The 229663-nt window shown below is 59.5% G+C and carries 208 protein-coding genes and 6 pseudogenes (1 of these 214 cut by a window edge); 121 read left to right on the top strand and 93 right to left on the bottom strand.

The annotated features are described in order from the left end of the window. Positions 1–505: 505 nt before the first annotated feature. Together NKJ21_RS02155 and NKJ21_RS02160 are read left to right on the top strand one after the other, a co-directional pair. The gene (locus tag NKJ21_RS02155) at positions 506–925 is read left to right on the top strand and encodes a translesion error-prone DNA polymerase V autoproteolytic subunit (protein ID WP_002901812.1); all 420 of its coding nucleotides are present in this window, start codon (positions 506–508) and stop codon (positions 923–925) included. A 1-nt stretch (position 926) separates the two neighbouring features. Further along, positions 927–2192, top strand: a complete 1266-nt coding sequence (locus NKJ21_RS02160) for a Y-family DNA polymerase (protein ID WP_048270625.1) — start codon at positions 927–929, stop codon at positions 2190–2192. Here NKJ21_RS02160 and NKJ21_RS02165 read toward each other — a convergent pair. The 4 genes and pseudogenes from NKJ21_RS02165 to NKJ21_RS02180 form a co-directional block, all read right to left on the bottom strand. Next, positions 2185–2856: pseudogene (locus NKJ21_RS02165) on the bottom strand (SOS response-associated peptidase). The gene NKJ21_RS02160 and the pseudogene NKJ21_RS02165 overlap by 8 nt on opposite strands. Before the next feature lie 204 nt (positions 2857–3060). Continuing rightward, on the bottom strand, positions 3061–4026 hold the full coding sequence (sapB, locus tag NKJ21_RS02170; RefSeq protein WP_008805241.1) for a putrescine export ABC transporter permease SapB: 966 nt from the start codon (positions 4024–4026) through the stop codon (positions 3061–3063). Continuing rightward, positions 4023–5666 carry an ABC transporter substrate-binding protein SapA gene (gene sapA, locus NKJ21_RS02175; RefSeq protein ID WP_008805240.1) on the bottom strand — a complete coding sequence of 548 codons (1644 nt, stop codon included), beginning with the start codon at positions 5664–5666 and terminating at the stop codon, positions 4023–4025. Before sapA ends, sapB begins: the two co-directional genes overlap by 4 nt. A gap of 333 nt (positions 5667–5999) precedes the next feature. Beyond that, the gene (locus tag NKJ21_RS02180) at positions 6000–6908 is read right to left on the bottom strand and encodes an SDR family oxidoreductase (protein ID WP_162499979.1); all 909 of its coding nucleotides are present in this window, start codon (positions 6906–6908) and stop codon (positions 6000–6002) included. Positions 6909–7015: 107 nt separating this feature from the next. On the opposite strand from NKJ21_RS02180, the gene NKJ21_RS02185 reads away from it, so the two are divergent. Beyond that, entirely contained in the window at positions 7016–7858 is an 843-nt protein-coding gene (locus NKJ21_RS02185; RefSeq protein WP_008805238.1) for a helix-turn-helix transcriptional regulator, read from the top strand. Here NKJ21_RS02185 and NKJ21_RS02190 read toward each other — a convergent pair. Continuing rightward, entirely contained in the window at positions 7813–10146 is a 2334-nt protein-coding gene (locus NKJ21_RS02190; protein ID WP_048964650.1) for a helix-turn-helix domain-containing protein, read from the bottom strand. The two genes, NKJ21_RS02185 and NKJ21_RS02190, sit on opposite strands and share 46 nt — an antisense overlap. A gap of 171 nt (positions 10147–10317) precedes the next feature. On the opposite strand from NKJ21_RS02190, the gene NKJ21_RS02195 reads away from it, so the two are divergent. Then, entirely contained in the window at positions 10318–11487 is a 1170-nt protein-coding gene (locus NKJ21_RS02195) for a M20 aminoacylase family protein (protein ID WP_166716005.1), read from the top strand. 25 nt (positions 11488–11512) lie between these two features. After that, positions 11513–12904 (top strand): MFS transporter, encoded by a 1392-nt coding sequence (locus tag NKJ21_RS02200; protein ID WP_008805235.1) that lies wholly within the window; start codon positions 11513–11515, stop codon positions 12902–12904. Here NKJ21_RS02200 and pspF read toward each other — a convergent pair. After that, positions 12895–13884: a phage shock protein operon transcriptional activator gene (gene pspF / locus NKJ21_RS02205; protein WP_008805234.1), complete on the bottom strand. Its 990-nt coding sequence runs from the start codon at positions 13882–13884 to the stop codon at positions 12895–12897. The genes NKJ21_RS02200 and pspF overlap by 10 nt on opposite strands. 152 nt (positions 13885–14036) lie before the next feature. On the opposite strand from pspF, the gene pspA reads away from it, so the two are divergent. The 8 genes from pspA (at position 14037) to NKJ21_RS02245 (ending at position 21071) form a co-directional block, all read left to right on the top strand. Then, on the top strand, positions 14037–14705 hold the full coding sequence (gene pspA / locus NKJ21_RS02210) for a phage shock protein PspA (RefSeq protein ID WP_004203910.1): 669 nt from the start codon (positions 14037–14039) through the stop codon (positions 14703–14705). 55 nt (positions 14706–14760) lie between these two features. Further along, positions 14761–14985: an envelope stress response membrane protein PspB gene (pspB, locus tag NKJ21_RS02215; protein WP_002901911.1), complete on the top strand. Its 225-nt coding sequence runs from the start codon at positions 14761–14763 to the stop codon at positions 14983–14985. After that, on the top strand, positions 14985–15344 hold the full coding sequence (gene pspC / locus NKJ21_RS02220; RefSeq protein ID WP_004203911.1) for an envelope stress response membrane protein PspC: 360 nt from the start codon (positions 14985–14987) through the stop codon (positions 15342–15344). The genes pspB and pspC overlap by 1 nt, the downstream gene beginning before the upstream one ends. Positions 15345–15372: 28 nt before the next feature. Continuing rightward, on the top strand, positions 15373–15591 hold the full coding sequence (pspD, locus tag NKJ21_RS02225; RefSeq protein WP_002901915.1) for a phage shock protein PspD: 219 nt from the start codon (positions 15373–15375) through the stop codon (positions 15589–15591). Between the two features lie 102 nt (positions 15592–15693). Continuing rightward, complete coding sequence (locus NKJ21_RS02230; protein ID WP_023297458.1) at positions 15694–17091, top strand: YcjX family protein; 1398 nt, start codon at positions 15694–15696, stop codon at positions 17089–17091. After that, positions 17088–18149: a YcjF family protein gene (locus tag NKJ21_RS02235; protein WP_008805232.1), complete on the top strand. Its 1062-nt coding sequence runs from the start codon at positions 17088–17090 to the stop codon at positions 18147–18149. The genes NKJ21_RS02230 and NKJ21_RS02235 overlap by 4 nt, the downstream gene beginning before the upstream one ends. Positions 18150–18376: 227 nt before the next feature. After that, positions 18377–19918 carry a transcriptional regulator TyrR gene (gene tyrR / locus NKJ21_RS02240; protein WP_012542019.1) on the top strand — a complete coding sequence of 514 codons (1542 nt, stop codon included), beginning with the start codon at positions 18377–18379 and terminating at the stop codon, positions 19916–19918. 100 nt (positions 19919–20018) lie between these two features. Then, on the top strand, positions 20019–21071 hold the full coding sequence (locus tag NKJ21_RS02245) for an AbrB family transcriptional regulator (protein WP_044650176.1): 1053 nt from the start codon (positions 20019–20021) through the stop codon (positions 21069–21071). Positions 21072–21142: 71 nt separating this feature from the next. On the opposite strand, the gene tpx is transcribed toward NKJ21_RS02245, so the two are convergent. Next, positions 21143–21649, bottom strand: coding sequence for a thiol peroxidase (gene tpx / locus NKJ21_RS02250; protein WP_008805229.1), 507 nt, complete (start codon positions 21647–21649; stop codon positions 21143–21145). 102 nt (positions 21650–21751) lie between these two features. Between tpx and ycjG the strand changes: the two genes are divergently transcribed. Beyond that, on the top strand, positions 21752–22717 hold the full coding sequence (gene ycjG / locus NKJ21_RS02255; RefSeq protein WP_239270344.1) for an L-Ala-D/L-Glu epimerase: 966 nt from the start codon (positions 21752–21754) through the stop codon (positions 22715–22717). Here the strand turns inward: ycjG and mpaA are convergent. Then, a complete protein-coding gene (gene mpaA / locus NKJ21_RS02260) occupies positions 22714–23421 on the bottom strand; it encodes a murein tripeptide amidase MpaA (protein WP_032739682.1) in 708 nt (235 codons plus the stop codon). The genes ycjG and mpaA overlap by 4 nt on opposite strands. Positions 23422–23493: 72 nt before the next feature. On the opposite strand from mpaA, the gene NKJ21_RS02265 reads away from it, so the two are divergent. Both NKJ21_RS02265 and NKJ21_RS02270 read left to right on the top strand, forming a co-directional pair. Further along, the gene (locus tag NKJ21_RS02265; protein ID WP_012542015.1) at positions 23494–23610 is read left to right on the top strand and encodes a hypothetical protein; all 117 of its coding nucleotides are present in this window, start codon (positions 23494–23496) and stop codon (positions 23608–23610) included. After that, positions 23607–25223, top strand: coding sequence for an ABC transporter substrate-binding protein (locus NKJ21_RS02270; protein WP_022066380.1), 1617 nt, complete (start codon positions 23607–23609; stop codon positions 25221–25223). Before NKJ21_RS02265 ends, NKJ21_RS02270 begins: the two co-directional genes overlap by 4 nt. A 37-nt stretch (positions 25224–25260) precedes the next feature. Here NKJ21_RS02270 and NKJ21_RS02275 read toward each other — a convergent pair whose 3' ends face one another. The 4 genes from NKJ21_RS02275 to NKJ21_RS02290 are packed head-to-tail and all read right to left on the bottom strand — an operon-like array spanning position 25261 to position 28933. Next, positions 25261–26667: an MmgE/PrpD family protein gene (locus NKJ21_RS02275; protein WP_086631182.1), complete on the bottom strand. Its 1407-nt coding sequence runs from the start codon at positions 26665–26667 to the stop codon at positions 25261–25263. Between the two features lie 6 nt (positions 26668–26673). Next, positions 26674–27348 carry an amino acid ABC transporter permease gene (locus tag NKJ21_RS02280; protein WP_012542012.1) on the bottom strand — a complete coding sequence of 225 codons (675 nt, stop codon included), beginning with the start codon at positions 27346–27348 and terminating at the stop codon, positions 26674–26676. Next, positions 27348–28139, bottom strand: coding sequence for an amino acid ABC transporter ATP-binding protein (locus NKJ21_RS02285; RefSeq protein ID WP_008805223.1), 792 nt, complete (start codon positions 28137–28139; stop codon positions 27348–27350). The genes NKJ21_RS02280 and NKJ21_RS02285 overlap by 1 nt, the downstream gene beginning before the upstream one ends. A 5-nt stretch (positions 28140–28144) precedes the next feature. Continuing rightward, positions 28145–28933 carry an ABC transporter substrate-binding protein gene (locus NKJ21_RS02290; RefSeq protein ID WP_016160850.1) on the bottom strand — a complete coding sequence of 263 codons (789 nt, stop codon included), beginning with the start codon at positions 28931–28933 and terminating at the stop codon, positions 28145–28147. A 95-nt stretch (positions 28934–29028) separates the two neighbouring features. On the opposite strand from NKJ21_RS02290, the gene NKJ21_RS02295 reads away from it, so the two are divergent. Beyond that, the gene (locus NKJ21_RS02295; protein WP_008805221.1) at positions 29029–29916 is read left to right on the top strand and encodes a LysR family transcriptional regulator; all 888 of its coding nucleotides are present in this window, start codon (positions 29029–29031) and stop codon (positions 29914–29916) included. Positions 29917–30087: 171 nt separating this feature from the next. Further along, the gene (locus tag NKJ21_RS02300) at positions 30088–31032 is read left to right on the top strand and encodes a LysR family transcriptional regulator (protein ID WP_008805220.1); all 945 of its coding nucleotides are present in this window, start codon (positions 30088–30090) and stop codon (positions 31030–31032) included. On the opposite strand, the gene NKJ21_RS02305 is transcribed toward NKJ21_RS02300, so the two are convergent. Beyond that, complete coding sequence (locus NKJ21_RS02305) at positions 31029–32096, bottom strand: ABC transporter substrate-binding protein (protein WP_023297462.1); 1068 nt, start codon at positions 32094–32096, stop codon at positions 31029–31031. The genes NKJ21_RS02300 and NKJ21_RS02305 overlap by 4 nt on opposite strands. Positions 32097–32319: 223 nt before the next feature. Between NKJ21_RS02305 and NKJ21_RS02310 the strand changes: the two genes are divergently transcribed. The 3 genes from NKJ21_RS02310 to NKJ21_RS02320 are packed head-to-tail and all read left to right on the top strand — an operon-like array spanning position 32320 to position 36439. Next, complete coding sequence (locus NKJ21_RS02310) at positions 32320–33888, top strand: ABC transporter permease (RefSeq protein WP_012542007.1); 1569 nt, start codon at positions 32320–32322, stop codon at positions 33886–33888. Next, positions 33885–34628 (top strand): ABC transporter ATP-binding protein, encoded by a 744-nt coding sequence (locus NKJ21_RS02315; protein WP_008805217.1) that lies wholly within the window; start codon positions 33885–33887, stop codon positions 34626–34628. Before NKJ21_RS02310 ends, NKJ21_RS02315 begins: the two co-directional genes overlap by 4 nt. A gap of 23 nt (positions 34629–34651) precedes the next feature. After that, entirely contained in the window at positions 34652–36439 is a 1788-nt protein-coding gene (locus tag NKJ21_RS02320; RefSeq protein WP_016160852.1) for an aryl-sulfate sulfotransferase, read from the top strand. A gap of 144 nt (positions 36440–36583) precedes the next feature. Here NKJ21_RS02320 and NKJ21_RS02325 read toward each other — a convergent pair whose 3' ends face one another. Together NKJ21_RS02325 and NKJ21_RS02330 are read right to left on the bottom strand one after the other, a co-directional pair. Then, complete coding sequence (locus NKJ21_RS02325) at positions 36584–36970, bottom strand: VOC family protein (RefSeq protein ID WP_012968423.1); 387 nt, start codon at positions 36968–36970, stop codon at positions 36584–36586. A 331-nt stretch (positions 36971–37301) separates the two neighbouring features. Then, complete coding sequence (locus NKJ21_RS02330) at positions 37302–38186, bottom strand: LysR family transcriptional regulator (RefSeq protein ID WP_008805214.1); 885 nt, start codon at positions 38184–38186, stop codon at positions 37302–37304. Between the two features lie 172 nt (positions 38187–38358). Between NKJ21_RS02330 and NKJ21_RS02335 the strand changes: the two genes are divergently transcribed. The 3 genes from NKJ21_RS02335 (at position 38359) to NKJ21_RS02345 (ending at position 41711) form a co-directional block, all read left to right on the top strand. Beyond that, positions 38359–39495 (top strand): alpha/beta hydrolase, encoded by a 1137-nt coding sequence (locus tag NKJ21_RS02335; protein WP_032737094.1) that lies wholly within the window; start codon positions 38359–38361, stop codon positions 39493–39495. Between the two features lie 65 nt (positions 39496–39560). Continuing rightward, positions 39561–40763: an MFS transporter gene (locus tag NKJ21_RS02340; RefSeq protein WP_239270346.1), complete on the top strand. Its 1203-nt coding sequence runs from the start codon at positions 39561–39563 to the stop codon at positions 40761–40763. A 78-nt stretch (positions 40764–40841) separates the two neighbouring features. Next, on the top strand, positions 40842–41711 hold the full coding sequence (locus NKJ21_RS02345) for an aldo/keto reductase (protein ID WP_012542000.1): 870 nt from the start codon (positions 40842–40844) through the stop codon (positions 41709–41711). Positions 41712–41735: 24 nt separating this feature from the next. On the opposite strand, the gene NKJ21_RS02350 is transcribed toward NKJ21_RS02345, so the two are convergent. Next, positions 41736–41873 carry a glycosyl hydrolase family 2 gene (locus NKJ21_RS02350; RefSeq protein ID WP_072025776.1) on the bottom strand — a complete coding sequence of 46 codons (138 nt, stop codon included), beginning with the start codon at positions 41871–41873 and terminating at the stop codon, positions 41736–41738. Between the two features lie 50 nt (positions 41874–41923). On the opposite strand from NKJ21_RS02350, the pseudogene NKJ21_RS02355 reads away from it, so the two are divergent. Continuing rightward, positions 41924–42187: pseudogene (locus NKJ21_RS02355) on the top strand (ATP-binding protein); the annotation flags it as partial. 70 nt (positions 42188–42257) lie between these two features. Here NKJ21_RS02355 and NKJ21_RS02360 read toward each other — a convergent pair. Both NKJ21_RS02360 and NKJ21_RS02365 read right to left on the bottom strand, forming a co-directional pair. Then, complete coding sequence (locus tag NKJ21_RS02360) at positions 42258–42446, bottom strand: cold-shock protein (protein ID WP_072025777.1); 189 nt, start codon at positions 42444–42446, stop codon at positions 42258–42260. Positions 42447–42748: 302 nt separating this feature from the next. Next, complete coding sequence (locus tag NKJ21_RS02365; RefSeq protein WP_032732863.1) at positions 42749–43663, bottom strand: LysR family transcriptional regulator; 915 nt, start codon at positions 43661–43663, stop codon at positions 42749–42751. Positions 43664–43771: 108 nt separating this feature from the next. On the opposite strand from NKJ21_RS02365, the gene NKJ21_RS02370 reads away from it, so the two are divergent. Next, positions 43772–44533 carry an SDR family NAD(P)-dependent oxidoreductase gene (locus NKJ21_RS02370; protein WP_239270347.1) on the top strand — a complete coding sequence of 254 codons (762 nt, stop codon included), beginning with the start codon at positions 43772–43774 and terminating at the stop codon, positions 44531–44533. Between the two features lie 216 nt (positions 44534–44749). Continuing rightward, on the top strand, positions 44750–46282 hold the full coding sequence (locus NKJ21_RS02375; protein WP_032732865.1) for an HD domain-containing protein: 1533 nt from the start codon (positions 44750–44752) through the stop codon (positions 46280–46282). Positions 46283–46480: 198 nt separating this feature from the next. Here the strand turns inward: NKJ21_RS02375 and NKJ21_RS02380 are convergent, their stop codons facing one another. After that, a complete protein-coding gene (locus NKJ21_RS02380; protein WP_008805196.1) occupies positions 46481–47047 on the bottom strand; it encodes a DJ-1/PfpI family protein in 567 nt (188 codons plus the stop codon). A 629-nt stretch (positions 47048–47676) separates the two neighbouring features. On the opposite strand from NKJ21_RS02380, the gene tssB reads away from it, so the two are divergent. From tssB to NKJ21_RS02445, 13 genes and pseudogenes are all read left to right on the top strand, one after another. Beyond that, positions 47677–48168, top strand: a complete 492-nt coding sequence (gene tssB / locus NKJ21_RS02385; protein ID WP_004176434.1) for a type VI secretion system contractile sheath small subunit — start codon at positions 47677–47679, stop codon at positions 48166–48168. Positions 48169–48210: 42 nt separating this feature from the next. After that, positions 48211–49755 (top strand): type VI secretion system contractile sheath large subunit, encoded by a 1545-nt coding sequence (gene tssC / locus NKJ21_RS02390; protein WP_008805195.1) that lies wholly within the window; start codon positions 48211–48213, stop codon positions 49753–49755. A gap of 9 nt (positions 49756–49764) precedes the next feature. After that, positions 49765–51108 (top strand): type VI secretion system baseplate subunit TssK, encoded by a 1344-nt coding sequence (gene tssK / locus NKJ21_RS02395; RefSeq protein WP_165473963.1) that lies wholly within the window; start codon positions 49765–49767, stop codon positions 51106–51108. Then, positions 51105–51794 (top strand): type VI secretion system protein TssL, short form, encoded by a 690-nt coding sequence (tssL, locus tag NKJ21_RS02400; protein ID WP_080928689.1) that lies wholly within the window; start codon positions 51105–51107, stop codon positions 51792–51794. The genes tssK and tssL overlap by 4 nt, the downstream gene beginning before the upstream one ends. Continuing rightward, complete coding sequence (locus tag NKJ21_RS02405; RefSeq protein WP_239270349.1) at positions 51791–53494, top strand: OmpA family protein; 1704 nt, start codon at positions 51791–51793, stop codon at positions 53492–53494. Before tssL ends, NKJ21_RS02405 begins: the two co-directional genes overlap by 4 nt. A 4-nt stretch (positions 53495–53498) precedes the next feature. Continuing rightward, positions 53499–53990, top strand: a complete 492-nt coding sequence (hcp, locus tag NKJ21_RS02410; RefSeq protein ID WP_002902160.1) for a type VI secretion system effector Hcp — start codon at positions 53499–53501, stop codon at positions 53988–53990. A gap of 264 nt (positions 53991–54254) precedes the next feature. Continuing rightward, positions 54255–56888, top strand: coding sequence for a type VI secretion system ATPase TssH (gene tssH / locus NKJ21_RS02415; protein WP_047666441.1), 2634 nt, complete (start codon positions 54255–54257; stop codon positions 56886–56888). Continuing rightward, positions 56881–58624: pseudogene (locus NKJ21_RS02420) on the top strand (type VI secretion system Vgr family protein); the annotation flags it as partial. The gene tssH and the pseudogene NKJ21_RS02420, both read left to right, overlap by 8 nt. Before the next feature lie 158 nt (positions 58625–58782). Then, positions 58783–59258: pseudogene (locus NKJ21_RS27810) on the top strand (DUF2345 domain-containing protein); the annotation flags it as partial. Next, positions 59259–60275, top strand: coding sequence for a type VI secretion system baseplate subunit TssF (locus tag NKJ21_RS27680; RefSeq protein ID WP_302931773.1), 1017 nt, complete (start codon positions 59259–59261; stop codon positions 60273–60275). Further along, a complete protein-coding gene (gene tssG / locus NKJ21_RS02435; protein WP_239270363.1) occupies positions 60239–61324 on the top strand; it encodes a type VI secretion system baseplate subunit TssG in 1086 nt (361 codons plus the stop codon). The genes NKJ21_RS27680 and tssG overlap by 37 nt, the downstream gene beginning before the upstream one ends. Then, positions 61302–61844, top strand: coding sequence for a type VI secretion system lipoprotein TssJ (gene tssJ, locus NKJ21_RS02440; RefSeq protein WP_043875442.1), 543 nt, complete (start codon positions 61302–61304; stop codon positions 61842–61844). The genes tssG and tssJ overlap by 23 nt, the downstream gene beginning before the upstream one ends. A gap of 107 nt (positions 61845–61951) precedes the next feature. Then, positions 61952–62446, top strand: coding sequence for a hypothetical protein (locus tag NKJ21_RS02445; protein WP_049139353.1), 495 nt, complete (start codon positions 61952–61954; stop codon positions 62444–62446). A 66-nt stretch (positions 62447–62512) separates the two neighbouring features. On the opposite strand, the gene bdcA is transcribed toward NKJ21_RS02445, so the two are convergent. Next, positions 62513–63226 carry an SDR family oxidoreductase gene (gene bdcA, locus NKJ21_RS02450; protein ID WP_254732681.1) on the bottom strand — a complete coding sequence of 238 codons (714 nt, stop codon included), beginning with the start codon at positions 63224–63226 and terminating at the stop codon, positions 62513–62515. Between the two features lie 73 nt (positions 63227–63299). Between bdcA and NKJ21_RS02455 the strand changes: the two genes are divergently transcribed. Next, positions 63300–63893, top strand: a complete 594-nt coding sequence (locus NKJ21_RS02455; protein WP_046882207.1) for a TetR/AcrR family transcriptional regulator — start codon at positions 63300–63302, stop codon at positions 63891–63893. A gap of 4 nt (positions 63894–63897) precedes the next feature. Here the strand turns inward: NKJ21_RS02455 and NKJ21_RS02460 are convergent, their stop codons facing one another. Then, positions 63898–64653 (bottom strand): SDR family NAD(P)-dependent oxidoreductase, encoded by a 756-nt coding sequence (locus tag NKJ21_RS02460; RefSeq protein ID WP_032735404.1) that lies wholly within the window; start codon positions 64651–64653, stop codon positions 63898–63900. A gap of 158 nt (positions 64654–64811) precedes the next feature. Between NKJ21_RS02460 and NKJ21_RS02465 the strand changes: the two genes are divergently transcribed. Continuing rightward, positions 64812–65690 carry an AraC family transcriptional regulator gene (locus NKJ21_RS02465; RefSeq protein WP_012968392.1) on the top strand — a complete coding sequence of 293 codons (879 nt, stop codon included), beginning with the start codon at positions 64812–64814 and terminating at the stop codon, positions 65688–65690. A gap of 50 nt (positions 65691–65740) precedes the next feature. Here the strand turns inward: NKJ21_RS02465 and NKJ21_RS02470 are convergent, their stop codons facing one another. Next, a complete protein-coding gene (locus tag NKJ21_RS02470) occupies positions 65741–65947 on the bottom strand; it encodes a DUF1471 domain-containing protein (protein ID WP_004179576.1) in 207 nt (68 codons plus the stop codon). A 25-nt stretch (positions 65948–65972) separates the two neighbouring features. Next, complete coding sequence (locus NKJ21_RS02475) at positions 65973–66902, bottom strand: aromatic alcohol reductase (protein ID WP_049152827.1); 930 nt, start codon at positions 66900–66902, stop codon at positions 65973–65975. A gap of 138 nt (positions 66903–67040) precedes the next feature. Between NKJ21_RS02475 and NKJ21_RS02480 the strand changes: the two genes are divergently transcribed. Beyond that, positions 67041–67946: a LysR family transcriptional regulator gene (locus NKJ21_RS02480; RefSeq protein WP_040968435.1), complete on the top strand. Its 906-nt coding sequence runs from the start codon at positions 67041–67043 to the stop codon at positions 67944–67946. Between the two features lie 19 nt (positions 67947–67965). Here NKJ21_RS02480 and NKJ21_RS02485 read toward each other — a convergent pair whose 3' ends face one another. Then, positions 67966–68889: a LysR family transcriptional regulator gene (locus NKJ21_RS02485; RefSeq protein ID WP_049152826.1), complete on the bottom strand. Its 924-nt coding sequence runs from the start codon at positions 68887–68889 to the stop codon at positions 67966–67968. An 87-nt stretch (positions 68890–68976) separates the two neighbouring features. Between NKJ21_RS02485 and NKJ21_RS02490 the strand changes: the two genes are divergently transcribed. Then, on the top strand, positions 68977–69846 hold the full coding sequence (locus tag NKJ21_RS02490; protein WP_163613296.1) for an MBL fold metallo-hydrolase: 870 nt from the start codon (positions 68977–68979) through the stop codon (positions 69844–69846). Then, a complete protein-coding gene (locus tag NKJ21_RS02495; protein ID WP_044643832.1) occupies positions 69839–70750 on the top strand; it encodes an NmrA/HSCARG family protein in 912 nt (303 codons plus the stop codon). The genes NKJ21_RS02490 and NKJ21_RS02495 overlap by 8 nt, the downstream gene beginning before the upstream one ends. A 56-nt stretch (positions 70751–70806) precedes the next feature. On the opposite strand, the gene NKJ21_RS02500 is transcribed toward NKJ21_RS02495, so the two are convergent. Continuing rightward, positions 70807–71355: a TetR/AcrR family transcriptional regulator gene (locus NKJ21_RS02500; RefSeq protein WP_038422425.1), complete on the bottom strand. Its 549-nt coding sequence runs from the start codon at positions 71353–71355 to the stop codon at positions 70807–70809. Positions 71356–71443: 88 nt separating this feature from the next. On the opposite strand from NKJ21_RS02500, the gene NKJ21_RS02505 reads away from it, so the two are divergent. Beyond that, complete coding sequence (locus tag NKJ21_RS02505) at positions 71444–72478, top strand: NADP-dependent oxidoreductase (protein ID WP_049152824.1); 1035 nt, start codon at positions 71444–71446, stop codon at positions 72476–72478. A gap of 46 nt (positions 72479–72524) precedes the next feature. On the opposite strand, the gene NKJ21_RS02510 is transcribed toward NKJ21_RS02505, so the two are convergent. Then, positions 72525–73700, bottom strand: a complete 1176-nt coding sequence (locus tag NKJ21_RS02510; protein WP_254732683.1) for an aminotransferase class I/II-fold pyridoxal phosphate-dependent enzyme — start codon at positions 73698–73700, stop codon at positions 72525–72527. Between the two features lie 220 nt (positions 73701–73920). On the opposite strand from NKJ21_RS02510, the gene NKJ21_RS02515 reads away from it, so the two are divergent. The 3 genes from NKJ21_RS02515 to NKJ21_RS02525 are packed head-to-tail and all read left to right on the top strand — an operon-like array spanning position 73921 to position 76410. Beyond that, positions 73921–74727 (top strand): MetQ/NlpA family ABC transporter substrate-binding protein, encoded by an 807-nt coding sequence (locus tag NKJ21_RS02515; RefSeq protein WP_012968382.1) that lies wholly within the window; start codon positions 73921–73923, stop codon positions 74725–74727. A gap of 8 nt (positions 74728–74735) precedes the next feature. Continuing rightward, complete coding sequence (locus NKJ21_RS02520; RefSeq protein ID WP_008805160.1) at positions 74736–75749, top strand: methionine ABC transporter ATP-binding protein; 1014 nt, start codon at positions 74736–74738, stop codon at positions 75747–75749. After that, entirely contained in the window at positions 75742–76410 is a 669-nt protein-coding gene (locus tag NKJ21_RS02525) for a methionine ABC transporter permease (RefSeq protein ID WP_004892563.1), read from the top strand. Before NKJ21_RS02520 ends, NKJ21_RS02525 begins: the two co-directional genes overlap by 8 nt. Positions 76411–76454: 44 nt before the next feature. On the opposite strand, the gene NKJ21_RS02530 is transcribed toward NKJ21_RS02525, so the two are convergent. The 3 genes from NKJ21_RS02530 to NKJ21_RS02540 form a co-directional block, all read right to left on the bottom strand. Continuing rightward, the gene (locus tag NKJ21_RS02530) at positions 76455–77654 is read right to left on the bottom strand and encodes an amino acid aminotransferase (RefSeq protein WP_012968380.1); all 1200 of its coding nucleotides are present in this window, start codon (positions 77652–77654) and stop codon (positions 76455–76457) included. Between the two features lie 38 nt (positions 77655–77692). Further along, on the bottom strand, positions 77693–78307 hold the full coding sequence (locus tag NKJ21_RS02535) for a YitT family protein (protein ID WP_002902402.1): 615 nt from the start codon (positions 78305–78307) through the stop codon (positions 77693–77695). 250 nt (positions 78308–78557) lie between these two features. Beyond that, positions 78558–79037: an Lrp/AsnC family transcriptional regulator gene (locus tag NKJ21_RS02540; RefSeq protein ID WP_008805158.1), complete on the bottom strand. Its 480-nt coding sequence runs from the start codon at positions 79035–79037 to the stop codon at positions 78558–78560. A 334-nt stretch (positions 79038–79371) separates the two neighbouring features. Between NKJ21_RS02540 and NKJ21_RS02545 the strand changes: the two genes are divergently transcribed. Together NKJ21_RS02545 and NKJ21_RS02550 are read left to right on the top strand one after the other, a co-directional pair. Beyond that, on the top strand, positions 79372–80748 hold the full coding sequence (locus tag NKJ21_RS02545; protein ID WP_016160889.1) for an amino acid permease: 1377 nt from the start codon (positions 79372–79374) through the stop codon (positions 80746–80748). 235 nt (positions 80749–80983) lie between these two features. Further along, positions 80984–81733, top strand: coding sequence for a hypothetical protein (locus tag NKJ21_RS02550; RefSeq protein WP_008805156.1), 750 nt, complete (start codon positions 80984–80986; stop codon positions 81731–81733). A 115-nt stretch (positions 81734–81848) separates the two neighbouring features. Here the strand turns inward: NKJ21_RS02550 and NKJ21_RS02555 are convergent, their stop codons facing one another. From NKJ21_RS02555 to NKJ21_RS02565, 3 genes are all read right to left on the bottom strand, one after another. Continuing rightward, positions 81849–82043 (bottom strand): hypothetical protein, encoded by a 195-nt coding sequence (locus NKJ21_RS02555; protein ID WP_008805155.1) that lies wholly within the window; start codon positions 82041–82043, stop codon positions 81849–81851. A 236-nt stretch (positions 82044–82279) separates the two neighbouring features. After that, positions 82280–83398, bottom strand: a complete 1119-nt coding sequence (locus tag NKJ21_RS02560; RefSeq protein ID WP_254732685.1) for an oxidoreductase — start codon at positions 83396–83398, stop codon at positions 82280–82282. Then, positions 83361–84104 carry a DeoR/GlpR family DNA-binding transcription regulator gene (locus NKJ21_RS02565; protein WP_012541956.1) on the bottom strand — a complete coding sequence of 248 codons (744 nt, stop codon included), beginning with the start codon at positions 84102–84104 and terminating at the stop codon, positions 83361–83363. The genes NKJ21_RS02560 and NKJ21_RS02565 overlap by 38 nt, the downstream gene beginning before the upstream one ends. A 278-nt stretch (positions 84105–84382) precedes the next feature. Between NKJ21_RS02565 and zntB the strand changes: the two genes are divergently transcribed. From zntB to dbpA, 3 genes are all read left to right on the top strand, one after another. Then, entirely contained in the window at positions 84383–85366 is a 984-nt protein-coding gene (zntB, locus tag NKJ21_RS02570) for a zinc transporter ZntB (protein ID WP_032735417.1), read from the top strand. Positions 85367–85700: 334 nt separating this feature from the next. Beyond that, positions 85701–85877 carry a hypothetical protein gene (locus NKJ21_RS27685; protein WP_369707647.1) on the top strand — a complete coding sequence of 59 codons (177 nt, stop codon included), beginning with the start codon at positions 85701–85703 and terminating at the stop codon, positions 85875–85877. A 14-nt stretch (positions 85878–85891) separates the two neighbouring features. Beyond that, a complete protein-coding gene (gene dbpA / locus NKJ21_RS02575) occupies positions 85892–87265 on the top strand; it encodes an ATP-dependent RNA helicase DbpA (RefSeq protein ID WP_008805151.1) in 1374 nt (457 codons plus the stop codon). 45 nt (positions 87266–87310) lie between these two features. On the opposite strand, the gene ttcA is transcribed toward dbpA, so the two are convergent. The 5 genes from ttcA to nifJ all read right to left on the bottom strand — a co-directional run bounded on the left by ttcA (position 87311) and on the right by nifJ (position 94360). Next, positions 87311–88246 carry a tRNA 2-thiocytidine(32) synthetase TtcA gene (ttcA, locus tag NKJ21_RS02580; RefSeq protein WP_008805150.1) on the bottom strand — a complete coding sequence of 312 codons (936 nt, stop codon included), beginning with the start codon at positions 88244–88246 and terminating at the stop codon, positions 87311–87313. 231 nt (positions 88247–88477) lie between these two features. Then, positions 88478–88912, bottom strand: coding sequence for a universal stress protein UspF (uspF, locus tag NKJ21_RS02585; protein WP_008805149.1), 435 nt, complete (start codon positions 88910–88912; stop codon positions 88478–88480). Positions 88913–88994: 82 nt separating this feature from the next. Continuing rightward, on the bottom strand, positions 88995–89207 hold the full coding sequence (locus NKJ21_RS02590; protein WP_008805148.1) for a KTSC domain-containing protein: 213 nt from the start codon (positions 89205–89207) through the stop codon (positions 88995–88997). Positions 89208–89349: 142 nt separating this feature from the next. Next, positions 89350–90474 carry a porin OmpK37 gene (gene ompK37 / locus NKJ21_RS02595; protein ID WP_080928676.1) on the bottom strand — a complete coding sequence of 375 codons (1125 nt, stop codon included), beginning with the start codon at positions 90472–90474 and terminating at the stop codon, positions 89350–89352. Between the two features lie 358 nt (positions 90475–90832). Beyond that, the gene (nifJ, locus tag NKJ21_RS02600; protein WP_101139489.1) at positions 90833–94360 is read right to left on the bottom strand and encodes a pyruvate:ferredoxin (flavodoxin) oxidoreductase; all 3528 of its coding nucleotides are present in this window, start codon (positions 94358–94360) and stop codon (positions 90833–90835) included. 362 nt (positions 94361–94722) lie between these two features. Between nifJ and NKJ21_RS02605 the strand changes: the two genes are divergently transcribed. After that, a complete protein-coding gene (locus NKJ21_RS02605; RefSeq protein WP_008805145.1) occupies positions 94723–94986 on the top strand; it encodes a DUF333 domain-containing protein in 264 nt (87 codons plus the stop codon). 45 nt (positions 94987–95031) lie between these two features. On the opposite strand, the gene hslJ is transcribed toward NKJ21_RS02605, so the two are convergent. The 3 genes from hslJ to NKJ21_RS02620 form a co-directional block, all read right to left on the bottom strand. After that, on the bottom strand, positions 95032–95472 hold the full coding sequence (hslJ, locus tag NKJ21_RS02610) for a heat shock protein HslJ (RefSeq protein ID WP_012541951.1): 441 nt from the start codon (positions 95470–95472) through the stop codon (positions 95032–95034). A gap of 122 nt (positions 95473–95594) precedes the next feature. Then, the gene (locus tag NKJ21_RS02615) at positions 95595–96584 is read right to left on the bottom strand and encodes a 2-hydroxyacid dehydrogenase (protein ID WP_008805143.1); all 990 of its coding nucleotides are present in this window, start codon (positions 96582–96584) and stop codon (positions 95595–95597) included. A 147-nt stretch (positions 96585–96731) separates the two neighbouring features. Beyond that, positions 96732–97232 (bottom strand): DedA family protein, encoded by a 501-nt coding sequence (locus NKJ21_RS02620; RefSeq protein ID WP_239270369.1) that lies wholly within the window; start codon positions 97230–97232, stop codon positions 96732–96734. A 206-nt stretch (positions 97233–97438) separates the two neighbouring features. On the opposite strand from NKJ21_RS02620, the gene NKJ21_RS02625 reads away from it, so the two are divergent. Genes NKJ21_RS02625 through NKJ21_RS02635 form a run of 3 tightly spaced genes read left to right on the top strand, consistent with a single transcriptional unit; the run spans position 97439 to position 100591 of the window. After that, positions 97439–100078, top strand: coding sequence for a YdbH family protein (locus tag NKJ21_RS02625; protein WP_008805141.1), 2640 nt, complete (start codon positions 97439–97441; stop codon positions 100076–100078). Next, positions 100075–100260 carry a YnbE family lipoprotein gene (locus NKJ21_RS02630; protein WP_012541949.1) on the top strand — a complete coding sequence of 62 codons (186 nt, stop codon included), beginning with the start codon at positions 100075–100077 and terminating at the stop codon, positions 100258–100260. Before NKJ21_RS02625 ends, NKJ21_RS02630 begins: the two co-directional genes overlap by 4 nt. 7 nt (positions 100261–100267) lie before the next feature. Further along, entirely contained in the window at positions 100268–100591 is a 324-nt protein-coding gene (locus NKJ21_RS02635; protein WP_012541948.1) for a YdbL family protein, read from the top strand. On the opposite strand, the gene feaR is transcribed toward NKJ21_RS02635, so the two are convergent. Further along, positions 100592–101494, bottom strand: a complete 903-nt coding sequence (gene feaR / locus NKJ21_RS02640; protein ID WP_221019344.1) for a transcriptional regulator FeaR — start codon at positions 101492–101494, stop codon at positions 100592–100594. A 235-nt stretch (positions 101495–101729) separates the two neighbouring features. On the opposite strand from feaR, the gene NKJ21_RS02645 reads away from it, so the two are divergent. Further along, a complete protein-coding gene (locus NKJ21_RS02645; RefSeq protein WP_012541945.1) occupies positions 101730–103229 on the top strand; it encodes an aldehyde dehydrogenase family protein in 1500 nt (499 codons plus the stop codon). Between the two features lie 124 nt (positions 103230–103353). Continuing rightward, positions 103354–104244 (top strand): oxidoreductase, encoded by an 891-nt coding sequence (locus tag NKJ21_RS02650; RefSeq protein ID WP_016160898.1) that lies wholly within the window; start codon positions 103354–103356, stop codon positions 104242–104244. Positions 104245–104262: 18 nt separating this feature from the next. Here the strand turns inward: NKJ21_RS02650 and NKJ21_RS02655 are convergent, their stop codons facing one another. The 4 genes from NKJ21_RS02655 to NKJ21_RS02670 are packed head-to-tail and all read right to left on the bottom strand — an operon-like array spanning position 104263 to position 108273. After that, a complete protein-coding gene (locus NKJ21_RS02655; protein WP_232757131.1) occupies positions 104263–104994 on the bottom strand; it encodes a class II aldolase and adducin N-terminal domain-containing protein in 732 nt (243 codons plus the stop codon). A 5-nt stretch (positions 104995–104999) separates the two neighbouring features. Next, complete coding sequence (locus NKJ21_RS02660; RefSeq protein WP_008805135.1) at positions 105000–105830, bottom strand: ABC transporter substrate-binding protein; 831 nt, start codon at positions 105828–105830, stop codon at positions 105000–105002. Between the two features lie 23 nt (positions 105831–105853). Then, on the bottom strand, positions 105854–106726 hold the full coding sequence (locus tag NKJ21_RS02665; protein WP_004224469.1) for a phytanoyl-CoA dioxygenase family protein: 873 nt from the start codon (positions 106724–106726) through the stop codon (positions 105854–105856). A gap of 26 nt (positions 106727–106752) precedes the next feature. Further along, positions 106753–108273 carry an amino acid ABC transporter permease/ATP-binding protein gene (locus tag NKJ21_RS02670; RefSeq protein WP_004190429.1) on the bottom strand — a complete coding sequence of 507 codons (1521 nt, stop codon included), beginning with the start codon at positions 108271–108273 and terminating at the stop codon, positions 106753–106755. Positions 108274–108761: 488 nt separating this feature from the next. Here NKJ21_RS02670 and NKJ21_RS02675 point away from each other — a divergent pair, with 488 nt between their 5' ends. The 7 genes from NKJ21_RS02675 (at position 108762) to NKJ21_RS02705 (ending at position 115233) form a co-directional block, all read left to right on the top strand. Then, complete coding sequence (locus NKJ21_RS02675) at positions 108762–109676, top strand: LysR substrate-binding domain-containing protein (RefSeq protein WP_004190428.1); 915 nt, start codon at positions 108762–108764, stop codon at positions 109674–109676. 168 nt (positions 109677–109844) lie between these two features. Next, positions 109845–111104: an NAD(P)/FAD-dependent oxidoreductase gene (locus NKJ21_RS02680; RefSeq protein ID WP_022065437.1), complete on the top strand. Its 1260-nt coding sequence runs from the start codon at positions 109845–109847 to the stop codon at positions 111102–111104. Positions 111105–111128: 24 nt separating this feature from the next. Beyond that, a complete protein-coding gene (locus NKJ21_RS02685; RefSeq protein WP_004190423.1) occupies positions 111129–111563 on the top strand; it encodes a RidA family protein in 435 nt (144 codons plus the stop codon). Then, a complete protein-coding gene (locus NKJ21_RS02690; RefSeq protein WP_008805132.1) occupies positions 111560–112234 on the top strand; it encodes a DUF1028 domain-containing protein in 675 nt (224 codons plus the stop codon). Before NKJ21_RS02685 ends, NKJ21_RS02690 begins: the two co-directional genes overlap by 4 nt. Continuing rightward, entirely contained in the window at positions 112212–113384 is a 1173-nt protein-coding gene (gene argE, locus NKJ21_RS02695) for an acetylornithine deacetylase (protein WP_023279025.1), read from the top strand. Before NKJ21_RS02690 ends, argE begins: the two co-directional genes overlap by 23 nt. Before the next feature lie 24 nt (positions 113385–113408). Beyond that, positions 113409–114227 carry a phytanoyl-CoA dioxygenase family protein gene (locus NKJ21_RS02700; RefSeq protein WP_012541938.1) on the top strand — a complete coding sequence of 273 codons (819 nt, stop codon included), beginning with the start codon at positions 113409–113411 and terminating at the stop codon, positions 114225–114227. Between the two features lie 22 nt (positions 114228–114249). Beyond that, positions 114250–115233, top strand: coding sequence for a zinc-dependent alcohol dehydrogenase family protein (locus tag NKJ21_RS02705; RefSeq protein WP_165454091.1), 984 nt, complete (start codon positions 114250–114252; stop codon positions 115231–115233). A 2-nt stretch (positions 115234–115235) separates the two neighbouring features. On the opposite strand, the gene tynA is transcribed toward NKJ21_RS02705, so the two are convergent. Then, a complete protein-coding gene (tynA, locus tag NKJ21_RS02710) occupies positions 115236–117503 on the bottom strand; it encodes a primary-amine oxidase (protein ID WP_254732687.1) in 2268 nt (755 codons plus the stop codon). A gap of 493 nt (positions 117504–117996) precedes the next feature. Next, positions 117997–120042: a phenylacetic acid degradation bifunctional protein PaaZ gene (gene paaZ / locus NKJ21_RS02715; RefSeq protein ID WP_039103247.1), complete on the bottom strand. Its 2046-nt coding sequence runs from the start codon at positions 120040–120042 to the stop codon at positions 117997–117999. 286 nt (positions 120043–120328) lie between these two features. On the opposite strand from paaZ, the gene paaA reads away from it, so the two are divergent. The 13 genes from paaA to paaY all read left to right on the top strand — a co-directional run bounded on the left by paaA (position 120329) and on the right by paaY (position 131479). Then, the gene (paaA, locus tag NKJ21_RS02720) at positions 120329–121258 is read left to right on the top strand and encodes a 1,2-phenylacetyl-CoA epoxidase subunit PaaA (RefSeq protein WP_064142373.1); all 930 of its coding nucleotides are present in this window, start codon (positions 120329–120331) and stop codon (positions 121256–121258) included. 11 nt (positions 121259–121269) lie between these two features. After that, a complete protein-coding gene (paaB, locus tag NKJ21_RS02725) occupies positions 121270–121557 on the top strand; it encodes a 1,2-phenylacetyl-CoA epoxidase subunit PaaB (RefSeq protein WP_004224492.1) in 288 nt (95 codons plus the stop codon). Between the two features lie 7 nt (positions 121558–121564). Next, the gene (gene paaC / locus NKJ21_RS02730) at positions 121565–122320 is read left to right on the top strand and encodes a 1,2-phenylacetyl-CoA epoxidase subunit PaaC (RefSeq protein WP_064170137.1); all 756 of its coding nucleotides are present in this window, start codon (positions 121565–121567) and stop codon (positions 122318–122320) included. An 11-nt stretch (positions 122321–122331) separates the two neighbouring features. Then, positions 122332–122829, top strand: a complete 498-nt coding sequence (gene paaD / locus NKJ21_RS02735) for a 1,2-phenylacetyl-CoA epoxidase subunit PaaD (protein ID WP_004224495.1) — start codon at positions 122332–122334, stop codon at positions 122827–122829. A 7-nt stretch (positions 122830–122836) separates the two neighbouring features. Beyond that, positions 122837–123907: a 1,2-phenylacetyl-CoA epoxidase subunit PaaE gene (gene paaE / locus NKJ21_RS02740; protein ID WP_015705611.1), complete on the top strand. Its 1071-nt coding sequence runs from the start codon at positions 122837–122839 to the stop codon at positions 123905–123907. Beyond that, a complete protein-coding gene (gene paaF / locus NKJ21_RS02745) occupies positions 123904–124671 on the top strand; it encodes a 2,3-dehydroadipyl-CoA hydratase PaaF (RefSeq protein ID WP_060619073.1) in 768 nt (255 codons plus the stop codon). Before paaE ends, paaF begins: the two co-directional genes overlap by 4 nt. A 2-nt stretch (positions 124672–124673) precedes the next feature. Continuing rightward, positions 124674–125462 (top strand): 2-(1,2-epoxy-1,2-dihydrophenyl)acetyl-CoA isomerase PaaG, encoded by a 789-nt coding sequence (paaG, locus tag NKJ21_RS02750; RefSeq protein WP_032711767.1) that lies wholly within the window; start codon positions 124674–124676, stop codon positions 125460–125462. A gap of 3 nt (positions 125463–125465) precedes the next feature. Continuing rightward, positions 125466–126887, top strand: coding sequence for a 3-hydroxyacyl-CoA dehydrogenase PaaH (gene paaH, locus NKJ21_RS02755; RefSeq protein WP_080928673.1), 1422 nt, complete (start codon positions 125466–125468; stop codon positions 126885–126887). Further along, a complete protein-coding gene (gene paaI / locus NKJ21_RS02760) occupies positions 126877–127299 on the top strand; it encodes a hydroxyphenylacetyl-CoA thioesterase PaaI (protein WP_040183207.1) in 423 nt (140 codons plus the stop codon). The genes paaH and paaI overlap by 11 nt, the downstream gene beginning before the upstream one ends. Next, positions 127299–128504 carry a 3-oxoadipyl-CoA thiolase gene (pcaF, locus tag NKJ21_RS02765; RefSeq protein ID WP_080928672.1) on the top strand — a complete coding sequence of 402 codons (1206 nt, stop codon included), beginning with the start codon at positions 127299–127301 and terminating at the stop codon, positions 128502–128504. The genes paaI and pcaF (NKJ21_RS02765) overlap by 1 nt, the downstream gene beginning before the upstream one ends. Before the next feature lie 26 nt (positions 128505–128530). Then, positions 128531–129847, top strand: coding sequence for a phenylacetate--CoA ligase PaaK (gene paaK, locus NKJ21_RS02770; RefSeq protein WP_022064756.1), 1317 nt, complete (start codon positions 128531–128533; stop codon positions 129845–129847). Positions 129848–129946: 99 nt separating this feature from the next. Then, a complete protein-coding gene (gene paaX / locus NKJ21_RS02775; RefSeq protein ID WP_162493262.1) occupies positions 129947–130873 on the top strand; it encodes a phenylacetic acid degradation operon negative regulatory protein PaaX in 927 nt (308 codons plus the stop codon). A 9-nt stretch (positions 130874–130882) separates the two neighbouring features. Next, complete coding sequence (paaY, locus tag NKJ21_RS02780; protein WP_008805114.1) at positions 130883–131479, top strand: phenylacetic acid degradation protein PaaY; 597 nt, start codon at positions 130883–130885, stop codon at positions 131477–131479. 32 nt (positions 131480–131511) lie between these two features. On the opposite strand, the gene nadS is transcribed toward paaY, so the two are convergent. From nadS to azoR, 3 genes are all read right to left on the bottom strand, one after another. After that, on the bottom strand, positions 131512–131796 hold the full coding sequence (gene nadS / locus NKJ21_RS02785; RefSeq protein ID WP_023297513.1) for a NadS family protein: 285 nt from the start codon (positions 131794–131796) through the stop codon (positions 131512–131514). A 19-nt stretch (positions 131797–131815) separates the two neighbouring features. Further along, positions 131816–132130: a type II toxin-antitoxin system RelE/ParE family toxin gene (locus NKJ21_RS02790; RefSeq protein ID WP_254732689.1), complete on the bottom strand. Its 315-nt coding sequence runs from the start codon at positions 132128–132130 to the stop codon at positions 131816–131818. Between the two features lie 241 nt (positions 132131–132371). After that, the gene (gene azoR / locus NKJ21_RS02795) at positions 132372–132977 is read right to left on the bottom strand and encodes an FMN-dependent NADH-azoreductase (protein WP_002902889.1); all 606 of its coding nucleotides are present in this window, start codon (positions 132975–132977) and stop codon (positions 132372–132374) included. Positions 132978–133180: 203 nt separating this feature from the next. Between azoR and hrpA the strand changes: the two genes are divergently transcribed. Further along, the gene (gene hrpA / locus NKJ21_RS02800) at positions 133181–137083 is read left to right on the top strand and encodes an ATP-dependent RNA helicase HrpA (RefSeq protein ID WP_032754215.1); all 3903 of its coding nucleotides are present in this window, start codon (positions 133181–133183) and stop codon (positions 137081–137083) included. Between the two features lie 241 nt (positions 137084–137324). After that, positions 137325–138125 carry a hypothetical protein gene (locus NKJ21_RS02805; protein ID WP_232756780.1) on the top strand — a complete coding sequence of 267 codons (801 nt, stop codon included), beginning with the start codon at positions 137325–137327 and terminating at the stop codon, positions 138123–138125. Between the two features lie 100 nt (positions 138126–138225). On the opposite strand, the gene NKJ21_RS02810 is transcribed toward NKJ21_RS02805, so the two are convergent. The 6 genes and pseudogenes from NKJ21_RS02810 to NKJ21_RS02835 all read right to left on the bottom strand — a co-directional run bounded on the left by NKJ21_RS02810 (position 138226) and on the right by NKJ21_RS02835 (position 144605). Then, positions 138226–138885, bottom strand: coding sequence for an O-methyltransferase (locus tag NKJ21_RS02810; protein ID WP_032754220.1), 660 nt, complete (start codon positions 138883–138885; stop codon positions 138226–138228). Between the two features lie 103 nt (positions 138886–138988). Then, entirely contained in the window at positions 138989–140359 is a 1371-nt protein-coding gene (locus NKJ21_RS02815) for an efflux transporter outer membrane subunit (protein WP_040968456.1), read from the bottom strand. After that, positions 140356–141441, bottom strand: coding sequence for an HlyD family secretion protein (locus NKJ21_RS02820; RefSeq protein ID WP_008805107.1), 1086 nt, complete (start codon positions 141439–141441; stop codon positions 140356–140358). The genes NKJ21_RS02815 and NKJ21_RS02820 overlap by 4 nt, the downstream gene beginning before the upstream one ends. A gap of 28 nt (positions 141442–141469) precedes the next feature. After that, positions 141470–143122, bottom strand: a pseudogene (locus NKJ21_RS02825) (MFS transporter). Then, positions 143122–143553: a MarR family winged helix-turn-helix transcriptional regulator gene (locus NKJ21_RS02830; protein ID WP_008805105.1), complete on the bottom strand. Its 432-nt coding sequence runs from the start codon at positions 143551–143553 to the stop codon at positions 143122–143124. The pseudogene NKJ21_RS02825 and the gene NKJ21_RS02830 overlap by 1 nt, the downstream one beginning before the upstream one ends. A 137-nt stretch (positions 143554–143690) precedes the next feature. After that, the gene (locus tag NKJ21_RS02835) at positions 143691–144605 is read right to left on the bottom strand and encodes a LysR family transcriptional regulator (protein WP_008805104.1); all 915 of its coding nucleotides are present in this window, start codon (positions 144603–144605) and stop codon (positions 143691–143693) included. 100 nt (positions 144606–144705) lie between these two features. Here NKJ21_RS02835 and NKJ21_RS02840 point away from each other — a divergent pair, with 100 nt between their 5' ends. From NKJ21_RS02840 to NKJ21_RS02870, 7 genes are all read left to right on the top strand, one after another. Further along, on the top strand, positions 144706–145704 hold the full coding sequence (locus tag NKJ21_RS02840) for an aldo/keto reductase (RefSeq protein ID WP_008805103.1): 999 nt from the start codon (positions 144706–144708) through the stop codon (positions 145702–145704). Positions 145705–145753: 49 nt separating this feature from the next. Next, positions 145754–146941 carry an MFS transporter gene (locus tag NKJ21_RS02845; protein WP_254732691.1) on the top strand — a complete coding sequence of 396 codons (1188 nt, stop codon included), beginning with the start codon at positions 145754–145756 and terminating at the stop codon, positions 146939–146941. Continuing rightward, positions 146938–148002 carry an aldo/keto reductase gene (locus NKJ21_RS02850; protein WP_008805101.1) on the top strand — a complete coding sequence of 355 codons (1065 nt, stop codon included), beginning with the start codon at positions 146938–146940 and terminating at the stop codon, positions 148000–148002. The genes NKJ21_RS02845 and NKJ21_RS02850 overlap by 4 nt, the downstream gene beginning before the upstream one ends. 61 nt (positions 148003–148063) lie before the next feature. After that, positions 148064–149548: an NAD(P)/FAD-dependent oxidoreductase gene (locus NKJ21_RS02855; RefSeq protein ID WP_049155458.1), complete on the top strand. Its 1485-nt coding sequence runs from the start codon at positions 148064–148066 to the stop codon at positions 149546–149548. 2 nt (positions 149549–149550) lie between these two features. After that, positions 149551–150756, top strand: coding sequence for an acetyl-CoA C-acyltransferase (locus tag NKJ21_RS02860; RefSeq protein ID WP_080928669.1), 1206 nt, complete (start codon positions 149551–149553; stop codon positions 150754–150756). A 13-nt stretch (positions 150757–150769) separates the two neighbouring features. Continuing rightward, the gene (locus NKJ21_RS02865) at positions 150770–151555 is read left to right on the top strand and encodes an AfsA-related hotdog domain-containing protein (RefSeq protein WP_012541915.1); all 786 of its coding nucleotides are present in this window, start codon (positions 150770–150772) and stop codon (positions 151553–151555) included. After that, positions 151536–152189: an HAD family phosphatase gene (locus NKJ21_RS02870; RefSeq protein ID WP_016160925.1), complete on the top strand. Its 654-nt coding sequence runs from the start codon at positions 151536–151538 to the stop codon at positions 152187–152189. Before NKJ21_RS02865 ends, NKJ21_RS02870 begins: the two co-directional genes overlap by 20 nt. Before the next feature lie 64 nt (positions 152190–152253). Here NKJ21_RS02870 and NKJ21_RS02875 read toward each other — a convergent pair whose 3' ends face one another. Next, on the bottom strand, positions 152254–153528 hold the full coding sequence (locus NKJ21_RS02875) for a Glu/Leu/Phe/Val dehydrogenase (protein WP_008805096.1): 1275 nt from the start codon (positions 153526–153528) through the stop codon (positions 152254–152256). 212 nt (positions 153529–153740) lie between these two features. After that, a pseudogene (locus NKJ21_RS02880) lies at positions 153741–153887 on the bottom strand (hypothetical protein). Between the two features lie 169 nt (positions 153888–154056). Here NKJ21_RS02880 and NKJ21_RS02885 point away from each other — a divergent pair. Genes NKJ21_RS02885 through NKJ21_RS02910 form a run of 6 tightly spaced genes read left to right on the top strand, consistent with a single transcriptional unit; the run spans position 154057 to position 161568 of the window. Next, positions 154057–155262 (top strand): bifunctional succinylornithine transaminase/acetylornithine transaminase, encoded by a 1206-nt coding sequence (locus tag NKJ21_RS02885; RefSeq protein WP_254732798.1) that lies wholly within the window; start codon positions 154057–154059, stop codon positions 155260–155262. An 18-nt stretch (positions 155263–155280) separates the two neighbouring features. Next, positions 155281–156303 carry an arginine N-succinyltransferase gene (astA, locus tag NKJ21_RS02890; protein WP_012968350.1) on the top strand — a complete coding sequence of 341 codons (1023 nt, stop codon included), beginning with the start codon at positions 155281–155283 and terminating at the stop codon, positions 156301–156303. Further along, positions 156294–157760 carry a succinylglutamate-semialdehyde dehydrogenase gene (gene astD, locus NKJ21_RS02895; RefSeq protein ID WP_012541912.1) on the top strand — a complete coding sequence of 489 codons (1467 nt, stop codon included), beginning with the start codon at positions 156294–156296 and terminating at the stop codon, positions 157758–157760. Before astA ends, astD begins: the two co-directional genes overlap by 10 nt. A gap of 21 nt (positions 157761–157781) precedes the next feature. Beyond that, on the top strand, positions 157782–159122 hold the full coding sequence (gene astB / locus NKJ21_RS02900) for an N-succinylarginine dihydrolase (RefSeq protein ID WP_032754230.1): 1341 nt from the start codon (positions 157782–157784) through the stop codon (positions 159120–159122). 10 nt (positions 159123–159132) lie between these two features. Continuing rightward, entirely contained in the window at positions 159133–160128 is a 996-nt protein-coding gene (gene astE, locus NKJ21_RS02905; protein WP_008805092.1) for a succinylglutamate desuccinylase, read from the top strand. A 9-nt stretch (positions 160129–160137) separates the two neighbouring features. Then, a complete protein-coding gene (locus tag NKJ21_RS02910) occupies positions 160138–161568 on the top strand; it encodes an amino acid permease (protein ID WP_008805091.1) in 1431 nt (476 codons plus the stop codon). 210 nt (positions 161569–161778) lie between these two features. On the opposite strand, the gene NKJ21_RS02915 is transcribed toward NKJ21_RS02910, so the two are convergent. Next, positions 161779–163104 carry an MFS transporter gene (locus NKJ21_RS02915; RefSeq protein WP_239270375.1) on the bottom strand — a complete coding sequence of 442 codons (1326 nt, stop codon included), beginning with the start codon at positions 163102–163104 and terminating at the stop codon, positions 161779–161781. Between the two features lie 380 nt (positions 163105–163484). Between NKJ21_RS02915 and NKJ21_RS02920 the strand changes: the two genes are divergently transcribed. Further along, positions 163485–164285 carry a YdcF family protein gene (locus NKJ21_RS02920; RefSeq protein WP_023340066.1) on the top strand — a complete coding sequence of 267 codons (801 nt, stop codon included), beginning with the start codon at positions 163485–163487 and terminating at the stop codon, positions 164283–164285. Between the two features lie 61 nt (positions 164286–164346). On the opposite strand, the gene NKJ21_RS02925 is transcribed toward NKJ21_RS02920, so the two are convergent. After that, entirely contained in the window at positions 164347–164484 is a 138-nt protein-coding gene (locus tag NKJ21_RS02925) for a hypothetical protein (protein WP_012541908.1), read from the bottom strand. On the opposite strand from NKJ21_RS02925, the gene aldA reads away from it, so the two are divergent. Beyond that, positions 164483–165922: an aldehyde dehydrogenase gene (gene aldA, locus NKJ21_RS02930; protein WP_116696102.1), complete on the top strand. Its 1440-nt coding sequence runs from the start codon at positions 164483–164485 to the stop codon at positions 165920–165922. The genes NKJ21_RS02925 and aldA overlap by 2 nt on opposite strands. Positions 165923–165970: 48 nt before the next feature. Here the strand turns inward: aldA and gap are convergent, their stop codons facing one another. Next, positions 165971–166969, bottom strand: a complete 999-nt coding sequence (gene gap / locus NKJ21_RS02935) for a type I glyceraldehyde-3-phosphate dehydrogenase (RefSeq protein ID WP_016160929.1) — start codon at positions 166967–166969, stop codon at positions 165971–165973. A gap of 282 nt (positions 166970–167251) precedes the next feature. On the opposite strand from gap, the gene NKJ21_RS02940 reads away from it, so the two are divergent. Continuing rightward, positions 167252–167410 (top strand): YqaE/Pmp3 family membrane protein, encoded by a 159-nt coding sequence (locus tag NKJ21_RS02940; protein ID WP_002903230.1) that lies wholly within the window; start codon positions 167252–167254, stop codon positions 167408–167410. Positions 167411–167448: 38 nt separating this feature from the next. Here NKJ21_RS02940 and NKJ21_RS02945 read toward each other — a convergent pair whose 3' ends face one another. The 4 genes from NKJ21_RS02945 to NKJ21_RS02960 form a co-directional block, all read right to left on the bottom strand. Further along, the gene (locus tag NKJ21_RS02945) at positions 167449–167841 is read right to left on the bottom strand and encodes a DUF1398 domain-containing protein (protein ID WP_008805086.1); all 393 of its coding nucleotides are present in this window, start codon (positions 167839–167841) and stop codon (positions 167449–167451) included. Between the two features lie 260 nt (positions 167842–168101). Further along, on the bottom strand, positions 168102–168335 hold the full coding sequence (gene yedF, locus NKJ21_RS02950; RefSeq protein WP_254732693.1) for a sulfurtransferase-like selenium metabolism protein YedF: 234 nt from the start codon (positions 168333–168335) through the stop codon (positions 168102–168104). Further along, positions 168332–169543, bottom strand: coding sequence for a selenium metabolism membrane protein YedE/FdhT (yedE, locus tag NKJ21_RS02955; protein WP_012541906.1), 1212 nt, complete (start codon positions 169541–169543; stop codon positions 168332–168334). Before yedE ends, yedF begins: the two co-directional genes overlap by 4 nt. Positions 169544–169646: 103 nt before the next feature. Next, complete coding sequence (locus tag NKJ21_RS02960; RefSeq protein WP_022066007.1) at positions 169647–170000, bottom strand: DUF1304 domain-containing protein; 354 nt, start codon at positions 169998–170000, stop codon at positions 169647–169649. 236 nt (positions 170001–170236) lie between these two features. Between NKJ21_RS02960 and NKJ21_RS02965 the strand changes: the two genes are divergently transcribed. After that, on the top strand, positions 170237–170716 hold the full coding sequence (locus tag NKJ21_RS02965) for a hypothetical protein (RefSeq protein ID WP_162493319.1): 480 nt from the start codon (positions 170237–170239) through the stop codon (positions 170714–170716). A 69-nt stretch (positions 170717–170785) separates the two neighbouring features. Here the strand turns inward: NKJ21_RS02965 and ydfZ are convergent, their stop codons facing one another. Continuing rightward, entirely contained in the window at positions 170786–170989 is a 204-nt protein-coding gene (gene ydfZ / locus NKJ21_RS02970) for a putative selenium delivery protein YdfZ (protein WP_004151566.1), read from the bottom strand. 299 nt (positions 170990–171288) lie between these two features. Between ydfZ and NKJ21_RS02975 the strand changes: the two genes are divergently transcribed. After that, entirely contained in the window at positions 171289–172317 is a 1029-nt protein-coding gene (locus NKJ21_RS02975) for a CorA family divalent cation transporter (protein ID WP_008805082.1), read from the top strand. 13 nt (positions 172318–172330) lie between these two features. Here the strand turns inward: NKJ21_RS02975 and NKJ21_RS02980 are convergent, their stop codons facing one another. Together NKJ21_RS02980 and malX are read right to left on the bottom strand one after the other, a co-directional pair. Beyond that, entirely contained in the window at positions 172331–173503 is a 1173-nt protein-coding gene (locus tag NKJ21_RS02980; protein WP_044613593.1) for a MalY/PatB family protein, read from the bottom strand. A 52-nt stretch (positions 173504–173555) separates the two neighbouring features. Further along, a complete protein-coding gene (gene malX, locus NKJ21_RS02985; RefSeq protein WP_012541901.1) occupies positions 173556–175148 on the bottom strand; it encodes a maltose/glucose-specific PTS transporter subunit IIBC in 1593 nt (530 codons plus the stop codon). Between the two features lie 173 nt (positions 175149–175321). Between malX and NKJ21_RS02990 the strand changes: the two genes are divergently transcribed. Continuing rightward, positions 175322–176350 (top strand): Mal regulon transcriptional regulator MalI, encoded by a 1029-nt coding sequence (locus tag NKJ21_RS02990; protein WP_008805079.1) that lies wholly within the window; start codon positions 175322–175324, stop codon positions 176348–176350. A 37-nt stretch (positions 176351–176387) separates the two neighbouring features. Here NKJ21_RS02990 and NKJ21_RS02995 read toward each other — a convergent pair whose 3' ends face one another. Then, positions 176388–177947, bottom strand: coding sequence for a YdgA family protein (locus NKJ21_RS02995; RefSeq protein ID WP_016160936.1), 1560 nt, complete (start codon positions 177945–177947; stop codon positions 176388–176390). 87 nt (positions 177948–178034) lie between these two features. After that, a complete protein-coding gene (gene manA, locus NKJ21_RS03000; protein WP_254732695.1) occupies positions 178035–179213 on the bottom strand; it encodes a mannose-6-phosphate isomerase in 1179 nt (392 codons plus the stop codon). Between the two features lie 201 nt (positions 179214–179414). On the opposite strand from manA, the gene fumA (NKJ21_RS03005) reads away from it, so the two are divergent. Then, entirely contained in the window at positions 179415–181061 is a 1647-nt protein-coding gene (gene fumA / locus NKJ21_RS03005) for a class I fumarate hydratase FumA (RefSeq protein WP_012968340.1), read from the top strand. 337 nt (positions 181062–181398) lie between these two features. Then, positions 181399–182799: a class II fumarate hydratase gene (gene fumC / locus NKJ21_RS03010; protein ID WP_239270377.1), complete on the top strand. Its 1401-nt coding sequence runs from the start codon at positions 181399–181401 to the stop codon at positions 182797–182799. Here the strand turns inward: fumC and tus are convergent. The 5 genes from tus to rstA all read right to left on the bottom strand — a co-directional run bounded on the left by tus (position 182789) and on the right by rstA (position 187661). Further along, positions 182789–183721 (bottom strand): DNA replication terminus site-binding protein, encoded by a 933-nt coding sequence (tus, locus tag NKJ21_RS03015; protein ID WP_012541896.1) that lies wholly within the window; start codon positions 183719–183721, stop codon positions 182789–182791. The genes fumC and tus overlap by 11 nt on opposite strands. A 74-nt stretch (positions 183722–183795) precedes the next feature. Beyond that, on the bottom strand, positions 183796–185097 hold the full coding sequence (rstB, locus tag NKJ21_RS03020; RefSeq protein WP_039103296.1) for a two-component system sensor histidine kinase RstB: 1302 nt from the start codon (positions 185095–185097) through the stop codon (positions 183796–183798). Positions 185098–185337: 240 nt separating this feature from the next. Beyond that, positions 185338–186078, bottom strand: a complete 741-nt coding sequence (locus NKJ21_RS03025; protein WP_032735481.1) for an SDR family oxidoreductase — start codon at positions 186076–186078, stop codon at positions 185338–185340. 245 nt (positions 186079–186323) lie between these two features. Next, positions 186324–186686: a hypothetical protein gene (locus tag NKJ21_RS03030; RefSeq protein ID WP_008805071.1), complete on the bottom strand. Its 363-nt coding sequence runs from the start codon at positions 186684–186686 to the stop codon at positions 186324–186326. 252 nt (positions 186687–186938) lie between these two features. Further along, positions 186939–187661 (bottom strand): two-component system response regulator RstA, encoded by a 723-nt coding sequence (gene rstA / locus NKJ21_RS03035; RefSeq protein ID WP_023322533.1) that lies wholly within the window; start codon positions 187659–187661, stop codon positions 186939–186941. Positions 187662–187789: 128 nt separating this feature from the next. Between rstA and NKJ21_RS03040 the strand changes: the two genes are divergently transcribed. Then, on the top strand, positions 187790–188125 hold the full coding sequence (locus NKJ21_RS03040) for a GlpM family protein (protein WP_008805069.1): 336 nt from the start codon (positions 187790–187792) through the stop codon (positions 188123–188125). On the opposite strand, the gene folM is transcribed toward NKJ21_RS03040, so the two are convergent. The 3 genes from folM to ydgH form a co-directional block, all read right to left on the bottom strand. Further along, positions 188122–188844 carry a dihydromonapterin reductase gene (gene folM, locus NKJ21_RS03045; RefSeq protein ID WP_012541894.1) on the bottom strand — a complete coding sequence of 241 codons (723 nt, stop codon included), beginning with the start codon at positions 188842–188844 and terminating at the stop codon, positions 188122–188124. The two genes, NKJ21_RS03040 and folM, sit on opposite strands and share 4 nt — an antisense overlap. Positions 188845–188880: 36 nt before the next feature. Next, on the bottom strand, positions 188881–190263 hold the full coding sequence (locus tag NKJ21_RS03050) for an amino acid permease (RefSeq protein WP_008805067.1): 1383 nt from the start codon (positions 190261–190263) through the stop codon (positions 188881–188883). A gap of 177 nt (positions 190264–190440) precedes the next feature. Next, complete coding sequence (gene ydgH / locus NKJ21_RS03055) at positions 190441–191391, bottom strand: DUF1471 family protein YdgH (protein WP_008805066.1); 951 nt, start codon at positions 191389–191391, stop codon at positions 190441–190443. A gap of 521 nt (positions 191392–191912) precedes the next feature. On the opposite strand from ydgH, the gene pntA reads away from it, so the two are divergent. The 3 genes from pntA to NKJ21_RS03075 all read left to right on the top strand — a co-directional run bounded on the left by pntA (position 191913) and on the right by NKJ21_RS03075 (position 195178). Further along, on the top strand, positions 191913–193442 hold the full coding sequence (gene pntA, locus NKJ21_RS03065) for a Re/Si-specific NAD(P)(+) transhydrogenase subunit alpha (RefSeq protein ID WP_038422468.1): 1530 nt from the start codon (positions 191913–191915) through the stop codon (positions 193440–193442). A gap of 10 nt (positions 193443–193452) precedes the next feature. Then, entirely contained in the window at positions 193453–194841 is a 1389-nt protein-coding gene (pntB, locus tag NKJ21_RS03070) for a Re/Si-specific NAD(P)(+) transhydrogenase subunit beta (protein ID WP_012541888.1), read from the top strand. Between the two features lie 148 nt (positions 194842–194989). Beyond that, entirely contained in the window at positions 194990–195178 is a 189-nt protein-coding gene (locus NKJ21_RS03075) for a YdiH family protein (RefSeq protein ID WP_004887037.1), read from the top strand. A gap of 117 nt (positions 195179–195295) precedes the next feature. Here NKJ21_RS03075 and uspE read toward each other — a convergent pair whose 3' ends face one another. The 3 genes from uspE to ogt all read right to left on the bottom strand — a co-directional run bounded on the left by uspE (position 195296) and on the right by ogt (position 197847). Further along, a complete protein-coding gene (gene uspE / locus NKJ21_RS03080) occupies positions 195296–196246 on the bottom strand; it encodes a universal stress protein UspE (RefSeq protein WP_008805063.1) in 951 nt (316 codons plus the stop codon). Between the two features lie 138 nt (positions 196247–196384). Continuing rightward, on the bottom strand, positions 196385–197137 hold the full coding sequence (gene fnr, locus NKJ21_RS03085) for a fumarate/nitrate reduction transcriptional regulator Fnr (RefSeq protein WP_002903394.1): 753 nt from the start codon (positions 197135–197137) through the stop codon (positions 196385–196387). A 194-nt stretch (positions 197138–197331) separates the two neighbouring features. Further along, the gene (ogt, locus tag NKJ21_RS03090) at positions 197332–197847 is read right to left on the bottom strand and encodes a methylated-DNA--[protein]-cysteine S-methyltransferase (RefSeq protein ID WP_012541887.1); all 516 of its coding nucleotides are present in this window, start codon (positions 197845–197847) and stop codon (positions 197332–197334) included. A gap of 257 nt (positions 197848–198104) precedes the next feature. Between ogt and NKJ21_RS03095 the strand changes: the two genes are divergently transcribed. Continuing rightward, the gene (locus tag NKJ21_RS03095) at positions 198105–198263 is read left to right on the top strand and encodes a hypothetical protein (protein ID WP_012541886.1); all 159 of its coding nucleotides are present in this window, start codon (positions 198105–198107) and stop codon (positions 198261–198263) included. Positions 198264–198295: 32 nt separating this feature from the next. On the opposite strand, the gene abgT is transcribed toward NKJ21_RS03095, so the two are convergent. The 3 genes from abgT to NKJ21_RS03110 form a co-directional block, all read right to left on the bottom strand. Next, on the bottom strand, positions 198296–199822 hold the full coding sequence (abgT, locus tag NKJ21_RS03100) for a p-aminobenzoyl-glutamate transporter (protein ID WP_239270379.1): 1527 nt from the start codon (positions 199820–199822) through the stop codon (positions 198296–198298). Between the two features lie 123 nt (positions 199823–199945). After that, the gene (locus tag NKJ21_RS03105) at positions 199946–201391 is read right to left on the bottom strand and encodes a M20 family metallopeptidase (protein WP_117138220.1); all 1446 of its coding nucleotides are present in this window, start codon (positions 201389–201391) and stop codon (positions 199946–199948) included. Next, the gene (locus NKJ21_RS03110) at positions 201391–202701 is read right to left on the bottom strand and encodes a M20 family metallo-hydrolase (RefSeq protein WP_032735491.1); all 1311 of its coding nucleotides are present in this window, start codon (positions 202699–202701) and stop codon (positions 201391–201393) included. The genes NKJ21_RS03105 and NKJ21_RS03110 overlap by 1 nt, the downstream gene beginning before the upstream one ends. A gap of 166 nt (positions 202702–202867) precedes the next feature. Here NKJ21_RS03110 and NKJ21_RS03115 point away from each other — a divergent pair, with 166 nt between their 5' ends. Both NKJ21_RS03115 and smrA read left to right on the top strand, forming a co-directional pair. Then, positions 202868–203776: a LysR family transcriptional regulator gene (locus NKJ21_RS03115; RefSeq protein WP_254732697.1), complete on the top strand. Its 909-nt coding sequence runs from the start codon at positions 202868–202870 to the stop codon at positions 203774–203776. 101 nt (positions 203777–203877) lie between these two features. Next, the gene (gene smrA / locus NKJ21_RS03120; RefSeq protein WP_064143855.1) at positions 203878–204441 is read left to right on the top strand and encodes a DNA endonuclease SmrA; all 564 of its coding nucleotides are present in this window, start codon (positions 203878–203880) and stop codon (positions 204439–204441) included. On the opposite strand, the gene NKJ21_RS03125 is transcribed toward smrA, so the two are convergent. Continuing rightward, positions 204438–205244 (bottom strand): IclR family transcriptional regulator C-terminal domain-containing protein, encoded by an 807-nt coding sequence (locus tag NKJ21_RS03125; RefSeq protein ID WP_008805055.1) that lies wholly within the window; start codon positions 205242–205244, stop codon positions 204438–204440. The two genes, smrA and NKJ21_RS03125, sit on opposite strands and share 4 nt — an antisense overlap. Positions 205245–205413: 169 nt before the next feature. On the opposite strand from NKJ21_RS03125, the gene NKJ21_RS03130 reads away from it, so the two are divergent. Genes NKJ21_RS03130 through pcaC form a run of 6 tightly spaced genes read left to right on the top strand, consistent with a single transcriptional unit; the run spans position 205414 to position 210478 of the window. After that, positions 205414–206100 (top strand): 3-oxoacid CoA-transferase subunit A, encoded by a 687-nt coding sequence (locus NKJ21_RS03130; protein WP_008805054.1) that lies wholly within the window; start codon positions 205414–205416, stop codon positions 206098–206100. A gap of 10 nt (positions 206101–206110) precedes the next feature. Continuing rightward, positions 206111–206767 (top strand): 3-oxoacid CoA-transferase subunit B, encoded by a 657-nt coding sequence (locus NKJ21_RS03135; RefSeq protein WP_012541879.1) that lies wholly within the window; start codon positions 206111–206113, stop codon positions 206765–206767. A gap of 10 nt (positions 206768–206777) precedes the next feature. Continuing rightward, positions 206778–207980 (top strand): 3-oxoadipyl-CoA thiolase, encoded by a 1203-nt coding sequence (pcaF, locus tag NKJ21_RS03140; protein WP_008805052.1) that lies wholly within the window; start codon positions 206778–206780, stop codon positions 207978–207980. Positions 207981–207989: 9 nt separating this feature from the next. After that, on the top strand, positions 207990–209342 hold the full coding sequence (locus NKJ21_RS03145; RefSeq protein WP_047666528.1) for a 3-carboxy-cis,cis-muconate cycloisomerase: 1353 nt from the start codon (positions 207990–207992) through the stop codon (positions 209340–209342). Then, a complete protein-coding gene (gene pcaD, locus NKJ21_RS03150) occupies positions 209332–210099 on the top strand; it encodes a 3-oxoadipate enol-lactonase (protein WP_047666529.1) in 768 nt (255 codons plus the stop codon). The genes NKJ21_RS03145 and pcaD overlap by 11 nt, the downstream gene beginning before the upstream one ends. Further along, positions 210089–210478, top strand: a complete 390-nt coding sequence (pcaC, locus tag NKJ21_RS03155; protein ID WP_239270380.1) for a 4-carboxymuconolactone decarboxylase — start codon at positions 210089–210091, stop codon at positions 210476–210478. Before pcaD ends, pcaC begins: the two co-directional genes overlap by 11 nt. A 938-nt stretch (positions 210479–211416) precedes the next feature. Here pcaC and NKJ21_RS03160 read toward each other — a convergent pair. The 3 genes from NKJ21_RS03160 to NKJ21_RS03170 all read right to left on the bottom strand — a co-directional run bounded on the left by NKJ21_RS03160 (position 211417) and on the right by NKJ21_RS03170 (position 216416). Continuing rightward, positions 211417–213033 carry a mechanosensitive ion channel family protein gene (locus NKJ21_RS03160; protein ID WP_254732699.1) on the bottom strand — a complete coding sequence of 539 codons (1617 nt, stop codon included), beginning with the start codon at positions 213031–213033 and terminating at the stop codon, positions 211417–211419. A 164-nt stretch (positions 213034–213197) separates the two neighbouring features. Further along, positions 213198–214850, bottom strand: coding sequence for a class I fumarate hydratase FumA (gene fumA, locus NKJ21_RS03165; protein WP_008805047.1), 1653 nt, complete (start codon positions 214848–214850; stop codon positions 213198–213200). A gap of 54 nt (positions 214851–214904) precedes the next feature. Continuing rightward, a complete protein-coding gene (locus NKJ21_RS03170) occupies positions 214905–216416 on the bottom strand; it encodes an anion permease (protein ID WP_012968326.1) in 1512 nt (503 codons plus the stop codon). Positions 216417–217057: 641 nt separating this feature from the next. Between NKJ21_RS03170 and NKJ21_RS03175 the strand changes: the two genes are divergently transcribed. Together NKJ21_RS03175 and NKJ21_RS03180 are read left to right on the top strand one after the other, a co-directional pair. Further along, positions 217058–219835 carry a flavocytochrome c gene (locus NKJ21_RS03175; protein ID WP_008805045.1) on the top strand — a complete coding sequence of 926 codons (2778 nt, stop codon included), beginning with the start codon at positions 217058–217060 and terminating at the stop codon, positions 219833–219835. Between the two features lie 214 nt (positions 219836–220049). Next, on the top strand, positions 220050–221000 hold the full coding sequence (locus NKJ21_RS03180; RefSeq protein WP_080928656.1) for an FAD:protein FMN transferase: 951 nt from the start codon (positions 220050–220052) through the stop codon (positions 220998–221000). Here the strand turns inward: NKJ21_RS03180 and dcuR are convergent. Then, complete coding sequence (dcuR, locus tag NKJ21_RS03185) at positions 220981–221700, bottom strand: two-component system response regulator DcuR (protein ID WP_008805043.1); 720 nt, start codon at positions 221698–221700, stop codon at positions 220981–220983. The two genes, NKJ21_RS03180 and dcuR, sit on opposite strands and share 20 nt — an antisense overlap. Next, on the bottom strand, positions 221697–223313 hold the full coding sequence (locus tag NKJ21_RS03190) for a sensor histidine kinase (RefSeq protein ID WP_032732932.1): 1617 nt from the start codon (positions 223311–223313) through the stop codon (positions 221697–221699). The genes dcuR and NKJ21_RS03190 overlap by 4 nt, the downstream gene beginning before the upstream one ends. A 372-nt stretch (positions 223314–223685) precedes the next feature. Here NKJ21_RS03190 and NKJ21_RS03195 point away from each other — a divergent pair, with 372 nt between their 5' ends. The 3 genes from NKJ21_RS03195 to NKJ21_RS03205 all read left to right on the top strand — a co-directional run bounded on the left by NKJ21_RS03195 (position 223686) and on the right by NKJ21_RS03205 (position 227612). Then, positions 223686–224609: an N-acetylmuramic acid 6-phosphate etherase gene (locus NKJ21_RS03195; RefSeq protein ID WP_012541872.1), complete on the top strand. Its 924-nt coding sequence runs from the start codon at positions 223686–223688 to the stop codon at positions 224607–224609. Positions 224610–224916: 307 nt separating this feature from the next. Further along, complete coding sequence (gene mqo / locus NKJ21_RS03200) at positions 224917–226527, top strand: malate dehydrogenase (quinone) (protein ID WP_229531661.1); 1611 nt, start codon at positions 224917–224919, stop codon at positions 226525–226527. Between the two features lie 158 nt (positions 226528–226685). After that, on the top strand, positions 226686–227612 hold the full coding sequence (locus tag NKJ21_RS03205; RefSeq protein ID WP_012968321.1) for a LysR substrate-binding domain-containing protein: 927 nt from the start codon (positions 226686–226688) through the stop codon (positions 227610–227612). Here the strand turns inward: NKJ21_RS03205 and mdcH are convergent. The 3 genes in view from mdcH to NKJ21_RS03220 are tightly spaced (at most 3 nt apart) and all read right to left on the bottom strand, a layout consistent with a single transcriptional unit that may run on beyond the window. After that, positions 227602–228504, bottom strand: a complete 903-nt coding sequence (gene mdcH, locus NKJ21_RS03210; RefSeq protein WP_022066049.1) for a malonate decarboxylase subunit epsilon — start codon at positions 228502–228504, stop codon at positions 227602–227604. The genes NKJ21_RS03205 and mdcH overlap by 11 nt on opposite strands. Beyond that, positions 228504–229121: a malonate decarboxylase holo-ACP synthase gene (locus tag NKJ21_RS03215; protein ID WP_070611686.1), complete on the bottom strand. Its 618-nt coding sequence runs from the start codon at positions 229119–229121 to the stop codon at positions 228504–228506. Before NKJ21_RS03215 ends, mdcH begins: the two co-directional genes overlap by 1 nt. 3 nt (positions 229122–229124) lie before the next feature. Further along, positions 229125–229663 carry the 3' portion of an AEC family transporter gene (locus NKJ21_RS03220; protein ID WP_008805036.1) on the bottom strand. 421 nt of this gene lie beyond the right edge of the window, so 539 of the gene's 960 nt are visible here — the last part of the coding sequence; its start codon lies beyond the right edge, outside the window; the stop codon is at positions 229125–229127.

The following is a 229663-nucleotide window of genomic DNA, read 5'->3' on the forward strand; positions in this document are numbered from 1 at the left end:
GAAGACGATTTACAAATATTTGCCAGTACAATACGGCGATAAAAAATCCCCTTGAGCAGGCACACTCAAGGGGAAAATACTACATAACATCATTGCTGTGTGCGTCTTCGCACACCCCTATCTTCTAAGAAGGCGCCCAAAGCTTCCAGATATTTCTGGTCTGAGCAGTTAAAACATTGGATCGGCGGCCTATGTGATAGGAGGGGGTGAAGACGATTTATAAATATTTTCCAGCCGGTTAAGTTTGCTCACCTGCGAACCGTATGCAAGAGATCGCAGGTGAACAATTTGCTATGAAGGCATTGCCATAGCTGAAAAATTTTAACCTCGCATTGTTTGCAAAACCATCAAACAGCTAAGGCCTGAAAACACTTTCAGACTAACCTTACTCGTTACATCAATGTGTTACGTCAATGGCGTAAATTGATAGCCAGAGCCTATATTGATATGTCGCCCTGTTAAAACTACTGTATATAAAAACAGTGTTAATCTGAGCGAGTCAATTATGCAGTTTTACACGCCCGTTGAGTTACGTGAGATCATGCTGATCCCGTTGTACAGTGACCTTGTGCAATGTGGTTTTCCAAGCCCTGCACAGGATTATGTTGAGCAACGTATCGATCTGAACGAGTTGCTCGTTAACCACCCCAGTGCGACGTATTTTGTCAAAGCCGCCGGCGACAGCATGAAAGACGCCGGCATAGGGGAAGGGGATCTTCTGGTTGTGGATAGCTCAAGGACAGCAGTTCATGGCGATATCGTTATTGCTGCTGTGGATGGGGAATTTACCGTTAAGAAGCTGCAGCTGCATCCGCGGGTTCAGCTTAACCCAATGAACCCTGCATATTCGCCGATAGTCGTTGGTAGCGAGGATACTCTCGATGTGTTCGGGGTCGTAACTTACATCATCAAATCGGCTGGCTGAGATGTTTGCACTTTGCGATGTGAACTCATTTTACGCATCCTGCGAAACTGTTTTCCGTCCTGACCTGAAGGGGCGTCCGGTGGTCGTTCTGTCAAACAACGACGGCTGTGTGATCGCCCGCTCGCAAGAGGCGAAGCCCTTCGTCAAAATGGGCGAGCCTTATTTCAAGCAAAAGGACATGTTTCGCTGGCACGGTATTATCGCGTTTAGCAGCAACTATGAGCTTTATGCCGATATGTCCAACCGAGTGATGACAACGCTGGAGGAACTCTCTCCACGCTGCGAAATTTACAGTATTGATGAGGCATTTTGCGACCTGACAGGAGTTCGGAATTGTCGCGACCTTACCGACTTTGGCAGGGAAATTCGCGAGACGGTTCTGCGCAGGACGCACCTCACGGTCGGTGTCGGCATAGCCCAGACTAAAACCCTGGCAAAGCTGGCCAATCACGCGGCGAAACAGTGGCAGCGACAGACCGGAGGAGTGGTGGATCTGTCTAATCTTGAAAGGCAGAGGAAGTTGATGGCTTTGCTGCCGGTGGATGAGGTCTGGGGCGTCGGGCGCCGTATTAGTAAAAAGCTGGAGGCCATGGGGATTAAAACGGTACTGCAACTGGCGGATACCGATATCCGTTTTATCCGGAAGCATTTTAATGTGGTTCTGGAGCGAACTGTGCGGGAGCTGCGCGGAGAGCCATGTCTCGGTCTTGAGGAGTTCGCGCCGGTAAAGCAGGAGATTGTCTGTAGTCGCAGCTTTGGGCAGCGGATTTCCACCTACGAAGAGATGCGCCAGGCGATATGTTTATACGCATCCCGTGCCGCGGAGAAACTCCGAGGTGAACATCAGTACTGCCGCTTTATCTCTGCGTTCGTCAAAACCAGTCCCTTTGCGCTGAATGAACCCTATTACGGAAACAGCACATCGGTAAAGCTGCTAACGCCTACCCAGGACAGCCGGGACATCATCACCGCGGCGACGAAATGCCTCGATGCAATCTGGAAAAATGGGCATCGTTATCAGAAGGCAGGCGTGATGCTTGGTGATTTCTACAGCCAGGGCGTAGCGCAGCTCAACCTCTTCGACGACAACGCTCCACGGCAGAACAGCGAGAAGTTGATGGAAGTTCTCGATCATCTCAATGCGAAAGACGGACGGGGAACTCTGTATTTTGCAGGGCAGGGGATCCAGACTGCCTGGCAGATGAAGCGGGAAATGCTATCGCCACGTTATACAACCCGGTTTTCAGATCTACCAGTTGTCAGGTGACAGGGTCGATTAGCTCTGCTCCCTGATTCTTCACATTACCCACAGCGCGCGTTACGGCGTGCCATATAAACTTGTCGGCGGGTATAGCCCCGTCGACTGCTATCTCTTCAGCTTCCTTCCCGCCTATATCCTGGCGCATCCATTCACGTGCTGCCTCCGTTGACAAAACCAGTGGCCGGCGGTCGTGAATGTCGACCAGCCCCTGATCGGCCGCAGCGGTCACTATCAAAAATCCTTAAGCTTCGTCGCCGCGTTCAAAAGGCACACTGCCGATCGCCGCCATGAAGATGGGCTTGCCATCTTTACGGTGGATGAAATAGGGTTGCTTCTTGTCGCCTTCTTTTTTCCATTCGAACCAACCATCAGCAAAGCAGATCGCCCGGCCATGTTGCCACAGAGGTTTGAACATCCTGCTTGTCGCCGCGGTTTCTACTCGAGCATTAATCAGAGGCGGTTTATCCCACCACCCGGGTGCGTAACCCCAGTGAACCGGATCGAGGTGCAGCTGTTCGTCTCGTTCGCTCAGGAGCAAAACTTTAGTCCCCGGCGCCACGTTGTACCGGCCGATTGGTTCTGGATCATAGGCGATATCCCGCTCAGCTTCTTCTGCAAGATAAGCTAGGTATTCTTCGCGTGTCTGTGATTGGGCAAATCGTCCGCACATGGTTACCTCCAGTCTTCAGACTGAAAGTATAGAAGGTGTGGAGGAAACGTAGGAGGGGAACTCCGACAGCCATCTAACTGATGACTGTCGGAGATGACGTCAAAAACAATGTGTACAAAATTGTGTATTAAAATCAGGAAAATTGCACAATTTAAAAGTTTAACTCATTGTTTTTAATTGACAAAAATAATTATTTTGTAGGTGCTATCGTAGGGCATACCATTCCTTATGTTTCAGCGGGTTAGCCATGGCACCGAGAATATCGGAAATCACGTTGACGATAATAACCAGTGCGCCAATCACCATGACGCCGGCGGAAATCGCCGCATAGTCCTGCTGGCGGATCGCGTTGATCAGCCAGCGTCCCAGTCCGGGCCAGCTGAACACCATCTCGGTGATCATCGCCAGGGTGAGCATGGTGGAAAACTGCAGGCCGAGGCGCGGGATCACCGGCGGCAGGGCGTTGTGCAGTACATGGCGCAGTAAAATTTTGCGTCGCGACACGCCGCGGGTGGCAGCCGCTTTGACATAGTTGGTGTCATACACCTCGCTGGTGCTGATGCGCATCAGGCGGATCACCTCGGTGGTGGGCGCCACCGCCAGGGTCAGCACCGGCAGCACCATATGCCGCGCGGCGCTGACGATCATCTCATGGCGCCATGGCGAGTCCGAGATCCAGGCGTCAATCAGCGCAAAACCGGTGACGGTTTTCACCTCATACAGCAGATCGAAGCGGCCAGAGACCGGAAACCAGCCAAGAGTCAGTGAGAAGAAGAGGGTCAGGAGCAGCGCCAGCCAGAACACCGGGATCGAGAAACCAACCAGCGCGACGGCGCTGATCAGGGTATCAGGCCATTTGTTGCGCATTACGCCGGCGATCATGCCCACCGGAATGCCAATCAGCAGGGCAAAGCCGAAGGCGAGGATGCACAGCTCCATGGTCGCCGGGAACACCTCGCGCAGCTGCTCAGAAATCAACTGGCCGTTAATGCTGGAGACGCCAAAATCCCAGTGCAGCACCCCTTGAAACCAGAACAGCCACGCATTCCACAGGGAGGCGCCCTGTAGCGGCGCATGAGGGGTGAAATAACTCAGGCTGAAGCCGATAAAGGTCAGAAAAAAGAGGGTGACCAGCAGCAACAGCAGACGACGCAGGGTAAAAATAATCATGGTTTTTTCACCTCTTCGGTTTTCTCCCGCGATACGCCAGCGAACGAAGCGTTACCGAAGGGGCTGAGCACGAGGCCTTTCATATCATAGCGATAGGCCTGCAAACGCAGCGAGGAGGCCAGCGGCAGGACCGGCAGTTCGCGGGCGAGGATCCGCTGTGCCTCTTTGTAAGCGTCCATCCGCGAGGAGAGCTGTTGCGAAAGCAGCGCTTTTTGCAGCACGTCATCAAATTCCCGGTTACACCAGTGGGCAAAGTTGGTTTGTGAGGCGATCGCCGCGCAGCTCAGCAGCGGCCGGAAAAAACTGTCCGGATCGTTACTGTCCGTCGCCCAGCCGGAGAGCGTCAGGTCATGGTTCATGTCCATCAGCCGCGCCTCCTGGAAGCGCCCCTCCACCGGCATGATGATCACCTTGACGCCAATCTGCGCCATATCCGCCTGGATCAGCTCCGCCGTTTTCAGCGGGCTGGGGTTCCATGCCTGAGAGCTGGTGGGCACCCACAGCTTGAGGGTCAGATTTTCCAGCCCCAGGGCCTTCAGGCGGGCGCGGGCTTCCTGGGGATTGTACTCAGTAATTTTAGCGTCGTTATCGTAGGCCCACGAGGCGCGCGGTAGCATGGATGCCGCCGTCTCTGCGGTGCCGTAGTAGATGGACTGCATCAGGCGCTGGTTGTTAATAGCCAGCGCCAGCGCATGCCGCACCTCAGGGTTGTCCAGCGGCGGCTTGGCGGTGTTGAAGGCCAGCCAGGCAATGTTCATTCCCGGGCGCAGCGTCAGGCGCAGGCGCGGATCGTCGCGCAGGATCGTCAGCTGGCTGGCGGCGGGCCAGGCCAGCACGTCGCATTCCCCGGTGAGCAGTTTCGACAGTCGGCCGGTACCACCGGAGCCGAGGTCCACCACCACCTGCGGCATCAACGGTTTGCCGCGCCAGTAGTCGGGGTGACGCTGCAGACGGATATATTGCCCGGAGCGGTACTCGGACAACTGGAACGGACCGGTACCGACCGGCTGGCGATCCAGCTGCTCCTGGCGGTCGTCTTGCGTTAAGCGGGCGGCATATTCGGCAGAGGTAATTGACGCATAGTGAGTGGCCAGATGCCAGAGGAACGAGGCGTCCGGCCGCTTGAGGCGAAACTCCACGGTCTGATTATCCAGCTTACGCACACTCTCCACGCTGTCAGCAAACTGCAGACTGTCGAAGTAAGGGAAGCTGCTGCCGTTGACGTTGTGCCACGGATGGTCGCGGTTAAAAATACGGCCAAAGGTAAAAATCACATCATCCGCGTTGAAGTCCCGCGTCGGGGTAAACCATGCCGTGCGTTGAAACGGGACATGGCGGCGCAGGTGGAAGCGGTAGGTGGCGCCGTTATCAAGGACTTCCCAGCTCTCCGCCAGCTCGGGGACCAGCCGGTAGGTATAGGGATCGACGTCAAGCAGACGATCGTAGATCTGAGCGGCCAGCGTATCGACAATCAGGCCGCTGCTGACTTTCTGCGGATTAAAGGTATTCACCTGGCCGCTGACGCAATAGACGAAACCGCTGTCGCGGATATCGGCGCGGTCAGGGAGCACAGGGGCGGCAAAGGCCTGCCCACACAGCAGGGAAACGGCTGCCAGGAGAGATGACAATTTCAGGCGCATATTTTCTGTTTGATTATAGAGTTGAACTCTATCTTATTAAGATTTATAGACATTCACCACCGCCTTCAACAAGCCTGAGGGATAATGCGGTTACCGGGAGCGTATAGTATTCAGTCAATTGATTAAAATAGTAGCGGAACCGAGTCTGTATATTGAAACATGGTAACTTTTTATCGCCGATATCGCCAGTCAGGTCTGTTTGGCCGCGGTTTGCCAGACGATGAAACAGACGCTGACGCCGGGGAGATATATTCAGTATAGCGGGGAGAAAGCAGAGGGACTGACGGGCAGAGGGCGAGCCCGTCAGAAAATTAAACAGAGGGTTTCGCTCGCTTATCGTGACAACGTCACTTTTTGGTAATCCATATTCCGCAGGTCCTCCAGCAGCCCGGGGCCAACCGGCTGCCACTGCAATCGCTCACGGGTCCATGCTGAGCTGGCGCGCAGGTCAAGGGCGGTAAACGGCGCAAACCAGCCGAACCAGGCGTCGACCTGCGACTCATCCAGGTGGGTCAGCGGCAGGTTTAATCCCTGAGCAATTACCGTAGCAATATCGCGTAACGCGATCCCCTCTTCGTCCACCGCATGGTAGCGCTCGCCGGCCGCGCCCTGCAGCAGGGCGCTAACGTACAGTCGCGCGACGTCATTGACATGGGCGGCGGACCAGCGGTTGCTTCCCTCGCCGCGCAGGGCCACCGCCCCGTTGGCGACCGCGCGTTCGATATAGCTGGTCAGTAGCCCCTGGCGCACGGTGTCATGCACCTGCGGCAGGCGAACCACCCGAACATCCACTCCCGCCTCCAGCAGTTGCTGACCGGCGAGCTCAGAGGCGGTGCGCGGGCTGGGGTGCCCTGAGTTGAAGAACGACTCCCGGGCCGGGACGCCGCTCCCGTCGTCGCCCATCAATGTGCCGGAGGTGATGACCAGCGGCCGCGCGCTGCCTTGCAACGCCCGACCCATGGTCAGGATCGCCTGGCGGTCTTTCTCGCAGTTGGCGGCAAAGCGGCTGAAGTCGTGGTCGAAGGCGGTATGGATCACCGCGTCAGCGCCCTCGACGCCAGCCAGTAGCGAGTCCGGGGCGTCCAGCGTGCCGCGGTGCACCTCGACGCCTGCCGCTTTCAGGGTCTGCGCTGCGGTGTCGCTGCGCGCGAGGCCGATAACCTGATGGCCCGACGCCTGCAGGGCCGGAAGAATACGTGAGCCGATAAATCCGCTCGCGCCGGTAAGAAATATACGCATCATGGATCTCCTGAACGGGTTTCAGGCGTATCCTACCTGCGATGTCATACTATAAAAGTAGAGACATTATCGGGGTATAAATTCTAACAGGCAGAACCCACAGGCAGATGATGAACACTTCTGACAACCATGCTTTAGGCGATTTTCTCCGCGCCCGGCGCCAGCGCCTCGATCCGGCGACGTTTGGCTTCCCGGCGGGACGCCGGCGCACGCCGGGTCTGCGCCGCGAAGAGGTCGCGCAGCTCGCCAGTATCAGCCCGACCTGGTATACCTGGCTTGAACAGGGGCGCGGCGGGGCGCCCTCCCGCGAGGTGCTGGAGCGGATCGCCTGCGGTCTGCGGCTGACCACCCCGGAGCGCGAGCATCTGTTTATTCTCGCCTTTGGCCATCCGCCGCAGACGCGTCTGACGGTGACAGATGATATGACGCCGCGGCTGCAGCGGGTGCTTGACGCTTTTACTATTCCGGCGATTATCCGCACCGCCAGCTGGGACGTCATCGCCTGGAACGCGGCGGCGGCCAGGGTGCTGACCGACTACAGCCAGCTACCGCTGGCGGAGCGCAACGTACTGCGTCGCCTGTTTACCCGACCTGAAGCCCGCTGCACGCTGGAGGACTGGCAGACGGTGGGGCAGCTTATCGTCAACGCTTTTCGCGCCGACGTCACCCGGATGGGGGCGACGACGGAAACTGACCAGTTGATCGCTGAACTCACGCAGCAGAGCGTTGAGTTCGCCCGTTTCTGGCAAAGCCATGACGTCGCCGGCCACGGAGAAGGCTATAAGCGCATTCACCATCCGCAGATGGGCCCGCTCGATCTGGAGTTCACCTCTTTTGCCGTGGAAGGCCGCCCCGATCTGTCGCTGCTGGTTTTCAACCCGGCGACGACGGAGAGCCAGCGCAAAATTCACGGATTGCTTGCGGGGGCGGGATCCTCGCCGGGAGCGCGCTGAGGCGTAAATTCGTACAGCGCCAAAGCGTTGCTTTCCAGCGAGTCGACCCGCAGCCAGTGTCCGTCAAGCCGGGCATCTTCCACACTGAGCGCCGGACGAGCCCGATGCATCAACCACTGGTAATCCTCAGCGTCGGGGCCGCTGCGGCTGCGAAAGGCGTCGACCAGCGGGAATAACGCGCCATGATGCTGATCGAACAGGTGCTGTTTGACGCGCCAGCCGCCCTCCAGGCCCTGCAGCCGCACGCTGTAGGGCTGGCTGAAACGCTGGATAAAGGCCGCTTCGCTGGAGAGCCAGGGATTGTAGACCACCGTATTGCGCAGCAGCAGCTGGTAGTGCCCCTGGTGGTGAAGCAACAGCAGGTTTTTATCCTGAAACAGGATCTCGCCGCGCAGCCGCCGCCAGAGCCACAGTACCCAGTAAACCGGGCGAGGCAGCCCGTGCAGATAGTGCAGCGCCAGGCTGGAGGTATCGAGCTTCCCGTTAGCGCGGGCTTCGCCCTGGAGGCCTGAATTTAACCAGAAGCCCGCCAGCCAGACCTGGTCCGCCACCCCCAGCAGATTATCCATCAACAGCGCGCCGCGAAAAAAGCGGCCGTTGGTATCCCGCGTATCGCCGGTCAGGGTATTCCAGGAGAGCAGCCACAGCGGCAGGTTAAGCTGTCGCTGGCGCAGGGCGCTGTGGATCTGCCGCAGCTTGTGCAGCGGATAATGTTCGCTGGAGGCCAGGCGGCTGCTGTCTGCCTGCGCCAGATCCAGCTGTTCGTTGGCATCTGCCTGGCAGGCGAGAAAATCCGCCTCCGCCAGCAGCGGTGAGTGAAACAACGGATCGTTACCGGGATCGCTGGGAGCAAAGCGGTGCCAGATCCCCAGCTGCGGCTGCGGCAGCAGGCGGCGAAGAACCTCGCGCTGCTGGCGCCAGGCCGCCTGGCGGGCCGCTTCGCTGGCCTGCGGCGACCAGTGCCAGACAAAGCGCCAGCTGTTGAGCGTGGCCGGCGGAAAATGGTTGGCGGCGAGCAGCAGAAACCGCTGCAGCAGGTCGCTGCGGGTGGTGACGCCGGTGTGGAGGATCACGTTCCAGCCCATCGCCGCCAGCCAGCTAAAAATCTGCTGCAGGTTATACCAGCAGGCGTAGCCGGCCATCTGCGGATCGTCCCAGCCGGTGCCGAACAGCCGGCTGCTGAGAAAGGGATCGTTGATATCGATGGCATACACCGGCAGGGCGCGGTGCAGCTGCTCCAGTTCCCGGCGCACATCCTCCCGTAGCAGGTCGTCCAGCTCGCGCACGGTCACCACCATCCGGGTATGGCGCAGCACAGCGGCGCGCGCCGGGCGATCGTGCAGGTTGATCTCCCGGGTCTGCGGCGGATTGATCGGCAGCGGGGGACTTTCCCGGTCGCGTGGTTCCGGTTCATTGAGGCGAGCATAGAGCCGGTCGACAGCGACCAGCTGCCAGCGGTCGGCCTGCGGCGGACGCGGTCGGGCAAGCTCCCGGGGATGCTGTTCACGATACTGGCGCGGCGTCACGCCGTGCTGGCGCTTAAACAGATCGCTCATCATACGGTTACTGGCGAACCCCTGTTCGCGGGCGATTTGCTGGGCGGGTTTGCGGGTGGTCAACAACTGATCGGCGGCGTGGCGCAGGCGCAGCGCGGTGAGGTACTGAACAAAACTCACCCCGACTTCTTTGTGAAATAAGCGTGACAGCCAGGCCTCGGAGACAAATTCCGCTGCCGCCACCTCCTGCAACGAGAGGCGGCGCTGATAGTTGGCGTCGATCCGCGCCACCACGCTGGCTATTCGCCGGCTCCAGTTCTCCGCTCCGCGGCGCGGCGTGGAGGCGATGGGCTGGCTGAAGCGCGTGGCCAGCAGGAGCGCTATCTCACTCAGCCAGCGGTTGGCCTCGAGTCGGTAATGGCCGGGATGCTTGACCAGGCCGCTCACCAGCAGCTGGCGCATCAGGCGGCGCAGGCCGTCCTCCGCATCCCGGGTGCGCGGCGTTATCTGATAGTCGACAGCAAAAAAAGCGCTGTCAAGGCGGGTCAGCCAGCTGGCGGAAAGGGTCAGGATCATCACTGCGTTGGTACCGGCGCTGCGCAGACTCCAGCGACGGTTGCGGTTAACGATCGCCAGCTCGTCGGCGGCGAGCGGCTGCGGCACACCTTCCGCCTCCGTCAGATTTACGCTCCCCTCCAGCACCCATAGCAGCGTCAGCAGATCGCCTTCTGTCTGGTTCAACTGACGTACATCGCGCACGGTGACGCTAAAGTCGCCTGAATGCTGCTCCACGTGACACTCCTCCGCAGACAAAAAACAACCCGTTATTTTTTGTCATAACTGATATGTATGAAAAACAGTCATTGATTTCTCGTCAATATAAAACAAAAAAGCGCACCTGAAAGCTGTTTCACCCGCATAAACTCGAAAGTGTCGTGCAAACACAACACAGGAATAACAAAAATGACACATCCGTTGCTTGAAGCCTTGCAGGTCAACGAGGCGCAATTTATTGCCCTGCGTCGCCAGTTCCACCAGCAGCCGGAGATCGGCTTTGAAGAACATCAAACCAGCAATGAGGTCGCTCGACTGCTTGGCGAGTGGGGATACGAGGTTCACCGCGGCCTGGCGGGCACCGGAGTGGTGGGCACGCTGCGCGTCGGCCACGGAAAAAAACGCCTCGGCCTGCGGGCGGATATGGATGCCCTGCCGATGCAGGAGCGGAGCGGGAAGCCGTGGGCAAGCCAGGTTGACGGGCGTTTCCACGGCTGCGGCCATGACGGGCACACCACCACGCTGCTCTACGCGGCTGAATATCTGGCGCGCACCCGCCAGTTTACCGGGACGCTGCAGCTGATTTTCCAGCCCGCGGAAGAGCTGTTGTACGGCGGGCGAGTGATGGTCGAGGACGGTCTGTTTGACCGGTTCCCCTGCGATGCCATCTTCGGCTTGCACAATATGCCGGGTCAGCCGCTGGGCAAGATCGGCCTGCGCGACGGGGCGATGATGGCCTCCTCCGATACGCTGCATATTGAGGTGAAAGGCGTTGGCGGCCACGGCGCGGTACCGGAGCATACCGTGGATGCCACGCTGGTCGCCTGCCATATCACCCTCGCGCTGCAGTCGATCGTCTCGCGGAATATCACCCCGTTCGAACCGGCGGTGGTCACCGTCGGCAGCATCCAGGCCGGACACGCGCCCAATATCATTAACGATCACGTGCTGATGAAGCTCACGGTGCGCACCCTCAATGAGCAGGTGCGCGAGACCGTGCTGCAGCGGATCCATGATATCGCCGTGGCTCAGGCGGAGAGCTTCAACGCCACGGCCACGCTGACGCACGTCAACGGCAGCCCGGTATTGCGTAACGATCCGGCGGCCAACGCGATGGTGCGGCAGGTGGCGACATCGCTGTTTGGCGCAGAGCAGGTGGGCGAGGTGAAGCCGTTTATGGGCAGTGAAGATTTTGCCTTCATGCTGGAACAGCACCCGCATGGCAGCTATTTCACCATCGGCGCTGGCGATGAGCCGGATCGCTGCATGGTCCATAACCCGGGCTACGACTTCAACGACGCGCTGTTGCTGACCGGGGCGGCGCTGTGGTGCGGTCTGGCGGAACACTATTTGCGTTAATCACCGGAAACAGGAGGGCCATGCGATGAGCACTGTCACCGTGAGCGACACCCCCTTTGTCGGCAGCGATCGCCTGCTGGTGGGGATTGTGCTAAGCGTTTTAACCTTCTGGCTGTTTGCCCAGTCGGTGATTAACGTGGTGCCGGCGATGAAAAGCAGTCTTGATATCTCCCTTGAAACCTTAACCCTGGCCGTCAGTCTCAGCGCGCTGTTCAGCGGCTGTTTCGTGGTCGCCAGCGGCGGCCTGGCGGACAAGTTTGGCCGGATGCGGATGACCACCCTCGGACTGGGGCTGAGTATCGTCGGCAGCGCCATGCTGGTGGTCGCTCAGGGGCCGGGGCTGTTCCTGGCCGGCCGGGTGCTGCAGGGGCTGTCGGCGGCGTGCATTATGCCGGCGACGCTGGCGCTGATTAAGACCTGGTATGAGGGGCGTGCGCGGCAGCGGGCGGTCAGCTTCTGGGTCATCGGCTCGTGGGGCGGCAGCGGTCTCTGTTCCTTCGTTGGCGGAGCCATTGCCACCGGGCTCGGCTGGCGCTGGATCTTCGTCTTCTCCATTGCCGTCGCTCTGCTGGCGCTGTTTTTGCTGCGCGGCACGCCGGAGAGCCGCAGCGCCAGCGCCAGCCAGCATAAGCTGGACGTCGGCGGTCTGCTGAGCCTGATTGCCGCGCTGGTGCTGGTGAATTTGTTTATCAGCAAGGGCCATGGCTGGGGATGGAGCAGTCCGCTGTCGTTGACCATGCTGGTCGGGGCGCTGGCGGCGGGGGCGGTATTTATCCGCAACGGCATGCGCAAAGGCGAGGCGGCGCTGATTGATTTTGCGCTGTTTCGTAACCGGGCCTACGGCGCGGCAGTGCTGTCGAACTTTCTGCTCAATGGGGCGATTGGCACCATGATGATCGCCAGCATCTGGCTGCAGCAGGGGCACCACCTGACGCCGCTGGAGAGCGGGATGATGACCCTCGGCTATCTGGTGACCGTCCTGGCGATGATCCGGGTGGGCGAGAAGCTGCTGCAGCGCTATGGCGCCCGGCTGCCGATGATGGCCGGGCCGGTGCTGACCGCGATTGCCATCGGCCTGATATCCTGCACTTTTCTCGATAAGGCGCTGTATATCGGGGTGGTGTTCGCCAGCAACGTGCTGTTTGGCCTCGGGCTGGGCTGCTACGCCACACCCTCAACGGATACGGCGGTGGCCAACGCGCCGGAGAACAAAATCGGCGTCGCCTCGGGGATCTACAAGATGGGCAGCTCGCTGGGCGGGGCGATGGGTATTGCCGTGACGGCGTCACTTTTCGCGCTGTTTTTGCCGCTGGGCATGGCCCATGCCGCCCAGTATGCCCTGTGGTTTAACGCCGTCTTATGCCTGGGGGCGATGGCGGTGAGCGCGCTGCTGCTGCCGCGCGCCTCTCACAGCTGATGTTTTTTCAGTAGCGCGCGGAGCTGGTGATAGGTTAACCCCAGCAGCTCCGCCGCCTGCTTCTGATGATACTTCGCCTGCTGCAGACTCCGCTGCAGCAGGCGTTTTTCCTGCTGGAGCTGAAAATCGCGCAGATCCAGCGGCAGAGCGGGCAGCTCGTCCCCGGACGCGGCCTCCGGCACGGAGGCCGCGGTCTGACGGAAAGGGTTGAGGATAATGGCGTCCAGCTCGTGCTCGCTGTCGCCGTGGCGATAGACCGAGCGCTCGACGACATTCTTCAGTTCACGAATATTCCCTGGCCAGCGGTAGCCGAGCAGCGTTGCGGTGGCACGTTCGCTGAAGCCGGGAAACAGCGGCAAACCGAGCTCGCGGCACATCTGAATGGCAAACTGGTTGGCGAGCAGCATGATGTCGCTCTGCCGTTCACGCAACGGGGGGAGCTGTACCACGTCGAAGGCCAGACGGTCGAGCAGGTCGGCGCGAAAATGGCCTTCCTCCACCATCCGCGGCAGGTCAGCGTTGGTGGCGCACACCAGCCGGACGTTGACCTGCAGCGGCTGGCTGCCGCCCACGCGCTCTAGCTCGCCATATTCAATCACTCTTAACAGCTTCTCCTGCACCAGCATCGGCGCCGTCGCCAGCTCATCAAGAAATAACGTCCCGCCGTCGGCGCGCTCGAAGCGCCCAGGATGGCGCTTGCTGGCCCCGGTGAAGGCCCCGGCTTCGTGGCCGAATAGTTCCGAATCGAGCAAATTGTCGTTCAGCGCCGCGCAGTTCAGCGAGATAAACGGCCCCTGCCAGCGGCTGGAGAGGTAGTGAAGACGGTTAGCGATAAGCTCTTTCCCGGTGCCTCGCTCGCCGATGACCAGCACCGGCTTATCCAGCGGGGCCAGCCGGGAAACCTGTTCCAGCACCTCGAGAAAGCTGTTGGCCTCGCCCAGCAGATTATCCTTGTACTGCGCCATGATGAATTTCGCCATTAAGTAGTGTGATTAACCAGGTGACTGTAGCAATGCCCTGCACAATTCGCAACCACTCTGTTTAAAATCAATAAGATAAAAAGTTGGCACGTCATTTGTATTAGCTAAGCCACAGGTGAATGCCTGAAACCAGAACTATGAGGATTGAAATTATGGGTATTTTTTCTCGTTTTGCCGACATCGTGAACGCCAACATCAACTCCCTGCTGGAGAAAGCGGAGGACCCGCAAAAGCTGGTGCGTCTGATGATCCAGGAGATGGAAGACACGCTGGTGGAAGTGCGTTCCACGTCGGCCCGCGCGCTGGCGGAAAAGAAACAGCTGACCCGTCGTATTGAGCAGGCGGTCGCCCAGCAGGCGGAATGGCAGGAAAAAGCCGAGCTGGCGCTGCGTAAAGAGAAAGAGGATCTGGCCCGGGCGGCGCTGATCGAAAAGCAGAAGCTGACCGACCTTATCGCTCAACTTGATCATGAAGTGCAGCTGGTGGATGAAACGCTGGCGCGCATGAAGAAAGAGATTGGCGAGCTGGAGAACAAACTCAGCGAAACCCGCGCTCGTCAGCAGGCGCTTGCGTTGCGCCATCAGGCGGCGAGTTCGTCCCGCGATGTGCGTCGCCAGCTGGACAGCGGTAAACTGGATGAGGCGATGGCCCGCTTTGAATCCTTTGAGCGTCGCATTGATCAGATGGAAGCGGAAGCGGAGAGCCACCGCTTTGGCAAGCAGCAGACGCTGGATCAGCAGTTTGCCGAACTGAAAGCGGACGATGAAATCAGCGAGCAGCTGGCGGCGTTGAAAGCCAAAATGAATCAGTCCAACCAGTAAGTATGATTGCGCGGCGCGGCGTTGCGCCGCGGCTCACCCCCTGTAAGGAGTACACATGAGCATGCTTTTTCTCGCCATTCCGCTGACGCTGTTTGTGCTGTTTGTTCTGCCGGTCTGGCTGTGGCTGCACTACAACAATCGCGGCGCCAACGGCAGTCTGACGCAAAATGAGCAGCAACGGCTGCTGCAGTTGACCGATGACGCGAAGCGGATGCGCGAACGTATTCAGGCGCTGGAAGCGATCCTGGATGCTGAACATCCGAACTGGAGAGACAAATAATGGCCGGACTGGATCTGAATAAAAAACTGTGGCGTATCCCGCAGCGCGGGATGGTGAAGGGCGTTTGCGCGGGCATTGCTCAGCATCTTGATGTCCCGGTGAAGCTGGTGCGTCTGATTACCGTGCTGGCGATGATTTTCGGCCTCTTTTTCTTTGTCCTGGTGGCCTACATCATTTTGACTTTTGCTCTGGATCCGATGCCGGACAGTGAACTGTACGGTCACAAGGCGCCGAGCAATGGCGATCTGCTGGCCGCCGTGGATGCCGAACTGGCCTCCGGTGAACAGCGCCTGCGTGAAATGGAGCGGTATGTGACCTCCGACACCTTTACGCTGCGCAGCCGCTTTCGCCAGCTGTAAATCCTGTTTTTAACGAGTGAGGCAACGCATGAATAGCAAATGGCAACGCGCCGGGCAGCAGGTGAAGCCCGGTCTGAAAATCGTCGGTAAGCTGGCGCTGCTGACCGCGCTGCGTTACGGCCCGGCGGGCGTTGCCGGCTGGGCGGTCAAATCGGTCGCGCGTCGGCCGCTGAAAATGCTGCTGGCGGTGGCGCTGGAGCCGCTGCTCAGCCGGCTGGCCAACCGCGTCACGCGCGGGATGAAATAATGCCGCCGTGGGGAAGGCGCAAAAGGATTAACGTTGTCCTGCTTATCCCCGGCAGATAGCTTATGATGACGAGACATACCTTCAGGGCATAACGGACTGGCGATGAAGCGACTGAAAACTGAATTGAATGCGCTGGTCAACCGCGGGGTTGACCGGCATTTACGTCTGGCGGTGACCGGCCTGAGCCGGAGCGGTAAAACGGCGTTTATCACCGCGCTGGTCAATCAACTATTGAATATCCACACGGGCGCCCGCCTGCCGCTGCTGAGCGCCGCACGCGAAGAGCGGCTGCTCGGCGTCAAGCGCGTGCCGCAGCGGGACTTTGGCATTCCCCGATTCACCTACGACGAAGGGCTGGCCCAGCTTTACGGCCAGCCCCCCATGTGGCCAACCCCGACGCGCGGGGTGAGCGAGATCCGTCTCGCGCTGCGCTACCGTTCGAATGACTCCCTGCTGCGCCATTTTAAAGATACCTCCACGCTGTATCTGGAGATCGTCGACTATCCGGGCGAGTGGCTGCTCGACCTGCCGATGCTGGCACAGGATTATCTGAGCTGGTCACGACAGATGACCGGGCTCCTGCAGGGACAGCGTGCGGAGTGGTCGGCCCGCTGGCGGCAGCTGTGCGCCGGGCTGGATCCGCTGGCCCCTGCCGACGAGGCCCGTCTGGCAGATATCGCCGCCGCCTGGACGGACTATCTGCACGCCTGTAAGCGCGAAGGGCTGCACTTTATCCAGCCCGGGCGCTTTGTCCTGCCCGGTGAAATGGCGGGCGCGCCGGCGCTGCAGTTTTTCCCGTGGCCCGACGTCGACGCCGTCGGCGAAGCCAAGCTGGCGCAGGCCGATAAACACAGCAACGCCGGCATGCTGCGCGAACGCTACAAATACTATTGCGAAAGGGTGGTTAAGGGGTTCTACAAAGAGCACTTCCTGCGCTTCGACCGGCAGATTGTGCTGGTGGACTGTCTGCAGCCGCTCAACAGCGGGCCGCAGGCCTTTAACGATATGCGTTTGGCATTGACCCAGCTGATGCAAAGTTTCCATTACGGGCAGCGCACCTTGTTTCGCCGGTTGTTTTCGCCGGTTATCGACAAGCTGCTGTTTGCCGCCACCAAAGCTGACCACGTCACGGTCGATCAGCACAGCAATATGGTGTCGCTCCTGCAGCAACTGATTCAGGACGCGTGGCAGAACGCCGCCTTTGAGGGGATCAGTATGGATTGCCTGGGGCTGGCGTCCATTCAGGCGACCCAGAGCGGGCTGATTGAGGTGAATGGCGAGAAAATTCCCGCCCTGCGCGGCGATCGGCTGAGCGACGGCCAGCCGTTGACCATCTATCCCGGCGAGGTGCCGGCGCGTCTGCCGGGCCAGGCCTTCTGGCAGCAGCAGGGATTTCAGTTTGAAAACTTTCGTCCGCAGGTCATGGATGTCGATCGGCCTTTACCGCACATTCGCCTCGACGCGGCGCTGGAATTTTTGATTGGAGATAAACTGCGATGAGCGAACCGTTAAAACCGCGGATTGATTTTGATGGTCCGCTGCAAGCGGAAAAAATTCCGCCGCTGAAAAGCGCGCGCGCCTTCGACACCCTGGAGGCCGACAACTTCGCGCCAGCGCGGCTGGTGACCGGCGAAGAGGAAGAGGGGGCGGCGGAAGCGGTGGTGGAGTCGGTCCTGCGACCCAAACGCAGCCTGTGGCGGCGGATGGTCAGCGCCGGACTGGCGATCTTCGGCGTCAGCGTCGTGGCGCAAGGCGTGCAGTGGACGGCTAACGCCTGGCAGACCCAGGACTGGATTGCGCTGGGCGGCTGCGTCGCCGGGGCGCTGATCGTCGGGGCCGGCGTCGGATCGGTGGCCACCGAGTGGCGCCGTCTGTGGCGACTGCGCCAGCGCGCCCACGAACGCGATGAAGCGCGCGATATGCTGCACAGTCACGCGGTCGGCAAAGCGAAAGCCTTTTGTGAGAAGCTGGCGCAGCAGGCCGGGCTGGATCAATCGCATCCGGCGCTGCAGCGCTGGTATGCCGCGATCCACGAAACGCAAAGCGACCGGGAAGTGGTGAGCCTTTATGCGCAGCTGGTGCAGCCGGTGCTGGATGCCCAGGCGCGGCGGGAAATCAGCCGTTCTGCGGCGGAGTCGACGCTGATGATTGCCGTCAGCCCGCTGGCGCTGGTGGATATGGCGTTTATCGCCTGGCGTAACCTGCGGCTGATCAACCGAATTGCCACGTTGTACGGCATTGAGCTCGGGTATTACAGCCGTCTGCGACTGTTTCGCCTGGTGTTGCTGAATATCGCTTTTGCTGGCGCCAGCGAACTGGTGCGCGAGGTGGGGATGGACTGGATGTCGCAGGATCTGGCGGCCCGGCTGTCGGCGCGCGCCGCACAGGGCATCGGCGCCGGACTGCTGACCGCCCGCCTCGGGATCAAGGCGATGGAGCTGTGCCGCCCGCTACCGTGGATCGCCGATGATAAACCGCGACTCGGCGATTTTCGTCGCGAGCTGATTGGGCAGTTGAAAGAGACCCTGCAGAAAAGCAAAACCAGTCCGGAGAAGTAACCTCCGCTCAGAGACATTGCCGGGCGGCGGCTTCGCCTTGCCCGGCCTACCGGGCAGGTTGGATCCCGGCTCGCCCAGGCGTTCATTTAACCACTGACCGCCTGACTTTACGGCACAACGCCCATTTTTCCGCCATGCTGTCAATAATTGTTGACAGTTAGCTTCCCGAAAACTCATTCCTGTCCTATTATTCTCCCGTCATTGGCACTTTTAGGGTGAACACTCCCATGCGTCTTGAAGTCTTTTGTGAAGACCGTCTCGGTCTGACTCGTGAATTGCTCGATTTGCTGGTGCTGCGCGGCATTGATCTACGTGGTATCGATATTGACCCTATAGGCCGAATTTACCTCAATTTTGCCGAACTGGAGTTCGCCACGTTCAGCAGCCTGATGGCAGAGATCCGCCGTATCGCCGGCGTGACAGACGTGCGCACCGTGCCGTGGATGCCGTCTGAGCGTGAACACCTGGCGCTCAGCGCGCTGCTGGTGGCGATGCCGGAGCCGGTGCTGTCGCTGGATACCAAAGGCAGGGTGGAACTGGCCAACCCCGCCAGCTGCCTGCTGTTTGGCCAAAGCCAGGCGAAGCTGCGCAACCATCCGGTGGCCCAGTTGATCGCCGATTTTAACGTTCAGCGCTGGCTGGAGAGCAGCCCGCAGGAGACGCATGCGGAGCATGTGGTGGTGAATGGACAGAACTATCTGCTGGAAGTGACCCCGGTCTATCTGGAAGGGGAGCATAACGAACGGGTGCTGACCGGCGCCGTAGCGATGCTGCGCTCAACCGTGCGCATGGGACGCCAGCTGCAGACCATGACCAGCCAGGACACCAGCGCCTTCAGCCAGATCCTCGCGGTGGGGCCGAAAATGCGCCACGTGGTGGAGCAAGCGCGCAAGCTGGCGATGCTCAGCGCGCCGCTGCTGATTGTCGGCGACACCGGCACCGGCAAAGATCTGCTGGCCCATGCCTGCCATCTGGCCAGCCCGCGGGCGGGCAAACCTTATCTGGCGCTCAACTGCGGCTCCATTCCCGAGGACGCGGTCGAGAGCGAGCTGTTTGGCGACGCGCTGCAGGGTAAGAAGGGCTTCTTCGAGCAGGCCAACGGCGGCTCGGTGCTGCTGGATGAAATTGGCGAGATGTCGCCGCGAATGCAGACTAAGCTGCTGCGCTTCCTCAACGACGGCACCTTCCGCCGAGTTGGCGAGGATCATGAAGTGCACGTCGATGTGCGGGTGATCTGCGCGACGCAGAAAAACCTGGTCGAACTGGTGCAGAAAGGGCTGTTCCGCGAAGATCTCTACTATCGCCTCAACGTCCTGACGCTGTATCTGCCGCCGCTGCGCGACTGCCCGCAGGACATTATGCCGCTGACGGAGCTGTTCGTGGCCCGCTTTGCTGATGAGCAGGGCGTCCCGCGGCCGAAGCTCTCCGCCGATCTCAGTACGGTGCTCACCCGCTACAGCTGGCCCGGCAACGTTCGCCAGTTGAAGAATGCTGTCTATCGCGCGCTGACCCAACTGGAGGGATTTGAGCTGCGTCCACAGGACATTCTGCTGCCGGACCATGACGTCGCGTCGCTGCCGGTGGGCGAGGAGGCCATGGAAGGGTCGCTGGACGACATCACCCGGCGCTTTGAGCGCTCGGTGCTGACCCAGCTCTATCGCAGCTACCCCAGCACCCGTAAGCTGGCGAAGCGGCTGGGGGTGTCGCATACCGCCATCGCCAATAAACTGCGTGAATATGGTCTGAGTCAGAAAAAGGGCGACGAATAATCCCGCCAGGCCGGCGACCCACGTCGCCGGCATTCGGCCTGCAAAGCGGGCCAAACCTGTATATACTGGTTTTTTAATCCTTTTTCCGGGGTGGTGCATCTTGGCGTCGCGTCGCGCGATCGGGCACTGGCTGACATTGCTGCTGCTCTCTGTTCTCTTTTCCTCGCTGCTGTTACGCCTTCATTTGCCGGCAGCGCTACTGCTGGGGCCGCTGATCGCCGGTCTCATTTTGAGCCTGCGCGGGGTGAAGCTGAGCATCCCTCGTCCCTGTTATCTGGCGGCGCAGGCCATCGTCGGCTGCATGATCGCCCGGGCGATTAATCCCTCTGTTTTTGGCGTGCTGTTCAACAACTGGGCGCTGGTGCTGGCGATCCTGTTGACCACCCTGGCGATTAGCGGCCTCACCGGCTGGTTGCTGGTTCGCTACAGCGCGCTGCCGGGCGCCACCGGTGCCTGGGGAAGCTCTCCCGGCGGCGCGTCGGCAATGGTGGTGATGGCCCAGGAGTACGGGGCCGATGTGCGGCTGGTGGCGCTGATGCAGTATCTGCGGGTGCTGTTTGTCGTCGGCGCGGCGGCGCTGGTGGTGCGCTATGCGTTGGGCAATGAAGCGCAGGAAATGACTCAGGATATTGTCTGGTTTCCATCGTTGACCCTGAATTTCCCTTTCACGCTGCTGCTGACGGCGCTAGCCTGTTGGCTGGGCATGCGGCTGCGCATCCCCTCCGGGGCCATGCTGTTGCCGATGCTGCTCGGCGCGCTGGTCCAGGGCAGCGGCTGGATGATGCTGGAGCTGCCGGAGTGGCTGCTGGCGATGGCCTATGCGGTGCTGGGCTGGACGGTGGGGCTGCAGTTTAATAAAGCCATTTTTCTGCTGGCGCTGAAGACGCTGCCGCAGATTATCGCCTCTATTCTTGGGCTGATCCTGATGTGCGCCCTGATGGCCCTCGGCCTGACCCACATTCTGCAGATGGACTTTATGACCGCCTATCTGGCCACCAGCCCTGGCGGCCTGGACACGGTGGCGATTATCGCCGCCGGCACCCGGGCGGATATGTCGTTCATTATGGCGCTACAGACGTTGCGGCTGTTTACCATTTTACTGACCGGCCCGGCGATGGCGCGGGCTATCTCCCGCTATGCGCCACGGCAATAAAAAAGCCCCCGCAGAGCGGGGGCTGAGTACATAGATTGTCCGCGGGCGTGATGCGCCCGGGCACTCTGTTATCAGGCTTTCAGGGCGGCCAGCGCGGCGTCGTAGTCCGGCTCTTCGGTGATTTCATTCACCAGCTGGCTGTAGACGACCTGATCATTTTCATCGATAACGACCACGGCGCGAGCGGCCAGGCCAGCCAGCGGACCGGCGGCGATGGCGACACCGTAGTCAGCGAGGAACGACGCGCCGCGCAGCGTGGAAAGGGTCACCACGTTGCTCAGGCCTTCCGCGCCGCAGAAGCGGGACTGGGCGAACGGCAGGTCAGCGGAAATGCACAGCACCACAGTGTTGTCCAGTTCAGCGGCCAGCTGGTTGAATTTACGCACTGATGCGGCACACACGCCGGTATCAATGCTCGGGAAAATATTCAGTACTTTACGTTTGCCGGCGTACTGGCTCAGCGCGACGTCAGAGAGATCTTTGGCGACCAGCGTAAACGGCTGCGCTTTAGCGCCTGCCTGCGGAATGGTGCCCTGAACAGAAACGGGGTTGCCCTGGAAATGCACGGTTTGTGACATGGTTATCTTCCTGTTTACATATAGTTAACGTCACGAGTAGTGTATGACATCCGCCAGCTACACGGCAAACCCTATTTAACATTGACCAGAGAGGACAAGGGAATGCGCAACGTGCGAGTGTATGAGGAAGCCTGGCCGCTACATACCCCTTTTGTGATCGCCCGCGGCAGCCGCAGCGAGGCAAAAGTGGTGGTGGTGGAACTGGAGGAGGACGGTGTGAAAGGGGTGGGCGAATGCACGCCTTATCCCCGCTATGGCGAGAGCATCGCTTCGGTCATGGCCCAGGTGATGGCGATCGGCGAGCAGCTGGAAGCGGGCCTCACCCGCGAACAGCTGCAGCGGCTGCTGCCGGCAGGCGCCGCGCGCAATGCCGTTGACTGCGCGCTGTGGGATCTGCAGGCGCGGCGCGAAGGCAAAACCTTGTCCCAGTTGCTGGGCGTGGCGTTGCCCAACCGGGTGATCACCGCCCAAACGGTGGTCATTGGTACGGCGGATCAGATGGCGGCCAGCGCCGCGGCGCTGTGGCAGAAAGGTGCCCAGCTGTTGAAAGTGAAGCTTGACGACCGGCTGATCAGCGAGCGGTTAATCGCTATCCGTCAGGCGGCGCCGGAGGCTACGCTGATTGTCGACGCCAATGAATCCTGGCACAGCGAGGGGCTGGCGGCGCGCTGTCAGCTGCTGGCGGACCTCGGCGTGGCGATGCTCGAGCAGCCGCTCCCGGCTGACGCCGATGTGGCGCTGGAAAACTTCGTTCATCCGCTGCCGATTTGCGCCGACGAGAGCTGCCATACCCGAGAGAGCCTGCCGAGGCTGCGCGGGCGCTATGAGATGGTCAATATCAAACTGGATAAAACGGGCGGTCTGACCGAAGCGCTGGCTCTGGCCGGGGAGGCGGAACGGCAGGGGTATGAGCGGATGCTGGGCTGTATGCTCTGCACCTCGCGCGGGATCGCCGCCGCGCTCCCCCTGGCGCCGCTGGCGCGCTTCGCCGACCTCGACGGCCCGACATGGCTGGCGGTGGACGTTGAGCCGGCGCTGCGGTTCAGCACCGGCGTGCTTCATCTTTAAGCCTGCCAGCGCAGCAGATCGGTCATCGCCGGCAGGTAACGCTCCGTTGCCTCGTCGGCGGAGACCGGCGGGAACTCGGCGGTGATGCAGGGGAGCCCGATATCCGCGCACCAGCTGCCAAAGGAGCCCGGCGTGTCGTAGCCCACGCTGCCCACCAGCGGCAGGGAGAAGGCGTTGGCCAGCCAGTGCCCCAGCGGGCTGTGGCCCGGGTCTTCGATACAGGCCAGCGGATCGTGAAAGGAGACCACCCACGCCGGATGGATCTGGTGGATCAACTGACACAGGGCCTGGGTCTCCCGCTCCGAACCCGGCTGCTCGCCGGTCAACAGCACCACGTCGCGTTCCTCTGCCGCGCTGTTCCAGCGATAAACCGTTTCCCCTTGTTTCCAGTTAGCGGCCGGAAAGTTACGGTTGAGGTCAACGCCGCGGGCATTGGCACGCAGCCCGAGCTGACAGCCGTCAGGGTTGACCGTTAGCACCACGTGGTGACGGCGCAGCTCGGGTTTCAGAGTGCGCAGGGCGCAGGAGAGGGTCACAATCGACGAATTTTCATCACCGTGGGTGCCGGCAATAATCAGGCCGCTACGGCTGTCGGCCTGCGGCGCAGGAAACCACAGCAGCGGCGCGCCCAGTTCCGAGCTGCCGTACTGCCGGGTTCCCGGCGGAAAGTCGCCGCGCTGGGGGCGAGGGCGTGAAATAGACATAGGGCTTCCTGTGTGTCGTTATTATTCAGTGTTGGCGAAAAGCGTGTCGGGATCAAACCCATTCCCTGAGGCGTGAAATCCGACGACACATCAATTTTCTATCATATGTCGTTTGCAATTTCAGGTGATGAAACAAATAATTATCGCTCTGTTGGCGGTATTTTTTTCATTTTAAAGGGGATCTTATGAAGTATCCTGTCGCTTTGACATGCGGCGCGCTGTGGTTAGCCAGCGTATCTTCTTTAGCCTGGGCGGCGGACGTACCGCCGGGCACGGTACTGGCGGAAAAACAGCTGTTAGTACGCCATATCAAAGATGAACCCGCCTCGTTAGATCCCGCCAAAGCGGTGGGCCTGCCGGAAATCCAGGTGATCCGCGATCTGTTTGAAGGTTTAGTCAATCAGGATGCGAAAGGCAACCTGGTTCCAGGCGTGGCGACCCGCTGGCAGAGCAACGATAACCGCGTCTGGACCTTTACCCTGCGCGATGACGCGCGCTGGTCCGACGGCACGCCGGTTACCGCCGAGGATTTCGTCTATAGCTGGCAGCGTCTGGTGGATCCGAAAACCACTTCGCCGTTCGCCTGGTTCGCGGCGCTGGCGGGGATCGCCAACGCGCAGAACATTATCGACGGCAAAGCCGCGCCGGAGACCCTGGGGGTTACCGCCGTCGACGCCCACACTCTGCGGGTGCAGCTGGATAAACCACTGCCGTGGTTCAGCAACCTGACCGCCAGCTTTGCCTTCTACCCGGTACAGAAGGCGAATGTCGACAGCGGCGCGAACTGGACGCGGCCCGGCAGCCTGGTGGGCAACGGCGCCTATGTTCTGAAAGATCGCGTGGTCAATGAAAAGCTGGTGGTGGTGCCGAACACGCACTACTGGGATAACGCCAAAACGGTGATCCAGCAGGTCACCTTTGTGCCGATCAACCAGGAGTCCGCCGCCACCAAGCGCTATCTCGCTGGCGATATCGATATCACCGAATCTTTCCCGAAAAATATGTATCAGAAACTGCTGAAGGATATTCCGGGGCAGGTATATACCCCGCCGCAGCTGGGTACCTACTATTACGCTTTCAATACCCAAAAGGGGCCGACGGCGGACGAGCGGGTGCGACTGGCGCTGAGCATGACCATCGATCGCCGGGTGATGGCGGAGAAAGTACTGGGAACCGGGGAAAAACCGGCCTGGCGTTTCACGCCGGACGTGACGGCGGGCTTCACCCCCCAGCCGTCGCAGTTTGAGAGTATGAGTCAGGCCGAACTTAATGCCCAGGCGAAAGCCCTGCTGGCTGCCGCCGGCTATGGCCCGAATCGTCCGCTGAAGCTGACGCTGCTGTATAACACCTCTGAGAATCACCAGAAGATTGCCATCGCGGTGGCGTCGATGTGGAAGAAAAACCTCGGCGTGGAAGTGAAGTTGCAAAACCAGGAGTGGAAAACCTATATCGACAGCCGTAACACCGGCAATTTCGACGTGATCCGCGCTTCGTGGGTAGGGGACTACAACGAGCCGTCCACCTTCCTGTCGCTGCTGACCTCCACCCACAGCGGAAATATCTCGCGCTTTAACGATCCGGCGTACGACAAAATCCTCGCCCAGGCGGCGGTGGAGAATTCGGCCAAAGCGCGTAACGACGATTACAACGCGGCGGAGAAGATCATTATGGTCAAAGCGCCGATTGCGCCGATCTACCAGTACACTAACGGCCGGCTGATTAAGCCGTGGCTGAAAGGCTACCCGATCACCAACCCGGAAGATGTGGCCTACAGTCGTACCATGTATATCGTGAAGCACTAACCGGTCGTGGTTGCCTGACAATGTCAGGCAACCCTTGCTACGCCGGTAGCGAAAAGCCCATCAGGTCTGCCGAAGAGGAGTAATACCGAGCCGTTTCCTCCTCCATCACGCTCGTAAGCAGTTCGTTAACCTTTATCTTATGTCCGGGCAAATTTCCCCGCGCTTTGGCAATAATTTCCCCATCGCTAAGGGGCCGCTCGGCGCTGCCCAGGGGTTTGTAGCGTTCCTGCACTGCACATTCGCCACGGCTGTTTGTGACCACAACGCGCGCGCCAGGCTGGCGTGCCGGACCGTTCATTCGTTGTGTAAATTCAGGTGTGACAGTGGCCGTGACTTTATCCGCCAGCGCCAGCAAGGCTGGGTTTTGCATATTGTCTTCAGTATACCAGTCGGCACCCGGCGCCAGGCCAGCGGCGATCGCTGCCAGCGTCCACGGCAGGCTGAACTGCGCGTCGGTCACCGTTTGCGGCCGATAGTCCATCATATCATTGACCAGGCGGGGGAAGCTTTGTACCTCAATGGTGCGGAGATCCGCAACAGACCAGCCGGTCTGCTGCATGATGCCCTCCATGCATTCCAGCGCGCAGGCCAGCCAGCGGCAGGCGGGATATCGCTTAAAGCTACCGTAGCCAGCGTACCAGTGACTGCCGAGCTCATCGGTCAACCTGTCTGGCGCGAACTGGTCGGAGCCAATCATCCGCCAGAAACCCTGTTCGCCATCGAGTACATCACGGCTGCCGCTGAGGCCTTGCTGCGCCATGATCACCGCCTGCACGGCGGCTTGCGCGGCGGGCGCCACGGCATCTTTGAGCGACAACAGCGGCCGTTGTCGCCAGTTATACTGGTGCAGACTGGGGAGCGGTGTTAACGCGGCGGCCAGGCCCACCGCGTGATGTAATTGCTCAGGGTTTAACCCCAACAACCGACCGGCTACCACGGCTGCGCCGATGGATTGATGCTGCGCCACGCCGTAGACCTGGCTGAAGCGTTCTGCCGAAGGCTGGATGGCGTGGATGAGCCGGTTATTCACCTCGAAACCGGCCGCCAGGGTGGTAATCAGCACGTCCTGAGCTACCGGCTCAGGATTGAGGTCAAGCGCAACCATCGCGGCGGCAACCAGTGTGGCCCCCGGATGGCCGAGCCCTTTGCCGTCGATCTCCACACCGTCATCGTGATCCAGGCCGTTTATCATGGCGGCGTTCGCGAACGCGGCCGCCAATGGGCTGAAACCGGACTCACCGAAGACGCTACAGTGACCGTTTCCGCCAAATAGCCGGGAGGCGCGTATCATCGGTTCGCTGACCCGGTGGCCACTGGCCGCCCAACCGCAGGCGAGGGCATCCAGTAAATGCAGTCGAATTTTGCGCCGAACGGGAGCCGGGATAGCTGGCGCAGATAAGGTACTGGCAAAATTGACCAGCTGGCGTGTTGCGGAAATAGTCATGGTTACTCAACGTTTGAAGTAGCGGCTGCGGATCCGGCGCTCGGCATAGCTTGCCAGCAGTGACAGCGGAAGAATGGTGGCGACGAAAAACAGCGCCACAAAAGTCAGTGTCTCCAGAGGGCGGAAGGTGGCGGTACTCAGCCGTTGCCCTTGATAGAGGATCTCACCCGTTGCGATATAACTCGCCAGCACGGAATTCTTAACCGACATCACGCACTGGCTGACAAACGCCGGTAAAATTCGCAAAAAGGCTACCGGCGCGGTAATGCGAACTAATACTTTCAGCGGTGACATCCCCACCGACAGGCCCGCTTCGACCAGACCATGATCGACCGATTGCATACCAGAACGAAATATTTCAGCGAAAAATACGCTGCCATATAACGAGATGGCGAGGACACAGGTCAGATACGAGGAGAGGGTCAGGCCGAACAAAATGGGCAGACAGTAGTAGGCCCAGACAATCAGCACCAGAGGGGGGATTGAACGCACAATCTCAATCAACCCCTGGGTGGGTAAGCGGATGACCGCCCTGGACGCGCCGCGCAACGGGGCCAGCAGCGCTCCGCCAAGAATGCTTAACGTGACTGAGGCCAGCACAATTTTAAAGGTGGTCAATATCCCTTCCAGCAAAACCGCGTGATATTGCCACAGTATTGAGAAATCCCAGTGATAAGACATTAGCGCAGCTCCTCTGCCGTTACGCCGGACAGCGTCATAAAGCGTCGGATAGGGGCATCGGGCGGCCGTGACCAGATCTCCTGAGGGGATGCTTCTTCCACCAGTTTGCCATTATCCATCAACAGCAGCCGACTACATACCTGCAGGGCAAAACGCATTTCATGGGTAACCACCAGCATGGTGGTGCCGCTGGCCGCCAGTTCGGAAATAACGGACAGCACCTCCCCGACAGATTCCGGATCGAGTGCGGAAGTCGGTTCGTCAAACAGGATCACTTGCGGCGCCATGGCCAGGGCGCGGGCGATAGATACCCGCTGCTGCTGACCGCCTGAAAGTTGAACCGGGAAGTCTCCGGCTTTTTCTTGCAGGCCCATACGCGTGAGCAGCGCCATGGCTTTTTCGATGGCTTTTTTACGCGGCAAGCCCAGGACCTGTACCGGACCTTCAATAATATTCTGCAATACACTGCGGTGTGGCCACAGATTAAAGTGCTGGAATACCATTGTCATTGAGGCACGCTGGCGCGCTAACGTGCGCTGTGTGACCTGTTTTCTCTGCGCGCCGTGAAAGCCTATTTCTTCCTCACCCAGCCAAATATGCCCACTATCAGGGACTTCAAGCATGTTCAGGCAACGCAGCAGGGTGGATTTACCCGCGCCGCTGCGGCCAATGATGCCAATCACCTCCGAGGGACGAACCGCGAAGGAAACATCATCTATAATTTTATTACCTGAAAATGATTTGCTAAGCGCTTCAATTTTCAGTAACGGTAATAATGATTGTGGGTTCATCAGAGTTATTTCGCTGGGTGAGTATATTTCTGCCATATTTTTTTCAGCGTGCCGTCTTTATCCAGCTGTTCGAGCCGTCCATTCAGCCACGCCTGTAATTCCGGTCGTTCTTTACGCAGGCCCATATTGGTTGCCTGTTCTTTGACCGGCTGTGGAATAATCATCGTGCCCTGATGACGCTTTTGAATATATTGCGCCATCTGGATATCGTTAGTGACGATGGCATCCGCGCGGCCGCTCTCCATCTGGAGCTGCATGTTGTCGCTATCGGGAACGATAATCCACTGGGCTTTGTCCAGTTGAGGCTGCAGCAGCGTGACGGCTGCCGAGCCATCAATCGCGCTGAGCCTGGTCTGCGAAGTGTTGATGGTGTCCCAGCGCTGATATTTCTGCGTCTCTTTTTCCAGAGTCAGGACGCCCATCTGGTGCGAGCCCATAGGGCGGGTAAAGTCGACGGCTTTGGCCCTTTCTGGCGTATTATTAAAACCACCTAAAATATCGAAGCGGTTGGACTGTAAACCCGCGACGGCGGTGCCCCATTGCGTATCAACGTATTCAATCTTGATATCGGTGTTTTTAAATATCGCCTGCACAACATCCGGAACCAGCCCGGTCCACTGGTTGGTCAGCAGATCTTTCTGATACCACGGCGGTGCGTTGACCGCACCGACGCGGATCACATGGTCTGGCAGAATCGTATTGATTTCTTCCCCGGCCTGAGCAGGAGACTGGGCTAAGAACATCCCCGGTATAAGCAACAATATCGACATGAAGCGTGACGTGAAAAATTTCATTTTATGCCCTCTGGTGAATATAATTATGGATTCTATAACCCTGAGTGCATATTTTTTAAATGCATAATCAGCATATCGTTATCAGGAAAATGGCAATGACACCCAAGCAACTCGAGGTCTTTATCAGTATCGTTCAGCTAGGTTCAGTGACAGCGGCAGCGGCGCAGCTGGCCATGTCGCAGCCTTCGGTGAGTAAAAGCCTGGCGCTTATCGAGCAGCAGATGGGGTTCAGCCTGTTTGAGCGCTATCAAGGGAAGATGCAGCCAACCGCGGAAGCCAGAGCACTGTATAAAGAGGCGCTGCGCGTGCATCAGGACCGGCTTCGTTTTGAGCGTTTTGTTGATCACATCCGCCAGTATCGCGTTGGTCAGTTGCGGGTCTGTGCCACGCCTGCGCTGGCGCTGAATATATTGCCGCTGGCGGTGGCGCGTTTTCGGCAGAGCTTTCCGGATTATGGTGTGGTGGCGGATATGTGTCTCAACAATGAAATTGAGACGGCGGTTGAAGAAGGGCGTTACGATCTCGGTTTTCTGGTGAAACCCGGCTACGAACCAGAGGAGAACCCGTTGGCCATCTGCCGGGGTGAAATGGTGTGTGTGCTGCCCGGGCAGCATCCGCTGGCGCAGCAGACGGAAATCCATTGGCAGGATATCCCGACACGCGACCTGGTGTATATCACGACCGACGCGCGGCTGGTTGCCATGATTGCCGAAGAGGTGCCGGCGTTCCGCCAGCGCCAGGTGGCGGCGGTAGAAACCAACCGTTACAGCATGGCGATTAATCTTGTCAGACACGGCAACAACAGTATGACTATTGTTGACAGTTTTTCTCTACAGGGCGTCGACACCAGCGGTCTGGCGGTGCGGCCGTTCCGTCATGCGTTGCCGGTGTCTGTCGTCGCGGTGACGGATGGACATAGCACCCTGTCGCAGCCGGGCGAAGTGTTTGCGAAAGTGATGACGGAATTAATGGCTGAAACGTGAGATCAGCGTGAGGCTCTGTGGCTGGCCGCTCATGCAGGTTCATCAATATTCTGCAACGCGAACTTTCACCCCAGTCACTGCGCGTTAACCCACCGGGAGTGGTGTCTGTGGTTTACCGCCAGGCCGCCTTCCAGTACTTTTGTTGAATAGTAGAGGGAAGGGAGCGGATCGATGCATCTGGATTTTCGCCAGTTACGCAATTTTGTGGCGCTAGTGGAGTACGGCAGTTTTAATCGTGCGGCGGAGGCGGTTTGCCTGTCGCAATCGGCGTTTAGCCGCAGCATTCAGGCGCTGGAGCAGAGTGTCGGTCATCCTTTATTCGACCGCCAGAGCAAGCTACCGACGCTCACGCTGCACGGGCAAAAGCTGCTGCCTTATGCGCGCCGTTTTCAGGAACTCAATATTGAGCTTAGTAGCCAGCTGCGTGAGGCGGACGATGCGCAAAATGGCGAGGTCGCTTTTGGCTGCGGCCCGGCTCCCGGCGCGAGGCTGATTCCGGCGGCCATCGGAGAGTTTCATCGTCTTTTGCCGCAGGCGAGGGTACGTTTTCACATTGATAACTGGCTTGCTCTGCATCAGGCGCTTACCTCCCAGCACTATCCTTTTGTGGTCGCCGATAGCTGGCAGGCCGAGCTTGACCCGCAGTTACGCGTGCAGCCGCTTAGTCCACAACGCTGTTTCTTTGTCTGCCATGCCGAACATCCGCTGGCAAAACAGGGGACGATCTCGATTCAGGAGATGTTGCGCTACCCTTTTGCCGCCCCCTATTTGCCGCCGGGGGTACGCAAGGTACTGGCGACCCTCAGCCAGCAACAGGACTTTACGCCCGCGATCCAGTGCGACCATATTTACGCGCTGCTTTCCACTCTGGCGCAAACCCACGCGATAAGCTTCGCCAGCGAGGACGGCTTCGCGTTGTGCCAGCACAGCCATCGGCTGGTGAAACTGGAACTTAGCGATCTGCCAGATGAGTGGCGGCTAATGCAGACCCGGTTTGCCATTATCTCCCCGGTTCACGCGATTCAGCCGCCGCTGGTTGAGAGGCTGATTGAGATTATCCTCCATACCGACCGTCAGCATCAGCTTCAGCTGCTGGCGCAGGAGGAGAGGGATTAACCGGCGTTTTTCGCCTCACCTTTGGCATCGTACGGTGGCCAGCGGTTTTCCAGTTGCTGCGTTTTCAGCGCCTGCTCGACAAACTGGCCGTCCACCCACTGCTTAACGTCAAAAGCGCTGCGGATCAGACGACCCGATTTAGCCTGCTCGACGCTACTGCTGAAGCTGCCGGTCAGGAACGGGTCAATACGCGGTGAGGTGGTAAAGTTCAGATCCTGTGGCTGCAGCGCTTCCAGAAATAACGCCTTGGGGATCTGGCTTTGCTGCGCCATCTCGGCAGACCAGGCGTCTCGATTAGCCGGATCGCTGATTTCAGCGGCATTCTTCACCAGCACATTAACGATCTGCTGAGTCGCCTGCGGCCAGGTCTCGATAAACGTCTGCGTGCCGAGGAACCCCGCCTGAGTGGTGTTCTGGCGGCCTGAATCGCCGCTTTTAACCACCACATCAATTTTGTCGCCGCGTAGCGCCAGCAGGGAGACGCCTCCCCATACCGCATCGACGCGACCGGCCGCCAGCGCCGCTTTACCCGCGTTCCAGTCAAGGTTGATGACCTGCAAACTGCGCTCATTGAGGCCGGCGGTTTGCAGCGCCCGGTCAAAGGCCAGCTGGTCCGCCGTACCGCGATAGACCGCCACCCGTTTGCCTTTCAGGTCGGCCAGCGTTTTAATACCCGAGGCTTTGGTTACCGCGAGCCAGGATTCCGAGCCGCGGCTGCCCAGAAGCAGGCGTGTCGGCAGACCATTGGCCTTACCGATAATCGCCGCCAGATCGCCGAGGTAAACAAAATCAAGCTGTCGGTTGGCTAACGCTTCATTCACCGCCGGACCTGCCCCCTTGAAAAACTGCCACTGTACTTCCACACCCTGCGGTTTAAACACCTCTTCCAGCTGATGGCGGATAAACGCCATGCCGACCGGCCCCTCAATAAAAGGTTGACTGCCGGCGCTCTGATCCGGCACGCCGATGCGAATGGTTCGTAGCGTCTCGGCCTGGGCGTTTGCCGCCAGACCGATGACCGCGACCAATGCCAGCAAGGTGCGGCTAAAAAATGCTTTCATCATAACGTATTGCTCCCTTGAGTTTTTTTCTCACCCTAAAGAGCCGGCGGGCCGTGTGTTAAATGCTTTTATTCGCCAAGCATGGGTGAAAAAAAGCTAAATCAGACGCAGCGTGCCCGCCAGGCTGAAATGCATTCGATGCATCGGGATTATTCACCTTACGCAATAGCGGGGCAGCGTGAGTCACGTTTTCATAGCGGCATCACTTTCCGATGAGTGGACCGATATGTCGCAGATGATCTTAAGAACCGATGCCCCTGGCAGGCCGGGTTTCCGGCTTAACGGCTGGCCGTGGCTGCTGCCAGCGCTACTGTTGTTGCTGTGGTACATCGCCGCCCGCGAGGGATGGATGCCCGCGCAAATTTTGCCTGCGCCGTCGGTGGTTGCCGATACCGCATTGTCGCTGCTGAGCGGCGATCTGCTGGCGCAGTGGGGATTTAGTCTCCAGCATCTGGCGCTTGGCCTGCTGCTGGGCGCCATCGCCGGCACGCTGCTCGGGGCGCTGTTTGGCCTGGTGCCAGCGGCCGCGCAGCGGGTGGAACCGCTGTTCTACGCGCTGGCGCAAATTCCGACGCTCGGTTGGATCCCGCTATTGATGGTGCTGTTCGGGATTGATAACGGCCTCAAGCTGGCGGTTATCGTGAAAACCACTGTGGTGCCGATGACCATCAACACTCAGCAGGCGGTAGCCAGCGTGCCGCAGACCCTGAGCGAAGCCGGCAGGGTGATGAACTTCTCCCGCTGGCAGCGGCTGCGCTGGCTGGTGATCCCGGCAAGCCTGCCGGGCTGGTTTACCGGTCTGCGTCTGGCGCTTTCGCAGGCCTGGGTATCGCTTATCGTTGTCGAGCTGTTGGCTTCTTCCGAAGGTATTGGCTACCTGATGGTCTGGGGCCGCCAGCTGTTTCAACTGGATATCGTCTTTGTCACCATCGCGGTGGTTGGCCTGAGCGGCATGCTGATGGAGTGGGCGGCGAATCGGGCCTGTTCCCGACTGGTGTTCTGGCCGCAGCCAGCCGCCGGACGCCTGGCGTGGAAACCGCAGGCCAGCTGGCGGGCGTTACCGCTGCCGATAGTCCTGCTGGCGCTGTGGCAGCTGGCCAGCCAGTGGGGCTGGATTGATAGCGGATTATTCTCTTCGCCGCTGGCGGTGGCGGCGCGTTTTGTTCAGGGGATCCTGAGCGGAGAGCTGAGCGCCGCGATGCTGGCCAGTCTGGGGAGAGCGGTTGTCGGTGGCGCGCTGGGGATTGCCGGCGGTTTGCTCTGCGGACTGCTGCTGGCGCTGCGCCCACGCGCCGGACAAATTTTTACCCCCACGCTTAACGTGCTGCGCCATATTGCTCTGTTTGCCTGGCTGCCGCTGCTGACGGCATGGGTGGGTAACGATAACGGCGGCAAAATCGTCTTTATCGCGCTGGCGTCGTTCTTTCCTATGTTCTTCAGCACTCTGCAGGCGGTGCTTCAGCGAAACCCGCAACTCGATGAAGTCGCCAGGGTGCTGCGGCTGGGCGAATTCGCGCGCCTGCGCCGGGTCATTCTTCCCGGTGCCGCGCCGGGGATCTTTGCCGGTCTGCGGCTGGCGCTGATTTACGCCTGGCTTGGCAATATCGGCGCGGAATATTTCATGTCCTCCGGCGTCGGGATCGGCAGCCTGATGATCAATGCCCAGCAGCTGCTGGATATGCCCACTATTCTCTGCGGCATGGTGCTGGTCGGTATCACCGGCGCGGCGCTGGATAAAGCCGGACGTTTACTGGAAATGCGCGCCACCCGCTGGCGTCAACAGGAGCAGTTATGACCTCTTCAACTCTGGTCTCTTTTCGCCACGTGCGTAAATCCTGGCAACAGGTGACGGCGCTACAGAATTTCAACCTGGATATCGCCGCCGGTGAACTGGTCGCGCTGGTGGGCAGCAGCGGCTGCGGTAAATCGACGCTGCTACGGATGCTGGTGGGCCTTGAGTCTGCCACCCAGGGGGATATTTGTATTAACGGCGAGCCGGTCACCGGCGTGGGCAAAGAGCGCGGCATTGTGTTTCAGGAGCCGCGCCTGTTCCCGTGGCTTAACGTGCTCGACAACGTGATGCTCGGCCTGGCAGATGAAAAGCTCACCCGGGCGACGAAGCGCCAGCGGGCACTGGAGATGCTGGCGCGCGTGCAGCTCAGCGAGTTCGCCAGCGCGCTGCCCGCGCAGCTTTCCGGCGGCATGGCCCAGCGGGTGGCTATTGCCCGCGGTCTGGTGGCCCGCCCGCAGATCCTGATGCTCGATGAGCCTTTCGGCGCGCTGGATGCCCTGACGCGTCACACCCTGCAGCAGGAACTTTTACAGATCCACCAAAGCGCGGGAACCACCACGTTACTGGTGACGCACGATGTTGAAGAGGCCGTCGCCCTGGCCGATCGCGTCGTCGTGCTCTCCCCGCGTCCGGGGCGGATACGAGAAATCGTGAACCTGGCGCTGCCTCATCCGCGCCAGCGTGATGATGACTCGTTTACCGCCGCCTGCCGCCACATTCGCAACCTGATTACTTCTGTCTGATTTTATTATTTAAGGAGCAACATATGGGACATCCTTCCGTTTACCCGACCGGCGCCACCCTTTATGATCCGCAGCGCGCCTGGAGCGGCTACACCCTTTTCCAGGCCACCGAACACGGCGCGGTACTGGTGGATATGAATGGTCACGTGGTGCGGGAATGGCCTGAACTGCATGGGTTTCCCAACAAAATTCTGCCCGGCGGCGCCATCCTTGGCCACAGCGGCGAGCGCGACCCGCGCTATGGCATGCAGGATATGCTCGATCTGATCCAGGTGGACTGGGAGGGCAACGTGACCTGGAAATTCGACCACTACGAACAGGTCAGCGACCCCGGCAATGAAACGCGTTGGATGGCGCGCGCTCATCACGACTATCAGCGAGCGGGTAACCCCGTCGGCTACTACGCGCCGGGGCTGGAGCCGCAGGTCGATGGCGGCAATACCCTGATCCTCGCCCACACCAATCTGGTTAATGAAGCGATCTCCGACAAGCTGCTGCTGGACGACACCATTATTGAAGTCGACTGGCAGGGCAATGTGGTCTGGGAGTGGCGCTGCAGCGACCATTTTCATGAGCTGGGCTTCGACGATGCGGCGCGCACCGCGCTGTACAATAACCCGAATATGCGTGCCAGCGGCGGCGGAATGGGCGACTGGATGCATATCAACTCGATGTCGGCGCTGGGGCCGAATAAATGGTATGACGCCGGCGATGTGCGCTTTCATCCCGACAATATTATCTGGGACGCCCGCGAATCCAACATTATCGCCATTATCGATAAGCAGAGCGGCAAAATTGTCTGGCAGCTCGGCCCGGATTACAGCAAACCGGAGCTGAAGCACATCGGCTGGATCATCGGCCAGCATCATGCGCATATGATCCCGCAGGGGCTGCCGGGCGCGGGCAATATCCTGATTTTCGACAACGGCGGTTGGGCCGGATACGGTGCGCCTAACCCGGCATCGGCGGATGGGGTGAAAAACGCCTGGCGCGATTATTCTCGGATCCTTGAGATCAACCCGCTGACCCTCGATATTGAGTGGCGCTACTCGCCTTATGAAGCGGACCTGCCGCAACCGACTGATTCATACCGTTTCTACAGTCCGTATATCAGCAATATGCAGCGCCTGGAAAATGGCAATACGTTGATTAACGAAGGTTCGAACGGCCGCATTTTTGAAGTGACCCGCGATCACGACATTGTCTGGGAATACATTTCGCCGTTCTGGGGCAAGACGCTGAATAATAATATGGTTTACCGCGCCTACCGCATTCCTTACGCGTGGATCCCGCAGCTTGCGCAACCGCAGGAGACGCCGATTGCGGCAGTTGATGTCCGCACTCTGCGTCAGCCGGGCGCGGCGGCGGCGGGCCCGGCGCAGAGCGTGGTGCGCGTGGCGGGCGTACAGCCGTACAGTAAAAGCGCCGATGCGCTGTGCGTCGCAACCGATAACGATACGCTGCGCCGCAGTCCGAAGCTGTTCCGCGTTGCGGAAAGCGCATTCCGGCCGATAAGCGCGGCGAGTGAACTGGAGGGTGAACGACCCGTGCTGCTGTTCGTTGGCGCGGAGCGCTGTGTGCACTGCCGTAAACTCTGGCAGCTACTGGCCCATGAAAAACTCAGCCAGCGGATTGCTCAGTTTGAAACGCGCTATCTGGATGCCGACCTGCATCAGGAACTGGCCAGCGACCTCGGCGTACGCGGCCTGCCGACGCTGCTGTTGATAACATCGGGGCAGCCGATATCGCGCGCACCGACGCAATACTCAGTGGCAAGTCTGCTCAACTGGTTGAACAGTGTCAGTTTGTGATGCTGCCCGGGTAAGAGGATAACTGTGGCGCTGCGGCTTGCAGCGCCAGTTTCTCCCTCTCTCCCTCTCTGGCTACAGCAGAAAGCGCACTTTTCTGGCAGTATGGCCGACTGATACCAGGTCCAACCCTCTGAAAGCGAAGCATCAGAAGATCTCATCTGCTGGGTTTTTGTCATGATGCTCAACGTATTCGGCAATCATGCCATCCGGATGCCGAACCAGCATGTTCCAGCCGGTGGGCACGGCCTTCACCGGATTGATAATCGTTGCTCCGGTGGAAGGCAGATGTTTCTCCCAGGCGGTAATGTCGTTGACCAGGAAAGTGGCCTCGGTGGCGCGAAAAGGCGCCAGGCTTTGCTCGGTTCCGCCGATTAAAAGCACAGACCCTACCTGCGCCAGTTTGAGATCGTATTCGGGATAGTCGAAACGCAACCTTGCCTTCTGCGCGATAAGGTTTTCATAAAACGAAACGGTCTCTTCAAAGCGGGTAATCAGCACGCATCGACGGACCAGGATATTGAGGACTTTCATTACGCCTCCTTCGCCATTGACTGAGAGTTAGCGTAGCAGCCCTGAGGTGGAAAGGAATGCTTAAGCGTTTTGGAGGTATTTCAACAACAGGCGTGGGTAGGCGAAGAAAAAGGGTTTGCGTAGCAGGGAAATATGCGTTTTTTTAACTCGTTACGAAGCGGTGCTGTATTATAACTTTATGATCACATAGGTAAGTCGCAAAATTGATACTGATATCAGATCATTTCCGCCTCGCCTAACAATTTGCATGGTTCGGAATTAAGCGAAAGCTCTGAGTTCAGACCCCTCCACCAACCGCTACCGGTGGTCTGCTGCCTGCAGGCAACCTCAGCTACATTCGCAATGTATCAATGACCGCTCTCAGCGCGGGCGACACATTGCGGTGCGGGTAATAGAGAAATGAACCTTCCAGACGCTGGCTATAACGCTGGAGCACCCGGATAAGTGTGCCCTGGGCTAGATCGTCGGTAATCAGCTCTTCCGGGACATAGGCCAGCCCCAGACCGAGCCTTGCCGCTTTGGCCTCCATATAGCTATCGGCGAAAGCCCACTGTCCCTGAGGCGGGTGGGTGATTTTTTTGCCATCCACATTAAGTTCCCAGGCGTAAAGGCTGCCGTCGCCGAACTGATAAGCGATGCAGGGGTGGGCGACTAAATCGGCGGGCGTTTGTGGAAAGCCGTAGCGGCGAAAATGTTCCGGGGTACCGACAACAGCCATCTCCATATCGGGCGAAATGCGTACCGCAATCATACCACTCCCGACTTCCGGGCCCAGACGCACGCCCGCATCGAATCGCTCCGCAATAATATCGACAAACCGGCTTTCGCTGATCAGTTCCAGTCTGATATCGGGATAGCGGTGTTTAAATACTGCCAGCTTCGGCAGCAGGACTTTATCAATGGCATGCTGGCTGGCATTGATGCGTACCGTACCGGAGGGCGTTTGACGATAGTGGGCCAGCGTGGCGAGTCCCATATCTAAGGCGTCGAAACCGGATTCGACATTGTGATAGAGCTGCTCACCCGCCTGAGTGAGCGACAACCGGCGGGTGGTGCGCACCAGAAGCTGAACGCCCAGCCGCTCTTCGAGTTCGCGAACCGCACGGCTTACCCCGGACTGCGCCAGGCCAAGTCGTTGCGCTGCGGCGGTAAAACTGCCTTCCCGCACCACCTGCATAAACAGATAAAGGTCATTATAGTTTTCCCGTTTCGCCATTCTCCTGCCTCGTCATCCACATGCCATTTAGAACAATATGGTATTAATCTTAGCATTTTTCACCCCCTAATAAGAACCATTACTGCTGGCTACACTAAGCGCACGACAACAAAGCACAGCAGCGTTGTCTACTGGAGACTTGCATTGATCACGTTTATTTAGGGGAATTTTGATGACGGTTTTCACCAAAAAACTGACAGCCGCGATACCCGCCATGCTGCTTTGCGCCTCATTAACTGGAGTGACAACGATGAGCTATGCTGAGACAATTAACCCGAATGCGCCTGTTTCACTGATTGAAAAATGGGATAAAACGTTTGCTGAGAGTTTGAAAGTGGATCACCGTAAGGTGACCTTCCAGAACCGCTACGGGATAACCTTAGTTGGCGATCTCTACCTGCCGAAGGATCGCGGTGAACGCAAACTGGCAGCTATTGCCGTGAGCGGTCCCTTCGGCGCGGTAAAAGAGCAGTCCAGCGGCCTGTATGCCCAGACGCTGGCCGAACAGGGGTTTGTCACCCTGGCGTTTGACCCATCCTATACGGGCGAAAGCGGTGGCTACCCACGCAATGTGGCCTCACCGGATATCAATACCGAGGATTTCAGTGCCGCGGTGGACTTTCTGGGCCTGCAAAAAGAGGTGGATCGCAACCGTATCGGTTTGCTCGGCATTTGCGGCTGGGGCGGTATGGCCCTAAACGACGCGGCGATGGACACCCGCGTCAAAGCGGTGGCGACCAGCGTCATGTATGACATGAGCCGCGCGATGGGGCATGGGGTAGGCGATGGCAAAGACCGCTACACGACAGCCGACCGCCGAGCGGTACTGCAGTACTTGAACGCGCAGCGCTGGAAGGATGCGGCAAACGGCACTTCCGCCCCCGGTGGGCATGACATATATGTTGATGATAAAGGCAACGTCAGCGCTGCCGATCGTATTTTGCCGGAAACCTTGCCCGCCAACCCCAATCCGGTCCTGAAAGAGTTCTTCGATTATTACCGTATGCCGCGAGGTTTCCATGCGCGTTCGGTTAATTCAACCGGGGCTTGGAATGCGACGATGCCGCTGTCGTTTATGAATATGCCGCTGCTGAGTTACGCCAGCGAAGTGACTATTCCGACGCTTATTGTGACCGGCGAACAAGCCCATTCACGCTATTTTGCCGAAGATGCCTTTAAGGCGATCGGCAGTAAAGAGAAAGCGCTGGTGATTGTCCCTGGCGCAAACCACGTCGATCTCTATGACAACGTCGCGGGCAAAATTCCCTTTGCTACATTCACTCAATTTTTCAAAACCAACCTGCAATAGCTCTCCTGTGCCGGAGACATCCCCAAAGCCGCCTGCAGGCGGCTTTGTTTTGTCGGAGATAAATAATGTCTGGATTACATAACACCCGCGCATACTGGAGCGGCGTCCTGGCGATGACGCTCTGCGTATTTGTGCTCATTGCCTCAGAGTTTATGCCGGTCAGTCTGTTGACACCCATCGCGGGTGATTTACACATTACCGAGGGATTAGCAGGCCAGGGGTTCGCGCTTTCTGGCGCGCTGGCGGTATTGACCAGCCTGACGATTTCCCGTCTTACCGGGTCGCTGGACCGTAAATGGCTGTTGCTGGGGCTCACGGCGTTGATGGCGGCCTCAGGATTGATGATTGCCCTGGCGTCCAGTTTCCCGGTTTATATGCTGGGCAGAGCGCTCATCGGGATCGTCATCGGCGGCTTCTGGTCGATGTCGGCGGCAACGGCCATTCGGCTGGTGCCGCAACGCCAGGTCCCCCGCGCACTGGCCATCTTTAACGGCGGTAACGCGCTGGCCACCGTTGTGGCAGCGCCGCTGGGCAGCTACCTGGGGGCCACCGTCGGCTGGCGCGGTGCCTTTTTATGTCTTGTTCCGCTGGCGATGGTAGCCTTCATCTGGCAATGCGTTAGCCTGCCGTCGATGAAAAGCCAGCGCGCACCACAGCGGCAGGGAACCGTGCTGCGTCTGTTCCGCCGCTCGACGGTATCCCTTGGATTGCTGGCCTGCGGGCTGTTCTTTATGGGGCAGTTTACCTTATTTACCTATGTGCGACCGTTTCTGGAGACGGTGACCCGGGTCAGTTCTTCTGGCCTGCCCCTGATATTACTGGCGATTGGCGTCGCTGGTTTTGTCGGCACGCTGCTCATTTCGACCGTTCTGCACGCCCGGTTTTATCCGACGCTGGTGGCTATCCCTTTGGTTATGGCTGCGATTGTCGGAGCGCTTTTGCTGGCCGGGCACCATACCGGTGCCGTCACCGTACTGTTAAGCCTGTGGGGCCTGCTGGCGACGGTGGCGCCCACGGGCTGGTGGACATGGATTGCGCGGACGCTGCCCGAAGATGCGGAGGCGGGCGGTGGTCTAATGGTTGCTGTGATCCAGCTATCGATTGCCCTCGGGTCAACGGCAGGCGGCCTGGTGTTTGATAGTCTGGGATGGCACAGCACGTTTGCACTGAGCGGTCTGTTATTGCTGGGCGCGGCAGGGGGGACTTTTCGGCTCTCTGTCAAAATCAGATCATCTCAGCGCACTGCGATTAATGAATTGAATGCATAAGTCAAATCAGGAATGACAGGCTAATCGTGACCGCGTTCTTGTCTTACCATGATGTTTTAACAAGAGGGGAGCTTCACCGTGGAATATTCTGTATTAAGTAACAACCTTAAAATGCCGATGCTGGGTTTTGGCGTTTTTAAGGTGACCGATAAAGCAGAGTGTAAACAGTCAGTGCTGAACGCCATTCGTACCGGCTACCGCCTTATCGATACCGCTGCCGTCTACGATAATGAAGATGCGGTGGGTGAAGCCGTTCGCGAAGCCATCGCCGAAGGTCTGTGTACCCGTGAGGCGCTGTTTATAACCTCCAAACTGTGGGTCCAGGACATGGCCAACACCGGGATGGCGAAAGCAGGGATTGCCGCGTCCTTAAAAAAATCCGGGCTGGAATATTTCGATCTCTATCTGTTGCATCAGGCGATGGGCGATTATTTCAGCTCCTGGCGCGCGCTGGAAGACGCGTATGAAGCCGGGAAGCTGAAAGCGATTGGCGTCTCCAATTTCTACCCCCATGTGTTAGCTAACTTCTGCGAAACTGTCAGAATCAGGCCGATGGTGAACCAGGTTGAACTGCATCCTTATTTCGCGCAGCCTGCGGCGCTGGAAACCATGAAGCATTATCACGTTCAGCCGGAAGCGTGGGCGCCGTTAGGCGGTGGCAGACATAATCCGTATCAAGAGGCGATGCTGCAGGGGATTGCCGATGCCCATCAAAAAACCATTGCACAGGTCATCCTGCGCTGGAACGTGCAGCGTGGCGTCACGGTGATCCCTAAATCCACCCGCCAGGAGCGTATTGAAGAGAACTTTGCCATCTGGGATTTCTCGCTCACCACGAGCGAAATGGCGCAGATCGGCGCCCTGGATTTAGGTTACGTTGGCGAAGCGGTGAAACACTTTAACCCTGAATTTGTTCGCGGCTGTCTGGGGGTGAAAATCCACGACTGACCGCGGCACCGATTGGCTCCATCTTCATCTCCCCGCCTGCGCCGCGGCGACGGGCTCGGTATGCTGATTAGCGCCCACGCGTTTGCCGCGACGGTTGTCAATGCGGTAGTCGATCGTCACGGGCAGCTGACTGGTGACAGTTGATCCTCTGGCCGGTGACATGTCGGTTGGATGCTTCCGTCGCAGTGGCCTTTAAAGCGGCAGTCACCCGGGAAATTTTCGCTGCCAATGATCGCGTGACGCTGCGCTTTATCGATGCGGGAGAGATCTTTCCTGCCGAACGCCTGGCGCTGGCGCGTAACGATGAGCATTTTGATGTCGATCCGTTAGCGGAAGGCGGCAGAGGCTTGCGGCTTATTCTGCGTGCGGTGGACTATTTTAATGTGGAAACTGGCGCCGGGGAGGACGTGACTACCCTGATAAAAGCGTTGCCTGATACCGGCCTTCGCCATGCCACCGACGATTGCTGCGGGTGAGGGAACAGACGTTGCCCCCGGGTGAAACACCGGGGGAATTTCCCCACCCGCGTTCACCGGCTTCATCATCTTATTGCTGTGCCTGGGCAGCGGAGTGCGCGCCCAGATGATGAGGGCGGATAGCATCAAATGTCATCATCGCCGATTTGCAGAAAATGCATTTCGCACCAAAGGGATTTTTTTCCGTCACATCAAACTGGGACGTTCTGTACTGGGAGCCATGGCAGCATGGGCATCTAAAATGGATATGTTCAATCATAATGTAAACCTTGTATGGGTAATGTTCTGTTGAAAAGACAAAGGTCGTTTTCAGGAAAATTAACGCGGCTGATTTTTGTTAGTGGTAAGCCGGGTATTGCATCAGTCGGAGGGCTTTATTAACGAGCCAACAGGGATCTGACAGAGCCTGTTTACAGAAAAAGCAAAATACTAACGGGACTGCTCAAAGGAAGGTGGTATCAGGGATAACGCCTGGAGATGAGAACGCGTACTTAGATAATAACTTTTCGTCTGGTAAATCGACTTAACGATTAACGCACGAGCCGCAAATAATAGCAAATATTATTTTAGCCTTCCGGATGCCTGCTGCGCCAGGGGAGGCTTTATCAGCGCCGTCACCCAGTCGATAAATACCTGTACCCGGGCAGAGAGCTGCCGATTACTGGGATAGAGCAGGGAGAGCGGGAGCGGCGCAGGGCGAAAATCGGCCAGCACTTCCGTTAACGCGCCCGACGCCAGATCGGCCTCAAGGCGGGGCAAGGGGGCCTGATACAGGCCAAAGCCAAGCCTTGCCGCTTCGGCGCCAACGTCGGCATCGGAGGTCAGCAGCCGACAGGGCAAACTGACCTCGCTCTGGCGGCCATCCTGGGTAAAGCTCAGCGGCAAGGTTCGTTGCGTGCGCGATGAAACAAACCCGATCATCACGTGGCCCGTCAGTCCTTCAATCGTATGCGGGGTACCGTACCGGGCGAGGTAGGCCGGACTGGCGCAGGTGATTTCCTGCAGCCTGGCGAGCGGCCGGCAAATCATCTCGCTGTCGGGGAGATGGCCGCCGCGAATGACGCAGTCGACCCCTTCGCGAACCAGATCGACGTCGCGCTCGCTTTCACCGATCTGCAGCGTAATGGCAGGATAGCGGGCGAGAAACTGTGGCAGCGCGGGCAGCAGCAGGGTTCGCGCCAGATTGCCCGCCACGTCCACGCGGATAATACCGGCAATGCTCCCCCCGGCGCTGCGGTTGGCCTCCTCAAGGGCCGCCAGAATAGCCACGCAGCGCTGATAATACAGCGAGCCCTCCGCCGTCGGTCGTACGTGCCGGGTGGTGCGCTGCAGCAGCCGCGCCCCGAGACTGGCCTCCAGCGCCTTAATGGCCGCGGTCGCCACCGGCCGGGAAAAACCCAGATCCGCGGCGGCGGCGCTGAACGAACCTCGTTCGACGATGCGCACGAACAGGGTCAGGGTATCCAGTTTATCCATGGCATTGTTCCAGCTGGCAAAACAATCCTGTCGCGCAACGCGGTCTTATCGTCGGCATGCAGAAGCCTATAATCGCTCATGTTTTCAGCAGAGAGAAAAGGGGGAAACATGAACAATAGCGCAAAAATTGCCCTGGTGACAGGCGGCAGCCGCGGCCTGGGGCGCGCGACCGTTGAAGCGCTGGCTCAGCGCGGCGTGAATGTGGTATTGACCTATAACGCGCATTTTGCCGAGGCGCACGAGGTGGTTAAACGTGTTGAAGCACTGGGCGCCCGGGCGATTGCGTTGCCCTTCAGCGCCGGCGAAACCGATACCTTTGACGGATTTGTCAGCGCCTTTCAGGAGGCGCTGGCGGAGCTGGGGGCCGATCGGTTTCATTACCTGGTCAATAACGCCGGCAATGCCAGCGGCATGGGTTTTCTTAACGCCACGGAAGCTGAATTCGATGCGCTGTATCGTATCCACGTGAAGGGCGTTTTTTTCCTCAGCCAAAAACTATTGCCGCTGCTGGCCGATGGCGGACGGATAGTCAATGTCTCGTCCGGGCTAACCCGTATCGTGATGGCGAACCGGGCGCCCTATGCGATCATGAAGTCCGCGGTGGAAACCCTGACCCGCTATATGGCGTTTGAGCTGGGCAGTCGCGGAATTACGGTGAACTGCGTGGCGCCCGGCGCCATCGCCACCGATTTCAGCGGCGGGGTGGTGCGGGATAACCCGCAGGTCGCTCAGGCGGTGGCGAACATGACGGCGCTGGGGCGACCGGGGGTGCCAGAGGATATCGGGCCGATGATCGCCTCGCTGTTATCCGATGATCATCGCTGGGTGAATGCCCAGCGCATTGAGGTTTCCGGGGGAATGCGGATCTGAGCGAAGAAAACCGGGGCTGTTTTCATCCGTAGTCAATCGATATGTCAGTGGATGCCGATATAGCGCGACGCTGTGCAGAGATAAGGAAATAAAAATCTGCCGCGTTGCTCGTTAAATATTAGTGATTGACCTTATTGCCTGAATGCGCAAGATTATTGTTGAATAAACAGTCAATATGCTAAATATATTTAATGTACTTATGAAAGGATTTAAGATATGGATTTTGAAAATGAATTGACCAGTAAGATCCTTGATCCCATTCACGGCACTATTCGTTTGACGACACTCGAGATTGCCTTTATCAATCACCCCCTGTTCCAGCGCTTACGCAACATTAAACAGAACTCTTTTTTATATAAGGTCTTTCCCTCTGCGGTGCACAGTCGCTTCGAACACTCTCTTGGTGTGCTTCATTTATCAAGTGAAATACTGAATAACTTACGCCTGAATGCGATACGGTATCAAAAGAAATATAATGATGGACATGTATTTTGTTATATCGATCAGATACCAAAACATAACATCCAGGAGTTGAGACTCGCTGCGCTGATGCATGACATCGGACACGGGCCTATATCGCACCAGTTTGATAGTTTTATGCCCAATAAGCAGGAATTATCCGATGTTCTGCCCAAAGCCTTCCATTCGGTCATCAATGTATTGAGCAAGCCAGATCAGAAAGTTGAACATGAACAGCTTTCGCTGTTGTTCAGCCTGATGATTTATCATGATCTGAGAACACAGGGTAAGGTCGATGACGAAATAAATATCGAAAATGTGTTAAAAATCATCGAAAAAAGATACGGTGACCAACAGATCATTGAGGAAATTAATGGAAAGGCAACAGATATCCTGCCGTTAATGACCTCGATCATCTCTTCCTGTCCTATCGATGCCGACCGGATGGATTACTTACTCAGAGATGGCTATTTCTCCGGCGTCAAGTGTGGTATCTACGATTACAATCGCTTGTTTATGTCAATTGTCCCAGTCGAGGAAAAGGGAAAATTGTACCTTGCTTACAAAGAGAGTGGGATTGATTCGATCGCTGAGTTTATTGGGGCGCGCTCCAGCCTTTTCTCGCAGGTATATTACCATAAAACAAACCGCGCTTTTGCGACGATGTTGAGCACATTATGTGAGATTATGCAAAGCAAGGATCCACAAAATGTCATTATCTCTGACGTTACCGACCGTATCGTTGACCATAGCGATGAAAGCTTCATCGACGCGCTGAAGGAATTTTATTTGGCGTGCAGTGATGATTATTTTTTGAATGAAAAGGTTGGTGAATGGATAGATACCAGCGATACCGAAGCGGTTAATAAAAAAATACTTGATGACATTATTAACCGACACCCATGGTCTAAGGTCTATGAGGCCAAACACTCTGTGTATAAAGCTAACATTGCTGACAAGGAAAATAAGGCGTGGAAGAGTCAACTAACCGGGTTATTGACTTCTGTATTACAGCCTCATTTCAAACCACATGAATTTGCCATTGATATTGTCTCCGACTGCGCCTTTAAAGACCTGGATAAAACCGAAGTTAAGCTTTTGGTGAAAGATCTTGAGAACCGCTACGAAATAAAACCGTTAATTCAATGTGGTGATAAGTTAAATCAGTATCAAATCATCAAATATTGCATCCGGGTATTTGTTGACCGCGATATCAAAGAACGCGTAACTTCTGAAATAATCCATAAAATCAACCAAATAGTGATAAAGCAGATCGCGTTGCTGAATTGATGATATCCGCCATGGCAGCGATAACCCTTTCAGGGTCTGGTTTTTTAACCGGACCCTGAAGATAAGCGGTAAATCGTGGCGCATCCCCGCTGTCGGGATAACATAAAACAGCGCGCTTATCCGATACTAAACGCCGCGCTGAGGCATAGATTCCCGCAGAGTGGCGGGTGGCTCAACAAAAACGCCGGCTCAGTATGGTTATTCCGCCAGCAGGGCGGCGAATTTCGCCAGCCACTGCGGGTGAGCCGGCCAGGCAGGGGCGGTAACAAGGTTACCGTCCACATGCGCCTGGTCGATACCAATATCCGCATAGTGCCCACCGCTCAGGCGCACTTCCGGGGCACAGGCGGGATAAGCGCTGCAAGTGCGGCCCTGGAGAATACCAGCGGCGGCCAGCAGCTGTGGGCCATGGCAGACGGCGGCGATAGGTTTACGCGCGGCGTCGAATGCCTGTACCAGTTTAATAACCTCCTCGTTCAGGCGCAGATACTCCGGCGCCCGGCCACCGGGGATCACTAGCGCGTCATAGTCCTCGGCCTTCACCGCGGCAAAATTGGCGTTCAGGGTGAAGCGGTGCCCCGGCTTTTCGCTATAAGTCTGGGCGCCGTCAAAGTCATGGATCGCGGTCATGACATAGTCGCCAGCGGCTTTATCCGGGCAGACGGCATCGACCTGGTGGCCAATCATCTGCAGTGCCTGAAAAGGGACCATCGTTTCGTAATCTTCGGCATAATCGCCGACCAGCATCAGGATCTTCTTGCTCATCATTTTTACTCGTTGTGGGAGAAAGGTGTCTTAGATATAGCCTGGCGATCCGCAGAATGCGACCCCCTCAGGATGCCGAAGACGGTAGCGTGTGCATCTTGCTATCGGGGTCATGTTTTTTCTGGTAACGACAACTTTTGCCGACATCGCCGTGTGGTCAGTCACCCGGGAAAATAGCCTTTTTCAGCTAATGACGGCTGTCTGTGGTGGAAAATATCGCGGGTTCCGCAGGCCTGTGTGCCAGGGCTGTTGACGGTTCAGCGTGGACGAAAACAGGAGAAGTGGCTTAAATGCGTGCCTGATCTGCTAACGATAATATCAATTATCTCATGACAATATTATTCACGGGAATTGCCGCTATCATATTCATTTAATCTATTTTTTTATCGCCTTGATGATATGTGATGTGAATATTCATGTGTTCAATGTTAATTGAAGGTGTTGGCTTTGGACTTTATATTTGGCTGTAAGTCATTCATTGTTGTTACTATTAAAATAAACTTGTTTGCCTTGTGAATGCATTAAAGAAATATTCTTGTTAAGTTGATCGATAATCTGTTTTTGCTCTATTATCATCCGGTTTTTATCGTCAACTCTTCAATAATTATTCCTTAAGGAAAGGAACTGCTATGGCTGATACGTTCCAGAATGAAGTCCCCAGGGCGCGCATTAATCTCAAATTATCTCTTCATACCGGCGGCGCGCAGAAGAAGGTCGAACTGCCGCTGAAGCTGCTTACCATTGGCGATTTTAGTCATGGTAAGGAAAACCGGCCTTTATCGGAAAGAGAAAAAATCAACGTCAATAAAAATAACTTTAACAGCGTACTTTCGGAATTTAGCCCGGAAGTTAACCTCTCGGTGCCGAATACGCTGGCCGGTAATGGTGAAGAGGAGAATGTCAGACTGCGTTTTACCGACATCAAAGATTTTGAACCGGAGCAGGTTGCCCGGCAAATTCCGCAACTCCGCGCCATGCTGGCGATGCGTAATTTATTACGCGATCTCAAATCCAATCTGCTTGATAACGCCACTTTCAGAAAAGAGCTTGAGGCAATCCTGAAAGATCCGGCGCTGTCCCAGGAATTACGCGACGAAATGAGTGCGCTTGCCCCGAAATAATGGCGGGGCAAGTCTGTTAATGGATTAACCGGGAAAATGCTAATGTCTGTTACCACAGAAAACGCCCCTGTTCAGGGGCAAACCACGTTGCAGGAAAATAGGGCGGGCGAGGGCGTTTACGCCTCGCTGTTTGAAAAAATTAATCTCGCCCCGGCGTCTCACCTCGGGGATATCAACGACTTTCTGGACGATGCCGCGCTCTCCGAGGCGCCGGCGGCGGAACGTCTCACCGCGGCGATGCAGGTGTTTATGGAGCGCATCCGTCAGTCCGGTCAGCGGGTGGAAAAGCTCGACAAAACGCTGATTGATCACCATATCGCCGAACTGGATTTCCAGATAAGCCGTCAGCTGGACGCGGTGATGCATCATCAGGAGTTTCAGCAGGTCGAATCCCTGTGGCGCGGCCTCAAACAGCTGGTGGACAACACCGACTATCGGCAGAACGTCAAAACGGAGATCCTGGACGTCGCCAAAGACGATCTGCGCCAGGACTTTGAGGACGCGCCGGAGCTTATCCAGAGCGGCCTCTACTGGCACACCTATACCGCGGAGTATGACACTCCCGGCGGCGAGCCGATCGGCTCGGTGATCTCGGCCTATGAGTTCGACGCCAGCCCGCAGGATGTGGCGCTGCTGCGCAATATCTCCCGCGTCTCTGCGGCCGCCCATATGCCGTTTATCGGCGCCGTCGGCCCGGCCTTCTTCCTGAAAGAGACCATGGAAGAGGTGGCTGCTATTAAGGATATCGGCAACTACTTCGATCGCGCGGAATATATTCGCTGGAAATCATTTCGTGAAACCGACGATGCCCGCTACATCGGCCTGGTGATGCCGCGTGTGCTGGGTCGTCTGCCGTACGGTCCGGACACCGTGCCGGTGCGCAGCTTCAACTATGTCGAGCAGGTGAAAGGTCCGGACCACGAAAAGTATCTGTGGACCAGCGCGGCGTTCTCCTTCGCTTCCAATATGGTGAAGAGCTTTGTCAATAACGGCTGGTGCGTGCAGATCCGCGGTCCGCAGGCCGGCGGCGCGGTGAAAGATCTGCCCATCCACCTGTACGATCTGGGCACCGGCAACCAGGTGAAAATTCCTTCCGAGGTGATGATCCCGGAAACGCGGGAGTTTGAGTTCGCCAGCCTGGGCTTTATCCCGCTGTCGTACTACAAAAATCGCGATTACGCCTGCTTCTTCTCGGCCAACTCCGCGCAGAAACCGGCGCTGTACGATACCGCCGACGCCACCGCCAACAGCCGCATCAACGCGCGTCTGCCTTACATCTTCCTGCTGTCGCGCATCGCGCACTACCTGAAGATGATCCAGCGCGAGAATATCGGCACCACCAAGGACCGGCGGCTGCTGGAGCTGGAGCTGAACACCTGGGTGCGGAGCCTGGTGACTGAAATGACCGACCCCGGCGACGAGCTGCAGGCCTCCCATCCGCTGCGCGATGCCAGCGTGGTGGTGGAAGATATTGAGGATAACCCAGGCTTCTTCCGCGTGAAGCTTTACGCGGTGCCGCACTTCCAGGTCGAGGGGATGGACGTCAATCTGTCGCTGGTTAGCCAGATGCCAAAGGCGAAGGCGTAGGTTCGGACGATGATGAAAACGGAACGTCCGTTGTGGGGCCGGGGCATTATGGTGTCGCCCCAGCATTTTCAACAGCAGGCTGCGTATGCAGCCTGGACTGCGGAAGTGATTGCCCGGATAGGTCTTAACCATCCATGGGGAGTGGTTGAGGCGACCTTCGAACCAGAGATGCTTAAACTGGGCCGCCTGCAGGCTCACAGGCTGCAGGTCCGGTTCCAGGATGGCACGATGATTGATACGGACAATGCCGATGCGCTGCCGTCCGCGCTGTCACTGGACGGCGCGGACGGCGAGGCGGTGATCGTGCTGGCGCTGCCCCTGATGCAGGCGAATGGCGGCAACTGCCTGAAGCCGGAGGAGGTGGCCGAAAGGCCGGTGCGCTTCCGGCAGCGCTGGCGCGATGTCCGCAACCAGTTCGGGGAAGATACCCGACAGATTGCCGTCATGCAGCCGGAGCTGACCCTCCGTTTCGCCCATCAGGACAACAGCGATTACCTGACCTGTCCGCTTGTTCGCCTGCAGCGGGACTCGCAGGGGGCCTGGCTTATCGACGAGACGTTTCTCCCGCCGCTGCTGCAGATCCAGGGCAGCCGCTGGCTGGCGGCGCAGCTTGAACAGCTGCTTACTCAGCTTCGGGCTCGTCTGACGCGCCTGATGGCCATGCGTCGCGAGAGCAATGAACGGATGGCTGATTTTGCCGTGGCCGATGTCTCTCTGTTCTGGTTGCTGAATGCGCTGAACAGCGCCGAGCCGGTGCTGGGGTACTTTCTGCGTGACCAACAGAGCCCGCCGGAACGCCTCTATCCGGAGCTGGCGCGCCTGGCTGGCAGCCTGCTGACCTTTTCGCTTACCCATCAGGCGAATGCCGTCCCGATCTATCAGCATGACCAGCTGAACGCGGTTTTTCCGCCGCTGTTTGATTTACTGAGCGACCTGCTGGAGGCGAGCCTGCCGTCGCGGGTGGTGGCGATTGCCCTGGAGCATGATGCCCGGCTGCACTTCTGGCAGGCGCGTCTGCACGATGCCCGGCTGCGGGAAGGGGCTGACTACTACCTGTCGGTTCGTTCTTCGGTACCGGTCGCCCGACTGCAGGAGCAGTTTCCGCGACAGTGCAAAGTGGGCAGTCCGGATCATGTCAAAGCCATCGTCAACTCCTCGCGGACAGGGGTGCCCCTCACGCCATTGCGTCATGTGCCGGCGGCGATCCCGCTGCGTCTGGAAAATCAGTATTTCAGCCTCGATGTGTCCCACCCTCTGGCGACGGAAATGCTGCAGAGCGGCACCTGTATGTTTTACGTCCCGGGGATGCTCGGTGAGCCTGAACTTGAACTTTTTGCGGTACTACGAACGTGAATGAGCCTAAACGCGGTAACGCCGCGTCCATTGATATTGATGCGCTGCTGCAGAACACCTGGCTACAGGTTATCAGCCTGCGCCACGGCCCGCAGTTCCGCGATGAGGAAGGGTACACGCTATGGCAGCGCTGTATTGCTGATGTCGAGCGCGTGCAACATGAGCTGAAGGCGAGCGGGCTTGATGACGCCAGCTGTCAGCATATTCTCACCGCCCAGTGCGCGCTGCTCGATGAAGCCGTGAAGGGGCGCGGCGTGGAGGATGAGGCCTGCCTGCAGTGGTATGACATTCCGCTGCAGGGACACTTCCTCGGCACCATGGACGCCGGCGACACCCTGTGCGAGCGGATGCGCGAGGTCCTGCGTGAACCGGCGCCCGACCTGGCCGTGGTCACCTGTTTTCAGCGGGTGATGCTGCTGGGTTTTGTTGGCAGCTTTCGCTCCCTCAACGATCCCGAGCGCCTGAAGCTGATCAACGCGCTCAGTGAGCGTGTTCCTCCTTTTCAGTGCCCGTCAACCGCTCCCGTACTGGTAGAGAGTCGGGCCGGACTGGGGATAAGCGGCTGGCTGGCCTCCTGGCCGGTACGTATTGGCCTGAGCGTGATGGTGGTACTTGTCCTGTGGTGGGGGCTGAACCACTGGCTCGATCACCTGCTGCTGACCCTGTTACCGGGGACGGTGAAATGAGCCCCGCGCAGCAGCGTGGGCTGGCGCTGTGGGCCAGCCTGCTGAGTGCGCTGGTGTGCCTGCTATTTTTGCCGGTTCCCCGCTGGGGGGCGTGGCTCATTCTGCTGGTCACGCTGGCCCTGATCATCGGGATCTGGCGCATCGCCAGTCGTCGTACCCGACGTAACGTCGCATCAACCCTGGCCCCTCTCCCGGAGGGCGCTTATCGCCAGCCGGTGGTCCTCGTTTGCGGCGATCTGCCGTTTGTCTGGTCGCAAAAGTCTCCGGTGCGGGTCGTCAAACAGGGCTGCTGGATCCGCGTGGAAAAGACGGAGGAGCTGCAGCAGGTCGCGCGTCAGATATTGAGCCAGCGGCCGGAATGGGGGCCTCAGCTGTCGGTGCTGCTCTGCGTCTGCCCGCAGCGGCATGCGCAAAGCGATGCGCTGACCAGCGCTCTGCTGGCCCTGCGCTGGCAACTCAGCCAGCTGCGTCAGCAGACGGGGTATGCCGTACCGCTGGCGCTGCAGGGGCAGGTGGGCAGCGCGATGAGTCCCATCCTGCTCTGGCAGGCGGCGATGCCGGGCGAAGCGGTGAAAGTCTGGCAGCCCTCCTGCGCCCCCTGTTCCGTACCGGCCTGGGTAAGCGCCGGCGGGGCGGCCGCGCTGGAGCAGCAGGTGCTGATGAACAGCCTGATGGGCTGGTTTGAACAGCACGTCCATGCCGTGTTGACGGAAGAAAATACCGACCTGCCGCCTCTGACCCCAGCGGCCGTGCTGTGGGGGCTCGGGCCCTCGCTGCCTGGAAGTCTGGCATCGTCGGCCTGGACGACGTGGTTATCCCGACATAGCGGCCTGTCGCGGGTAGCTGGCTGGCAGCCAGATGAGAGCGACACCGAAGATGCTTCAGCGTTGCCGGAATTCATCCTGCCGCAGTTACCGGCGGGACGGGGACTCACGCCACGAGGCAGGGCCTGGCGCGCGGCGCTCGCGATTTTCACCCTCGCGGCTGTCGCCGCGCTGCTCAGCAGTGGCTGGAACAATCGACAACTGCTGCAGCGCGTGGGCGTCGATATTGCCCGTTATGAGCGGATTGCGATGGATGATTATCGGCCAAAAGCCAGCGCTGTCAGGGTGCTGCGTGAAGATGCCGCGCTGCTCGATAGCTGGGCGCGTAACGGCGTCCCGCTGCGCCTGAGTCTGGGCTTGTATCGCGGGGAGCAGATTCGCCTGCCGTTGCTGGAGGCGATTCGCGGTTACGTGCCGCCTCCGCCACCCAGGCCGGTGCAGCGCGTCGCGCCGGACGTCATCCGCCTTGACAGCATGTCGCTATTCGATACCGGGAAATGGGTACTGAAGCCTGGTTCGACAAAGCGGCTGGTCAACTCGCTGATGGACATTAAGGCCAGGCCCGGGTGGCTGATCGTGGTGGCGGGCCACACCGACAGCGTCGGTGAGGAAAAAGCCAACCAGCTATTGTCGCTGAAACGTGCGGAATCGGTCCGCGACTGGATGCGCGATACCGGCGACGTGCCGGACAGCTGCTTTGCCGTTCAGGGCTATGGCGAAAGCCGACCAATTGCAACAAACGATACGCCGGAGGGCCGTGCGCTGAACCGTCGTGTCGAAATCAGTCTGGTGCCGCAGGTAGACGCCTGCCGGTTACCGGACCAACCCTCTGCGTCATCCCAGGATGATGGCGCTTCACTACACAATGGAGAGTAATTCCATGGCAATTCCTGTTTATCTTTGGCTGAAAGACGACGGCGGCGCGGACATTAAAGGGTCTGTCGACGTTCAGGATCGTGAAGGCAGTATCGAAGTGGTGGCTCAGGAGCACAACCTGTACATCCCGACCGATAACAACACCGGCAAACTGACCGGCACGCGTATCCATACGCCGTTCCTGTTCACCAAGGAGATCGACTCCTCCAGCCCGTACCTGTACAAGGCAGTGACCACCGGCCAGACCCTGAAATCCGCTGAGTTCAAGTGGTACAGAATCAACGATGCCGGCCAGGAAGTGGAGTATTTCAATACCAAACTTGAGAACGTCAAGGTGGTGAAAGTGAATCCCCTGATGCACGACATCAAAAACCCTGCCTACGAGAAGCACAACCATCTGGAACAGATTGAGCTGCGCTACGAGAAGATCACCTGGACCTATAAAGACGGCAACATCATTCACTCCGATAGCTGGAACGAACGCGCCACCGCGTAATTGCCCGTCATATTTCGCGCCGCTGGCGCGCAGGCGACGTTCGCTCATCCCGGCCGCATCGTTATCGCTGCGACCGGGGTTTATTGCGGGCGATCGCCTGATGCGGGCAGCGTTTCTCTGCCCGCCGTTTTTTGCTGAGCGCCTGAGATACGGGTTCTCAGCAAAGAAAAACACAATCTGTCTGCCTGACCTTGTGCGCTTGGGGTTCCTGTTCGGGAACAGCGACGGGCGGTAGCGTGTCCGGAACCAATAAGAGAGGATCTCATGGAAAATCCAGCCAGCCTGTTACGCCGTCTTAATCCCTGCTGTGCCCGCGCAATGGAGGGGGCGGCCTCCCTGTGCCAGACGCGGGCGCATGCCGAGATCCTGCCCGAGCACTGGCTGCTTAAACTGCTGGAACAGGGGGAAGGCGATCTGACGGTGCTGGCGCGGCGCTATGAATGGGATATGGATGCGCTGTGGCAGGATCTGCTGAGCTGGCTGGATAAACAGCCGCGCTCGGTACGTCATCGTCCCCAGCTCTCTGACCATACCCTGAGGCTGATGCAGGAGGCCTGGCTGATTGCCTCTCTCAGCGGCGAAGCGCAGATCCGCAGTGTTCACCTGCTGATGGCGCTGGTTGAAAAACAGAATCTGATCCAGTGCGATGGCCTGTGGCCGCTGTTAACGCTGGGCCAGCGTCAGCTGGAACGCCTGCGCCCCTTGCTGGATGCCCAGTCCGACGAACGTCCGCCAGCGCAGCCTCATGGCGGGGACGTGGAATTTGTGGGGCGTCCTGCGGGCAGCGAACTGAATGCGGATGGGCTCAACCCGGCGCTGCAGAACGCGCTGGACAAATTCACTCTCGACGTCACCGCCAAAGCCAGAGACGGCCAGATTGACCCGGTGTTTGGACGCGACACGGAAATCCGCCAGATGGTGGATATTCTCTCCCGTCGGCGAAAAAACAACCCGATCCTCGTTGGCGAGCCGGGCGTGGGCAAGACCGCTCTGGTGGAAGGCCTGGCGTTGCGCATTGCCGAAGGCAACGTCCCCGACGCGCTGAAGCCGGTGTCGGTGCGCACCCTCGACCTCGGTCTGCTGCAGGCCGGCGCCGGGGTCAAAGGCGAGTTCGAGCAGCGGCTGAAAAATATCATTGAGGCGGTACAGCAGTCGCCTTCGCCGGTGCTGCTGTTTATCGACGAGGCGCACACGATCATCGGCGCGGGTAATCAGGCGGGCGGCGCGGATGCCGCCAACCTGCTGAAGCCGGCGCTGGCCCGGGGCGAGCTGCGGACCATCGCCGCCACCACCTGGTCTGAATACAAGCAGTACTTCGAGCGCGACGCCGCGCTGGAGCGCCGCTTTCAGATGGTCAAGGTGGATGAGCCGGACGACGACACCGCCTGCCTGATGCTGCGTGGCCTGAAGTCCCGCTATGCCGACCACCACGGCGTGCATATCACGGATGATGCGGTGCGCGCCGCCGTGACGCTGTCACGACGCTACCTCACCGGTCGCCAGCTGCCGGACAAGGCAGTGGATTTACTCGACACCGCTTCCGCCCGCCTGCGCATGAGTCTCGATACCGTGCCTGAGCCGCTGACCCGCATGAAGGCGCAGCTCACCGCGCTGGCGATGGAGAAACAGGCGCTGCTGGAAGATATTGCGCTGGGCAACAGCGCCCGCGGCGAACGGCTGGCGGCCATTGAGCAGGAGGAGATCCGCCTTATTCTGGCGCTGGATACCCTTGAAACTCAGTATGGTCAGGAGCTGCAGCTGACGGAGGCGCTGCTGGCCTGTCGCCGCGATATCTCCCGCCAGGCGGAAATTAACGACCTGCAAAACGCGCTTATTGCCGTCCAACAGGGCAATCCGCTGCTCGGGCTGGACGTCGACGTCCGCACCGTGGCGACGGTGATTGCCGACTGGACCGGCGTGCCGCTCTCCTTGCTAATGAAAGATGAGCAGACGGAGCTGCTGAGTCTGGAAGAGAGTCTCGGCAAACGGGTGGTTGGCCAGGAGGCGGCCCTGAGCGCTATTGCCCGGCGCCTGCGCGCCGCGAAAACCGGCCTGACGCCGGAGAACGGTCCGCAGGGGGTGTTCCTGCTGGTCGGGCCGAGCGGCACCGGCAAAACGGAAACGGCGCTCGCCCTGGCCGATGCGCTGTTCGGCGGCGAGAAAGCGCTGATCACCATCAATCTCTCCGAGTACCAGGAGCCGCACACCGTCAGCCAGCTGAAGGGTTCTCCGCCGGGCTACGTCGGCTACGGCCAGGGCGGGATCCTGACCGAGGCGGTGCGCAAACGCCCCTACAGCGTGGTGCTGCTCGATGAGGTGGAGAAGGCTCATCGCGATGTGATGAACCTGTTCTACCAGGTCTTCGACCGGGGGGTAATGCGCGACGGCGAGGGGCGTGAAATCGACTTTCGCAACACCGTGATCCTGATGACCGCCAACCTCGGAAGCGACCTCCTGATGCAGTTGCTGGATGAACAGCCGGAGGCCAGCGAATCAGACCTGCACGAGCTGCTGCGCCCGGTACTGCGCGGCCACTTCCAGCCGGCGCTGCTGGCCCGCTTCCAGACGGTGATTTACCGTCCGCTGCCGGCGGGAGCGCTGCGCGCCATTGTCGGCATGAAGCTCGGGCAGGTAAGTCAGCGTCTGGCTTGCCATTACGGAATCACCACCACCCTCAGCGAGAGCCTGTTCGACGCGCTGACCGAGGCCTGCCTGCTGCCGGATACCGGCGCCCGCAACGTCGACAGTCTGCTGAATCAGCAGATCCTGCCGGCGCTGAGTCAGCAGCTATTGAGCCATATGGCGGCGGGGCAGAAACCGCGCCAGGTGACGCTGGGGTATCACGAAGAGGAAGGCGTCGTGATGGCGTTTGACGAGGGGACAATATCCGATGAGTAGCGTGAAATCGTTGTTGTTCAGCCATAACCACCACCTGCTTTCGGTGAAGGGATGTGAAGCCGGGCTTGATGTGCTGGCCTTCGAGGGCGATGAAGCCCTGAGCCAGCCGTTCCGCTACCGTATTGAATTCACCAGCGCAGACCATGCCATCAGCAAAGAGATGATGCTGATGAAGGCAGCCTCCCTGACGCTGCAGGCGCCGGTGGCTCAGGGCTTCGGCATCAATGTTCAGCAACCCGTGCGGGTTATCCAGGGCGTGGTGACGGGGTTTGAACGGCTCAGTACCTCCAGGGATGAAACGCACTACGCGCTGACGCTTCAGCCGCGCCTGGCGCTGCTTAACCGCTCGCACCAGAACGCCATTTACCAGGACCAGTCCGTTCCGCAGATTGTGGAAAAAATCCTCCGCGAGCGCCACGGCCTGCGCGGTCAGGATTTTCTGTTCTCGCTGACAAAAACGTATCCGCGCCGCGAGCAGGTGATGCAGTACGGCGAGGATGACCTGCGCTTTATCACCCGGCTGCTGGGTGAGGTGGGGATCTGGTTTCGCTTTTCCGCCGACACGCGGCTGCACATCGACGTCGCTGAGTTCTGCGACAGTCAGCAGGGCTATGAGAAGGGGCTGACGTTGCCTTCGGTCCCGCCGTCAGGGCAGCAGTCGGCCGGGGTGGACGCGGTGTGGGAGATGGCATGCCGCCACCGCGTCGTGGAGCAGCAGGTCAGTACCCGCGACTACAACTACCGCGAGGCGACGGCGGACATGAACGCGCAGGTGGATGTCACCCGCGGGGAGACGACCACCTTTGGTGAGGCTTACCACTGGGGAGATAACTACCTGACCGCGGGGAATGTCCATGACCGCCATCCGGCGCCGGAGTCCGGGGCGTTTTACGCCCGGCTTCGCCATGAGCGTTATCTTAACGGCCAGACCCGGATGCAGGCCACCACCAGCTGCCCGACGCTCTGCCCGGGGCAGGTGCTGAAGGTCACCGGCGGAGAGGAGGTGGCCGGGGAGTTTGCTCATGGCGTGCTCGTCACGGCGATGCACAGCCATGCCCGGCGCGATGCCGACTTTGCGGTGGAGTTTGCCGGCATACCGGACAGCCCGGACGTCGGCTACCGGCCTGAGCCAGGTGCGCGTCCGGTGATGGCCGGGACGCTGCCGGCCCGCGTGACCAGCACCCGGGAAAACGACACCTACGGGCATATCGATAAACACGGGCGCTACCGGGTGAATATGCTGTTTGACCGGGCGCGCTGGGAAACCGGGTTCGAGAGTCTGTGGGTCCGTCAGTCGCGACCGTATGCCGGAGACACTTACGGCCTGCACCTGCCGCTGCTGGCGGGGACGGAGGTGGCGATTGGCTTTGAGGATGGTAACCCTGACCGGCCGTATATCGCGGGCGTGCTGCACGACTCGGCGCACGGCGACCACGTCACCATCCGCAATGACAAACGCAACGTTCTGCGCACCCCGGCCAACAACAAAATCCGCCTCGACGATGAGCGCGGGAAAGAACATATCAAGGTGTCGACGGAGTATGGCGGCAAGAGCCAGCTGAACCTCGGCCATCTCGTGGATGCTGAAAAGCAGCAGCGCGGGGACGGTTTTGAGCTAAGAACCGACAGCTGGGGAGCTATCCGGGCACAGAAGGGTATTTTTATCAGCGCGGACGGACAGGCGAAGGCCCGGGGGCAGGTGCTGGCGATGGAGCCGGCGGTCAGTTTGCTGAAAGGTGCGGTGAATCAGGTCACGGAATGGGGAAGCATTACGCAAACCCATCATAATGTTATCCCAGACACCGGCCCATTAAGCGCACTGACCACAGGCACCAGCGATCTTAAACAGCCGACATTGCTGATGTCGGCCCCGCAGGGGATTGCCGCAGTCACGCCGGAAACAACCCTCCTGCACAGCGGTAACGGGCTGTATCTGCAGAGCCTGGGGGAGGTCAACATCACCACGGCACAGCGCTGTTCTCTGAATGCCAGCCAGCTATTTCACTGCTGGCGCAACAGGAGGGGATGAGGCTGGTCTCCGCCAAAGGTCCGCTGGAAGTAGAGTCGCACGGCGAGATTCTGTCGCTGACCGCGCTAAAAGATATCACCGTCCAGTCAACCCAGGGGCATCTGCAGTTGACGGCTAAAAATGGCATCACCCTGGGTTGCGGCGGCGCATATATCCGTCTTACCCCGCAGGGAGAGGTACAGATCCACGGACCGGGGGTGATTAGCCTTAAGGGACAGCATGATTTGCAGGGGCCGGTCAGCGAGGCGTTTCCCTTGCCTGAGCTACCGGCATCGGTGTGTAAAGAGTGCCTTAAAAAAGCCCAGGCGCTGGCGCAGGGCTTCGTGCCGCGGGAGGCATAGATGACCAGACAATGGATTGAAGAGGTCGCCGGAACCTGTCGGGCTTTCGAAACGGATTATCTGCATGTCATTATCGATCAGGCGGGGGTGGATTTTTCCGTTATTCCGGCGCTGAATTCGCTGTCAATTGAGTGGCAGTCGCTTTTTCATGGACTTCCGGAAGCATTTATTGTCGATGATGCTCCGCTGGTGGCGCGCTTTACGCTTGATGATCATGAGCAAATGCGCTGGTTACAGGATATCAGCCAGCAACTTGCCATCCAGGCGCCGCTGCTCCTGTTCTGCACATACTGGCCCTTTTCGGCGCTGGCGAACTGGCTCACGCAGTGTATAGATATTCTGCAGGAAGGGCGCAGCGGAATTTTACGCTTTTACGATACCCGGGTGCGCCGTGGCCCCTCCGGGCTGTACAACACCTGGCTTATCGTCGGCGGAGAAGCCTTCGACAATCATACCGTACCGGAAGACGAAAGCCTGTCGCTGACCCTCACCGGAACCAACGGCCAGCTGCCGCGTCGCGCGCTGCAGAGCACCGTGCTCGATACGGTGATGAAAACCACTTCCGCCAGCGTCGCGGTGCGTAACCTCTGCGCACCAACGCTGCCGTGCTATCCCCCGGCCCAGGACCGCTTTCACTGGCGGGTGCTGAGCCATCTGGGCAGCAGTTTTCTTTCCCTGATGGACAACGCTGAAGTCCTGCGCGGCACCCTGGCGCTGTATGAATGGACCGACAGCGAGATGAATCGTCGGCGTCTGGAAGCCATCCTCGACGTGAATCACCGCGCAACAGAGCGCTTTGCGCAGGGCCATCTGGTGCGCGGCGTGCAGATTGAAGTCACCCTCGACAGTCACGGCTTTGCCGGACGAGGCGACATATGCCTGTTTGGCGAGATGCTTAGCCGCTTCTTCGCGCTCTACACCGACATCTATTTGTTCAACCGCCTGATTATCATTCTGCAACCAACCGGAGAACGACTGGAATGGGAAGAGAAGCACAGCCGACGCATTCCCGGCTGAACCCGCGGCTGGAGGCCGACCTGCCGCGGATCAATTTTTACCGCTTCTGCCAGCTTCTGGAAAAACGGCGTCCTGGCCAACCGCTGATGGGGGCGACCAGCCATCCGGCTGACGATCCGGTGCGTTTTTACCCGCATCCGGGGATGGGATTCCCGGCCAGCGAACTCAGAGCCGTGGAATACGATGAGGCCGATGACTGCGGGCCGCCGGTCATTCGCACCACCTTTATGGGGTTGTACGGTGTCGATTCGCCGCTCCCGACGGCATATCTCGATGATATCGCCCAGCGCAGGGAAGGGCATGAAGCGCTGCAGGGCTTACTGGATATCTTCAGCCACCGGATCATGACGCAGTTTTACCGCATCTGGCGGAAATACTCCTGGCCCGCCACCTTTGAGCCTGGCGGCACCGATCGTCTCTCGCAGTCGCTGCTGGGCCTGGCGGGGCTGGGCATCCCCGGCACGACGCAACATATCGCCTCGCCAGCGTCGCGCTTTCTGGCGCTAACTGGCGTGCTGCGTCAGCCTGGCAAAACCCAGCAGGGGATCCAGGCGCTGGTCACCCTGCTGGCCCCGGAGACCACCGTCAGGGTGAGCCCGTATAGCCTGCGTCCGGTGGCGATCAGCCAGCCGCTGGGGTTTTACGGCGATGATGACTTCTTACTGGACGGCAATACGCCGCTGGGTGACGAAGCGATGGACGCCAGCAGCCAGCTCCTCGTCGCCCTTACCACCGACAATCCCGCGGAGGCGCAGGGCTGGAAGCCTGACGGCCCGCTGTTTCGGGACTTTCTCATCCTGCTGCGGGTATACCTCGGCTGGCGATTCCGGGCCAACATCACCCTGACCGCGCCGACCCGACTGCTGGCTGTCCCACCGCTGGGGGACGAGCCGTTCTGGCTCGGTATGAACGGCGTGCTGGGTGTGGGGGAGGGCGAGAGTCAGGACGATATTCCTCAGACTTTTACCACCGAGCTGGGTACCTATACGGGCCTGCAGCCTGCCACCTTTCTACAAGGAAACCGACGTGTTACGTACAAGTTTGACTAAAACCGCCTGCCTGCTGCCCCTGCTTGCGCTTTGTCTGAGCGGGTGCGGGCTCACCCAGCGCGTCTCGGAGGGGACCAAAAATGCCTTCAACGCCGTTTTTTATAAGAAAATTACTACGCTGCATCTGGACTTTACCGCGCGTGAAGCGCTCAACACCGATGCCAGAGAGAATCACTCGCTCTCTGAACCGGTGGTGGTGCGCATCTATCAGCTTAAAGATCGCCAGACCTTTGACCGGCTGGTTTACCAGCAGCTGCTGGAGGAGGGGGATATTCTGCTCGCCGCCGATCTCCTCGCCAGTCGCGATGTGGTGATCAGTCCCGGAGGGGATGCCAGTCTGAATATGCCGCTGGAAGCGGAGGCGACGTTCGTGGCGGTTGTCGGCCTGTTCCGCCATCCGGACACAGACAGGAATACCTGGAAGCAGGTGCTGGGGCGTGAGGAATTGGATCCGGACAAGCCGCGCATTTTCACCGCCGAACGCAACCAGCTACGGCTCAGGTCTGAAGCGGCGAAGTAACGTCGAAAACAAACATTTGTGGCGGGGCTATCGCGCCAGTTCGCCCTCAACCTTCGTTAACCAGCGAACGGGCGATAACCATCTTCACCACAGCACAGGGAGATAACGTGACAGCGAGGGAACGTTTTTTTAAGAAACTGCAGCAACAGCAAAATCCGCGGCGGACAGCGGCCCTCGACGGGTCGGTCGCCGCGGATATCGCCAGGTTTCGTCAGCAGATGGCGGCGCTGGCTCAGCAGATAAGTCAGTGGTTTGATGGAACCGGTATTGAGGTGGTGATGTCGACCCGCCATCTCCACGACCTGAGTACCCTTGGCTACAGCCTCAACAACGGCATCTGCCGCTACGATATCCCGGCCATTCGTCTGCAAAACGGCGAGCGCAGCGTCAATATCGTGCCGCAGCAGCTGTTGGATGGCGTGGAAAAGGGGATCGTGACGCTGAGTCTCGAGACACCCGGCGGTACGGGCTCCCGGGAGGTGTTTTATCTTAGCCTGGCCCCGGAGGATGGCTGGATGATCCGCAAGGCGCACCAGTCCCCGCAAGCGCGGCTTATGCTTACCGAAGATCGCTTTTTTATGGCGGTCGACAGCCTGGCCTGACAATCCCTGACAGGCGATGACGTTCCCGCGGCGGCGGTGCAAAGCGCGCATCGCCGCCCGGGGATATCAGGCGCCAAACGCGCCGTCGATGGTGTGCATGGCGCCCGTGACAAATGACGCCTCCGGACCGGCCAGCCACGCCACCATTCCCGCCACCTCTTCCGGGCGGCCATGGCGCTTAATGGCCATAAAGCTGTGCATCAGCTCTTTCATCGGACCGTTCTCCGGGTTGGCGTCGGTATCAACAGGGCCGGGCTGGACGACGTTGACCGTGATGCCGCGCGGGCCAAAATCACGCGCCAGGCCACGCGCCAGCCCCTGCAGGGCCGATTTGCTGACCGCATAGGCCGCCATTCCCGGCACCGGCATGCGATCGCCATTGACCGAACCGATGACAATAATGCGCCCGCCTTCCGGCATACGGCGCGCCGCTTCCACGGAGGCATGGTAGGGGGCATGAATATTGATGCGGAACAGGCGATCGATGGCATCGCTGTCCTGCTCGAGGGCATCGCCGAAAATGGCGATCCCGGCATTGACCACTAACACGTCCAGCGGGCCGCTGTCGCGGACCAGGCTTATCACCGCATCACGATCGGCGCTATCCGCCTGCACCGCCGTGCTGCCGGTCTCCGCCGCCAGCAGCTCGGCCGCTTCCGGCGAACCGGAATAGCTAAACACCACCGATGCGCCATCGGCGACAAAACGCCTGACGATCGCCGCGCCAATTCCCCGACTCCCGCCTAAAACCAGCACTGATTTGTTGTGAAATGCTGTCATATCCCGTACCTCATGATATTGTAGTGACGATTACAATATGCTGCGGCAAAACAGGCTGTCAAGGATTAATATAGTGACTACTACAAAACCAGGACGTACTCCGGGGCGTCCCCGCCAGTTTGATGCGGAACAGGCCATTGCAACGGCGCAACGCCTCTTCCACGCGCGAGGCTACGACGCGGTGAGCGTGGCCGATCTGACCCAGGCTTTCGGCATCAACCCCCCGAGCTTTTATGCCGCTTTCGGCAGCAAGCTCGGGCTGTATACCCGCGTCCTGCAGCGCTACAGCCAGACCGGGGCCATTCCCATCGACGCCCTGCTGCGAGACGACCAGCCGGTGGCGGCATCGCTCATCGCCGTGCTGCAGGAGGCGGCTCGCCGCTATGTGGCCGATCCGGCCGCCGCCGGCTGCCTGGTGCTGGAGGGGGTACATTGTCAGGATGCTGACGCCCGGGTGGCGGCAGGCGAATGGCATGCTGCGGCAAGAGCCAAAATCCAGCAGTATATCGCCCGCCATCGCCCGCAGGACGCGCTGCGGGTGACTGACTATATGGATACGCTGATGCTTGGCCTGTCGGCGAAAGCGCGGGAAGGGGATAGTCTGCCGCGTCTTCTGGAGACCGTGCGGCTGGCAGGCCTGGCGCTGGAGCGCATCCTGCCAGCCTGAGTCGTCAGATGGTTTGTCCGCCCGACACCTCGATCCGCTGGGCGGTCACCCAGCGGTTATCGTCGCGCAGCAGGCTGGCGATCATTGGCCCAATATCCTCAGGAACGCCCACCCGTCCCAGCGCCGTCATGGCGGCAAACTGCGCGTTAACCCCCGCGTCGTCCCGCACCAGCCCGCCGCCAAAATCGGTGGCGATAGCCCCGGGGGCGATGGTATTGACGGTGATGCCGCGCCCGCCCAGCTCGCGGGCCATGTACACGCTCAGCATCTCCACGGCCGCTTTGGCCGCAGCGTAGGCGGAGAAGCCAGGATAGGAGACGCGGGTCAGCCCGGAGGAGAAGTTAACGATCCTTCCGCCGTCTGCCAGCAGCGGCAGCAGGGTTTGTACGAGGAAAAATACCCCCTTAACGTGGACGTTAAACAGCCCGTCGAACTGCGCTTCGCGCGTTTCGGCCAGCGGGGCGAATTCGCCGTGCCCTGCGTTATTGATCAGGTGGTCGAAAGTGGCCCGCCCCCAGACGCTGGCCAGCGCGCTGCCGAGGCTGTCGGCGAAAGCCGGGAAGCTGGCGGTTTGCGCCATATCCAGCGGCAGGGCGATGGCCTTGCGCCCCAGGGCGCGGATGTCGGCGACCACCTCTTCCGCCTGTTCGAGATTGCCGCGGTAGGTGACGATGACATCCCCACCCTGGCGGGCGATATCCAGTGCAGTCTGACGGCCAAGGCCGCGGTTGGCGCCGGTAATAAGTGCAATCTTAGTCATGTTCGGTCCTCTCTGGTATGTTGAGGCTCTACAATAGGGGCCGTGCGTCAGGCCGGGTTGCCCAATCCTTGTTATTTTTTGCCCATTTCTCTCCGTTCACTCCCTTTTCCCGGGAAATAGCGCATACTCAGGCTTTAAAACTTGCCTGAAAGGATCTTATGCGCGACGCCCTGTTCGATCTCTGCCGCCGGTTTGCCGATGCTCATGTCGATAGCAGCGGGGTGGCGGTTACCCCGGTTCCCGGCATCACCCTGGTGCGGGCCCTGCATCCTGGCGACCTGCAGGCGGCCATCGCCAGGCCGCTGGTGGCCATGCTGCTCCAGGGGCGCAAGAGCGTGACCACCGGCCTGGCGAGCTTTGACTATGGCCCGGGCGAGGCGATGGTGATTGCCGCGGATGTCCCCACCACCAGCCAGATCACCGAGGCCAGTCAGCGTTTTCCCTATTACGCGCTGGTGCTGGAGCTGGACCTGGCTATCCTGCGCGAGCTGCAGGAGGCCGGGCCGTCAGGGCCGGATGAGGCGCCCCGCGTTGGTATCGAACCGATGAACGCCGATGTGACGGATGCCGCTTACCGGCTGGCAAGGCTGTTTGAACAACCGGGGGCGCTGGCGGTGCTGGGGGAAGGTCTGCGGCGGGAGCTGCATTACTGGCTGTTGCAGAGTGTCCATGGGCCGGCCATTCGGGCGCTGGGCGCCGTAGACAGCTATTCGGCGCGGATCCGCCGGGCGGTGGCGATGCTGCGCCGGGATTTTATGCAGCCAGTCAGCGTCGACGCGCTGGCCGACGCCGCCGGGATGAGCGTCTCTGTCTTTCACCGTCATTTCCGCGCCATGACCACGCTGTCGCCGCTGCAGTTTCAGAAGCAGTTACGCCTGATCCACGCCCGCCGCCTGATGTTGGCGGAAGGGATGAGCATTGCCCAGGCTGCCGGGGAGGTGGGCTATATCAGCGTGTCGCAGTTCACCCGGGAATACGCTCGCCTGTACGGCGCGCCGCCGGGCCGCGATCGTCGACGGGAAAAAATGAGCGCCTGACCTGGCGCGCGGGCTGGCGGCAGCTCATCCCTGAGCCTGACGCCGGTGGTTTAGTCCGCGATTTTCGCCGTGATATGCACTTTGTTGCCCATCCGCGCTTCAGTGATGCGATAGGTAGTCGCGCCCTCGCGGGCGGCCTGCTGGCGGATTTTGCTCTCCGCATGGTCCAGGGTATCGCCGGTGGCGGTGATGGTTCTGGCATTTGCCGCCAGGGGCAGCAGACAACTCAATACGATCAGTGGAATCAACTTGTTCATCGTCATTCTGTCCTGTGAGAGAAAATCAGCGCGCGGTCTGCAGCCAGCCGGCAATGTCCTGGGTCGGCTGCTGGTGGCGGGCATTCCAGGTGTCGCCCATCGGCCACCACACGCCATCCCCCCGGGCGAAGGCGGCGCGATAGCGCAGCATGGCGTCATCCGGGTTTGTCCGCAGCTGCTCCAGCAGGGCGGGCAGGGTGTGGACGGCTTTGCTGAACGTCTGCTGCGTTACACGCTCCACGGTATCTGCCAGCTGCCGGTAAGAGGTTGTTTCGCCGGCAACAAACACCACCTCGTTGACGATCCGCGGCTGATGCAGATAAATCGCCGTGGTCAGGTGGCCAATATCCGCCGGTGAGGTGACGGTCACCTGGGTATCCCAGCTGCCAAGGGCGTGAAGGGTTCGGTTGGATAAATTAACTACATCGAAGTCTGGTTCGAAGAGAAAGCTGGTAAACATCCCGGTGGAGACAATGACCCACTCCGTGGCCCGCTGCGCGCGCAGCAGGGTCCGGACATCGTACTGCTCGTCCCAGACCGGCTGACCGCTGCCTTTGCCAACCACATCGTAATTGACGCCAAACTGCCAGGGAAAATAGCGGGGTACCCCGGCCGCCAGCACCGCGCGGGTAATTTTCAGCTGTGTCCCCGGACCGGCGACAAACCCCATGCAGTTAATCACGGTGGTGAATCCGCGAAACTGATCGGCCAGCGTCTCCATGGCGCTACCGGCGATGTCGACGGCGAGGAGGGTGGCTTCGGCGTCGGCCAGCGCCTGATGGTTTGCCGACCGCAGCTGGCCGGCTTCATCCCTGGCCGCCGGCGAGACGATAACCGAGACCGTGCCCTGGCGCTGGATCACCGCAGGCACCAGCGCATCGAGAACGGCGGCGCCCAGTTGTCCCGCTCCCAGCACCAATACCTTTTCCTCATGATTAAGATTATCAGTTTTCATTTTGACTCCTTGCTCAGTTAAGCCTTGTATTGACGGGCTACAGGCTCAGTGTAGGGGGGCGGGCATCATTCGATAAGAACAGGATTTCGGGTTAGACTGTTCGTGATAATGGGATAATAATTGCCGGGGGAGTACGAAATGGACAGACTGGATGCCATGCAGTTGTATGTTGCGGTTGTGGATGCCCACAGCTTCGCCCGTGCGGCGGAGGTGCTCGGGCAGCCGCGCTCCACGGTATCGCGGGTGGTGAAGGAGCTGGAAGCCTGGCTCGGGGCGCAGCTTCTCCAGCGCACCACCCGCAAGCTCAGCGTGACGGCGGAGGGTCGCCGGTATTATGAGGAGTGTAAAAGGCTGCTGGCCGAGATGGCGGCGATGGAAGCCTCTTTTCCCGGGCGCTCGGCTCAGCCCGCCGGGCGATTCAAGGTGGGGATGCCGCAATCCCTTGCCCGCCACTGCATTCTGCCGAGGATCGGCGAGTTTTTGCAGCAGTATCCCGACCTGGAGCTGATCCTCTGCTCAAGCGACAACGTGGAAGATATTATTCAGGAGGGATTCGACTGCGTGATCCGTACCGGGCGGATCGAAGATTCCACCACCCTGGTGGCGCGTCCTCTGGCCCGCTACCGCTGGATGGTCCTCGCCTCGCCGGCCTGGCTCGCGGCCCACGGCCGGCCGCAGAGCATCGACGATCTGCACCACCACCGGGCGGTGGGCTACCTGAACCACCGTACCGGGCGGACCATCGACTGGCTTTTCTCCCTCGATGACGGCGACTGCGCGATCCGTATGCAGGAGACGCTGGTGGTCGACGATACCGATGCCTACATTCAGGCCGGCATTCAGGGGCTGGGCCTGATCCGCGTTGCCAGCTATCTGGCGCAACCTTATCTGCAGAGCGGGGCGCTGGTCGCCTGTCTGGAGCAGGCCGCTTCTGATCTTCCTTTGTCGCTGGTCTATCCGCAAAACCGCTATCTGCCGCCGGCGGTGCGCGCGTTTTATGACTGGAGCAGGCGCGTTCTGCAACCCCCGCTCAGCGAGGCCTGATGCCGGGGCATCGGCCCGGTTATTGACCGCGCATGGCCTGTTTTAACTTCGTCACCAGCCAGTTCAGCGCCGGATCCTGCGCCCGGCGTTTGTGCCGCAAAATGCACAGCGTAAATTCCGGATACGCTACCGGCGGAGCGTCCGCGCGCAGCGCATACTGCGCCTGCCAGCGCTGCGCCAGCCCCTGCGGGACGGTGGCGAACAGCGGCAGGGTGGTCAGCAGCAGGGGAAAGGTGGAGAAATTCTGCGTGGCAAAGCGCACGCGCCGCGCGAGTCCCTGGCTGGCGAGCTGGCGGTCAATTTCACCGTGGCCGGTTTCGCGATAGGCCACCATCACATGTTCCCAGGCGACAAAGTCGCTCACCGACAGCGGCCCGCGACAGGGGATCTGCTGCGGCGACCACAGGGTGGTGACTCCCATGGTCATCACTGGCTCGCTGACCACCTCCCCGCGGCTCTGTTTGTTGACAGACACCGCGACATCAATGCGCTCCTCCTCCAGCAACTGGCGAACCTGGAAGGGGTCGGCGGCTATCGACTGCAGTGAGACCCCAGGCGCCTCCTGCATCAGCCCGGGTAACAGCTGGGGCATCAGCCAGTGTTCGCTCCAGTCGCTGAGGCCGATGCGAAAAAGCTGCTGCGCGCGCGCCGGGACGAACTCCCCGACGCCAAACATCGCCGAATGCAGGTTTTCCATCAGCGGCTGCAGGTCGGTCATCAGCGCTTGCGCCCGCGGCGTCGGCAGCATGCCTCTGGCGCTGCGCACGAACAGCGGGTCGTCAAACATCTCGCGCAGCCGCTTCAGCGCCCCGCTGATGGCCGGCTGGCCAAGATGCAGCACCTCTGCGGTGCGGGTGACGCTCGCTTCGCGGTACAGCACCATCAAGACCGTCAACAGATTCAGATCGATACGACTAAAATCATTTTCAATGATTTTCTTCATTATGATAATCAATTTGAATGTGGGTTATCCCGGCAGCATAGTGAATCTCACCCCGATAAATCAACCAGCGCAATGCGCGCGGAGGGTGTGATGCAAACTTACCAGACAGGCGATAGCCTGATTTTCAAAGTGCCGGAGCGCGAGATTACCCTGCAGCCGGCGGCGCTCTATCCAGAGGCGTTCCCGGTAGCGGAGGCGGAGGCCGTTATTCAGCCGATTGCGCTGTCAATCCACAGCTGGGTGGTGCAGACTCCCCACGATCTGATTGTTATCGATACCGCCACCGGCAATGGTCGGGAGCGCGGCGGCAATCCACTCTATCATCAACTTAACACGCCGTATCTGGAGAATCTCCGCGCCGCGGGAGTGAACCCGGAGGACGTGACCCTGGTGCTACTGACTCACCTGCATACCGACCATGTCGGATGGAATACCGTCTGGCAGGACGATCGCTGGGTGCCGCTGTTTCCCAACGCCCGGTATCTGTGCTCGGCAAAAGAGCTGTCGCGGGTGAAAAACAGCGAACGCTACCGGGCGCTGTGGCTCGACAGCCTGCTGCCGGTGATCGAGGCCGGCCAGCTGGAAACCGTCGATGTGGCGGCCCGGCCGCGGGTCGGCGGGCGGATCGCCTTTGTTCCCACCCCCGGCCACAGTCCGGACCATGCCGCGCTGATCCTCGCCGCCGGAGATGATTACGCCTGTTTCTCCGGCGATCTCCTTCATTCCCCGCTCCAGTTTGCCCATCCGCAGTGGAACTCAGCGTTCTGCGGCGATCCCCGGCAGGCGGAAGCCTCGCGACGGGAGATGATGGCGTGGGGAGCCAGCCATCATGCTCAATGGTTCACCGGGCATTTTGCCGGGTCTTCCTGCGGCTGGCTGGAGGAGGATAAGCAAGGTGACTATCGCTGGCGAGAGGCCGGGCAACAGGCTGCAGATAAGGGGAACAGTGATGAATAATGCGCAAAGCGTGTTGGTTTTTGGCGCGACCGGTCAGCAGGGCGGCTCGGTGGCGCGGGCGCTGCTGCACCGCGGCTGGCGGGTTCGGGCGCTGGTCAGGGATCCTTTCTCCGCCGGGGCCGTCGCGCTGGCGGCACGGGGAGCCGAGCTGGTGGTGGGTACCTTTGAAGACCGGGCGGCAATGCGATCGGCAATGGCCGGGGTCGACGGCGTCTTCAGCGTCCAGCCCAGTTCGCCGGGAGGGACGGTGACCGATGAGCAGGAGGTACGCTACGGGATAACCATCGCCGATCTCGCCGTCGAGTGCGGGGTGAAGCATCTGGTGTACAGCTCCGGCAGCGCGGCGGGGGAGACGCCCACCGGCGTAGCGCATTATGACACCAAAGCGGAAATTGAACGGCATATCCGCCGCCTGCCGCTGGCGGCGACCATCGTGCGTCCCGCCACCTTTATGGAGCTGTTGGTGATGCCCGGTTTTGGCCTTGATGAAGGTCATTTTCATTTTTTTATGCTGCCGGAGGGGAGGATGCAGGTGCTGGCGGTGGAGGATATCGGCCATCTAGTCGCGGCAGTTTTTGCCGCGCCAGCGCGGTTTGCCGGCAAGACGTTTGAGATCGCCAGCGACAGCGTGACCGGCCGTCAACTGGAGGCGTTATTCTCCGCGGCGGCGGGACGGCCGATCCCCTATTCGCGATTTTCCGATGAGGTGCTGGCCGCCAGCCCTTTTCTGCACAAGCTGACCGGGCTGGTGGACGACGGGCGGCTGGCCGGGCACGCCGACCTCGACGCCATGCGCCAGCTGCACCCGCAGCTGCACACCTTCGCCGGCTGGCTGTCCGGCCCTGGCCGTCCCGCCTTCGAGCGGGCGCTGACCAGCGGGGCCAACTGGGCGTTTAATCGTTAAAGGCGGGCGTACCGGTCACTCTCGAGGCGTGCTGTCTCGTCGGTGGCTGGCCGCCGCTAGGCGGCAGTCAGGATCGCGTCGGCCAGCACCGCTAAAATCCGCTCTGCGCGCGGGGCATGGGAGGGCTGCTCCCGTAGCCAGGCAAGCGCGGCAATCAGATCGAACAGTTCGTCTCCGCTGAGATCTGGCCGTGCCTGCCCGGCCTGCTGCGCGCGGGTCAGCAGCGACGTACCGGCGGCGCGCAGGGCAACGCAGGCGCTGTGCAGGGCGGACTCAGGATCGTCGATGGCGCTCATCAGCGGGGCGATGATCCCGCGATGCTGATGGGTAAACGCCACGCTCTCGGCCAGCCACTCCAGCAGCGCCGCGGCAGGATCGGCGGCGAGCAGAAGCGACTCAGCCCGGGCGGTTAGCGCCGCAAAGCGGCTGCGGAGCAGGGCTTCCAGCAGGCTGTCGCGGTTGGGAAAGTGGCGGTAGAGGGTTCCCATTCCGACGCCCGCCCGGCGGGCGATATCGCGCAGCGAGGCCTCGGCGCCTTGCTCCACGAAGACGTCCCGGGCCACGTCGATTAACAGATCATAATTTTTTCTGGCATCAGCTCTCATTGGCGTTCCTTGACAATCGGAGCACTGCTCCATATATTCGGAACAGTGCTCCGTTAAATATAACGCATTTCCATATGAGGAGAAAGCGATGTCGACGCAGATGATGAAGGCTGTTCAACAGCACGCCTTTGGCGGGCCGGAAGTCCTGAGCTATGACGATGCGCCACTGCCGGTGTTGCAGGCTGGCGAGGTGCTGGTGCAGGTGCACGCGGTGGGCGTGAACCCACCGGACAGCTATCTGCGCGATGGCTATCAACAGCTGCCCCCGGAATGGCGGCCCGAGGTCCGCTTTCCCTTGATCCTCGGGACCGATCTCTCCGGGATGGTGGTGGCGCGGGCGGATGACGTCCGGGAGGTGGCGGTCGGCGACGAAGTCTACGCCATGGCGCGTTTTCCCGAAGGGGCGGCAGGGGGCAGCCGCGCTTACGCCGAGTACGTTAGCGTGCCGGTCAGCGACCTAGCCCGCAAACCCCTAACCCTGAGCCATCAGCAGGCCGCCGCAGTGCCGATGTCGCTCCTCACCGCCTGGCAGTTCATGATCGATCCCGGGCATGAGGTGGCGAATCCGCTGCAGCCGGGGCCGCATCGGCCGGTGCCGCTGGCGGGTAAACGCGTCCTGGTCAACGGCGCGGCGGGCGGCGTTGGTCATTTCGCCGTACAGCTGGCGAAGTGGCAGGGCGCCGAGGTGATTGCCGTCGCCGCGGGCCGCCATGAAGCCTTTTTGCGTCAGCTCGGCGCCGATGCTTTTATCGACTATACGACCACTGCGGTTGAGGAGGCGGTGCGTGACCTGGATCTGGTCATCGATGCCCCGGGCGGGCCGGCCAGCGGCCGTTTTCTGCGTACCCTGCGGCGCGGCGGCGCGCTGTACCCGGTCTTTCCGCTCGGTTTTGCCGTGGCGGAAGAGGCGCGACAGCGCGGAGTGACGGTCTCGACCACCCAGGTACGCTCCAGCGGCGCGCAGCTCGCCCGGCTTGCCGACCTGCTGGACGCCGGGGTCATCCGGGTGGCGATTGACAGCGTTTTCCCCCTTGCGCAGGCGCAGATGGCGCACGAGCGAGCGGTGCAAGGTCGTCTGCAGGGCAAAATTGTGCTGTCGGTGATGGACTCCTCAGCGGAGTAACCCCCGGCGGCCTGGGTTACGTGTTTTCACTTCCCCCGGCGGCGGACTAAAACAGCGCCAGCCGGGCGAGACGGTCCAGCGCGTTGCTCAGCGCGTCGTCGCCTGCCGTGAGGCTGATGCGAATAAACCCTTCACCCCCTTCGCCAAAACCAGTGCCTGGCGCCACCAGAATATGCGCTTCCTGCAGCAGCAGGCGGGCAAACTCCTGCGAACGGTAGCCGGGCGGCACGCCGAGCCAGAGGAAGAAAGTGCCTTGTGCGGCACGCGCCGGCCAGCGCAGCGCAGCCAGTCGACGCAGAACCCACTCCCGACGTTGATGATAGACCGCCGTCAGCTGCGCAATCCGTTCGGCCGGCAGGTTGAGCGCGGCGATCGCCGCATCCTGAATCGCGCCAAACACCGTGCTGTAGCTATGGGTGTGCAGCTTTTTAAACGCCTGGATAATCGAGGCGTTGCCGACCGCGAAGCCGAAGCGCCAGCCGGCCATATTAAAGGTCTTGGAAAAAGTATAGGTTTCCACTCCCCATGCTTTCGCGTTGGGCTGGGAGAAGAGGCTCAGCGGCGCATCGCTGGCCGCGCTGCCGATGGCCGCATAGGCAAAATCATGGAGGATCGGCACCTGGTGACGACGGGCAAATTGCAGAGCGCTGGCGAACAGCGCCGGCGTGGCGAGGGCGCCGGTTGGATTATGCGGGTAGTTAAGCACCACCAGCCCGGCCTTGTCAGCCACCTCCCGGGGGAGGTCGTTAAAATCCGGCAGGAAATGGTTCTCCGCCCTGAGCGGCAGGCCATAAAACGTTGCCTGGGACTGCAGCGCCGCTGAGCTGTAAATCGGATAGCAGGGATCGGTGGAGATCAGATATTGACCGGGGCTGAGCAGCGCCCGCGGGATGCCGCCAATGCCGATATGCGAACCCTGAAACACGGCGACTTCGCTGTGCGGATCGAGTTCCACATCATACTGCCGGCGATAGAACTGGGCGATCGCCTCGCGTACCTGTGGTTTGCCCCAGAACGACGGGTAGCCATGGTTTTCACGACGATGAATGGCGCTCTGCAGCGAGTCAATCACTTCCGGCGGAGTGGGTTGATCCGGACTGCCGCTGGAAAGATCGATCAGCGGTAGCGCTTCGGTGTTGACCTCCGCGGCCAGTTTTTCCAGCAGGCTGAACAGATTCTCTTCCAGCGCGTCCACCAGCGGCGAAGCAGTAAAATCAGGCATAACATTCCCGGTGTAAGTCACGAATAATTAGCCATCTTTAAGGGATTTATTGCGCCTGGCTAAATAACAAAAAACGCAAAGGATTCTTGTTTTTAGGATATGTCGATATAGCAAAAGTTAATGAGGAATTAGCAAAAGGAAATCCGGCGTTCTGGCTTACAACCCACAGTCGGCTGTGATTTAATCGCTCAATATCGCCAACCTTCCAGGAAAATACCTTATGAACAAGTCAGTTGCGCTCGGGATGACTCTCGCCCTGTTGTCGGCCACCTCTTTTTATGCCGCCGCCGACGAACATCTTATTCGCGTCGGCTTTAACCCCGGGCCGTATAAAGAGCAATTTGAGAAAGGCGTCGCGCCCTATTTATTGAGTAAAGGGTATAAAATCGAATATAAGGATTTCAGCGACGGTATTCAGGTGAATGACGCGGTAGCCCGCGGGGATATCGAAGCGAATATTATGCAGCATCCGGTATATCTGAAAGCAATTAATGAGCGGCTGGGGATCGATAACGTGGGCATTGTGCAGGTCCCCACGCCGCCGATGGGGCTGTACGGCGGTAAACTGACCACCCTGGGGACGCCGGCGGCAGGGACCGTCGTGTCGGTACCGAACCAGCCGTCGAACGAATATCGCGCGGTGCTGGTGTTACAGAGTCTGGGCTGGGTGAAGGTCAAACCGGACAGCGACCCCGCCACTTTTTCGCAGCGCAATATCGTTGACAATCCGTACAAAATTGTCCTTAAAGAGATGGATAATGCCCAGCAGGTTCGCGCTCTGCCGGATGTCGACTATGGCCTGATTCAGGGCAATTTCGCCGTCTCCAGCGGTATGTCCCTGACCTCGGCATTAAAGCTGGAGGCAGCCACCAGCCATTTTATTAATGTCGTGACCGTCGCCGGTAAAAATCAGAAGGCGCAGTTTGCCAAAGATATTATCGATGGCTACCACTCTGCCGATTTCAAAAAATATATTCTCAGCCATCCGCAGTATGATGGTTACCTGCTTCCTGATTATTTAAAATGAATAACGCGATGATAGAGTTTCGCCACGTCAGTAAAAGCTTTTCCAGGAAAGGACATCCGGTTCTGGCCCTGCAGGATATTAATCTCAGCATTGAACGAGGCGATATTTTCGGCATTATTGGCTACAGCGGGGCAGGAAAAAGCACCTTATTACGGCTGATTAATCGTCTGGAAACGCCTGGCGAGGGCGAGGTGCTGTTAAACGGCGAGCCGCTACAGGCCTGCAGCGGCCAGCGCCTGCAGGCCATCAAAAAAGATATCGGCATGATCTTTCAGAATTTTAATCTGCTGAATTCGAAAACCGTTTTCCATAACATCGCCATCCCGCTGATTTTACAAGGCCGCGACAAGGCCTTTATCCAGGCGCGGGTGGCGGAACTGCTGGCGTTCGTCGATCTGAGCGACAAAATCCACAGCTACCCTAATGAGCTGTCGGGTGGACAAAAGCAGCGGGTCGGTATTGCCCGGGCGCTGGCCACCAACCCGTCGGTACTGCTGTGCGATGAAGCCACCTCGGCGCTCGATCCCCACACCACGGTGCAGATCTTACTGCTCTTGCAGGAGATTAATCGCCGCTATGGCATCACCATCGTACTGATCACCCATGAGATGTCGGTGATCCAGAAAATCTGTCACAAGGTGGCGGTGATGCAGGCGGGCCGTATCGTTGAGCAGGGGACGGTTTTCGACCTCTTTGCCCAGCCGCAGCATCCGGTAACGGCCAGTTTCGTGCAGTCGGTGGTGCACGATCGTCTGCCGCAGCGGGTGGCGTCGCTCCTGCAGCGCGATAACGGCGCCCGGGCTATACGCCTCGAATTTATCGGCGCGACGGCGCAGCAGCCGATCATTAACCACCTGATCCGCGAGTATGCTGTCGAGGTGAATATCCTGTTTGCCAGCATGTCTGAAGTTCAGGGCCGGATTCTGGGATTTATGATTGTGCAACTCCTCGGCGAGCCTGACGAAACCGACCGCGCCATCACCCATCTGGCCGATGCAGGAGTGAAAATCACCCATGTTTGATCTTATTGATACCGCCATTACCGGCGATCAGTTTCTGCTGGCGCTGCATGACACGCTGATTATGGTCGCCGTCTCGCTGGGCTTTGGCGCGCTGATCGGCGTACCGTTAGGGATTGTGCTGGTAGTTTGCCGTCCCGGCGGCATCGTGGCCAACCCGGTGGTGCATCAGGCGCTGAATCCGCTGATTAACGTGCTGCGTTCGCTGCCGTTTATCATTTTGCTGATTGTGATCCTGCCCTTTACCCGACTGCTGGTGGGCACCACTATCGGCACCGCGGGGGCCATCGTGCCACTGATCGTTTTTGTCGCCCCCTACATTGCCCGGCTGGTGGAGAGCTCACTGCTGGAGGTGGATGAGGGGATCCTCGAAGCCGCGGATGCGATGGGCGCGACCCCCCTGCAGACGGTCTGGCATTTTATGCTGCCGGAGGCGGCAGCGTCGCTGATTCTGGCCCTTACCACGGCGACCATCGGCCTGCTTGGTGCGACCGCCATGGCAGGAACGGTGGGCGGCGGCGGTATTGGCGACCTGGCGATCACCTATGGCTATCAGCGCTTCGACGCCTTTGCCACCCTCACCACCGCCCTGGTGCTGATTGTGATTGTCCAGCTCATTCAGACGCTGGGCACCCGCCTGGCTCGCCGACTGCGTCGCGAATAACCGTCGTCCCGCCCCGGGGTAACCGCGGTTCGCGGGACAGCGGCTTAGCGCGTGGAGACCGCGGCAAAGGCATGGGCGACTCGCGCAATATTCCCGTGGTTGAGCCCGGCCACGCAGACCCGACCGCTGGCGATCAGGTAAATGCCGTACTCTTCACGCAGGATGTCCACCTGCCGGGTGCTAAAGCCGGTATAACTGAACATGCCGCGCTGGGTCAGCAGATAGGAAAAATCACCCTCCGGCTGGGCGGCCTGCAGGGCCGTCACCAGCGCGACGCGCATGGCGCTGATGCGGGTGCGCATGGCTTCCACTTCTTCCTGCCACAAGGCGTTCAGCGCGGGAGCGTTGAGCACCTGCGATACCACCTGGGCGCCAAACCCCGGCGGGCTGGAGTAGTTGCGCCGCACGGTGGCTTTCAGCTGGCCCAGCACGCGCCCGGCGATATCGGCATTGTCGCAGACCACTGACAGGCCGCCAACCCGCTCGCCATACAGCGAAAATATCTTGGAAAACGAGTTGCTGACCAGCGCCGTCAGCCCGGCGCTGGCGATGGCGCGAATGGCATAGGCATCCTCGTCCAGTCCGCGGCCGAAGCCCTGGTAGGCGATATCAAGGAATGGGATCAGCTCCCTGCCGATCAGCACCTCAATCACGCGATCCCACTGCTCGCGGGTGAGATCGGCCCCCGTCGGGTTATGGCAGCAAGGGTGAAGCAGCACAATGCTGCGCGGCGGCAGTTGCTGGAGGGCGGCGAGCATAGCGGGGAAATTCACCCCGCGGGTGGCGCTGTCGAACCAGGGATAGGTATGTACCTCAAAGCCGGCGCCGGCAAAGATGGCAACGTGGTTCTCCCAGGTTGGATCGCTGACCCAGACCGCGGAGTCGGGGAAGTAGCGCTTGAGGAAATCAGCGCCCACCTTCAGCGCGCCGGAGCCCCCCAGCGTCTGGATGGTGGCGATGCGTCCGGCACGCAACGCCGGATGATTGTCGCCAAACAGCAGGGTCTGGACCGCACGGCGATAGGGCGCCAGCCCCTCCATCGGCAGATAAAGGCTGGCCTTTTGCTGCTGACTCTGCAGCCGGTCAGCGGCCTGACGGACCGCCTCCAGCTGGGGAATAATGGCCTGCTCGTTATAGTACAGCCCGATGCTGAGGTTAACTTTGTCTGCCCGGGGATCCTGTTGAAAGGCTTCCATCAGCGACAGGATAGGATCGCCCGCATAGGCGTCAACGTTCTGAAACACAGTGGTTACTCCTGAAATGACCGTCAAAGGTGAAGCCATTACACCGCGTAGCGTCCGGGACGGTGGTTCATGGCGATAATCGAATTCAAAATCACGGCGCCGAGGATAGAGACCAGCAGCATCGGCAGGCTTACTACCCACAGCGAGGCGGTGACGATGCAGGCGTCAACCACCATCTGGAATTTACCGGCGCGAATGCCGCTTTTGTCCTGCAGATAGAGGGCCAGAATATTAACGCCGCCGAGGCTCGCTTTATGGCGAAACAGCACCACAAAGCCGATGCCGACCATGATGTTGCCGAAGAGGGTGGCGTAATAGGGGTTCAGGCGATCGACATGAATAAAGTAACCGTGCAGGTCAGAGAACAGGGACACCAGTCCGACCGCGCAGAATGTTTTCAGCGTGAAGGCGGCGCCCATCCGCCGGACGGAGAGCCAATAGAAAGGCAGGTTAATGACGAAGAAGACCACGCCAAACGGCAGGTGGGTGGCATAGTGGATCAGAAAGGCCATACCTGCCGTTCCGCCGGTCAGGGCACCGGCCTGGCGAAATAAAATAATGCCAAAGGAGATCATCAGCGTGCCGAACAGCAGCGCCAGGGTATCCTCCAGCCAGGTGTGGGTCAGTTTTTCGGGGGAAAGGATATTATCCATAAATAAGCACTATCTTTTCGTTAACAAGGATAAGTCCTTGTTTGCAAAAATCGCACCAGAGGAGGGGGCCGGGCGATCGTTTGCGGAAAAAACAGGCGCTATTCAGCCTAACGTATTGTTATGCCAAAAAGAGAAAATTGCACGACTCATGCGATTTTCTGCGTTACATTGCGCAAACCGTGCAAATTATCACGCTGTGATGCATTGACTAACCCTGCGTTTGCACCAGCGCAGGGCATCATGCCCTGATTCAGCGCAGCGGATCCGGGCCCGGCATCAGCTGGCCATTCTCTTTAAGGCGGTTGAGTATCACCGCGGTTTTCAGGTGGGCGACCCCTTTGTTTTGCGCCAGAATATGGCTGATCAAATGGCTCAGACCGGGCAGGTCCGGGACCGTCACCCGCAGCAGATAATCGGCGTCGCCGGTGGTTTTCCAGGCGTCCAGGATGGCGTCCACTTCACTGAGCATCTGGTGAAAGCTCTCCACGCATTGTGGGGTGTGATTCAGCAAGCGCACTTCTATCAGGCCCAGCATTTCCTGCCCGGCAGCATCCGGCGCCAGCCGCGCATGATAGCCGAGGATAAGCTGCGCCTGTTCAAGGGCGATGCGGCGCCGTGAACACTGGGAGGCGGACAGGCCGATGAGATCGCTCAGTTCCTGATTGGTCAAACGGCCATTGGCCTGCAGCAGGGTGAGAATTTTCAAATCATAGTCGTCGATGTTGTACATGGTGGCCACTAGTGGAACGTCAGAGTGGTTAACAGCCTAACAGCTTTTTGCCCGCCGTGAAGTCTGACGACAGGGCGGCGACGCCGGCGCACCAAAACGGGTCAGCTTTATGCATGAGGAGGCTATTTTTCTCATGATATGTGCGATTTCAGGCGGTTTATTGCGCGTTATGTTTGGCCTGGCGGCGCATGACTCACGCCCCAGAGCAGACGGATAAATAATATTTTAATAAAATTCAATATATTGCTCTTGCTCTTATGGCGGGATGCTGCGCCCTGGCCTGAAAGTTGCTATCGCCGAAGGTGACTTTTTTACAGACAGGGGCAGGTCAGAGATGACAACGCAGCAAGAGCATCAGTTAAAACGTGGGTTAAAAAACCGCCACATCCAGTTGATCGCCCTCGGGGGCGCGGTCGGCACCGGACTGTTTTTAGGTATCGCGCAGACGATCCGTATGGCAGGCCCCTCGGTCCTGCTGGGCTACGCCATCGCCGGAGCGATCGCCTTCTTCATCATGCGACAACTTGGCGAGATGGTGGTAGAGGAGCCGGTGGCGGGGTCGTTCAGCCATTTCGCCAACCGCTACTGGGGGCCTTTCGCCGGGTTTATGTCCGGCTGGAATTACTGGGTGTTGTATGTGCTGGTGAGCATGGCGGAGCTGACGGCGGTGGGGATCTATATTCAGTACTGGTGGCCGGAAGTACCCGCCTGGCTGTCGGCGGCGATCTTCTTCGTGGCGATCAACGCCATCAACCTGACGAATGTCAAAGTGTATGGCGAGCTGGAGTTTTGGTTCTCGATTGTCAAAGTGGCCGCCATCATCAGCATGATCGCCTTTGGCAGCTATCTGTTATTTAGCGGCCACGGCGGCCCGGCGGCGACGGTGGCCAACCTGTGGCAGGACGGGGGATTTTTCCCTAACGGTATCACGGGCTTAGTAATGGCGATGGCGGTAATCATGTTCTCCTTCGGCGGGCTTGAGCTGGTGGGGATCACCGCGGCGGAAGCCGACGAACCGCATAAAACCATTCCCAAAGCCACCAACCAGGTGATCTACCGTATTCTGCTGTTTTATGTGGGTTCGCTGGCGGTCCTGCTGTCACTCTATCCCTGGCGTAACGTCGTGGAGGGGGGTAGCCCCTTTGTGCTGATCTTTCATGCCATTGACAGCAATATTGTGGCCAACGCTCTCAATCTGGTGGTGCTCACCGCCGCGCTTTCGGTCTACAACAGCTGTGTGTACTGCAACAGCCGGATGCTGTTCGGCCTGGCTCAGCAGGGCAATGCTCCGCGGGCGCTGCTGCGGGTTAACCGCCGGGGGATCCCGTTGACCGCGCTGGCGGTATCTGCCGTCGCCACGGCGCTTTGCGTGGTGATTAACTATGTGATGCCTGGTAAAGCGTTTGGCCTGCTGATGGCGCTGGTGGTGGCGGCCCTGGTGATTAACTGGGCGATGATCTGCATCACCCATCTCAAGTTTCGTCGCGCTATGCAGCGGGCCGGGAAGGTAACGGCCTTCCAAAGCCTCGGCTATCCCCTGACTAACTGGCTGTGCCTGCTGTTTCTCGCCGGGATCCTCGTGGTGATGTATCTGACTCCCGACATCCGCATCTCCGTCTGCCTGATCCCGGTATGGCTGCTGATCCTCGCCGCAGGCTATCTGCTGCGGAAGAAAAGCGCCCCGGCGCTGGTGGTGATGAAAGAAGGTTAATCGCCAACACCCTGCCGGGCGGCAGGGTGATATTCTCATCGTGAAAATAACGTCAATACTTCTAGTGGATTTTATAATTCCTATAAATGATAACCGGACATGTTAATCTGGGAATAGATGACATGAACATGCTTTTTATTGATCTTGCGTGGCGCTTTGGTAATATCCCGACGGCATTCAGGTTTATTTTATAATGCCACCGAATGGAATAGTAAAATACATAATGGAGTATGGGATGAAGCATGTTCATAAACTGGTCTGGATAGGCCTGTTCGTCAATATTATTATCTGTTTTGTCGCGCGAAATTTATTACTCGATGAAGGACAGCTGAACTTTCATCATCGGGCGGACAGCATGTGGTCCTGGCTGGTGCTCGCTCTGTTTATCGCCGTGGTGGTTCAGGCCGTCAGTATTATGTTGTCGGGCCGCTATCCTTATCTGGCCATCGTGCTGGCATTTATTGGCGGTATCGTGATGGTGCCCGCCAGCATGATCTTTCTGGTTGGCTGTATGTTCAGCTTTCAAACGCGGATTAACGCCGGTTTTACCCCGTGGCGGTCAACAACCGGGGCGATGGGCCGCGACGATAATCACCAGCTATTAACCTTTAATGCATCCGGTTTTTATCCGCAGGGGGCGCTGGCGCTCATCGCCGGCATTATTATCTTAATGATTGGCATGGGTATTGGCGGGGTATTTATTGCCGCCGGCATTGTTGCGCTGTGCAATGGCTATCGTCTGCAGAATCGGGTGGTGATTGGCGTGAGCGGCGAGTCGATGATATTTACACCGGGGCTCTATGCCGATACCTACGTTATTCCGTTAGGTGACGTTGTGCTGGCTGAGCGCGGGAATAATGATGCGAAAGTTCGGCTACGGATCCGTTCCAGCGGCAGAAGCTTCACGTTGCGTAAAAAACTGCTCGCCGGCGATAACGTTAATGATGCCTTCGCCGCCATTCTGGCCAAACTGTCCACGGTTTAAGGCCGACGGGGAAGGGAAGCCGCCAGGAGAGAAACACCTGGCGGCGAAAGCGTGGGTTAGCATGCGCGTTCATCGCGCCAGCCTGCACCCACGCCCTACAGCACCAGGTTGCATGTTAATCCACGTTGGTAAAATAATCGCGCGCGGCGGTCTCGACGCGTTTCGCATCCAGCCCGGTCTTCTCAGTGATCTGTTCGATAAACGGTTTAAATTTCTCGTCCATCACGTTACCCCCGTCCCAGTGGGCGACGTAAAATTTGCACTGATAGCGATAAAAATGGAGAGTGGTATCTCCTAACGTGTAGTACATGAGCTTCTCCTGTCCATTAATGCGGTCGCCGCGTCCACAGCGTCAGCAACCCTTTTCTCATCACGATCGATCTGCTCTCTATCCTCCTCCCAATTGGCTGAAATTTCCAGCGGTGCTTTGCGCTATAAAGCAGGATAAAAGAGGGTTAGATTGCGGACGAGTAGTGATTTTTTCTGAAATGGAACGGAGGAACCGGTTACCTGCGGGATGCGCAGATAACCGGAGAGCAGGCAGGATTAGCGCAGCGCGTGGCGCTCGTCGTCGGTCAGGTCCAGGGTCTGCACCATGCCGCTTTCTGCAGCGCGCACCGCCGCTTCCAGAACGGCCATTACCGCCAGCGCTTCAACCGGCGGCACCGGATTGGCGATCTGACCGTTCAGCGCGTCGCGGATCTGCATATAGTACTGGCGCTGATCGCCCTGCGGAGTGGCCTGAGAGTGGGTCTGCAGCGAGGCGTCATAGATCACCAGCTTGTCATCATCCTGACCCCAGCCGGCACTTCCCGGCTCCACGCCCGCCAGCAACTGGCTCTCCTGCTGGTCGGCCCGCGCTTTGATCACGCTGCCTTTATCGCCGTGCACGGTGAAGCGCGAGGAGCCGCCCGCGACCAGCATGCTGCAGTGCAGGATCGCTTTATGCGCCGGGTAGTTTAATACCACATGCGCCCAGTCGTTGATCTCCGCGCCGTCGCGCAGGGTGGCGATATTGCCTTGTACCGACTGCGGCAAACCAAACAGCTGCAGCGCCTGGTCGATCAGGTGGGGCCCCAGATCGAACCATAAACCACTGCCCGGGACGTTATGCTCACGCCAGCGGACGCGAACTTCCGGACGGAAGCGGTCAAAATGCGACTCGAAGTGTTTCACCGTGCCGATGGCGCCCTGCTCAATGACCTGACGGATCCCCAGGTAGTCGCTGTCCCAGCGGCGGTTATGGAAGACCGAGAGCAGGCGCTGTTTCTCCTCAGCCAGGGCGATCAGCTCCCGGGCTTCCTGCATATCGAGGGTAAAAGGTTTATCCACCACCACATGCTTGCCGGCGTTCAGCGCCAGGCGGGCCAGCGGCGCGTGGGTGGCGTTGGGGGAGGCGATGACCACCAGATCGACATCCGGATGCTGAACCGCTGCCTCCGGGGAGTCGATGACCGTGACATCCGGCAGGTCGCGTTTGACTTTCTCTTCATCGCGCGAGGCGACGAACGCCAGATTCAGACCCGGCACTGAACGGATAAGCGGCGCGTGGAAGGTCTTACCGACGAAGCCATAGCCAATCAGGGCGATATTTATTGTGTTGTTACTCATCAGGTTCTCCACGCGGTTAAGCGTCAGCAATGTGTACAGAGAGGGCGGGGTCATCCCCCAGCTCAGCCCAGGGACGATCAAGAAAAAGATGGTGAATGTCGCTGAGCCCGGCCACCAGCCACGGCTCGCAATGGTTGACTTTGGTATGATCTGCCACCAGCCAGTGCTCTGCGCTGGCGGCCAGCATGGCGCGCTTCACGTCAGCATCGGCCTCCTGGCTGGCGCTCAGCCCCAGCCCGGCATGAAGCGCGCAGGCGCCGAGAATGGCGATGTCGGCCCGGTAGCGGGCGACCAGCGACAGCGTAGCGCTGCCGGCGAACAGCCGCTGTTCACTGTCCCACTGGCCGCCAAGCAGGATCAACTGGATATCGGTACGGTCGCTAAACAGCTGGGCGATATCCAGCGAAGGCGTGATCACGGTCATCGGCCCTTTAAGCTGGGCGGCGACCGCCAGCACCGTGCTTCCGGCGTCGAGAAACAGCGTCGAGCCGAGGGGGATGCGCGCGGCGACCTGCTGACCCAGGCGCTGCTTGGTCTGGGGGAGCAGGGCGTTTCGACCCTGGCGCGTCATCGCCGGGACGTTAAGAGCGATGGCGCCGCCGTGACTTTTCTGCAGGACACCCTGTTTTTCCAGTTCGCTCAGATCCCGGCGAATGGTATCGGCGGAGACCTGGAGCCCTTCGACCAGTTCGCTGATGCTTAGCTGGCCGTTTTCACTCAGCCTGTCGAGGATGTGTTTTTGTCTGGCGAGCTTATGCATGGCAAGCGACTCCGCAAATTAACGCAATAAACAGCATAATACAGCAATGAGTGACAAAATAAACCGCAAAAAAACGCAGTGAGATCGGCAAAACGGGAAGAACTTGATTTCACTACGCTTTAACGTTAAATGAGGAGTGCAGCGCGACCCGGGGCGAAAGCGCTTTTTAATGAAGCTATTAGCCCTACTTACCGGGCAATAAAAAGCGAAAAAGCGCGCTTTCGCGTACCTTATAGAGAGTGCGCGCAATGTGACAGGTATGGATTAACGGAGGTTGAGTGGACGCGATTAAAGGCTCGGAGTTGCAAATACCGGACGCGATCTTCGCGTGGGTGCTCGACGGGCAGGGGGGCGTGAAGCCGCTCACCGATAACGATATTATCGACAAAGACAAGCCCTGCTGGCTGCATCTGAATTATACCCACAGCGACAGCGCCGACTGGCTGGCGGCCACCCCGTTGCTGCCCAACAACGTGCGTGACGCCCTGGCGGGGGAGAGCACCCGGCCACGGGTGACGCGGATCGGCGACGGGGCGCTGATCACCCTGCGCTGCATTAACGGCAGTACCGATGAGCGTCCCGACCAGCTGGTGGCGATGCGTCTGTATATGGACGAGCGGCTGATCGTCTCCACCCGTCAGCGCAAGGTGCTGGCGCTGGACGATGTGCTGGGTGACCTGAAGGAGGGCAATGGCCCGACGGACGGCGGCAGCTGGCTGGTGGAAGTCTGCGATGCGCTGACCGATCATGCCAGCGAGTTTATCGAACAGCTGCACGACCGCATTATCGACCTGGAAGATGACCTGCTTGACCAACAGGTGCCACCGCGCGGTTTTCTCGCGCTGCTGCGTAAGCAACTGATTGTGATGCGCCGCTATATGGCGCCGCAGCGCGACGTTTACGCCCGACTGGCCAGCGAGCGGCTGCTGTGGATGAGTGACGATCAGCGGCGGCGGATGCAGGATATCGCTGAGCGGCTGGGGCGCGGTCTGGATGAGATCGACAGCTGTATCGCCCGGACGGCGATCATGAGCGACGAGATCGCCCAGATTATGCAGGAGTCGCTGGCGCGGCGGACCTACACGATGTCGTTGATGGCGATGGTGTTTCTGCCCAGCACCTTTTTAACCGGCCTGTTCGGCGTCAACCTTGGCGGGATCCCGGGAAACAGCTGGCATCTGGGGTTTAGCCTCTTCTGCCTGATGTTAGTTGTTGTCATCGGTGGTGTTGCGTGGTGGTTACATCGCAGTAAATGGTTGTAAAGAATCGCCTTTTAGCGGCCGCATTGCCGGGAAAACCCGGCAATGTTTGAGCGAAATCAATAAACCACCTACCCATTCAGGGCAATATCTCTCTCGCAGGTGAATGCAACGTCAAGCGATGGGCGTTGCGCTCCATATTGTCTTACTTCCTTTTTTGAATTACTGCATAGCACAATTGATTCGTACGACGCCGACTTTGTTGAGTCGGCTTTTTTTTTGCGCTCTCCGGACCAGCTTCTACGCTTACTAAGACACCCGACGGTCTTCAGGCCGTTAAGCCTGCGGGTACGCCCGTATTACTCTCCGGGAGGCCTCTATGCATTACGCTTCAGGGCTGACAGCCCAGTCTATCCCCATCTCACCCGAGCCGAACGATCCGGCTCCTTTACCCGACCCACGACCGCGTCCGCAGCCGCAGCCCGATCCGCCGCCTGACGAAGAGCCGATTAAATTGTCGCATCAGGCGCGGAGATCTGCGAGGATACGCGCCTGCAGATTGTCCGTCCTTTAATACGAGAATACATTGTGACCGCTTTTTCTACCCTGACTGTTTTACCTGCCGCCCAATTAGCCAACCTTAATGAGCTGGGTTATCTGTCGATGACCCCGGTTCAGGCCGCCGCCCTGCCGGCGATCCTTGCGGGGAAAGATGTGCGCGTGCAGGCAAAAACCGGCAGCGGAAAAACGGCCGCATTCGGGCTGGGTCTGCTGCAGCATATCGATCCGGCGCGCTTTGAAACCCAGTCGCTGGTCCTGTGTCCGACCCGCGAGCTGGCCGATCAGGTTGCCGGTGAGCTGCGTCGCCTGGCGCGCTGCCTGCCGAACATCAAGATTCTGATGCTCTGCGGCGGGCAGCCCTTTGGCGCCCAGCGAGATTCACTCCAGCACGCCCCGCATATCATCGTCGCCACCCCGGGCCGTCTGCTCGATCATCTGCAGAAGGGGACGGTCTCCCTTGACGCGTTGCAGACCCTGGTGATGGATGAAGCGGACCGCATGCTCGATATGGGCTTCAGCGACGCCATCGACGAGGTGATCCGCTTCGCGCCGGCTGACCGGCAGACCCTGCTGTTTTCCGCCACCTGGCCGGCGGCAATCGCGGCGATCAGTGGCCGGGTGCAGCGCAATCCGCAGACAATTGAGATCGACACTGTCGATGCGCTCCCGGCGATTGAGCAGCAGTTCTTTGAAGTTTCCCGCCACGGTAAGATTGCCCTGCTGCAACGCCTGCTCAGCCAGCATCAGCCCGCATCCTGTGTGGTGTTCTGCAACACCAAACGCGATTGCCAGGCGGTCTGCGATGCGCTCAACGCCGCCGGGCAGAGCGCCTTGTCGCTGCATGGTGATCTCGAGCAGCGCGACCGCGATCAGACGCTGGTGCGCTTCGCCAACGGCAGCGTCCGGGTTCTGGTGGCGACCGACGTCGCCGCCCGCGGCCTCGACATCAAATCCCTCGCGCTGGTGGTGAACTTCGAGCTGGCCTGGGATCCGGAGGTGCATGTTCACCGCATCGGCCGTACCGCCCGCGCCGGCGAACAAGGGCTGGCCATCAGCTTCTGTGCGCCGGAAGAGGCGCAGCGCGCCACGATCCTGGCCGACATGCTGCAGCTCTCCCTGAACTGGCTGCCGGCGCCGACGGGCAACACCATCGCACCGCTGACGGCGGAGATGGCCACGCTGTGTATTGACGGCGGTAAAAAGGCGAAAATGCGCCCGGGAGATGTGCTGGGAGCCCTGACCGGGGATATGGGTTTTGACGGTGCCGATATCGGCAAAATTACCGTCCATCCGGCTCATGTCTATGTGGCGATCCGCCAGAATATGGCGCAGAAGGCGTATAAGCAGTTACAAAATGGCAAGATTAAGGGCAAAGCCTGCCGCGTTCGACTGCTGAAGTAAGGGCAGGTTAGTGCGTCTCAGGCGGCTGCCTGAGACGCGTGAGGGTTACTTCACTTCCACCACGTTCAGACGCAGTTCATCGAGACGGGCGTCTTCTTCTTCCGGCTGCCAGCCGGCAGGCTGCAGGGGAATCTCTTCCCGGTCAAACGCCAGATCGCCACCGTCCACCACCTCGGAGCCGTGGGTGATACCTTTAAAGTCAAACAGATTGACATCGCTCAGATGTGAAGGCACCACGTTCTGCATCGCGCTGAACATGGTTTCAATGCGCCCAGGATAACGCTTATCCCAGTCGCGGAGCATATCGGCGATCACCTGACGCTGCAGATTTGGCTGCGAACCGCACAGGTTGCACGGAATAATCGGGAAGCCTTTGGCCTGGGAGAAGCGCTCGATGTCCTTTTCGCGGCAGTACGCCAGCGGGCGGATGACGATGTGTTTGCCGTCGTCGCTCATTAGCTTCGGCGGCATCCCTTTCATTTTGCCGCCGTAGAACATATTCAGGAACAGCGTCTGCAGGATGTCATCGCGATGATGGCCGAGGGCGATCTTGGTCGCCCCGAGCTCGGTGGCGGTACGGTAGAGGATACCGCGACGCAGGCGAGAGCACAGCGAGCAGGTGGTTTTCCCTTCCGGGATCTTCTCTTTGACGATGCCGTAGGTATTCTCTTCGACAATCTTGTATTCCACGCCCAGCTGCTCAAGATACGCCGGCAGAATATGCTCCGGGAACCCAGGCTGTTTCTGATCGAGGTTCACCGCCACCAGCGAGAAGGAGATGGGCGCGCTTTTCTGCAGATTACGCAGGATCTCCAACATGGTATAGCTGTCCTTGCCGCCAGAAAGACAAACCATAATGCGGTCGCCCTCTTCAATCATATTGAAGTCGGCAATCGCCTCACCGACGTTGCGGCGCAGACGTTTCTGCAGCTTATCGATGTTGTACTTTTCTTTTTTACTGATTTCTTGGTTTTGCAGCATGTAATAGTGGCTCAATTCATAGTGTGGCATCAGAAGAGCACGCGTTCTGCCAGCCTGGACAACGTGGCGCTGGCGCGTAGCAATTAATGAGGTCTGACAGACAACCGTGGCGTGTATGGTACGGATTCAGGGGCAGAATGTCAGCATCTTTCCGGCACTTTCCGCTGCGGGCAGGCAGGCGGAGGCGGTGTAAGCGGAAATAAAAAGCCCGCCGGGCGGCGGGCTGTGGCGCTAACGCACCACCAGGACTGAGCACTCGGCGTGGCGGACCACCGCGGCGGCGTTGGAGCCCAGCAGATAGGTGGTGATATCTGGCCGGTGCGACGCGATGATCACCAGGTCGGCGGGTAGCGACTTGGCCAGCGCGAGGATTTTATCTTTTGGCGACCCTTCGGCGACGTGAAAATGCATCCGATCTTCCGGGATGGAAAATTGTTTGGCGATCTCTTTAAGCTGCGTTTCCGTTCCTTCGCGCAGCTCATCCATACCCGGCAGTTCGGCGGTGTAAGCCATTCCTAGTGAGGCATAATAGGGCAGGGAAGGGATCACGGAGAGGAAATGGACCTCGGCGTCGTCAATCCGTGCTTCCGATTCAACGTGACTGATAATGCGTTCAGTAAATTCTTTATCAGAGATATCGATAGGGACAAGAATCATTCTGCTCATAAAAACCTCCTGTTTAAGTATCCCCTCACATTGTACGGCATTAGAGCACGTTTTGTATCATGACCGTGGTCACACTTTGACATTAACGTGGCTTGCGTTCGGGGAATTTCCCTTTGATCACGCCGTCATAAAATCGTCCTTTTGACACCACCTGTAAAAAATCGCGGAAAATACGCGGTGGCACGCCGGTATATTGCAACGGCGGCTGGTGATAAAAATAGATTTCCAGTGTGGCGGAGGCGTCATCGTAGGCGACAGAGATAATTCGGGATGATTTTACCGGGTGATGATGCATGGTGGACGTCCTCGGGCAAGCACTGACTGAGCACGACTATATCACTAAATGGACGGCTATTTTAACCAGCGGGATATATTGTTTTGTTTTATCTACTGTACGGCGGGAGGAAGAAGCCCGCCGGAACCGGCGGGCTGGCGCATCAGAACTGGTAAACCAGGCCCAGGGCGACGATGTTGTCGGTAGAGATACCGTTGTCTTTGTAGAAGCTGTCGTTGTCATCCAGCAGGTTGATTTTGTAATCAACGTAGGTAGACATATTACGGTTGAAGTAATAGGTAGCGCCAACGTCCATATATTTGACCAGATCTTTATCGGCGTAGCGGCCGTTATTATAGAGATCTTTGCCTTTGGACTGCAGGTAGGAGATGGCCGGACGCAGGCCGAAGTCGAACTGATACTGCGCGGTGACTTCGAAGTTTTGCGTTTTATTGGCCACGCCGTCATTGCCGTACGGGGTCATATTGCGGGTTTCTGAGTACATGGTCGCCAGGTAGATATTGTTGGCGTCGTACTTCAGGCCGGCGGTCCAGGCTTCGGCTTTATCGCCGCGGGCGTTGGTCTGGGTCATCTGATCGTTGGTACGGTCAGAAGAGGTGTAGGCCGCTGCCGCGCTGATGCCCATGCCGAAGTCATAAGAGGTGGAGAGACCGAAGCCATCGCCATTGTCGAAGCGAACATCGCTGTCGCTGCTGCGGTTATTGGTGCCGACGTTGATATCCTGCGCGTTCTGACCTTCGTTTTTACCCTGATACTGCAGGGCAAAGTTCAGACCCTCCACCAGGCCAAAGAAATCGCTGTTGCGGTAGGTCGCGACGCCGTTGGCGCGGCCTGCCATAAAGTTATCCGCATAGGTGTAGGAGTCGCCGCCGAACTCCGGCAGCATATCGGTCCAGCCTTCGACGTCGTACAGCACGCCGTAGTTACGACCGTAGTCGAAGGAGCCGTAATCGCCGACTTTGATACCCGCGAATGCCAGACGGGTCCACGCCTGATCGCTGGAGCTCTCGGTGTTGTTGGCCTGAACGTTATATTCCCACTGACCATAGCCGGTAAGCATATCGTTGATCTGGGTTTCGCCTTTAAAGCCGAAACGCAAATAAGTTTGATCGCCGTCTTTTTTCGAGTCGCTGGAGAAATAGTGCAGACCGTCTACCTTGCCATAGAGATCTAATTTATTTCCGTCTTTATTATAAATTTCCGCCGCATGGACGGCACCGGCGGCTAATAAAGCCGGAATAACGAGGGCCAGTACTTTTCTTTTCATGAAGAAATTCCTTTAACTGTTTTTATGTTTTAGCTTCCGGGAAGGAAGTGAACTCATGCTAAAGGAGCGGTCTGAGATATGGTAAGACTCAATTGTTACGATATAAGTAAAATCTAAAATAAATAATACCAAAGAAATGGTGATAATTATGCTGAATATATCCGTGGATAATATACAAAATAAAAATTATACATGCCCAGGGTAATCACGTATTATTCGCACGTTATATGCCTTTATTGTCATGCCAATTATTTATTGTTGCCGTCTCATTCTGCGGAATGATTTTGTTTATCGGTAAAACGACAAGCCCGAACAACATGTTCGGGCTTTTTTTATGGCTGCAGGATGGAAAATAACCTTAGCCTTCGCTCGGTGATTTCTCCGCTTTGCCGGCCAGCTGGGCGAGGAAGTCATACCGTTTCTGCAGATCGGCGGCGGCGTCTTTCCACAACTGCTCCGCCACCTCCGGCTGCTGGGCGTTCAGGCGACGGAAGCGTTGCTCGTTGAGCAGCGTCTCGGCCAGCGCGTCGGACGGCGGACGAGAATCCAGCGCCAGCGGCAGTTTGCCTTCGTCAGCGCGACGCGGGTCGAAGCGGTAGAGCGGCCAGAATCCAGTGGCGGTCAGCTGACGCATCTGATCGTGGCTGAGCGCCAGATCGTAGCCGTGCTCTTCGCAAGGACTGTAGGCGATGATCAGCGACGGTCCCGGATAGGCTTCCGCTTCCTGAATCGCTTTCACCGTCTGGTTCAGCTGCGCGCCCAGCGAAATCTGCGCCACATAGACATGACCGTACATCATCATGCTGACGCCCAGATCTTTGCGCGCCTTGCGTTTACCGTGTTCGCCAAACTTAGTGACCGCCCCCAGCGGGGTGGCTTTTGACGCCTGGCCGCCGGTGTTGGAGTAACACTGGGTATCCAGCACCAGAATGTTGACGTTTTCCGTCAGGCTCAGCACATGATCCAGACCGCCGAAGCCAATATCGTAGGCCCAGCCGTCGCCACCGATCAGCCAGACGGATTTCTCCACCAGCGCGTCAGCATCGGTCAGCAGCTCTTCAGCGCCGTCCACGCCGGCCAGCGCCTGGCGCAGGGCCGCCACCTGTTCGCGGCGTACTTCCGGCGTCGCCTCGGCATGCAGCGCCGCGTTCAACTCTGCCGGCAGTTTGTCGGCAAATTCGCTCAGCAGGCGCATCACGCGCTGACGGTGCTGGTCGACGGTTAAGCGGAAGCCGAGCCCGAATTCAGCGTTATCCTCAAACAGCGAGTTGGCCCATGCCGGGCCGCGGCCGTTGGCGTCGGTCGTATACGGCGTCGAGGGCAGGTTGCCGCCGTAAATGGAGGAGCAGCCGGTAGCATTGGCAATCAACATCCGATCGCCATACAGCTGGGTCAGCAGTTTGATATACGGCGTTTCGCCACAGCCGGAGCAGGCGCCGGAGTATTCAAACAGCGGGCTGATCAGCTGCGAGGTGCGAATATCTATCCGCTCCAGTTTTGTGCGGTCGATTTCCGGCAGGTTGAGGAAGTAATCGTAATTGACCTTCTCCTCTTCCACATGCTCCAGGCGCGACATCATATTGATGGCCTTGATCTCCGGGTTCTGGCGATCTTTCGCCGGGCACACTTCAACGCACAGGTTGCAGCCGGTGCAGTCTTCCGGGGCGACCTGCAGAACGTATTTTTGTCCGCGCATATCGCGGGATTTGACGTCCAGCGAGTGCAGACTGGCAGGGGCGTTCTCCATCTCTTCCGGCGCGACCACTTTGGCGCGGATCGCCGAGTGCGGGCAGGCGGCGACGCAGTGGTTGCACTGCGTACACAGCGCTTCCTTCCAGATGGGGATCTCTTCGGCGATATTGCGTTTCTCCCAGCGCGTGGTGCCCATGGGCCAGGTGCCGTCCGGCGGCAGGGCGGAGACCGGCAGCGCATCGCCGAGGCCGGCCAGCATCGCGGCGGTGACCGTTTTGACGAAATCCGGCGCGGCGTCGGAGACCACCGGCGGGCGGTTCGGACTGCTGGCGTTCACTGGCTGGAGCGGCACTTCCGCCAGCGATTCCCGGGCCAGGGCCAGCGCCTGCCAGTTGCGTTCCACCAGCTCCTGGCCTTTGCTGCTGTAGCTTTTGGCGATGGCTGCCTGCAGTTCCGCCAGCGCGCTGTCGCCCGGCAGGATGCGGGTGAGATGGAAGAACGCCATCTGCATCACGGTATTAATGCGCGCGCCGAGGCTGCACTCGCGGGCGATTTTCGCCGCGTTGACCACGTAAAAACGCGCTTTTTTCTGATTCAGGGTGGCCTGGACTTCCTGCGGCAGGCGAGACCAGACCTCATCGGCGCCGTAAGGCGTGTTGAGCAGGAAAATACCGCCGGGCTTCAGCCGCTCGGCCATCTGGTATTTATCGATAAACTGTAGCTGGTGGCAGCCGACGAAATCAGCCTGCGAAATCAGATACGAAGAACGAATCGGTTTTTCGCTGACGCGCAGATGCGACACGGTGAGGCCGCCCGCTTTCTTCGAGTCATAGACAAAATAGCCCTGTGAGAACCACGGGGTCGAGTTGCCGATGATTTTGATGTTGTTTTTGGTGGCTGACACGCTGCCATCGCTGCCGAGACCGTAGAACAGGGCCTCGAGCTTGGCCTCTGCCGGCAGGGTATTTTCGCCCAACGGCAGCGACAGGTTGGTCACGTCATCATAGATCCCGACGGTAAAGCGCGGCTTCGGCTGAGCGGACTGCAGTTCACTGAATATCGCCAGTACGCATTCCGGACCAAACTCCTTGGAGGAGAGACCGTAGCGGCCGCCGATAGTGCGCGGTAGCGTCTCGCGCTCGCCGCGGTTAAAGGCTTCCGCCAGGGCGGTCATCACATCGAGATACAGCGGTTCGGCAAGCGCGCCGGGTTCTTTGGTGCGATCCAGTACGGCAACCGCGCGGGCGCTCTCCGGCAGCGCTGCCAGCAGGTGGGCGGCGGAGAACGGGCGATAGAGGCGCACTTTCAGCACGCCGACTTTCTCGCCGCGGCTCAGCAGTTCATCAACCACCTCTTCGCAGGTACCGATGGCCGAACCCATAATGACGATCACGCGCTCTGCCTGCGGGTGGCCGTAAAACTCAAACGGTTTGTACTGACGGCCGGTGGCGGCGGCGAAGTCGTTCATCGCCGTCTCAACATGGTCATAGACCGCGTCGTACCACGGATTGGTGGCCTCCCGGGACTGGAAGTACGTGTCGGGGTTGGCCGAGGTTCCGCGGATCACCGGGTGTTCCGGATTGAGCGCGCGCTGGCGATGCTCGGCGATTTTATCCTGCGGTAGCAGGGAGCGAATGGTGTCATCCGCCAGCGGGGCGATTTTGTTGATTTCGTGCGAGGTGCGGAAGCCATCAAAGAAATGAATAAACGGCACCCGGCTTTGCAGGGTGGCGATATGCGAGATCAGCGCAAAATCCTGCGCCTCCTGGACGCTGCTGGCGCACAGCATGGCGCAACCGGTCTGCCGCACGGCCATCACATCGGAATGATCGCCGAAGATCGATAGCGCGTGGGTGGCGACGGTGCGGGCGGCGACGTGCAGCACAAACGGCATCAGCTGGCCGGCCAGTTTGTACAGCGTGGGGATCATCAGCAGCAGACCCTGCGATGAGGTAAAGGAGGTGGAGAGGGCGCCGGTCTGCAGCGCGCCATGTACGGCGCCAATGGCGCCTGCCTCCGACTGCATTTCGACCACCCGGGGAACATCGCCCCAGACGTTTTTCAGCCCATTGCCGGCCCAGGCGTCAGCCTGTTCCGCCATCGTTGAACTGGGCGTGATCGGGTAGATGGCGATAACTTCACTGGTGCGAAACGCGACGGAAGCGACCGCGCCATTACCATCAATCGTAATCATATGAAGACACCCTTACATTGCGCAAAAGAATGGACACGTGAAACCGCGACGCGCCCTGTAATTATATAAGGGGTAGTTTAGCAAACCGTTGGCGCGGCCATTTTTGCATTTGTGTCCTCAATGCGCCGGCCACCAGTGACCAGATCAATATTTTGCATGGTTCGCGGAGAAAATGGCTTCCTGCCGAGTGTCGAATCACGTGCGCCCGGCGACCAGGCCGGAGCAGATCAAGCTTTCGGCGAAAATTTGCTAGAAAATGTTAATGAGGCGCATAAATACGTACTTCCCCCCTCGACGCCGCCCGCCACGCTGCCTATTATTCTGGGGTTTGCTTTTTTAAGACGTTTCCGAGGGGAGAGAGAATGCGAGCTGCGATATTAGTAGGTTGTGCGGCGCTGTTGCTGTCGGCGTGCAGTAGTGAACCCGTTCAGCAGGCCACGGCGGCGCACGTCACGCCAGGCATGCGGGCGGCGATGAGCGACGCCGGTCAGGCCAACTGCGCCATGATAGGCGGCTCGTTATCGGTGGCTCGTCAGCTCGATGGTTCGGCGATTGGCATGTGCGCGCTGCCGAACGGCAAACGCTGCAGCGAGCAGGCGCTGGCGGGCGGCAGCTGCGGCTACTAACGGCGGCCCCGTCGCGGGGCAGCGTCAGCGGCACCTCAATGCCGGCTAGTGCATCAGGTCGGCGAGCTTATAGACCAGCGTCTGGTCGGCGGTCGCCAGCGTCAACTGGTTTTCCGTCAGATCGACCTGCGCGCCTTCGCGCAACATCTTGCCGATCGTCGCGTCAAGGGTATTAAGCTGGGCATCGTGGCACAGCATCCGGGTCATCGCCAGCGACTTCACCTTCAGCTCGCCGTCCGACACCTTGCCTTCCCCGCTAAAACCGTTGCACATATTGCCCGAAACATACATCTTGCCCGTAATAGCCATCTTCTCGCCGAAGCTCAGCTCCAGCGGCCGGTCGCCGGAGCTGACCGCCTGGCCGTTGACGCTGGTCAGCACGAAGCGATGATGCTGCAGCTGTTCCGCGCCGGTGGACACCTTACTGTTATAGACACAGCCGGACAACAGCATACCTGCCGCCAGTAGCGCCGCCAATTTGTTCATTTTCACTCCAAAACATTCACATTTCTAATAAAACCAAGCCAGTGTAACGGTATCGCAGCGGGGATCTGTGGGGATTATCTGAATGTGCTCCCCCCGGGAGAGGAGCACAAAAGGGAAAGGAATCAGACGATGGCGTTCGGGCAGGTTTCGCCGTTGGCGACCTGCTGCAGGTTGCCCAGGGTGGTCTCCGAAATGCTGATCAGCGCCTCAGCGGTGAGGAACGCCTGGTGGCCGGTGAACAGCACGTTGTGACAGGCGGAGAGGCGGCGGAAAACGTCGTCCTGGATCACATCGTTGGATTTGTCTTCAAAGAACAGATCGCGTTCGTTCTCATAAACATCCAGCCCCAGCGCGCCAATTTTCTGGTGCTTCAGGGCGTCGATGGCCGCTTGGGAGTCGATCAGCGCGCCGCGGCTGGTGTTAATCACCATCACCCCGTCCTTCATCTGGTCAAACGCCTCGCGATTGAGCAGATGGTAGTTTTCGTCGGTCAGCGGGCAGTGCAGGGAGATCACGTCCGACTCCTTGTACAGTGTAGCGAGGTCGACATATTCCACCCCCAGCTCCAGCGCGGCGGCGCTTGGGTACGGGTCGAACGCCAGCAGGCGCATGCCGAAACCTTTGAGGATCCGCAGCATCGCCACGCCAATTTTCCCGGTGCCGATCACCCCGGCGGTTTTACCGTACATGGTGAAACCGGTGAGGCCTTCGAGGGAGAAGTTGGCATCACGGGTACGCTGATAGGCGCGGTGGATGCGACGGTTGAGCGACATCATCATACCGATCGCATGCTCAGCGACGGCTTCCGGCGAGTACGCCGGGACGCGGACCACGCGCAGGCCAAGCTCCTTTGCCGCCTCGAGGTCGACGTTGTTAAATCCGGCGCAGCGCAGAGCGATATACTTCACTCCGTGGGCCTTTAGCTCTTCCAGCACCGGGCGGCTGCCGTCGTCATTGACGAAGATACACACCGCTTCGCAACCGTTGGCGGTTTTGGCGGTCTTCGCTGTCAGCAGGAAGTCGAAGAATTCCAGTTCAAAGCCGTAGGTATCATTCACGTGCTGCAGGTACTTTTTATCGTACTGCTTCGTACTGTAAACCGCGATTTTCATAAGACTTTTCTCCAGTGATTATAACGTCACGGTAGCATATTTAAAATAATCGTACAATTATTAAAAAATAGTTTAAGTGTCAGGTGCTTATGCTAATTCTAGAGCATATCGCGGATTTGCGGAATCTCTTTGAAAGACAAAGTTTTTTCACCACAAACTGAGGCTTAAAGCGCCGGGGGAGAGCAGCAGAAACGGCCACAGCAGACCGGAGCTGACGTTAGCTAGCTGAAACGACCACAGCGGCAGGCCGCTGGCGCCGCTGACCAGGGGCAGGGTGGCGCGCAGGGGAGAGAGGAAGCGACTGAAAAAGACCGCCCACAGCCCGCGGCGCTGAAAAAAGAGTCGGCTGCGGGCCAGCCGCGCGGCGGTCAGCCAGCGTAACTGCGTGAGGCGGTGGCGATAGCGAACGCCTAACCACCACGAGAGCCAGAATCCGCCGATGGCGCCGAGGCTGGCGCTGGACCACATTAACAGGAAATGACCGAGGCTGGCGGAAGCGAATGTCCCCAACAGCAGCAGACCGGAGGTGCCCGGGATCGCCAGCGACACCAGCGCGCAGGATTTAGTGAAGGTAAGCAGGAAAACCATTAGTAATACCAATGGATAGTGGCCCTGTGCGCTCTCAATGAGCGAGATAATTAACGACACGGTTTCTCCCGCAAGCCATTTCTGTCTGGCTGGAGTGTGGCAGGCGCTGCTTAAACAAAAGCTAAATGATGACGGCCGATCGCCGCGCCGCGAGTCCGGCTGGCAACTATGCTTTAACAGGTCGCAAACTTTCACTCACTGGTCGAACGTGTCACAATGGGCGCCATTCGGCTTTTACTTATGTTGAATCAGGATATTAACTGCCCATGAAGGGTAAATATAAAGCCGCCATCGCGCTGGTGTTAGTGCTGGTGTTATTGCCGCTAACGCTGCTGTTGACGCTGACCCACTGGGTGCCGACGCTGGCGGGCATCTGGCTGCCTGTTGGCACTCGTATCTCGTTGCAGGAGAGCCCGCGTCTGACGCGGTCGGCTCTGCTGATCCCCGACCTGCGCTATCTGGTGGGCGACTGTGAACTCGCCCGGGTGACCGATACCCGCCTTTCGCGTCCCAGCCGCTGGCGGCTGCATATTGGCCAGCTGGACATCAACAGCGCTTGTCTGAGCAAACTGCCGGCCAGCGAGCCCACACCGGGATCGCCGCGCACCCTCGCCGAATGGCAATCGATGTTGCCCTACAGTTGGTTAACGATTGATAACCTGCGGCTGTCGCCGTGGGAGAAATGGCAGGGGCGGCTGGTGATGTCGTTGACGCCAGCGCAGCAGGACATCGGCTTTGCCGGTAAGGAACTGAGTCTGCAGGCGCGCCTGCGCGGCCAGGCCCTCACCGTCAGCCAGTTCAGCGCCCGGCTGACTGACGATCAGCCGCCGGTGAAGCTGGTGGGAACCTTCCACCTGCCGCTGGTACCGGATGGTCTGCCGGTCGACGGCCAGATGCAGGGCACCTTTGAATTTCCACAAACCGCGGAATGGATCGATGCCGAGCTCGAGTGGCAGCACAATCGCGGCCAGCTGCTGGTGACGCCGCGCGGCGAGGTAGAGCCGATCCTGGACCTGCCGTGGGAGATCACCCCGGAGCGGATCACCATCAGCGACGGCCGCTGGCGCACCCGCTACCAGAACTATCCGCTCAGCGGGCGCGTCGCATTGTCGGTGGGTAACTGGCAGCAGGGGACCGAGCAGATGACCGTCAGCGGTCGCTTAAATGTCCTCACCGAGGGGCATGCCGGCAAAGGCAACGCGGTGCTGAATATCGGTCCGGGCAAGCTAAGCATGGATAACAGCGACATGCCGCTGCGGCTCACCGGCGAGGCCAAGCTGGGGGAGATGATCTTCTACGCGGCGCTGCCGGCGCAGCTCAGCGGGTCGCTGGTCAGCCCGCAGCTGGCGTTTCATCCCGGGGCGCTGCTGCGTTCGCGCGGACGAGTGATCGATGCGCTGAATATTGATGAAATTCGCTGGCCGCTGGCTGGGGTGAAAGTGACCCAGCAGGGCGTCGATGGCCGCCTGCAGGCGATCCTCCGCGCCCATGAGCAGCAGATGGGCGACTTTACGCTGCATCTGGACGGTCAGGCGAGCGATTTTCTGCCCGACAGCGGCCGCTGGCAATGGCGCTACTGGGGTGAGGGACACTTCACCCCGATGCAGGCGCGCTGGGATGTGAAGGGCAGCGGGGAGTGGCGCGACAATGCTATTACCCTGAGCAGCCTCTCCACCGGCTTCGATAAGCTCGAGTACGGCACGATGCGGGTCAGTACGCCGCGTCTGACGCTCGAGCAGCCGATCCGCTGGCTGCGTGATGCCCAGCACCCGCGGCTGACCGGCGCGCTGTCGCTGGACGCGGCAAAGACCACCTTCTCCGGCGGCAGCTATCTCCCGGCGTCAACGCTGAAATTTGCCCTCGACGGCCGGGACCCGACGTGGTTCCAGTTCACCGGCGCCCTGCACGCCGATACCATTGGCCCGGTGCGGCTGACCGGGCGCTGGGATGGCGAACGGCTGCGCGGCCAGGCGTGGTGGCCAAAACAGTCGCTGACGGTGTTCCAGCCGCTGGTGCCACCGGACTGGAAGATGAATCTGCGGGAAGGCAGTCTCTATGCGCAGGTGGCCTTTTCGGCAGCAGCCGGGCAGGGATTTGAGGCGGGCGGCCACGGCGTGCTGAAGGGCGGCAGCGCCTGGATGCCGGACAATCAGATTAACGGCGTCGACTTCGTGCTGCCATTCCGTTTCAGCGACGGCCACTGGCAGCTGGGCACCCGCCGTCCGGTCTCCCTGCGTATTGGCGAAATCGTCAACCAGGTTACCGCGCGCAATCTGACGGCGGACCTACAGGGCACCTGGCCGTGGAGTGAGGCCAATCCGCTGCAGCTCAGCGACGTCAGCGTCGATCTGTTAGGCGGAAAACTGACCCTGCTGCAGCTGCGCATGCCGCAGCGCGACCCGGCGCTGATCCGTCTGCAACATATCTCCAGCAGCGAACTCACCAGCGCCGTCAAGGTGAAGCAGTTCGCTATGTCCGGGGCGGTGAGCGGCGCGCTGCCGCTGTGGCTGGAAAACAACCAATGGATCATCCACGACGGCTGGCTGCGTAATGACGGGCCGATGACCCTGCGGCTGGATAAAGACACTGCCGATGCGCTGGTGGCGGACAATGTCTCCGCCGGGGCGGCGATTAACTGGCTGCGCTATATGGAGATCTCCCGCTCGTGGACGCGGATTAACCTCGACAATCTGGGCGTATTGACGCTTAAGGCCACCATCAACGGTACCAGCCGGGTGGACGGGAAAAGCAGTACCGTGCATTTAAACTACGCTCATGAAGAGAATATTTTCGACCTGTGGCGCAGTTTACGCTTCGGCGACAATTTACAGGCGTGGCTCGAACAGAATGCCATGCTGCCCGTGCGGCGCTGTACGGACGGTAAGACATGTAAGGAACCTAAATGAAGAAGTTGCTACTGGCCATGGTGGCGCCGATGCTGCTCGCCGGCTGTACGCCGCGTATCGAAATTGCGGCATCGAAAGAGCCCATCACCATTAATATGAATGTCAAAATTGAGCATGAGATCCACATCAAGGTCGATAAGGATGTGGAAAATCTGCTGAAATCCCGCAGCGATCTGTTCTGAGGCGACGATGAGAAAACGACTGTTAAGCGCAGCGCTGGCGCTGACCTTACTCAGCGCGCCCGCGCTGGCGTTGACCCTGAGCGAAGCGCGGCAGCAGGGGCGGGTGGGGGAAACGCTGAACGGCTATCTGGCGCCGCTGCGCCAGGATAAAGAGACCTTAGCGCTGGTGAAGCAGATCAACGCCGCGCGCAGCGAAAGCTACCAGCAGCTGGCGGATGACAACAATCTGCCGGTAGATGAAGTGGCGAAAATGGCCGGGCAGAAGCTGGTGGCCCGGGCTCAGCCCGGGGAGTACGTCCAGGGGCTGAACGGCCAGTGGCGGCGTAAATGATCAGCGGCAGCGCTTGCGGTATTCGCCCGGCGAGACGCCAAAGCGCTGCTTAAAGGCGGTGGAGAAATGGCTGTGGTCGCTGAAGCCCCAGCGGTAGCCGATCCCCGCCAGCTTTTCGTCGTCGTGGGCATTCTGTAGCGCCCGGGCGCACAGATCCAACCGCCGGTTCTTAATATACTGCGCCACCACCAGCCCTTTGTCGGCAAACAGCCGGTACAGGCTGCGTACCGACATCCCCGTCTCGCTGGCCAGCCACTCCGGGCGCAAATGCTCCGACTGAATGGACGCATCGATTAAGGCAATAATCTTTTGAAACTGCTTTTCCCGCCGGGAAGGGGCAGGCTCGCGCTGATGCAGCACCGGGCGCAACAGGCAGGCGATCGCCTCCAGCGCCGCTTCACTCTCGCTGGCGGAGAGCACCGTGCCGCCCATGCTTTCCAGCAGTAGTCGCTGGCTGAGCTGCACCATTGGCAGGGATTTGTCCAGCCGGCAGGCGGTGGCGATGTCGCCTGATGGCGCCACCCGCTGGCGCGGCAGCAGCAGGGAGGCCTGACGCGAGGTCTGCTGCCAGACAATCGAGCACGGGCGGGCGGCATCGATTAACGTGATATCGCCCGCCGCCAGCGTCACCTGGCGATCGTCCTGTTCGATGATGGCTTCGCCGGCAAGCTGAAATACGGTGTAGAACCAGGCGTCGTTATCGCGTTTTATCTCATTGTGTGTGCGGTAGAGATTAACGCCGGCGGCGGTGACCGTGCTGACCTTGAGGTTACCAGCGTAGCGGGCGTCAATCTCGCCGTGGAAGCGCCCCTCCAGCGGCCGGGCGGCGAAATGGCCGCAGACCTGATTGATCGTCGCCAGCCAGCGCTGGTACGCCAGCCCTCCCTCTGCCGTGGTCATCATTCGCCCTTCTCCTGTAATAACAATGTTTCCGCATTGTTGCATTTATGCCGCCTCAGGCAAGGCCGCGATGGCGGGTATATGAAAGAACTATTACCTGCGGCACATTTCTGCCAGGGTAAGCCGCGGATTTGCGGCGACTGTCACAGCGGCGCAAACGAATGTCACAGAGAAAAAAGCGCCAGCCGCCAACCGGACATAGACTGAAAGCACTATCCGCGAAGAATAAGGAAAGGGTATGTCCACCTCTCAGATAGCGCTGCTTGCCAGCGTCCAGCAGTTTTTAGACCGTCAGCATGGCCTGTATATCGACGGCGCTCCCTGCGCCGCGCAGAGCGAAAACCGGTTAACCGTCTGGGATCCGGCCACCGGGCAGGCGATTGCCACCACCGCCGACGCCAGCCCGGCGGATGTTGACCGGGCGGTAATGTCCGCCTGGCGCGCTTTTGTCGATCGCCGCTGGGCCGGGCGCACCCCGGCCGACCGTGAACGCATCCTGCTGCGTTTTGCCGACCTGGTGGAGCAGCACGGCGAAGAGCTGGCGCAACTGGAAACCCTTGAGCAGGGCAAATCCATTGCGATCTCTCGCGCCTTTGAGGTCGGCTGCACCCTGAACTGGATGCGCTACACCGCGGGGCTGACCACCAAGATCAGCGGCCGGACGCTGGACGTGTCGATCCCGTTCCCGCAAGGGGCGCGTTACCAGGCGTGGACCAAAAAAGAGCCGGTCGGGGTGGTGGCGGGCATCGTCCCGTGGAATTTCCCGCTGATGATCGGCATGTGGAAGGTCATGCCGGCCCTGGCGGCAGGCTGTTCGATCGTCATCAAACCTTCTGAAACCACCCCGCTGACCCTGCTGCGGGTGGCGGAGCTGGCGACCCTGGCGGGCATACCTGACGGGGTATTCAACGTGGTCACCGGCAGCGGCGCCGGCTGCGGCGCGGCGCTGACCGCCCATCCGCAGGTAGCGAAGGTCAGCTTTACCGGCTCGACGGCGACCGGGAAACAGATCGCCCGCGTGGCCGCCGACCGCCTGACTCGCGTGACGCTGGAGCTGGGCGGCAAGAACCCGGCGATTGTGCTCAAAGATGCCGATCCCCAGTGGGTTATTGAGGGGCTGATGACCGGTAGCTTCCTCAATCAGGGGCAGGTCTGCGCCGCCAGCTCGCGGATCTACATCGAAGCGCCGCTGTTTGACACCCTGGTCAGCGGTTTCGAGCAGGCGGTAAAATCGCTGCAGGTGGGGCCGGGGATGCAGGAGACGGCGCAGATCAACCCGGTGGTCTCCCGGGCCCACTGCGACAAGGTGGCGGCCTACCTCGAAGAGGCTCGCCAGCAGAAGGCAGAGCTCATCAGCGGCAGCGCCGGACCGGATGCGGGGGGGTATTATATTCCGCCGACGCTGGTGGTTAACCCCGACGCCGGGCTGCGCCTCACCCGTGAGGAGGTGTTTGGCCCGGTGGTGAACCTGGTGCGGGTGGCCGACGGCGAGGAGGCGCTGCGTCTGGCCAACGACAGCGATTTTGGCCTGACCGCCAGCGTCTGGACCCGCGATCTAACCCAGGCCCTGAACTACACCGACCGTCTGCAGGCGGGAACGGTATGGGTCAACAGCCATACCCTGATTGACGCCAACCTGCCTTTCGGCGGCATGAAGCAGTCTGGTACCGGCCGCGATTTCGGCCCTGACTGGCTCGACGGCTGGTGCGAAACCAAATCCGTCTGCGTGCGTTACTAGACCGCTGTCGGGGAAAGCGAATGGCTTTTCCCGACGCGCCGCTTGCCGACCTCCGGTCTTTCTCGCTACTGTGGAGGGCAATCTTTGCCCAACCAGGGCGGTGAATCATCAGGAGGTCTTCGGCATGTCAGCATTTCCTAAGGTTGCACTTATTGGTCCCGGCGCCATCGGCACGACTATCGCCGCCGCCCTGTTTGAGGTGGGGAGGGCGCCGATGGTCTGCGGGCGTACCGCCCATTCGGCGCTGGTGCTGCGCACTGACGAGGGCGAGATCGTGGTGCCCGGCCCGGTGCACACCGACCCAACGGCGATAGCCGCCCCCTTCGACCTGGTCTTTGTCGCGGTGAAAACTACCCAGACGGAGGCCATCGCCTCCTGGCTGACGGCCCTGTGTTCCACGGACACCGTGGTGTGCGTGCTGCAAAACGGCGTTGAGCAGCGCCAGCAGTTTGCCCCCCTGACCGGCGGCGCGACGGTGTTGCCCTCGGTGGTCTGGTTTCCGGCGCAGCGCGATGCCGATGCCTCTGTCTGGCTGCGCGCCACGCCGCGCCTGACCCTCCCGGATCTGCCGGGGGCAGAGCGAGTGCAGCAGGCGCTGGCGGGGACCCGCTGCGCGGTGGACCTGGCGGCGGATTTTACCACCGTGGCCTGGCGTAAACTGTTGCAGAACGCCGTAGCCGGACTGATGGTGCTGACCGGACGCCGCGCCGGGATGTTTGCCCGGGAAGACATTACTGCCCTCGGACTGGCTTATTTGCGCGAATGTCTGCAGGTGGCGCGGGCGGAAGGGGCCGCCCTGGGCGACAGCGTGCCGGAGGAGATTATCGCCGGCTTTCACCGGGCGCCTGCCGACTTAAGCACCTCTATTCTGATCGATCGTCTGAATGGCCGACCGCTGGAGTGGGATATTCGTAACGGCGTGGTGCAGCGTCGCGGACGTCAGCACGGCATTCCGACACCGCTCAGCGATATCATCGTGCCGCTGCTGGCGGCAGCCAGCGACGGCCCGGGCTGACCCGGGCAGGCGCGGGGGTTAGTCCACCAGGGAGGGATCGAGGTCGATCATTAACTGCTTCATTTCGGCAAAATGCTGCCGCGAGAAATCGGCAATCTTCTCCCAGTCCTGGGCCGTTTTTTCCGCTACCGCGTCTGACAGAACCTTCAGCGGCTGGCCGGTGGACCAGGCGGTGATCAGGATCTGACAGGCGCGCTCCAGGGTCCAGATATCATCGAACGCCTCGCCGATGGTCAGGGCGGTCACCAGCACCCCGTGATTCCCCATCAGCAGGCGGCGTTTGTCCGCCAGCAGGCCCGCCAGCCGGGCGCCTTCTGCCGCGGTGTCCGCCATCCCGCCGTACAGCGTATCGACGGCGACCCGGTTAAAATAGCGGGCCGTGTTCTGGTCGATGGGCAGGATCTGCGGCGTCGCCAGACAGGCGAGGCTGGTGGTGTACACCGGGTGCAGATGCAGCACCACCCGCACGTCCGGGAGCCGCTGATGGATCTGCCCGTGAATAGCCCACGCGGTGGCATCGACGTCAGGGCGCGCGGCGCAACGTTCATCATCGGCGTTCAGCACCAGCAGATCGCTGGCGCGGATGCGCGAAAAGTGTTTCCACTTCGGGTTGAGTAAAAACGTTTTCCCGTCAGCGGAGAGCGCGGCGCTGAAATGGTTGGCCACCGCCTCATGCATGCCGAGATGGGCAATGATGCGAAAGGTGGCCGCCAGGTCGATGCGGATCTGCTCTTCATCGGAATCGCGCATGGGCATTACTCCGCTTTCGGCATCAGGGTCTGCAGATCGTCCGCCGTCGGCGCCTGGAAGTGATATTTCTTCAGCAGGGCGGCATATTCCGGCGTCGCGCTGTATTTTTTCAGCGCCTCTTCGAGGGCGGTTTTCACCTCAGTATTGCCTTTTTTAACGCCAAAGCCGTTCAGCACCGGATAGATCAGCGTGTCAGAGGAGATAACCACCCGGTCACCCAGTTTTTCCACCACCCCGCGCGCCACGGCGGCGTCGGTGATCTGCGCATCCACCGCGCGCGACAACAGCGCCTGGGTGGTCTGCGGGTCGGTGGTATAAACGCTCAGCGCAATCGGCTTCAACCCCTTCTTCACGCAGTAGTCGGCGGAAAGCTTCTGCAATTGCGCCAGCCACGAGGTGGCGCCCATCGAGCCGATTTTATGCCCGCAGAAGTCCTCCGGGGTCTTAGGCTGGTAGTCGCCGCCTTTGCGGGCGAGGATCGCTTCCCCACTTTTCAGGTACGGCACCATATCGATCACCTTCAGGCGTTCGGCGGTAATGTACATCGACGAGTTGGTGATATCGAAGCGCCCACCCTGCAGCCCGGGGATCAGGTTGGGGAAGCGGGTATCGATATTCACTGCTTCACGGCCCATAGTCTTCGCCAGACCATCGAGCAGCTCGATGTCAAAACCGGCTGGCTTATTGTTTTCCATGTACTCGTAAGGAAAAAAGGTCATGTCCGAACCGGCGGTGATCTTACCGCTTTGCTGAAAGGCCAGTGCGCTAAAGGATGTCAGAGCAGCCGCTGCGCAGAGCAGCAGGGTCAGCGGGCGTGGTGCGAAAATGCGTGTCATAAAACCTCCGGAGTGTGGGCAAATTACATGCTGGCGCGATCGGCGCCGGCCTGCTGAACAAAAAACGAAGCGCCGCGCGGCTTCTGCGGCAGACGAAGCTGGTTATTGGTGCTGCGCACCAGACCGCTCTCTTCTCCCGCGACCAGTTGGCCGGCATGGCGGCTCGGCAGCGGGTTTTCGCCGTAGGGTAGCGCATCCTCCGCGGCGTAGACGCTGATGAACAGGGTGCGCGGCAGGGCGGTCTCGTTGGGGCTGGAGGCGTGCAGCAGGCGGGTATGCATAAAGCAGACTGAGCCCGCCGGGCCAAAACAGGCCTGCGGCTGCTGGCAGTGCGTCGCCACCACCTCATCATCCACCGCCCCCGTGAAGCGCCCCTCCTGCCAGTGGGACCACAGCGGCCCCTGATGACTGCCAGGCACCACGTTGAGCGGGCCATTCTCTGGCGTCACCTCGCTGACCATCAGCAGGGCGGTGATGATGTCGTCATTGCTGTGCGGGGTGAAAAGGAAATCCTGATGCCATTTCACCTCGGTGGCGGTGTGCGGCAGCTTGGAGTTAATTTTGCTGTGATGAAAGCGGGTGCCGCTGCCGCCGATCAGCTGCGCGGCGATGGTCGCCATCCGCGAGTTCAGCGCAGTATGGCGATAGGCCTCGGAGATCTCCGTCGGGGAGGCGACCCGGCGCAGCGACGGATGGTCAGGAGCATGATCGCGCTCGATATCGAAGCGCGGCCGCCCGTCGAGGGTTTCTCCCCACACCGTCGCGTGACCGCGGCTCTCCTCGACCCAGCCGTCGAAATCGCTCTGCAGGGCGGCGATGTCGGCGCTGGAAAGCACCTCTTCGACCACCAGAAAACCCTGCTGATGAAACTGATCAATTTGCCACTGCGCAATCATAGTTTTTCCTCTTCACGTTCCGATAGTTAAGCCAGAGAAACATCTTTGAGAAAGGCCTCGACCCGCGGGTGTTGCCCGCTACGCATCGCCTGCGGCGTGTCATCGCACACCACCCGGCCTTTCTCCATAAACACGATCCGGTCGGACACTTTGAAGGCGAAGTTCATCTCGTGGGTGACGATGACCATGGTGATGCCTTCGTGGGCCAGGGATTCGATAACCTGCAGCACTTCATTCACTTTTTCCGGATCCAGCGCCGAGGTGGGCTCATCGAACAGCATGATCTGCGGACGCATCATCAGGGCGCGGGCGATCGCCACCCGCTGCTGCTGTCCGCCGGAGAGCTGGTGCGGATACTTCCAGGCGTGCTCCAGCATGCCCACTTTGTGCAGTAGTTCGCAGGCGTGCTGGCGCAGTTCCGCGTCACTTGCCAGATGGTGATAGCGCGGGGCCAGCAGCAGATTGCCGAACACGGTCAGATGCGGGAACAGGTTAAAGCTCTGGAACACCATGCCGATGTTCAGGCGATGTTCGGCATTCTCCATAAAGCGCGGCTTCTGCTGCCCCTGGCGGTCGAGGTGAATAAAGGGTTGGCCGTTAATCTGAATTTCGCCGTTATCGATCTGCTCAAGACCGTTCAGCAGGCGAATGAGGGTGGTTTTCCCCGAGCCTGACGGACCGATGACCGAGACCACCTCGCCGGGCTGGATCTGCAGGCTCACCGCCCCCAGCACTTCGACGTTGTTGTAGGCCTTATGCAGCTTAGAGGCCTGCAGCGCCGGCTCATGACTCTGGGTGACGCTGCGCGCCATCGCCGGGCGGCGGGCGCTGGCCAGCCGCTGCATCTCGGCATCTACCGGACGAGCGGTATTGCGCTGGGTCACGTCAAGGTAGTTCTCCAGCCGTTTCAGCAGAAAATCGAACACCGTGACGATAAAGATGTAATAAAACGCCACGGCCGTCATCGTCTCCATGACCAGAAAGTTCTGCGAGTAGAGCTGCTGGCCGACCATCAATATTTCGGTCAGGGAGATCACCGACACCAGCGAACTGAGCTTCACGATGGCGATATATTCATTGGCCAGCGCCGGCAGGGCGACGCGCAGCGCCTGGGGGATGATCACCCGCCACTGGATCCCGGCGTAGCGCAACCCCAGGGCCCGCGCGGCTTCGCTCTGCCCGCGAGGGATGGAGAGCAATCCGCCGCGGTGGATCTCGGCGATATAAGCCGCTTCGCTGAGGACCATTGCCAGCAGGCCGGCCCAGAAGGGATCGTTCAGCACCGGGGCGAAGGAGGGCAGCGCCTGCGGCATGTTGTAGACAAAAATCAGCAGGACCAGCAGCGGCATACTGCGAAATAACCAGATATACAGCCGGGCTGGGGTGGATAACCAGCCGCGCGGCGACTGTTTGGCCAGCGCCAGAATAAATCCGAGCACAATACTGCAGCCCCAGGTCAGCAGACTTAATTTAATGACGGTCCAGGTGGCCCACCAAAAATCGGCATCGCTGAGCAGGCTTAACATGTAGTTCCAGTTAAACGTCATGGGCTATTTCACTCGTCATAATTATCAAAAATGAAAGTGGCTCGGCTGTGCCGTAATGGGGAGCCACCGGTATTCATCGTGCGAATACACTATGCTGGTAGGATGCTTTCAGAGGCAATTAGTAAATTTTTGGCCTTTAAGTTTAAAAAAACTATACAGCGATATTAACGATATGGAATTTAAAGTGATTGTTAAGATACTTTGCGTAAACAATTTAAAAACAATGACTGTAATTCAATAACGCTATTTTGAGCAGACAGGTTATTTTGCGCGAAACTGGGGCAGACGCTGCCAGTCTGGCGTGCAGCGTGGCGCATGATGGTGCAATGGTGGAAATAAACCACGCGGGCGTAGAGCAATAATAAATATTGTCGCCCCTTGTCGGGCAATGCGCCGCTCTTTTCCGGGGGTGGCACGCGGATTGCTTGGGACTTAGAGGAAAACTATTCCCCGTGTGCGCCGGACCATATTTTATCAATGGTGATGCTATGAACCGATTTACCCTGAAGCAGCTCAAATATTTCGTCACCGTGGTGGAGACGGAGAGTATCGCTGAGGCCTCCCGCCAGCTGCACATTGCGCAGCCGTCGATTTCGATTGCCATCAAGAATCTGGAGAGCACCTTCGACCAGCAGCTGTTTATTCGCCACCATGCGCAGGGCGTTTCGCTCACCTCCAGCGGTCGGCGGATCTACGATAAAGCGAAAGAGCTGCTGCGCCTGTCCTGGGAGTTCGAACAGAATTCGCGAGCGGATAAAGAGCTGGTTTCTGGCATGATCTCCATCGGTTGCTTCGAATCGGTGGCTCCGCTGTATATGCCGAAGCTGGTGGCCGGGTTTAAGAAATGCTATCCGGAAATCACCCTGCATCTGTACGACGGCGAACAGCATGAGCTGATGCATGGCCTGCACCGCGGCCGCTTCGACCTGGCGCTGGTTTACGATCTGGAGCTCGGCCATTCGATCAATAAAGAGCGGCTCAATGCCCCGCATAAACCCTACGCGCTGCTGCCCGCCGCGCATCCGCTGGCGCAGAAGGCGCAGGTGACGCTGCAGGAGCTGAGCCGCGAGCCGATGATCCTCCTCGATGCGGTCCCCAGTAAAAATTATTTTATCTCCATCTTTAAGGAAAAGGGTTATCACCCGGAAGTGGCTTACAGTTCCCCCTCCATTGAAATGGTGCGCTGTATGGTGGGTCAGGGGTTGGGTTTTTCGGTGCTGGTCACCCGGCCCTGCTGCGATATGACCTACGATGGTGAAAGAGTGGTGCAGCGGGATATTGCCGACGAGATGCCCGCCTCGACCTTAATTATGGCGCATCTCGCGAATAATGAGCCCACGCGGCCGACGCAACTGTTTATGGATTATTGTCGCAGCATCGAATTAACCCCAACTCACGCCTGAAATAACGCCTGTCGATCCGGCAGGCATTATTTTTTGTCGTCACTCAGCCTCGCAAAATTCTATTCAGTCGATCGTTTTATAATATTTTACCAATTCGTCACAGTTAAATAACCTGAAAGCCGTCAATTCCGGCGACGTCGTCGGCAACTGTGCTTGAAGGATAGCGAAATGACTGAACAGATTACCGAGATCGATACCCTGGTGGTGGGCGCGGGGCAGGCGGGCGTCGCCATGAGCGAGCATCTGACCCGGCTGGATATCCCCCACCTGGTGCTGGAAAAGCAGGGTATTGCCCAGGCCTGGCGCAGCGGACGCTGGGATTCGCTGGTCGCCAACGGCCCGGCCTGGCACGATCGGTTCCCGGGCATGGTGTTCCCGGACTGCCCGGCAGACAGCTTTGTCGGCAAAGAGCAGGTGGCAGACTATTTTGCCGCCTATGCCCGCAGCTTCAATGCGCCGATCCGTACCGGGGTGGAGGTTTTCAGCGCCGAACGCCTCGTCGGACGGCCGGGCTTTCGTATCGACACCTCGCAGGGGGTGATTGAAGCGCAGCGGATCGTAGCGGCCACCGGGCCGTTTCAGCGGCCAGTGATCCCGGCCATCGCCCCACAGAGTCAGGCTATTCAGCAGCTCCACTCCGCGCACTATTTTAACCCGCAGCAGCTACCGGAGGGCGGTGTGCTGGTGATTGGCGCAGGCTCCTCCGGCGTGCAGATTGCCGATGAGCTACAGCGAGCCGGACGCGCGGTGTGGCTGTCGGTGGGAGCGCACGACCGCCCGCCGCGTCGCTATCGTCAGCGCGATTTTTGCTGGTGGCTCGGGGTGCTGGGAATGTGGGATGCCGCGGCCAATGCGCCGGGTAAAGAGCATGTCACTATCGCGGTGAGCGGCGCGCGCGGCGGCCATACCGTCGATTTTCGCCAGCTGGCGCATCAGGGGGTCACGTTAGTGGGGCAGACCCGTGGCTTTGACGGTGACAAAGCACTGTTTCACCACGACCTGGCGGAGAATATCCGCCGCGGCGATGCCTCCTACCTTGCGCTGCTCGACGCCGCGGACGCGTGGGTGGCCCGCAACGGTATGGACCTGCCCGAAGAGCCCTCCGCCCGCGAATTTCTGCCCGATCCGGCCTGCGTTACCGACCCGCTGCTCAGTCTCAATCTGGCTGAGGCCGGGATCGGCACCATCATCTGGGCGACGGGCTACACCACCGACTATCGCTGGCTGAAGGTCAACGCCTTCGATGACGCACAGCGGCCACAGCATCACCGCGGCGTATCGACGGAGCCGGGCGTCTATTTCCTCGGCCTGCCTTGGCTCTCGCGGCGCGGGTCCACCTTTATCTGGGGCGTCTGGCACGATGCCAAATATATTGCCGACCAGATCGCCATTCAGCGCCAGTACCAGCGTTACCAGCCGTCCTGTTAACCGTTTTCCTTAAGGAGTGCTTTGATGCCAACTCATACCCGTATTCGCATGTTTAACACCAAAGAGACCTACCCGAACCAGGCGCTGAACAACGATCTGTGCCAGGCGGTGCGGGCCGGCAATACCGTCTACGTTCGCGGCCAGGTTGGCACCGATTTCGCAGGCAATCTGATTGGCCTCGGCGACCCGCGGGCGCAGGCGGAGCAGGCAATGAAGAATGTTGAACAGTTGCTGAAAGAGGCGGGAAGCGACCTCTCGCATATCGTCAAGACCACCACTTATCTGATCGATCCCCGCTATCGCGAGCCGGTCTATCAGGAGGTGGGCAAATGGTTAAAAGGCGTCTTTCCCATCTCCACCGGGGTGGTGGTGTCGGCCCTCGCGCAGCCGCAGTGGCTGATGGAGATTGACGTTACGGCGGTGATCCCTGACGACTGGCAGGGGGAGGCAGCAGAATGACTCTCTCTATTAGCGCCCGCTGCCCGGAATCAGGTCAGTTGGGCATTGCCATTAGTTCGTCGAGCATGGCCGTGGGATCGCGCTGTCCGTGGCTATTGCCCGGCGTCGGCGCAGTCGCCAGTCAGAACATAACCTTACCGTCGCTGGGGCCGCATATTCTTGGTGCGCTTGAGGCGGGGGCCTCCGTTGAGCAGGCTCTGAACCTGGCCCTGGCGGAGGACCGCTTCCGCGAATATCGCCAGGTCGCGGCGATTGATGCCAACGGTGAAGTGGCGGCGTTCAGCGGAGAACATACTCTCGGGATCGGTGGCACCCTGGCGGGAGATAACTGCGTGGCGGCGGGCAACATGCTGGCCAGTCACGAGGTGATCGCCGCGATGGTGGCCGCCTTCGAGACGGCGAGCGGTGAACTGGCCAGCCGGCTGCTGGCCGGGCTGCGCGCGGGGATTGCCGCCGGGGGCGAGGCCGGCCCGGTCCACTCGGCGGCGGTGAAGGTGGTGGACGATTACCCGTGGCCGGTGGTCGATCTGCGTATTGACTGGGCGGAGACGGATCCGCTGGCGGCCCTTGAGCAACTGTGGCTGGCCTGGGAGCCGCAAATGGACGCCTATATTACCCGGGCGCTCGACCCTCGCGATGCGCCCGCCTATGGCGTCCCCGGCGATGAATAACATCCTCGCCGCGCTGCTGGCTTTTGACACCACCAGCCGCCATTCGAACCTGGCGATGATCGACTGGATCGCCGATTTTCTCGCTGCCCGCGGCGTGGCGTCGCGCCGCTTTTATGACCCGTCGGGCGGTAAGGCCAATCTCTACGCCCGGCTGGGGCCGTCCGGCGGCGGTGGGGTGATGCTCTCGGGCCACACCGACGTGGTCCCGGTGGACGGCCAGGCCTGGAGCGTTCCGCCTTTCAGCCTCACCGAGCGCGATGGCCGCTACTATGGCCGCGGCAGCGCCGATATGAAGGGGTTTCTCGCCTGCGTGCTGGCGGCAGTGGATGACTTTCTGGCGGCGCCGCTGCGCATGCCACTGCATCTGGCCTTCTCCTATGACGAAGAGGTCGGCTGTCTCGGTGTGCGCAGCCTGGTGGATTTTCTGCAGGCCTCGCCGGAGAAACCGGCGCTGTGCCTCATCGGCGAGCCGACAGAGATGCAGCCGGTGTTCGGTCATAAAGGCAAACTGGCCATGCGCTGCTGCATCGAGGGGCAGGCCTGCCATTCGGCCTATGCCCCGCAGGGGGTGAACGCCATCCGCTACGCGGCCAGGCTGATCAACCACCTGGATCGGCTGGGCGTGCGTCTGGCCCGGCAGCAGGACAGCCGCTTTTCGCCGCCCTTCAGCACGCTGCAGGTGGGCACCATTCAGGGTGGGGCCGCGCTGAATATTGTTCCGCAGTCCTGCCGCTTTGATTTTGAGATCCGCTACCTGCCGGGGATGCGTCCCGAAGCGGTCACCGAGGCGCTGGCGGCCTACGCCCATCGCCAGCTGCTGCCGGAGATGCGCCGGGTAGGCAGCGGGAGCGACATCCAGTTCCAGCTGTTAAGCCACTATCCGCCGCTGCTCAGCGATCCGCAGTCCGACTTCGCCCGCTGGCTGGCGCAGTGGTGCGGCAGCGACCGCTTCTCCACCGTGGCGTTCGGCACCGAAGGAGGGCTGTTCGATGAGATGGGCGTCGCGACCCTGGTCTGCGGACCGGGCAGCATGGCCCAGGGCCATAAGGCCGATGAGTACATCAGCATCGCGCAGACCGAGCGCTGTATGACGATGCTGCGACAGCTTTGCGCGTGGATGCGTGCCGAACCGGCGGAACCGCTCACCTGATCCCTCAACACAGGAACCCAAGCGATGCACAACCAACACTCTCCCCACATCGATCAAGCGACCATCGACCGCTGGCAGGCGGATGGCGCGGTGTTATTAAAAGGCGTCTTTACCCCCTGGGTCGATCGCCTCGCCGAGGGGGTCACGGCGCTGATGGCCAGCCCCAGCGAGTATGGTCATGCGCGCACGGTGATCCCCAAAGATGGCTCGCCGCCTTTTTTTCAGGACTACTGCAACTGGTCGCGGATCCCGGCGTTTAGCGAGTTTGTCTTCCAGTCGGCCGCCGCCGAGATCGCCGCGGCGCTGATGCAGTCGCAGACGGCGAAATTTTTCCATGAACATACGCTGGTCAAACCGGCCGGAGGCAGCACGGTGACTCCCTGGCATCATGACCAGCCTTACTATTGCGTCTCCGGCAGGCAGAACGTCAGCTTCTGGATCCCGCTGGACCCGGTGGCGGAGGCCACCTCGCTGCGCTGCATTCGCGGGTCGCATCGCTGGGAGGAGGAGTTCAGTCCTACCCGTTTCAATGGCACTAAGCTTTACGAGCACACCCGGTTCAGCACCCTGCCGGATATCGACGCCCATGAGGACGAATACGATATCGTCAGCTGGGCGCTGGAGCCGGGGGATGCGGTGGCCTTCCATTTCCGCACCGTCCATGGCGCCCGCGGCAACCCCGGCGCGCGGGCGCGACGGGTCTTCTCCGCCCGTTGGGTGGGGGATGACGCCGCGTTTGCCGATCGCGGCGGCGTGACGTCGCCACCGTTCCCCGAGCTGACCCTGCGGGACGGCGACCCGCTGGATTCCCCGCTGTTCCCCCAGGTTTGGCCGCGGGCGTGAGCCACTGGCGGCGGGATCTGCTATGATCCCGCCTTTCGCTGTCTGGAGCCTGTCGATGTTCAACGACGCCATTGTTTATGACCGCTACGGGCCGCCGGCCGCCGTGCTGACCCTGAAACGCCTGCCGCTGGCGCCGCTGGCAGGCGGACGGGTGCGGGTCAGGATGCGCTATGCCCCGGTGAATCCCTCGGATCTGATCCCCGTGACCGGCGCCTATCGCCACCGCACCCGACTGCCGGCCGTCGCTGGTTATGAAGGCCTTGGCGAGGTGGTCGCCGCGCCATACGGCAGCCGGCTGTCCGCGGGACAGCGGGTGCTACCTCTGCGCGGGGGCGGCACCTGGCAGCGGTTTATCGATCTGGATGAGACCTGGCTGGTGCCGGTGCCGCCAGCGGTTGACGATCTGCTGGCCGCCCGCGGGTATATCAATCCGCTGACGGCTATGCTGATGCTCAAGCGCTGGCCGGTTGCCGGAAAACACCTTGTGCTGACCGCGGCATCGTCCTCCTGCGCCAGCCTGCTGGGACAGTGGGCGCTGGCGATGGGCGCCCGCTCGGTGAGCGGGATTATTCGCTCGCCGCAGCACCGGGCGCGCCTGGAACAGGCCGGGATCTATCCGATCCTCGATACCGACCGGGCGCTGATGGAGAAGGTCAGCCAGCACAGCGATCTGGTGTTTGACGCGGTGGGCGGCGAACTGGCGAATACGCTGCTGTCGGTGCTGCCCGCATCGTCGACCCTGATCTCCTATGGTTTATTATCCGGGCGGCCGCTGACCCAGACGCGCGGTAGCGCGACGGTGCGCAAGTTTCATCTGCGGGAGGCGTTGCCGACACTCAGCGTGGCGGCGTGGCGGGCGGCGTTTGACGAGATTTGGCTGCGCTTGCCAGTGACCACCCAGCCGCCGGCCCAGCGTATAGCGTTGAACGACTGGCGGGAGGCGATTGCCGCCGCCGACCAACCGGGAAGAGGCGGTAAAATCCTGCTCGATTTCACCGCCGGTTAAGATTACTTTTTCTTCTCGCCAAGGGTTGGGGTTTCGTCAAAGAAGTTCCACGGCTTCAGCAGGGCGTGCGCCCATTCGGTCGGCATGATCGGCCACTCTTCGGCGCGCGCGACGTGGGTGGTGCCGGTGGTGATCCACACGACGTCGTCGTGGTTTGTCAGCGACTCATCATCCTGCGCATACTGCCCTAAGCCGGTATCCTGGGCGGAACGGTTAGGGTATTTCCCTTCCGGATAACGCTCTGTCGGGTGGTAGCGCGTCACCCACAGCTGTTTATCCATAAAGCTCAGGCGATGGTAGATCCACTCGTCCGGGGCGAACTTCGCGCCGGTCGCCGCCGGATGCGTGCCGCCGGCGTAAGGGATAATCTGATAAGAGACCGGGTTGCCCATGCGGTTCTCTTTGCTGGTATTGCTCAGCAGGCGAATGGTGCCAGGGTCGAATTTCTGCGCCGCTTTCTGCTCGCTGTCAATGGTGTACTGATTCACCTGCATGGTACTGGTGCGCGGGCCACCGGCGGTGTTGGGCTTCACTTCAGGATCCATCGCCACCAGGGTGTTGTTTTCGCCGTCCACGTCGAGGTCGAGGCGGAAGTTATAGATGTGCTGGTGGGTGGTGCCGACAATATTATGGTCGATCAGCGTCCCGTAGCGGGTATCCTCTTTGGCGCTGGGGTCGTGCATGGTCTTCGCCATCACGCCTTTGACGGCTTCAATCCCGGTGGCGCCGGCATCGATACCGATGGTGCCGTTGTCGTGGAACACCCAGTCAAAGATATAATCATAGTTCCCGACGGTACTGATCCAGCGTACCACCAGTTCCCGGCGTTCGGTGCTGACGTTGGGCTTGCCCATCTCCAGGTGCTTATATTCCGGCCCGGCATAGCGTTCGAATATGGCGACCGCGCCTGGAATCGTGGTCGGTTTGCCGGTGTAATCGGCGATGGTTTCATCCAGCAGCACCGCATTCGATGGCGCATCTTTACCTCGCACAATCGGCGATGTCAGGGTGCCCATGCCGTAATCGCCGGAGTCCAGATAGGCTTTGAAATACCAGCCGACGTCCGGGTCGCCGTAGGGAACGATCATCCCACCGAGGGAACCTTCATACATCACCTGGCGTTTTTTGCCGTTATCGTTGTAGGTCACCGTCGAGAGAATTGGCCCGACGCGTGAGTTCAGGCGCAGGTGGAAATCCCAGTTCTGCCAGTGAATGGTATCCCCGGTGATTGTGTAGTTTTTGCCTTCCGGTTCGGTTATCTCCAGCGGTTTCACCGCCGGGGCGTTGCGGTCGCGGCCATCATACGGACGGGGCTCCATCGGTACCGGGATAACCGGGCCTTCCTCAATTTTGATAATTTTCTTCGCTTCAAGGTCGACCACCGCCACCAGGTTTTCAATCGGGTGCGCCCAGTAGTTGCCGTCGCCGGTATCGAGATAACTGACCACCTTCAGCAGACGCGCATCCTGCTGCAGGCCATCTTTGCCATCAAAATAGCCGACGGTGAGCGGGGTGGTGACCACTTTACTGGGATCGGTAATACCGTGCTTTTTCAGCACCTCAGCGAACTCGCTGCTGGCATTGATGATGTTCTGCACGCTGACGAAGTCATCGAGCAGTACCATCCCGTGGGCGCCTTTAACTGGCGTCCAGGAGAGAATTTTTTTGTTTTGCAGATCGACGACGGCTTCAATCACGTGTTTACCATCCAGCATCACCACATCGGCGGTGCGCGGGGCGTCAACGGGTGTTCCCTGCAGGGCAAAGGCCCACACCGCCGCTTTATCCGGCTCGTGCAGGGAAATTTCGGTAAAGCGGGTATTGGGCTGGAATTCCGGCGCGGCTTTAACAATGGTCACCGCTTCACTGATTTCCGCCGCCGAGAGCGAGTTTAACGGGTGAGGGCGCTTTTCCACCTGGAAGGTCTGATCGAGACCGGACTGGAAGACATCGTTGATAAAGGTATCGGAGACCCAGGCTTTACCTTCCTTCATCACCACCGGCACCGGTAGATCCAGGGGTTTACCGTTGACGATCGCGGTTTTGGCGCCGGGCTTCACTTTGACGTAAGCGCCGTCTTTTATCAGGGTAAACATTTGCGCGTAGTCATCCCACTGGACATCGGCGCCGAACGCCTGCAGCGTTTTATCCAGCGGTACCATGTGGGCTTCGCTGCCGTGGGCGAAGACCGGTGATTGCCAGGCGCAAACCACCGCGACGGCCAGCGCCAGCGCGGTTTTACGAGGAGAAAATTTCAAGCCGTTTGCCATAGTGACCTCATCTTATTGTTGTGTTGTCTCTTGCCGCTGCGAATGTCGGCTTTGTCACCCTTAAGCTACCAGCCAGCGGCGCCGGGGCGTTTGTTTGCTTTTGCCAGCTTGTTTGTCAGTTTTGCCAGACGGACGTAAAAAATGCCTCCGCAGAGGCATTGAGAACGTGCGCTGATTTTTTTGCCGGGTGGCGGCTGACGCCTTACCCGGCCTACCCAACCGGGTCTGACTGTCTGTAGGCCCGCGCAAGCGCAGCGCCGCCGGGCAAGATACCAGGCACGGTACCCGTGATGTCGCCGGGTGGCGACTGGCCGCCCCCTGTGCGCTCCCTGCGCCATGAGTGACATAACGCAGACGATTAATCGGGAGCGCAATGTGCGCTGAAGCCACAGATAACATAAAGGACTTCCCGGGGCGAAACCGTTGCAAACCGATTGCAGGATCAATGGCTCAAGGATCGGCCAACAGAGCGCCAGCGGTCTATTTTCCGCTATTACGCCGGAAAATCCCCTTGCTGGCGCGCCACCAGGGTCAGAATGGAATACAGCGCCACCGCCTGCTGGTGCTGGTTGAAAATCTCCACCGCCCATTCCACCACGCCGGTGGCTTTCTCATCGGCGCTACGCTGACGCTTAACGGTTTTACGCTTACAGGTCAGGCGAACCTGAATGGTGTCTCCCGGTTTGACCGGCTCAATAAAGCGCAGGTTTTCCATCCCGTAGTTGGCGATAACCGGCCCGACGCCGGCATCGACGAACAGCCCGGCCGCAGCGGAGATCAGGAAATAACCGTGGACCACCCGCTCGCCGAAAATCGACTCGGCGGCGGCGATTTTGTCCATGTGCGCATAGAAATGGTCGCCGCTCAGGCAGGCGAAGTTAACGATATCCGCTTCGGTGAGGGTTCTCCGCGGGGTTAATAAGCTATCGCCAGGCTGGATCTCTTCGAAGTATTTACGGAACGGGTGAATGCGGTCTTCGCTAACCTGCGCGCCACGCACCCACTGCTGGCCGATGGTCGCCAGCATCGTTGGGCTGCCCTGGACCGCGGTACGCTGCATATAGTGTTTCACCGAGCGCAGCCCGCCAAGCTCTTCTCCGCCGCCCGCGCGGCCAGGGCCGCCGTGTACCAGCTGCGGCAGCGGCGAGCCGTGGCCGGTCGACTCTGCCGAGGACTCCTCGTTAAGGATCTGAATACGACCATGGGCGCGCGCGGCGCCAAGGATAAACTCGCGCGCCAGCTCGCCGCTGGCGGTGACCAGCGTACCAGCCAGACTGCCACCGCCGGCGCGTGCCAGCGTGAGCGCATGCTGGCGGTCGCGATACGGCATCAGCGTCGCTACCGGGCCAAAGGCTTCAATGGCGTGAACCTCTGGCGTTTCATCCGGCTGCGGGCAGTACAGCAGGGTCGGCGGGAAGAACGCGCCATCAGCATTAAGATCTGCCTGTCCGCCGAGCAGCGCTTCACAGCCGGCGGCGATCAGTTTATTGACGTTATCCTGCACATCCTGACGCTGTTCGCGATTAACCAGGGCCCCCATCTTAATGCCCTCCTGCGCAGGGTCACCGACGGTTACTTTATGCAGGCGGGAGATCAGTGCATCGCTAACCGCATTAATCTGAGCCAGTGGCACGATGATTCTGCGGATAGCGGTACATTTTTGCCCGGCTTTCGCCGTCATCTCGCGGACCACTTCCCGAATAAACAGCGCGAATTCCGGTTGCTCCGGGGTGACATCTTCGCCTAAAACGCAGCAGTTGAGCGAATCTGCTTCCATGGTAAAGGGAATCGATTTGGCCACCAGGTTAGGATGCGACCGTAGCTGCTGGCCGGTGGCGGCAGAGCCGGTAAAGGTCACCACGTCCTGGCTATCGAGATGGTCGAGAAGATCGCCCGCGCCGCCGCAAATCAGGCTGATGGCGCCTTCCGGCACCAGGCCGCTGTCGACAATCGCTTTCACCATCGCCTGGGTAAGCTGGGCGGTAGCGGTGGCCGGTTTAATGATCGCCGGCATGCCGGCAAGCCAGGTCGGCGCCAGTTTTTCCAGCATTCCCCAGCAGGGGAAGTTGAAGGCGTTGATATGTACGGCGACGCCTGATTTCGAGGTCAGCACGTGACGCGCGGCAAAACCCCCTTGTTTGGAGAGCGGGATGAGCTCGTCCTCCGGCCACAGGCGATCGTCCGGCAATTCGCGACTACCGAGCCCGGCATAGGTGAAAAGGGTGCCGATGCCGCCTTCAATATCCACCCAGCTGTCGGCGCGGGTCGCGCCGGTTTGCGCGGAGATGGCGTAGAACTCGTCTTTCTGCTCCAGCAGCCGTTTTGCTACCGCTTTTAACATCGCGCTGCGTTCAATAAAGGTCATGGCTTGCAGACCTTTACCGCCGCGCTCAATCGCGAAGCGGCGCGCCTGCGCCATATCCAGGCCTTCACTGGTCACCTCCCACAGCGCCGCGCCGGTGATGGCGTGATGGATAGTACGGGCGCGCCCCCGGCCGGTCTGCCAGGCGCCGGATAAGTAGCTGGCTAACTGCTGCATCGCAAATCTCCAAATATGTTACGTGTGATATCTATAAATAGTTCTTTTATGAATCATAAAAATCAAGCCTGTATTTAATAATTTATTAACATTGTGATCGGCGGCTGGTGGGGCGTTGCGTTTATACTACTGATTTATCAGCTGTTTACAAAAGGTTTTGCGGTTATCATCACAAAAGGAGCAAACAAAATTTGTGGTTTTATTTAACCAATATGTAACCTTCAATAAACAAAGTGATTCACATAAATGTTTTTGTTGTTAATATCGGAATCATAAAGGTGATGACGTGACAGAAGAACAACGCTTTGACCAGCGCATCGCGCAGGAAACGGCCATCGAACCGCAGGACTGGATGCCGGATGCCTACCGTAAGACCTTGATTCGGCAGATAGGCCAGCACGCGCACTCGGAAATCGTCGGCATGCTGCCGGAAGGCAACTGGATCACCCGCGCGCCGACGCTGCGCCGCAAAGCGATCCTGCTGGCTAAGGTACAGGATGAGGCCGGGCATGGGCTTTATCTCTATAGCGCCGCGGAAACGCTGGGCTGCGCGCGGGAAGACCTGTATCAGAAAATGCTCGACGGGCAGATGAAATATTCCTCCATTTTTAACTACCCGACCCTGAGCTGGGCGGATATCGGCGTGATCGGCTGGCTGGTCGATGGCGCGGCCATCGTCAACCAGGTGGCGCTGTGCCGGACCTCCTATGGCCCCTATGCCCGGGCGATGGTCAAAATCTGCAAAGAAGAGAGCTTTCACCAGCGTCAGGGTTTTGAAGCCTGCATGGCGCTGGCGCAGGGCAATGACGTGCAGCGGCAGATGCTGCAGGACGCCATTAACCGTTTCTGGTGGCCGGCGCTGATGATGTTTGGCCCCAACGATGACAACTCGCCGAACAGCGCCCGCAGCATGGCGTGGAAAATCAAACTGCACTCCAACGACGAGCTACGTCAGCGCTTCGTCGATAACACCGTGCCGCAGGTAGAGATCCTCGGTATGACCGTCCCGGACCCGGATTTGCAGTTTGATGAAGCCAGCGGCCACTACCGCTTCGGCGAAATCGACTGGCAGGAATTTAACGAGGTGATTAGCGGCCGTGGGATTTGCAATCACGAGCGGCTGGCCGCCAAGCGTAAGGCCTGGGAAGAGGGCGAGTGGGTGCGCGAGGCCGCGCTGGCCCATGCGCAAAAACAGCAGGCCCGCAGCGCGGCATGAGGAGAGACAACATGAGCAAAGTTTACTGGCCGTTATATGAAGTGTTCGTTCGCAGCAAACAGGGGTTATCCCATCGTCACGTCGGCAGTCTGCACGCCGCTGATGATCAAATGGCGCTGGAGAATGCCCGCGATGCTTATACCCGCCGCAGCGAAGGCTGCTCAATTTGGGTGGTGAAGGCCAGCGAAATCGTTGCTTCGCAGCCGGAAGAGCGCGGCGAATTCTTCGACCCGGCGGAAAGCAAAGTCTACCGTCATCCGACTTTCTATACCGTGCCGGATGGCATGGAACATATGTGAGGCGGCGATGAATACCCCTAACCCCGTAGCCACCTACGCCCTGCGGCTTGGCGACAATGGTCTGGTTCTGGCCCAGCGTTTAGGCGCCTGGTGCGGCCATGCTCCCGAGCTCGAGATCGATCTTGCGCTGGCCAACATCGGCCTCGACCTGCTCGGCCAGGCGCGCAATTTTTTAAGCTATGCCGCCGAGCTTAACGGCTGCGGCGACGAAGATACGCTGGCTTTTGGTCGCGATGAACGCCAGTACAGCAACCTGCTGCTGGTGGAGCAGCCAAACGGCAATTTTGCCGACACCATCGCCCGCCAGTTCTTTATCGATGTCTGGCACGTCGCCCTGTACAGCCAGCTGGTGAACAGCCGCGACGCGCAGCTGGCGGCCATTGCCGCCAAAGGGCTGAAAGAGGTGCGTTACCACCAGCGCTTCAGCCGCGGCTGGCTGGAGCGTCTGGGTAACGGCACCGAGTTATCAAATCGCAAAATGCAGCAGGCGGTCGACAATCTGTGGCGCTTCACCGGCGAACTGTTCCTTGCCGATGAAGTGGATCTCAGCCTGGTTGAGCAGGGCATTGCGGTTGATCCGCGCGAGCTTCAGGCCGAATGGCAAAGCGCGGTACACACGGCGCTGCTCGACTCCGGCTTACAGATCCCGCAGGAAGCGGCCTTCCGCAGCGGCGGCAAACAGGGGCTGCACAGTGAACATCTCGGCCCGCTGCTGGCGGAGATGCAATATCTGCAGCGTTCGCATCCCGGACTGCAGTGGTAAGTGAGGTGACTATGCAACGTCTTGCCGACATCGCTCCTGCAGAGGTTCGCACCATCTGGGGATTATTAAGCGCGATCCCGGATCCGGAAGTGCCGGTACTCACCATCACCGACCTCGGTATGGTACGCAGCGTCGCGCGTCACGGCGACGGGTGGGTGATTGGCTTTACCCCGACCTATTCGGGCTGTCCGGCGACGGAGCATCTGCTGGGCGAGATCCGTACGGTCATGAGCGAGCATGGCTTTCTGCCGGTGCATATCGTCCTGCAGCTGGATCCGCCGTGGACCACCGACTGGATGAGTCAGGATGCTCGCGAGCGCCTGCGCCAGTACGGCATCAGCCCGCCCCAGGGGCACGCCTGCCATGCGGACATGCCCGCTGAGGTGAGCTGTCCGCGCTGCGGCAGCACCCATACTTCGCTGATTAGCGAATTCGGTTCCACGGCCTGCAAAGCGCTCTATCGCTGCGACAGCTGCCGGGAACCTTTTGATTACTTTAAATGTATTTGAGGTTGCCATGACGACGTTCCATTCGCTTAAGGTGGCGAGAGTCGAGCCGGAAACCCGCGATGCGGTGACCATCACTTTTGCGATTCCGCAAGCCCTGCAGGCGGAATACTGTTTTCGCCCGGGCCAGCATCTGACGCTAAAAGCCCGTCTGGGCGGCGAAGAACTGCGCCGCTGTTACTCCATTTGTCGCAGCCGCACGCCAGGCGAAATTAGCGTCGCGGTCAAAGCCATCGACGGCGGGCGCTTCTCGCGCTACGCCCAGCACGATATCCAGCAGGGTATGGAGCTGGAAGTGATGGTGCCGCAGGGGCATTTCGGTTATCAACCGCAGGCCGAACGGCAGGGTGAGTATCTGGCGATTGCCGCCGGTTCCGGGATCACGCCGATGATGGCGATCATTAGCGCGACGCTGGCGACCGAGCCGCAAAGCCGCTTTACGCTGATCTACGGCAACCGCAGCAGCCATAGCATGATGTTCCGCCAGGCGCTGGCCGATTTAAAAGACCGCTATCCGCAGCGCCTGCAGGTGATACACCTGTTTAGCCAGGAGTCGATGGACAGCGATCTGCTACAGGGGCGCATTGACGGCGACAAACTGCGCCAGCTCGCTGACCATCTGCTGGATTTCAGCCGTTTCGACGAGGCCTTTATCTGCGGGCCGGCGGTGATGATGGACGAGGCGGAAGCGACGTTACGTGAACTTGGCGTAGCGGAGAAATCGATTCATCTCGAACGCTTTAATACCCCAGGCGGCAATGTGAAGCGGGCCGCTGGAGTGCAGGCGGAAGGGCGCACGGTGACCATCCGCCAGGACGGGCGCGATCGGCTTATCGCCCTCAGCGCCGAAGACGACAGCATCCTGGATGCCGCATTGCGTCAGGGCGCCGATCTGCCGTTCGCCTGTAAGGGCGGGGTATGCGCCACCTGTAAATGCAAAGTGCTACGCGGTGAAGTGGCGATGGCCGCCAATTACAGCCTGGAAGCGGATGAGCTGGCGGCGGGCTACGTGCTGAGCTGCCAGTCGTTGCCGACCAGCGGCGATGTAGTGGTCGACTTTGACGCGCGGGGGATGGCATGAGTGACCTGCTGATCCACCGTCATGGCCGGGCGCTTCAGTTGACGCTGAACCGCCCGCAGGCCCGCAACGCGCTGAACAATGCCTTATTAACCCAGATTGCCGAGGTGCTGGAGTCCGCGGCAGTTGATGACAGCGTCGGCGTCTGCGTTATCAGCGGTAACGCGCGTTTTTTCGCCGCCGGGGCTGACCTCAATGAAATGGCGGAAAAAGATCTGCCTGCCACCCTTGATGATATTCGCCCACGGTTATGGGCGCGAATCGATGCCTTTACTAAACCGCTCATCGCTTCGGTCAACGGCTACGCGCTCGGTGCCGGCTGCGAGCTGGCTCTGCTGTGCGACCTGATTGTCGCCGGCGACAACGCCCGCTTTGGCCTGCCGGAAATTACCCTCGGCATTATGCCGGGCGCTGGCGGCACCCAGCGGCTGATCCGCAGCGTTGGCAAGGCGCTGGCCAGCCGGATGGTGCTGAGCGGCGAGAGTATTGACGCCCGCCAGGCGCAACAGGCCGGGCTGGTCAGCGATATCCATCCGGCGGCTTTAACCGATGAGTATGCCCTGAAACTGGCAACCACCATTGCCCGCCATTCGCCGCTGGCGCTACGGGCGGCAAAACAGTCGCTGCGCCTGTCGCAGGAAGTCAGCCTGCAGGCTGGTCTGCAACAGGAGCGCCAGCTGTTTAGCCTGCTGAGCGCCACCGAGGACCGCCGCGAAGGCATCGACGCCTTCTTACAAAAACGTACACCGGAATTTAAAGGACGCTAATCGTGGAAGCTTTCATTCTCAGCGCAGTGGAACAGGGCGTCATGACCATTACCCTCAATCGCCCGGACCGCCTCAACAGTTTTAACGACCTGATGCATCAACAGCTGGCGGAATGTCTGAAGCAGGCCGAGCGTGATGACGGCGTACGTTGCTTGCTGATCACCGGCGCCGGTCGCGGCTTTTGCGCCGGCCAGGATTTGAACGATCGCAATGTCGACCCCAGCGGCCCGCCGCCGGATCTCGGCCTGTCGGTAGAACGCTTTTACAACCCGTTAGTGCGCCGTCTGGCGGCGCTGCCGAAGCCGGTTATCTGCGCGGTCAACGGTGTGGCCGCCGGCGCTGGCGCCACCCTGGCGCTGGGCTGCGATATCGTGCTGGCCGCGCGTTCGGCCAAATTTGTGATGGCGTTCAGCAAGCTCGGCCTGGTGCCGGACTGCGGCGGTAGCTGGTTCCTGCCGCGGGTGGCCGGCCGCGCTCGCGCGATGGGGCTGGCACTGCTGGGCGATAGCCTCAGCGCGGAACAGGCCGCGCAGTGGGGGATTATCTGGCAACTGGTGGACGATTCAGAACTGGCGGATACCAGTCTGCAACTGGCGCGCCATCTGGCGGCGCAACCGACGTTTGGTCTTGGGCTGATTAAAAAGGCGCTGCTGGCTTCTGAAACCAACAGTCTTGATGCGCAGCTGGATCTTGAGCGCGATTATCAGCGCCTGGCCGGGCGCAGCGATGATTACCGCGAAGGGGTCAGCGCGTTTCTGGCCAAGCGGCCACCACAGTTCAGCGGGAAATAGGCCATGACAACATCCTTAGCCACCGTGGCGGTGATTGGCAGCGGCACCATGGGAGCCGGTATTGCCGAAGTAGCCGCTGCCGCCGGACATCCGGTGCGTATTTTCGATATTAATCAAACCGCGATTGCCCAGGCGATCGACGGCATTGCTATGCGTCTGGCATCGCGGGTCGAGCGCGGCAAACTGGCGTCAGAGCAGGCCGACGCGCTGCTGGCGCGCCTGCATCCGGCCCACGATTTAGCCGCGCTTGCCGACGCGGATTTAGTAATTGAAGCGGCCTCTGAACGGTTGGAGGTCAAAACGGCGCTGTTCGCACAGCTGGCGGAGATCTGCGCGCCGTCAACGTTGTTGACCAGTAACACTTCGTCTATTTCGATTACCGCCATCGCCGCCGGGGTCAAAAACCCGGAGCGGGTGGCCGGGCTGCACTTTTTTAATCCGGCGCCGGTGATGAAGCTGGTCGAGGTGGTCAGCGGCCTGGAGACGTCTGCTGAGGTGGTAGAGCAGCTGTGCCAGTGCGTAAGCGGCTGGGGGAAACAGCCGGTACGCTGCCGCTCAACGCCGGGATTTATCGTTAACCGCGTAGCGCGTCCGTTCTACGCTGAGGCCTGGCGCGCGCTGGAAGAACAGGTTGCCGCTCCTGAGGTTATCGATGCCGCTTTGCGTGACGGCGGCGGTTTTCCGATGGGACCGTTGGCGTTGACTGACCTGATTGGCCAGGACGTCAACTTCGCTGTGACCTGTTCGGTGTTTAACGCCTTCTGGCAGGACCGCCGCTACCTACCATCGCTACTCCAGCAAGAGCTGGCGCTGGCCGGGCGGCTGGGTAAAAAGAGCGGCCACGGCGTCTATCGCTGGCCCGCGGAGACGCAGCCGGACGCGGCGCTGCCGCCGGTATCTACTGGCGCTCAATCCATTACAGCTATAAGTGACAGTGTCACAGAACTCGATGAGCTCTTGTTGCTGGAGACCGAAGGCGAGACCGCGCTGGCGTTAAGCGTTAAGCATCACCGCCCGGTGGTGGTGTATGACCTGTGCGCCAGCGATACGGTGGTGCTGGCCGCAGCGGCGACCAACGCGCCTGCGGCCACTGATAAGGCCGTGCATTACTTCCAACAGCAGGGCAAGAAAGTCCTGCATATTGCCGATTATCCCGGCCTGCTGGTGTGGCGCACGGTGGCGATGCTGATTAACGAAGCGCTGGATGCGCTGCAAAAAGGCGTCGCCAGCCCGCAGGATATCGATACCGCGATGCGCCTTGGCGTCAATTATCCGCACGGCCCGCTGGCATGGGGAGAACGCCTTGGCTGGCGACGGGTGCTGCAACTGCTGGAGAACCTGCAACACCATTATGGCGAGGAGCGCTATCGTCCCTGTTCCCTGTTGCGCCAGAAGGCGCTGATGGAGAAGCACCATGAGCAATGATCCGTGGCGCAACGCGCGCGTGATGTACGAAAAAGATACCTGCGCCAGAAAGATGGGGATTGAACTTATCGAAATGGACGACGGTTTTGCGCAGATGAGCATGACCGTCTTGGCGGACATGCTTAACGGCCATCAGACCTGTCACGGCGGCCAGCTATTTACGCTCGCCGATACCGCTTTCGCTTACGCCTGTAACAGCCAGGGGCTGGCGGCGGTGGCTTCGGCGGCAAACATTGATTTTCTTCGTCCGGCGTTTGCCGGCGACCGGCTGGTCGCCACCGCCCGAGTCAAACAGCAGGGCAAGCTGACCGGCGTCTACGACATCGAAATTGTTAATCAACAGCAAAAGATTGTGGCCCTGTTCCGCGGCAAATCGCACCGCATCGGCGGCACAATCACGGGAGAAGTGTAATGCGCGACGCCTTTATTTGTGACGGGATCCGCACGCCGATTGGCCGCTACGGCGGAGCGCTGGCCGGCGTCCGCGCCGACGATCTGGCGGCGATCCCGCTACGTGAGTTGCTGAGCCGTAACCCCGGGCTCGACCCGGCAGCGATTGATGATGTGATTTTCGGTTGTGCTAACCAGGCCGGTGAAGATAACCGCAACGTAGCGCATATGGCGACGTTGTTGGCAGGTTATCCGCATAGCGTGCCGGGCACCACGATTAACCGCTTGTGCGGATCGGGTCTGGATGCAATCGGTTTTGCCGCCAGGGCGATCAAAGCCGGCGATTCCGATCTGTTGATTGCCGGCGGCGTGGAATCGATGTCTCGCGCGCCGTTCGTGATGGGAAAAGCCAGCGCGCCTTATCAGCGTCAGGCGGAACTCTTCGATACCACGATTGGCTGGCGTTTTGTGAACCCGCTCATGGCGCAACACTTCGGAACTGACAGCATGCCGGAAACGGCCGAGAATGTAGCTGAATTGTTAAATATCAGCCGGATCGATCAGGACGCTTTCGCCTGGCGCAGCCAGCAGCGTACGGCGCAGGCCCAGCGCGACGGCATTCTGGCGCAGGAGATCGTGCCGGTGCAGATCATCGGCAAGAAAGGGGCGGTCAGCGCGGTACGCGATGATGAGCATCCCCGCCCGGAAACCACGCTTGAGCAGCTGGCGAAACTGAAAGCGCCGTTCCGCCAGGGCGGCGTCATTACCGCGGGCAATGCTTCCGGCGTCAACGATGGCGCCGCGGCGCTGATCATCGCCAGCGAACAGCAGGCCGCTATCCAGGGGCTCACGCCGCGGGCGCGTATCGTGGCGATGGCGACGGCGGGTGTTGAACCGCGCCTGATGGGGCTGGGGCCGGTACCGGCGGTGCGTAAAGTGCTGGAGCGAGCCGGGCTCAATATTAACGATATGGATCTGATTGAGCTGAATGAGGCCTTCGCCGCGCAGGCGCTGGGGGTGCTCAGACAGCTCGGCGTGCCGGATGATGCGGCGCATGTGAATCCCAACGGCGGCGCCATCGCGTTAGGCCATCCGCTGGGCATGAGCGGCGCGCGACTGGCGCTGAGCGCCAGCCTTGAGCTGCAACGCCGGGGCGGGCGCTATGCGCTGTGTACGATGTGTATTGGCGTGGGTCAGGGCATTGCCATGATCCTCGAGCGAGTGTGAGCTAATTTACCTGCGAGTACCCTACAATGATAACTACTACAAAATTAGATCCGATTGAAACCGCATCGCGTGACGAACTGCAGGCCCTGCAAACTCAGCGCCTGAAATGGACGCTGAAGCATGCGTATGACAATGTGCCGATGTATCGCCGCAAATTCGACGCCGCCGGCGTGCACCCTGACGACTTTCGGGAATTAAACGATCTGCAAAAATTCCCCTGTACCACCAAACAAGATCTGCGCGACAACTATCCCTTCGATACCTTCGCGGTGCCGATGGAGCAGGTGGTGCGCATTCACGCCTCTTCCGGCACCACCGGCAAACCGACGGTGGTGGGCTACACGCAGAACGATATTGATAACTGGGCCAATATCGTCGCCCGTTCGCTGCGCGCCGCCGGCGGCACGGCGAAAGATAAAATTCACGTCGCCTACGGCTACGGCCTGTTTACCGGCGGCCTTGGCGCGCACTACGGCGCGGAGCGTTTAGGCGCGACGGTGATCCCAATGTCCGGCGGACAGACCGAAAAACAGGCGCAGCTGATCCGCGATTTTCAGCCGGATATGATCATGGTGACGCCGTCCTACTGCCTGAATCTGATTGAAGAGCTTGAGCGCCAGATGGGCGGTGACGCCCGCGGCTGCTCGTTACGCGTCGGCGTGTTTGGCGCCGAGCCGTGGACGCTGGCGATGCGCGCGGAGATCGAGCGCCGCCTGGGGATCACAGCCCTGGATATTTACGGTTTGTCGGAAGTCATGGGGCCGGGCGTAGCGATGGAATGTCTGGAAACCGTTGACGGCCCGACCATCTGGGAAGACCACTTCTTCCCGGAAATCGTCAACCCGGACGACGGTACGCCGCTGGAAGATGGCGAGCATGGCGAACTGCTGTTTACCACGTTGACCAAAGAAGCACTGCCGGTGATCCGCTATCGTACCCGCGATCTGACTCGCCTGCTGCCGGGCACCGCGCGGACCATGCGCCGCATGGATCGCATCAGCGGGCGCAGCGACGATATGCTGATTATCCGCGGAGTTAACGTCTTCCCCTCGCAGCTGGAAGAGGAGATCCTCAAGTTTGAACACCTGGCGCCGCACTATCAGTTAGAGGTCAATCGCCGCGGTCATCTTGATTCGCTGGCGGTGCGCGTTGAACTGAAAGAGAGCGGGCTGGCGTTAAGTCATGAACAACGCTGCCAGATTTGCCATCAGTTGCGTCACCGCATTAAGTCGATGGTCGGGATCTCTACCGATATTACTATCGTCAACTGCGGCACCATTCCTCGCTCGGAAGGGAAAGCCTGTCGGGTATTCGACCTGCGTAAAGCGGTGGTCAGCGGTTAATTCTCTCCCCGGTAGCCCGGCTGAGGCCTTTACGCCGTAAGCCGGGAATTTCCTGTGCTATGATTCATAAAGGAAAATAATAACAACAGAATGAATCAGATGAGTAAACTCGACGCCTTTATTCAACAAGCGGTGACGGCGATGCCGATCAGCGGCACGTCATTAATTGCCTCGCTGTATGGCGACGCCTTATTACAACGCGGTGGGGAAGTGTGGCTGGGCAGCGTTGCGGCGCTGCTGGAAGGATTAGGCTTCGGCGAGCGCTTTGTCCGCACCGCGCTATTTCGCCTCAATAAAGAAGAGTGGCTCGATGTCGTCCGTATCGGCCGGCGCAGCTTCTATCGCCTGAGCGATAAAGGGCTGCGCCTGACCCGGCGCGCGGAACATAAAATTTATCGCGCCAGTGCCCCGGAATGGGACGGTACCTGGCTGCTGCTGCTTTCGGAAGGCCTGGAGAAAAATGTGCTCGCCGACGTCAAAAAGCAGCTGCTGTGGCAGGGCTTTGGCGCGCTGGCGCCCAGCCTGCTGGCCTCGCCGTCGCAAAAACTGGCCGATGTCCAGTCGCTGCTCCACGAAGCGGGCGTCGCCGAAAACGTCATCTGTTTTGAAGCCCATTCGCCGCTGGCGCTCTCCCGTGCGGCGCTGCGCAGCCGCGTGGAGGAGTGCTGGCATCTCACTGAACAAAACGAGATGTATGAATCTTTCATCTCGCTATTCCGACCGTTACTGCCGCTGCTGCGCGACTGCGACCCGGCCGAGCTGACGCCTGAGCGCTGTTTCCAGATCCAGCTGCTGCTGATCCATTTTTATCGCCGGGTGGTGCTCAAAGATCCGCTGCTGCCGGAGGAGCTGCTGCCGGCGCACTGGGCGGGGCAAACCGCCCGCCAGCTGTGTATCAATATTTATCAACGCGTGAATCCCGGCGCGCTGGCGTTCGTCAGCGAGAAAGGGGAAAGCTCGGTGGGCGAGCTTCCGGCGCCGGGCCCGCTCTATTATCAGCGCTTTGGCGGTTTGCCGGGCGCATAAGGAGGTTGCATGCCGATTTATCAGATTGATGGACTGACGCCAGTGGTGCCGGAGGAGAGCTACGTCCACCCAACCGCCGTGCTGATTGGCGACGTGATCCTCGGCAAAGGGGTCTATGTTGGGCCCAACGCCAGTCTGCGCGGCGATTTTGGCCGCATCGTGGTCAAAGACGGCGCCAATATTCAGGACAACTGCGTCATGCATGGATTCCCCGGCCAGGATACGGTGGTGGAAGAGGATGGCCACATCGGTCACGGCGCTATTCTGCACGGCTGCGTGATTGGCCGCAACGCGCTGGTGGGCATGAGCGCGGTGATTATCGACGGGGCGGTCATTGGCGAAAACAGCATTGTCGGCGCTTCGGCCTTTGTCAAAGCCAACGCCGAGATGCCCGCCAACCATCTGATTATCGGCAGCCCGGCAAAAGCGATTCGCACCCTGAGCGAACAGGAGCTGGCGTGGAAAAAACAGGGTACCCGTGAATACCAGGTGCTGGTGGAGCGCTGTAAGCAGACGCTGCATCAGGTGGAGCCATTACGGGAAGTGGAAGCAGGGCGTAAGCGACTGGAGTTTGATGAAAACCTGCGGCCAAAAACGCAGCGCTAACTTTTCAGGGCAACCCGGAGGGGCTCAGTGGATTAGTGCTCAGCCAGTTCACGAAAGAACGCCGGGTTGGCCTGGATAACCGCCAGTACTTTTGCTGCCAGGCCTGTCGGGTTGCGCCGCCTGGACTCCCAACTTTTGATAGTATCCACGCTGGTACCCAGCGCTTTTGCCATTTCCGCCTGCGAAACATTAAGCTGCGTGCGGATGGCTTTCACATCAGCAACTTCATAGCGCGTCGCTCGGGCTGGGGCCTTGTTGCCGTCTTTGATCTCAACAGCCTCTTCCAGGGACGCCTTAAGCTCGTCGAAGTAACCCATTTCAAACCTCATTTTTTAGTCACCGGGTCAGTTTCCTGAGTTCGTTTTTTTCCGCTGCGCTCAGGCTCACTTTGGTGTGCTTCGGGTAGGCTAAGACGAGATAGATAATCTCGCGGGTTGCCAGAAAATAAATCACCCGCACGCCGCCGCTTTTTCCCTGTGAGCCTGTCGCCATTCTTATTTTCCGTAACCCGCCGGTATCCTGGATAAGATCGCCGAAATCCGGATTGCCTATGAGTTGCCTCTGCAGTGCCCTCAGATCTTCATCGCTGGCCAGCTGTTTTATCTGGCGGGTAAATAGCGACGTTTCGATAAATTCAATGGCATGACACACGAAAACGCTCCTTGCTAAGGTACCATGTACACCATCGAGTGTACATAGTACGCACTCCTGTTTTTGACCATGACAACGGTTGCCGTCAGCGACCGGGAGTGAGCCAGATTCGCGCGGCGACAGCCATGGTACAGGCTGGTGGCTTAAGCGTTGGAATGATGTGTGAATTTACGAGGCGGCTCGTAAAAGGGGGATGGGCGAGGGGAAAAAACACTCCCGCCGAGCGGCGGGAGTGGAAATCTTAGGCTGCAACCACGCTGTCGATGGCCGCTTTGGCATCGGACTGCGCTTTGGCCGCCACTTCCGGGCCGTAAGCGATACCTTCGGCGAACACGAAGTTCACGTCGGTGATGCCGATGAAGCCGAGGAAGGTGGACAGGTACGGGGTGACCAGGTCGGTCGGGGTATCTTTATGGATACCGCCGCGGCTGGTCACGACGACCGCACGTTTACCGGTCACCAGACCTTCCGGCCCTTTCTCGGTGTAGCGGAAGGTAACGCCGGCGCGAGCCACCAGGTCAAAATAGTTTTTCAGCTGCGTCGGGATGTTGAAGTTGTACATCGGCGCAGCGATAACAATCACATCATTGCCTTTCAGTTCGGCGATCAGCTCGTCGGAAAGGGCCAGCGCTTCCTGCTGACGCGGAGTCAGCGGCGCGTCGCTCGGACGCAGGGCACCAACCAGTTCACCATCCAGAACCGGGATCGGATTAGCGGCCAGGTCACGCACGGTGATCTCGTCGCCCGGGTGTTTTTCCTGCCATTGTTCAACAAAATAGTCGGAAAGCTGACCAGATTGTGAGTACCCTGCCAGAATACTGGATTTCAGAACTAATACTTTGCTCATGGGTGTTTCCTTTTTTAATGTGATTGACGGGTCAATGCCCTGGTGCTTGTTGACACTGTATTCACAATCGCGCCACAGAGATAGCGCAATATATCGAATCCTATATTCAGATTTTTTGAACAAGGCACGGATGACACAGATGTGGTACTCTAAGGCAATACTTCAAAAGAGATTTTCCCGGCAGAGCTCTGCCCGATAACGCTATGACAGAACAACAAAAAATCACCTTCCCCCAGCTTTATCAACAGCTCGACGGCCTGATGCTGCGCGATAAAACGCGCTTCGCCCGCCGTCTGCACGGTGTGAAGAAGGTTAAAAATCCTGAATCGCAACAGGCCATCCTCCAGGAGATGGCGCAGGAGATAAGCCAGGCAGCCGGTAAAGTCCTGCTGCGCGAAGCGGCGCGTCCGGCCATCACCTATCCTGAAAACCTGCCGGTTAGCCAGAAAAAACAAGAGATTCTCGAGGCGGTGCGCGATCACCAGGTGGTGATCGTCGCCGGGGAGACCGGTTCGGGTAAAACCACCCAGTTGCCAAAAATCTGCATGGAGCTGGGCCGCGGGCTGAAAGGGCTGATCGGCCATACCCAGCCGCGTCGTCTGGCCGCGCGAACCGTCGCCAACCGTATCGCCGAGGAGCTGCAAACGGAGCCGGGCAGTTGCATCGGCTATAAAGTTCGCTTTAGCGATCACGTCAGCGACAACACCATGGTCAAGCTGATGACCGACGGTATTCTGCTGGCGGAGATCCAGCAGGATCGCCTGCTGATGCAGTACGACACCATCATTATCGATGAAGCGCACGAGCGCAGTCTGAACATTGATTTTCTGCTCGGCTATCTGAAAGAGCTCCTGCCGCGCCGCCCGGACCTGAAAATCATCATTACCTCGGCGACCATCGACCCGGAACGTTTCTCAAAGCATTTCAATCATGCGCCCATTATCGAAGTCTCCGGGCGGACTTACCCGGTGGAAGTCCGCTACCGGCCGATAGTGGAAGAGGCGGACGACACCGAGCGCGATCAATTACAGGCGATTTTTGATGCGGTTGACGAACTGGGGCGCGAAGGGCCCGGCGATATTCTGATCTTTATGAGCGGTGAGCGGGAAATTCGCGATACCGCTGATGCGCTGAATAAGCTGGATCTGCGCCATACTGAAGTGCTGCCGCTGTATGCCCGCCTGTCCAACAGCGAGCAGAACCGCGTCTTCCAGCCGCACAGCGGACGACGCATCGTGCTGGCGACCAACGTGGCGGAAACTTCGCTGACCGTGCCGGGCATTAAATACGTTATCGATCCCGGTACTGCGCGTATCAGCCGTTACAGCTACCGCACCAAGGTGCAGCGCCTGCCGATCGAGCCGGTTTCCCAGGCGTCCGCCAACCAGCGTAAGGGCCGCTGCGGCCGCGTTTCGGAAGGGATCTGTATTCGTCTTTATTCGGAAGACGATTTCCTGTCGCGCCCGGAGTTTACTGACCCGGAAATTCTGCGTACCAACCTGGCGTCGGTCATCCTGCAGATGACCGCCCTGGGCTTAGGCGATATCGCCGCCTTCCCGTTTGTCGAAGCGCCGGATAAGCGCAACATCCAGGATGGCGTTCGTCTGCTGGAAGAGCTCGGCGCCATCACCACCGATGAGCAGGCCACCGCCTATAAGCTGACGCCAATGGGCCGCCAGCTCAGCCAGCTGCCGGTGGATCCCCGTCTGGCGCGCATGGTGCTGGAGGCGCAGAAGCACGGCTGCGTGCGGGAAGCGATGATCATCACCTCCGCGCTGTCGATTCAGGACCCGCGCGAGCGGCCGATGGATAAGCAGCAGGCCTCCGATGAAAAGCACCGCCGTTTCCACGATAAAGAGTCCGATTTCCTCGCCTTCGTCAATCTGTGGAACTACCTTGGCGAGCAGCAGAAGGCGCTGTCGTCGAATCAGTTCCGCCGCCAGTGCCGGGTCGATTTTCTTAACTATCTGCGCGTGCGCGAGTGGCAGGACATCTACACCCAGTTGCGCCAGGTGGTGAAAGAGCTCGGCCTGCCGATCAACAGCGAGCCGGCGGAATATCGCGAGATCCATACCGCGTTGCTGACCGGTTTGCTGTCGCACATCGGCATGAAGGATGCCGATAAGCAGGAGTTTACCGGTGCGCGTAACGCCCGCTTTTCCATCTTCCCGGGGTCCGGTCTGTTTAAAAAGCCGCCGAAGTGGACGATGGTGGCGGAACTGGTGGAAACCAGCCGGCTGTGGGGGCGCATCGCCGCCCGCATTGAGCCGGAGTGGGTCGAGCCGGTCGCGCAGCACCTGATCAAGCGCTCATACAGCGAACCGCACTGGGAGCGGGCGCAGGGCGCGGTGATGGCGACGGAGAAGGTCACCGTCTACGGCCTGCCGATCGTTGGCGCACGCAAGGTCAACTACAGCCAGATCGACCCGGCGCTGTGCCGCGAACTGTTTATCCGCCACGCGCTGGTGGAGGGCGACTGGCAGACGCGGCATGCCTTCTTCCGGGAAAACCTGAAGCTGCGGGCGGAAATCGAAGAGCTGGAGCATAAATCGCGCCGCCGCGACATCCTGGTGGATGACGAAACCCTGTTCGAGTTCTACGACCAGCGCATTAGCCACGACGTCATCTCCGCCCGTCATTTTGATGCCTGGTGGAAGCAGGCCAGCCGCGAAACGCCAGACTTGCTCAATTTTGAAAAGAGCATGCTGATTAAAGAAGGGGCGGAGCAGGTCAGCAAGCTGGACTACCCGAACTTCTGGCATCAGGGGAATCTCAAGCTGCGGCTTAGCTACCAGTTTGAACCGGGCGCCGATGCCGATGGCGTGACGGTGCATATTCCGCTGCCGCTGCTGAACCAGGTGGAGGAGGCCGGATTTGAGTGGCAGATCCCAGGCCTGCGTCGCGAGCTGATTATCGCGCTGATAAAATCGCTGCCGAAGCCGGTGCGGCGCAATTTCGTCCCGGCCCCTAACTATGCGGAAGCGTTTCTCGGCCGGGCGACGCCGCTTGAGCTGCCGCTGCTTGATTCGCTGGAGCGTGAGCTGCGTAAGATGACCGGCGTGACCATCGACCGCGAGGCTTGGCAGTGGGATCAGGTGCCCGATCACCTGAAAATCACCTTCCGGGTGGTAGATGACAAAAACAAGAAGCTGCAGGAAGGGCGCTCGCTGCAGGCGTTGAAAGACGCGCTGAAGGGCAAAGTTCAGGAGACGCTGTCGGCGGTGGCCGATGACGGCATCGAGCAGAGCGGGCTGCATATCTGGAGCTTTGGTACGCTGGCGGAAAGTTACGAACAGAAACGCGGCAACTATAAGGTGAAAGCCTGGCCGGCGCTGGTGGACGAGCGCGACAGCGTGGCTATCAAGCTGTTTGATAATCCACAGGAACAGCAGCAGGCCATGTGGCGTGGTCTGCGCCGCCTGCTGCTGCTCAACATCCCGTCGCCAATTAAGTATCTGCACGAAAAACTGCCGAACAAAGCCAAGCTTGGGCTCTATTTTAACCCGTACGGTAAAGTGCTGGATCTGATTGACGATTGCATCTCCTGCGGCGTTGATAAGCTTATCGACGAGGCGGGTGGTCCGGTGTGGACGGAAGAGGGCTTCAGTCAATTGCACGATAAAGTGCGAGCCGAGCTCAACGACACGGTGGTGGAGATCGCTAAACAGGTCGAGCAGATCCTCACCGCGGTGTTCAATATCAACAAACGGCTGAAAGGCCGCGTGGATATGACCATGGCGCTGGGGCTGTCGGATATCAAAGCGCAGATGGCGGGTCTGGTGTATCGCGGTTTTGTCACCGGCAACGGTTTCCGCCGTCTTGGCGATACGCTGCGTTATCTGCAGGCGATTGAAAAGCGTCTCGAGAAGATGGCTATCGATCCGCACCGCGATCGCGCACAGATGCTGAAAATTGAGAGCGTGCAGCAGGCGTGGCAGCAGTGGCTGAATAAGCTGCCGCCGAACCGCCGTGAGGACGACGATGTCCGGGAGATCCGCTGGATGATCGAGGAATTGCGGGTGAGCTTCTTCGCCCAGCAATTGGGCACCCCGTATCCCATCTCGGACAAACGCGTCCTGCAGGCGATGGAACAGATCACGCCGTAATCCCCTCATTCCCCAGCCCGGTGGCGCTGTGCTTGCCGGGCGGGGGCATATCCTGAGGCTGATACTCATCAGTACGCCGCACCCGATAATCTTCCCGCCCCGGATGTGGCCCATACTGGTTCTCCCGGACGTAAAATTAACGGATTCTGAAAATCAACCCGGTGGCTTGGGGAACCTGCTTTATTGGCGTATGTTTAGCCTCGCTTTGCCGGATAAACAGGACACGGAGTCTATTTTTACGATGATGGCTATGTACAGACTATTTATGCTAGTGTCGGCCATTCTTGTTATTACGGCGTGTAAGCCTTTCGTTGACGCTTTTTCCTGTGATGAAACACAGCGGGCGATCAACGATGCCAATTTTTTTATTTTGACCTATCTTCCGCCGCTCAATGGTGAGGTGCAGAGCGTAAAAATTGACGGTAGGCAAAATAACGACGCAGGCACGCTGCGTTTTGCCCGGTGCCGCCGGCTGGAAAGTTACGAGCGAGCAAAAACTTTTAATACTGCGAATGACTCCACGATAGTCAGAGATAATGTTCACTGGCGAAATGATAAAGGATGGATGCGGGAATATATCCGACAGACCCGGAGCGCGGCGGGAAATATCAGAAAAATGGTCATGCGTGAGCAGTTCTACACCGATAATCTCGGGCGCATTGTACGTTCAGAGAATCTACTCGTGTCGCAGCAACCGCCCAAAGCCATGAGCACGACCACCTATCACTATGACGACCGCCACCGGCTGGTGCGTAAAACGGTCAATGGCGGCATGATGGCCATGCTTGCTGTCAATTATCGCTACGCGGAAGGGCATTTAAGCCGCATTGCCGACTCGGATGCGACCACGACGCTGCGTTGGGATGAAAAAGGGCGGTGGTTATCCGAGGAAAGAACCACCACGTATAGTACAAAACACCAGTCGCGCTGTTTAGGCTGGGACCCCGAGGGGAACTGTACCGGGGAATATGGCGAGCATGAAGGATACGGCGGAAAAAGCGACGCGTCTCTGCACTATCAGTATACGTATTATCCCCAATGATCGTCAGCGGACGAATGCCGCTGGTGACGCGTCCCGGCGCGGGTTTTCTCCCTCTCCCTGGGGGAGAGGGCCGGGATGAGGGCATCAGGCCGCCCGGATCTTACCCATTCACCAGCGCCAGCGTAAACCCATCCCATCCCTTGATGCCCACCGTCTGCAGCGCGGTGGCAGTGAGCCGCGGGTTATCCCCGATCATTTCGATAAACCGACGCACGCCCTGCACGCGCGCATCATCGCTTTGTCCGTTAATCACTTCGCCATCGCGCACCACGTTATCGCCCACGATCAGCGTCCCGGGGCGCGAATAGTGCAGCGCCCACTCCAGATAGCGAGGATTATTAGGTTTATCGGCATCAATAAAGATCAGGTCGAACGGCTGCACATTCGCGAAATTTTCCAGCGTGTTCAGCGCCGGTCCTTCAATGAGTTCAATGCGCTCGTTTAGCCCCGCAAGGCGGATATTCTGGCGCGCCACCCCGGCATGGCCAGGATCGGCCTCGAGGGTAATCAGCTTTCCGTCGGCGGGCAGCGCGCGCGCCATCCAGATAGCGCTATAGGCGCCGAGCGTGCCAATTTCCAGGATCCGCCGCGCCTGCGTTATGCGCACCAGCAGCGCCAGAAGTTGCCCCTGATTGGCCGCAACATCATGTTCAGGTAGCCCGGCGCGTTTGTTGTTTTCCAGTACCTGACTCAGTATGTCATCTTCAGGAATAAGCGAAGAAATCATGAAATTATCGACGGCAGACCACTGTTGTTGCATAGATTGACTCCCTGGTGGTTGTTGCCGGGTAGCGCTGCGCTACACCGGCCTGAATATGGGTTTCTGCGCTCTCCACGGTTGTGGACCGGCGCGCACAGGGGATTCACGCGTTCATCCAGCCGCCTCCCAGCGCCCGGTAAAGATCGATCTGCGCCAGCAGCAGGTTGTTCTTCACCTGCACTACGCTAAGCTGGGTGGAGAACAGCGTTCGCTGGGCATCGAGCACATCCAGATACGAAGAGTAGCCGTTACGGTAGCGATTCTGCGCAATGCGCAATGTTTCCTCCGCCACCGCCACCTGCCCCTGCAGTTCGGCCAGCTGTTCGCCGTAGCGGCTAATGGCGTCAAGGCTGTCATTCACCTCTTTGAACGCGCCGCGCACCGTTTTCTCGTAGCTATAGAGCGCCTGGTTGCGCTGGGCCATGGAGACATCCACCTGGGCATTTAACGCCTGGCGGTTAAGCAGCGGCGCCAGAATACTGCCGCCGACGCTCCACAGCCGCAGCGGGTTGTCCAGCAGGTCCGGCAGTGTACGATCCTGCATGCTGCCGGTAGCGGTGAGGTTGATAGACGGCAGCAGCTGCGCCTGCGACGAGGCCAGGGTGGCATCGGCGGCCACCAGCTGACGCTGAGCCTGTACGATATCCGGGCGGCGGTTGAGTAAGGTGGACGGCAGTTGCGACGGCAGACGCAGCGGAGTGAGCTGGGCGAACTCGCCGCGTTTTACCGCGCCGGGGTTATCACCCAGCAGCACGCTGAGCGCATTTTCCTGCTGCGCAATCTGGTGCTGTAGCGGCGGGATCTGCGCCCGCGTTGAGCGCAGCTCCGAATCTGCCTGCATCAGCTCAAGGCGTGAAGTATACCCGGTTTCAAACTGACGTTTGGCCAGGCGCCACGCGTCTTCCCGTGATTTCAGCGTCTGCTGGGTAACCCGCAGCTGCTCATCCAGCGACAGCAGGGTCACGTAGCCGACGGCCACCGAGCTGGCGACGCTTAGATTGGCCGCGGCTGCAGCGGCTTTTTGCGCCTCGAGGCTGGCTCCGGCGGCGCTGGCCGCGCTGCGGTTGGCGCCCCAGATATCAACATCATAGCTGGCGGTCAGGCCGCCTTTGTACAGCGTGCTATGGATTGGCAGGCCGGTGGCGGCGGACTGCGCGCGGGCGCGGGTACCGCTCAGGCTGGCGTCCAGCGAGGGGAAAAGGCTGCTGTCGGCGGCATAGGCCCGCGCCTGATACTCATTCACCCGCTCCCGGGCGATCAGCACATCGCTGTTATAGCGCAGCGCCCGGTCGACATACTGGTTGAGCGTGCTGTCATGAAAATTGCGCCACCAGACGCCTTCCACCGGGCTGGCCGGGCCAACGTCGGCCCGCCAGGCGGCAGGGATGGTCAGGGTCGGCTGCGCGCGCTGCACGTCGGCGGATTGACAGCCGACCAGCGCGAGGATGACGGCAAGGGTGACCGGGCGGATCATGGCTGTTTCTCCGCGCGGGTATCAATGGTCACCTGCACCGACATACCGGGACGCAGGTGTTCGCTGTACTTCTGCCCGTCGTTGACCGTAATGCGCACCGGGATCCGCTGGGCGATCTTGACGAAGTTGCCGGTGGCGTTGTCCGGTGAGATGGCGCTGAATTCCACCCCGGTCGCCGGGGAGATGCTCTGCACCTTGCCATGGAAACGCTCACCGTTGAGCGCGTCGACGGTGAAGGTGACCGGCTGGCCGATACGCACCTCGGCAAGCTGGGTCTCTTTCAGGTTGGCGATCACCCAGTGCTGGGGCGGGACCAGCGAGGTCAGATGGGTTCCGGCGCTGACGTAGGCGCCAAGACGTACCGAGATCTGCCCCAGCTGGCCGCCGGTGGGGGCGATGATCTGCGTATTCTGCAGGTCGATCTGCGCCAGCTCGAGGGCGGCTTTGGCGCTGGCCACGTCGGCTTCCAGCGAATCGCGATTGACGATGGTCGATTCACGGTCCTGGCGCGACATCTCCAGCGCCGCTTTCGCCTGTTCAATATCCGCAGCCCCTTGCGCCGCGCTGGCGCGCGCCGAATCACGCTCGCGGATCGACAGCGAACCATCGGCAGTCAGCTCCTGTACCCGTTTTAAATCGGCCTGGATTTTCAGATTCTGCGCGCGGGCGTTTTGCAGCGCGGCTTCATTTTTGGCGATCGTCGCCTCGGCGCTTTTGCGCTGCTGCAGATTGTTGCGCAGCGCGGCCTCCTTCATCGCCAGGGTAGCCTGGGCCTGATGCACCCGCTGTTTATAGATGCGATCGTCTATCTGGAACAGCACCTCGCCCGGCTGGACAATTGCGAAATCTTTGACGTTGACGGCGGTGATGTAGCCGTTGACCTGCGGGCTGATAAAGGTGGTCTGCCCGCGCACATAGGCGTTATCGGTAAACTGGCTATGCCGGGTGAACGGCGGCAGTTGCCAGGCGTAGAGGATCACTAATACGCCGACGAGGCCTATTGCTGCGGCGGTAAAAATGGAGACCACGCGAATGTTGTTCCGGGTGTTGGCCTGTTGTTTGGCCGCATCCTGCTGACTCATAACGACTCCAGAGATGAAATGATGATAATTATTTGCTGCCGGTGGCGCGTTTTAAGGCGATACGGGCGGTCAGTCGTAAGCGAATTAAGCGCCAGAAAACCCACACTAATGTGCCGGCGGAGATGGCCGCCGTCAGCAGATAGGTGTCATTCCAGGCGAGAATATTGGCCTGCAGCGTCGCGGCGTTTTGCAGCAGGGTGGTGGCCTGAACGTTAAGCAGGGTGCTGTCGCCGATCTGGCTCTGATACATCTGGCTATACTGCTGCAGCCGCTCGACGATCAGCGGGTTCAGGGTGGTGATCTGGTCCGCCAGCTGGCTGGAGTGAAATTTTTCCCGCCAGGTCTGGAAGGTGCCGAGGATCGCCGACCCCAGCAGACCGCCGATGTTCTGGCTCATGCCGAATAGCACCGAGAAGCTGACCAGGTTGCGCGGATCGGCAAACACGCCGCCAATGCCGGCGAGCATCGCCGGGGCCAGAAAGAAGGCGCTGCCGAAGCCGAGTAAAAACTGGCTGAACATTAATTGTTCCGGACGGGTGAGGGCGTTGGACTGGCTGTCGAGCAGCGAGGCTACCATGATCAGCGCCAGGGCGGTGGCGGTCGGCCAGTAGAGCTTCTGCGGGTTGAGCGTCAGACAACTGGCGATGATCCCGCACAGAATGCCGGCGAAAATTGACCATGCGAGGTTAGTCATCTGTTCGTTTTGCAGACCAACGTACTGCAACCAGCCGATGACCCCGGTGTTTTGCTCCGCCAGCACGATGCGGATCAGCAGCATAATCAGGCCGAGGCGTACGATGCTGCCGCTGGAGAGCCACTTGGTATTGAGCAGGGGATTGCTGCGGTTATGCTCAAAGGCGATAGCGGCGACGATCAGCACCACCGCTGCCGCCAGCGACCAGCCGATCCACGGCGCTTCAAACCACCACTCGAGCCGCCCCAGCGACAGCACGGCGCACACCAGCGCCATGCCGGGCGCCAGCAGAAAGAAGGTGATAAAATCCTTCTTCTCGAACACCTTTTTACGATCGCTCGGCGGCAGTTTCAGCGCGATGACGCAGGCCAGCGACACCAGCGCCAGCCCGAGTTCAAAGAAGTAAAGGCCGCGCCATTCATCGATCTGCAGCAGTTCGGTGGAAAAGAGACGCGCCAGCGGAATGGCCAGCGACGAGCCGGTGATGCCGATGGTTAGCCCTTTCAGGCGGTGGCGTGCGGGCCAGGCCTGCACCTGGTAGTAGATCCCCAGCGAGCTGAGCGCTGCGGCCACCATGCCGTGGGCGGCGCGGACCATCATCGCCGAGCTGAGATCGTTGACGAACAGGTGGAAAAAGGTGACCAGCACATAGAGCACCAGAAAGCCTTCGGTAAAGGCGCGCAGCCCAAACTGCTGGCGAAATTTCACCAGCAGCAGGTTGATGGAGACGTTGGTCATGACGTACACCGCCGGCAGCCAGGCGATCTCGGTCGACCAGGCGGCGAAGGTGCCCTGCAGCAGCTGCAGGTTGGCGGTGACCACCGCGTTGCCCAGCGCGCCGGTGAGGCACACCAGCAGGCCGACCACGCCATAGGCGAGACGTTTCTGCGGACTGTGCAGCGGCGTCGAGGGCGAGCCAAGCAGGGCTGGTTTTTCATGCGGCGCCCAGTCATGCGGGGCATAGGGGTTATCCTGGCGACGGGGCATTATTTCTTCTCCACTTCGCGCAGCAGTTTTTCCAGCACCCGCTGAGTTTGCTCCCGCTCCTGCGGGGTAATCGCCGTCAGGATCTCTTCGCGCAGATCGTCCGCCACCGTTTTGACCTGCTCATACAGCGCCATTCCCTGCTCGGTGGCGACCAGCAGCCGCTTACGTTTATCGCTGGCGGTGGTGACACGCTCCACCAGGCCGAGGGCGACCAGCCGGTTGATCAGCGGCACAATGGTCGGACTCTCTACCCCCAGCTCCTGCGCCAGTTCGCTTTGCGACAGCGGCTGTGGCTGGCGGGCAATGGCCGCGACCGCCACCCAACTGGCCTGGCTCAGGCCAAGGTCCTTTAGCCGACGGTTGACCGCCAGCCGCCAGTGATGGGCGGTGAGGTATAAAAGATGGGAGAAGTTAAGCTGTCGATTGTCCATAGGTCGTCTGTCAATATCGTTAGAGCTCTAACGAGTTTATGTCGGGCGACCGCCATAATTCAAGGCGAAGGAAAAAAATTGGTTAACGGTATGTGCGTTTATTGTGGCTAATAGCGATGGGTTAACCCGCGAACCCTCTACTCACTGAGGATGCTCTTATTCTGCGCCATGACCCAGGTGATAAAGGCCCGTAGCGGCACCGGTATATGTTTCCGGCTCGGGTAGTAGACGCAGAAATGGTCGGCAGGATAGTGGTAGTCGGGTAACAAACGGACCAGGCTGCCCGCGCTCAACTGCTGCGTCACCAGCGACTGATAGACAAAGGCGATGCCTAATCCGCTCTCCGCCGCCTGGATCATCGCCGTATCGGAATCAACGACCAGATCGCCTCTGACCGAAACTTCGCTGGGCTCACCGCTGGGGCTAATAAACTCCCAACGGTACTTTTCACCGCTGGGAAAACAGCGGTTGATGCAGCGGAAATTGACCAGCGACTGCGGGGTGTCGGGCTCGCCGGCCTCGCGGATATAGGCCGGGCTGGCCACCGGGATCAGCGACAGCTTCTCGCCAAAGGGGATGGCAATCATATCTTTGGGCACATCCTGCGAATAGCGAATACCGGCGTCAAAACCGGACTCAATAATATTGACTTTCCGATCGGTGGTATACAGTTCGAGCGTTACATCGGGATAGGCGGTTTTAAAGGCAATAAAATAGTGTTGAAAAAAAAGGTCAAGAACAATACGCGGTAAATTGACTTTCACCACGCCTTCCGGCGTCAGGCGATGATAATTCAGGCTGTCAACCACCCGGCGATAATCATTGACCACCGGCGTCATATTATTAAGAAATTCCTCACCCACGGCAGTTAATGACAAACTGCGCGTCGAGCGATTCAGCAGGCGCACGCCTAACTTTTCTTCCAGATGATTAATAGCGCTGGTGAGGGCCGGTGGTGAAAGATTTAATGCCCTGGCGGCCTGGCGAAAACTGCCATGTTTCACTATGAGTATTAATATTTCAATTTGTTGCAAATCCGGCAAGGTTTTCATTGTTAATTTCCAGCTAACACCGCGTTCGGAATAGATTAATTGTTATCAATGTAAAAGGGAAGTATATATTTAATAACATTCAGCACGTAAGGAAAATAAGGTGAAAACACGTTATCTCGGAAAAGAGAAGTTCCAGGTTTCCGCATTGGGTCTCGGGTGTATGGGAATGAGTTTCGCCTACGGCGGCGCCGAGGAGTCGCAGGCGATTAATACGATTCATGCCGCGGTGGACATGGGCGTGACCTTCCTGGATTCTGCCGAAGTGTATGGTCCTTTCGATAATGAAGTTCTTGTCGGGAAAGCGATAAAAGGTATCCGCGATAAGGTGCAGATTGCCACCAAGTTTGGTTTTCGTATTTTGCCGACCGGCCAGGGACTGGAACGGATGGCCGGCGTCGACAGTCGTCCGGAACATATTCGCGAGTCAGTGGAAGGGTCGCTGAAGCGGCTGAATATCGAGACCATCGATCTGCTCTATCAGCACCGCGTCGATCCGGCGGTGCCGGTGGAAGACGTGGTGGGCACCATGGCCGACCTGGTTAAAGAGGGGAAAATTCGCCATATCGGACTGTCGGAAGTCTCAGCCCAGACGCTGCGCCGGGCCTGTAAGGTGCATCCGATTACCGCCGTGCAGACGGAATACTCGCTGTGGACCCGCGAGCCGGAGGCCGGTATTCTCAACGCCTGCCGCGAGCTGGGGGTGGGCTTTGTCCCATACAGCCCGCTGGGACGCGGCTTCCTGACGGGAAAAATCACCGATCCTGGCGTCTTCGCTGAGGATGATTTCCGCCGCAATCTGCCGCGCTTCCAGGCCGAGACCATGCGCAAAAACCAGCTGCTGCTTGAGCGCCTGCAGCAGGTGGCCACGCGCTATGACGCGACCCTTGCGCAGATTGCCCTTGCCTGGGTCATGAGCAAAGGCGAGGATATCGTGCCTATCCCGGGGGCGAGAAAAATTGCCCATCTGCGTGATAATGCCGGAGCCGCCAATATTACCCTCTCTCCTGAGGATATTCTCACCATCGAAGATATTTTCACTCCCGATAACGTCACTGGCTTACGCTATAACCAGGGCGACTTTAACTTAATCGAAAAATAACCCCCTGAATACTATTCTCCCGCCGCCCTGGCGGGAGATGAGGTTACTTATGACTATTGCTGTTTCCCGTACGGCGGGATTGCCTGCGGCAGTTTATGCGCTTTCCGTGGGCTCATTTGGTATTGGTACCACCGAATTTGTGATTATGGGATTATTACTTGATGTGGCCCATGATTTTCATATATCCATTACGCTTGCCGCCTGGTCTATTACCGCTTATGCCTGTGGGGTGGTGATTGGCGCGCCGCTCCTCACACCGCTATTAAGCCGCTACCCCAAAAAACCGGCGTTGTTATTTCTGATGATCTTATTTTCCATCGGTAATTTAGGTTGCGGTATTGCCGGTAATATGACCATGCTCATTATTTTCCGGGTAATAACCGCCTTAGCTCACGCCTCATTCTTCGGCATCAGTTCGGTCTATGCCGCGGAGCTGGCGCCGGTGGATAAACGGGCTTCGGCGGTCTCCGCCGTCTTTCTCGGCGCCACCCTGGCCAATATTCTGGGCGTGCCCCTCGGCGCCTGGGTAGGGCAATACCTTGGCTGGCGCTACACCTTATTTATGGTCACGCTGATTGGCATTCTTTCCGCCCTGGCAGTCATTGCCCTGGTGCCCGGCCGTCAGGCCCAACCGGCGGTGCAGAGTCGGATCCGCGACGAGCTGAAGGTGCTGCGCCATCCGACGGTGCTGCGCAGCCTGCTGATCACCGCGCTCGGGTTTTCCGGCGTCTTCGCCGCCTTTACCTACATTGCGCCCATGCTGAAAACCGTCACCGGGATGAGCGAACATCTCATTCCACCGGTGCTGGTGCTGTTTGGCGTCGGGATGGTCGCCGGGAATCACCTCGGCGGCCGCCTGACCGACGGTGGGGTCCGCCGGGCGCTGCTGCTGACCCTGGCCTTGCTTATCGTCGTCCTGTGCCTCTTTCCGTTCGCCATTCAGACGCTACCCGGCGCCTGCGCGGCGGTGTTTCTGCTGGGGGCGGCGATGTTCTCCACCATTCCGCCGCTGCAGATGCAGGCGCTGGACAGCAGTGAGACCGGCAAAAGCATGGTCTCCTCGTGCAATATCGCCGCCTTTAACCTCGGCAATGCCGCTGGCGCCTGGTTTGGTGGGCTGTTGCTCACCGCCGGCGTCTCCCTCTCGCATATTCCCCTGGCCGGTGCATGCCTGACCGCCAGCGGATTTATTATCGCTAGTGTGACGTTGTCACCTTTAAAAGGAAGTCAAGCATGAAGTATCGGTATTTAGGTTCCACCGGGCTGTCGGTGTCGGAGCTCTGTTTTGGCGCCATGACGTTTGGTGAAAAAGGGGCCTTTCTCGGCGCGCCGGGACGCAACTGGTCGGAATTCGGCGTGGTGCCTGAGCATACGGCATACGATCTGGTGTACAAAGCGCTGGACGCCGGGATTAACTTTTTTGATACCGCGGACTGTTATAAAAACGGCCAGGGCGAAGAGCTGCTCGGTAACGCGCTGAAGGGGAAACGCCAGCAGGTGATTATCGGCACCAAAGGACGCTGGCAGACCGACCCCAATCCGAACGCGCTGGGGGCGTCGCGCTACCATATTATTAATGCCGTCGACGCCAGCCTGCAGCGGCTGAAAACGGATTATATCGATATCTATCATCTCCACGGGTTCGATCCGCGCACCGCGCTGGAGGATACCCTGCGGACGCTGGATGCGTTGATTCGCGCCGGGAAAATTCGCTACATCGGGGTCTCCAACTACGCGGCCTGGCAGCTGGCGAAGGCGCTGGGGATCTCAGAGCGCCTCGGACTGGAAAAATTCTGCGTCTATCAGGGCTATTACAATATCGCCGCGCGAGAACTGGAGCATGAGATTATCCCGCTCAGCGTCGATCAGAACGTCGGCATCACCGTCTGGAGCCCGCTGGCCGGGGGCTTCCTCACCGGTAAATACCCTCGCAATCAGGCGTTTCCTGAGGGCAGTCGGCTGGCGAACGCCACCCCGTTTGAGTCGGCGCCGATCGCCAATCGCGAACAAGCCTGGCAGACTCTGGAAGTGATGCAGGAGATTGCCCGTCAGCGCAACGCCAGCGTGGCGCAGGTGGCGCTCAACTGGTTGCGTACCCGCCCGGGGATCACATCGCTGGTGATCGGCGCGACCAAACTCGCCCAGCTGGAGGATAACCTGGCGGCACTGAACTGGACGCTGAGCGACGAGGAGGCGGCGATCCTCAACAGCGTGAGCGAAAAAGAGAAGCCTTATCCCTACTGGCATATCTGCAATGTCGCCGGCGATCGCCGTCTGGCCGACGATATCTACCCCTAACTCACCCTGCACCCAGGCAACACGCGTATGCCCCCCTGGGGGCATACAGAGAGGCTCGATCGTGAAAAAAGTACTCATTGTTGGCGCCGGCCCGGTAGGGTTAATCATTGGCTGCTATCTGAATAAGTATGGAATTGATTTTGATATTATTGATAAAAATACACACAGCACCACCTGGTCCAAAGCGCTGAGCGTCAGTCCGGCGACGATTAAAGCCTTCCACGGCTTAGCCCTTGCCGGGGAGCTGACCGCCCAGGGCAAGCAGGTTCAGTCAATTTACGCCTGGTATAAAAACCGCAAGTTTCTGCATATTGATAACCGCCATCTCCCCACCTGCTATCCCTTCCATGTCAGTATCCCGCAGCCGCGGACGGAGAAGATCCTTGAAACGGCGCTGGCCGAGGCCGGTCAACTGGTGAAACGCGGACATCAGCTGGTCTCCTGGCGGCGGGAGGAAGGGCGCTATCACGTCTCTCTGCTCGACGATGCCCGCCGGGCCTGTTCCGCTACCTATGACTATATTATCGGCGCCGACGGCGCGGCCAGCACCGTCCGGGAGCTGGCCGGGATTGGCTTTAGCGGCCATGATTACCCGCTGCATTTTGTAATGGCGGACGTGCAGTTCGCCAGCGCGGCGACGCTCCCGGGAACCTCTTACTATATTGACGAGCTGGGCTTTCTGATCTTTCTGCCCATGCCGGACAATCAGGTCAGGATCGTGATTAAAAGAGCCGGTCGATTACCGTCGCCGCGTCCGGTACCGGATCTGCAGGAGATCAACGTGGCGCTGGCGCGCTTCTGCCCCGAGGTTCCTCCGGCGCAGGCGCTGACCTGGTCCTCCAGCGCCAACTTCTATAACCGGATCGCCGATGACAATCTGCAGCACAATATCATGCTGGCAGGCGATGCTTTCCATCTGTTCAGTCCGATTGGCGGGCAGGGGATGAATACCGGTATTCAGGATGCGATTAACCTGGCCTGGAAGCTGGCCTTTTACCTGCATGGCGTCGCCAGCGACCGGCTGCTGGCATCCTATCGCACCGAGCGCTTCGCCGCGGTGAGCGGCGTGCTGCATGCCACCGATCACGATACCGGCCTGATTGCCGGTCTGGTGCCGAAAAATCATATCGACGCGGTCTACTTTCCGGAGTTTTGCAATCGTCACTATTATCGCCACCAGCTGCCGCTGCAGTACGCCGGCTTTGCCGCGCCGCAGTGCGCTCACCCGAACGGCCTGATGGGCCACCATGTTCCGTGGTACGTCTTTACCTCGCCGCAGGCGACGTTTCGCAACAGTTATGACGCCTTCGCCAGCGGTAAGGTCGTGGTCTTTTCCGCGCGCGTCGACTGCCCTCCCTTATCCCGCCTGAAACCTGGCGGCTGGTTTATATTCTGCGTCCTTGACCCGGCGGACGAGGCGTTTCTCGAGGCGCTACAGATTGGCCGCGATGACTATGCGGTGATCAATCCCGATGGCTATGTGGGCTTTACCGGCAGCGAAGCCGGGACATCGCAGTATCTTTCCTCGCTCTACGTAATGGAATAATCATGAATAAAGTGTATATCGTCGCGGCCTGCCGTACGCCGGTGGGGCGTTTTCTTGGCGCCCTGAAAACGGTCTCTGCGGTGGAACTGGCCGCGCTCACCGTCCGCCACAACCTGCAGCAGGCCGGGATTGACCCGGCGTGGATTGACGAAGTGATCTGCGGCAGCGTCCTCTCTGCCGGGCAGGGGATGGGGCCGGCGCGTCAGGTCGCGCTGCGGGCGGGGATCCCGGTGCAAAAGCCGGCTTACACCCTGAATATGATCTGCGGTAGCGGCATGAAAAGTATTACCGAAGGGGCGATCCATATCCAGAGCGGTTATGCCGACCTGGTCGTCGCTGGCGGTATGGAAAACATGAGCCAGGCACCGTTTTTGCTGCGGGGAGAGATAAGGGGCGGCGTGAAATTTGGCGCGTTCAGCAGCGAGGATCTGATCCAGATCGATGGCTTAACCGATCCGCTGTTGCATATTCCGATGGGGGAAACGGCGGAGGCCATCGCCGCGCATGAGCAGATCTCGCGCGCAGAACAGGACCAGTACGCCCTCGACAGCCATCAAAAAGCCTCCGCCGCCAGCCGCGCCGGCCATTTTGCCGAGGAGATAGTGCCGGTGACGGTCAGCGCGAAGCGGGGCGTCAGCGTGGTCCGCGAGGATGAGCAGATCCGCCATGACCTTAGCGCCGACCAGCTGGCGGCGCTGAAACCGGCTTTTCGTCGTGACGGGAGCGTCACCGCGGGCAACGCCTCGGGGCTGAACGACGGCGCGGCGTCAGTGATCCTCGCCTCGGCGCGCGCCGTTGCGCAGTACGGCCTGCGGCCGCTGGCTGAGATAGTCGCCTTCGGCGAGGGCGGCGTCGACCCGGCGATGATGGGGCTTGGGCCGCTGCCGGCCATGACGTGCGCCCTGCGCCGCGGGCGGTTTCAGCTCAGCGATATGGCGCGACTGGAAATTAACGAAGCCTTTGCCGCGCAGGTGCTGGGGGTGGTCAAGGGGCTGGCCCGCGAGCATCAGATGACGGCGGAGGAGATAGCCGCCCGCCTGAACGTCAACGGCGGCGCGATTGCCCTCGGGCACCCGCTCGGCAGTTCCGGAACCCGGATTGTCGTGAGCCTCCTGCACGCGCTGCGCCGGGAGAATAAACCGACCGGCCTGGCCTCGCTGTGTATCGGCGGTGGGATGGGTATTGCGTTAATTGTGAAAACGATCTGAGGAGACAAGCGCCATGGAAAAATTAATTGTGGTGGGTGAGAAATTTACCGATTTTGCCCGGCGGCATCAGAACGTGCTGACCGTCAACGAGTTTGAGCGTTTTGTCTGGAGCGGCGAGCTCGCCGGCGTCGATAAAATCGTCATTGGTCAGGGCGTACAGCTCGACGACATCTCCCGCACGGTCTGCATTATTCGTCAGCACTATCCGGATAAAATCCGCCAGATCGTCAATCTGCAGGATCTCTATTATCAAAACAACCGCGATCATCAGCGGCTGGTGCATAAACGTAAAAAAGAGAACATCCTCATCACCTCGCCGGAAAAACGCGATGAAGATAGCTATTGCGCGCGTCTGATCCTGCAGGACGCCTCGGAGCTGCTCTGCGACCACCAGACCGGGCAACACATCCAGGGGATGGTGCTGATCGAGGCGGCGCGGCAAACCATCATCGCCACCTCGGAGAAATTTCTGCTGGCGGAGGCGGGCGTGGCGATGGACGAGAAGTACTTCACGCTGAGCTCGCTGCAGGTAGCTTTTTCCAGCTTTGTTTTCCCGCTGCCGGTGACCATTGTGCTGAATGTGGTGTCGCGCAAAAGCTCAGCCCACGGCCGCTTTACCTGCGAGTGTTCGGTCGGTTTTGACCAGACCGGCACCCGCAAAGCGGAAGTCGGCTTTAGCTTCAGCGTCTATGACCTGAACTACATTACTCGTAAGGAGTGTGAGCAGGCGGCGCTCTGCCATCAACATTATCTGGTCAGTATTGAGCAGGGGGACGGGGATGAGCATCGCCTTTTTTGACGTGGATGAAACGCTGATTACCGGCAAAAGTATGTTCCTGTTTCTGCACCGCTATGCCGAGGAATATCCGCTGCAGTGCGGTTTGACGGCCGCGGCGATTGTCCGCCAGCTCCAGGCGCTAAGCAAAGCGGGTCAACCGCGGGAGGCGATCAATCGCTACTACTATTCGCTGTTTCGCCATGAGCCGCGCGCCCAGGTACGGGCGGTTGCTGAGGCACTGTATCGCGAAGGTGGGTACGGTTTTCACCGTGAGGTGGTGGCGATCCTCCGGCAACATCAGGCGCGCGGGGATGACGTGGTGTTTGTCTCCGGATCGATGACCGACATTCTCTGGCCAGCGATGGCGGCGCTGGGGGTGGAGCATGCCCTGTGTTCAGAGCCGGTGGTGGTTGACGAACACTATACCGGGGAACTCTGGCGGACCGCCATTGGCGAACATAAGGCGTTGCATGCTCAACGCTACGCGCAGGAACGGGGCCAGCCGCTGGCGGCGTGCTATGCCTTTGGGGACCATATCTCGGATCTGCCGCTGCTCGCGCTGGTTGGCAACCCCTGCGCGGTCAATCCGTGCGCGGCGCTGCTGGCGGAGTCGCAGCGTCGGGGATGGCCGGTGCTGTGGTCTAACGGCGGTTGACGGCACGATAGCGAAAAAAAGGGGGCGGCGCTACGCCACCCCCTGATTCACACCCTGACGGGGATCAGCCCGGGTAGATGCCGCGGTCTTTACGCGCCATCAGGATGCGTTCGCAGGCCACGATATAGGCGGCGGTACGCAGCGTACACGCTTTCTCGGCGGCTTTATCGCAGACGTGAATAATGGCGTCGGTCATGATGCGGTCCATCTTGGCGTTGATCTCTTCTTCGCTCCAGAAGAAGCTGGCCATATCCTGCACCCACTCAAAATAGCTGACGGTCACCCCACCGGCGTTACAGATAACGTCCGGCACTACGATCACGCCGCGCTCGGCCAGCACGTCGTCCGCTTCCGGATAGGTTGGGCCGTTGGCCCCTTCCAGCACCAGTTTGCAGGTCAGCTTCTCCGCGCGCTCGCGGGTGATTTGCCCTTCCAGTGCCGCCGGGATCAGAATGTCCATCGGGGTGGTCCAGAAGGCGTCTTTATCGATCTCCTGGGCGCCAGGGAAACCGGCAATCTGCTTTTTCTCCGCCTGCCAGGCGGTGAGGGCGGCCATATCAATCCCGCCTTCGTTATACAGGGTCGCGGTATGATCCTGAATGACCACCACGCGGGCGCCGACGCCGGCGAACAGGCGGGCTGCTTCGCTACCGACGTTACCAAAGCCCTGCAGCGCGACTTTGGCGCCTTCAATTTCGATACCGGCGCGACGAGCCACTTCCCGGCCGGTGACAAATACGCCACGCCCGGTGGCCTTTTCACGGCCGAGGGAGCCGCCGAGGTGGATCGGTTTGCCGGTGACCACGCCGGTAATGGTGGTGCCATGGTTCATGGAGTAGGTGTCCATCATCCATGCCATCACTTTACCGTTGGTGCCGACGTCCGGCGCCGGAATATCTTTCTGCGGCCCGATAATAATGCCGATTTCGCTGGTGTAGCGGCGGGTCAGACGCTCCAGTTCACCTTCTGACAGTGAGAAGGGGTCGACGCGAATGCCGCCTTTGGCCCCGCCGTAAGGAATATTGACCGCGGCGCACTTAATGGTCATCCAGGCAGAAAGTGCCATGACTTCGTTAAGATCGACATCCGGATGGTAGCGAACACCACCTTTACCCGGTCCACGCGACAGATTGTGCTGAACGCGATAGCCCTCGAAGTGGCGGATGGTGCCGTCGTCCATTTGCACAGGAATGTCGACGATCAGCGCACGCTTCGGATGGCGCAGGGTTTCCACCCAGTAGGCAAGATCGCCGAGATAAGGCGCGACACGGTCGATCTGGCGCAGGTAGGTGGTCCATGGAGATGTACTACTTTCAGATGCGTAAGATAACTTTTCCATAAGAGTCCTGTTTCTCAGTGTTATTTATGTCGTGTAAAACCGTGGAATAGCTACAGCAGTAAACTCTGTGCAATGAATGGTATCACCAATTTTATAAAGCGGTATTTGACGGCAATTCCGATTTTTAAATTTTTGTTAGATTTTTTATTTTTTAAGTGAATAACTACGCACGGCAACCACCTGCAAGCTGTGCATTTTAATTCACTTTTTATTCACTTACGTGCATAGAAAAATATTTTTTCTATGTTTTTCATTATCTTGATGATCTTCAAAAAGTGAATAAATTGCTTCCGCCCGTATTGACAATCTTATTGTTCACAGGCCAGCATTAGCCCACACAACAACATGACGTTAACCATGAATTAACAAATACCCGCAAAATAAATAGGGCTTATTTTTCCTGTGATGAATATTTTTGCCATCACAGCGGGCGCGCTCGTGGCCAAAATAAGCCGAGGGTCAGGGTTAATGTCGATTGTCCAACGCGGCGGGAGCGTTTTCCGTCGTCTTACGTTCCGGAGATGAATGATGTCAGGCACTATGACTCGCGAAGATTTTGACGCTTACCTGGTTCCCTGTTTTGCCCCCGCGCCGTTTATTCCGGTCAGGGCGGCGGGTTCCCGCGTCTGGGACCAGCAGGGGAAAGAGTATATCGATATGGCGGGCGGCATTGCGGTGAATGCCTTAGGCCATGCCCATCCGGCGCTGGCTCAGGCCCTGCAGGATCAACTGGCGAAATTGTGGCATATCGGCAATGGCTATACCAACGAGCCGGTGCTGCAGCTGGCGAAAACCCTCGTGCAGTCGACCTTTGCCGATAAGGTGTTTTTCTGCAACTCCGGCGCCGAAGCCAACGAGGCCGCTCTCAAACTGGCGCGGAAATACGCTCACGATAAGTTTGGTGGTGAAAAAAGCGAAATCATCGCCTTCAACCATGCCTTCCATGGCCGGACGCTGTTCACCGTCTCCGTCGGCGGCCAGCCGAAATATTCCAGCGATTATGCTCCGCTGCCGCAGGGCATTACCCATCTGCCCTATAACGACATCGAGGCGGTCACCGCGGCCATCTCTTCGCGCACCTGTGCGGTGATCGTCGAGCCGATCATCGGCGAAGGCGGCGTGATACCCGCTGACCCGGCGTTCCTCCAGGCGCTGCGCACCCTCTGCGATCGCCATCACGCGACCCTGATATTCGATGAGGTGCAGACCGGGGCGGGCCGTACCGGCCATCTCTACGCCTACCAGCACTACAACGTCGTCCCGGACATCCTCACCAGCGCCAAAGGGCTGGGGGGCGGCTTCCCAATCGGCGCGATGCTGGCGAAAGAGGCCTGGGCGCAGGTCTTCCAGCCCGGCACCCATGGCACCACCTTCGGCGGCAACCCGCTGGCGGCGACCGTCGCTAACGCCGTGCTGGCCCATCTCGATGCGCCGCTGCTGGCGGGCGTTGGCGAGCGCCATGCGCTGATTGTTGACCTGTTGAATGCGATCTCTGCCCGTTACGATGCGTTCAGCGCCGTGCGGGGCAACGGTCTGCTGATCGGCGCTGAGCTGGCGGGGCCGCTGCGCGGCAAGGCCAAAACGTTGACCAACCTGGCGGCGGAAGAGGGGCTGATCGCCCTGATTGCCGGCCCGGACGTGCTGCGCTTCGCGCCGGCGCTCAATATCCCGCTGGCGGATATTGCGGAAGCCTTCGTGCGCCTTGATCGCGCCGTTGCTCGCTTAACCCGCTAACCGGGAGGACGGCCTGTGATGCTATTTCGTCCCGTACGGGAAAACGATCTCGACGACATCGTCCGCCTTGCCGCGCGGGCGGGGGTCGGCATGACCTCCTTACCGCATGATGCCGGGCGCCTGGCCGCCCGTATCCAGCGCAGTATCGAGACCTTCGCCGGCGAACTGCCGCGCGGCCAGCAGGGTTTCCTGTTTGTGCTGGAAGACACCGCGCTGGCGCGGGTGGTGGGGGTGAGCGCCATTGAGGTCGCGGTGGGCCTGGACGAGCCGTTTTACAATTTTCGCATTCAGAAAACGGTTCGCGCCTCGAAAGCGCTGGGAGTCTATAAGCCTCAGGAGCTGCTTAATCTCAGCTATGACCACACCGGGCACAGCGAACTGTGTACGCTGTTTCTCGACCCGGCCTATCAGCGCAACCGCAATGGTCTGCTGCTCTCCAAGGCGCGCTTTTTATTTATCGCCGCCTTCCGCGAGTGGTTTTCCCCGTACCTGTTTGCCGAACTGCGCGGCTGCAGCGATGAGCAGGGGCAGTCGCCGTTCTGGGATGCGCTGGGCCATCACTTCTTCGACATCCCGTTTGCCGATGCTGACCGGCTGACCGGCACCGGCATGAAAACCTTTATTGCCGAACTGATGCCGGCTTACCCGATCTATATATCACTGCTGCCGGAAGCGGCCCGCGAGGTCATCGGTCAGGTGCATCCCAATACCGCCCCGGCGCGGGCGATCCTCGAGAAAGAGGGATTCAGCTGGCGCGGCTCGGTGGATATTTTCGATGCCGGACCGGTGCTGGAGGCGAACACCGATCAGATCCGCGCCGTGCGCGACAGCCAGTGCCTGCCGGCCCAGCAGCTGATGGGCGCCCTGCCGGCGCCGACGCTCGTCGCCAACGGTCAGTTCGACAATTTCCGGGCGCTGCTGGTGGCCCACGAAGAGCAGGTCTCACTGGACGCCGCCGCGCTGGACGCGCTGCAGGTCAGTGAAACCGACCGCGTTTATACGGTAACCCTGAATCCAGAGGAAAACAGATCATGGCGGTAAAAGCACAGTTTATAGCCGGGCAGTGGCAGGCGGGCAGTGGGGCAACGATGAGCAAACTGGCCCCGGAGGATCAGTCGCTGCTGTGGCAGGCGGCCAGCGCGGGTGCCGACGACGTCCAGGCGGCCTGCGCCGCGGCGCGCGCGGCATTTTACCCCTGGTCGCACCGGCCGCTGGCCGAGCGTATTGCCGTGGTGGAGCGTTTTGCCGCGCTGCTGGAGACACATAAAGAGGCGCTGGCGACCCTGATTTCCCGCGAGACCAGCAAGCCGCTGTGGGAGACCCGCACCGAAGTACAGGCGATGATCGGCAAGGCCGCGATCTCCATCGAGGCCTATCACCAGCGGACGGGCTTTCATGAGTCGACGCTGCCGGACGGAAAAGCACAGCTGCGCCACAAACCGCATGGCGTGATGGCGGTCTTTGGTCCCTACAACTTCCCGGGCCACCTGCCCAACGGGCACATCATTCCGGCACTGATTGCCGGGAATACCATCGTGTTTAAACCCAGCGAGCTGACGCCGGCCACCGCCGAAATGACCGTCCAGCTGTGGCAGCAGGCGGGCGTCCCTGACGGGGTGATCAATCTGCTGCAGGGCGGAAAAACCACTGGCCAGGCGCTGCTGGAAAATCGTGATATCGACGGCGTACTGTTCACCGGCAGCGCGGCGGCGGGTTTCCACTTCCATCGCTATTTCGGCGGCCAGCCGGAGAAGATGCTGGCGCTGGAGATGGGCGGCAACAACGCGCTGATCGTCGCCGACGTGGCCGATGTCGATGCGGCGCTGCATGTGATTATCCAGTCGGCGTTTATCTCCGCCGGGCAGCGCTGCACCTGCGCGCGCCGGCTGATCGTGCCGCGCGGCGAGCAGGGGGATGCGCTGCTGCAGCGGCTGGTCGCGGCCAGCGCGCAGATCCGCGCCGGCAAGTGGGATGACCAGCCCGCGCCGTTTATGGGCGGAGTGATTTCTCTCGACGCCGCGCAGAACATGCTGGCGGCGCAGCAAAAACTGGAGGGGCTCGGCGGCAAGGTGCTGCTGCGCATGCGCCAGCCCGACCCGCACTCCACGGTGCTGACGCCGGGGATCGTCGACGTCACCGGTATCGAGGTGCCGGATGAAGAATACTTTGGCCCGCTGCTGACGGTTATCCGTTATGACGATTTCCCGGAGGCCATTCGCCTCGCCAACCAGACCCGCTATGGCCTGGCCGTCGGGCTGATCTCCAGCGATGCGGCGCAGTTTGAACAGCTGGCGGACGAGGCGCGGGCCGGGATCGTCAACTGGAACAAGCCGCTGACCGGCGCCTCGAGTAAAGCGCCGTTTGGCGGGGTGGGCGCCTCCGGCAACCATCGCGCGGCAGCGTGGTACGCCGCTGATTACTGTGCCTGGCCGATGGCCTCTCTGGTCAGCGATACGCTGACGCTCCCGGCGACGGTATCGCCGGGCCTGCCATTCTGATAACGGATCCTGTGAGGACATATGTCTGGTTTTGAAGCAAACTTTGATGGCCTGGTCGGCCCGACGCACCACTACGCCGGACTCTCCGTCGGCAATGAAGCCTCGCAAAATAACCGCGATGGTCTCTCTAACCCTAAAAAGGCGGCGCTGCAGGGGCTGTATAAAATGAAAGCCCTTGCCGATCGCGGATTCGTGCAGGGCATTCTGCCGCCCCAGCCGCGGCCGAATCTACGTCTGCTGCGCGAAGTCGGTTTCCAGGGCAGCGATGAGCAGGTCATCCGGCAGGCGGCCCACGCGGCGCCGCAGCTGCTCTCCGCCTTCAGCTCCGCCTCGTCGATGTGGACCGCCAATGCGGCGACCGTCTCACCGTCGGCGGACAGCGCCGATGGCAAAGTCCATTTCACCGTCGCCAACCTGAACAATAAGCTGCACCGTATGCAGGAGGCGCCCACCACCTCGGCGATCCTGGGCGCCACGTTCGCCGATCCGCGCTACTTCGCCCACCATGCGGCGCTGCCGCAGCATGGCGACCTCGGCGATGAAGGGGCAGCCAACCATAACCGCTTCTGCCGGAAGTATGACCGACAGGGGGTGCAGTTTTTTGTCTACGGTCGACGCGCCAGCGGCGGGATCGCCCCGGTGAAGTATCCGGCGCGGCAGACCCTCGAGGCCAGCGAGGCGGTGGCCCGCCTGCATCAGCTGGATCCGCGCTACACGGTGTTTGCCCAGCAGGCGCCGCAGGCTATCGATCGCGGCGTGTTTCACAACGACGTCATCGCGGTCAGCAATCGCCATGTGCTGTTCCACCATCAGCAGGCGTTTGTCGATCAGGCGACGGTGCTGGCGACGCTACGGGCTAAAAGCGACAGTCTGGATATCCCGTTCACCAGCGTGGAAGTGCCGGACGAGCGGGTGTCGCTCGATGACGCGGTGGCCTCTTACCTGTTCAACAGCCAGCTGCTGAGTAAACCTGACGGCAAGATGCTGATCGTGGTGCCGGAGGAGTGCCGCCAGCGGGAAAACGTCTGGCGCTATCTGAGCGACCTCGCCGCCGACAGCGCATCGCCGATCGATGAAGTGGCGGTCTTTGACCTGCGGGAAAGCATGCGCAACGGCGGCGGCCCGGCCTGTCTGCGGCTGCGGGTAGTGCTCAACGAGGCTGAACGCCAGGCGGTCAACGCCCACAGTCTGATGAACGACGAGCGTTATCAGCAGCTGACGGCATGGGTGGAAAAACACTATCGCGACCGGCTGCACGCCCGCGATCTGGCGGACCCGCAGCTGCTGCGCGAGGTTTATCAGGCGCTGGATGAGCTGACGCAGATCCTGCGCCTGGGCGCGGTCTATGATTTTCAGCGTTAAGGAGCGGCAGATGGAGCACCTGGTTAACGATTTACTGCACTGCCGCCTGCAGGAGTGGAGCTTCCCGGCGGGCATCGAGGCCCGCTGGCTGGGCGAGGGGATCCTGCAGTTGCTGCCGACGGCGCCGTGGCGCCAGGCGACGATCCTCTCCGCGGGCGTGCATGGCAATGAGACCGCGCCGACGGAGCTGCTGCTGCAGTTGACCCACGATCTGAGCCAGGGGCGGCAGCCGCTCACTCAGGCGCTGCTGATCGTCTTTGGTAACCTGCCGGCGATCCGCGCCGCACGCCGCTATCTGCACAACGACCTGAATCGCCTGTTCGGCGGCCGCCATCTGGCGGTCACCCCGGGGAATGAGTCGCGGCGGGCTTTTGCGCTGGAGCAAGCGGTGCAGGCCTTCTATCGCGCCGCCGATGCGGCGGGTCCGGTCAACCGTAGCCATCTCGATATGCATACCGCCATTCGCGGGTCGCTGTATCGCCAGTTTGCGCTGCTCCCGGCCCACGCCGGGGATTTTTCGCCTGGCTTCTACCAGCTGTTGCAGGCCAGCGGGATGGATGCCATCGTGCGGCATACCGAAGCGGGCGGCACCTTCACCCATTTCACCTGCGAAAAGTTCGCCGCGCAAAGCGCCACCCTGGAGCTGGGGAAAGTGATGCCGTTCGGCGCCAACGATCTCAGCCTGTTCGCCGCTACCGACGCGGCGATCCGGGCCTGGATTTCTGACGCGCCGCTACCGCCGCGCGACAAAGCGCCAGTGGACTACTTCCTGGTCGAGGAGAGCATCATCAAGCGCGAGGGGGAATTTACGCTTAATCTCGCGGCCAACGTTGAGAACTTCACCGCGCTCCCGGCGGGATACGAAATCGCTCGCCAGGCGGAGAAACGGTGGGTGGTGCAGGCCCGGGCCCCCTATATCCTCTTTCCCAATGCCGGGGTCGCCACCGGTCAGCGCGCCGGGCTGCTGCTGCGCGCCGCGGCTCTTCGCCTCCCACAACCAGCCTGAGGAAACACCATGACTGAACATCAACATCAGGCGTCTCCTGCCGCCGGAGGTGAGGGCGCGTCACAGCTTAAACGCGGGCTCGGCGCCCGCCACATTCAAATGATTGCCCTCGGGGGCGCCATCGGCACCGGGCTGTTTATGGGGGCGGGGCGCAACATCGCCGTTGCCGGCACCTCGATTCTGGTGATCTATGTGCTGGTCGGGTTCTTTACCTATATGGTGATGCGGGCGATGGGGGAGCTGCTGCTCACCCGCCATGACTACCGCTCGTTTGCCGACTTTGTCGGCGAGTATCTCGGGCCGCAGGCGAGCTTTTACCTCGGCTGGACCTACTGGCTAAGCTGGGTAGTGACCTGCATTGCCGACGTGGTGGTCTGCGGGAGCTATATGCAGTACTGGTTCCCGGAACTGTCGGCATGGATGCCGGCCCTCAGCATGCTGGCGATCCTGTTCCTGCTTAACCTGCTGTCGGTGAAAATGTTTGGCGAGGCGGAGTTCTGGTTCGCCCTGATCAAGGTGATCACCATTATCGCCCTGATCGGCACCGGCGGCTGGATGATTGCCACCGGCTGGACTTCTCCGGACGGCGTGACGGCTTCTCTCAGCCATCTTACCGACCCGACGGCTTTTATGCCTCACGGTATCACCGGTTTTTTCGCCGGCTTCCAGATAGCGATCTTCTCCTTTACCGGCATTGAGCTGCTGGGCACCATGACGGCGGAGACCCGCGATCCGCAGCGCATTTTGCCCAAGGCGATCAATGCTCTGCCGCTGCGGATTATCATCTTCTATCTGCTGTCGATGGTGGTGATTATCGCCGTCGCCTCCTGGCCGGGGGTATCGGCGGAGACCAGTCCGTTCGTGACGCTGTTTGCCAAGGCCGGGCTGCCTGCCGCCGCGGCGGTGATTAACTTCGTGGCGCTGACCTCGGCGATGTCCTCGGCCAACAGCGGCGTCTTCTCCAGCACCCGCATGCTGTACGGCCTGTCGGTGGAGAAGCATGCGCACTGGCAGTTTCGCATCCTGTCGCGCAATACCCGCATCCCGGTGCGTAGCCTGCTGTTCTCCTGCTTCTGCATGCTGATCGGTACGCTGCTGCTGTTCCTGGTGCCGAACGTGATGACCTTGTTCACCATCGTCTCGACCCTGGCGGCGATTATGGTGGTGTTCAGCTGGGGGATGATCCTCGTGGCCTATCTGGTCTATCGCCGTCAGCGTCCGGACCTGCACGCCGGGTCGATCTTTAAGATGCCTGCCGGGGTGGTGATGAGCTGGGTGAGCCTGCTGTTCTTCGCCTTCGCCATCTTCATCATGATCTTTGACCCGGACACGCTGCTGGCGCTGTTGGCTTCTCCGCTGTGGTTTATTGCCCTGTGGGGCTTCTGGAAGCTGAAGCAGCGGCGTGAGGGGCAACTGACACTGGACAACCAGAGCGCCTGACACTCGCCGGCCAACCTGGCCGGCTAAGCAGGAGGTGAAGACGTTACGTCTGTTTCTGCCCGGTGGCGGCTGGCGCCTTACCGGGCCTACTGTCTTACCTGACCTGGGATGAGCGCTATCCCCCGCGGCGTGATCTCCCTCTGTAGGCCCGCGCAAGCGCCGCGCCGCCGGGCGGGATAGTCGGCACGCTACCTGCCCAGACGGCGGCGGTTAGGCGCTTTCCGCCCGGGAAGGGGCCGCACCCGGCGCGGACTTCATCCGGCTGGCGCAGAAAATTGCCAGCAGCGAAATCACCACCGTTACGCCCAGATAAACGGCCACCGGCCGCCAGTCCCCGTCATATTTTGCCAGCAGACCGGTGGCGATAAGCGGCGCGGTGCCCCCGGCCAGCGCGGCACCCAGCTGGTAGCCGAGGGTGATCCCGGTATAGCGCACATTGGCGCTGAAAATCTCAGAGCACAAGGTGCCGAGCACCGCAGTTACCGGCGCCCACAGGATGCCGAAGGCAACGACCGTCGCCAGCATGATGCCCCAGCTGGTGCCGGTGTCGAGCAGCAGGAACCACGGAACGATAAACAGCCCCAGCAGCACCACGCTCAGGGTATACATCTTTTGCCGCCCCACCTTGTCTGACAGCAGCCCCATCAGCGGGATCATCACGGTGGCCACCAGCGCGCCCAGGGTCACGGATTCCAGCGCCTGCGACTTCTGGTAGCTCAGGGTGGTGGTGGCATAGCTGACCACAAAGGTGGAGAAGATATAGAATGGGGCGGTCTCCACCACTTTCAGACCGGCGGCAATCAGCACTTCCCGCCAGTGGTGCTTGAGCGTTTCGCGCAGCGGGGCCTTCGCCACCTGGCCGGATTTTTTCACCTGCTTAAAGGCGGGCGTTTCGTCGATATCTTTGCGGATCCACAGGCCGAGAAAAACGAGGACGGAGCTGAGCAGGAACGGTATACGCCAGCCCCAGGCGAGAAACTGTGTCTCGTCAAACAGGGTCATCAGCGAGACGATAAACGTCGCCATCAGCATGCCGATGGTCACGCCGGCCTGGGGAATGCTGCCGAAAAAGCCTTTCCGCTTCTCCGGCGCGTATTCGTAGGCCAGCAGCAGCGCACCGCCCCATTCACCGCCGATACCCATGCCCTGAATAATGCGCAGGGTTATCAGCAGGGCGGGCGCCCAGAGGCCCACCATCTCATAGGTGGGAAGCAGGCCGATCGCCACCGTGGCGCTGCCCATCAGCGACAGGGTCAGCACCAGCGTCTTCTTGCGGCCGATGCGATCGCCGATATGAGCGAAAATGACGCCGCCGATGGGGCGGATAAAAAACGTCAGCGAGAAGGAGAGCCAGGAGAGGATCAGGCCGATGACCGGGTCGACCATCGGAAAGAAGATTTTGTTGAACACCAGCGCGGCGGCGGTGCCATAGAGCAAATAATCGAACCATTCGATGGCGCTGCCTGTCAGGCTGGCGATCAGGACCTTCTTGTTTTTCTGCAGAATGGATGCAGTGTTGTCTTGTGGATTGCTCATTACGAAACGTTCTCCCGCCACGGTAAATAGGTCAGGTGTCACTCTGTGTAAACAGGGTGCAACCTGGTGTGAAAAGGTTGTGTAATTGTTAAGCAACTTAGGGTTGAAGGTTACAATTGGCAAGTTCATCGCTGGCAAACTGGGCGTTATGACGCGGTTTGGACTGGTGTAACCGCGACGCTATTTTTTATTTTCCACCTGATTTTGCTGTTTTTTGTTATTTTCATAGTGAGTTGTTCAGGTGCAACCCGCCTGTTTTTAGATGTTTCTTGTTATTTCAAAATGGTTACAAATTAACGCCGCTTTGCCTCCCGCGAGGCGGCGTTTATGATGGCGAAAGCATCCTCTCCGATCGGCTGAGAGGGAATTAAGGAGACAGAATGGCAGAACAATTTCCCCGGCTGTCGGCGGCGACGCTGGCGGCGGCTAACCAGGTCGGCGCCTGGCTGGCGCAGGACGATCTGGCGACGCTGCCCGCGCTGCCGCAGGTGGACGTGGTGGTGCTGGCCGGCAACGCCGTGATCCCGACCATCGACGCCGCCTGCCGGCTGGCGGCGGCGCAGGACGTCACGCTGCTGATCAGCGGCGGCGTGGGACATTCTACGAACTATCTCTACGAGGCGGTGCGCCAGGATACCCGTTACCGTATGTTGCCGGTGGCGGGGCGTCCGGAAGCGCATATTCTGGCCGATATTGCTCATGACTACTGGCACATTCCGCGCTCGCGGCTGGTGGTGGAGGACCAGTCGACCAACTGCGGCGAGAACGCCCGTTTTACCCGGACCACGCTGGAGAACGGGGGGATCCCTCATCGTCGCGGGATCGTCATTCAGGACCCCACCATGCAGCGGCGAACCATGGCCACCTTCGCCCGCGTCTGGCAGGGGGTGGCGACACCGCCACAGTGGCTGAGCTTTCCCGGCTGCTCGCCGGTGCTGGAGCAGACCGATGGTCAACTGGGGTTCGCGGGCGGCGGGGCGGGGCTGTGGCCGGTCGCCCGCTACCTGGCGCTGCTGCTGGGCGAGCTGCCGCGCCTGCAGGATACGCCTGAAGGATACGGTCCGCGGGGGAAAGACTTCATCAGCCACGTCACCTTCCCGCCGGAGATCCTCGATGCCTGGCGACAGCTGCGGGAGGACGCCCAGCTTGCCGGGGCGCTGCAGGCCCGCACCCTCAGCTGAAAACTGCCCGTTTGCGGCAGATTTATCGCAAACGGGCAATTTGTGTTATTGGAATGTAACCTCAACCGGGCATTTTTGGCCCGGTTTTATGAATCAGCTCACAGAACGGCGCCAACGTGCTGCGAAGCCACGGCTTATCCGCCCGATATTTAACAAAAAAATCACTTGTTAAATACAAACGCACTACAGGAGCAGCCATGACAGCACCCGTTCAACACCAAATGTATATTGATGGCCAGTTCGTTTCCGGTCGCGGCGACGGCTGGATCGACGTGCTTAACCCGGCGACCGAAGCGCTGCTGTCGCGGATCCCGGACGGGACTGCTGAAGAGGCGCGGCTGGCGATTGACGCGGCTGAGCGCGCCCAGCCCGCCTGGGAAGCGCTGCCGGCCATTGAGCGTGCGGGTTGGTTACGCAAAATTGCCGCTGGTATCCGCCAGCGTGCTGAAGAGATTGCCGGGCTGATCGTGGCTGAAGGCGGCAAGATCCAGCAGCTGGCTGCGGTGGAAGTCGCATTCACCGCGGACTATCTCGACTATATGGCCGAATGGGCGCGCCGTTACGAAGGCGAGATCGTGCAGAGCGATCGCCCTGGGGAGAATATCCTCGTCTTTAAACGCGCGCTGGGGGTGACCACCGGGATCCTGCCGTGGAACTTCCCGTTCTTTCTTATCGCCCGCAAGCTGGCGCCGGCCCTGATCACCGGGAATACCATCGTCATTAAGCCCAGCGAATTTACGCCCAATAATGCCATCGCCTTTGCCGAGATCGTCCATCAGGTTGGGTTGCCGAAAGGGGTCTTTAACCTGGTGCTCGGCCGCGGAGAAACCGTTGGTCAGGAGCTGGCCGGCAATCCAAAGGTGGCGATGGTCAGCATGACCGGTAGCGTGGCGGCAGGAGAGAAAATCATGGCCGCTGCGGCGAAAAATATCACCAAAGTGTGCCTCGAACTCGGCGGCAAAGCGCCAGCCATTGTGATGGATGATGCGGATCTGGAGCTGGCGGTGAAAGCGGTGGTGGACTCGCGGGTGATTAACACCGGGCAGGTGTGTAACTGCGTCGAGCGGGTCTATGTTCAGCAGGGCATTTACGACCGCTTCGTCAACCGCCTCGGCGAGGCGATGAAGGCCGTGCAGTTTGGCGACCCGGCGACGCGGGATGACATCGCGATGGGGCCGCTGATCAACGCGGCGGCGCGGGACCAGGTGGCGGGTAAAGTGGCGAAGGCGGTGGCGCAGGGGGCGCGGGTGGCGCTGGGCGGCCAGCCGCTGGAGGGCAAAGGCTATTTTTATCCGCCGACCCTGCTGCTGGATGTGCGTCAGGAGATGGACATTATCCACGAGGAAACCTTCGGGCCGGTGCTGCCGGTGGTGGCGTTTTCGACCCTTGATGAGGCGCTGACGATGGCCAATGACAGCGACTATGGCCTGACCTCCTCGATCTATACCCGCGATCTGAACGTGGCGATGAAGGCGATTAAGGGACTGAAGTTCGGCGAAACCTATATCAACCGGGAAAACTTTGAGGCGATGCAGGGTTTCCACGCCGGCTGGCGCAAATCGGGGATCGGCGGCGCTGATGGTCGCCACGGGCTGAATGAGTACCTGCAGACCCAGGTGGTCTATCTGCAGGCCTGAGGTACTTAACTCCGAGCCGGCGGGCAGCTCAGGCGGCCCGCCGTTCGCTTAGCGGGCGAATTTCTCCAGCACGCGGATCAGCTGGGTGACGAAGCCGTATTCGTTATCATACCAGGCGACGGTTTTCACCAGCTGTACGCCGCCGGCCTCCACAATCTCCAGCTGGGTGGCATCGTAGATCGAGCCGAAATGGCTGCCGATGATGTCGGAAGAGACAATCTCTTCTTCGGTGTAGCCGAAGGATTCATTGCCCTCAGCCGCCTGCTTCATCGCCTGATTGACCTCATCCGCAGTCACTTTTTTCTCCAGCACCGACACCAGCTCTGTCACCGAACCCGTTTTTGTCGGCACACGCTGGGCATGGCCCTTCAGTTTACCGCTCAGGGCGGGGATCACCAGGCCGATGGCCTTTGCCGCACCTGTGGTGTGCGGGATGACGTTTTCTGCCGCCGCTCTGGAGGCGCGCAGATCTTTGCCGCGCGGCCCGTCCACCAGCGACTGGGTGCCGGTATAAGCATGGATGGTGGTCATGGTGCCCACGGTGATGCCGAAGGCATCCTGGAGGACTTTGGCCATCGGCGCCAGGCAGTTGGTGGTGCAGGAGGCCACGGAGATGATGGTGTCATCCGGGGTCAGGGTGTCATCGTTGACGTTGTAGACGATGGTTTTCATCTCGCCAGCGGGGGCGGAAATCAGCACTTTGCGCGCGCCGGCCTGGAGATGGGCTTGCGATTTCTCGGCCGAGGTGTAAAACCCGGTACACTCCACAATCACCTCTGCGCCTGCCGCCTGCCACGGAATATGCTGCGCCTCTTTTTCGGCATACACCGTAATGGTTTTGCCGTTGACGATCAGCGCATCTTCCGTAAAGTCGACGCTCCACGGAAAGGGGCCGTAGTTTGAATCATGCTTCAACAGATAGGCCAGCACCTTTGGCGAGGTGAGGTCGTTGATAGCCACCACTTCCAGGCTGCTGTCGACTTCTAATAAACGGCGTAACACCAAACGTCCGATACGACCAAATCCATTAATCCCAAGTTTACTCATGGACATTCTCCGGTTGGTAAAACGACTCGATGTGATAAAACTCCTCCAGGCTTAGTCCTGTCCCCCTGATTGGTCAACTGACAATCTGTGCGGTATGCCAGCGTTTCCGGGCCGGGGAGGAAAAAAGTGGATGTTTTCCCGGCCTTTTTTAGCGCTGACGGCAGGGAATAATTTTTGTTACCGGAGATGAGGGGGCCGCCTGCTGGCGAAGCGGTGAAAAGCGTCTATGCTTAACTATTGAATAGCTTAGTAAAATATTGACGTTAGACGAAGGGAGAGGTTATGGGATTCTGGAGAATCGTTTTCACTATTATTCTGCCGCCGCTGGGCGTACTGCTGGGGAAAGGCTTCGGCTGGGCGTTTATTCTCAACATTATTCTGACCCTGCTGGGCTATATTCCTGGCCTGATCCACGCTTTCTGGGTGCAGACCCGCGACTGAGGGGCGAGCAGATAACCACGCCTCCCCCTGGGACCCGCTCAGGGGGGCATCAGGCTCTCTTTATACAGCAGCGTATTATCCTTCGACCAGTAGTGCCGGGTCTCCTCTTCCAGATCAACAATCCACTTAAACACGCCGGCGCTGGCGAGATCCTTGCAGTACTGTTCAAAGTTGATGGCGCCGGCAAAATGGCGGATGACCGCGGCCGAGGTCAGTCGATGGCTGGGGGCGCTGCGCACGCGTAGCAGGCCGCGGGCGCTTTTTATCGAGATCACCTCGTCGTTTGCCATCACGAAATTCATATTGCCGGTGGAGACAAAATAGATGTAGTAGGAGACCTGATGCCGGCGGAGTTCACTGGCGAAGGTGGTAAAATCGGCATCCGCGCGAACCTGTTCGAAAAAGTGACCCAGCCTTGCCAGCAGTTCCATTTCAATCCTTGTTGTGTTGTTGCTGCGCATGGTTTAGGCGTCTGTCGGCATAAACCATTCACACGTTTACTTATTCGTATTTTAATAATATAGGCGCGTTATATTAATGGTTATTATGTAACTGGAACATCGTTTCAAGTGTTACAAGCTATTGCAAAGGTTCGCAGGGGATCCTCGAGGCAGGCAGAAGGTGTGGTAAGACGGGAAGAGGCGAAATTAGCGCCGGCGATGATCGTCGCCGGCGGGGCCATGAGCCGCGGCTATTTCTGGATCAGATAGCGAATGGTTGGGCCATCCTGCTGAATATCCAGCACCGTATAGCCATGGTTCCTGGCATCGAGTGGAATGTTATTGATCGACTGCGGACAGTCGCTGACTACTTCCAGGATCTCGCCTTTTTGCAGGGAGGGCATCGCCTCCAGAGTGGCCACGGCCTGATAGGGACAGGGTTCGCCGACCATATCCAGGCGATAATCAGGGATGATGTTTTTCATGCGCTCTCCTTCACGGTCCGGACCGCCGTCGACTGGCGGCGGAAAAAATGTCTTTCCCAGGCGATCACCAGCAGCAGGGCGATCAGCAGCAGCAGATAGGTCGCCAGCAGCCCGCCGAAGGGACCGAAGGCGTTCAGCAGGTTGATTTTTTGCCAGTGGGTGGCGAGCGGAGCGGCGATATCGTCCCAGCACCAGGCGAGCAGCGTTGAGCCAATGACATTGCCCAGCCCAACCCACCAGTAGTGAACCTGGCCCTCCACCGCACGATACATCCAGCCGGTTTCACAGCCGCCGGCCAGCACGATGCCAAAGCCAAACAGCAGCCCGCCAATCGCCGCATTGGGACCGGCCCACATAATTTTCGGCGCCATCCCCAATTGCACATAGCTAAAGATACCGATGGCGCTCGCCGCCATGCCGAAGATAATCGCCTTCGCCATCACCGTCCGGCCGGTGATCCACATATCGCGAAAGGCGGAGGTAAAGCAGATCTGCGCGCGCTCAATAAGCAGACCGAAGCCGATGCCGAACAGCATCGCCAGGCCGAGCGCCGGGTGGTCTGCGGCGGTGAGCAGGCCCCAGCCGATCATGGCGAAAAAGATCACCATCCCCAGCCGGAAACGGCGGCGCGCCTGCTGCGGTTTTTGGGTTAACGGCGAGGCGGCGGACACCTTTTGCATTTTTACCGGAATGCGAAAAAGGGGCAGCAGCGTGAAGCGGGCGCCAAACCAGGAGCCGATGGCGGTGGCGATGGCAAACAGCCAGGCGTGCAGGGAGAACTGCGGAATACCGGTGAAAAAAGCCGCCAGATTGCAGCCCATCGCCAGACGTGCGCCGAACCCGGCGATGATGCCGCCTGCCACGGCCTGCACAATGCGGATCCGGCTGCGTGGAAAGCGCAGTTTGACGTTATTGGCCCATAGCGCGGCGGCCAGGCAGCCGCCGAACATGCCGATGATCATCCTGCCATCGATGCGGGTCAGCGGCGTCCCTTCGAGATGAATCAGCTGGTAATAGCCCCACTGTTCGCTGTGGACGCCCAGCAGTTGCAGCAGTTGACCACCCCAGCGGGTGAATTCGCCGGTCACCGCCCAGAAGGTGCCGGTGATGCCAAAATAGTAGGTGGAGAGGATGCCCGCCGCGATGACCGCCGGGACAGGGGACCAGAACCGGATAAGCCAGGCCTGTTTGAAGGATTGCCATGTCATAAAAATGCCTCTGAACTCAGAAGGTATTAAAGGTCGATGACCGACCGAAGGGGGCAAATAGTACCCGCCTTAACGCCTGCTTTCTCTGTTTTGGATCAAGGCCCTACGCTTGCGCCACCACGGCAAGCAGCGCCAGCAGTGCGGGCAGCGCCTGAATATAGAGAATTTTGCGGCTGGCGGTTAGCGCGCCGAAAATCCCGGCGACCAGCACGCAGGCCAGGAAAAAGATAACCACCTGCACCCCCGGCGCCCCCAGCCACAGCCCCCACGCCAGGCCGGCGGCCAGAAAACCGTTATACAACCCCTGGTTGGCCGCCAGCACCCGGGTCTCCCGGGCGAAATCGGCGCTGAGGTTAAAGGCCCGGCGCCCGGCGGGGGCTTCCCAGAGAAACATCTCCAGCACCAGGATGGCGAGATGAATAATAGCGACCAGCGCAACGAGGAGAGTGGCTAACACAGCAGTCCTTAATCAATAAGATGAATGTGTCTGCAGTATAGCTGCAAGCGCTAACGAAGCGGGAGCGCCGCTGCTATAGTGCAGATAGGGTCATGTTTTCTGCCGCGACCAGCGTCGGTTATCTGATTGCCCTTCGGTTTAGTTTAGCGGTGCTAGTATGCCGGGTTCTTTTTTACGGGTGTGGTGTAGGTTGCTGAATGTTAAATAAATTATGGATTTTGTTATCAGGGCTACTGGTGGTTGCCATGCCGTCGGCGCAGGCCGGGGAATTAAACCTCTATTCGATGAATACCGGCTCCTATGTTTATCATATGACCGGTAACCACGGACAATATAACGAGCATTTCAATAACAATTTTTTCTCGGTGGAGCGCAAGTTTTCTCAGGATTCAAAATACAGCGTGCTGGTCGGAACGATGAAAAACAGCTTTGACGATCGCTGTTTGACCCTCGGCGTGCGCCGCGACTGGCTGAAAAACGATACCGGCTGGGTGCTGAAAGGGGTGTATGCCTATACCGGGGAATTTTTCTTTGACGCCTTCAGCCACTGTGGGGATTCCGGCACCTACCGCACCGCCAAAAAAATCACCGGCGTCGGTTTTTCGCCCTACCTCTATCATGGTCTGCAATATAACTTCACCGATTATTTCGGTGTGGAAGGCGGCATTATTGTGCCGGCGATCTTTGTGATGAGTATTCAGTGGAGCTTTCGCTAGCCGCTTTATTATCCGGGAAAAGAGCAGGCCGCCTCAGGTGGCCTGCTACTGATGACCTGGCGGCAGGAATTAATGGAAGCCGAGACGGATCAGATCTAACGGGCAAAAGCGGCCCTCGCAGCCGTCGATTTCAACGCAGTCCGCCCGGCGAAGCTGCTCGGCGGTTTTCCCTTCACCATGGATAGCTTTAATCACGCCTGTTGTGCCGTTACCGGCGATCATTACCATGCTGCCGGTAGCAATAGCGTTACGATTACGGTCATAGGTTTTCATGGTCTCCTCCTCAATAAACCAGGGTAAGCAATGATTAAGCGGCTAAAGTAATACGCTTTTTTGCCTAAAAAAGTTTTGAGGATAATCAAATTTATTTTAATAACCCCGGAGCGAAAAGGGCCACAAGTCCCCTCTATTCACGCCGATCGCATCGCCTGCGTGGCGCGCGACACTGACGGCAATATGTCATTCAGGTTACTGTTTTATGACCAGATTATTAACCTTGCCAGCCCGCGGAAAATAGCGAAAGATGGCGCTATTCGGGCATCAACAGTGCCAGTGCGTGTCCTGAGGGAGCCATGAGTCAAGACGTCACCGCGAAGATGTTAAAGCCCGATTTTGATAGTGAAGTTTCCGGTCTGGTGCATGGTTATCTGTTTCATGAACAGCGCCCCCCGCAGCCCATCGCCTCTGGCGAGGTGTGCGCCCGTTATCAGGCGCTCGCCGATGACAAGGCGTTTATCTGGTTACACCTGAATCTCAATCATGCCACCGCCGAAAAATGGTTAACCAGCCACTTTCCGGTGGCGGACTTTTTCTTCGAGGAGATCCGCAGCGGCTCGCACACCACCCGCATTGAGCGACAGGGGGAGAATCTGTTCGCTGTGCTCAACGATGTGCTGTTTCGTCCGCAGGATACCAGTGCGGAAACCGCCACGCTGTGGCTCTACTGTAGCCCTAAGCTGGTGGTGACGGCGCGCTTCAAACCGTTGCGGTTTATCGAATGGATGCTGCCGCGTCTGCAGACGCTCAGGGTGAATACCTCTACCGAGCTGCTGGCTTTTCTGCTGGAGGAGCAGGAGGAGGTGCTGGAGCAGGTCGTCCGCCAGGCCAGCCGCCATGTCGACCTTATTGAAGAGCGTCTCCTGAGCAATCACGTGCAGCGCAACCGGGCCGATCTGGCACGGCTGCGGCGGATGCTTTTGCGTTTTCAGCGGCTGCTGGCGCCGGAGCCGGCGGCGATGTTCCGTCTGCTTAACCGGCCGCCGGCGTGGATGGATCGTGCAGTGGTGCAGGCGTTTCGTCAGTTCACCGAAGAGTTTAGCGTGGTGCTCAACGACCTGTCCGGCCTGATCGAGCGTATCAGTCTGCTGCAGGAGGAGATTGGCGCCCGCCAGCTGGAGCAGAGCAACCGCACCCTCTACACCCTGACGGTGATCACCGTTCTCGCGCTGCCGATTAACATCGTCGCCGGTTTCTTCGGCATGAACGTCGGCGGGATCCCGCTGGCGAGCAACCACCACGGGTTTATTCTGCTGGTGGTGATAGTCGCCATCTTTACCCTCGGCGCCGGCTACCTGGCATTCCGCCGGCGCGATGACCTGTAGATTGCGCGTCGAATCAGCTGAGGCTGCGCAGGGCGGCAATCAGTCCTTCGACACCGCGTTCCAGCTTCTCGCGCGGGCAGCCGACGTTGAGGCGCAGAAAGCCGTTGCCCTCAGGACCATAGGTATAACCCGGCATAATCGCCACCTTCTGTTCGGCGATCAGCGCCTGCTGTAGCGCGTGGTCGTCGATGTTCAGGGGGCGCAGGTCGATCCACGCCAGGTAGGTGGCCTCCGGCGGCTGCCAGCAGAGTGCGGGGAAGGCATTGTTAAGCGTAGCGGCGACATAGCGCATATTCGCCTGCAGATAGTCACGCAAGGCGTCGAGCCAGGGAGCCCCGTCGCGGTAGGCGGCGATATGGGCGACCAGCGCCGGCACGGAGGGAGAAGAGAGCCCGTCGCGGGCCTTCAGCGCCTGCAGGTAGCTGTCGCGCGCGTTCGCCTCAGGGATAAAGCCATAGGCCCCGGTAAAGGCCGGAATATTAAAGCTCTTCGAACCGGAGGTGAACAGCGCCCATGGCCCCTGAGCAACCTCGCTCCACGGGATATGGCGGTGTTCGTCCCAGGTCATGTCCATATGAATTTCGTCGCTAATCACCCTGACGCCATGTTTTTGACACAGGGCCGCCATGGTTTGGAGCTCCTCGCGACGCCAGACTTTCCCCGTTGGGTTGTGCGGGCTGCACAGCAGCAGCAGGGTATTCTTCGGTTCCGCCAGCGCGGATTCCAGGCGGGCCATATCGCAGTGCCATTGATTATTCGTCAGGGTCAATGGCACCGGGGCAATCTCCCGGCGGTTAGCGGTGATGGTCTTATAGAATGCATCGTAGGCAGGGGTATGGACGACGACGCCGTCGCCTTCGCTCGACCACTGGCGGATGGTTTCCGCCACCATGTAGATAACCGACGGCCCGTAGACCACCGTTTGCGGATCGATGACGCTGTTAAACCGGCTGGCGTACCAGTGGGCAATCGCCCCGAGAAACGCCTCGTTCTGCCAGCGACTGTAGCCGAACACCCCGTGGGCCAGCCGCTGGCTGACGGCGTCGAGAATGCAGGGCGCGGTGGCGAAATCCATATCGGAGATGGTGAACGGCAGCAGGTCGGCGGCGCCAAACCGGTCGGCGACATAGTCCCACTGTGTGCACCAAGTACCGTGGCGGTCGATGGGGGTGGCAAAATCAAACATCGGAACTTCCTTAGCGAATGTCCCCCTCCGCGCGGAAGGGGGACCAGTGGGGTCAGGCCTGAACAGTATTCATCAATACGGCCATTTCATCTTTTACCGACTGCACCTGCGGGCCAATAACCACCTGCAGGTTATGCTGATTGAGCTGAACCACCCCGATGGCGCGATGGGCTTTCAGCGCGGCGGCGTCCACTTTGCTCATATCGTGTACCGACAGACGCAGACGAGTAATGCAGTTATCCAGCGAAACAATGTTCTCGGCGCCGCCGAGCGCTGCCAGAATCGCCGGCACGTTATAGCCGGATTTGCCGATGGTACCGGCGACGGCTTTCTCCACGCTGGCGGCGGTGTCGATATCGCGGCCCGGCGTTTTCAGGTTGAAGCGGGTAATGGCGAAGCGGAAGATGGCATAGTAGACCGCGAACCAGATAGCCGCTACCACCGGCACCAGATACCACTTGGTCGCCAGGCCATGCAGGATGCCAAACACCACGAAGTCGATGATATTGCCGTCGGTGTTGCCGATGGTCACCCCGAGCACCGCCATGATGGTAAAGCCGAGACCGGTCAGCAGCGCGTGGATGACATACAGGACCGGCGCGACGAACAGGAACAGGAACTCCAGCGGCTCGGTGGTGCCGCCGACCACGCAGGCGATAACCCCGGAGATCAGCAGGCCTTTAATTTTATGCCGGTTTTCCGGACGGGCGCAGTGGTACATCGCCAGCGCGGCTCCCGGCAGGCCACCGAGGAAGGCCGGCATTTTACCCTGCGACAGGAAGCGGGTGGCGCTTTCGGAGAAGCCGTGGGTGGTTGGGCAGCTTAGCTGCGCCTGGAAGATGGTCAGCGCGCCGCTGACGCTGTGGCCGCAGACGTCGAGGGTACCGCCGGCTTCAGTGAAGCGGATCAGCGCCACCAGAATGTGGTGCAGGCCAAACGGCAGCAGCAGTCGCTCGCCGGTGCCGAAGATCATCGGGCCAAAATCCCCGGCGCTGTTGATCATCTTCCCGAGGGCGTTGATCCCCATGGCGAAGACTGGCCACACCAGCGGGATAGCCAGCCCGACCAGACCCAGCACCACGGTGGTGATGATCGGCACAAAGCGGGTGCCGCCAAAGAAAGCCAGGGCGTCCGGCAGGCGAATGTTATGGAAGCGTTCATGCAGCAGCCAGACGATAATCCCGGCGATAACCGCGCCGAGGATCCCGGTATCGATCGACGGAATACCGATGATGTTCTGGATATTGTTGGCCTTCAGGATCGCGGCGTCGGTGGTGGGCAGAATGCCTTTCGCCGTCAGCCAGAAGTTGACCGCCAGGTTCATGACCGCGTAGCCGACAAAGCCGGCGAAGGCGGCGACGCCTTTGTTCTCCCGCGCCAGCCCCAGTGGGATGGCGATACAGAACATGACCGGCAGGAAGCTGAAGGCAAAGGAGCCGACTTTGCTCATCCAGATAAAGATGGCCTGCAGCAGCGGCATATCCAGCCACGGCAGCAGCGTCAAAACATCGTGACTGCTTAACGAACTGCCGATCCCCAGCATGATCCCACAAAACGAGAGCAACGCTACGGGCAGCATAAAGGTTTTTCCGAGCTGCTGGAAAAACTCCCATAAAGTGATTTTTGGTGCTGTTTTCGCCGTCATAACACGGTTCCTGATTCTCAAGTGGTCGGGAAGAACTAACGCCACGGCAAGATAAAACGTTTTACCATTTTTTAGTGCGATAAAAATCACATAATCAAGCGATAATAAGGTTTATAAAGATTGCACAATGATAAAACGTTTTATCGACAGGCAAGGGAGTCAGCCAGCACGTTATGGCTATCGCAAAAAAGATCACCATCAATGATGTGGCGCAGGCCGCCGGGGTCTCCGTGAGCACCGTCTCGCTGGTGCTGAGCGGTAAAGGGCGCATCTCCAGCGCCACTGGCGAGCGGGTTAATCAGGCCATCGAACAGCTGGGATTTGTGCGCAACCGCCAGGCCGCCTCGCTGCGTGGCGGGCAGAGCGGGGTGATTGGCCTTATCGTTAGCGATCTGTCAAAGCCGTTTTACGCCGAATTAACCGCCGGCCTCACCGACGCCCTGGAAAGGCAGGGGAAAATGGTGTTCCTCACCCAGGGCGGGCGCAGCGGCGAGAAGATAGACCAGCGGTTTGATACCCTCGCGGCGCAGGGGGTCGACGGGGTGATCATCGCCGGGTCGATCGATCGCGGGAGCGAACTGCGCGAGCGGGCCGCGCAGGCCGGCGTGCCGCTGGTGTTTGCTTCCCGCGCCAGCTACCTTGACGATGTCGATCTGATCCGCCCGGACAACATGCAGGCGGCGCAGCTGGTGACCGAGCATCTTATCCGCCGCGGCCATCAGCGGATCGCCTGGCTTGGCGGGCAGAGCTCCTCGCTGACGCGCGCCGAGCGGGTCGGCGGCTATTGCGCCACCTTGCTGAAATACGGTCTGCCGTTTCACAGCGAATGGGTGCTGGAGTGCGAGTCGAGCCAGAAGCAGGCGGCGGAGGCGATGGCGGGGCTGTTGCGCCAGAATCCGACCATCACCGCGGTGCTGTGCTACAACAACGTGGTGGCCACCGGCGCGTGGTTTGGTTTACTGCGGGCCGGAAGGCAGAGCGGAGAGGATGGCGTCGAGAGCTATTTCGAACAGCGGGTGGCGCTGGCGGCCTTCGCCGACGTGCCGGAGGCGGCGCTGGATGACCTGCCGCTCACCTGGGTAACGACCCCGGCGCGCGAGATGGGGAAAACCCTGGCAGAGTCGATGCTGCGACGGCTGGAGGAAGGCACCGGCGAGGCGCGAAACCAGATTATGCCGCCGCGGCTGGTGACACGGAAGTGAGGGAGACGGCGCGATGGCCGTCTCCTGAGACGATAAGTTACGGCTGCGGGGCGGCGTCGTCCTGCTGAGGAGCGGCGTCATCCTGTTGCGGCTGGCCTTCCTGCGGCGCCGCGTCCGGTTGAGCAGGCGCTTCCAGACCAAACATCGCGGCAAAATCCTCCAGCGGCATTTTCTGTCCGTTCAGCGTCACCTGGCCGTTAGCGTACTGCAGGCTGCTGCTGATGGCGTTATCTTCCATGGTGGTGATGCGGAACATCTGGCCCATCGCCGCCAGGCCTTTGACCTGCTGATCGGCGAGTTTGGCCGCATCGGCTGGCTGGTAACCTTCCAGACCGGCGATTTTGGTCATCAACTCCGTCGCCATATCCACCGGGATCACCACCTTGCCGTCAAGGGACTGCACCACGCGATCCAGACTGTCCGCCAGGGTCTGCGGTGGGGTGGTCACCTGGGCCGGATCCTTCAGCAGAACCGACAGATTCAGGGTACTTTCCCCTTTGGCATTGCGCCAGCTCAGCGGAGAGATGGTCACCGATGGGTTGCCTTTAAGCAGGATCGGCAGCGCATTGAACAGGGTTTCGGTTAACGCCTGCTGGTACAGTTCCGGGTTTTGCGCCAGTTCCGGTTTTGCCAGCAGCGCCTGAGACTGTGCACTGTACTGCTGACTAAACTGGTGCCACGCCTGACCGTCGACATTATCCACTTTCAGCGTCAGTTTGCCGCTGCCCATATCCTGCCCCTGCAGCTTGAGGCTGTTCACGGTGTAGTTCACCTGGCTGTTCACGCCTTTGCCGTCCTGGGTCAGCGTCGAGCCGCCGTCCAGCGCCATCCCGTCAACCAGCGCCAGCTCTTTGCCTTCGACGCTGATGGCCAGTTTATCGAGGGTCATTTTTTGCTGGCCGATACGTTCGTTGAAGCTGGCCAGTTCGGTGGCGCCGTCGGTGGTCAGGTTGACGAAGCGCAACTGTACCTTCTGATTATATTCGTTGAGCGCATCGATCTGCCCGCTGCCGGCCTGGCCCTTCAGGCTGATGTTTTTGCCGTCGCGGTCGGCGTCGAGCTGGAACTGACCGCCGCTGAAGGTGACTTTCTCATCACCTTTGGCATAGTCGAGGGCATTGAGCACGATCGCCGACTGGCTGTCGCCGCTGTAGGCGATGCGTGTATCGACGGTAAAGGGAGTGTTGCCTTTGGCGATCTCGAACAGCGCCTGGCTGGCATCATTTTTCACCAGCGTGGTGTGGACCGAGGCCATCGCCGGGGCCAGATTAAAGGTTTTTAATGAGGCCAGCGGGAAGGGTCCATGATCGACCACCTCGTCAAGTACCACGCTCTGTCCGGCGGCCAGCCAGCTGTTGGCCTGACCGGCGATCGGCTTAACCACCAGCTGCAGATGGCTGCTGAACAGCCCGCGCTGGTAATCCTGATAACTCAGCTCCAGACCTGATTCCGGCGCGCTGCTGCGTAGCTGCGCGTTAGCCTGCTGCACCATATCGGCGATCCGGCCTTCCAGCTGTTTGCCGGTGTACCAGGCGCCGCCTGTCCATACCACGCCCAGCGCCACGATGATGCCTGCTGCGACCAGCGATTTTTTCATAGCATTTGTCCATAAATGAAGCCAGGCGGAGAGACCGCCTGGCTGAGTTGTCATCATTCAGTAAGCGCGACCTGAAAGATCAGTCACTTACTGGAGCTTATTGAACACGCGCGCCACGCGGCCGCGTCCGCTGACCTGCACCGGTGATTCGTTGGCGGCCACGAAAGCCGACTCGCCCGGCTTGAGCGTCAGGCTCTGGTCACCTTTGTGCAGTACGGCTTCGCCGTCGACGCAGAAAATAATCGCCGCGCTCGCCTGAGCCAGATCGCTGGCCTCGGCGGAGAGGTCGTGCAGCGAGAAGGCAAAATCTTCCACCGGGATCGGGAAGTCCAGCTCTGCGCCGTGCTGCTGCGGCTGGGTCAACAGCTCACCCGCCGGTTTGGCTTCGAACTTGACGTTAGCGACCAGCTCAGGAATATCAATGTATTTCGGCGTCAGACCGGCACGCAGTACGTTATCCGAGTTGGCCATCACCTCCAGCGCCACCCCCTGCAGATAGGCATGCGGCGTTTCGGCGAACAGGAACATGGCTTCGCCAGGGTTCAGCTTCACCACGTTCAGCAGCAGCGGCGAGAAGAGGCCGCTGTCGTCCGGATAGAATTCCGCGATCAGACGGATAGTCTGCCACGGTTCGCCCTGTTCACGGGCCAGTACGTCGCGCAGCACCTGCAGCGCCTTGGCTTTTTCCTCACCCTGCATATTGAGCAGGCTGGCAAACAGCTGGCTCAGGTGAGTCGCGTCCGGCTGCTGCAGGAAGGCGCCAATCGCCGGATGCGCGCTAGCCACCGGCTGCAGCAGGGTGACAATCTCGCTGAACTCGCGAAACGCATTCATCGCCAGGAACGGCGTCAGGGCAAAAACCAGCTCCGGCTTGTGGTTTGGATCTTTATAGTTACGCTCGGCGGCGGAGAGCGGGATGCCGGCGGCGTTCTCGCGGGCGAAACCTTCTTCCGAGGCCTGCTTGTTGGGATGGACCTGAATAGAGAGCGGCTGAACGGCGCACAGCACTTTAAACAGGAACGGCAGCTCACCAAAGCGGGCGGCAACCTTGTCGCCGAGCAGGGCGGTTTTATCCGCGTCAATCACCTCGCGCAGCGAACGCGGCTGGCCGTCGGCCGCCAGGATCTGCGAGCTGCTCTTCGGATGCGCCCCCATCCACAGCTCCGCCATCGGCAGGTTGTCCGGGTTGGCAATGCCATACAGTTCAGTTAAAGCGGTGTGGCTTCCCCATGCGTAGTTCTGTACGGCGTTGATCAGCTTTTGCATTCTCATTCCCTGTATCAATCAAAGTAAAAATTATTGCTCTATTAAACCAGTAAACCGTGGAGAAGCAACTGCTGAAAGAAAAAGTCGTCCCTGTCTCAGTTTTTGTTAAAAAATTGTGTAAGATTGATCGACTCGCTTTTCTACAGGCACATGGAGTCCCTGCCTGAAACATAATCAGCCAAAGCAGTAAGTGAGAGTACAATGTCGAATAAACCGTTTGTTTACCAGGATCCTTTTCCCCTCAAAAAGGATGACACCGAGTATTATCTCCTCAGCAGTGATTACGTCTCCGTCGCCGAATTTGCCGGCCAGGAAGTGCTAAAAGTCGACCCTCAGGCGCTAACCCTTCTGGCGCAGCATGCTTTCCACGACGCCTCCTTTATGCTTCGCCCGGCGCATCAGCAGCAGGTGGCGGATATCCTTAACGACCCGGAAGCCAGCGAAAACGACAAATACGTCGCCCTGCAGTTCCTGCGCAACTCGGATATCGCCGCCAAAGGCATTCTGCCCACCTGCCAGGACACCGGCACCGCGATCATCATGGGTAAAAAAGGCCAGCGCGTGTGGACCGGCGGCGGTGATGAAGCCGCTCTGGCGCAGGGTGTGTACAACACCTATATCCAGGACAACCTGCGCTACTCGCAGAACGCGCCGCTGGATATGTATAAAGAGGTTAACACCGGTACCAACCTGCCGGCGCAGATCGATCTTTATGCTACCGATGGCGATGAGTACAAATTCCTCTGCATCGCCAAGGGCGGCGGTTCGGCGAACAAAACCTATCTGTACCAGGAAACCAAAGCGCTGATCACCCCGGCGAAGCTGAAAAACTATCTGGTTGAGAAGATGCGCACCCTCGGGACCGCCGCTTGTCCGCCGTACCATATCGCCTTTGTGATCGGCGGGACTTCGGCGGAAGCGACGCTGAAAACCGTGAAGCTGGCCTCCACCAAATACTACGATGGCCTGCCGACCGAAGGTAACGAGCATGGCCAGGCGTTCCGCGACATTCAGCTGGAGCAGGAGCTGCTGCTGGAAGCGCAGAACCTTGGCCTCGGCGCGCAGTTCGGCGGGAAATACTTCGCCCACGATATCCGGGTGATCCGTCTGCCGCGTCACGGCGCTTCCTGCCCGGTAGGGATGGGCGTCTCCTGTTCCGCCGACCGCAACATCAAAGCCAAAATCAACCGCGACGGCATCTGGATCGAGAAGCTGGAGAGCAATCCGGGGAAATATATCCCTGAGCATCTGCGCCAGGCCGGGGAAGGCGAAGCGGTGAAGGTGAATCTTAACCAGCCGATGAGCGAGATCCTGGCGCTGCTGTCGCAGTACCCGGTGTCCACCCGTTTGTCGCTGAGCGGCACTATTATCGTGGCCCGCGATATTGCCCACGCCAAGCTGAAGGAGCTTATCGACAGCGGTGAAGCACTGCCGCAGTACGTCAAAGATCACCCGATCTACTATGCCGGTCCGGCCAAGACACCGGACGGTTACGCCTCCGGCTCTCTGGGACCGACCACCGCAGGGCGCATGGATTCTTATGTTGATCTGCTGCAGTCGCACGGCGCGAGCAAGATCATGCTGGCGAAAGGCAACCGCAGCCAGCAGGTCACCGACGCGTGCCACAAACACGGCGGCTTCTACCTCGGCAGTATCGGCGGCCCGGCGGCGGTACTGGCCCAGCAGAGCATCCGTAGCCTCGAGTGCGTGGCGTATCCGGAGCTGGGTATGGAGGCTATCTGGAAAATTGAAGTGGAAGATTTCCCGGCCTTTATCCTCGTCGATGATAAAGGCAATGACTTCTTCCAGCAGATCCAGACGTCGCAGTGCGCCCGCTGCGTGAAGTAACCCAGACCGCCCTTCGGGGCGGCTCTGGCCGATGACAAACCGGTTTTCGTTATTGTGATCGCCTTTCTGCCGGGTGGCGGCTTTCGCCTTACCCGGCCTGCGAAAAACAGCAATATTAAACAGTTAGGCAATTCTCTGTAGGCCCGCGCAAGCGCAGCGCCGCCGGGCAATCCCGACGATTGCATTTTGTCAGCGGTCTGGGCCGCCCTTCGGGCGGCTTTTTTATGTCGCTTCGCGGCACGAACCACCAAAACAACTTATAAATCTGGCCAATACTTAGTCTTTTAAGCAGGTGAGCTTTGTCGCTATGACGCACTTTGAATCCAAGGAGAAAGTAATGACAACGCATCGCAGTGAAAAAGACTCGATGGGCGCCATCGACGTCCCGGCCGATAAACTCTGGGGCGCCCAGACCCAGCGCTCGCTGGAGCATTTCCGCATATCAAGCGAAAAAATGCCCGGGGAGCTGATTTACGCCCTGGCGCTGACCAAGCGGGCGGCGGCGAAGGTTAATCAGGATCTCGGGTTGCTGACGGCGGAGAAAGCCGGGGCGATCGTCGCTGCCGCTGACGAAGTCCTCGCCGGAAAGCACGCGCAGGAGTTCCCGCTGGCTATCTGGCAGACCGGCTCCGGCACCCAAAGCAATATGAATATGAACGAGATGCTGGCCAACCGCGCCAGTGAACTGCTGGGCGGTGAACGGGGGATGGCGCGAAAAATTCATCCCAATGACGATGTGAATAAGAGCCAGAGCTCAAATGACGTGTTCCCCACCGCCATGCACGTCGCGGCGCTGATTGCCCTGCGGGAAAAAGTGATCCCGTCGCTGCAGGCGCTGCGGGCGACGCTCAATGAAAAAGCAGTAGCCTTCAGGGATATCGTCAAGATCGGCCGCACCCATCTGCAGGACGCCACGCCGCTCACGTTAGGCCAGGAGATCTCCGGCTGGGTGGCGATGCTGGACCATAGCCTGAAGCACATCGAAGCCAGTCAGCCGCATCTTGCCGAGCTGGCGCTGGGCGGGACGGCGGTAGGAACCGGGCTGAATACCCATCCGGAGTATGCCGTGCGGGTGGCGGCCGAGCTGGCGTCGCTCAGCGGACAACCATTTGTCACCGCACCAAACAAATTCGAAGCGTTGGCCACTGTGGATGCCCTGGTCCATGCCCACGGCGCGCTGAAAGGCCTGGCGGCGTCCTTGATGAAAATCGCTAACGATGTCCGCTGGCTGGCCTCCGGCCCCCGCTGCGGCATTGGCGAAATCGCGATCCCGGAAAACGAGCCAGGGTCATCGATTATGCCCGGCAAGGTTAACCCAACCCAGTGCGAAGCCCTGACCATGGTCTGCTGCCAGGTGATGGGCAACGATGTGGCGGTGAATATCGGTGGCGCCTCCGGCAACTTTGAGCTTAACGTCTATCGCCCGATGGTCATCCACAACTTCCTGCAGTCGGTGCGTCTGCTGGCGGACGGCATGGCAAGTTTTAACGAGCACTGTGCGGTGGGTATTGAACCGAATCGCGAGCGGATCAGCCAGCTGCTCAATGAGTCGCTGATGCTGGTCACTGCGCTGAATACCCATATCGGCTACGACAAGGCGGCGGAAATCGCTAAAAAAGCCCACCATGAGGGGCTGACCCTCAAAGCCTCGGCGCTGGCGCTGGGCTACCTGACGGAAGCCGAATTCGACAGCTGGGTGCGCCCGGAAGAGATGGTCGGCAGCCTGGCTACTCGCTAGCCAGCCAGAGGTGCAGGCGCGGGATAAGTAATCTCAGCGACTGCGCCTCCGGTTTGTAGCGGTACTGGACATTGTCGGCGTCATAGTTCAGCAATTCGCCGATATCCGGGACGCTGACCCCCTGGCTGCCGGATATCAGCGCGATCAGCGGGCTGGGGCAGGCGTACTGCACCTGTTTCTGCTCGCTGGCGTACCAGACGCGGGCAATCGGCTGCACTTTCACCGGCCGTTTGATTTTCAGCCGCGCTCGCTGCGGCAGGGCGGCGATGTCCTGATACTCCCTCTCAAGCTTGCTCTGCCACTGCTCACGGGTCCACGGCGGCACCGCCCGCGGTGATTGCAGGCTTTTCTCCAGCATCATCAATACCTGGTCGCGGGTCAGGTTCTTGATCACGTGTTTATTGGCCCAGCCGAAGCGGATGGTGCTGGGGTCGATAAGGGGCGTCAGCGTGCGGTAGGCGCTGAGGGTGATCAAGCCCGGCAGGTGGCGATGCACCCATTCAAAACGGGCAGTGGGGGGCAGGCCAGAATCGACGGTGACGATTTTCTCGAAGGTAGCCTTCAGGGCGTTAATATGCTGAATGCGCGCCTGCAGATCCTGCTGCTCCGCAGCGGTGACCTGCAGGCAGATAGCCCCTGGCAGGCGGACGGCGGCCTTGCTGCTGCGGTTTTCCGACTGCTGCTGGATAAACAGATGGCTGTAGTGGCGCAGGGCGAGGGCCAGCGCCGCCTTGCCGCTGTGCTGCACCACCGGTATGTTCGCCAGCGGATCGTGCTCGGCATCCTTACTGACCGCCGGCAGTTCAAATACCCTGGCCGCCAGCAGCCGACAGCTGCTTAATGCCTGCTGGAGCGTCTGCAGCTCCAGCTCGATCTGGCGAAAGGTATCATTCAGACGTTCAACAAGATCGTAGCTGGCCATCATTTCACCTTAGTTACAACATACTATTTGATTTTTACAGCATACGCAGCGCGCGGCCGCTGCGCAAGTTTTATTCAGGCAGAGGTAAAATCGGGCAACTGATGATAAACCGGCCAGCTAAAGCAGAAGCGGGCGCCGCCGAGAGGGCTGGCCTCACAGCGCACGTCACCGCCCATCGCCTGGGCAATACTGTGCACAATCGCCAGGCCGAGGCCACAACCTCCTGTCGCCCGATCGCGGCTGGGGTCAAGACGGACAAAGGGCTCAAACACCCGCTCGCGCTCTTCGGGAGCGATTCCCGGGCCGTCATCCTCGACCTGCAGCGACGCGCGCGGACCCTGCAGGGTCAGGCTGACCGCCACCCGCTGGGTGCTGTAGCGCAGGGCGTTATTCACCAGATTATCCAGTACCCGCTCCATCAGCCGCATATCCAGCGCGCCGTAGTTGCCGTGGGTCAGCGTCGCCAGAGCGACCTCGCGCTGCGGGTTGACCATCTGGATATCCTCGACGTGATCGCTGATCCAGGCGGGAAAGTCAGGCGTCGTCAGGCTGAGTTCCGTCTGCGGGCGGTCGAGGCGGGCGTAGGTCAGGAGCTCTTCAATCAGCGCCTCCAGCTGGCCGATATCGCGGTTCAGCGCTTGCGATTCCGCCTCGGTGAGGTTTTCGCTCATCTCCAGACGGTAGCGCAGGCGGACCAGCGGCGTCCTGAGCTCATGGGCGATACCGTCAATCAACTGCTTCTTACTGGCAATGAGGGCGTTAATGTTATCGGCCATTTGGTTAAAGGCCACGCCGAGCCGTTCAAAGCTGGACATGCTGTCAAAATGAATGCGCTCGCTGAAGTGGCCCTCGCCAAAGCGCTGGGCAGCGGTTTCAATGCGCAACATGTCCTGCCAGTGCGGACGCATCCAGATAAACACCGGAAAGGCCAGCGAGATAGCAATAAACGCCATCAGCGCCACGTCCAGCAGGCGCATTTCATGCAGAAAATAGAGATAAGGCACCGGGCCCACCGACAGCACATAATGGCTGCGGGGAATACGCTGAATAAAGGTGTACTGGTCATCCAGCGCGACAATATCGCCGGCGCGCAGGTGCTGCATCGAGCTTTCCGACAGCTTAAATTTGCTGATCGGCTCGATGTGCAGATCGAACGACAGGTTCAGATCCAGCTCTTTGAGCGTCTTGCTCCAGTCGCGCGGCGGTATCTCCCGCAGCTCGCTGCGCATCAGATACAGCGAACTTTTCATCAGATCGTCCAGCGACTGTCGTCCGGCGCGCTCAGCGGTAAATTTATAGACCAGACCGACCAGCATGGTCATTACCAGAAAGCAAACGAAGAGCAAAAGATAGAACTGCACAAACAGCTTTTTCATTAAATCTCACTTAAATCAGAATGTTAATTACCTATCTTTTGCCTTCATGGCGCGGTGTGGTATGTGTCTTTCCGCTAAAGCGGTGATGCAGGAACGAAACCAGACCGCAGTCCAGGGCGTTTGTCACGGCAGAATATACCGCAAAATCACTTCTGCGTTTCACGTCCGGTTTAATGCGCTATCAAAGCAGGGTTCACCCTCACTGACAACATCCCGTACGCATAAATAATGACGCAGCCCTTATAAGCGCAGCAGTCCGCCATCCACCACATACTGGCTACCCGTCACATACCTGGCATCATCCGATAATAAAAACAGCGCAACCGCCGCCGCTTCCTCCGGCGTTCCCTGGCGTTTTAGCGGCACGGTAGCCCTAATCTGCTCATCATACTGCTCGCGGAAGGGGACGGGGATCGCGTCAAGCAGAGGGGTATCGATTGCCCCGGGGACCAGCGCGTTAACTCTGATCCCGCGGGCGGCGAAGGCTGTTGCCCAGCTGCGAACCAGGGCCAGCTGCGCGCCTTTGCTGGCGGCATAGAGCGCCGCCAGTGGCGTGCCTTCGTAGGCGGCCGTAGAGGCGGTGATGACCACCGAGGCTCCGCTCTTTAAAAAACGCGAAAGTGCGGCGATTTGCAGGACAGCGGAACGGACGTTGTTGGCCATGATGGTATCGAACTGCGTTTCGGTGGTATTTTCCACCGTAGAAAAGGCGAGCTGCCCGGCGTTCAGCCACAGGCCATCCAGCATGCCAAATGATTCTACAGACTCGGCGAGGGCATGCGCCGCCTCAGGTTTCGCGCCATCGTTCTGAAGAAACCAGGCGCGCTCGGGCAGCAATGTGCGTAACGACGCCAGTTTTTGCTGATGGCGTCCGGTCAGCATCACTTCGCCCCCTTCATCAATAATGCGCATTGCCCCCGCCAGACCAATACCGCTGCTCGCCCCTGTAATCACAATTTTCTTACCTGAGAACCGTCCCATTGTCTCTCCCGTACCGCGTGAGTGTTGAGTTAACTCACACTAGAACAATGAAAATTTATTGTAAAACGACCATCTTTGGGGGGCCCGGCATGTTGCACCTTGCCATCTTTGTGGCGCCGGTATACCCGGTATAGGTCGCGTCATCCGGGATGATATCGGCCGGGAATATCTGAATTAGTGACGTTGTCACAAATTAATTATAACCACCAGACCTGCACTACCCTGGAGCGTCGAGCGGGGTATCGCTACTCGCGAAAGTAGGGAATATCCACCGGATAGAGGGTCGTCAGACTCAGCAGACGACAGCGCACCAGCTTTTCCGTTTTGGCATACCAGTAAGCAAATTCGCCGGTGGTCTGGTGGTAAATCATCTGATCGAGGTTGGCAAACGGGATCACCAGCAGCGGTCCCTGGCGAACGTGGCCGCCTCCCGTTTCAAAGTGATGCTGTCCCCAGGATTGCTGGGTATGTTCATAGCGGTGGAGGATCACCTCGATTTGCCCGCGCTGTGGACAGAGGAGTCGAATATCGGCGTTGTCGAGGGAAAAAGCCCAACCAGAGAGTGAAGTGAAGAGTGAGAGTGCCAAAAGTACAACGTATTTCATCATGCAAAAGTCCTGTGTTTTCAGGCTTTATGCCACTCTGATAACGGTAAGTCCTTGAGCACAATCATATTGAAGGCTTATGTGATGGGGAACTGTACGGCTAAATCTATTGATTTACGCAATATGACAAATTCGCAGCGGGCAGCGGGCGCGCAGAGGGAAACCCGCGCAGTTGCCCTAAGCAGTAAAAGTTGAGGTGGTTACTGTCGGGGAGTGCGCCATAAGACGGGCCCCTCGCAGGGCCGCGGGAGAAGCTTAGTTGTCCCAGGCGTGTGGGGCGAACAGGTAGCCTTTGTTGCGAACGGTCTTAATACGATAGGGCTCCGTGGCGTTGTCGAGCAGTTTTTTGCGCAGGCGGGAGATAGCCACGTCAACGCTACGATCCATCCCGTCGTAGGTGACGCCGCGTAAATTTTTCAGCAGCGCGTCGCGGTCCATAATTTGCCCGGCGTGGGTGGCCAGCTCCCACAGCAGATCGAAATCGGCCGTCGACAATGCGACGCTTTCTCCGCCGAGCAGCACCTGGCGGTTGACCGGGTCAATGGTCAGCGAACCAAAGGAGATGGTTTTGTGCGGCGTGAGCGTTGCCGGGGTACCGGCGCCGGCGCCCGCCGGAGCGATATGCTGGCGTAAATGCAGACGCAGTCGCGCGAGAAGCACCGCTGGCGGTGTGGTTTTCAGGATATAATCGCTGGCGCCCATCTCCAGGGAGAGGATATGGTTCATGTCGCTGTCGAGTGAGGTCAGCAGGACAATGGGCCCTTGCCATTGCCCGCGCAGATCGCGGCAGAGCGTCATCCCGTCTTTGCCGGGCAGCATAATGTCCAGCAGCACGAGGTCCGGTTTCTCCCGCGCGATCACGTCCTCTGCGCGGTCGCCGCGAGGCTCGACTACCACCTCCATATCATGCTTGCCGAGATAGGCGGCGATCAGCGCCCCAACCTCAGGGTCATCCTCAACAAAAACGATTTTATTCATGTCTATTGCACATCAGTAAAAGAAGTAACATACACTGCGTCTATTTTACCCGCCATTACTCTTTTATAAACAGCGCTATTTCCGCTATGCTGCGCTAACTTGTTGATTCATTGTTAAGGCATAAGGACATGGGGCTGTTAATCAAAGGGCTGCTGGGTGCGCTGGTGGTGGTGCTGATTGGCGTGCTGGCAAAAACGAAAAATTACGCTCTCGCCGGGCTGATCCCGCTGTTTCCTACCTTTGCGCTCATCGCCCACTATATCGTCGCCAGCGAGCGCGGTATTGAAGCCCTGCGCGCCACCATCGTGTTCGGCATGTGGTCGATTATTCCCTATTTTGTCTATTTGGTATCGCTGTGGTACTTCACCGGGATCATGCGCCTGCCGTTGGCGCTGGCAGGCGCGGTGGGATGCTGGGGGCTATGCGCCTGGCTGTTAATCCTGGGCTGGAACCACTTCCACTAGCGCAGCGGGCGGCCGCCGTCGACGGCGAAGGACCGGCCGGTGACGTAGCGGCTGGTAAACAGATAGTCGATAAGGTCGCTAATCTCTTTTTCGCCTGGGGCGATTTTCATCAGCGATTTATCCAGCGCCTGCTGACGATAGGCTTCGTCGTCACCCTCATTAAACATAATCAGCGACGGGGCGATGGCGTTGACCTTGATCTCCGGCGCCAGCTTGCGGGCGAAGGAGCGGGTCATATTGTCCAGCGCGGCTTTGCTGGCGGCGTAGGCGATATGTTTATCGCTGCCGCGCTCCACGACGTAATCGGTAATATGGATAATATCACTGGCGGCATGGCCGTGGCCGCGCAGCAGATCCTCCAGCGCGTGGTTGAGCAGGTAGGGGGCATGGACGTGGATCTGCATCATGCGGTTGATCACTGTGCTCAGCGCTACCCCCGGCTTCTCCGCCATCCAGTCGCTGGCGTTGTGGATGATGGCGCGCAGGCCGCTGGTGTGCGATTTGACCGCTTCGGCGAAGGTCAGTATGCCGTCATCGCTGCTGAAATCGGCCTGCAGACAGAGGGCGCCCGCGTCGCGCAGGCCATCGATCGCCGGATAGGGCGTGCGATAGCTGACGATGACCGGCTGGTGTTGCAGCAGAAAATGGTGTGCCAGCGCGAGACCGATGCGGCGGCCTCCTCCTGTGATCAGAACCGGGCGGGGCTGTTGTTCAGCCATGGGTATCTCCTATGCGTTCTGCGGCAGGGCGAGCGCTTACCCCACCAGCATCCACGTTGCCGGCACAGCGGCAACCAGCAATAAACCAATTAGCGCCAATTCGCGGCGTTTGAGCGAACGATCGTGCTGGTGCGTACGTCGAGCGTACAAAAAGACCAGAAGACCCGGAGCGTAAAGTACCACCGACAACAGCAAATGCACAGGTCCCGACGCGTATAATAACCATAAGCCATAAATGCAGGCGCCGATACCCACCGCTTTGTGCAGCGGGCGAGTGGCGATTTTCAGCAGAAAGGCGCCGACCAGCAAATAGGGGACGAGGATCATCTCTGAGGCGATGGTCAGCAGGGTGCCGTAGTCCGACCCGGTCAACCAGATCAGCACCAGCGATACCTGAACGCTGATATTGGTCAGCCACAGCGAGGCGGACGGGGCATTGTTGCGGTTCTGGCGGGCAAACAGGCGCGGGAAGGCTTTATGCGTGGCGGCCAGGAAAGGCACTTCCGCTGCCATAATCGTCCAGCTCAGGTAGGCGCCACACACCGACACGATCAGGCCCGCCGCAATCACGATTTCTCCCCACGAACCCATCATGTTGACCATCAGTCCCGCCATCGACGGGTTACGCATGCCGGCCAGTTCGCTGCGCGGCACCACGCCCAGCGACAGCAGGGTGACCAGCAGATAGACCGTGAGGGCGGAGAGCACCGCCAGCAGCGTTGCGCGACCGACATCGCGCTTGTGTCGGGCGCGGGCAGAAACCACGACGGCACCTTCCACGCCAATAAACACCCACAGGGTGATCAGCATGGTGTTTTTAACCTGCTCCCACACGGGGATTCCCAGCGCCAGTCCGCGGAAATCGAGGCGGAACGTATCCAGCTGGAAGGCCAGGGCGGCGAGCGCGATAAACGCGCCCAGCGGCAGGAGTTTGGCGAGGGTGGCCACCAGGTTAATCCCCGCCGCCGTCTGCACGCCGCGCAGGACCAGAAAATGGACAACCCACAGCAAAACCGAAGCGCCAGCGATAGACTGCCAGGTGTTGCCATCGCCAAACAGGCGCAGCTCAGGGGTATCGGTGAAGAAACTGAGCGCCGAAAAGACGATGACCAGATAGGAGACGTTGGCGATCACCGCGCAGAGCCAGTATCCCCAGGCGGAACAGAAGCCAATCAGCTCACCGAACCCTTCGCGGGCGTAGGTGAAGATCCCGCCGTCGAGGTCGGGACGAATGCGGGTTAACAGCAGCATGGCGAAGGCGAGGAACAGGATCCCGACGCCGGTGATGGCCCAGCCGATAAGCAAAGCGGAGGGGCTGGCTACGGCAGCCATATTTTGCGGCAAACTGAATACGCCAGCGCCGAGCATTGAGCTAAGGACCAGGGCGGTCAGGGCGCTCAGGCCCAGTTTCTTTTCCATTGCATTCCCGAGGTGAAAATGGCTGTTCCAGAATATTTATTTTGCGAAATCGCATAAAAATGGAGGATTGCGCTAAGGCGCGGGATTTTACGGAGTGTCCGGGAGCCATGCAATGGCGGGGGATGAAAAAAAATGAAAAGGCGGCATTGCGCCGCCTTTTTAGCCAGTCAGCAGTGATTATTTGTACAAATCAGCGCTGATGGTGATGTTGCCGCCGCGTTCCTGCCACTGACGGGTGATGTGGTAGTACTTCGCCCCTTTCTTCGCCGCGCGTTTCGCCGTCTGATAGGAGATTTCCGTCATGTTGCCGTAGTTGCCGGTGAACTGGATATTATCGAACGGCACCATTTGCGCCGCGGTCACTTTGTTCACTTCTTCCACTTTGGTGCCGTCCGGCAGCGTGACAGTGTAACGCCCGCCTTTGGAAGACTGGGTCTCGAAGAAACGACCGACGCCAGTGCCTGAGCCTACAGCTGCGGTGGTGGCGACGCCCGGGATTTCCACGTTTTTCGCCGCTTCACCGCCTTTGGCCAGCGCCGCGCGACCGGCGTCAGAGTCTGCCGGGATGGCGTCCGGGCTCTGCAGCACGCGTTTTTCAGCATCTTTTTTATAGATATAAGCGGTAATGCGCTGGTTGCCGCCCTGGTTGGCATCCACCTGGCGCACGATAAAGAACGCATAGGCGCCTTTCGCTTTTGCCGCTTTGGTGATGGCATCATTGACTTCCGGCTGGCTGCGATAGAAGCCCTGAACGGTGACAGTGTCGTAAGGCATCAGCGTCACGGCCTGATCTTTCGGCAGTTCTACCACGCCATTGATGATGCGATTTTTCGGCGCATCCGCTTGCGGCGCGTTGTCTTTATAGAGGTCAGCCGTGACGCGCCAGTTGCCGCCATTGCCGTAGTCCGACGTGTCGACAACATAGAATGAGGCCGCGCCGTCTTTGTCGGCTTTACGCGATACCGCCTGTACCGCGTCGCCAATGGCATTAAACCGGCCGGTGACGACAACGCGATCGTAGGGCTTCAGCGCAGCCGCCTGCTCCGGGGTCAACTCGGTCGCTGCATGGGCAGACAACGTGGCGGTTGTCAGGAGAGCAGACGCCAGGAGGGTGTTTTTAAGCTTCATAAAAATAATCCTTTGCCTTGCGCAAACCATATACTGGTGTTGTTGTTGACTGAAAACGTTTGATTATTGCATTTAATCGTTGTGACTGTCTGCGTCATTTTTTGCTTGCCGCCCGAATCGTATACTACGGAAAGATAACATTTTTCGATATGTTGAAAAAACAGCCGCTTGACCAGCAAAAACGATAATCGATACCACTTTTATTAGTTAACGTAATGTTAATACAATGATCTCAATGGCGATAAATGGCGTTTTATCACGCTGGATAAGCGGATTATCAGGCCTGAGTGAGAAATTCAGGTAAATATTGCTGCCCGGAACCATCTGTGCTGACAATAAGCAATAAAATCAAAATTTCTGTTTTATCGCTGTAGATCACAATCGCTATTTTCAGTAGGTTATAAAAAGTTTGTTACTGTTTCATTTTGCAGACAGCGGAAGATGGCGAGGAAGATTTCGCCGTCTTGTCGTTGTTGGTCAGAAAAGTAAACCATCATCAAAAACCGATGGAAGGGAAAACTATGCGTATTGGTGTACCACAAGAGAGGCTAGCCCAGGAGACCCGGGCCGCCGCCACGCCGAAGACCGTTGAGCAATTGCTTAAACTCGGCTTTAGCGTCGCGGTAGAAAGCGGGGCCGGGAAACTGGCCAGCTTTGACGATGCCGCCTTTACCCAGGCAGGGGCTGAGATCGTCACGGGCAACGAGGTGTGGCAGTCTGACATCATCCTCAAGGTCAATGCTCCAAATGACGATGAAATTGCACTGCTGAATCCGGGAACCACGCTGATAAGTTTTATCTGGCCTGCGCAAAACCCGCAGCTGATGGAAAAACTGGCGGCCCGTAATATCAACGTGATGGCGATGGATTCGGTGCCGCGTATTTCTCGCGCCCAGTCGCTGGATGCGCTCAGTTCAATGGCAAACATTGCCGGCTACCGTGCAATCGTGGAAGCGGCCCATGAATTCGGCCGTTTCTTTACCGGACAGATTACGGCGGCAGGCAAAGTTCCGCCCGCGAAGGTGATGGTCATCGGCGCCGGGGTGGCCGGTCTGGCTGCGATTGGCGCCGCCAACAGCCTGGGCGCTATCGTCCGCGCCTTCGATACCCGTCCGGAAGTGAAGGAGCAGGTGCAGAGTATGGGCGCCGAGTTCCTCGAGCTGGACTTTAAAGAGGAAGCGGGCAGCGGCGACGGCTATGCCAAGGTGATGTCTGAGGCCTTTATTAAGGCCGAAATGGCGCTGTTCGCCGCCCAGGCGAAAGATGTCGATATCATCGTCACCACGGCGTTAATTCCGGGTAAACCGGCGCCGAAGCTGATCACCCGCGAAATGGTTGATTCCATGAAGTCGGGCAGCGTGGTGGTCGACCTCGCCTCGCAAAACGGCGGTAACTGTGAGTACACCGTGCCCGGCGAAGTGGTCACCACCGCCAACGGCGTGAAAATTATCGGTTACACCGACCTGCCGGGCCGTCTGCCGACCCAGTCTTCCCAGCTCTACGGCACCAACCTGGTCAACCTGTTGAAGCTGCTGTGCAAAGAGAAAGACGGCAACATTGTTATCGATTTCGATGACGTGGTGGTGCGCGGCGTGACCGTGGTGCGTGAAGGCGAAATCACCTGGCCGGCGCCGCCGATTCAGGTCTCCGCTCAGCCGCAGGCTGCGGCGAAAAAAGTGGAAGCGCCGAAAGAAGCGGCAAAACCGGTGTCCCCATGGCGTAAATATGCCCTGATAGCGCTGGCGATTATCCTCTTCGGCTGGCTGGCGAACGTCGCGCCAAAAGAGTTCCTTGGCCATTTCACCGTCTTCGCGCTGGCCTGCGTAGTAGGTTACTACGTGGTATGGAACGTCTCCCATGCGCTGCATACGCCGCTGATGTCGGTGACGAACGCGATTTCGGGCATTATCGTTGTTGGTGCGTTGTTGCAGATAGGCCACGGGGGCTGGGTCAGCTTCCTGAGCTTTATCGCGGTACTGATCGCCAGCATTAATATTTTCGGTGGTTTTACCGTGACTCAGCGCATGCTGAAAATGTTTCGCAAAGGATAAGGGGTAGCACATGTCTGGTGGATTAGTTACAGCTGCATACATTGTTGCCGCAATCCTGTTTATTTTCAGCCTGGCGGGTCTGTCGAAACACGAAACGTCGCAGCAGGGCAACTATTTCGGCATCGCCGGGATGGCTATCGCCCTGATCGCCACGATTCTGGGGCCGGACGCCGGCAACGTCGGTTGGATCATCCTCGCGATGGTGATCGGTGGGGCGATCGGTATTCGTCTGGCGAAAAAGGTCGAGATGACCGAGATGCCGGAGCTGGTGGCTATCCTGCACAGCTTCGTGGGCCTGGCGGCGGTGCTGGTGGGTTTTAACAGCTACCTGCAGCATGAAACCGGGATGGAGCAGATTCTGGTCAATATCCATTTGACCGAAGTGTTCCTCGGCATCTTCATCGGTGCAGTCACCTTCACCGGTTCGGTGGTGGCGTTTGGTAAACTGCGCGGCAAAATTTCCTCGAAGCCGCTGATGCTGCCGAATCGCCATAAGCTGAACCTGGCGGCGCTGGTGGTCTCCTTCGTGCTGATGGTGATTTTTGTTCGCGCCGACAGCACTGGTACCCAGGTCCTGTGCCTGCTGGTGATGACCGCGATCGCGCTGGCCTTCGGCTGGCACCTGGTGGCTTCTATCGGCGGCGCGGATATGCCGGTGGTGGTTTCCATGCTCAACTCCTACTCGGGCTGGGCGGCAGCGGCAGCGGGCTTTATGCTGAGCAATGACCTGCTGATCGTCACCGGCGCGCTGGTGGGTTCTTCCGGTGCCATCCTCTCTTACATTATGTGTAAGGCGATGAACCGCTCCTTTATCAGCGTGATTGCTGGCGGCTTCGGCACCGATGGGTCTTCCAGCGGCGGCGATGAAGAAGTGGGCGAACATCGCGAGATTAGCGCGGAAGAGACAGCGGAGATGCTGAAAAACTCGCAGTCGGTGATCATCACCCCTGGCTACGGTATGGCGGTGGCCCAGGCGCAGTATCCGGTGGCAGAAATTACCGAGAAGCTGCGGGCGCGGGGTATCAAAGTACGCTTTGGTATTCACCCGGTGGCCGGGCGTCTGCCGGGGCATATGAACGTGCTGCTGGCGGAAGCCAAAGTGCCTTACGACATCGTGCTGGAGATGGATGAGATCAACGATGATTTCAGCGATACCGACACCGTGCTGGTGATTGGCGCCAACGACACCGTCAACCCGGCGGCGCAGGACGACCCGAAGAGCCCTATCGCGGGTATGCCAGTGTTGGAAGTCTGGAAAGCGCAGAACGTGGTGGTCTTTAAGCGTTCGATGAACACTGGCTACGCCGGCGTACAGAACCCGCTGTTCTTCAAAGAGAACACCCATATGCTGTTTGGGGATGCGAAAGCCAGCGTCGATGCGATCCTGAAAGCGCTGTAATGTAGCACGCTTGTTTTACAACGTTTGTTTATAAGCCGTCTCCTGTGAGACGGCTTTTTTATATGCGGAGAGATGCCTGGAATTGTTCATAAAATAAGCGGTGAGAGATGATATAATGTCCCGGTTATTACATCAGACAGAGGATATTATGGATACCGAGTTAACCCCAACGCAGATGGCCATCGAATTCTTACGCCGCGACACTACCGTCATGACCCCAGCGCAGTATCTGAAAAAGCTGAAACTGCTGGAGCTGGAGTTTGCTGACCTGATGGCGCTCTCATCGCTGGAGCTGAAAGAAGAGATCGATCTGGCCTGGCGTCTGGGTATCCACTAAGCCATTCTCGCTGGACAGTGACAGGGGCCGCCAGCGGCCCTTTTTTTGTGCCTGACTGGCAGCAAGCAAAAAAAATCCCCCGCGAGGCGGGGGAAGATGAGCGGTACGAGAAGAGGGTTAATCGTCGTCGTCGTCGTCCAGTTCCACCGGCGTCTGGTAGGCCTCCGGTTTGAGTACCAGCAGGTCACAGCGCAGATGATCGACCACCTGTTCCGCGGTATTGCCGAGGAACGCCGCTGACAGGCCGGTACGTCCGACCGTTCCCAGCACCACGATCCCCGCCTGCAGATGCTCGGCGAGATCCGGGATCACCTCCTCAGGCAGGCCTTTTTCCACGTGGGTGAATTTCTCATCGATGCCAAACTTCTGCCGCAGCGCTTTCATCGCCAGCAGGTGCTGACCGCGAATGGCGTCGTTGTAGACGCTGGGATCAAAATCCGGAAGCTCAATCGCGATATTGATGGGGGTCACCGGGTAGGCGCCGATGAGATGTACTTCGGTATGGTTAACTTCTTGCGCCAGAGACAGCGTTTCCCGAACCAGCTTTTCGTTCAGGGTGTTGTGATAATTCTCTTCGCTGGCGAGATTGACCGCGACCAGCGCTTTGCCACCTTCCGGCCACGGTTGGTCTTTTACCATCCACACCGGGCAGGGGCACTTACGCAACAGATGCCAGTCGGTGGGTGTGAAGATCACTGCCTCCAGTTTGTCGTGCTGGTGGGCCATCTTCAACAGCAGGTCGTGTTTCTCGCTAATAACTTCCTGAATAATGGCTTCGAAGGGGCGGTTGTGCCACACCACTTTTACGTCGATCGGCACACCCGATTCAATATAGAATTTCGCCTGCTCGCGGATCCAGGCTGTACGTTGGGCAATAACGCCCTGGCGCATCGCCGTGCGTTCGTCCGGCGACAGCAGGGTGGTCATTTCATAAGAAAAATCATAGATCGGCAAAAAGGCTTTGATGCGTCCACCAATCCGTTGGTGCAGGTACACCGCGCGCCTAAGTGCCGGCTGGTCGTCCTGGTTAGGATCGATTACTACCAGCATGCTCTGATACTTCGCCATACAGGGTCTCCTTACAACTGCAGCTACCGTCAGTTACTAAAAAGATAACCTATATGGATGAATTGAAACAGGGGAGGAGCCTGGTCAGATCAACAAATCTTAAAAAATTGCCGATCGTGACCAGGTAGTGCGCAGAGATTAAGCGACGTTGCGCGCCTGACCGGCCAGCTGGGCCAGCAGATCGCTGTTTTCAATAGTGATGTATTTGCCTTTCACCGCCAGCATGCCGCTTTTTTGGAAACGCCCCAGCAGACGGCTGATGGTTTCGACAGTGAGGCCGAGATAGTTACCGATGTCGCCGCGGGTCATGGTCAGGCGGAACTCACGGGGTGAGAAGCCGCGCTGGGCGAAACGACGAGAGAGGTTGTAGATAAACGCCGCCAGGCGCTCTTCGGCATTCTTTTTGGAAAGAAGCAGGATCATATCCTGGTCGCCTTTAATCTCGCCGCTCATCAGGCGCATCATCTGCTGACGCAGATTCGGCATTTTTCCGGAAAGATCGTCAAGGGTTTCGAAGGGGATTTCGCAGACCATCGAGGTTTCCAGCGCCTGCGCAAAGCTCGGGTGCAGACCGGTGCCGATGGCGTCGAAGCCCACCAGATCGCCCGCCAGATGGAAGCCGGTGATCTGCTCATCACCTTGCTCAGTGATGGTGTAGCTTTTGATGGTCCCGGAGCGAATAGCGTACAACGACTTCAGCTCATCACCGGCTTTGAACAAGGTTTGACCTTTCTGGATAGGCTTTTTCCGCTCGATAATATTATCCAGCTGATCAAGCTCATGCTCGTTCAGAGTAAAGGGGATGCAGAGCTGGCTGATACTGCAATCCTGACAATGGATAGCACAACCGCCAGACTGAATGCGTCGAATAATTCGCTTCTCAGGGATCATATGTCTGCTCAGGCCTTAATTGATATTGGTCAATTTTAACATCTTTTTGATCAGCAGGTAAGTCTTCAGACCCGGAAACACGTAATATCAGCAGGGTAAATCAAAATGGCTGTATATCTGATTGATAAGCAATAGATTATTTCGCTATGTTTGATTGTAAAATTACCTGAAGATTCCAGAAAAGGCATTTTCAGTCAAAGTAAAAGATACCCTTCATGGCGCAATAACCACTCTTTTCGCTGCACGCCCCCGGCATAGCCGGTCAGGGTGCCGTTACGCCCGATGACCCGATGACAGGGCACCACGATACTCACCGGATTGGCGCCATTGGCGGCCCCCACGGCGCGAGCGGCGCCGGGGCGTCCGAGCGCCTCGGCCAGTTGGCCATAGTGCATCACCTGGCCGCAGGGGATATCGCGTAACGCCTGCCAGACCTGGCGCTGGAACGGGGTGCCGGCGGTGGCGGTAGCCAGGGTATCGATAATCGCCAGATCGCCGGCGAAATAGTCGTTCAGCTTACTGCTGAGGCCGCCTGGGTTGCGGCAGTCGACGCGCTGATAGCCTTCCCGTCGATAGTGAACGTCGAGCAGGGTTTCCATCCGATCGCGGTGCTCGTCCCACTCGACGGCGCGCAAATTAAACTGTTCGTCGCAAAGTACCCACAGCGGCCCCAGCGGGGTATCCATTTTATCCTGCAGCAAGGTCAACATCGTTTCTGTCATCCACCATCGTACATGAGGGGCACACGATACCACGCGCTGACGACAGTCAACTATACTCCCAAAAGATAAAGCCGCATCACGGGCTGGCGCTCTGCCTAAGCCACGATGATTTATTTTTGGATCGATCCTGGCGGGTTATCGGGCATGGTTTTTGCTACTTTTTAACTGACGATACCGGTGCTTCACGCGCCTGGTAGGGTGCTGACGCCTCAGCGCGGCGCTGTTAATCACTCAGAGGTGGGGCTATGCAATATATACTGACTGGCGTACTGGTATTGATCATCAGCGGCTTAGCGATCCACGGTCTGACCCTGGTGTTTGAAAGGGTGTACAAAGCGCTTTTCTATAAATTGGCCAGTGTGGATCATGCGGCCAGCAAAGTGAAAACGAAGGTGTCGCGTTAAGGCTATACGGCCATCCCTGGCCTGCCAGCAGGTTAAGGAAGACGCGGATAGATACCCGGGCCGATCGGCAGTCCCACCAGATACCATCCCACCAGCAACAGCAGCCAGACGGCGAGAAAAATCAGCGGGTAAGGGAGCACCAGCGAGTAGTAGGTGCTGAGGCGGGCATCCGGTCGGTAGCGCTGTAGGAAGCCGAGAAACAGCGGCACAAACGGCGACACCGGCGCCAGCGGCAGCACCGATGAATCGGCGATGCGAAACAGGATCTGCGCAAAGGCCGGGTGAAAGCCCAGCAGCATAAACATCGGCACGAAGATCGGCGCCAGAATCGACCAGATGGCCGAGCCGCTGGCGATAAACATACACAGAAAAGCCGACAGCAGCGCGAGCCCGACAAACGCCGGGACGCCGTTCATCCCGGCGCTCTCCAGCAGGTCCGTCAGACCGACGGCCATAAACTTGCCCATGTTGCTCCAGTTGAACATCGCCACGAACTGCGCCAGCGGGAAGACCATCACGATAAACCCGGCCATCTCTTTCATCGGCTCAATCATCAGCTGCGGCAGGTCGGCCTGGCGGCGAATTTTGCCGGTGGCGATGCCGTATGCCAGCGACACGACAAAGAAGAAAAAGATAATCAGCGGCACGATGCCTTTGATAAACGGCGAGGGCATGACCGTATGTTGAACCGGGTCGCGAAGAATACCGTTCTCGGGGACCACCATCAGGGCGACGACCGCCACGAATACCAGCGTTGCCACGCCGGCGATGCGCAGGCCGAAACGCTCCTCGGGCGTCAGCGTCTGCAGCTTTTCATCACGACTGCCTTGCCACTGGCCCAGCCGCGGCTCCACCAGCTTATCGGTGATCAGTCCGCCGACGAGCGTCAGAACGATCACCGAGGTCGCCATAAAGTACCAGTTGTCGATCACGCTGACGTGCAAAGAGGCATCGATGGATTTTGCCGCCTCGGTGCTGATCCCCGAGAGCAGTACGTCGGTGGTGACAATCAGTAAATTGGCGGTAAAGCCGCAGCCCACGCCGGCAATCGCCGCCAACAGGCCGGCGACAGGATGCCGACCGACGGCGAGGAACATCAGCGCGCCCAGCGGCGGCATAATTACCAGCGCCGCGTCAGAAGAGATATGGCTGAAGAAGGCGATAAACAGCACCATATAGCTGGCATAGCGGGCGCTGACGTGAGAGGCCATCTTCACCATCAGCGCGGGTAACAGGCCCACCCGCTCGGCGAAGCCGGCGCCCAGCACCAGGGCGAGGATCGCCCCCAGCGGCGCGAAACCGCTGAAGTTTTTAATGACGTTGGGCAAAAACCAGTGCAACCCTTCCACACTGAGCAGATTTTTGACCACCACCCGTGAACCATCCGTAGGGTTCTGCACCCCGACGTTGAAGGCGGAAAGTATCGCCGTGGCCGCGATCAGCGCCACGATAAGATAGATAAACAGCAAAAACGGGTGCGGGACTTTGTTACCGATCTTCTCTACCCAGCCATAGCGCTTTCCGCCGGGGGAAGACGACGGTATGGATGACATACTCATGGGCGTTCCTCTGTTGTCGTTGTTGTGTTGGGCAGGCCTGCTCCCGTACTGCCGGCGGTTATTATGGTCGGTGCGTGCCGCGATGCCGGTCAGCGTTGGCCAGGAGTAGCCTGTCTTAAGTGGTTATCGTAAAACGGACGGACTCACCTCCGCCGGGATCGGGCAACGATAGGGGCGTTCGGCCAGTACCTGCCTGAGTTCTTGTTGGCTGGCCGCCAGCAGGGCGCTGTCGCTGAATAAACGGATCGCGGTCGCCGCGAGCACTTTCCCCGCCAGCAACATCCCTTTATGGGCAATGGAGGTTCTGCCCTGGCTCACCAGCTGCCAGCTGTGCAGCGGGGTTCCCACCGCGAAGCACGGGCTGAAGCACTGAGCCACCGGCGCTTTCCAGCTGACATCGCCGACGTCAGTGGAGCCGGCGAGGACGTTATCCGTGGCCGCCCAGGGCGCCACCTCATCAATCAGCAGCGTGTCGCGGTGGCGACGAGCGAACGTTTTGCCTTCCTCCCCACTGGTGCCGGCAATATTGTTCAGGCTGTTGTTAATATCGTTGGCGCTGAGGGTGGCGCGTATCGCCGCGGCAAAAGCGCGCTCCTCGTCGCTCCAGGCGGGGGTACCGTAATGACAGACCGCCTGATACATCGCCGCCTCAAGCGTGCGGTTGGGGAGATAGCTGGAGCAGGCTTTTTCAAAGCGGCAGCTGACCTGGGTCTCGGTCATCAGCGCGGCCCCCTGAGCAATCTTCTCGATGCGGGCGAAGATCTCCTCCGCGTCGGCCATCTCCGGCGCACGGATCAGATACAGAACTTCCGCCTGAGCCTGCACCACGTTGGGCGAGACACCGCCGGTATCGGTAATGGCATAATGGACCCGCGCCTTCTCGATGATATGTTCATTGAGGAAGTTGCTGCCGGTGGTCATCAGAGTGACGGCATCCAGCGCGCTCCGGCCCAGGTGCGGCGAATTCGCAGCGTGGGCGGCGGTGCCGGTAAAACGCCATGTCGCCTGAATATTGGCGAGGGTGCGGGTGCTGAACATCCCGGCCCAGGCTTCCGGATGCCAGGTCAGCGCCGCATCGACATCATCAAACAACCCTTCGCGCACCATAAAGGTTTTTCCCGATCCGCCTTCCTCGCCGGGACAACCATAGAAGCGCAGCGTGCCCGCGCCGCCATGCTGTTGCAGCCAGGCTTTGGCGGCGACCGCCGCGGCGAATGCCGCCGTACCGAGCAGATTGTGCCCGCAGCCGTGGCCGTTGGCTCCCGGTGTCGAGGGTGTCGGTTCCGCGCAGTGCGCCTGCTGGCTGAGGCCCGCCAGGGCGTCAAATTCGCCGAGCAGGGCAATCACCGGTTGGCCTTCGCCGACGCTGGCGATAAAGGCATTCGGGATCCCACCCGCATCGCGAGTGAGCTGGAAACCTTCTGCCTCCAGCGCATCCGCCAGGCGTTGGGCGGACCAGTACTCCTCAAAGCGGGTCTCCGGGTGATCCCAGATGTCATCGGCGATGGCGCAGTACGCCTCGCGTCGCGTCTCAATCATCTCGTCCACAAACTGAAAAATGGCTTCCATTACACCCCCCGCTGCCAGGGAAAGTTAAGCGCGATACGCGCCAGAGTTTCTACCGCTAGCGCCATGACGCTCTCGTCGAAGTCAAACTTCTCGTTGTGGTGACCGGCGCTCAGTTGGGTGCCGAAGATCATGTACGAGGCGAGGCCGCCGCGCGCCTGGACCCGGGCCATCATCAGGGTGGCGTCTTCCGAGCCCGCCGGGGCGGCGATACGATCCACCGCCTGTTGCACGCCGGGCACACGGGCGGCCTGTTCGCGCAGATAGTCCACCCACGCCGGCGACGGCGCGCTGGCGGTCGCCGCACCCATCATGCGTAGTTCGTAGCGGGCTTCGTACATCGCCGCCGCCCCGGCGATGACGTGCTGCGCCCGCTCGAACACGTACTGGTTAATGGCTTCGCTTTCACCGCGGGTTTCCACTTTTAACAGCGCGGAAGAGGGCACCACGTTGCGCCCGGTGCCCGCCTGCATCACCCCGACGTTGACCCGCGAGGCGCCGGCGCTGTGCGGCGGGATGGCGTGCAGGCCAAGAGCGGCCTGGGCGGCGGCCAGCAGCGCGTTGCGCCCCTCCTCCGGCTTGCCGCCGGCGTGGGCGGCCACGCCGCTGAACTGCACGTCGAATTTAGTAGTGGCCATAAAGTTGTCGCCACCGCAGACGACGGTACCTGCCGGCACACCGGTCCCGATATGGATCGCCGTGAAATAATCCACGTCATCCACCACGCCGGCGGCCACCATCGCCCGGGCGCCGCGGGTGCCCTCTTCAGCGGGCTGGAAAATCAGTTTGATCACCCCGTTGAGCTGCGCGGCATACTGCTTCAGGACATGCGCCAGGCCCAGCCCGATGGCGGTATGGCCATCATGGCCGCAGGCGTGCATCATGCCGGCGTTGCAGGAGGCGAAATGGTCGCGATGAGGGCGGTGGCTGTCGTCGTGCTGTTCATTGAGGTCAAGGGCATCCATATCGACGCGGAAGGCCAGGGTTGGGCCGGGCCGCCCGGTGTCGAGCGTGGCGACCACGCCGGCGAAACCGCCTTCAAACGCCGGCAGCCAGCGTTCCGGCGCGCCCTGTTCGCGGGCGCGCTCGAAAGCCTGGGCCAGGGTATCCTCGTCCGGCAGCCCCATCCGGCTATCGGCATCGATGACATCGCGCCCCAGCGCCAGCTGATAGCCGAGCCCGTCGAGGATCTCCGCCACCTTGCTGGCAGTGCGGAATTCCAGCCAGCCGGATTCCGCGTGCAGGTGAAAATCACGGCGCCATTGGATCATGGCCGGCGCCAGCTGGTGGAGGTATTCATCAAGTTGCGGCATAGCTCATCCTGTCATAAGTAAAAAATGTGACGGCGTTCACGATGTGATAGCTTTTGTTTATCACTTACGTTTTACAGGCCGTATCCCACTTAACCTGCCATAGCCTGATGGATTACAGTAGATGTGATTTTCTTCTGTCTGATAAACAATGGTTATCACCGAAAGCATGGCATTTCAGATTAAATTTCATCATATCCGCGCCTTCGTCGAAGTGGCCCGGGAAGGGAGTATTCGCGGCGCCAGCCGGGCGCTGGCGGTCTCGCAGCCGGCCCTGACCAAAGCGATTAAAGAACTGGAGGAGGGGCTTTCCGCCCAGCTGTTCGTGCGCCGCAGTCAGGGGGTGGCGCTGACCGAAAACGGCGAAAGCTTTTACCAACATGCGAGCTTGATCCTTGAGGAACTGCGGGCGGCGCAGGACGAACTGCTGCAGCGCCAGGGCGAGCAGGCCGGGCAAATTAATATTGGCCTTGGCGCCAGCGTCGCCCGGTCGCTGATGCCGTCGGTGATCTGTCGCTTTCATCAGCAGCATCCGCAGGTAAAGGTGCGGATTATGGAGGGCCAGCTGCTGGCGATGATCAATGAGCTGCGCCAGGGAGAGCTGGATTTCACCATCAATACCTATTACCCCGGGCCGTACGACCATGAGTTCAGCTTTGAGAAACTGTTTGAGAAACCGTTCGCGGTGTTCGCCCGTGCAGGACATCCTGCGGCGCAGGCCACCTCGCTGGGGGAGTTGATGGGTCACCACTGGACCATGCCGACGCCGCGCGGCAGCTACTTTAAACAGCTGCAGGACCGGCTTAATCAGGCCGGGTTAGCGCCTAAGGTAGATATTGTTTGCGAAACCTTCTCGTCGTGCATTAGCCTGGTGGTGAAAAGTGATTTTCTCAGCATCCTGCCGGTGGAGCTCGGCAACGATCCGCTGATGGCGGACAAGCTGGTGATGATCCCTGTCCGCGACGTCTTGCCGACGGCCACCTATTATCTGATCCAGCGGCGCGATACCCGGCAGACGCCATTAACGGCGTCGTTAATCACGCTGTTTCGCCGCCAAAGCCGACAATTGTTTCCTTAATCGCCCGTCGCGCTCACTTTGCCAGCGAACGCGGCTAAACGCGTTGAGGGGGGAGCGCCGGGCGGCTATAGTAGCTGGCGACAGCCGCTGGAGGAGAGCCCATGAACCTTGATGACAAATCCCTGTTTCTTGACGCCATGGAAGATGTCCAGCCTCTGAAACGTAACAATGACGTGCACTGGCATCCCGGGCGCAACAGCCGGGCCCCGCAGCGCGTCGATACCCTGCAACTGGATAATTTTCTCACCACCGGCTATCTCGATATCGTGCCGCTCGCCACGCCGCTGGAGTTTAAGCGTGAAGGGCTGCAGAGCGGCGTGCTGGATAAGCTGCGGCGGGGGAAATACAGCCAGCAGGCGAGCCTCTCCCTGCTGCGCCAGCCGGTGGAACAGTGCCGACAGATGCTCTTCGCCTTTATGGTGCAGGCGCAGAAAGAGGGGTTACGTAATGTGCTGATCGTTCACGGCAAAGGCCGCGACGACCAGTCCCACGCCAATATTATCCGCAGCTATCTGGCGCGCTGGCTGGAAGAGCTGCCGGAGGTGCAGGCCTTCTGCGCCGCGCTTCCACATCATGGCGGCAGCGGCGCCTGCTATGTCGCGCTGCGTAAATCGGCCGAGGCGAAGCAGGAGACCTGGGAGCAGCACGCCAAGCGCAGTCGTTAGCGCAGAAGCAGCGTCAGCTCGCGGGCGGCTTTTTGCAGCTCCGGCAGCACGCGATCGATCATCTCGCGGGCCGACATCTGGCCCGCATGCACCCCAACGTTCAGCGCCGCCTGGACCTGCCCCTGAGCGTTAAACAGCGGTACCGCGAGGGAGCGCAGGCCCATCTCCAGCTCCTGGTCGTTGAGGGCATACCCCTGCTGATGCACCCGTTTCAGTTCGGCGCGCAGCTTCGCCACCGAATCCACCGTCTGCGGGGTGTAGCGGATCATGGTCACCCGAGCCAGCATGTCGTTGAGCTTCTCCTCCGGCTGATGGCTGAGCAGCACCCGGCCCATCGAGGTCGCCCAGGCCGGAAGGCGGCTGCCGATATCCAGGTCGATGGTCATAATCCGCGAGCTGGAGGCGCGGGCGATATACAGAATATCGTCCCCGTCGAGGGTGGCGATGGAGCAGGACTCGTTGAGCATTTCGCTCAGATGTCGCAGCACCGGCTGCGCCGAACGCGCCAGCGGCGTCGAGGCCAGCCAGGCGTGGCCCAGCGCCAGGATCCGCGGTCGCAGCTGGAAATTCTTACCGTCTTCGGCATACACGAACCCCAGCTTGCTCAGGGTATACAGGCAGCGGCGCACCGCCGCGCGCGGAATGCCGGTCTTCTGGCTGATCTGCGAGATAGACAGCAGGGGCCGCTGCGGCGTGAACGCCTGAATCACCTCCAGACCCCGCGCCAGGGAGGCCATAAAGTTAGGATCGCCCTTAAACGGATCGCCGTCGCCGGTCAGTAAATCGTCTGGATGCTTGTCCATTTCTGTTCCCCATATTTGCCATCGATCACATTCTTTCGCTAAAGATAACCGATGTTCGATTATCGCACCATATTTCGATTATCGCCCTTGACCGACATCGTTAAGCGGGTCACATTTTGTGCGAACAACGAATAAAAGTGCGATTACCGCACATCACTGGAGCGACCTGATGATTGATAAAAGCGTATCGACGCTGAGCGAGGCCATCGCCGGGATCCACGACGGGGCGACTATTATGATCGGCGGCTTTGGTCCCGCCGGCCAGCCGACCTTTCTGATTGACGCCCTGATTGACCAGGGCGCCCGCGACCTGACCATCATTAATAACAACGCCGGCAACGGGGAAGTGGGTCTCGCGGCGCTGCTGAAAGCCGGGCGAGTACGCAAGATGATCTGCTCCTTCCCGCGCCAGGTGGATTCCCAGATTTTCGATGACCTCTATCGCCGCGGCAAAGTGGAGCTGGAGCTGGTGCCGCAGGGTAACCTCGCGGCGCGGATCCAGGCGGCTGGCGCCGGGCTGGGGGCAGTGTTTACCCCCACCGGCTACGGCACACCGCTGGCGGAAGGCAAGGAGACGCGGGAAATCGATGGTCGCCATTACGTACTGGAATATCCGATTAAAGCCGATTTCGCGCTGATTAAGGCCCATCAGGGCGACCGCTGGGGCAACCTGGTCTATCGCAAGGCGGCGCGCAACTTTGGCCCGATCATGGCGACGGCGGCGAAAACCACCATCGTCGAGGTCTCGCAGCTGGTGCCGCTGGGCGACCTCGACCCGGAACACATCATCACCCCCGGCATTTTCGTCCAGCGTGTCTTCTCGCTGGAAAACCTGACTGCCGCACAACGCGCCTGAGGAGCCCGAGATGCAAAAACTGACCCGTGACGAAATGGCCCAGCGCGTGGCCCGCGATATTCCCGAAGGCGCTTACGTCAACCTCGGCATCGGCCTGCCGACCCGCATTGCCAATTACCTGCCTGCCGACAAAGAAGTGTTCCTGCACAGCGAAAACGGCCTGTTGGGGATGGGGCCGAAACCACAGCCCGGGGAAGAAGATCCCGAGCTGATCAATGCCGGTAAAGAGTATGTCACCCTCCTGCAGGGCGGCTGCTATTTCCACCACGGCGACTCCTTCGCCATGATGCGCGGCGGCCATCTCGATATCTGCGTGCTGGGGGCCTATCAGGTTTCCGCCAGCGGCGACCTCGCCAACTGGAGTACCGGTGCGCCGGATGCGATCCCGGCCGTTGGCGGGGCGATGGATCTGGCCATCGGCGCCCGTCAGGTGTTCGTGATGATGGACCACCTGACCCGTGACGGCGAGTGCAAGCTGGTGGCGCAGTGCAGCTACCCGCTGACCGGCGTCGGCTGCGTCAGCCGGATCTATACCGACCTGGCGGTGATCGACATCACCGACCGCGGCCCGGTGGTACGTGAAATCTTTAACGGTCTCTCTTTTGAAGAGCTGCAGCGCATCACTCCGGTGGCGCTGACCTTTGAACAACTGGCGGAAAGCGCGTAAGGAACCTATGATGAATCAGGCATTTATCTGTGATGCGGTACGTACACCCTTTGGCCGTTTCGGTGGTACCCTGGCGACGATGCGCGCCGACGACCTCGCGGCGCTGCCATTAAAAGCCCTGCTGGAGCGTAACCCGGGACTGGATCCCTCGCGCATTGACGATGTGATCTTTGGCTGCGCCAACCAGGCCGGGGAAGATAACCGCAACGTGGCGCGGATGGCGCTGCTGCTGGCCGGGCTGCCGGAGAGCGTGCCCGGGAGCACCATCAACCGCCTGTGCGGTTCCAGCCTCGATGCGATCGGCGTCGCGGCGCGGGCGATTAAAAGCGGCGAGACGCAGCTGATGATCGCTGGCGGCGTGGAGAGCATGTCCCGCGCGCCGTTTGTGATGGGGAAAGCAGAGAGCGCCTTTAGCCGCAGCATGCAGATGGAGGATACCACCATCGGCTGGCGCTTTATTAACCCGCAGATGAAAGCCCTGTACGGCGTGCATTCCATGCCGGAGACGGCGGAAAACGTCGCCGATGAGTTTGCCATTTCCCGTGCCGATCAGGACGCGTTCGCCTTACGCAGTCAACTACGTACCGCCGCGGCGCAGGAGGCGGGGCGGTTCGCCGATGAGCTGATTGCCGTCCAGGTGCCGCAGCGCAAAGGCGAGCCGCTGCTGTTTAGCCGCGATGAGCACCCGCGCAGTACCTCGCTGGAGGCGCTGGCTAAACTGCGCGGCGTGGTGCGCGCCGACGGCAGCGTCACCGCCGGTAACGCCTCCGGCGTTAACGATGGCGCCTGTGCGCTGCTGCTGGCCAGCGAGACGGCGCTGGCGGCTCACGATCTTCAACCGCTGGCCCGGGTGGTCGGCGTGGCGACGGCGGGTGTTGCGCCGCGGATCATGGGCTTTGGCCCGGCGCCCGCGGTGCGTAAGGTGCTGGCGCAGACCGGCCTGACATTAGCCCAGATGGATGTCATCGAACTGAATGAAGCCTTCGCCGCTCAGGCGCTGGCGGTGACCCGTGATCTGGGCTTACCGGATGATGCCGCCCACGTGAACCCTAACGGCGGGGCGATCGCGCTGGGCCACCCGCTCGGTGCCTCCGGCGGCCGGCTGGCGATGACCGCGGCTTATCAGCTGAAACGGACCGGCGGCCGCTACGCCCTGTGCACCATGTGCATCGGCGTCGGACAGGGGATCGCCCTGATTATTGAACGTGTTTAAGGAGCCAGAATGAGTTTGTTGACCCCAATGCTGCGCAGCAGTCCGCTGACCGACTGGTTCAGCGACGCGCAGCGGGTGCAGGGCATGCTGGATTTTGAAGCGGCGCTGGCGCAGGCGCAGGCCGTCTGCGGGATGGTGCCGCCGGAAGCGGTCGGGCCGATTGTCGCGGCCTGCCGCCACGAGACCATCGATTTTGCCGCGCTGGGCGAGGCGGCGGTGGGGGCCGGTAACCTGGCGATCCCGCTGGTGAAACAGCTGACGGTACAGGTAAAAGCGCGAGATCCCGAGGCTGCGCGCTACGTCCACTGGGGAGCCACCAGTCAGGACGCCATCGACACCGGACTGGTGCTCCAGCTGCGCGGGGCGCTGGATGCCGCTGAGACCTTGCTTGAGCAGCTGTTGGCTGCCCTGGCTCTCCAGGCGGATCGTTATCGCGATACTGTCATGCCGGGTCGGACCTGGATGCAGCATGCGCTGCCGGTGACCTTTGGCCTGAAGCTGGCGGGCACCCTCGACGCGCTCCTGCGCTGGCAGCAGCGGCTGCGCGAGATGCGTCCGCGGCTGCTGGTGCTGCAGTTTGGCGGCGCCGCGGGCACTCTGGACGCGCTAAAAGAGAAAGGGCCGGCGGTTGGCCAGGCGCTGGCGCAGATCCTCGGTCTGTCGCTGCCGGATACCCCGTGGCACAGCCAGCGCGATCGGCTGCTGGAGGCGGGCGCCTGGTTTGCCGGTGTCTGCGGTACCCTGGGGAAATTCGCTAACGACTTCTCCCTGCTGATGCAGACCGAAGTGGCTGAGGTCGGCGAGCCGGTGGCGGAAGGCCGCGGCGGCTCATCGACGATGCCGCATAAGCGCAATCCGGTGGCCTGCGCGGCGATCCTGACCGCCGCCCAGCGTACGCCGGGGCTGATGGCGACCCTCTACGCCAGCCAACTCCAGCAGCACGAGCGGGCGCTGGGCGGCTGGCAGGCGGAGTGGGAGACGCTGCCGGAGCTGATTACCCTGGTGGGTGGGGCGCTGGCGCAAAGTGAAGCGCTGGTGCGCGATATGCAGGTCTTCCCGCAGAAAATGCGTGCCGATCTCGATATCACCCACGGGCTGATCATGGCCGAGGCGGTGACCCTGGCGCTGGCGGAATTCATCGGCAAAGCCGAGGCGCATCATCATATCGAGGCGCTGTGCCGTCAGGCGCTGGACCGTCACTCTCCGCTGGTCGATCTGCTCGCGGCTGACCCACAGGTCAGTCAGTATCTCTCTCATGAACGCTTAACCACGCTGCTGGACCCGGCAACGGCGACCGGCAGCGCCGAACGCTTTGTGCGCCAGGTGCTGGCGCGTTATCAGGAGCAACGTGATGAATCTTGATTATCAACTCGACGGGCCGGAGGGCGCGCCGGTTATCGTCCTCTCCAACTCGCTGGGCACCACCCGGGCGATGTGGCAGCCGCAGATCGCGGCGTTAACCGCCCATTTTCGGGTGCTGCGCTATGACACCCACGGTCACGGTAATACAACGAAAAATGGCAAAGTGACCCTCGCCCAACTGGGGGAAGATGTGATTGCGCTGCTCGATCACCTGAATATCGACCGCGCCTGGTTCTGCGGGATCTCGATGGGCGGTCTGACCGGCCTGTGGCTGGGACGCTTTGCGCCAGAACGTTTTTATGGTCTGGCCGTTGCCAACACCGCGGCGCGCATTGGCGATCAGGCCAGCTGGCTGTCGCGGGCGCGGGCGGTACGCCAGGAGGGAATGGCGGTGGTGGCCGCCGGGGCGGCGGATCGCTGGTTCACTCATGCGTTTCGCCAGAAGGCGCCGGAGGTGGTGGAGGCGCTATGCCACCAGTTAACCCATACCGACGTCGAAGGCTATGCCGCCTGCTGCGAGGCGCTGGCCGCCGCCGACCTGCGGGGCGAAGTGGGGCAGATCCCGCTGCCGACATTAATTATCGCCGGTGAAAGTGACCCTGTCACTACGGTCAGTGACGCCAGTTTCCTGCAGCAGCAGATCCCCTCTTCCCAGGTGGTGGTGCTGGCGGCATCGCATCTGTCAAACATTGAGGCGCCGAAAAGCTTTACTTCGGCGCTGCTAAGCTTTTTCCAGGGGGAACGCCATGGAGGATAAACAGCGCTATCAGGACGGAATGACGGTACGGCGCAAAGTATTGGGCGACGCCCACGTCGACCGTACCCTGCAGCATCTGACGCCGTTGAATGACGAGTTTCAGAACTTTATCACCCGCTACGCCTGGGGTGAGACCTGGACCCGTCCGGGGCTCGACCACCACACCCGCAGCATGATCACCATTGCCATGCTGATTGCTCTCAATCGCGAGGCGGAGCTGAAGATGCATCTGCGCGCGTCGTTTAACAACGGGGTCACCCGCGATGAGCTGAAAGAGTTGATCATGCACTCTGCGCTGTACTGTGGGCTGCCGGCGGCGAATGCCACGATGCATCTGGCGCAGCAGGTGTTTGACGACATCGACGCCGCGCAGGGTTGAGTCGTCGTCCGAGTCGGATTGCCCGGCAGTCGTTGTAGGCCGGGTAAGGCGCAGCCGCCACCCGGCGAAATAACGGCACAACCGGAAATGTCCCTGTTCGCACTATGTTTGGCAGGGCTACAACTTCTATGTTAATTCCGGGCAGATTGCGCTCCCGGTTGATCTTCTGCGTTATGTCTCTTATGGCGCGGGGAGCGCACAGGGGGCGGCCAGTCGCCGCCGCCCCCTGTACCCCCGGGCTCCGGCCAGCAAAATCGCCACTGCGTGGTACCTTCGACTTATCCCTGCAGGCTTCGGGTCGGGCCGAGGCAGCGTCCGTGCAAAACACGGCCCTCAGCCCGCATCCATGCGGGCTGCCCCGGCCTTCCGGGAACGTCTCAGCGATTTTGAGGCCGCCAGCACCGGCAGTTTCAGTCGCGCAAGTGGGTAAATGAGTGACAGGTCGCACGAACCCCAGGCCGGGTAAGGCGTAGCCGCCACCCGGCGAAATAACGGCACAACCGGAAATGTCCCTGTTCGCACTATGTTTGGCAGGGCCACAACGTTTGGCAGGGCTACAACTTCTATGTTAGTTCCGGGCAGATTGCGCTCCCGGTTGATCTTCTGCGTTATGTCTCTTATGGCACCGGGAGCGCACAGGGGGCGGCCAGTCGCCGCCGCCCCCTGTACCCCCGGGCTCCGGCCAGCAAAATCGCCGCTGCGCGGTCCCTTCGACTTATCCCTGCAGGCTGCCCCGGCCTTCCGGGAACGTCTCAGCGATTTTGAGGTCGCCAGCACCGGCAGTTTCAGTCGCGCAAGTGGGTAAATGAGTGACAGGTCGCACGATCCGTAGGCCGGGCAAGGCGTTAGCCACCGCCCGGCACAAGCGCGGCTCTGCGCTGGCTGTTCTTGCTCAGCGGTGAAGCCGCCACCCGGCGGAAATGCCGCTATATTATCCCTTATTTCTCAGGCTCCTGCGGCGCGACGGCTGGGGCGTCGTACCAGGCCTCCTGCGGCACCACCACCGCCGCCTTGGGCTGCATCACAAAGTTCGGCGACATAATCTGCACGCCGAATTCGTTAAACACATCAATAATACTGCTATGCAACGCGTTGCGGCCATCCGGCAGCTTAGTTGTGGGGAGCAAGCGCACCTGCAGCTCATACGCGGTGTACCAGTCAAGCAACCCCAGCTTGCGAACTATCGGGGCGATTTGTTGATCCACCCCAGGGGTGCGTCTTGCCGCCAGCTCCAGCAGCGCATGCACCTGACGCCACGGCGTATCGTAGCCGATGGTGACGCTGGTGGTGAGATTGAACCCGCCGTCGGTGCTCTCGGCGCTGAGATTAATAATTTTCCCGCTCACCACCACGGCGTTCGGGACGGTGACAATGTAATTCTCACGGGTGAGGATCTTGGTCGCCAGCACGCCAATCTCGCTGACCTGTCCCTCATTGTCGGCGAGGCGGATCCAGTCGCCTTTGCGCAGCGCCCGGGAGTAGATCAGCACCAGGCCGCTCATCGCATGGGTCATCACCCCGGTCGACCCGAGAGTCAGCATCAGGCCGAAGAACACGCTAATGCCTTTGAAGGCGAGGGAGTTGGCGCCGGGGAGGAACGGGTAGGCGGCGGACAGGGCAAACAGCCAGATGACCACCGAGATCAACCGGCGGGTGGCGCTGACGGTTTCCGGATGGATGCCCGGCACCTGAATGCGGCCGGCGGCGACCTGGTCGAGAGCCACTTTCACCAGGCGAATGATGAGCCAGGTGATCAGGAAAATAAGCACCACGATCATCAGCCCCGGCAGGGAGGCGACAATCGACAGGGAGAGATCGCGGATCACGCCCAGCGACCAGTCGCCCAGCGATTCACTCCACACCCGTGTCCAGGGAAACAGATTGAAGGCCCAGCTCAGCCAGAGATAACTGGCCAGCATACCGACGAGAATGACCAGCACAGCATAGAGTCGAAGTTCAATATTGCCGAGATAGCGCCGCCAGTGCTGCGGGATAGCGCTGCGTTTTTCAAGGATCCGCAGCAGGAAAAAGCGCCGTACCCGCCGCCAGGCGCGGAAGGCGCCGTAGTAAAACAGCGCCAGCAGCAGCCCTCCGGCCAGCGCTTTGCCGGCGGAGAGCAGCAGATAACGGTCGTTGAACTGTTCCTGCAGGCTGGTGCGCTGGGCCTCCATTCGCGCCAGCACCCGCTGGGCCGCCTGGTCGAGGGTTAAATCATCGCCCTCATCGAGATCCGCCTGGCTCAGCAGCAGCACCGGTTTGCCGTTCATCAGGAACAGCCGGCCTGGCTGACCATAGCGGATAACCGGCATGACCCGCAGCGGCTGGCGGATATCATCCTCGGTAAACGCGCGCAGGGCGCTGCGGGTACGCAGGACGCGCTCTTCGGGCGTGGTCTGGCCGAAAGTAGCCTGCAACATGACGACAGGTTGATGGAAAATCGTGACCGTGCGTGCCTGCTCGCGGGCGGTCGGCTGCTGTCGCGGTTCGGCAGCCAGCGCCGGCTTTAGCACCAGCAGCGCCAGCGCCCAGAGGATCACCACGCTCATCCTGTTCATAGAGGCACCTGAGAAAGAGAATTATTGTTATTTTTCAGCAAACAACGGACGGCTTGTAGTTGAGCATAGCCTGGCGCGAAATGAATTCAAGCTGGCGCGGCGTGGGCATAAAAAAAGCCGTCGCCCAAACGGCGACGGCCTGATATCAGCGTCAGAAGTGAGCGTTAGCCGTGCTGTTGACAGCCGGCACACTGCTTATTCTGGATCTGCTGGAAGAAGTCGTTACCTTTATCATCAACCAGAATAAACGCCGGGAAATCTTCCACTTCGATTTTCCAGATAGCTTCCATCCCCAGTTCCGGATAGGCCACGCACTCGAGGCTCTTAATGCTCTGCTGGGCGAGCACTGCTGCCGGGCCGCCAATGCTGCCGAGGTAGAAGCCGCCGTGTTTATGGCAGGCATCGGTCACCTGCTGGCTGCGGTTGCCTTTCGCCAGCATTACCATGCTCGCGCCGTGCGACTGCAGCAGATCGACGTAGGAATCCATGCGGCCTGCGGTGGTCGGACCGAGGGAGCCGGAGGCATAACCGGTCGGCGTCTTCGCCGGGCCCGCGTAGTAGATCGGGTGATCTTTGACGTACTGCGGCAGCGCCTCGCCGTTATCAATAAGCTCCTTCAGCTTGGCGTGGGCGATGTCGCGGGCCACGATAATGGTGCCGTTGAGGCTCAGGCGCGTGGAGACCGGGTGCGCCGACAGTTGCGCCAGGATTTCGCTCATCGGCTGATTCAGGTTGATGCTGACGACATTGCCTTCACCCTGCTGACGCAGATGTTCAGGGATATATTTCCCCGGATTGCTCTCCAGCTTCTCGATCCAGATGCCGTCGCGGTTGATTTTGGCTTTGATGTTGCGGTCGGCGGAGCAGGAGACGCCCATGCCGATCGGGCAGGAGGCGCCGTGACGCGGCAGACGGATCACCCGGATATCGTGAGCGAAGTATTTCCCGCCAAACTGCGCGCCGAGGCCGAGGTTCTGCGCTTCCTGCAGCAGCTCCTGCTCCAGCTGGACGTCGCGAAACGCCTGACCGTGCTCGTTGCCTTCGGTCGGCAGGCCGTCGTAGTAGCGGGTGGAGGCCAGCTTCACGGTCTTCAGCGTCGCTTCTGCCGAGGTGCCGCCGATCACAAACGCGATATGGTATGGCGGGCAGGCGGCGGTCCCGAGGGTACGCATCTTCTCGACCAGATAGTTTTTCAGCTTCGCCGGAGTGATCAGCGCTTTGGTTTCCTGATAGAGATAGGTTTTATTGGCGGAACCGCCGCCTTTCGCCATACACAGGAACTTATACTCTTCACCGTCGACGCTGTAGAGATCGATCTGCGCCGGCAGGTTGGTGCCGGTGTTGACCTCTTTATACATATCCAGCGGCGCGTTCTGTGAGTAACGCAGGTTATCTTCGGTATAGGTGTTGTAAACGCCCTGCGCCAGGGCGGCTTCATCGCCACCGCCGGTCCAGACGCGCTGGCCTTTTTTACCCATGATGATGGCGGTGCCGGTATCCTGACAGGTCGGCAGAATACCTTTGGCGGCGATTTCGGAGTTGCGCAGGAACTGTAGCGCCACGTATTTGTCGTTTTCGCTGGCTTCCGGGTCGAGCAGAATCGAGGCGACCTGCTGCTGATGGGAGACGCGCAGCATAAAGGCGGCGTCGTGGAAGGCCTGCTGGGCGAGCAGGGTCAGCGCCTGCGGCTCTACTTTCAGAACCGGCTGGCCGTCAAATTCGGCGACAGAGACGTGCTCTTTGCTGAGCAGATAGTATTCGGTATCGTCGTGCGCCAGCGGGAACGGATCCTGATAAACAAACGGTTTAGTCGACATAGTCACTTACTCCATAAAGATAAAAACCGCCGGGGTGGTCCCGGCGGTTATGAATCAGAACATCATGGACATCCACGGATAGCCAATCAGCAGCAGGGCGGCCAGGAAGATGGCGCCAAAGATGGTGCCGAGGCGCCAGTAGTCTTTGGTCGGCAGGTAGCCGCTGCCGTAGTAGATTGGGCTTGGGCCAGTACCGTACGGGGTGATAATCCCCATCACGCCCAGCGAGGTGACCATCAGCAGGACGAACACTTCCATATTCATACCCGGAATGGTGGCCGCAATAGTCAGCATGGCCGGCAGCAGGGCAGTGGTGTGCGCGGTGGTGCTGGCAAACAGGTAGTGCAGCAGGTAGAACGCCAGCAGCAGGACGATGGTCGCCACGCCTGGGGAGATACCGCCCATCAGCGCGCCGCCCTCTTTACCCAGCCAGGCGATGAAACCGGTGGAGGAGAGGCCGTCGGCCAGCGCCACCAGGGTGGCAAACCAGACAAAGGTGTTCCACGCCGCTTTGTTGTTGGTGATGTCGCTCCAGGAGAGCACGCCGGTCCACAGCATCAGGACGATAACCAGCAGGGCGGCCAGCGCGGGTTCAATCCAGTCGGCGGCGAAGATCCACATCATCAGCGCGAAGCAGACGAACACCAGCAGCAGAATTTCATTACGCGACAGTTTGCCCAGTTTTTCCAGCTCACGCGCGGCCCACAGCGGCACTTCGTTATTGATTTTCACTTCCGGCGGATAGAACCAGTAAGCCAGCAGCGGCATAGTCAGGATCAGCAGGACACCGAGCGGCAGGAAGGCGATGAACCAGGTCCCCCACGAGATGTTGATGCCGACGATGCTTTTTACCAGCGCCAGGGCCAGCAGGTTCGGTGCCAGCGCTGACAGGAACATCGAGCTGGTGATACAGGCGGCGGTGATCGCCACCCACATCAGATAGGAACCGATTTTACGCGCGCTCGGGTCGTTTGGTTTTGAACCGTACAGCGGCGGCAGGTTGGCAATAATCGGGTAGATGGTACCGCCGCTGCGCGCGGTGTTAGACGGCGTAAATGGCGCCAGCAACAGGTCAGCAAAGGTGATGGCGTAGCCCAGCGTCAGGCTGCGACGGCCAAGATATTTCACCAGGATCAGCGCCAGGCGGCGGCCAAACTGGGTTTTATCGTAGCCGGCGGCGAACATGAACGCGCCGAAGATAAGCCAGACCGTGGAGTTGCCGAAGCCGCTCACCGCCCATTTAAAGGAGGCGCCGGCCAGCTTGAAGCTCGGGGCGGCCATCTGTTCCGGGCTGAACAACAGCCACTGGCTACAGAGGGCGATCACCACCACGCCGGTGATGCCGATAACGGCGCCAGGCAGCGGTTCAAAAATTAACCCGACGATTACCCCGACGAAGATGGCGAAGTAGTGCCAGGCGTACGGCGGCAGGCCATCGGGGACGGGAACAAACAGTAACAGCACAGCGACGATAATCGGCAGCGCCATCATCAGGAGACGTTTTTTAGTCGCAGTCGTTGGATTGACTGCACCGGCAGGCGGTATGGTTGTCTTTTTCTCTTTCATAATGAGTATCTGCAAGTTGTTGAAAATAGCGTTTACGCCAGCGGCATGCTCAGTGATTTCTTTAATTACAAAAGTTACTTTAGTTTTTATTTTTCGTTTCTGAGTATCGTCAGGGCGTTTATTTAACGCGTTTGTCTGGGCGTTAAATTAAATTTGTTGGTTATTTATATATTGCGCTTTCAATGGCCGTTGCAATTGATCGAGATCAAGAAAAGCAGGTGATTTCACTATTTTTTTATTATCAGTATAACCCTATATGATGAGGTGTTAATTTGGCTAAAATATCGATAAATGTTAAAATAAAAATGAACATTTAATGCTGAATTTATAAATTATTTTCGTAACTATATGAAAACAAGTGTTTTTATTGAAATTGGCGATCGTTTTTAATGTTAACATAAGTATCTAAAATGTTATCGTACATTTGTATTATGTAAATGCTATTTATTATTTTAATAATACAATAGAGGTAGCGATGTTATTGTTGGGGTTAAATAGTTTTATAACTAACGTAATTGATTTAGTAACTAAAAAACACGCTATATTATTGGCATGACAACAGGAATTAAAAAACCAAAACCATTAATGATTCCGTCACCCCATTCTGAGTTTTTAATATTTTAAAATCTGGAGCGTAACTTATGACCAGTAACGAACGAATTCTGCAGCCATTTACTTTACCAAATGGTACGGAGCTGAAAAACCGTTTGCTCATGGCGCCGATGACCACCTGCACCGGTTATTTCGATGGGACTGTCACCAGCGAGCTGGTGGAGTACTATCGCGCTCGCGCCGGCAGCATCGGCACCATTATTGTCGAGTGCTGCTTTATTGATGACTACGGCCTGGCCTTCCCGGGTGCGATCGGCATCGATAATGATGAAAAAATTGCCGGCCTGGCGAAAATCGCCGAGGCGATCAAAGCGCAAGGTTCAAAAGCGATTCTGCAGATCTATCACGGCGGACGCATGGTCGACCCGCAGCTGATCGGGGGGCGCCAGCCGGTGGCGCCAAGCGCTATTGCCGCGCCGCGTGAGGGCGCCGCGATGCCGCGGGCGCTGAGCGGAGAAGAAGTGGAAGGGATGATCGCCAAGTTTGGCGACGGCGTCCGTCGCGCCATTCTCGCCGGCTTCGACGGCGTCGAAATTCACGGCGCCAACACCTACCTTATCCAGCAGTTCTATTCGCCGAACTCCAACCAGCGCGACGACGAGTGGGGCGGTAGCCGCGACAATCGCGCCCGTTTCCCGCTGGCGGTCCTCGACATCACCCACAAAATGGCCCGCCAGTACGCTGACGATGCCTTTATCATCGGCTATCGCTTCTCGCCGGAAGAGATGGAGGTCCCGGGGATCCGCTTCGACGACACCATGTATCTGCTGGAAAAGCTGGCTGCCCGCGGTGTCGATTATCTGCACTTCTCGGTGGGCGCGACCCTGCGTCCCTCTATCGTCGATACCAGCGATCCAACACCGCTGATCGAGAAATACTGCGCGATGCGCTCTGAAACCCTCGCCCAGGTGCCGGTGATGGGCGTCGGCGGGGTGGTGAACGTTGCTGATGCCGAGCTGGGCCTCGATCACGGTTATGACCTGATCGCCGTGGGCCGCGCCTGCATCGCCTATCCGGACTGGGCGGCTCGTATCGCCGCCGGTGAAGAGCTGGAGCTGTTTATCGACAGCACCCAGCGCGAGGCGCTTCATATTCCGGAACCGCTGTGGCGCTTCTCGCTGGTGGAAGCGATGATCCGCGACATGAGCATGGGCGACGCTAAATTTAAGCCGGGGATGTTTGTTGAAACCGTTCAGGATGACGCCAATGAACTGGTGATCAACGTTAGCCTCGAAAATGATCATATTGCCGATATTGAACTGGCGGCGAGCCCGGTGCAGACCGTCGAGTTCACCACCAGCTTCGAAGAGATCCGCGAACGTATTCTGACCGCCAACACCCCGCACGTGGACGCCATTTCCGGTGCTACCAGCCAGAGCGAAGCGGTGAAAAAAGCGGTCGCTAAAGCGATGCTGAAATCCAGCAAAGCGCTGGCAGCGGAAGAGGGCGGCAATGACGCCGCGCCGAAAAGTTATGACGTGGTGGTGGTCGGCAGCGGCGGCGCCGGCCTGGCGGCAGCCATTCAGGCTCACGACGAAGGCGCCAGCGTCCTGATCGTCGAAAAAATGCCAACCATCGGTGGCAACACCATCAAGGCTTCCGCCGGGATGAACGCCGCGGAAACTCGCTTCCAGCGGGTCAAAGGTATTCAGGACAGTAAAGAGTTGTTCTATCAGGAAACCCTGAAGGGCGGCCACAATAAAAACAACCCGCAGCTGCTGCGTCGCTTCGTGGAGAATGCGCCGCAAGCCATTGAGTGGCTGGCGGACCGCGGCATTATGCTCAACGACATCACCACCACCGGCGGGATGAGCATTGACCGTACCCACCGTCCGCGCGACGGATCAGCGGTCGGCGGCTATCTGATTAGCGGCCTGGTGCGCAACATCACCAAACGCGGGATCGACGTCCTGCTGGATACCTCGGTGGAAGAGATCCTGATGAGCGGGGATGAGGTGAGCGGTGTACGTCTGGTCAACGACGAAAAAGAAGTCATCGAAGTGCAGACCAAAAGCATCGTAGTGGCCACCGGCGGCTTCAGCGCCAACAGCGCGATGGTGGTGAAGTATCGTCCGGACCTCGACGGTTTCGTGACCACCAACCACAAAGGGGCGACCGGGAGCGGTATCGCGCTGCTGGAACGCATTGGCGCTGGCACCGTGGATATGGGCGAAATTCAGATTCACCCCACCGTCGAACAGCAGACTTCGTACCTGATTTCCGAATCGATTCGCGGCGGCGGCGCTATTCTTGTTAACCAGCAGGGGAACCGCTTCTTTAACGAAATGGAGACCCGCGATAAAGTCTCGGCGGCGATTATCGCCCTGCCGGAACACTATGCGTACATTGTCTTTGACGAGCATGTGCGGGCGAAAAACAAAGCTGCCGATGAGTACATCGCCAAAGGCTTCGTCACCAGCGCCAGCTCCCCGCGTGAACTGGCGGAGAAACTGGGGATGGATTACCATGCCTTCCTCGCCACCCTCGAGTGTTACAACGGGGCAGTGGAAAAACAGCATGATGAACAGTTTGGCCGCACAACCGCGCTGCGCGCGCCGATTAACGAAGGCCCGTTCCATGCCATTCGCATCGCCCCCGGGGTGCACCACACCATGGGCGGCGTGACCATTAACACCGATGGCGAAGTGCTGAACGTTGACCAGCAGCCGATCCACGGCGCCTACGCCGCCGGTGAAGTGGTGGGCGGGATCCACGGCGGCAACCGCATCGGCGGTAACGCGGTCGCGGATATCATCATCTTCGGTACCCTCGCGGGCCACCAGGCGGCGAAACGTGCCAGAGGATAACAGGTAATTGCTGATGCCGGGCTGGTGCTTTTGCCGCCCGGCTTAGAGCCTATCTCATTAGGGCTATTTTGCTTGCCATGTTGAACCTGGGCAGTGCTCGAAATCCTCACGTACTACGTGTACGCTCCGGTTTCTGCGCGCTGTCCGTGTTCAAACTGGCTGCGCCAATTACGCCTACTGGGATAGGTTCTTATCCCTTCTGAAGGAGAGCCCGATGTCCGATAACCGCGTCTATAGCTACTCCGCTGTCCTGATGGGGTCCCCCATTCTGCTCAAACTTTATTCCCACGATGAGGCGCTGGCCTCCCGCGTATTTCAGTTAATTAAACGCTACGAAGATCTGCTTACCGTTAACCGCGCCGAGTCGCAGGTGATGGATATCAACCATGCCGCCGGACGCCATCCGGTCACGGTCAGTCGCCCGGTCTTTCAGCTGATCCAGTGCGCCAAAGCCGCCAGCATGGTGCGCGACAGCGCCTTTAATCTTGCCATCGGCCCGCTGGTGAAGCTGTGGCGAATTGGCTTTCACGGGCACAGCGTGCCTGACGCGGCTGATATCAGAGCCCGACTGGCGCTGACCCGCCCACAGGAGGTGATCCTCGATGAGACTACCTGTAGCGTGTTTCTCCAGCAGCCGGGGATGGAGCTGGATCTTGGGGCGATCGCCAAAGGCTATATCGCTGACCGCGTGCGCGATTATCTCCGTCAGCAGCAGGTGGCGAAGGCGCTGATCAATCTCGGCGGCAATGTGCATACCCTCGGTGAATGGACCATTGGCCTGAAAAAACCGTTTGCCGACGCGCAGGCGCTGATCGGCTCCCTGACGATCAACGGACAGTCGGTGGTCACTTCCGGAACCTATGAACGTTACTTTGAGCAGGACGGCAAACGCTGGCACCATATTCTCGACCCGCGCAGCGGTTATCCGCTGGATAACGAACTCGACAGCGTGACAGTGATTTCCACGGATTCTTTAGACGGCGATATCTGGACTACGCTGCTGTTCGGCCTCGGCGTAGAGAAGGGCTGCGCAGCACTGCGTCAGCGTGAGGATATCGACGCGATTTTCGTCACCAAAAATCGCGACATCATTCTCTCATCGCCGCAGCGGCTGCGTTTTGCGCTGCTGGACAGCGGCTATCAGGTTATTGACTGTACTGCTTAAGCAAACTGTACTGTTCGGCGACCAGGCGGTAGCGATAGACCGGTCGCCCGGTAGCGCCGTAGTGGATAGTGGTGTAGAGGATATTGATCTGCGCCAGCCAAATCAGATATTTGCGGCACGAGACGCGGGAGATATTTACGGCCGCCGCCAGCTCATCGGTAGAGAATTCAACGTCCGGATGGGCGTCAATCCACTGGCAGAGCGTACGCAGCGTTTGCGCGGTTAGCCCCTTGGGCAGCTTGCGCGCGTCGCTGGCCTCCGGCGCGCCGCCGTGCAGCAGACGGTCGACGTCGGCCTGTTCGTAATACGGCTGGCCGGTCATCAGTTTACGCTTCTCCCGCCAGGTGGTGAGCGCCTCTTCAAAGCGCGGAAACTGGAAAGGTTTGATCAGGTAATCAACCACCCCGTAATGCATCGCGGTCTGCACCGTGGCGGCGTCTGCCGCCGAGGTGATCATGATGACATCGATAGCGCGCCCCGACTCGCGGATGGTCGGCAGTAAATCCAGCCCGCTGTCCTGTTGCATGTAGACATCCAGCAGCACCAGATCGATCTCCCGCTGCTTATCGTTAATCATCTCCTGGGCCTGACTGAGCGTCGAAGCGCTCCCGCTGCAACGAAAGCCGGGAACTCTTGCCACGTACAGGCGATTCAGTTCGGCCACCATCGCATCATCGTCAACAATCAACACATTTATCACGCACGTTTCCTTTTACTATCCCAGGGGAGATGAACAAAAAATTGGGTAAATACGCCGGGTTCCGACTCGACGGCGAGGGTGCCGCCCAGTTCGCGCAGCTGCTGGTTGGCGAGAAACAGCCCGACGCCACGATTCTCGCCTTTGGTGGAGAAACCTTTGTTAAAGATAGCGTCGATATTATTTTCCGGGATCCCCGGTCCGTCATCGCTCACTTCACCGCTTAGCCAGCCGTCCTGGTAGTGCAGCAGCAGGCCGATCTCACCCTCCGCCTGGCCGCTCATGGCGTCCAGCGCGTTCTCAATAAGATTGCCCAGCACCGTCACCAGCACCGTGACCTGTTTCTCATTCGGGCAATCCGGCACCAGGCTCTCTTCCGCCAGCGTCAGCGTAAAGCCGCACTCGGTGGCGCGCTGAATTTTACTTATCAGGAAGCCCGCCACCACCGGGGATTTAATACGGTGCTGAATGTCGCCGATGTCCGCCTGATAGCGGTGGGCGGTCTGCAGCACGTATTCCTCGAGTTTGCCATAGCTTTTCATATTCAGCAGGCCGAGGATCACGTGCAGTTTATTCATAAATTCATGAGAGGTGGTGCGCAGGGCATCCACATAGCTCATCATGCCATCCAGCCGCTGCAGCAGCTGGCTCACCTCGGTCTTATCGCGGAAGGTACAGATGGCGCCGACCACCGATTCCTGGTTGCGAATGGGCACCGTATTGCCGATCAGCAACAGGCCATTGCATCCCAGCTCGCGGTCGTACATCGGCTCGCCGCTCTGCAAGACGGTCTGCAGGTCGGCGAGCAGTGGCGTGTGGGCCAGGGTTTTGTCCGGGCCGGAAAAGAGGATCTCCTGCGCCGCCGGGTTGATCAAATTGACTTCGCCGTGGGCATCGACGGCAACGACGCCCTCCTTCAGGGCGTGAAGCATGGCCTGACGCTGTTGAAACTGGGTGGAAATCTCCTGCGGCTCCAGCCCCAGCAGGACGCGCTTCAGACCGCGTACCAGGCTCCAGGTGCCCAGCGCGCAGACCAGCGCGCTGAACAGGATTGTCAGGAGTACGTCCCAGCGGCTGTTGGCGATCTGTTCGTCCACTTTACTCAGCGAAATGCCGACCACCACCACGCCAATTTGCTGGTGCTGGTCGTTGAACACCGGGGTGAATACCCGCAGCGCCGGGGCCAGCACGCCGTGGTTAATGGCAACGTTCTCTTTTCCCTGCAGCGTGGGCAGGATATCCCGGCCGATAAACCGCTTTCCGATGATAGAGGTATCCGGATGCGAATAGCGAATACCGTGCATATCGGTGACGATAGCGTACAGCAGGTCGTTGCGCCGGGTGATGGCCTGCGCCAGCGGCTGAATGATCTGCTGCTGCGGGGGCGCCTCCAGTCCGCGCTTCACCTGCGGCATATCGGCCATGGTGCGCGCCACCGCCAGCGCGGTCTCTTTCAAACCGTCGCGGGTGGCATTGCTGATCTGCATATACCACAGGGCATAGACCAGCAGGAGAACGGCGCCGATGACGCTGCCAATCATCAAGGATACGGCGGTGCTCAGCTTTAACGGTAAGGCGCGTTGGCGAACGCGAGGCTGCTGCTCTGATGCCTTCATGACGATCCCGGATAGATTCAGTGAAGGCATATTATCGCCGATAGGACGGTTTTCATAAAGCCGTGTAATCAAAGCCAATCGAGGCGGTTTAGCCGATACGTAAACCGTTTCACATGCTCTGCCAACAATCCTTCTGGCTGGCCATGCCGGCGAGCGGCGAAGATGAGACGTAAGACAGCATTGCTCATATAACCGACAATCGCCCGTAAACGAGCGTTGGGGACGGTAAACTGTGACCCCGACGGCGGTAAAGCACAGAACATTCCACTTATAGTGGCGGCAGAGGTTAAATAGACCTGATGAATATAAGGATATGCATCAGGCCGCTGATGTCGCCGAGATGCGCTTTTTCTGTTGTAAATGGAGGTTGTTATGAACAGTTCGCTAACCGCTGCAATGCAGGCCCGCCGTCACCCGGATACCACTCACATCGATCGTCTCGCCACGGCCGACATGCTGGCGATGCTGCATCAGGATGATAAGCAGATATCGGAGGCGGTCGGCGCCTGCCTGCCGGACATCGCCCGGCTGATTGATGTCGCCACCGCGACGATGGGCCGGGGAGGGCGCCTGGTCATTATCGGCGCCGGGGCGTCAGGCCGGACGGCCATCGAGGCGGTCAGCGACTATTCACCGGAAGGCAAACACGCGCTGGTGGGACTGATTGCCGGTGGGCAGACGGCGGCGATGGCCGAGCGGGAAACCGCAGCAAATAATTATGACCTGGGCGCCTTTGAACTGCAGTCGCTGGACTTTTCCAACCACGATATGCTGCTGGCGTTGACCGTCAGCGGCAAGACGCCATGGGTGTGGGGCGCGATGCGTCACGCCTGGTCGCTGGGGGCCCCTATCGCTGTCGTCACTCAGCAGGCGGCCAGCGAGGCGGCGCAATTGGCGGATATCATCATTGCCCCACAGACCGGGCCGGAGGCAGTGTCGGGCTTAGCCAATCCGAAGGCTCAACTGGCCCAGCGGCAGATCGTCAACATGCTGACGACCGGGCTCGCCATCCGTGACGGTCGGGTGTACAGCAATCTGCGGGTGGACGTGCAGGCTGACAATTCGCACTGGGCGGAGCGGCAGATAGCGATTGTCATGGCGGCCACCGACTGCACGCGCAGTGAAGCAAAAGCGGCACTGGCCAGCTGCCATCAGCACTGCCGCACCGCGATCCTGATGCTGCTCAGCGGGCTGGATGCCTGGCACGCGCGCGAGCTGCTGACGCAACATCACAATCACCTGCGTCTCGCCCTGCGCGAAGCACAGCGCAGCAGCACGACCACTCCCGCCCATTAACCCCTCAGCCAGGCGCGCGCGATTGTCGTACGCGCCTGGACTTTATTAACTAAAAAAATCTCTCTTTTTTATTTTTCTCAGCAATCAGGCTGAATTTTCGATCTTATTTTTTACCAGGTATCATTTTGATGTCTCGCTTTGCTTTTTTAAGTTAAATAATTATTTGATTAAAAATACCAGAGTGTAAATGATATTTTAAAATAAAGTAAAAGTGCGTTAATATGCTGCCTCTTATTACCGTGTGCTACGTGATAATTCTATTATGCCTGCAATGAAAAAAACGATTATTTCCTTTACCGCATTAGCGATGTTCGTCAGCGCGGCGACGCATGCTGAAGCGGATACCTCGAAAAAAACCGACTTCCTGCTGATTGGCGGCGGGATCATGAGCGCCTCGCTCGGCACCTGGCTGCAGGCGCTGCAGCCGGACTGGAACCTGACCATGGTGGAGAAACTGGACGGCGTGGCCCTGGAATCTTCCAACGGCTGGAATAACGCCGGTACCGGCCATTCAGCGAATATGGAGCTGAACTATACCCCGGAACGAGCGGACGGGTCGATTGACGTCAGCAAAGCGCTGGATATTAACGAACAGTTTATGATTTCCCGTCAGTTCTGGTCGGCACAGGTGAAACGCGGTATTTTGCACGACCCGCACTCCTTTATTAACTCCACACCGCATATGAGTTTCGTGTGGGGCGATAATGTGGATTACCTGCAAAAACGTTATAACGCGCTGCAGCAGACCACCTTATTCCAGGGAATGAAATTCTCCACCGATCACGCGCAAATTAAACAGTGGGCGCCGCTGGTGATGGAAGGTCGCGATCCGCAGCAGAAAGTGGCCGCCACCTGGACGCCGGTGGGTACCGATGTCAACTACGGCGAAATTACCCGCCAGCTGATCGGCAGCCTGAAGAAAAATAACCACTTCACCCTGCAAACCTCCTCCGAGGTGACCGATTTCAAACGCAATGCTGACAACTCCTGGCACGTGACGATTAAGAACGTGCAGAGCGGGGAAGCGCAGACTATTGACGCCAAATACGTCTTTATCGGCGCCGGCGGCGGCGCGCTGAAGCTGCTGCAGAAAACCGGCATTCCGGAAGCGGATAACTATGCCGGTTTCCCGGTGGGCGGCTCGTTCCTGATGACCGAGAACCCGGCGGTCACTGCGCAGCATCTGGAGAAAGTCTACGGTCAGGCTTCGGTCGGCGCGCCGCCGATGTCGGTGCCGCATCTTGACGCTCGTTATCTCGACGGGAAGCGCGTGGTGCTGTTCGGGCCATTCGCCACCTTCTCGACCAAGTTCCTGAAAAATGGTTCGTTCTTTGACCTGCTCAGCACCACCACCACCGATAACGTGCTGCCGATGACCCACGTCGGTCTCGACAACTTCGATCTGGTGAAATATCTCGTCAGCCAGGTGATGCTCAGTGATGATGACCGTTTTGCTGCGCTGAAAGAGTACTACCCGGACGCGCGTAAAGAAGACTGGAAACTGATCCAGGCCGGCCAGCGCGTGCAGATCATTAAGAAAGACGCAGAGAAGGGCGGCGTTCTGAAGCTGGGTACCGAAGTGGTGGTCGATCAGCAGAAAACGATTTCTGCGCTGCTCGGCGCGTCGCCGGGGGCTTCCACCGCCGCGCCGATCACCCTGAACGTACTCAAGCAGATGTTCCCGCAGCAGTTTAACTCGCCGGAGTGGCAGAGCCGTATTCACGCTATCGTGCCGAGCTACGGTCAGAAGCTGAACGGTAACGTGGCGCTGACCCAGCAGGTATGGGATGACACCGCCGCGGCGCTGCAGCTGACTAAGCCGCCGGTGATCCAGATGCCAGCGGCTGCGCCGACCGCGACCGCCAAACCGGCAGAGCCGCCGCGCGACGCCTCGCCGCAGCACGATATGGCGCTGTAAAAGCACATTCGTGCAGTGAACAAAAGGGAAGACCACGGTCTTCCCTTTTTTGCGTTCATTTCCCGTCCCTGCCGCGCGTTGCCTGCAACTTTGCCGTCATAAAAGATATACTGGTTTGAATTGAAAAAAGAAAAGTAAACCAGGAGTGTGGAAGGGCTATGAAAGACGATATCAACCAGGAGATCACCTTCCGCAAGCTGTCGGTCTTTATGATGTTTATGGCGAAGGGCAATATCGCCAGAACCGCCGAAGCCATGAAGCTCAGCAGCGTTAGCGTGCACCGCGCGCTGCATACGCTCGAAGAGGGGGTCGGCTGCCCGCTGTTTGTCCACAAAGGGCGCAACCTGCTGCCGCTGCAGGCGGCGTGGACGCTGCTTGAATACTGCCAGGATGTGATGAGTCTGATGAGCCGTGGGCTTGAGGCGACGCGTAAAGTCGCCGGCGTCGGTCAGGGACGGTTGCGCATCGGTACCCTCTATTCGCTGACGCTGGAAACCGTTCCGCGCATCATTATGGGGATGAAGCTGCGTCGCCCGGAGCTGGAGCTGGATCTGACCATGGGCTCTAACCAGATGCTGCTGGATATGCTGGAGGACGATGCGCTGGATGCTATCTTAATCGCCACCAATGAAGGCGAGTACAATCATTCGGCCTTCGACGTGGTGCCGCTGTTTGAAGATGATATCTTCCTCGCCGCGCCGGCGACGGAACAGCTGAATACCACAGAGCTCGCTGACCTGCGCGATTATGCCGATCGTAAGTTTGTTTCGCTGGCGGAAGGGTTTGCGACTTATGCCGGGTTTCAGGAGGCCTTTCAGGTGGCCGGTTTTGAGCCGGAAATTGTGACCCGGGTGAATGATATCTTTTCGATGATAAGTCTGGTGCAGGCGGGCGTCGGCTTCGCGTTGCTGCCGGGACGCATGAAGAAAGTTTATGAAAACGATGTGCAGCTGTTAAAGCTGGCGGAACCCTATCAGATGCGCCAGCTGATCTCTATCGTCTATTCGCACCATCGCGAGCGCGATGCCGACCTGCTGGCGCTGGCGGCGGAAGGGCGGATGTACGCCCGCAGTATTAATCGCTAAGCCGCTGCGCCAGATGGCGGGCGACGTCTACGCCGCTGCGTTCCAGCGCAATGGTCTCGCCGCGCCAGCCCGCCTGGCGGGTCAGGCAGGTGAGCACCCCGCCGGGCGGCATCTCGATTGCCAGCCTGGCGTCGCGTTCATCGGCGGCAATCATCGCCTCCTGCCAGTGCACGGTGCGCGCCATGTTCATCGCCAGATCGTCGGCGATCCGCTGCGGATCCCACAGCACGCGCGCCGTCGAGCCGCTTAAATAGGCGCGCTGAGGGCGCGTTAAGGTGACGTCGGCAAAGGCTTTTGCCAGCGCTGCGGCGGGTTTATCCAGCAGTGCGCAGTGCGAGGGTACGCTGACCGCCAGCCGCTGGGCTTTACTGGCGCCAGCCCGCAGCGCCAGCTGCGCCACCTCGGCCATGGCCTCATCGCGCCCGGCGATCACGATCTGCGTTTCGGCGTTGAGGTTGGCGAGATAAACCTCGTGGCCCTGCATCAGCGCCTCAACCCGCGGGCGGGTCAGCCCCATAATCGCCGTCAGCCCGTAACCTTCGGGATAAGCCTGCTCCATTAAATCGCCGCGCAGCGCCACCAGCCGCAACGCGCTGGCGAAATCGAGCGCGCCGGCAATCACCGCTGCCGGAAACGCGCCGATAGAGAGGCCGCTGACCATCTGCGGATCCACGCCCTGGCGCTGTAGTTCGCGCGCCCAGGCGACCCCGGCGATCAGCAGACAGAGTTGTACCGCACGGGTGTGTTTTAGCGCGTCGGCGCTATCGAGAGTAGCGACTTCATCCCCCAGCACGGCGCGCGCCTGGGTGAAGATAGCCTCGCGATCGGGGAGGGCCGCCAGCATGCCGGGGCGCTGGCCGCCCTGACCGGGAAAAGTAAATAAAATCTTCATCATTCCTCCCTGTGCCACGGCGTCGCGGTTAAGCGTGCGCCATGGGATGTTTTCAGCAGCGCACGGCCATCGCGCAGCCACTCATTAAGGGCGAAGGCGCCGTAGGGCGTTTCTACCTGGGTATCGGCGCGGCACGGCAGTTGGGCCACACGGGCCTGCCATTCGCGCAGCGCCTCGCGATCCAGCGGCTGCGGCGCGCGGATCAGCAGATCCAGATCGCTTGCCGCATGGAGTACCGGGATCTCAGTGGCCAGCGCATAGCCGGTACTGCCGGTGACGCCCCAGCCCCAGGACCAGGGGTATAAGGTAAGGGCGATAGCCGCCTGAACCGGCGGCTGTGAAACAAAAGGGGAGCCCAGCAGACGCTCGCGCTCCACCAGCATTTCCGGCGTCACGCAGCGCACGATATTGTGCGCCTGGACCCAACCGGCGGCGCGCTGCTCGCGCTTCATGCCCCGCACCCCCACCGGGATGCGGGCCTGGTCATCAACGTCGCGTCTCACCACCACCGGCAGCGCGGCTCGCCACTGCTGAGCCACCCACGGCTCGGCAATCGCTTCCAGGGCGCTGGCGTGGTTTAACCAGAGTAAATCGTGGGGACGCGGCGTTGATGACATGGTTTACAGTCCTGAAGTCAAAGAGATAAACAGCGGTAGCGACAGGATACACAGAACCGAGCTTAACAGCAGCACGGCTTCAGCATCAGGAGACTGGACGCCGAAGCGGTTGCCGAAGACCACGCCGAAGAAGCCGGCGGCCAGGGCAATCATCAGGATCGCGGTAATGGCGATAGAGCCGTGCAGACCCAGCAGCATCACCAGACCCCAGGCAATAAACGGCTGCACCAGCAGTTTCACGATGGTGGAAGTGGCGATCAGCGTATTGAGCTGCAGTTTACGTGCCGACAGGATCACCCCGGTGAGGAACAGCGCGGCGGCGGTGGCGGCCAGGCCCAGCGGTTTGATGGAGGCCAGCAGCATTTCCGGCATTTTGATGCCGATAGCGGAAAGCACCACCCCAAGCAGCGGGCCCCAGACGATCGGTTTTTTCACCGAACGCCACATCAGCACCGGCAGCATCGCCAGCGTAGAACCGCTGTTTTCACCTGCGGCGCGGGCTTTTTCACGTTCCAGAATCAGCAGGCAGAACGGGGTCATCA

Origin of the sequence: Klebsiella sp. SWET4 (assembly GCF_024296565.1) — a bacterium.
Taxonomy (GTDB): Bacteria; Pseudomonadota; Gammaproteobacteria; order Enterobacterales; family Enterobacteriaceae; genus Klebsiella; species Klebsiella variicola.

Coding starts and splice junctions, on each gene's coding strand:
- NKJ21_RS02155 (WP_002901812.1), top strand. CDS start 506: ATGCAGTTTTACACGCCCGTTGAGTTACGTGAGATCATGCTGATCCCG.
- NKJ21_RS02160 (WP_048270625.1), top strand. CDS start 927: ATGTTTGCACTTTGCGATGTGAACTCATTTTACGCATCCTGCGAAACT.
- sapB (WP_008805241.1), bottom strand. CDS start 4,026: ATGATTATTTTTACCCTGCGTCGTCTGCTGTTGCTGCTGGTCACCCTC.
- sapA (WP_008805240.1), bottom strand. CDS start 5,666: ATGCGCCTGAAATTGTCATCTCTCCTGGCAGCCGTTTCCCTGCTGTGT.
- NKJ21_RS02180 (WP_162499979.1), bottom strand. CDS start 6,908: ATGATGCGTATATTTCTTACCGGCGCGAGCGGATTTATCGGCTCACGT.
- NKJ21_RS02185 (WP_008805238.1), top strand. CDS start 7,016: ATGAACACTTCTGACAACCATGCTTTAGGCGATTTTCTCCGCGCCCGG.
- NKJ21_RS02195 (WP_166716005.1), top strand. CDS start 10,318: ATGACACATCCGTTGCTTGAAGCCTTGCAGGTCAACGAGGCGCAATTT.
- NKJ21_RS02200 (WP_008805235.1), top strand. CDS start 11,513: ATGAGCACTGTCACCGTGAGCGACACCCCCTTTGTCGGCAGCGATCGC.
- pspF (WP_008805234.1), bottom strand. CDS start 13,884: ATGGCGAAATTCATCATGGCGCAGTACAAGGATAATCTGCTGGGCGAG.
- pspA (WP_004203910.1), top strand. CDS start 14,037: ATGGGTATTTTTTCTCGTTTTGCCGACATCGTGAACGCCAACATCAAC.
- pspB (WP_002901911.1), top strand. CDS start 14,761: ATGAGCATGCTTTTTCTCGCCATTCCGCTGACGCTGTTTGTGCTGTTT.
- pspC (WP_004203911.1), top strand. CDS start 14,985: ATGGCCGGACTGGATCTGAATAAAAAACTGTGGCGTATCCCGCAGCGC.
- pspD (WP_002901915.1), top strand. CDS start 15,373: ATGAATAGCAAATGGCAACGCGCCGGGCAGCAGGTGAAGCCCGGTCTG.
- NKJ21_RS02230 (WP_023297458.1), top strand. CDS start 15,694: ATGAAGCGACTGAAAACTGAATTGAATGCGCTGGTCAACCGCGGGGTT.
- NKJ21_RS02235 (WP_008805232.1), top strand. CDS start 17,088: ATGAGCGAACCGTTAAAACCGCGGATTGATTTTGATGGTCCGCTGCAA.
- tyrR (WP_012542019.1), top strand. CDS start 18,377: ATGCGTCTTGAAGTCTTTTGTGAAGACCGTCTCGGTCTGACTCGTGAA.
- tpx (WP_008805229.1), bottom strand. CDS start 21,649: ATGTCACAAACCGTGCATTTCCAGGGCAACCCCGTTTCTGTTCAGGGC.
- ycjG (WP_239270344.1), top strand. CDS start 21,752: ATGCGCAACGTGCGAGTGTATGAGGAAGCCTGGCCGCTACATACCCCT.
- mpaA (WP_032739682.1), bottom strand. CDS start 23,421: ATGTCTATTTCACGCCCTCGCCCCCAGCGCGGCGACTTTCCGCCGGGA.
- NKJ21_RS02270 (WP_022066380.1), top strand. CDS start 23,607: ATGAAGTATCCTGTCGCTTTGACATGCGGCGCGCTGTGGTTAGCCAGC.
- NKJ21_RS02275 (WP_086631182.1), bottom strand. CDS start 26,667: ATGACTATTTCCGCAACACGCCAGCTGGTCAATTTTGCCAGTACCTTA.
- NKJ21_RS02280 (WP_012542012.1), bottom strand. CDS start 27,348: ATGTCTTATCACTGGGATTTCTCAATACTGTGGCAATATCACGCGGTT.
- NKJ21_RS02285 (WP_008805223.1), bottom strand. CDS start 28,139: ATGAACCCACAATCATTATTACCGTTACTGAAAATTGAAGCGCTTAGC.
- NKJ21_RS02290 (WP_016160850.1), bottom strand. CDS start 28,933: ATGAAATTTTTCACGTCACGCTTCATGTCGATATTGTTGCTTATACCG.
- NKJ21_RS02295 (WP_008805221.1), top strand. CDS start 29,029: ATGACACCCAAGCAACTCGAGGTCTTTATCAGTATCGTTCAGCTAGGT.
- NKJ21_RS02300 (WP_008805220.1), top strand. CDS start 30,088: ATGCATCTGGATTTTCGCCAGTTACGCAATTTTGTGGCGCTAGTGGAG.
- NKJ21_RS02305 (WP_023297462.1), bottom strand. CDS start 32,096: ATGATGAAAGCATTTTTTAGCCGCACCTTGCTGGCATTGGTCGCGGTC.
- NKJ21_RS02310 (WP_012542007.1), top strand. CDS start 32,320: ATGTCGCAGATGATCTTAAGAACCGATGCCCCTGGCAGGCCGGGTTTC.
- NKJ21_RS02315 (WP_008805217.1), top strand. CDS start 33,885: ATGACCTCTTCAACTCTGGTCTCTTTTCGCCACGTGCGTAAATCCTGG.
- NKJ21_RS02320 (WP_016160852.1), top strand. CDS start 34,652: ATGGGACATCCTTCCGTTTACCCGACCGGCGCCACCCTTTATGATCCG.
- NKJ21_RS02325 (WP_012968423.1), bottom strand. CDS start 36,970: ATGAAAGTCCTCAATATCCTGGTCCGTCGATGCGTGCTGATTACCCGC.
- NKJ21_RS02330 (WP_008805214.1), bottom strand. CDS start 38,186: ATGGCGAAACGGGAAAACTATAATGACCTTTATCTGTTTATGCAGGTG.
- NKJ21_RS02335 (WP_032737094.1), top strand. CDS start 38,359: ATGACGGTTTTCACCAAAAAACTGACAGCCGCGATACCCGCCATGCTG.
- NKJ21_RS02340 (WP_239270346.1), top strand. CDS start 39,561: ATGTCTGGATTACATAACACCCGCGCATACTGGAGCGGCGTCCTGGCG.
- NKJ21_RS02350 (WP_072025776.1), bottom strand. CDS start 41,873: ATGTCACCGGCCAGAGGATCAACTGTCACCAGTCAGCTGCCCGTGACG.
- NKJ21_RS02360 (WP_072025777.1), bottom strand. CDS start 42,446: ATGATTGAACATATCCATTTTAGATGCCCATGCTGCCATGGCTCCCAG.
- NKJ21_RS02365 (WP_032732863.1), bottom strand. CDS start 43,663: ATGGATAAACTGGATACCCTGACCCTGTTCGTGCGCATCGTCGAACGA.
- NKJ21_RS02370 (WP_239270347.1), top strand. CDS start 43,772: ATGAACAATAGCGCAAAAATTGCCCTGGTGACAGGCGGCAGCCGCGGC.
- NKJ21_RS02375 (WP_032732865.1), top strand. CDS start 44,750: ATGGATTTTGAAAATGAATTGACCAGTAAGATCCTTGATCCCATTCAC.
- NKJ21_RS02380 (WP_008805196.1), bottom strand. CDS start 47,047: ATGAGCAAGAAGATCCTGATGCTGGTCGGCGATTATGCCGAAGATTAC.
- tssB (WP_004176434.1), top strand. CDS start 47,677: ATGGCTGATACGTTCCAGAATGAAGTCCCCAGGGCGCGCATTAATCTC.
- tssC (WP_008805195.1), top strand. CDS start 48,211: ATGTCTGTTACCACAGAAAACGCCCCTGTTCAGGGGCAAACCACGTTG.
- tssK (WP_165473963.1), top strand. CDS start 49,765: ATGATGAAAACGGAACGTCCGTTGTGGGGCCGGGGCATTATGGTGTCG.
- NKJ21_RS02405 (WP_239270349.1), top strand. CDS start 51,791: ATGAGCCCCGCGCAGCAGCGTGGGCTGGCGCTGTGGGCCAGCCTGCTG.
- hcp (WP_002902160.1), top strand. CDS start 53,499: ATGGCAATTCCTGTTTATCTTTGGCTGAAAGACGACGGCGGCGCGGAC.
- tssH (WP_047666441.1), top strand. CDS start 54,255: ATGGAAAATCCAGCCAGCCTGTTACGCCGTCTTAATCCCTGCTGTGCC.
- NKJ21_RS27680 (WP_302931773.1), top strand. CDS start 59,259: ATGACCAGACAATGGATTGAAGAGGTCGCCGGAACCTGTCGGGCTTTC.
- tssG (WP_239270363.1), top strand. CDS start 60,239: ATGGGAAGAGAAGCACAGCCGACGCATTCCCGGCTGAACCCGCGGCTG.
- bdcA (WP_254732681.1), bottom strand. CDS start 63,226: ATGACAGCATTTCACAACAAATCAGTGCTGGTTTTAGGCGGGAGTCGG.
- NKJ21_RS02460 (WP_032735404.1), bottom strand. CDS start 64,653: ATGACTAAGATTGCACTTATTACCGGCGCCAACCGCGGCCTTGGCCGT.
- NKJ21_RS02465 (WP_012968392.1), top strand. CDS start 64,812: ATGCGCGACGCCCTGTTCGATCTCTGCCGCCGGTTTGCCGATGCTCAT.
- NKJ21_RS02470 (WP_004179576.1), bottom strand. CDS start 65,947: ATGAACAAGTTGATTCCACTGATCGTATTGAGTTGTCTGCTGCCCCTG.
- NKJ21_RS02475 (WP_049152827.1), bottom strand. CDS start 66,902: ATGAAAACTGATAATCTTAATCATGAGGAAAAGGTATTGGTGCTGGGA.
- NKJ21_RS02480 (WP_040968435.1), top strand. CDS start 67,041: ATGGACAGACTGGATGCCATGCAGTTGTATGTTGCGGTTGTGGATGCC.
- NKJ21_RS02485 (WP_049152826.1), bottom strand. CDS start 68,889: ATGAAGAAAATCATTGAAAATGATTTTAGTCGTATCGATCTGAATCTG.
- NKJ21_RS02495 (WP_044643832.1), top strand. CDS start 69,839: ATGAATAATGCGCAAAGCGTGTTGGTTTTTGGCGCGACCGGTCAGCAG.
- NKJ21_RS02500 (WP_038422425.1), bottom strand. CDS start 71,355: ATGAGAGCTGATGCCAGAAAAAATTATGATCTGTTAATCGACGTGGCC.
- NKJ21_RS02505 (WP_049152824.1), top strand. CDS start 71,444: ATGTCGACGCAGATGATGAAGGCTGTTCAACAGCACGCCTTTGGCGGG.
- NKJ21_RS02510 (WP_254732683.1), bottom strand. CDS start 73,700: ATGCCTGATTTTACTGCTTCGCCGCTGGTGGACGCGCTGGAAGAGAAT.
- NKJ21_RS02515 (WP_012968382.1), top strand. CDS start 73,921: ATGAACAAGTCAGTTGCGCTCGGGATGACTCTCGCCCTGTTGTCGGCC.
- NKJ21_RS02520 (WP_008805160.1), top strand. CDS start 74,736: ATGATAGAGTTTCGCCACGTCAGTAAAAGCTTTTCCAGGAAAGGACAT.
- NKJ21_RS02525 (WP_004892563.1), top strand. CDS start 75,742: ATGTTTGATCTTATTGATACCGCCATTACCGGCGATCAGTTTCTGCTG.
- NKJ21_RS02535 (WP_002902402.1), bottom strand. CDS start 78,307: ATGGATAATATCCTTTCCCCCGAAAAACTGACCCACACCTGGCTGGAG.
- NKJ21_RS02540 (WP_008805158.1), bottom strand. CDS start 79,037: ATGTACAACATCGACGACTATGATTTGAAAATTCTCACCCTGCTGCAG.
- NKJ21_RS02545 (WP_016160889.1), top strand. CDS start 79,372: ATGACAACGCAGCAAGAGCATCAGTTAAAACGTGGGTTAAAAAACCGC.
- NKJ21_RS02550 (WP_008805156.1), top strand. CDS start 80,984: ATGAAGCATGTTCATAAACTGGTCTGGATAGGCCTGTTCGTCAATATT.
- NKJ21_RS02555 (WP_008805155.1), bottom strand. CDS start 82,043: ATGTACTACACGTTAGGAGATACCACTCTCCATTTTTATCGCTATCAG.
- NKJ21_RS02560 (WP_254732685.1), bottom strand. CDS start 83,398: ATGACCCCGCCCTCTCTGTACACATTGCTGACGCTTAACCGCGTGGAG.
- NKJ21_RS02565 (WP_012541956.1), bottom strand. CDS start 84,104: ATGCATAAGCTCGCCAGACAAAAACACATCCTCGACAGGCTGAGTGAA.
- ttcA (WP_008805150.1), bottom strand. CDS start 88,246: ATGCTGCAAAACCAAGAAATCAGTAAAAAAGAAAAGTACAACATCGAT.
- uspF (WP_008805149.1), bottom strand. CDS start 88,912: ATGAGCAGAATGATTCTTGTCCCTATCGATATCTCTGATAAAGAATTT.
- NKJ21_RS02590 (WP_008805148.1), bottom strand. CDS start 89,207: ATGCATCATCACCCGGTAAAATCATCCCGAATTATCTCTGTCGCCTAC.
- ompK37 (WP_080928676.1), bottom strand. CDS start 90,474: ATGAAAAGAAAAGTACTGGCCCTCGTTATTCCGGCTTTATTAGCCGCC.
- nifJ (WP_101139489.1), bottom strand. CDS start 94,360: ATGATTACGATTGATGGTAATGGCGCGGTCGCTTCCGTCGCGTTTCGC.
- NKJ21_RS02605 (WP_008805145.1), top strand. CDS start 94,723: ATGCGAGCTGCGATATTAGTAGGTTGTGCGGCGCTGTTGCTGTCGGCG.
- hslJ (WP_012541951.1), bottom strand. CDS start 95,472: ATGAACAAATTGGCGGCGCTACTGGCGGCAGGTATGCTGTTGTCCGGC.
- NKJ21_RS02615 (WP_008805143.1), bottom strand. CDS start 96,584: ATGAAAATCGCGGTTTACAGTACGAAGCAGTACGATAAAAAGTACCTG.
- NKJ21_RS02625 (WP_008805141.1), top strand. CDS start 97,439: ATGAAGGGTAAATATAAAGCCGCCATCGCGCTGGTGTTAGTGCTGGTG.
- NKJ21_RS02630 (WP_012541949.1), top strand. CDS start 100,075: ATGAAGAAGTTGCTACTGGCCATGGTGGCGCCGATGCTGCTCGCCGGC.
- NKJ21_RS02635 (WP_012541948.1), top strand. CDS start 100,268: ATGAGAAAACGACTGTTAAGCGCAGCGCTGGCGCTGACCTTACTCAGC.
- feaR (WP_221019344.1), bottom strand. CDS start 101,494: ATGATGACCACGGCAGAGGGAGGGCTGGCGTACCAGCGCTGGCTGGCG.
- NKJ21_RS02645 (WP_012541945.1), top strand. CDS start 101,730: ATGTCCACCTCTCAGATAGCGCTGCTTGCCAGCGTCCAGCAGTTTTTA.
- NKJ21_RS02650 (WP_016160898.1), top strand. CDS start 103,354: ATGTCAGCATTTCCTAAGGTTGCACTTATTGGTCCCGGCGCCATCGGC.
- NKJ21_RS02655 (WP_232757131.1), bottom strand. CDS start 104,994: ATGCGCGATTCCGATGAAGAGCAGATCCGCATCGACCTGGCGGCCACC.
- NKJ21_RS02660 (WP_008805135.1), bottom strand. CDS start 105,830: ATGACACGCATTTTCGCACCACGCCCGCTGACCCTGCTGCTCTGCGCA.
- NKJ21_RS02665 (WP_004224469.1), bottom strand. CDS start 106,726: ATGATTGCGCAGTGGCAAATTGATCAGTTTCATCAGCAGGGTTTTCTG.
- NKJ21_RS02670 (WP_004190429.1), bottom strand. CDS start 108,273: ATGACGTTTAACTGGAACTACATGTTAAGCCTGCTCAGCGATGCCGAT.
- NKJ21_RS02675 (WP_004190428.1), top strand. CDS start 108,762: ATGAACCGATTTACCCTGAAGCAGCTCAAATATTTCGTCACCGTGGTG.
- NKJ21_RS02680 (WP_022065437.1), top strand. CDS start 109,845: ATGACTGAACAGATTACCGAGATCGATACCCTGGTGGTGGGCGCGGGG.
- NKJ21_RS02685 (WP_004190423.1), top strand. CDS start 111,129: ATGCCAACTCATACCCGTATTCGCATGTTTAACACCAAAGAGACCTAC.
- NKJ21_RS02690 (WP_008805132.1), top strand. CDS start 111,560: ATGACTCTCTCTATTAGCGCCCGCTGCCCGGAATCAGGTCAGTTGGGC.
- argE (WP_023279025.1), top strand. CDS start 112,212: ATGGCGTCCCCGGCGATGAATAACATCCTCGCCGCGCTGCTGGCTTTT.
- NKJ21_RS02700 (WP_012541938.1), top strand. CDS start 113,409: ATGCACAACCAACACTCTCCCCACATCGATCAAGCGACCATCGACCGC.
- NKJ21_RS02705 (WP_165454091.1), top strand. CDS start 114,250: ATGATCCCGCCTTTCGCTGTCTGGAGCCTGTCGATGTTCAACGACGCC.
- tynA (WP_254732687.1), bottom strand. CDS start 117,503: ATGGCAAACGGCTTGAAATTTTCTCCTCGTAAAACCGCGCTGGCGCTG.
- paaZ (WP_039103247.1), bottom strand. CDS start 120,042: ATGCAGCAGTTAGCCAGCTACTTATCCGGCGCCTGGCAGACCGGCCGG.
- paaB (WP_004224492.1), top strand. CDS start 121,270: ATGAGCAAAGTTTACTGGCCGTTATATGAAGTGTTCGTTCGCAGCAAA.
- paaC (WP_064170137.1), top strand. CDS start 121,565: ATGAATACCCCTAACCCCGTAGCCACCTACGCCCTGCGGCTTGGCGAC.
- paaD (WP_004224495.1), top strand. CDS start 122,332: ATGCAACGTCTTGCCGACATCGCTCCTGCAGAGGTTCGCACCATCTGG.
- paaE (WP_015705611.1), top strand. CDS start 122,837: ATGACGACGTTCCATTCGCTTAAGGTGGCGAGAGTCGAGCCGGAAACC.
- paaF (WP_060619073.1), top strand. CDS start 123,904: ATGAGTGACCTGCTGATCCACCGTCATGGCCGGGCGCTTCAGTTGACG.
- paaH (WP_080928673.1), top strand. CDS start 125,466: ATGACAACATCCTTAGCCACCGTGGCGGTGATTGGCAGCGGCACCATG.
- paaI (WP_040183207.1), top strand. CDS start 126,877: ATGAGCAATGATCCGTGGCGCAACGCGCGCGTGATGTACGAAAAAGAT.
- pcaF (WP_080928672.1), top strand. CDS start 127,299: ATGCGCGACGCCTTTATTTGTGACGGGATCCGCACGCCGATTGGCCGC.
- paaK (WP_022064756.1), top strand. CDS start 128,531: ATGATAACTACTACAAAATTAGATCCGATTGAAACCGCATCGCGTGAC.
- paaX (WP_162493262.1), top strand. CDS start 129,947: ATGAGTAAACTCGACGCCTTTATTCAACAAGCGGTGACGGCGATGCCG.
- paaY (WP_008805114.1), top strand. CDS start 130,883: ATGCCGATTTATCAGATTGATGGACTGACGCCAGTGGTGCCGGAGGAG.
- nadS (WP_023297513.1), bottom strand. CDS start 131,796: ATGGGTTACTTCGACGAGCTTAAGGCGTCCCTGGAAGAGGCTGTTGAG.
- azoR (WP_002902889.1), bottom strand. CDS start 132,977: ATGAGCAAAGTATTAGTTCTGAAATCCAGTATTCTGGCAGGGTACTCA.
- hrpA (WP_032754215.1), top strand. CDS start 133,181: ATGACAGAACAACAAAAAATCACCTTCCCCCAGCTTTATCAACAGCTC.
- NKJ21_RS02805 (WP_232756780.1), top strand. CDS start 137,325: ATGATGGCTATGTACAGACTATTTATGCTAGTGTCGGCCATTCTTGTT.
- NKJ21_RS02810 (WP_032754220.1), bottom strand. CDS start 138,885: ATGCAACAACAGTGGTCTGCCGTCGATAATTTCATGATTTCTTCGCTT.
- NKJ21_RS02815 (WP_040968456.1), bottom strand. CDS start 140,359: ATGATCCGCCCGGTCACCCTTGCCGTCATCCTCGCGCTGGTCGGCTGT.
- NKJ21_RS02820 (WP_008805107.1), bottom strand. CDS start 141,441: ATGAGTCAGCAGGATGCGGCCAAACAACAGGCCAACACCCGGAACAAC.
- NKJ21_RS02830 (WP_008805105.1), bottom strand. CDS start 143,553: ATGGACAATCGACAGCTTAACTTCTCCCATCTTTTATACCTCACCGCC.
- NKJ21_RS02835 (WP_008805104.1), bottom strand. CDS start 144,605: ATGAAAACCTTGCCGGATTTGCAACAAATTGAAATATTAATACTCATA.
- NKJ21_RS02845 (WP_254732691.1), top strand. CDS start 145,754: ATGACTATTGCTGTTTCCCGTACGGCGGGATTGCCTGCGGCAGTTTAT.
- NKJ21_RS02850 (WP_008805101.1), top strand. CDS start 146,938: ATGAAGTATCGGTATTTAGGTTCCACCGGGCTGTCGGTGTCGGAGCTC.
- NKJ21_RS02860 (WP_080928669.1), top strand. CDS start 149,551: ATGAATAAAGTGTATATCGTCGCGGCCTGCCGTACGCCGGTGGGGCGT.
- NKJ21_RS02865 (WP_012541915.1), top strand. CDS start 150,770: ATGGAAAAATTAATTGTGGTGGGTGAGAAATTTACCGATTTTGCCCGG.
- NKJ21_RS02870 (WP_016160925.1), top strand. CDS start 151,536: ATGAGCATCGCCTTTTTTGACGTGGATGAAACGCTGATTACCGGCAAA.
- NKJ21_RS02875 (WP_008805096.1), bottom strand. CDS start 153,528: ATGGAAAAGTTATCTTACGCATCTGAAAGTAGTACATCTCCATGGACC.
- NKJ21_RS02885 (WP_254732798.1), top strand. CDS start 154,057: ATGTCAGGCACTATGACTCGCGAAGATTTTGACGCTTACCTGGTTCCC.
- astA (WP_012968350.1), top strand. CDS start 155,281: ATGCTATTTCGTCCCGTACGGGAAAACGATCTCGACGACATCGTCCGC.
- astD (WP_012541912.1), top strand. CDS start 156,294: ATGGCGGTAAAAGCACAGTTTATAGCCGGGCAGTGGCAGGCGGGCAGT.
- astB (WP_032754230.1), top strand. CDS start 157,782: ATGTCTGGTTTTGAAGCAAACTTTGATGGCCTGGTCGGCCCGACGCAC.
- astE (WP_008805092.1), top strand. CDS start 159,133: ATGGAGCACCTGGTTAACGATTTACTGCACTGCCGCCTGCAGGAGTGG.
- NKJ21_RS02910 (WP_008805091.1), top strand. CDS start 160,138: ATGACTGAACATCAACATCAGGCGTCTCCTGCCGCCGGAGGTGAGGGC.
- NKJ21_RS02915 (WP_239270375.1), bottom strand. CDS start 163,104: ATGAGCAATCCACAAGACAACACTGCATCCATTCTGCAGAAAAACAAG.
- NKJ21_RS02920 (WP_023340066.1), top strand. CDS start 163,485: ATGGCAGAACAATTTCCCCGGCTGTCGGCGGCGACGCTGGCGGCGGCT.
- aldA (WP_116696102.1), top strand. CDS start 164,483: ATGACAGCACCCGTTCAACACCAAATGTATATTGATGGCCAGTTCGTT.
- NKJ21_RS02925 (WP_012541908.1), bottom strand. CDS start 164,484: ATGGCTGCTCCTGTAGTGCGTTTGTATTTAACAAGTGATTTTTTTGTT.
- gap (WP_016160929.1), bottom strand. CDS start 166,969: ATGAGTAAACTTGGGATTAATGGATTTGGTCGTATCGGACGTTTGGTG.
- NKJ21_RS02940 (WP_002903230.1), top strand. CDS start 167,252: ATGGGATTCTGGAGAATCGTTTTCACTATTATTCTGCCGCCGCTGGGC.
- NKJ21_RS02945 (WP_008805086.1), bottom strand. CDS start 167,841: ATGGAACTGCTGGCAAGGCTGGGTCACTTTTTCGAACAGGTTCGCGCG.
- yedF (WP_254732693.1), bottom strand. CDS start 168,335: ATGAAAAACATCATCCCTGATTATCGCCTGGATATGGTCGGCGAACCC.
- yedE (WP_012541906.1), bottom strand. CDS start 169,543: ATGACATGGCAATCCTTCAAACAGGCCTGGCTTATCCGGTTCTGGTCC.
- ydfZ (WP_004151566.1), bottom strand. CDS start 170,989: ATGAAAACCTATGACCGTAATCGTAACGCTATTGCTACCGGCAGCATG.
- NKJ21_RS02975 (WP_008805082.1), top strand. CDS start 171,289: ATGAGTCAAGACGTCACCGCGAAGATGTTAAAGCCCGATTTTGATAGT.
- NKJ21_RS02980 (WP_044613593.1), bottom strand. CDS start 173,503: ATGTTTGATTTTGCCACCCCCATCGACCGCCACGGTACTTGGTGCACA.
- malX (WP_012541901.1), bottom strand. CDS start 175,148: ATGACGGCGAAAACAGCACCAAAAATCACTTTATGGGAGTTTTTCCAG.
- NKJ21_RS02990 (WP_008805079.1), top strand. CDS start 175,322: ATGGCTATCGCAAAAAAGATCACCATCAATGATGTGGCGCAGGCCGCC.
- NKJ21_RS02995 (WP_016160936.1), bottom strand. CDS start 177,947: ATGAAAAAATCGCTGGTCGCAGCAGGCATCATCGTGGCGCTGGGCGTG.
- manA (WP_254732695.1), bottom strand. CDS start 179,213: ATGCAAAAGCTGATCAACGCCGTACAGAACTACGCATGGGGAAGCCAC.
- fumA (WP_012968340.1), top strand. CDS start 179,415: ATGTCGAATAAACCGTTTGTTTACCAGGATCCTTTTCCCCTCAAAAAG.
- fumC (WP_239270377.1), top strand. CDS start 181,399: ATGACAACGCATCGCAGTGAAAAAGACTCGATGGGCGCCATCGACGTC.
- tus (WP_012541896.1), bottom strand. CDS start 183,721: ATGGCCAGCTACGATCTTGTTGAACGTCTGAATGATACCTTTCGCCAG.
- rstB (WP_039103296.1), bottom strand. CDS start 185,097: ATGAAAAAGCTGTTTGTGCAGTTCTATCTTTTGCTCTTCGTTTGCTTT.
- NKJ21_RS03025 (WP_032735481.1), bottom strand. CDS start 186,078: ATGGGACGGTTCTCAGGTAAGAAAATTGTGATTACAGGGGCGAGCAGC.
- NKJ21_RS03030 (WP_008805071.1), bottom strand. CDS start 186,686: ATGATGAAATACGTTGTACTTTTGGCACTCTCACTCTTCACTTCACTC.
- rstA (WP_023322533.1), bottom strand. CDS start 187,661: ATGAATAAAATCGTTTTTGTTGAGGATGACCCTGAGGTTGGGGCGCTG.
- NKJ21_RS03040 (WP_008805069.1), top strand. CDS start 187,790: ATGGGGCTGTTAATCAAAGGGCTGCTGGGTGCGCTGGTGGTGGTGCTG.
- folM (WP_012541894.1), bottom strand. CDS start 188,844: ATGGCTGAACAACAGCCCCGCCCGGTTCTGATCACAGGAGGAGGCCGC.
- NKJ21_RS03050 (WP_008805067.1), bottom strand. CDS start 190,263: ATGGAAAAGAAACTGGGCCTGAGCGCCCTGACCGCCCTGGTCCTTAGC.
- ydgH (WP_008805066.1), bottom strand. CDS start 191,391: ATGAAGCTTAAAAACACCCTCCTGGCGTCTGCTCTCCTGACAACCGCC.
- pntA (WP_038422468.1), top strand. CDS start 191,913: ATGCGTATTGGTGTACCACAAGAGAGGCTAGCCCAGGAGACCCGGGCC.
- pntB (WP_012541888.1), top strand. CDS start 193,453: ATGTCTGGTGGATTAGTTACAGCTGCATACATTGTTGCCGCAATCCTG.
- NKJ21_RS03075 (WP_004887037.1), top strand. CDS start 194,990: ATGGATACCGAGTTAACCCCAACGCAGATGGCCATCGAATTCTTACGC.
- uspE (WP_008805063.1), bottom strand. CDS start 196,246: ATGGCGAAGTATCAGAGCATGCTGGTAGTAATCGATCCTAACCAGGAC.
- fnr (WP_002903394.1), bottom strand. CDS start 197,137: ATGATCCCTGAGAAGCGAATTATTCGACGCATTCAGTCTGGCGGTTGT.
- ogt (WP_012541887.1), bottom strand. CDS start 197,847: ATGTTGACCTTGCTGCAGGATAAAATGGATACCCCGCTGGGGCCGCTG.
- NKJ21_RS03095 (WP_012541886.1), top strand. CDS start 198,105: ATGCAATATATACTGACTGGCGTACTGGTATTGATCATCAGCGGCTTA.
- abgT (WP_239270379.1), bottom strand. CDS start 199,822: ATGAGTATGTCATCCATACCGTCGTCTTCCCCCGGCGGAAAGCGCTAT.
- NKJ21_RS03105 (WP_117138220.1), bottom strand. CDS start 201,391: ATGGAAGCCATTTTTCAGTTTGTGGACGAGATGATTGAGACGCGACGC.
- NKJ21_RS03110 (WP_032735491.1), bottom strand. CDS start 202,701: ATGCCGCAACTTGATGAATACCTCCACCAGCTGGCGCCGGCCATGATC.
- NKJ21_RS03115 (WP_254732697.1), top strand. CDS start 202,868: ATGGCATTTCAGATTAAATTTCATCATATCCGCGCCTTCGTCGAAGTG.
- smrA (WP_064143855.1), top strand. CDS start 203,878: ATGAACCTTGATGACAAATCCCTGTTTCTTGACGCCATGGAAGATGTC.
- NKJ21_RS03125 (WP_008805055.1), bottom strand. CDS start 205,244: ATGGACAAGCATCCAGACGATTTACTGACCGGCGACGGCGATCCGTTT.
- NKJ21_RS03130 (WP_008805054.1), top strand. CDS start 205,414: ATGATTGATAAAAGCGTATCGACGCTGAGCGAGGCCATCGCCGGGATC.
- NKJ21_RS03135 (WP_012541879.1), top strand. CDS start 206,111: ATGCAAAAACTGACCCGTGACGAAATGGCCCAGCGCGTGGCCCGCGAT.
- pcaF (WP_008805052.1), top strand. CDS start 206,778: ATGAATCAGGCATTTATCTGTGATGCGGTACGTACACCCTTTGGCCGT.
- NKJ21_RS03145 (WP_047666528.1), top strand. CDS start 207,990: ATGAGTTTGTTGACCCCAATGCTGCGCAGCAGTCCGCTGACCGACTGG.
- pcaD (WP_047666529.1), top strand. CDS start 209,332: ATGAATCTTGATTATCAACTCGACGGGCCGGAGGGCGCGCCGGTTATC.
- pcaC (WP_239270380.1), top strand. CDS start 210,089: ATGGAGGATAAACAGCGCTATCAGGACGGAATGACGGTACGGCGCAAA.
- NKJ21_RS03160 (WP_254732699.1), bottom strand. CDS start 213,033: ATGAACAGGATGAGCGTGGTGATCCTCTGGGCGCTGGCGCTGCTGGTG.
- fumA (WP_008805047.1), bottom strand. CDS start 214,850: ATGTCGACTAAACCGTTTGTTTATCAGGATCCGTTCCCGCTGGCGCAC.
- NKJ21_RS03170 (WP_012968326.1), bottom strand. CDS start 216,416: ATGAAAGAGAAAAAGACAACCATACCGCCTGCCGGTGCAGTCAATCCA.
- NKJ21_RS03175 (WP_008805045.1), top strand. CDS start 217,058: ATGACCAGTAACGAACGAATTCTGCAGCCATTTACTTTACCAAATGGT.
- NKJ21_RS03180 (WP_080928656.1), top strand. CDS start 220,050: ATGTCCGATAACCGCGTCTATAGCTACTCCGCTGTCCTGATGGGGTCC.
- NKJ21_RS03190 (WP_032732932.1), bottom strand. CDS start 223,313: ATGAAGGCATCAGAGCAGCAGCCTCGCGTTCGCCAACGCGCCTTACCG.
- NKJ21_RS03195 (WP_012541872.1), top strand. CDS start 223,686: ATGAACAGTTCGCTAACCGCTGCAATGCAGGCCCGCCGTCACCCGGAT.
- mqo (WP_229531661.1), top strand. CDS start 224,917: ATGTTCGTCAGCGCGGCGACGCATGCTGAAGCGGATACCTCGAAAAAA.
- NKJ21_RS03205 (WP_012968321.1), top strand. CDS start 226,686: ATGAAAGACGATATCAACCAGGAGATCACCTTCCGCAAGCTGTCGGTC.
- mdcH (WP_022066049.1), bottom strand. CDS start 228,504: ATGAAGATTTTATTTACTTTTCCCGGTCAGGGCGGCCAGCGCCCCGGC.
- NKJ21_RS03215 (WP_070611686.1), bottom strand. CDS start 229,121: ATGTCATCAACGCCGCGTCCCCACGATTTACTCTGGTTAAACCACGCC.